General features: G+C 40.7%; 212 protein-coding genes and 4 tRNA genes (2 of these 216 cut by a window edge). 113 read left to right on the forward strand and 103 right to left on the reverse strand.

Going from position 1 to position 230,686, the window contains the following annotated elements; genetic code table 11:
• Positions 1–76: the 5' portion of a KpsF/GutQ family sugar-phosphate isomerase gene (locus tag WH223_RS14895; protein ID WP_445265624.1), read on the reverse strand. The gene continues 887 nt to the left of window position 1, outside the view; the window shows 76 of its 963 coding nt (coding positions 1–76); its start codon is at positions 74–76; the stop codon falls past the left edge of the window.
• Positions 77–179: 103 nt separating this feature from the next.
• On the opposite strand from WH223_RS14895, the gene recQ reads away from it, so the two are divergent.
• From recQ to WH223_RS14940, 9 genes are all read left to right on the forward strand, one after another.
• Positions 180–2,369 (forward strand): DNA helicase RecQ, encoded by a 2,190-nt coding sequence (gene recQ, locus WH223_RS14900; RefSeq protein ID WP_340048546.1) that lies wholly within the window; start codon positions 180–182, stop codon positions 2,367–2,369.
• A gap of 10 nt (positions 2,370–2,379) precedes the next feature.
• Positions 2,380–3,195, forward strand: a complete 816-nt coding sequence (kdsA, locus tag WH223_RS14905; protein ID WP_340048547.1) for a 3-deoxy-8-phosphooctulonate synthase — start codon at positions 2,380–2,382, stop codon at positions 3,193–3,195.
• Between the two features lie 163 nt (positions 3,196–3,358).
• Positions 3,359–4,072: a DUF4198 domain-containing protein gene (locus tag WH223_RS14910; RefSeq protein WP_340048548.1), complete on the forward strand. Its 714-nt coding sequence runs from the start codon at positions 3,359–3,361 to the stop codon at positions 4,070–4,072.
• 240 nt (positions 4,073–4,312) lie between these two features.
• A complete protein-coding gene (locus tag WH223_RS14915) occupies positions 4,313–4,642 on the forward strand; it encodes a hypothetical protein (protein WP_340048549.1) in 330 nt (109 codons plus the stop codon).
• Between the two features lie 8 nt (positions 4,643–4,650).
• Positions 4,651–4,932 (forward strand): hypothetical protein, encoded by a 282-nt coding sequence (locus WH223_RS14920; protein ID WP_340048550.1) that lies wholly within the window; start codon positions 4,651–4,653, stop codon positions 4,930–4,932.
• A 9-nt stretch (positions 4,933–4,941) separates the two neighbouring features.
• Positions 4,942–6,582 carry a PepSY-associated TM helix domain-containing protein gene (locus tag WH223_RS14925; RefSeq protein WP_340048551.1) on the forward strand — a complete coding sequence of 547 codons (1,641 nt, stop codon included), beginning with the start codon at positions 4,942–4,944 and terminating at the stop codon, positions 6,580–6,582.
• 501 nt (positions 6,583–7,083) lie between these two features.
• Positions 7,084–8,124, forward strand: coding sequence for a sensor histidine kinase (locus WH223_RS14930; RefSeq protein ID WP_340048552.1), 1,041 nt, complete (start codon positions 7,084–7,086; stop codon positions 8,122–8,124).
• Position 8,125: 1 nt separating this feature from the next.
• Complete coding sequence (locus WH223_RS14935) at positions 8,126–8,908, forward strand: LytR/AlgR family response regulator transcription factor (RefSeq protein WP_340048553.1); 783 nt, start codon at positions 8,126–8,128, stop codon at positions 8,906–8,908.
• Between the two features lie 208 nt (positions 8,909–9,116).
• Complete coding sequence (locus WH223_RS14940; RefSeq protein ID WP_340048554.1) at positions 9,117–9,359, forward strand: hypothetical protein; 243 nt, start codon at positions 9,117–9,119, stop codon at positions 9,357–9,359.
• A gap of 107 nt (positions 9,360–9,466) precedes the next feature.
• On the opposite strand, the gene WH223_RS14945 is transcribed toward WH223_RS14940, so the two are convergent.
• The 5 genes from WH223_RS14945 to WH223_RS14965 are packed head-to-tail and all read right to left on the reverse strand — an operon-like array spanning position 9,467 to position 13,137.
• The gene (locus WH223_RS14945; protein ID WP_340048555.1) at positions 9,467–10,444 is read right to left on the reverse strand and encodes a bifunctional riboflavin kinase/FAD synthetase; all 978 of its coding nucleotides are present in this window, start codon (positions 10,442–10,444) and stop codon (positions 9,467–9,469) included.
• A gap of 21 nt (positions 10,445–10,465) precedes the next feature.
• Positions 10,466–11,188 (reverse strand): tRNA pseudouridine(55) synthase TruB, encoded by a 723-nt coding sequence (gene truB / locus WH223_RS14950; protein ID WP_340048556.1) that lies wholly within the window; start codon positions 11,186–11,188, stop codon positions 10,466–10,468.
• The gene (locus WH223_RS14955) at positions 11,189–11,983 is read right to left on the reverse strand and encodes an undecaprenyl-diphosphate phosphatase (RefSeq protein WP_340048557.1); all 795 of its coding nucleotides are present in this window, start codon (positions 11,981–11,983) and stop codon (positions 11,189–11,191) included. It lies immediately after the preceding gene.
• A gap of 8 nt (positions 11,984–11,991) precedes the next feature.
• Positions 11,992–12,237, reverse strand: coding sequence for a DUF3098 domain-containing protein (locus WH223_RS14960; protein ID WP_340048558.1), 246 nt, complete (start codon positions 12,235–12,237; stop codon positions 11,992–11,994).
• Between the two features lie 21 nt (positions 12,238–12,258).
• The gene (locus tag WH223_RS14965) at positions 12,259–13,137 is read right to left on the reverse strand and encodes a cell division protein FtsX (RefSeq protein ID WP_340048559.1); all 879 of its coding nucleotides are present in this window, start codon (positions 13,135–13,137) and stop codon (positions 12,259–12,261) included.
• 215 nt (positions 13,138–13,352) lie between these two features.
• On the opposite strand from WH223_RS14965, the gene leuS reads away from it, so the two are divergent.
• From leuS to WH223_RS14980, 3 genes are all read left to right on the forward strand, one after another.
• On the forward strand, positions 13,353–16,136 hold the full coding sequence (gene leuS / locus WH223_RS14970) for a leucine--tRNA ligase (protein ID WP_340048560.1): 2,784 nt from the start codon (positions 13,353–13,355) through the stop codon (positions 16,134–16,136).
• Positions 16,137–16,471: 335 nt separating this feature from the next.
• Entirely contained in the window at positions 16,472–17,062 is a 591-nt protein-coding gene (locus WH223_RS14975) for a hypothetical protein (protein ID WP_340048561.1), read from the forward strand.
• Positions 17,059–17,790, forward strand: a complete 732-nt coding sequence (locus WH223_RS14980) for a DUF3307 domain-containing protein (protein WP_340048562.1) — start codon at positions 17,059–17,061, stop codon at positions 17,788–17,790. The genes WH223_RS14975 and WH223_RS14980 overlap by 4 nt, the downstream gene beginning before the upstream one ends.
• A 16-nt stretch (positions 17,791–17,806) precedes the next feature.
• Here the strand turns inward: WH223_RS14980 and WH223_RS14985 are convergent, their stop codons facing one another.
• The 4 genes from WH223_RS14985 to WH223_RS15000 form a co-directional block, all read right to left on the reverse strand.
• Positions 17,807–21,163 carry a DEAD/DEAH box helicase gene (locus WH223_RS14985; protein ID WP_340048563.1) on the reverse strand — a complete coding sequence of 1,119 codons (3,357 nt, stop codon included), beginning with the start codon at positions 21,161–21,163 and terminating at the stop codon, positions 17,807–17,809.
• Between the two features lie 99 nt (positions 21,164–21,262).
• On the reverse strand, positions 21,263–22,351 hold the full coding sequence (locus WH223_RS14990; protein WP_340048564.1) for a serine hydrolase domain-containing protein: 1,089 nt from the start codon (positions 22,349–22,351) through the stop codon (positions 21,263–21,265).
• Between the two features lie 28 nt (positions 22,352–22,379).
• A complete protein-coding gene (locus WH223_RS14995; RefSeq protein ID WP_340048565.1) occupies positions 22,380–23,024 on the reverse strand; it encodes a peptidylprolyl isomerase in 645 nt (214 codons plus the stop codon).
• Positions 23,025–23,233: 209 nt separating this feature from the next.
• On the reverse strand, positions 23,234–24,166 hold the full coding sequence (locus WH223_RS15000) for a hypothetical protein (RefSeq protein WP_340048566.1): 933 nt from the start codon (positions 24,164–24,166) through the stop codon (positions 23,234–23,236).
• 290 nt (positions 24,167–24,456) lie between these two features.
• Here WH223_RS15000 and WH223_RS15005 point away from each other — a divergent pair, with 290 nt between their 5' ends.
• From WH223_RS15005 to WH223_RS15040, 8 genes are all read left to right on the forward strand, one after another.
• A complete protein-coding gene (locus WH223_RS15005; protein WP_340048567.1) occupies positions 24,457–25,356 on the forward strand; it encodes an SDR family oxidoreductase in 900 nt (299 codons plus the stop codon).
• Between the two features lie 83 nt (positions 25,357–25,439).
• Entirely contained in the window at positions 25,440–26,354 is a 915-nt protein-coding gene (locus WH223_RS15010) for a helix-turn-helix domain-containing protein (protein WP_340048569.1), read from the forward strand.
• 142 nt (positions 26,355–26,496) lie between these two features.
• Positions 26,497–26,991 carry a hypothetical protein gene (locus WH223_RS15015; RefSeq protein WP_340048570.1) on the forward strand — a complete coding sequence of 165 codons (495 nt, stop codon included), beginning with the start codon at positions 26,497–26,499 and terminating at the stop codon, positions 26,989–26,991.
• 2 nt (positions 26,992–26,993) lie between these two features.
• The gene (locus WH223_RS15020; protein WP_340048571.1) at positions 26,994–27,812 is read left to right on the forward strand and encodes a helix-turn-helix domain-containing protein; all 819 of its coding nucleotides are present in this window, start codon (positions 26,994–26,996) and stop codon (positions 27,810–27,812) included.
• A gap of 5 nt (positions 27,813–27,817) precedes the next feature.
• Positions 27,818–28,273 carry a nuclear transport factor 2 family protein gene (locus WH223_RS15025; RefSeq protein WP_340048572.1) on the forward strand — a complete coding sequence of 152 codons (456 nt, stop codon included), beginning with the start codon at positions 27,818–27,820 and terminating at the stop codon, positions 28,271–28,273.
• Positions 28,274–28,432: 159 nt separating this feature from the next.
• A complete protein-coding gene (locus WH223_RS15030; protein WP_340048573.1) occupies positions 28,433–29,848 on the forward strand; it encodes an aldehyde dehydrogenase family protein in 1,416 nt (471 codons plus the stop codon).
• A gap of 577 nt (positions 29,849–30,425) precedes the next feature.
• Positions 30,426–32,750 carry a TonB-dependent receptor domain-containing protein gene (locus WH223_RS15035; RefSeq protein ID WP_340048574.1) on the forward strand — a complete coding sequence of 775 codons (2,325 nt, stop codon included), beginning with the start codon at positions 30,426–30,428 and terminating at the stop codon, positions 32,748–32,750.
• 99 nt (positions 32,751–32,849) lie between these two features.
• Complete coding sequence (locus WH223_RS15040; RefSeq protein WP_340048575.1) at positions 32,850–33,035, forward strand: hypothetical protein; 186 nt, start codon at positions 32,850–32,852, stop codon at positions 33,033–33,035.
• 88 nt (positions 33,036–33,123) lie between these two features.
• Here the strand turns inward: WH223_RS15040 and WH223_RS15045 are convergent, their stop codons facing one another.
• Both WH223_RS15045 and WH223_RS15050 read right to left on the reverse strand, forming a co-directional pair.
• Positions 33,124–33,750 (reverse strand): chloramphenicol acetyltransferase, encoded by a 627-nt coding sequence (locus WH223_RS15045; RefSeq protein WP_340048576.1) that lies wholly within the window; start codon positions 33,748–33,750, stop codon positions 33,124–33,126.
• Positions 33,751–33,752: 2 nt separating this feature from the next.
• Positions 33,753–34,445, reverse strand: a complete 693-nt coding sequence (locus WH223_RS15050; protein ID WP_340048577.1) for an HAD family hydrolase — start codon at positions 34,443–34,445, stop codon at positions 33,753–33,755.
• Positions 34,446–34,533: 88 nt separating this feature from the next.
• Between WH223_RS15050 and WH223_RS15055 the strand changes: the two genes are divergently transcribed.
• Together WH223_RS15055 and WH223_RS15060 are read left to right on the forward strand one after the other, a co-directional pair.
• Positions 34,534–35,100 carry a Crp/Fnr family transcriptional regulator gene (locus WH223_RS15055; protein WP_340048578.1) on the forward strand — a complete coding sequence of 189 codons (567 nt, stop codon included), beginning with the start codon at positions 34,534–34,536 and terminating at the stop codon, positions 35,098–35,100.
• A 166-nt stretch (positions 35,101–35,266) separates the two neighbouring features.
• Positions 35,267–35,827, forward strand: a complete 561-nt coding sequence (locus WH223_RS15060) for a hypothetical protein (RefSeq protein WP_340048579.1) — start codon at positions 35,267–35,269, stop codon at positions 35,825–35,827.
• 76 nt (positions 35,828–35,903) lie between these two features.
• Here WH223_RS15060 and WH223_RS15065 read toward each other — a convergent pair whose 3' ends face one another.
• The 5 genes from WH223_RS15065 to WH223_RS15085 all read right to left on the reverse strand — a co-directional run bounded on the left by WH223_RS15065 (position 35,904) and on the right by WH223_RS15085 (position 40,369).
• Positions 35,904–36,326, reverse strand: a complete 423-nt coding sequence (locus WH223_RS15065; protein ID WP_340048580.1) for a DUF3995 domain-containing protein — start codon at positions 36,324–36,326, stop codon at positions 35,904–35,906.
• 359 nt (positions 36,327–36,685) lie between these two features.
• A complete protein-coding gene (locus tag WH223_RS15070) occupies positions 36,686–37,921 on the reverse strand; it encodes a hypothetical protein (RefSeq protein WP_340048581.1) in 1,236 nt (411 codons plus the stop codon).
• Positions 37,918–38,361, reverse strand: a complete 444-nt coding sequence (locus WH223_RS15075) for a Rieske (2Fe-2S) protein (protein WP_340048582.1) — start codon at positions 38,359–38,361, stop codon at positions 37,918–37,920. The genes WH223_RS15070 and WH223_RS15075 overlap by 4 nt, the downstream gene beginning before the upstream one ends.
• 10 nt (positions 38,362–38,371) lie before the next feature.
• Positions 38,372–39,538, reverse strand: coding sequence for a di-heme oxidoredictase family protein (locus tag WH223_RS15080; RefSeq protein WP_340048583.1), 1,167 nt, complete (start codon positions 39,536–39,538; stop codon positions 38,372–38,374).
• Between the two features lie 453 nt (positions 39,539–39,991).
• Positions 39,992–40,369, reverse strand: a complete 378-nt coding sequence (locus WH223_RS15085) for a winged helix-turn-helix transcriptional regulator (RefSeq protein WP_340048584.1) — start codon at positions 40,367–40,369, stop codon at positions 39,992–39,994.
• Positions 40,370–40,492: 123 nt separating this feature from the next.
• Between WH223_RS15085 and WH223_RS15090 the strand changes: the two genes are divergently transcribed.
• Positions 40,493–41,287 carry an SDR family oxidoreductase gene (locus WH223_RS15090; RefSeq protein WP_340048585.1) on the forward strand — a complete coding sequence of 265 codons (795 nt, stop codon included), beginning with the start codon at positions 40,493–40,495 and terminating at the stop codon, positions 41,285–41,287.
• A gap of 102 nt (positions 41,288–41,389) precedes the next feature.
• Here WH223_RS15090 and WH223_RS15095 read toward each other — a convergent pair whose 3' ends face one another.
• Together WH223_RS15095 and WH223_RS15100 are read right to left on the reverse strand one after the other, a co-directional pair.
• Entirely contained in the window at positions 41,390–42,193 is an 804-nt protein-coding gene (locus tag WH223_RS15095; RefSeq protein WP_340048586.1) for a helix-turn-helix domain-containing protein, read from the reverse strand.
• Between the two features lie 69 nt (positions 42,194–42,262).
• Positions 42,263–43,258 carry an SDR family NAD(P)-dependent oxidoreductase gene (locus WH223_RS15100; protein ID WP_340048587.1) on the reverse strand — a complete coding sequence of 332 codons (996 nt, stop codon included), beginning with the start codon at positions 43,256–43,258 and terminating at the stop codon, positions 42,263–42,265.
• Positions 43,259–43,618: 360 nt separating this feature from the next.
• Between WH223_RS15100 and WH223_RS15105 the strand changes: the two genes are divergently transcribed.
• Genes WH223_RS15105 through WH223_RS15115 form a run of 3 tightly spaced genes read left to right on the forward strand, consistent with a single transcriptional unit; the run spans position 43,619 to position 46,804 of the window.
• Positions 43,619–44,797: an MFS transporter gene (locus WH223_RS15105; protein WP_340048588.1), complete on the forward strand. Its 1,179-nt coding sequence runs from the start codon at positions 43,619–43,621 to the stop codon at positions 44,795–44,797.
• Between the two features lie 41 nt (positions 44,798–44,838).
• Positions 44,839–45,822: an aldo/keto reductase gene (locus WH223_RS15110; RefSeq protein WP_340048589.1), complete on the forward strand. Its 984-nt coding sequence runs from the start codon at positions 44,839–44,841 to the stop codon at positions 45,820–45,822.
• Positions 45,823–45,826: 4 nt separating this feature from the next.
• Positions 45,827–46,804 (forward strand): cyclase family protein, encoded by a 978-nt coding sequence (locus WH223_RS15115; protein WP_340048590.1) that lies wholly within the window; start codon positions 45,827–45,829, stop codon positions 46,802–46,804.
• Between the two features lie 43 nt (positions 46,805–46,847).
• On the opposite strand, the gene WH223_RS15120 is transcribed toward WH223_RS15115, so the two are convergent.
• The 3 genes from WH223_RS15120 to WH223_RS15130 form a co-directional block, all read right to left on the reverse strand.
• Positions 46,848–47,639, reverse strand: a complete 792-nt coding sequence (locus WH223_RS15120) for a tetratricopeptide repeat protein (protein ID WP_340048591.1) — start codon at positions 47,637–47,639, stop codon at positions 46,848–46,850.
• Positions 47,640–47,664: 25 nt separating this feature from the next.
• A complete protein-coding gene (locus WH223_RS15125) occupies positions 47,665–47,946 on the reverse strand; it encodes a hypothetical protein (protein ID WP_340048592.1) in 282 nt (93 codons plus the stop codon).
• Between the two features lie 373 nt (positions 47,947–48,319).
• Complete coding sequence (locus WH223_RS15130; protein WP_340048593.1) at positions 48,320–48,667, reverse strand: winged helix-turn-helix transcriptional regulator; 348 nt, start codon at positions 48,665–48,667, stop codon at positions 48,320–48,322.
• 117 nt (positions 48,668–48,784) lie between these two features.
• Between WH223_RS15130 and WH223_RS15135 the strand changes: the two genes are divergently transcribed.
• The 6 genes from WH223_RS15135 to WH223_RS15160 all read left to right on the forward strand — a co-directional run bounded on the left by WH223_RS15135 (position 48,785) and on the right by WH223_RS15160 (position 53,168).
• Entirely contained in the window at positions 48,785–50,212 is a 1,428-nt protein-coding gene (locus WH223_RS15135; RefSeq protein WP_340048594.1) for an MFS transporter, read from the forward strand.
• 20 nt (positions 50,213–50,232) lie between these two features.
• A complete protein-coding gene (locus tag WH223_RS15140; protein ID WP_340048595.1) occupies positions 50,233–50,829 on the forward strand; it encodes a Crp/Fnr family transcriptional regulator in 597 nt (198 codons plus the stop codon).
• A gap of 57 nt (positions 50,830–50,886) precedes the next feature.
• Positions 50,887–51,237 (forward strand): DUF4260 domain-containing protein, encoded by a 351-nt coding sequence (locus WH223_RS15145; protein ID WP_340048596.1) that lies wholly within the window; start codon positions 50,887–50,889, stop codon positions 51,235–51,237.
• A gap of 303 nt (positions 51,238–51,540) precedes the next feature.
• Positions 51,541–52,122, forward strand: a complete 582-nt coding sequence (locus WH223_RS15150; RefSeq protein ID WP_340048598.1) for a TetR/AcrR family transcriptional regulator — start codon at positions 51,541–51,543, stop codon at positions 52,120–52,122.
• A gap of 42 nt (positions 52,123–52,164) precedes the next feature.
• Positions 52,165–52,956 (forward strand): SDR family NAD(P)-dependent oxidoreductase, encoded by a 792-nt coding sequence (locus WH223_RS15155; RefSeq protein WP_340048600.1) that lies wholly within the window; start codon positions 52,165–52,167, stop codon positions 52,954–52,956.
• Positions 52,957–53,078: 122 nt separating this feature from the next.
• Positions 53,079–53,168 carry a hypothetical protein gene (locus WH223_RS15160; RefSeq protein ID WP_340049201.1) on the forward strand — a complete coding sequence of 30 codons (90 nt, stop codon included), beginning with the start codon at positions 53,079–53,081 and terminating at the stop codon, positions 53,166–53,168.
• Positions 53,169–53,241: 73 nt separating this feature from the next.
• On the opposite strand, the gene WH223_RS15165 is transcribed toward WH223_RS15160, so the two are convergent.
• Together WH223_RS15165 and WH223_RS15170 are read right to left on the reverse strand one after the other, a co-directional pair.
• Positions 53,242–54,081, reverse strand: coding sequence for a GLPGLI family protein (locus WH223_RS15165; protein WP_340048601.1), 840 nt, complete (start codon positions 54,079–54,081; stop codon positions 53,242–53,244).
• Positions 54,082–54,462: 381 nt separating this feature from the next.
• Positions 54,463–55,443, reverse strand: a complete 981-nt coding sequence (locus WH223_RS15170; RefSeq protein WP_340048602.1) for a helix-turn-helix domain-containing protein — start codon at positions 55,441–55,443, stop codon at positions 54,463–54,465.
• Positions 55,444–55,552: 109 nt separating this feature from the next.
• Between WH223_RS15170 and WH223_RS15175 the strand changes: the two genes are divergently transcribed.
• The 3 genes from WH223_RS15175 (at position 55,553) to WH223_RS15185 (ending at position 60,985) form a co-directional block, all read left to right on the forward strand.
• Positions 55,553–57,928, forward strand: coding sequence for a TonB-dependent receptor (locus tag WH223_RS15175; RefSeq protein WP_340048603.1), 2,376 nt, complete (start codon positions 55,553–55,555; stop codon positions 57,926–57,928).
• 268 nt (positions 57,929–58,196) lie between these two features.
• A complete protein-coding gene (locus tag WH223_RS15180) occupies positions 58,197–59,570 on the forward strand; it encodes a 3-keto-disaccharide hydrolase (protein WP_340048604.1) in 1,374 nt (457 codons plus the stop codon).
• A gap of 2 nt (positions 59,571–59,572) precedes the next feature.
• A complete protein-coding gene (locus WH223_RS15185; RefSeq protein ID WP_340048605.1) occupies positions 59,573–60,985 on the forward strand; it encodes a Gfo/Idh/MocA family oxidoreductase in 1,413 nt (470 codons plus the stop codon).
• Between the two features lie 305 nt (positions 60,986–61,290).
• Here the strand turns inward: WH223_RS15185 and WH223_RS15190 are convergent, their stop codons facing one another.
• Positions 61,291–61,464, reverse strand: coding sequence for a hypothetical protein (locus tag WH223_RS15190; protein WP_340048606.1), 174 nt, complete (start codon positions 61,462–61,464; stop codon positions 61,291–61,293).
• 308 nt (positions 61,465–61,772) lie between these two features.
• Here WH223_RS15190 and WH223_RS15195 point away from each other — a divergent pair, with 308 nt between their 5' ends.
• Both WH223_RS15195 and WH223_RS15200 read left to right on the forward strand, forming a co-directional pair.
• Positions 61,773–62,189: an XRE family transcriptional regulator gene (locus WH223_RS15195; RefSeq protein ID WP_340048607.1), complete on the forward strand. Its 417-nt coding sequence runs from the start codon at positions 61,773–61,775 to the stop codon at positions 62,187–62,189.
• A gap of 67 nt (positions 62,190–62,256) precedes the next feature.
• Positions 62,257–62,475 (forward strand): helix-turn-helix domain-containing protein, encoded by a 219-nt coding sequence (locus WH223_RS15200; RefSeq protein WP_340048608.1) that lies wholly within the window; start codon positions 62,257–62,259, stop codon positions 62,473–62,475.
• A gap of 165 nt (positions 62,476–62,640) precedes the next feature.
• Here the strand turns inward: WH223_RS15200 and WH223_RS15205 are convergent, their stop codons facing one another.
• The 8 genes from WH223_RS15205 to WH223_RS15240 all read right to left on the reverse strand — a co-directional run bounded on the left by WH223_RS15205 (position 62,641) and on the right by WH223_RS15240 (position 76,127).
• On the reverse strand, positions 62,641–64,080 hold the full coding sequence (locus tag WH223_RS15205) for an efflux transporter outer membrane subunit (protein ID WP_340048609.1): 1,440 nt from the start codon (positions 64,078–64,080) through the stop codon (positions 62,641–62,643).
• Between the two features lie 83 nt (positions 64,081–64,163).
• Entirely contained in the window at positions 64,164–67,340 is a 3,177-nt protein-coding gene (locus tag WH223_RS15210) for an efflux RND transporter permease subunit (protein ID WP_340048610.1), read from the reverse strand.
• A gap of 15 nt (positions 67,341–67,355) precedes the next feature.
• On the reverse strand, positions 67,356–68,489 hold the full coding sequence (locus WH223_RS15215) for an efflux RND transporter periplasmic adaptor subunit (RefSeq protein ID WP_340048611.1): 1,134 nt from the start codon (positions 68,487–68,489) through the stop codon (positions 67,356–67,358).
• Positions 68,490–68,878: 389 nt separating this feature from the next.
• Positions 68,879–69,490, reverse strand: a complete 612-nt coding sequence (locus WH223_RS15220) for a TetR/AcrR family transcriptional regulator (RefSeq protein WP_340048612.1) — start codon at positions 69,488–69,490, stop codon at positions 68,879–68,881.
• A gap of 184 nt (positions 69,491–69,674) precedes the next feature.
• A complete protein-coding gene (locus WH223_RS15225) occupies positions 69,675–70,514 on the reverse strand; it encodes a cyanophycinase (RefSeq protein ID WP_340048613.1) in 840 nt (279 codons plus the stop codon).
• Between the two features lie 5 nt (positions 70,515–70,519).
• A complete protein-coding gene (locus tag WH223_RS15230) occupies positions 70,520–71,569 on the reverse strand; it encodes an isoaspartyl peptidase/L-asparaginase family protein (RefSeq protein ID WP_340048614.1) in 1,050 nt (349 codons plus the stop codon).
• Positions 71,570–71,571: 2 nt separating this feature from the next.
• Positions 71,572–73,002: a RagB/SusD family nutrient uptake outer membrane protein gene (locus tag WH223_RS15235; RefSeq protein WP_340048615.1), complete on the reverse strand. Its 1,431-nt coding sequence runs from the start codon at positions 73,000–73,002 to the stop codon at positions 71,572–71,574.
• An 11-nt stretch (positions 73,003–73,013) separates the two neighbouring features.
• Positions 73,014–76,127 (reverse strand): SusC/RagA family TonB-linked outer membrane protein, encoded by a 3,114-nt coding sequence (locus WH223_RS15240; protein ID WP_340048617.1) that lies wholly within the window; start codon positions 76,125–76,127, stop codon positions 73,014–73,016.
• Between the two features lie 352 nt (positions 76,128–76,479).
• Between WH223_RS15240 and WH223_RS15245 the strand changes: the two genes are divergently transcribed.
• Positions 76,480–77,352 carry a hypothetical protein gene (locus WH223_RS15245; RefSeq protein WP_340048618.1) on the forward strand — a complete coding sequence of 291 codons (873 nt, stop codon included), beginning with the start codon at positions 76,480–76,482 and terminating at the stop codon, positions 77,350–77,352.
• A 166-nt stretch (positions 77,353–77,518) separates the two neighbouring features.
• On the opposite strand, the gene WH223_RS20130 is transcribed toward WH223_RS15245, so the two are convergent.
• Positions 77,519–77,815: a hypothetical protein gene (locus WH223_RS20130; RefSeq protein WP_445265620.1), complete on the reverse strand. Its 297-nt coding sequence runs from the start codon at positions 77,813–77,815 to the stop codon at positions 77,519–77,521.
• Between the two features lie 343 nt (positions 77,816–78,158).
• Here WH223_RS20130 and WH223_RS20135 point away from each other — a divergent pair, with 343 nt between their 5' ends.
• A complete protein-coding gene (locus WH223_RS20135) occupies positions 78,159–78,335 on the forward strand; it encodes a hypothetical protein (protein ID WP_445265621.1) in 177 nt (58 codons plus the stop codon).
• A 242-nt stretch (positions 78,336–78,577) separates the two neighbouring features.
• Here WH223_RS20135 and WH223_RS15255 read toward each other — a convergent pair whose 3' ends face one another.
• From WH223_RS15255 to WH223_RS15265, 3 genes are all read right to left on the reverse strand, one after another.
• Positions 78,578–79,546, reverse strand: coding sequence for a hypothetical protein (locus WH223_RS15255; protein ID WP_340048620.1), 969 nt, complete (start codon positions 79,544–79,546; stop codon positions 78,578–78,580).
• Positions 79,547–79,604: 58 nt separating this feature from the next.
• Complete coding sequence (locus tag WH223_RS15260) at positions 79,605–80,396, reverse strand: HmuY family protein (RefSeq protein ID WP_340048621.1); 792 nt, start codon at positions 80,394–80,396, stop codon at positions 79,605–79,607.
• Positions 80,397–80,798: 402 nt separating this feature from the next.
• Positions 80,799–81,062 carry a SymE family type I addiction module toxin gene (locus WH223_RS15265; protein WP_340048622.1) on the reverse strand — a complete coding sequence of 88 codons (264 nt, stop codon included), beginning with the start codon at positions 81,060–81,062 and terminating at the stop codon, positions 80,799–80,801.
• Positions 81,063–81,203: 141 nt separating this feature from the next.
• On the opposite strand from WH223_RS15265, the gene WH223_RS15270 reads away from it, so the two are divergent.
• The 3 genes from WH223_RS15270 to WH223_RS15280 all read left to right on the forward strand — a co-directional run bounded on the left by WH223_RS15270 (position 81,204) and on the right by WH223_RS15280 (position 82,874).
• Positions 81,204–81,635: a helix-turn-helix transcriptional regulator gene (locus tag WH223_RS15270; RefSeq protein ID WP_340048623.1), complete on the forward strand. Its 432-nt coding sequence runs from the start codon at positions 81,204–81,206 to the stop codon at positions 81,633–81,635.
• A 230-nt stretch (positions 81,636–81,865) separates the two neighbouring features.
• On the forward strand, positions 81,866–82,321 hold the full coding sequence (locus WH223_RS15275; protein WP_340048624.1) for a helix-turn-helix domain-containing protein: 456 nt from the start codon (positions 81,866–81,868) through the stop codon (positions 82,319–82,321).
• Positions 82,311–82,874 carry a PIN domain-containing protein gene (locus WH223_RS15280; protein ID WP_340048625.1) on the forward strand — a complete coding sequence of 188 codons (564 nt, stop codon included), beginning with the start codon at positions 82,311–82,313 and terminating at the stop codon, positions 82,872–82,874. The genes WH223_RS15275 and WH223_RS15280 overlap by 11 nt, the downstream gene beginning before the upstream one ends.
• A gap of 92 nt (positions 82,875–82,966) precedes the next feature.
• Here the strand turns inward: WH223_RS15280 and WH223_RS15285 are convergent, their stop codons facing one another.
• The 5 genes from WH223_RS15285 to WH223_RS15305 form a co-directional block, all read right to left on the reverse strand.
• Positions 82,967–84,178 carry a winged helix-turn-helix domain-containing protein gene (locus WH223_RS15285; RefSeq protein WP_340048626.1) on the reverse strand — a complete coding sequence of 404 codons (1,212 nt, stop codon included), beginning with the start codon at positions 84,176–84,178 and terminating at the stop codon, positions 82,967–82,969.
• 35 nt (positions 84,179–84,213) lie between these two features.
• Complete coding sequence (locus WH223_RS15290) at positions 84,214–84,762, reverse strand: GyrI-like domain-containing protein (RefSeq protein ID WP_340048627.1); 549 nt, start codon at positions 84,760–84,762, stop codon at positions 84,214–84,216.
• 47 nt (positions 84,763–84,809) lie between these two features.
• A complete protein-coding gene (locus WH223_RS15295) occupies positions 84,810–85,529 on the reverse strand; it encodes a helix-turn-helix transcriptional regulator (protein ID WP_340048628.1) in 720 nt (239 codons plus the stop codon).
• Positions 85,530–85,710: 181 nt separating this feature from the next.
• Positions 85,711–86,184 carry a hypothetical protein gene (locus WH223_RS15300; protein WP_340048629.1) on the reverse strand — a complete coding sequence of 158 codons (474 nt, stop codon included), beginning with the start codon at positions 86,182–86,184 and terminating at the stop codon, positions 85,711–85,713.
• Positions 86,185–86,284: 100 nt separating this feature from the next.
• Positions 86,285–87,406: a hypothetical protein gene (locus tag WH223_RS15305; RefSeq protein WP_340048630.1), complete on the reverse strand. Its 1,122-nt coding sequence runs from the start codon at positions 87,404–87,406 to the stop codon at positions 86,285–86,287.
• A 413-nt stretch (positions 87,407–87,819) separates the two neighbouring features.
• On the opposite strand from WH223_RS15305, the gene WH223_RS15310 reads away from it, so the two are divergent.
• Positions 87,820–88,176 carry a hypothetical protein gene (locus WH223_RS15310; protein WP_340048631.1) on the forward strand — a complete coding sequence of 119 codons (357 nt, stop codon included), beginning with the start codon at positions 87,820–87,822 and terminating at the stop codon, positions 88,174–88,176.
• A gap of 35 nt (positions 88,177–88,211) precedes the next feature.
• Here WH223_RS15310 and WH223_RS15315 read toward each other — a convergent pair whose 3' ends face one another.
• The 9 genes from WH223_RS15315 to WH223_RS15355 all read right to left on the reverse strand — a co-directional run bounded on the left by WH223_RS15315 (position 88,212) and on the right by WH223_RS15355 (position 97,054).
• Entirely contained in the window at positions 88,212–88,616 is a 405-nt protein-coding gene (locus WH223_RS15315; RefSeq protein WP_340048632.1) for a DUF5367 domain-containing protein, read from the reverse strand.
• A 513-nt stretch (positions 88,617–89,129) separates the two neighbouring features.
• On the reverse strand, positions 89,130–89,498 hold the full coding sequence (locus WH223_RS15320) for a hypothetical protein (RefSeq protein ID WP_340048633.1): 369 nt from the start codon (positions 89,496–89,498) through the stop codon (positions 89,130–89,132).
• A gap of 351 nt (positions 89,499–89,849) precedes the next feature.
• A complete protein-coding gene (locus WH223_RS15325; RefSeq protein ID WP_340048634.1) occupies positions 89,850–90,707 on the reverse strand; it encodes a hypothetical protein in 858 nt (285 codons plus the stop codon).
• Positions 90,708–91,540: 833 nt separating this feature from the next.
• On the reverse strand, positions 91,541–92,119 hold the full coding sequence (gene nudK, locus WH223_RS15330) for a GDP-mannose pyrophosphatase NudK (protein WP_340048635.1): 579 nt from the start codon (positions 92,117–92,119) through the stop codon (positions 91,541–91,543).
• Positions 92,120–92,331: 212 nt separating this feature from the next.
• Positions 92,332–93,048, reverse strand: a complete 717-nt coding sequence (locus WH223_RS15335) for a hypothetical protein (protein WP_340048636.1) — start codon at positions 93,046–93,048, stop codon at positions 92,332–92,334.
• A 201-nt stretch (positions 93,049–93,249) separates the two neighbouring features.
• Positions 93,250–94,017, reverse strand: a complete 768-nt coding sequence (locus WH223_RS15340) for a DUF4262 domain-containing protein (protein WP_340048637.1) — start codon at positions 94,015–94,017, stop codon at positions 93,250–93,252.
• Positions 94,018–94,202: 185 nt separating this feature from the next.
• Positions 94,203–94,847: a hypothetical protein gene (locus WH223_RS15345; protein WP_340048638.1), complete on the reverse strand. Its 645-nt coding sequence runs from the start codon at positions 94,845–94,847 to the stop codon at positions 94,203–94,205.
• A gap of 287 nt (positions 94,848–95,134) precedes the next feature.
• Complete coding sequence (locus WH223_RS15350) at positions 95,135–96,229, reverse strand: hypothetical protein (protein WP_340048639.1); 1,095 nt, start codon at positions 96,227–96,229, stop codon at positions 95,135–95,137.
• 12 nt (positions 96,230–96,241) lie between these two features.
• Positions 96,242–97,054: an RNA polymerase sigma factor gene (locus WH223_RS15355; RefSeq protein ID WP_340048640.1), complete on the reverse strand. Its 813-nt coding sequence runs from the start codon at positions 97,052–97,054 to the stop codon at positions 96,242–96,244.
• A gap of 804 nt (positions 97,055–97,858) precedes the next feature.
• Between WH223_RS15355 and WH223_RS15360 the strand changes: the two genes are divergently transcribed.
• Together WH223_RS15360 and WH223_RS15365 are read left to right on the forward strand one after the other, a co-directional pair.
• Positions 97,859–98,314: a helix-turn-helix transcriptional regulator gene (locus tag WH223_RS15360; protein ID WP_340048641.1), complete on the forward strand. Its 456-nt coding sequence runs from the start codon at positions 97,859–97,861 to the stop codon at positions 98,312–98,314.
• Between the two features lie 689 nt (positions 98,315–99,003).
• Positions 99,004–101,187 carry a hypothetical protein gene (locus WH223_RS15365; protein WP_340048643.1) on the forward strand — a complete coding sequence of 728 codons (2,184 nt, stop codon included), beginning with the start codon at positions 99,004–99,006 and terminating at the stop codon, positions 101,185–101,187.
• 429 nt (positions 101,188–101,616) lie between these two features.
• Here the strand turns inward: WH223_RS15365 and WH223_RS15370 are convergent, their stop codons facing one another.
• The 3 genes from WH223_RS15370 to WH223_RS15380 all read right to left on the reverse strand — a co-directional run bounded on the left by WH223_RS15370 (position 101,617) and on the right by WH223_RS15380 (position 103,210).
• Complete coding sequence (locus WH223_RS15370; protein ID WP_340048644.1) at positions 101,617–102,600, reverse strand: ISAon1 family transposase; 984 nt, start codon at positions 102,598–102,600, stop codon at positions 101,617–101,619.
• The gene (locus WH223_RS15375; RefSeq protein WP_340048645.1) at positions 102,593–102,946 is read right to left on the reverse strand and encodes an ISAon1 family transposase N-terminal region protein; all 354 of its coding nucleotides are present in this window, start codon (positions 102,944–102,946) and stop codon (positions 102,593–102,595) included. The genes WH223_RS15370 and WH223_RS15375 overlap by 8 nt, the downstream gene beginning before the upstream one ends.
• 191 nt (positions 102,947–103,137) lie before the next feature.
• Positions 103,138–103,210: transfer RNA gene (locus WH223_RS15380), tRNA-Lys, on the reverse strand.
• Between the two features lie 577 nt (positions 103,211–103,787).
• On the opposite strand from WH223_RS15380, the gene WH223_RS15385 reads away from it, so the two are divergent.
• The 4 genes from WH223_RS15385 to WH223_RS15400 all read left to right on the forward strand — a co-directional run bounded on the left by WH223_RS15385 (position 103,788) and on the right by WH223_RS15400 (position 106,901).
• Complete coding sequence (locus tag WH223_RS15385) at positions 103,788–104,609, forward strand: class I SAM-dependent methyltransferase (protein ID WP_340048646.1); 822 nt, start codon at positions 103,788–103,790, stop codon at positions 104,607–104,609.
• Between the two features lie 3 nt (positions 104,610–104,612).
• On the forward strand, positions 104,613–104,819 hold the full coding sequence (locus WH223_RS15390) for a hypothetical protein (protein WP_340048647.1): 207 nt from the start codon (positions 104,613–104,615) through the stop codon (positions 104,817–104,819).
• A 73-nt stretch (positions 104,820–104,892) separates the two neighbouring features.
• Entirely contained in the window at positions 104,893–106,296 is a 1,404-nt protein-coding gene (locus WH223_RS15395) for an aminotransferase-like domain-containing protein (RefSeq protein ID WP_340048648.1), read from the forward strand.
• Between the two features lie 86 nt (positions 106,297–106,382).
• On the forward strand, positions 106,383–106,901 hold the full coding sequence (locus WH223_RS15400) for a GNAT family N-acetyltransferase (protein ID WP_340048649.1): 519 nt from the start codon (positions 106,383–106,385) through the stop codon (positions 106,899–106,901).
• A gap of 70 nt (positions 106,902–106,971) precedes the next feature.
• On the opposite strand, the gene WH223_RS15405 is transcribed toward WH223_RS15400, so the two are convergent.
• Positions 106,972–108,195 (reverse strand): tyrosine-type recombinase/integrase, encoded by a 1,224-nt coding sequence (locus tag WH223_RS15405; RefSeq protein ID WP_340048650.1) that lies wholly within the window; start codon positions 108,193–108,195, stop codon positions 106,972–106,974.
• A 266-nt stretch (positions 108,196–108,461) separates the two neighbouring features.
• Here WH223_RS15405 and WH223_RS15410 point away from each other — a divergent pair, with 266 nt between their 5' ends.
• From WH223_RS15410 to WH223_RS15425, 4 genes are all read left to right on the forward strand, one after another.
• On the forward strand, positions 108,462–108,827 hold the full coding sequence (locus WH223_RS15410) for a response regulator (RefSeq protein ID WP_340048651.1): 366 nt from the start codon (positions 108,462–108,464) through the stop codon (positions 108,825–108,827).
• A 199-nt stretch (positions 108,828–109,026) separates the two neighbouring features.
• A complete protein-coding gene (locus tag WH223_RS15415) occupies positions 109,027–109,485 on the forward strand; it encodes a hypothetical protein (RefSeq protein ID WP_340048652.1) in 459 nt (152 codons plus the stop codon).
• A 274-nt stretch (positions 109,486–109,759) separates the two neighbouring features.
• Complete coding sequence (locus WH223_RS15420) at positions 109,760–109,900, forward strand: hypothetical protein (RefSeq protein ID WP_340048653.1); 141 nt, start codon at positions 109,760–109,762, stop codon at positions 109,898–109,900.
• A 461-nt stretch (positions 109,901–110,361) separates the two neighbouring features.
• Positions 110,362–111,537 (forward strand): hypothetical protein, encoded by a 1,176-nt coding sequence (locus WH223_RS15425; protein WP_340048654.1) that lies wholly within the window; start codon positions 110,362–110,364, stop codon positions 111,535–111,537.
• Positions 111,538–111,554: 17 nt separating this feature from the next.
• Here the strand turns inward: WH223_RS15425 and WH223_RS15430 are convergent, their stop codons facing one another.
• From WH223_RS15430 to WH223_RS15470, 9 genes are all read right to left on the reverse strand, one after another.
• Positions 111,555–114,158, reverse strand: a complete 2,604-nt coding sequence (locus tag WH223_RS15430) for a hypothetical protein (protein ID WP_340048655.1) — start codon at positions 114,156–114,158, stop codon at positions 111,555–111,557.
• A gap of 43 nt (positions 114,159–114,201) precedes the next feature.
• Positions 114,202–115,017 carry a GLPGLI family protein gene (locus WH223_RS15435; protein WP_340048656.1) on the reverse strand — a complete coding sequence of 272 codons (816 nt, stop codon included), beginning with the start codon at positions 115,015–115,017 and terminating at the stop codon, positions 114,202–114,204.
• 71 nt (positions 115,018–115,088) lie between these two features.
• Positions 115,089–115,352 (reverse strand): hypothetical protein, encoded by a 264-nt coding sequence (locus WH223_RS15440; RefSeq protein ID WP_340048657.1) that lies wholly within the window; start codon positions 115,350–115,352, stop codon positions 115,089–115,091.
• A 517-nt stretch (positions 115,353–115,869) separates the two neighbouring features.
• Positions 115,870–117,453, reverse strand: a complete 1,584-nt coding sequence (locus tag WH223_RS15445) for an MDR family MFS transporter (RefSeq protein ID WP_340048658.1) — start codon at positions 117,451–117,453, stop codon at positions 115,870–115,872.
• A 2-nt stretch (positions 117,454–117,455) separates the two neighbouring features.
• Entirely contained in the window at positions 117,456–118,550 is a 1,095-nt protein-coding gene (locus tag WH223_RS15450; protein WP_340048659.1) for an HlyD family secretion protein, read from the reverse strand.
• 11 nt (positions 118,551–118,561) lie between these two features.
• Positions 118,562–119,857 (reverse strand): TolC family protein, encoded by a 1,296-nt coding sequence (locus tag WH223_RS15455; protein ID WP_340048660.1) that lies wholly within the window; start codon positions 119,855–119,857, stop codon positions 118,562–118,564.
• Positions 119,844–120,455, reverse strand: a complete 612-nt coding sequence (locus tag WH223_RS15460; RefSeq protein WP_340048661.1) for a TetR/AcrR family transcriptional regulator — start codon at positions 120,453–120,455, stop codon at positions 119,844–119,846. Before WH223_RS15460 ends, WH223_RS15455 begins: the two co-directional genes overlap by 14 nt.
• Positions 120,456–122,846: 2,391 nt before the next feature.
• A tRNA-Ser gene (locus WH223_RS15465) sits at positions 122,847–122,931 on the reverse strand.
• A 261-nt stretch (positions 122,932–123,192) separates the two neighbouring features.
• Positions 123,193–123,735, reverse strand: a complete 543-nt coding sequence (locus tag WH223_RS15470; protein ID WP_340048662.1) for a hypothetical protein — start codon at positions 123,733–123,735, stop codon at positions 123,193–123,195.
• A 534-nt stretch (positions 123,736–124,269) separates the two neighbouring features.
• Here WH223_RS15470 and WH223_RS15475 point away from each other — a divergent pair.
• Positions 124,270–124,656, forward strand: coding sequence for a hypothetical protein (locus WH223_RS15475; RefSeq protein ID WP_340048663.1), 387 nt, complete (start codon positions 124,270–124,272; stop codon positions 124,654–124,656).
• 602 nt (positions 124,657–125,258) lie between these two features.
• Here WH223_RS15475 and WH223_RS15480 read toward each other — a convergent pair.
• Positions 125,259–125,343 (reverse strand) — tRNA-Ser (locus WH223_RS15480).
• A 261-nt stretch (positions 125,344–125,604) separates the two neighbouring features.
• On the opposite strand from WH223_RS15480, the gene WH223_RS15485 reads away from it, so the two are divergent.
• Entirely contained in the window at positions 125,605–126,102 is a 498-nt protein-coding gene (locus tag WH223_RS15485) for a GNAT family N-acetyltransferase (RefSeq protein WP_340048664.1), read from the forward strand.
• A gap of 73 nt (positions 126,103–126,175) precedes the next feature.
• On the opposite strand, the gene WH223_RS15490 is transcribed toward WH223_RS15485, so the two are convergent.
• Together WH223_RS15490 and pdxR are read right to left on the reverse strand one after the other, a co-directional pair.
• Positions 126,176–126,322, reverse strand: a complete 147-nt coding sequence (locus tag WH223_RS15490) for a hypothetical protein (RefSeq protein ID WP_340048665.1) — start codon at positions 126,320–126,322, stop codon at positions 126,176–126,178.
• Between the two features lie 35 nt (positions 126,323–126,357).
• Positions 126,358–127,791: a MocR-like pyridoxine biosynthesis transcription factor PdxR gene (pdxR, locus tag WH223_RS15495; protein WP_340048666.1), complete on the reverse strand. Its 1,434-nt coding sequence runs from the start codon at positions 127,789–127,791 to the stop codon at positions 126,358–126,360.
• A 242-nt stretch (positions 127,792–128,033) separates the two neighbouring features.
• Between pdxR and WH223_RS15500 the strand changes: the two genes are divergently transcribed.
• The 6 genes from WH223_RS15500 (at position 128,034) to WH223_RS15525 (ending at position 133,542) form a co-directional block, all read left to right on the forward strand.
• Positions 128,034–128,576 (forward strand): GNAT family N-acetyltransferase, encoded by a 543-nt coding sequence (locus WH223_RS15500; protein WP_340048667.1) that lies wholly within the window; start codon positions 128,034–128,036, stop codon positions 128,574–128,576.
• A 4-nt stretch (positions 128,577–128,580) separates the two neighbouring features.
• Complete coding sequence (locus WH223_RS15505; protein ID WP_340048668.1) at positions 128,581–129,312, forward strand: AAA family ATPase; 732 nt, start codon at positions 128,581–128,583, stop codon at positions 129,310–129,312.
• Positions 129,313–129,393: 81 nt separating this feature from the next.
• Complete coding sequence (locus WH223_RS15510) at positions 129,394–129,960, forward strand: NADPH-dependent FMN reductase (RefSeq protein ID WP_340048669.1); 567 nt, start codon at positions 129,394–129,396, stop codon at positions 129,958–129,960.
• Between the two features lie 170 nt (positions 129,961–130,130).
• Positions 130,131–130,925: an AttM family quorum-quenching N-acyl homoserine lactonase gene (gene attM, locus WH223_RS15515; RefSeq protein WP_340048670.1), complete on the forward strand. Its 795-nt coding sequence runs from the start codon at positions 130,131–130,133 to the stop codon at positions 130,923–130,925.
• A gap of 17 nt (positions 130,926–130,942) precedes the next feature.
• On the forward strand, positions 130,943–132,088 hold the full coding sequence (locus WH223_RS15520) for a zinc-dependent alcohol dehydrogenase family protein (RefSeq protein WP_340048671.1): 1,146 nt from the start codon (positions 130,943–130,945) through the stop codon (positions 132,086–132,088).
• 8 nt (positions 132,089–132,096) lie between these two features.
• Positions 132,097–133,542, forward strand: a complete 1,446-nt coding sequence (locus tag WH223_RS15525; RefSeq protein ID WP_340048672.1) for an NAD-dependent succinate-semialdehyde dehydrogenase — start codon at positions 132,097–132,099, stop codon at positions 133,540–133,542.
• Between the two features lie 44 nt (positions 133,543–133,586).
• Here the strand turns inward: WH223_RS15525 and WH223_RS15530 are convergent, their stop codons facing one another.
• Complete coding sequence (locus WH223_RS15530) at positions 133,587–134,036, reverse strand: KTSC domain-containing protein (protein WP_340048673.1); 450 nt, start codon at positions 134,034–134,036, stop codon at positions 133,587–133,589.
• A gap of 31 nt (positions 134,037–134,067) precedes the next feature.
• Complete coding sequence (locus tag WH223_RS15535; protein WP_340048674.1) at positions 134,068–134,313, reverse strand: VF530 family protein; 246 nt, start codon at positions 134,311–134,313, stop codon at positions 134,068–134,070.
• A gap of 168 nt (positions 134,314–134,481) precedes the next feature.
• Between WH223_RS15535 and WH223_RS15540 the strand changes: the two genes are divergently transcribed.
• Entirely contained in the window at positions 134,482–135,537 is a 1,056-nt protein-coding gene (locus WH223_RS15540) for an NAD(P)-dependent alcohol dehydrogenase (RefSeq protein ID WP_340048675.1), read from the forward strand.
• Between the two features lie 71 nt (positions 135,538–135,608).
• On the opposite strand, the gene WH223_RS15545 is transcribed toward WH223_RS15540, so the two are convergent.
• The 5 genes from WH223_RS15545 to WH223_RS15565 all read right to left on the reverse strand — a co-directional run bounded on the left by WH223_RS15545 (position 135,609) and on the right by WH223_RS15565 (position 142,736).
• The gene (locus WH223_RS15545; RefSeq protein ID WP_340048677.1) at positions 135,609–136,373 is read right to left on the reverse strand and encodes a phosphatase PAP2 family protein; all 765 of its coding nucleotides are present in this window, start codon (positions 136,371–136,373) and stop codon (positions 135,609–135,611) included.
• 218 nt (positions 136,374–136,591) lie between these two features.
• Positions 136,592–137,044: a PH domain-containing protein gene (locus WH223_RS15550; protein ID WP_340048678.1), complete on the reverse strand. Its 453-nt coding sequence runs from the start codon at positions 137,042–137,044 to the stop codon at positions 136,592–136,594.
• A 72-nt stretch (positions 137,045–137,116) separates the two neighbouring features.
• Positions 137,117–138,670, reverse strand: coding sequence for a DUF6850 family outer membrane beta-barrel protein (locus WH223_RS15555; RefSeq protein ID WP_340048679.1), 1,554 nt, complete (start codon positions 138,668–138,670; stop codon positions 137,117–137,119).
• A gap of 26 nt (positions 138,671–138,696) precedes the next feature.
• On the reverse strand, positions 138,697–140,022 hold the full coding sequence (locus WH223_RS15560) for a DUF4876 domain-containing protein (RefSeq protein WP_340048680.1): 1,326 nt from the start codon (positions 140,020–140,022) through the stop codon (positions 138,697–138,699).
• Between the two features lie 17 nt (positions 140,023–140,039).
• A complete protein-coding gene (locus WH223_RS15565) occupies positions 140,040–142,736 on the reverse strand; it encodes a TonB-dependent receptor (RefSeq protein WP_340048681.1) in 2,697 nt (898 codons plus the stop codon).
• Positions 142,737–142,947: 211 nt separating this feature from the next.
• Here WH223_RS15565 and WH223_RS15570 point away from each other — a divergent pair, with 211 nt between their 5' ends.
• The 3 genes from WH223_RS15570 to WH223_RS15580 all read left to right on the forward strand — a co-directional run bounded on the left by WH223_RS15570 (position 142,948) and on the right by WH223_RS15580 (position 146,078).
• Positions 142,948–144,090 (forward strand): cytochrome-c peroxidase, encoded by a 1,143-nt coding sequence (locus WH223_RS15570; RefSeq protein ID WP_340048682.1) that lies wholly within the window; start codon positions 142,948–142,950, stop codon positions 144,088–144,090.
• A gap of 308 nt (positions 144,091–144,398) precedes the next feature.
• Entirely contained in the window at positions 144,399–145,475 is a 1,077-nt protein-coding gene (locus WH223_RS15575) for a hypothetical protein (protein ID WP_340048683.1), read from the forward strand.
• A 36-nt stretch (positions 145,476–145,511) separates the two neighbouring features.
• Positions 145,512–146,078: a hypothetical protein gene (locus WH223_RS15580; protein WP_340048684.1), complete on the forward strand. Its 567-nt coding sequence runs from the start codon at positions 145,512–145,514 to the stop codon at positions 146,076–146,078.
• A 72-nt stretch (positions 146,079–146,150) separates the two neighbouring features.
• On the opposite strand, the gene WH223_RS15585 is transcribed toward WH223_RS15580, so the two are convergent.
• From WH223_RS15585 to WH223_RS15600, 4 genes are all read right to left on the reverse strand, one after another.
• Positions 146,151–146,780 (reverse strand): response regulator transcription factor, encoded by a 630-nt coding sequence (locus WH223_RS15585; RefSeq protein ID WP_340048685.1) that lies wholly within the window; start codon positions 146,778–146,780, stop codon positions 146,151–146,153.
• Positions 146,781–146,782: 2 nt separating this feature from the next.
• On the reverse strand, positions 146,783–149,050 hold the full coding sequence (locus tag WH223_RS15590) for a tetratricopeptide repeat-containing sensor histidine kinase (RefSeq protein WP_340048686.1): 2,268 nt from the start codon (positions 149,048–149,050) through the stop codon (positions 146,783–146,785).
• 92 nt (positions 149,051–149,142) lie between these two features.
• A complete protein-coding gene (locus WH223_RS15595) occupies positions 149,143–149,775 on the reverse strand; it encodes a hypothetical protein (RefSeq protein WP_340048687.1) in 633 nt (210 codons plus the stop codon).
• Between the two features lie 218 nt (positions 149,776–149,993).
• Positions 149,994–151,256, reverse strand: a complete 1,263-nt coding sequence (locus tag WH223_RS15600) for a hypothetical protein (protein WP_340048688.1) — start codon at positions 151,254–151,256, stop codon at positions 149,994–149,996.
• 206 nt (positions 151,257–151,462) lie between these two features.
• Between WH223_RS15600 and WH223_RS15605 the strand changes: the two genes are divergently transcribed.
• Both WH223_RS15605 and WH223_RS15610 read left to right on the forward strand, forming a co-directional pair.
• Entirely contained in the window at positions 151,463–151,834 is a 372-nt protein-coding gene (locus WH223_RS15605; protein ID WP_340048689.1) for a hypothetical protein, read from the forward strand.
• A gap of 47 nt (positions 151,835–151,881) precedes the next feature.
• Positions 151,882–152,748 carry an AraC family transcriptional regulator gene (locus WH223_RS15610; RefSeq protein ID WP_340048690.1) on the forward strand — a complete coding sequence of 289 codons (867 nt, stop codon included), beginning with the start codon at positions 151,882–151,884 and terminating at the stop codon, positions 152,746–152,748.
• A gap of 288 nt (positions 152,749–153,036) precedes the next feature.
• Here the strand turns inward: WH223_RS15610 and WH223_RS15615 are convergent, their stop codons facing one another.
• The 3 genes from WH223_RS15615 to WH223_RS15625 are packed head-to-tail and all read right to left on the reverse strand — an operon-like array spanning position 153,037 to position 155,540.
• Positions 153,037–153,525 carry a GDYXXLXY domain-containing protein gene (locus WH223_RS15615; protein WP_340048691.1) on the reverse strand — a complete coding sequence of 163 codons (489 nt, stop codon included), beginning with the start codon at positions 153,523–153,525 and terminating at the stop codon, positions 153,037–153,039.
• Positions 153,512–154,585: a DUF4401 domain-containing protein gene (locus WH223_RS15620; protein WP_340048692.1), complete on the reverse strand. Its 1,074-nt coding sequence runs from the start codon at positions 154,583–154,585 to the stop codon at positions 153,512–153,514. The genes WH223_RS15615 and WH223_RS15620 overlap by 14 nt, the downstream gene beginning before the upstream one ends.
• Positions 154,578–155,540 (reverse strand): DUF2157 domain-containing protein, encoded by a 963-nt coding sequence (locus WH223_RS15625; RefSeq protein ID WP_340048693.1) that lies wholly within the window; start codon positions 155,538–155,540, stop codon positions 154,578–154,580. Before WH223_RS15625 ends, WH223_RS15620 begins: the two co-directional genes overlap by 8 nt.
• 445 nt (positions 155,541–155,985) lie before the next feature.
• Here WH223_RS15625 and WH223_RS15630 point away from each other — a divergent pair, with 445 nt between their 5' ends.
• The 13 genes from WH223_RS15630 (at position 155,986) to WH223_RS15690 (ending at position 174,176) form a co-directional block, all read left to right on the forward strand.
• Positions 155,986–159,168, forward strand: coding sequence for a SusC/RagA family TonB-linked outer membrane protein (locus tag WH223_RS15630; protein ID WP_340048694.1), 3,183 nt, complete (start codon positions 155,986–155,988; stop codon positions 159,166–159,168).
• A gap of 18 nt (positions 159,169–159,186) precedes the next feature.
• Positions 159,187–160,899, forward strand: coding sequence for a RagB/SusD family nutrient uptake outer membrane protein (locus tag WH223_RS15635; protein WP_340048695.1), 1,713 nt, complete (start codon positions 159,187–159,189; stop codon positions 160,897–160,899).
• Positions 160,900–160,980: 81 nt separating this feature from the next.
• Positions 160,981–162,282 carry a D-alanyl-D-alanine carboxypeptidase gene (locus WH223_RS15640; protein WP_340048696.1) on the forward strand — a complete coding sequence of 434 codons (1,302 nt, stop codon included), beginning with the start codon at positions 160,981–160,983 and terminating at the stop codon, positions 162,280–162,282.
• Between the two features lie 35 nt (positions 162,283–162,317).
• A complete protein-coding gene (locus tag WH223_RS15645) occupies positions 162,318–163,625 on the forward strand; it encodes an MFS transporter (protein ID WP_340048697.1) in 1,308 nt (435 codons plus the stop codon).
• Complete coding sequence (locus tag WH223_RS15650) at positions 163,622–164,350, forward strand: (Fe-S)-binding protein (RefSeq protein ID WP_340048698.1); 729 nt, start codon at positions 163,622–163,624, stop codon at positions 164,348–164,350. The genes WH223_RS15645 and WH223_RS15650 overlap by 4 nt, the downstream gene beginning before the upstream one ends.
• Before the next feature lie 16 nt (positions 164,351–164,366).
• Positions 164,367–165,254, forward strand: coding sequence for a sugar phosphate isomerase/epimerase family protein (locus tag WH223_RS15655; RefSeq protein WP_340048699.1), 888 nt, complete (start codon positions 164,367–164,369; stop codon positions 165,252–165,254).
• Positions 165,255–165,270: 16 nt separating this feature from the next.
• Positions 165,271–166,164 carry a hypothetical protein gene (locus WH223_RS15660; RefSeq protein ID WP_340048700.1) on the forward strand — a complete coding sequence of 298 codons (894 nt, stop codon included), beginning with the start codon at positions 165,271–165,273 and terminating at the stop codon, positions 166,162–166,164.
• A gap of 115 nt (positions 166,165–166,279) precedes the next feature.
• On the forward strand, positions 166,280–167,857 hold the full coding sequence (locus tag WH223_RS15665; protein ID WP_340048701.1) for a peptide MFS transporter: 1,578 nt from the start codon (positions 166,280–166,282) through the stop codon (positions 167,855–167,857).
• Between the two features lie 222 nt (positions 167,858–168,079).
• A complete protein-coding gene (locus tag WH223_RS15670; RefSeq protein ID WP_340048702.1) occupies positions 168,080–169,837 on the forward strand; it encodes a peptide MFS transporter in 1,758 nt (585 codons plus the stop codon).
• A gap of 57 nt (positions 169,838–169,894) precedes the next feature.
• Entirely contained in the window at positions 169,895–171,379 is a 1,485-nt protein-coding gene (locus WH223_RS15675) for a peptide MFS transporter (RefSeq protein WP_340048703.1), read from the forward strand.
• Between the two features lie 122 nt (positions 171,380–171,501).
• On the forward strand, positions 171,502–172,227 hold the full coding sequence (locus tag WH223_RS15680; protein WP_340048704.1) for a polyprenol monophosphomannose synthase: 726 nt from the start codon (positions 171,502–171,504) through the stop codon (positions 172,225–172,227).
• Positions 172,228–172,253: 26 nt separating this feature from the next.
• Complete coding sequence (gene ruvB, locus WH223_RS15685; RefSeq protein WP_340048705.1) at positions 172,254–173,276, forward strand: Holliday junction branch migration DNA helicase RuvB; 1,023 nt, start codon at positions 172,254–172,256, stop codon at positions 173,274–173,276.
• A gap of 12 nt (positions 173,277–173,288) precedes the next feature.
• Positions 173,289–174,176 (forward strand): hypothetical protein, encoded by an 888-nt coding sequence (locus WH223_RS15690; protein WP_340048706.1) that lies wholly within the window; start codon positions 173,289–173,291, stop codon positions 174,174–174,176.
• Here the strand turns inward: WH223_RS15690 and WH223_RS15695 are convergent.
• Both WH223_RS15695 and WH223_RS15700 read right to left on the reverse strand, forming a co-directional pair.
• The gene (locus WH223_RS15695) at positions 174,159–174,704 is read right to left on the reverse strand and encodes a hypothetical protein (protein ID WP_340048707.1); all 546 of its coding nucleotides are present in this window, start codon (positions 174,702–174,704) and stop codon (positions 174,159–174,161) included. The genes WH223_RS15690 and WH223_RS15695 overlap by 18 nt on opposite strands.
• Positions 174,694–176,115, reverse strand: coding sequence for an ATP-dependent DNA helicase (locus WH223_RS15700; RefSeq protein ID WP_340048708.1), 1,422 nt, complete (start codon positions 176,113–176,115; stop codon positions 174,694–174,696). The genes WH223_RS15695 and WH223_RS15700 overlap by 11 nt, the downstream gene beginning before the upstream one ends.
• Positions 176,116–176,203: 88 nt before the next feature.
• On the opposite strand from WH223_RS15700, the gene WH223_RS15705 reads away from it, so the two are divergent.
• The 3 genes from WH223_RS15705 to coaD are packed head-to-tail and all read left to right on the forward strand — an operon-like array spanning position 176,204 to position 178,022.
• Positions 176,204–176,998 carry a DUF3822 family protein gene (locus WH223_RS15705; RefSeq protein WP_340048709.1) on the forward strand — a complete coding sequence of 265 codons (795 nt, stop codon included), beginning with the start codon at positions 176,204–176,206 and terminating at the stop codon, positions 176,996–176,998.
• Positions 176,989–177,528: a 16S rRNA (guanine(966)-N(2))-methyltransferase RsmD gene (gene rsmD / locus WH223_RS15710; RefSeq protein WP_340048710.1), complete on the forward strand. Its 540-nt coding sequence runs from the start codon at positions 176,989–176,991 to the stop codon at positions 177,526–177,528. The genes WH223_RS15705 and rsmD overlap by 10 nt, the downstream gene beginning before the upstream one ends.
• A 23-nt stretch (positions 177,529–177,551) precedes the next feature.
• Complete coding sequence (coaD, locus tag WH223_RS15715; RefSeq protein ID WP_340048711.1) at positions 177,552–178,022, forward strand: pantetheine-phosphate adenylyltransferase; 471 nt, start codon at positions 177,552–177,554, stop codon at positions 178,020–178,022.
• 5 nt (positions 178,023–178,027) lie between these two features.
• Here coaD and WH223_RS15720 read toward each other — a convergent pair whose 3' ends face one another.
• The 7 genes from WH223_RS15720 to WH223_RS15750 all read right to left on the reverse strand — a co-directional run bounded on the left by WH223_RS15720 (position 178,028) and on the right by WH223_RS15750 (position 186,610).
• On the reverse strand, positions 178,028–179,335 hold the full coding sequence (locus WH223_RS15720) for a DEAD/DEAH box helicase (RefSeq protein ID WP_340048712.1): 1,308 nt from the start codon (positions 179,333–179,335) through the stop codon (positions 178,028–178,030).
• A 2,389-nt stretch (positions 179,336–181,724) separates the two neighbouring features.
• A complete protein-coding gene (locus WH223_RS15725; protein WP_340048713.1) occupies positions 181,725–182,312 on the reverse strand; it encodes an outer membrane beta-barrel protein in 588 nt (195 codons plus the stop codon).
• Positions 182,313–182,778: 466 nt separating this feature from the next.
• The gene (dnaJ, locus tag WH223_RS15730; protein ID WP_340048715.1) at positions 182,779–183,939 is read right to left on the reverse strand and encodes a molecular chaperone DnaJ; all 1,161 of its coding nucleotides are present in this window, start codon (positions 183,937–183,939) and stop codon (positions 182,779–182,781) included.
• Between the two features lie 4 nt (positions 183,940–183,943).
• On the reverse strand, positions 183,944–184,483 hold the full coding sequence (locus WH223_RS15735; protein WP_340048716.1) for a nucleotide exchange factor GrpE: 540 nt from the start codon (positions 184,481–184,483) through the stop codon (positions 183,944–183,946).
• 147 nt (positions 184,484–184,630) lie between these two features.
• Positions 184,631–185,311, reverse strand: coding sequence for a cell division ATP-binding protein FtsE (locus WH223_RS15740; protein WP_340048717.1), 681 nt, complete (start codon positions 185,309–185,311; stop codon positions 184,631–184,633).
• A gap of 8 nt (positions 185,312–185,319) precedes the next feature.
• A complete protein-coding gene (locus tag WH223_RS15745) occupies positions 185,320–185,523 on the reverse strand; it encodes a fructose-6-phosphate aldolase (RefSeq protein WP_340048718.1) in 204 nt (67 codons plus the stop codon).
• Between the two features lie 67 nt (positions 185,524–185,590).
• Positions 185,591–186,610, reverse strand: a complete 1,020-nt coding sequence (locus WH223_RS15750) for an acyl-CoA reductase (RefSeq protein ID WP_340048719.1) — start codon at positions 186,608–186,610, stop codon at positions 185,591–185,593.
• A gap of 156 nt (positions 186,611–186,766) precedes the next feature.
• On the opposite strand from WH223_RS15750, the gene WH223_RS15755 reads away from it, so the two are divergent.
• Positions 186,767–187,117, forward strand: coding sequence for a 4Fe-4S dicluster domain-containing protein (locus WH223_RS15755; protein ID WP_340048720.1), 351 nt, complete (start codon positions 186,767–186,769; stop codon positions 187,115–187,117).
• 83 nt (positions 187,118–187,200) lie between these two features.
• Here WH223_RS15755 and WH223_RS15760 read toward each other — a convergent pair whose 3' ends face one another.
• From WH223_RS15760 to WH223_RS15770, 3 genes are all read right to left on the reverse strand, one after another.
• Positions 187,201–187,392: a hypothetical protein gene (locus tag WH223_RS15760; protein WP_340048722.1), complete on the reverse strand. Its 192-nt coding sequence runs from the start codon at positions 187,390–187,392 to the stop codon at positions 187,201–187,203.
• 48 nt (positions 187,393–187,440) lie between these two features.
• On the reverse strand, positions 187,441–188,295 hold the full coding sequence (locus tag WH223_RS15765) for a DUF4349 domain-containing protein (protein ID WP_340048723.1): 855 nt from the start codon (positions 188,293–188,295) through the stop codon (positions 187,441–187,443).
• 349 nt (positions 188,296–188,644) lie between these two features.
• A complete protein-coding gene (locus tag WH223_RS15770; RefSeq protein ID WP_340048724.1) occupies positions 188,645–189,244 on the reverse strand; it encodes a nitroreductase family protein in 600 nt (199 codons plus the stop codon).
• A 97-nt stretch (positions 189,245–189,341) separates the two neighbouring features.
• On the opposite strand from WH223_RS15770, the gene WH223_RS15775 reads away from it, so the two are divergent.
• From WH223_RS15775 to WH223_RS15790, 4 genes are all read left to right on the forward strand, one after another.
• Positions 189,342–189,698, forward strand: a complete 357-nt coding sequence (locus WH223_RS15775; protein ID WP_340048725.1) for a winged helix-turn-helix transcriptional regulator — start codon at positions 189,342–189,344, stop codon at positions 189,696–189,698.
• Positions 189,699–189,905: 207 nt separating this feature from the next.
• Positions 189,906–190,124, forward strand: a complete 219-nt coding sequence (locus WH223_RS15780; RefSeq protein ID WP_340048726.1) for a hypothetical protein — start codon at positions 189,906–189,908, stop codon at positions 190,122–190,124.
• Positions 190,125–190,437: 313 nt separating this feature from the next.
• The gene (locus WH223_RS15785) at positions 190,438–190,791 is read left to right on the forward strand and encodes an ISAon1 family transposase N-terminal region protein (RefSeq protein ID WP_340046147.1); all 354 of its coding nucleotides are present in this window, start codon (positions 190,438–190,440) and stop codon (positions 190,789–190,791) included.
• Complete coding sequence (locus WH223_RS15790; protein WP_340048727.1) at positions 190,784–191,767, forward strand: ISAon1 family transposase; 984 nt, start codon at positions 190,784–190,786, stop codon at positions 191,765–191,767. The genes WH223_RS15785 and WH223_RS15790 overlap by 8 nt, the downstream gene beginning before the upstream one ends.
• Positions 191,768–191,864: 97 nt before the next feature.
• Here the strand turns inward: WH223_RS15790 and WH223_RS15795 are convergent.
• Positions 191,865–191,938 (reverse strand) — tRNA-Arg (locus tag WH223_RS15795).
• A 242-nt stretch (positions 191,939–192,180) separates the two neighbouring features.
• Between WH223_RS15795 and WH223_RS15800 the strand changes: the two genes are divergently transcribed.
• The 3 genes from WH223_RS15800 (at position 192,181) to WH223_RS15810 (ending at position 197,484) form a co-directional block, all read left to right on the forward strand.
• Positions 192,181–193,629: a dicarboxylate/amino acid:cation symporter gene (locus WH223_RS15800; RefSeq protein ID WP_340048728.1), complete on the forward strand. Its 1,449-nt coding sequence runs from the start codon at positions 192,181–192,183 to the stop codon at positions 193,627–193,629.
• Between the two features lie 260 nt (positions 193,630–193,889).
• Positions 193,890–195,980, forward strand: a complete 2,091-nt coding sequence (locus WH223_RS15805) for a glycoside hydrolase family 2 protein (protein ID WP_340048729.1) — start codon at positions 193,890–193,892, stop codon at positions 195,978–195,980.
• Positions 195,981–195,987: 7 nt separating this feature from the next.
• The gene (locus WH223_RS15810; protein WP_340048730.1) at positions 195,988–197,484 is read left to right on the forward strand and encodes an alpha-L-fucosidase; all 1,497 of its coding nucleotides are present in this window, start codon (positions 195,988–195,990) and stop codon (positions 197,482–197,484) included.
• Positions 197,485–197,543: 59 nt separating this feature from the next.
• Here WH223_RS15810 and WH223_RS15815 read toward each other — a convergent pair whose 3' ends face one another.
• A complete protein-coding gene (locus WH223_RS15815) occupies positions 197,544–198,935 on the reverse strand; it encodes an arginine decarboxylase (RefSeq protein ID WP_340048732.1) in 1,392 nt (463 codons plus the stop codon).
• A 109-nt stretch (positions 198,936–199,044) separates the two neighbouring features.
• Here WH223_RS15815 and argS point away from each other — a divergent pair, with 109 nt between their 5' ends.
• The 3 genes from argS to WH223_RS15830 are packed head-to-tail and all read left to right on the forward strand — an operon-like array spanning position 199,045 to position 203,094.
• On the forward strand, positions 199,045–200,823 hold the full coding sequence (gene argS, locus WH223_RS15820) for an arginine--tRNA ligase (RefSeq protein ID WP_340048733.1): 1,779 nt from the start codon (positions 199,045–199,047) through the stop codon (positions 200,821–200,823).
• 1 nt (position 200,824) lies between these two features.
• On the forward strand, positions 200,825–201,901 hold the full coding sequence (locus WH223_RS15825) for a Gfo/Idh/MocA family oxidoreductase (RefSeq protein ID WP_340048734.1): 1,077 nt from the start codon (positions 200,825–200,827) through the stop codon (positions 201,899–201,901).
• On the forward strand, positions 201,901–203,094 hold the full coding sequence (locus WH223_RS15830) for an NAD(P)/FAD-dependent oxidoreductase (protein ID WP_340048735.1): 1,194 nt from the start codon (positions 201,901–201,903) through the stop codon (positions 203,092–203,094). Before WH223_RS15825 ends, WH223_RS15830 begins: the two co-directional genes overlap by 1 nt.
• 69 nt (positions 203,095–203,163) lie before the next feature.
• On the opposite strand, the gene WH223_RS15835 is transcribed toward WH223_RS15830, so the two are convergent.
• Positions 203,164–203,580, reverse strand: coding sequence for a DUF1090 domain-containing protein (locus WH223_RS15835; RefSeq protein WP_340048736.1), 417 nt, complete (start codon positions 203,578–203,580; stop codon positions 203,164–203,166).
• A gap of 669 nt (positions 203,581–204,249) precedes the next feature.
• Here WH223_RS15835 and WH223_RS15840 point away from each other — a divergent pair.
• From WH223_RS15840 to WH223_RS15860, 5 genes are all read left to right on the forward strand, one after another.
• Positions 204,250–205,851, forward strand: a complete 1,602-nt coding sequence (locus tag WH223_RS15840; protein WP_340048737.1) for a M60 family metallopeptidase — start codon at positions 204,250–204,252, stop codon at positions 205,849–205,851.
• Between the two features lie 190 nt (positions 205,852–206,041).
• Entirely contained in the window at positions 206,042–208,255 is a 2,214-nt protein-coding gene (locus WH223_RS15845; protein ID WP_340048738.1) for an NADP-dependent isocitrate dehydrogenase, read from the forward strand.
• A 99-nt stretch (positions 208,256–208,354) separates the two neighbouring features.
• The gene (locus WH223_RS15850) at positions 208,355–209,494 is read left to right on the forward strand and encodes a serine hydrolase domain-containing protein (protein ID WP_340048739.1); all 1,140 of its coding nucleotides are present in this window, start codon (positions 208,355–208,357) and stop codon (positions 209,492–209,494) included.
• Between the two features lie 49 nt (positions 209,495–209,543).
• Positions 209,544–210,050: a hypothetical protein gene (locus WH223_RS15855; protein ID WP_340048740.1), complete on the forward strand. Its 507-nt coding sequence runs from the start codon at positions 209,544–209,546 to the stop codon at positions 210,048–210,050.
• Between the two features lie 74 nt (positions 210,051–210,124).
• On the forward strand, positions 210,125–211,783 hold the full coding sequence (locus WH223_RS15860) for a PNGase F N-terminal domain-containing protein (protein WP_340048741.1): 1,659 nt from the start codon (positions 210,125–210,127) through the stop codon (positions 211,781–211,783).
• A gap of 81 nt (positions 211,784–211,864) precedes the next feature.
• Here WH223_RS15860 and WH223_RS15865 read toward each other — a convergent pair whose 3' ends face one another.
• The 4 genes from WH223_RS15865 to WH223_RS15880 form a co-directional block, all read right to left on the reverse strand.
• Positions 211,865–212,746 (reverse strand): DUF72 domain-containing protein, encoded by an 882-nt coding sequence (locus tag WH223_RS15865; RefSeq protein ID WP_340048742.1) that lies wholly within the window; start codon positions 212,744–212,746, stop codon positions 211,865–211,867.
• Between the two features lies 1 nt (position 212,747).
• On the reverse strand, positions 212,748–213,044 hold the full coding sequence (locus WH223_RS15870; protein ID WP_340048743.1) for a hypothetical protein: 297 nt from the start codon (positions 213,042–213,044) through the stop codon (positions 212,748–212,750).
• Between the two features lie 116 nt (positions 213,045–213,160).
• Complete coding sequence (locus WH223_RS15875; protein ID WP_340048744.1) at positions 213,161–213,754, reverse strand: YceI family protein; 594 nt, start codon at positions 213,752–213,754, stop codon at positions 213,161–213,163.
• Between the two features lie 100 nt (positions 213,755–213,854).
• Positions 213,855–214,727: an AraC family transcriptional regulator gene (locus tag WH223_RS15880; protein WP_340048745.1), complete on the reverse strand. Its 873-nt coding sequence runs from the start codon at positions 214,725–214,727 to the stop codon at positions 213,855–213,857.
• Between the two features lie 134 nt (positions 214,728–214,861).
• On the opposite strand from WH223_RS15880, the gene fucP reads away from it, so the two are divergent.
• The 10 genes from fucP to WH223_RS15930 all read left to right on the forward strand — a co-directional run bounded on the left by fucP (position 214,862) and on the right by WH223_RS15930 (position 225,753).
• Positions 214,862–216,121 carry an L-fucose:H+ symporter permease gene (gene fucP / locus WH223_RS15885; RefSeq protein WP_340048746.1) on the forward strand — a complete coding sequence of 420 codons (1,260 nt, stop codon included), beginning with the start codon at positions 214,862–214,864 and terminating at the stop codon, positions 216,119–216,121.
• A gap of 8 nt (positions 216,122–216,129) precedes the next feature.
• Entirely contained in the window at positions 216,130–216,459 is a 330-nt protein-coding gene (locus WH223_RS15890) for an L-rhamnose mutarotase (RefSeq protein WP_340048748.1), read from the forward strand.
• 3 nt (positions 216,460–216,462) lie between these two features.
• Positions 216,463–218,127: a UxaA family hydrolase gene (locus WH223_RS15895; RefSeq protein WP_340048749.1), complete on the forward strand. Its 1,665-nt coding sequence runs from the start codon at positions 216,463–216,465 to the stop codon at positions 218,125–218,127.
• A 24-nt stretch (positions 218,128–218,151) separates the two neighbouring features.
• Complete coding sequence (locus WH223_RS15900; RefSeq protein ID WP_340048750.1) at positions 218,152–218,916, forward strand: SDR family NAD(P)-dependent oxidoreductase; 765 nt, start codon at positions 218,152–218,154, stop codon at positions 218,914–218,916.
• A gap of 56 nt (positions 218,917–218,972) precedes the next feature.
• Positions 218,973–219,830 carry a fumarylacetoacetate hydrolase family protein gene (locus WH223_RS15905; protein WP_340048751.1) on the forward strand — a complete coding sequence of 286 codons (858 nt, stop codon included), beginning with the start codon at positions 218,973–218,975 and terminating at the stop codon, positions 219,828–219,830.
• Positions 219,831–219,835: 5 nt separating this feature from the next.
• On the forward strand, positions 219,836–220,663 hold the full coding sequence (locus WH223_RS15910) for an amidohydrolase family protein (RefSeq protein WP_340048752.1): 828 nt from the start codon (positions 219,836–219,838) through the stop codon (positions 220,661–220,663).
• A gap of 9 nt (positions 220,664–220,672) precedes the next feature.
• Positions 220,673–221,464, forward strand: coding sequence for an SDR family oxidoreductase (locus WH223_RS15915; protein ID WP_340048753.1), 792 nt, complete (start codon positions 220,673–220,675; stop codon positions 221,462–221,464).
• Positions 221,465–221,495: 31 nt separating this feature from the next.
• Complete coding sequence (locus WH223_RS15920) at positions 221,496–222,404, forward strand: GNAT family N-acetyltransferase (RefSeq protein ID WP_340048754.1); 909 nt, start codon at positions 221,496–221,498, stop codon at positions 222,402–222,404.
• Between the two features lie 107 nt (positions 222,405–222,511).
• Positions 222,512–223,735 carry a DEAD/DEAH box helicase gene (locus tag WH223_RS15925; protein ID WP_340048755.1) on the forward strand — a complete coding sequence of 408 codons (1,224 nt, stop codon included), beginning with the start codon at positions 222,512–222,514 and terminating at the stop codon, positions 223,733–223,735.
• A gap of 224 nt (positions 223,736–223,959) precedes the next feature.
• Positions 223,960–225,753 carry a DUF4091 domain-containing protein gene (locus tag WH223_RS15930; RefSeq protein ID WP_340048756.1) on the forward strand — a complete coding sequence of 598 codons (1,794 nt, stop codon included), beginning with the start codon at positions 223,960–223,962 and terminating at the stop codon, positions 225,751–225,753.
• A 73-nt stretch (positions 225,754–225,826) separates the two neighbouring features.
• On the opposite strand, the gene WH223_RS15935 is transcribed toward WH223_RS15930, so the two are convergent.
• Positions 225,827–226,405 carry a PhnA domain-containing protein gene (locus WH223_RS15935; protein ID WP_340048757.1) on the reverse strand — a complete coding sequence of 193 codons (579 nt, stop codon included), beginning with the start codon at positions 226,403–226,405 and terminating at the stop codon, positions 225,827–225,829.
• A gap of 108 nt (positions 226,406–226,513) precedes the next feature.
• Here WH223_RS15935 and ypfJ point away from each other — a divergent pair, with 108 nt between their 5' ends.
• The 4 genes from ypfJ to WH223_RS15955 all read left to right on the forward strand — a co-directional run bounded on the left by ypfJ (position 226,514) and on the right by WH223_RS15955 (position 229,361).
• On the forward strand, positions 226,514–227,383 hold the full coding sequence (gene ypfJ, locus WH223_RS15940; RefSeq protein WP_340048758.1) for a KPN_02809 family neutral zinc metallopeptidase: 870 nt from the start codon (positions 226,514–226,516) through the stop codon (positions 227,381–227,383).
• A 101-nt stretch (positions 227,384–227,484) separates the two neighbouring features.
• Entirely contained in the window at positions 227,485–227,955 is a 471-nt protein-coding gene (locus WH223_RS15945; RefSeq protein ID WP_340048759.1) for a glycosyl-4,4'-diaponeurosporenoate acyltransferase CrtO family protein, read from the forward strand.
• Positions 227,956–228,007: 52 nt separating this feature from the next.
• Complete coding sequence (locus WH223_RS15950; protein WP_340048760.1) at positions 228,008–228,589, forward strand: Crp/Fnr family transcriptional regulator; 582 nt, start codon at positions 228,008–228,010, stop codon at positions 228,587–228,589.
• 79 nt (positions 228,590–228,668) lie between these two features.
• The gene (locus WH223_RS15955) at positions 228,669–229,361 is read left to right on the forward strand and encodes a CPBP family intramembrane glutamic endopeptidase (protein WP_340048761.1); all 693 of its coding nucleotides are present in this window, start codon (positions 228,669–228,671) and stop codon (positions 229,359–229,361) included.
• Positions 229,362–229,408: 47 nt separating this feature from the next.
• Here the strand turns inward: WH223_RS15955 and WH223_RS15960 are convergent, their stop codons facing one another.
• On the reverse strand, positions 229,409–230,383 hold the full coding sequence (locus WH223_RS15960) for an acyl transferase (protein ID WP_340048762.1): 975 nt from the start codon (positions 230,381–230,383) through the stop codon (positions 229,409–229,411).
• 103 nt (positions 230,384–230,486) lie between these two features.
• Positions 230,487–230,686 carry the 3' end of a 3-oxoacyl-[acyl-carrier-protein] reductase gene (gene fabG / locus WH223_RS15965; RefSeq protein WP_340048763.1) on the reverse strand. It continues 544 nt past the right edge of the window, so the window shows 200 of its 744 coding nt (coding positions 545–744); its start codon lies beyond the right edge, outside the window; it ends in the stop codon at positions 230,487–230,489.

The following is a 230,686-nucleotide window of genomic DNA, read 5'->3' on the forward strand; positions in this document are numbered from 1 at the left end:
TTGCTAAGTTTTGTACGGCATTCGCCTCAAGTTCTATCGCGTCTATGGCTATCTTTTTTATGTCGATGTTGTGTATCACAGAAAAAATGTCTAATTTTATATTAAATATTACGACAAAAGTAAGTTTTTTAAAACTCAAAAGAGTCACAGGTCTATCTAATTTTTTTGTTCTACAGTCGATGGAAATAGAAAAGTCACTATTTGACAATCTACAGGAATTTTTTGGCTTTGATACGTTCAAGGGGGATCAAGAGGCTATAATAACGAATGTCCTAAATAAAAAGGATACGTTTGTTATTATGCCCACCGGAGGCGGAAAGTCTATTTGTTATCAGTTGCCCGCTTTGATGAGCGAAGGTACTGCCATTGTTATCTCCCCATTGATTGCCTTGATGAAAAATCAGGTCGATCAGCTTCGTGCTTTTGGAGGTACTGACAGTATAGCCCATTTTTTAAACTCTTCCCTAAACAAGGGAGAGATTGCTAAAGTGAAGCAAGATGTAGTCGCTGGTAAGACTAAAATGCTTTATGTAGCACCCGAGTCCTTAGCTAAGGAGGAGAATACGCTGTTCTTAAAGCAAATTAAGGTCTCTTTTGTCGCGGTGGACGAGGCCCACTGTATCTCGGAGTGGGGGCATGACTTCCGTCCGGAATACCGAAAAATTAGACAGGTTATCAATGGCATCGGTGAAGGAATTCCTATCATCGCTTTAACAGCTACGGCCACGCCTAAGGTACAGTCTGACATTCGTAAGAACTTGCAGATGAATGATGCGACCTTATTTAAGTCTTCTTTCAACCGTTCTAACTTATATTATGAAGTAAGGACGAAAAAGAATGTCATTAAAGAAATCGTAAAGTTTATAAAGATAAACTCCGGTAAAACAGGGATTATCTATTGTTTGAGCCGTAAGAAGGTAGAGGAGATTGCCGAAGTATTAAACATAAACGGCATTAAGGCGCTGCCTTATCATGCCGGTTTAGATGCTAAAACACGTGCCGACACACAGGATCGTTTTTTGATGGAGGATGTGGAAGTCATTGTGGCCACTATTGCTTTTGGAATGGGGATTGACAAGCCTGATGTGCGTTATGTTATCCACCATGATATTCCAAAGTCTATGGAAGGGTACTACCAGGAGACTGGTCGTGCTGGTCGTGATGGGGGCGAGGGCCACTGTTTAACTTTCTATTCAGAGAAGGACGTTGAAAAGCTGACTAAGTTTATGAAAGATAAACCAGTTTCCGAACGAGAAATTGGTACGCAAATATTAAAAGAAGTAATTGATTATTCCGAGTCATCGGTATGTCGTCGTAAACAGATTTTACACTACTTTGGTGAACGATTTGATGAGGTAGGCTGTAGCAATATGTGCGACAATTGCCGTTCGCAAAAAACATACTTCGATGCAGAAGAATCTTTGTTGGAAGTTTTGACCTTCATCAAGGAAGAAGGAGGGAAGTTTGATGATCACCACGTAATCAATGTATTGATAGGGCAAAATAATCAACCTATATCTGCCTACAAACATGATACCCATGCTTTGTTCGGTAAAGGTAAAGAGAAAGGTGTGAACTACTGGAATTCCTTGATTCGTCAAGCTGAATTGAGTGATCTTATTAAAAAAGATATTGATCATTACGGTCTTTTACAACTTACAGATACAGGAAGAAAATATATTAGCAATCCGTACCCAATGAAGTTTATCTTGAATAAACCAATGGAGAAGGCGGAGGATGATAGCGCTGAAGATATAGCTCAAGGTACGGCAGCTCTTGATACAGAGTTGTTAAAAATGTTGAAGGATCTTCGTAAGAAGATTGCTAAACAGAAATCGTTGCCTCCATTTGTGATTTTTCAAGACCCTTCTTTGGATGAGATGTGTACACATTATCCAATTAGTATCGATGAGTTGAAGCAGATACAAGGTGTAGGCGGTGGTAAGGCTTTGAAATTCGGGGCTCCTTTTGTGGAGTTGATTAAGAAGTATGTTGAAGAGAATGATATTGATCGTCCGCAAGACTTAATTGTAAAAAGTACAGCAAATAAGTCGGCGTTGAAAGTATCTATCATTCAGAATATCGATCGTAAAATCGGCTTGGATGATATCGCTTCCTCGAAGGGTATCAGCTATGAAGATATGCTGAAGGAGGTGGAGTCTATTGTTAACTCCGGTACGAAATTGAATATTTCTTACTTTGTCGATGAGATGATTGATTCAGATCGCCAAGAGGAGGTGTACGATTATTTTAAAACCGCAGAAGTAGATTCTATTGCAGAAGCCTTGAATATTTTAGGAGAGGCTGATTATTCGTATGAGGATATCAAACTGATGCGTATTAAGTTTATGTCAGAATTAGGAAATTAATAAGTATACTATGATTGAGAGTTATTTGCCAGGTATAAAAAATGCAGATTCAAAGCAGTTTTTTGTTATGGCAGGGCCTTGTGCAATAGAGGGAGAAGATATCGCGTTACGCATTGCTGAACGTATTGTAACCATCACTGATAAATACAATATTCCTTATGTTTTTAAGGGTTCTTACCGGAAAGCAAACCGCTCCCGTGTAGATTCTTTCCAAGGGATTGGTGATGAAAAAGCATTAAAAATATTGGAGAAAGTAGGTAAGACTTTTGGTGTGCCTACCGTTACGGATATCCACGAAAGCCAAGAAGCAGCGATGGCTGCTGCTTACGTAGATGTATTGCAGATACCAGCTTTCCTTTGTCGCCAAACGGATCTATTGGTAGCAGCAGCAAAAACAGGTAAAGTGGTTAATATCAAGAAAGGTCAGTTTTTGTCGGCCGCATCGATGCAGTTTGCGGTGGATAAAGTTAAGGACTCCGGTAATGATAAAGTATGGTTAACGGATCGTGGTAACACTTTCGGTTATCAGGATTTAATCGTCGATTTCCGCGGAATTCCTGAGATGCGTGCTTTTGGTGTACCTACGGTTATGGATTGTACGCATTCCTTGCAACAGCCAAATCAGACTTCAGGAGTAACAGGTGGTAAACCTGCATTGATTGAAACGATAGCTAAAGCTGCTATTGCGGTAGGAGCCGATGGTTTGTTTATTGAGACACATCCTGATCCAGCAAACGCTAAATCGGATGGTGCGAATATGCTTCATTTAGACTTATTGGATGGTTTATTAGAGAAATTGGTACGCGTACGCGAAGCTATTTTGTAGGTAACCTTCTTTATTTATATCAAAATCCCCTGCTACCAAAATAGCAGGGGATTTTTGTATACCCTATTTTTTTCCAATTCTATAGCCGTATTTCCGATTATTAACTTGTGGTTTAGCCAGATACCCATATCTTTGTTTTTATTTTAAATAAGTCTAAATAAAAATGAATACGGTTAAGCACATTTTACTTTTATTAAGTCTTGTTCTTCTTGGTAGTAATCAAGCGGCACAAGCCCACGCGGTATGGTTGGAGAGTCAGCCGGTAGGTCAAAAAGGTCAAGCCCATATAGTACGTGTGTATTATGGCGAATTTGAAGCCGGTGAGGTCGAATCTATCAAAGATTGGTATTCCGACTTAAACACATTGACGCTACAGCTCACGGCTCCTAATGGAAGCACACAACCTCTTTCATTGGTCGATAAAGGCGATTACTTTGAAGCGACTTTCACACCTGCGGTAGATGGTGTATACCAGGTATTTACACGTCACGCTACAAAAGACTTAGGCGGGGAGACCCGTTATGAGTTTGTAGCTCAGGCTGCAGTTCAGGTCGGTAAGGCTAATCAAAAAGGAAATATTTCTCTTGGTAACCAATTAACTGTAGAACCTAAAATCTTTAAAGTTAAAGACAAAGTATCTATTCTTTTGACAGCAGATGGAAAGCCATTGGCAGATAAAGAAGTCGCAGTTATGTCTGCTACGGGATGGCATAAAAATTATAAAACAGATCAGAACGGTCGAATTCTAGTGGAGACGACTTGGAGCGGTCGTTATGTTGTGGAGTTTAGTAATATGGAGAAAAATGGCGGAGAATGGTACGGGAAAAACTATACACAAAATTGGCAAGGATTAACAGCTAGTTTTATCGTTAAGTAGTTCTTTACGATTGGCGTACGTGATGACCTTTTCTAGATCTAAAATTGTACTGTCACTTTGATAAGCCTAAAGAACAGGACTAGGAAAGGTTCTTTCTTAAAATGTAAAGATGTCTAGATTAAAGGCCGAAATACGGGCCTATTGTCATCTTTATAAAGACCAATATTGGTCAACCAAATTAGTACATCTGTTGCCCCAGGACGACAGACGTTTTTATTAACCCTTGATAGTTTACAGAATATGATGAGTACAATTTGCCTGCTTTTCTTTTTTGGATTTCTCCTTTGGATGCGCACCTCAAAGCGAGTGGTATGGAAAGATAAAGGGAAGCTTTTGGAGCAGATACAACTTCAGCCAGATAAGTTGCGTGCTATAGCGGGTGGAATTATTCTCATCGCTTCGGTATTATGCATCTGGACACTAGGGCTAGCTAGCGGAATATTTGCGGCTATAGTACTTTTGATGGCTATGGGAAGCCTTGTTGTTTTATTTTTTCCACTTCAATATGTAGGCCTTCGTTGGTTAACAGGAATCTATGTTGTCGCCCTTATTTTGGAAATTTATAGTTAAGAAAAAACATGCCTGCAAATAAAAAATATTTAACAAAATCACCTTGGGTTCGCTTGGCAAGAATTGTTGCTGGTACTGCCGGTGGATACCTAATCATGATTAGTTTTCATCTGTGTTTAGCAGTTATCTTTCCGAAAGAGAATGTTATTGCGACGTCTTTCTTTACCGGGTATGTCTTATGGGCATGCTTGCTGCTATGGGCCTTTTTAGAGGTCAAACTATGGCGTCTATACCTGAGTTATATCGGATTGGCCTTATTGTTTACCTCGCTTTATATGTTAAATAATTAACCGAAAATTATGAATCAAAGACGGTATAATATATACTTTCACACCCATACAATCAGCGGAATCGTTATCGCAGCACTGCTTTACGTGATATTCTTTGCTGGTTCTTTTTCTTTCTTTAAAGATGATATTACGGCTTGGCAGAAAGGGACAACTGCTGAAAATCATGCACAGCATGCCGATTACAACTATATTATCGACTCCTTAGGGGGCAAGTATAACCTTAAAGGACGGAATTTCGACTTTTATCTTTTACGTCAGGGGAATGGCGCTTATGTAAACATGAGTGCTTCGCAGGATACCACCATTAGTAAGCCCAAGCCTAAAGGTGAACGTAGAGGGGGACGCCGCCGTGGTGGCGATGATGACTCTGCATACTTCTTGCATTATTTTGCCGATAAAACACAGAGTTCCTACAGTGATGGCTATAATATGGGGGAGTTTTTATATCGCCTACATTTCTTAGCGCAGCTGAACCAGGTACCAATCAAAATCGGTAAGCCTTTTGGGTACACCGTGGCAGGTATTGTATCTTTCTTGTTTTTGTTCGCTTTGATTACAGGGCTACTCCTACATTGGGATAAGATAAAGACTAACTTCTTTCTGTTTCGGCCATGGAGCAAGTGGAAGACGGTTTGGACAGATATGCATACGGTTCTTGGTGTCATTGGTTTTCCTTTTCAGTTGCTTTTTGCGATAACGGGGATTGTCCTTATCGTCAACTACGTGCTTATTTCTCCTTTTACCGATTATCTATATGGTGGAAAAGAAGATAAGCTCTATGAAGATTTACAGTATGGACGTCAATATGAAGTTGCTTATGAATACCAGCCTTTAGGTGAAAATTTTGATGCTAATGCATTTATAGCCGAGTGGTCTAAGAAATGGAAGGGTAGTGATATTACGCGTGTAAATATTCGTAATTATGGCGATAAGAGCATGGAGGTCGTATTGGAGTCTAAGCCGCAGTCGGAAGCTAGTTTTGCAGGATCTGGCTATGTACGTGTGCAAATGGCTACAGGGAAGGTATTTGATGAAAAATCACCTACCTTGGATAACACCTACATTGATGGTGTAAAGAGTATTGTCTATCATCTTCACTTTGGTGATTTTGGAGGTAAGCCATTGCGTATTGTCTTCTTTATTTTAGGACTAATGGGCTGTGCAGTCATTATCTCTGGTATTATGATTTGGCTTGTTGCGCGTGATAAAGTAAATGTTCCCGCTTATAAGCGGAAATTTAACTTCTGGGCGGCAAATTTTTTCCTTTCGATGTGTTTAGCTATGTTGCCGGTTACAGCCTTTACATTTATCATGGTGAAATGCCTGACGACAGTAAATCAATCGGTCATCTACAGTTATTATTTTTATAGCTGGTTGCTACTCACTATTTACTTGGTGGTTCGTCGGGACTTAACCATTGTGAATAAGCATACTTTATTGCTTTCAGCAGCCCTTTGTTTCGGTGTGCCGATTGCAAATGCGGTGATGTCTAATTTAGGTTTATGGCATAGCTTACAACAAAAGGCTTACGATATCTTCTTTATCGATATGTTATTTTTGATACTGGGTATATGTTCCTTAATTGCTTTCATCAAGGTTAAGAAACAAGGTAAACCATTTAAAATATTGAAGGAAAAAATAGCAACGTAGAGACTAGCTTTCTGCTTGTAGAACATAGCATGGCGGATTGCGCAGCAATTACCATCGTTTGAAAATTTTATACTATAGTTTATTGTTTGGTTTGTTATGAGATGGAAGGCGAGAGCTTTCCATTTCTTTTTAGCACTAATTTACTTCAAAAATAGAGTCCTTTGAAACCGGGCGGCTGCAAAGGACTCAAACCAATTATTAACCTAAATTATGAGTTAAACATAAGACAATCTCTATGCCAAAACTATTTAAGATATGATTTTTTATTTCGTCTAAGTGTATGTTTTTAATCAAATAAGGGTTTTGAGTTCGTTTTTCTATTGTTTGTGTCGCAAAATGTTCTTTTTACTACACAGTTGTCTTCTAAAAAGAACAACAGGCAGGTAGGTTGTTTTGTCATAATATGTCGCCTGCATGTATAAAAATTGTCTTCCTTTCCGACAAAATATAAATAATGAGTATCTTGTGGCCGATTATTTCACAAAACTATAGGTGACATCTATGCGTTGCGAACACTATGATTATCCCATAAAATTATGGGTTCAACGAAGCAAGGCTTTTGCCTTGATGACAACGGGGCTGATTGCATTAGCACGCTATACGGCAGGATTGATGTCGATGAACGCCATTATACAGACTGTCTTCATCTTTTTTATTATTCTTTTTGTTGCTTTGAGTAATTTGTTTATTCACTGTGAAAACAAAGTAGAAGACCCGATAAAGTCACCTCTTTATGTGAAGTTAGCAAGCTTTGGCTCTGCCATTTTTGTTCTTTTCTGCTTTGACCTTCTCAGCACAGCACTCGATGTTAAAGAGCCTCATATGCATGAATTGGTGCATCAAAGTAGCGTATGGCGTAACTATCTTGTTATCGTTATACAAGCCTGTTTGTTGAATTTTATAGTGCTGCTGTGGTTATATTTCTTGATGTCTGATCATTTTAAGGCACAAAATGCATTAGAGCGTTCCCGACTAGAAAAGTCCAAAGAAGAAGCTATTAATAAAATGCTGCGTCAGCAAATACAGCCGCATTTTTTGTTTAATGCGCTGGCTACTTTAAAATCGTTGATGAAAAAGGATCTCCCACTAGCGGAAGACTACCTGTTGCGTTTATCCGACTTCTTAAGGATTACTATTGCCGCAGCAAAGACCGAAGAGCTCAATTCGGTACAACAGGAGATAAAGCTGTGTGAAGACTATCTAGATATGCAGAAAATGCGCTTTAACGATGCGCTGTATTATGATATTGACTTGCCAGAATCTATCTATGAACAAAAAATACCTTTCTTCTCGATTCAACCTCTTGTCGACAATGCGCTGAAGCATAATAGCTTTACCAAACAAGAGCCATTGCACATCGAAATTAAGGAAGAACAGGGATGGTTGGCTGTCATCAATAAGAAAAATGCTAAACGTATAGCCGTAGAGTCCAATGGTAGCGGATTGAAAAATCTTATTGATCGCTACATGAATTATTGGCCACATGGTGTTTTGATTGAAGAAACTTCGGATTGCTTTACCGTAAAAATAAAGTTGCTTTAGGATGAATGTTGTTATTATCGAAGATGAAGAATTAGCCGCAGAAGACTTGGTGCAAACCTTGGTTGAGGTAGTGCCATCTATTCATATTTTGGCCTGTTTACATTCGGTAGAGGAGGCTTTGACCTATTTTCAAGATGCCCCACATGTAGATTTAATATTCTCTGATATTCAACTTGGTGATGGAATAAGTTTTGAAATCTTCAACTCAATTTCCTTACGTATACCCATTGTTTTTTGTACGGCTTATGACGCTTATCTGCTTCCCGCATTTAAGACGAATGGTATCGACTATATTATGAAGCCCATCTCTACGCAGTCGATAGCTGCCACCATGGAGAAGTACTTCAATCTCCAAAAGGCACTGCGTAAGGAGGTCGAGACGCCCGAAATATCATCTTCCTTTTACCAAGACCTACTCGCGCAGGTACATCCCAAGGCAAGCGCCGTATTGGTACATCAGCAAGATCGTATCATCCCTGTAGAGGTTGTTGATATTGCACTTTGTTATATCGAGCTGGAGAATGTTTTTATAAAGACGTTTAAGGGCAAGGATTTCTTGGTTATGAAAACCTTGGATGAATTAGAGAAGCAGCTTGGCGGCGATTTCTATCGTGCCAACCGGCAGCATTTATTGGCGCGACAAATTGTCCAGCATGCCAGTTATACGTTAGCGCGCAAGCTTGTCATTGATCTTCACATTAGCTATGCTAGTAAAATATATGTGAGTCGTGAAAAAGCGAAAAACTTCTTACGTTGGCTCGCGCATAGTAAAACGTCGGACTAAGTTCTGCTTTGCTTAGCCAATTAATTTTCTTGTTGTAACCCAATAAAAACGAAAATCCGATATTGACTTTTTGAATCGGATAGCCAGCTCTTGATATCTGTACATTTCACCCCGAATTTTGTCCGTTTCACCTTTGAAGTCTTTGCTTTTTTTACCGTAAATAAAGACCTTTAACCTTATTAATTTACGATAATTAAGCTTTATAGATATGTTTGTTTCTGTTTTTAAAACTGCAGCTCATTCAAAGGAAGATAAGCTGTCTATTTTTCAAATTTTGAAAAATTTAGGAGTGAAGTTTATTGCGACCTTGGATCTCACTGATGAGGACCGTGTTCTCCGTGTTGAATCAAAGAAGAATATTTCCGAAAGCGTCGTTAAGGAACTAAATAATAATCAATACTACTGCGAAGAGTTAGATACATTTTTGTACGGCTCTCCCGTGAAAAGATAAGTCGAAGCTAACGGTTATTTCGTTTGTTTAGGCACAAAAAAAAGCCAAACATGTTAAGCAATATGCTTAGCTATGTTTGGCTTTTTGTGTATCGTAGAGACTTTATTTTAAACTTCGAAAAAGTTTCTTATTTCAATCTCATCCTTCTTGATTTGCTCTTTCATGGCATCCAACGATTCAAACCAACTATCGTGACGGATAAATTTTAAAAATTTAACACGAATGGTTTTAGTATAGATATCATCATGGAAGTCCAATAAGTTGATTTCTATTTTTCTAGTCATACCATCTACTGTTGGTCGCGTTCCGATATAAGCCATACCACGGGCTACACATTCTGGCTCTGGCTGATTATAAGGGCCGCTCTCGATAGAAGGGACGTTAGGATATATCTCCGCCTCAACGGCATAAATACCGTAAGCAGGGATAAGCTTATGCGATTCGTGAATATTAAGGTTCGCCGTAGGGAAGCCAATTTCACGACCGATTTGATCACCACGAACTACGGTGCCCGTCAACTCGAAAGGATAACCTAAATACTTATTGGCTGTTTCAATATCACCTTTTATCAAAGACTCGCGAATACGTGTAGATGAAACCGCTACATCTTCAATATCCTGCTCTGCGATTTGTGCAACAGAATAGTCGTATATCTTAGCGTAGTGCTTAAGATCTTTGATTGATCCTTTACGGTCTTTACCAAAGTGGTGATCATAACCAATAACAATCTGTTTAGTTCCTAATTTACCGACCAAAACATCACTAATGTATTCTTCAGGGGTAAGGTTGGAAAAATCACGCGTGAAAGGAGTGATAATCAGATGGTCGATATGGGCTAATCCCAAGCGGTGTGCTTTTTCTTCAATATCGTTGATTAGGCGTAGACTATCATCATTCGGATTGATAATTAGGCGAGGGTGGGGGAAGAAGGTCAATAAGACTGTTTCTCCACCAGTTTCTTTAGCACATTCCTGTACCTTCGTTAAGATTTTTTGATGCCCAATGTGTACACCATCAAAGGTTCCAATGGTAACAACAGCATTTGCTAAAGGCTTAAACTCATCTAAACTTCTATATATTTTCATATCGGGACTGCCAGATAAGCGCTATAATTCGTTAATTTCTTTTTGTTTTCTTATCTCTGCGATAAGTTCTTCCAATTTCCATGCATTGTCTACATTGAAATCGCCGCTTTTGGTTCTGCGCAATTCACTCAAGTGAGAGCCGATACCTAAAGCTTTACCAAAGTCGCTCGCTATAGAACGGATATACGTTCCTTTCGAGCAGCCTATACGAAAATAAACATTCGGCCCTTCAATTTTTTCGATTACGAAGTAATTGACGGTAATTTTACGCTTCTTCAATTCTACCTCTTCCCCTCGGCGTGCCTTTTCGTAGATACGCTCACCATTGATTTTTATGGCCGAGTGAGCAGGAGGATATTGTTCGATATCTCCTTCAAAGGTGGTTGCAGCTTGGCGTATTTCAGCTTCCGTTAAATGCTCGTAAGGGAAGGTCTGGTCGATTTCCGTTTCCAAGTCGAACGAAGGTGTTGTAGCACCTAAGGTAATGCAACCTGTATATTCTTTATCTTCTGCTTGGAAAGAGTCAATTTGCTTTGTCATCTTGCCGGTGCATATAATCAAAAGACCCGTTGCTAAGGGGTCTAAGGTGCCGGCATGTCCTACTTTAAGTTTCAGAGGTTTCATCGTGTTACGAAGCTTACCTACCACATCAAAACTTGTCCAAGTCAAAGGCTTGTCGACTAATAGCATTTCGCCTTCCGCAAAGTGGAAAGCAGGATGCTGTACTTCTTCTAAATTCGTCATTTAAATAATTTGCAGACTATGTCCGCTCAACATTAATCCAATAATCACTAATCCTACCACAATTCTATACCAACCAAATGCTTTAAATCCATATTTGGTCAATATATTAATAAAGGTTTTAATGGCGATAATAGCCACAATAAAACCGATGATGTTTCCAAAAATCAAAAGGTTTACTTCTTCACCCGAGAAGGTATGTCCTTCTTTAAAGAACTTGTATAGCTTCACTACAGAGGCGCCAAACATCATAGGTAATGCCAAGAAGAAGGAGAACTCTGCCGCCGCTTTACGCGTCAGCTTTTGCGTCATACCACCAACGATGGTACTCGCCGAGCGCGACGTTCCAGGGATAAGCGCCAAACATTGGTATAAACCAATCGTAAAAGCTTGCTTGTAGGTTATATCATCCGAGCTTTCTACGGTAGGTTTATTAAACCATTTGTCGACAAATAATAAGATAACACCACCAACAACCAACATAATAGCTACGTTAAGTGGGCTTTCTAATAAGGAGTCGATAAAATCGTTTAATAGCAAACCTAAAATAGAAGCAGGAATAGCTGCTACAATAAGTTTAAAGTAGAAGTCGAAGGACTTAAAGAAACGTTTGAAATATAAAACTAAGACCGATAATATCGTTCCTAGCTGGATAACAATCGTAAATAATTTAAAGAAAGGCGTAGGTTCCATGCCCATAAGAGCGGAACCGATAATCATATGGCCTGTAGATGATACAGGAAGAAACTCCGTTAATCCTTCAATAATTGCTAAAACAATAGCCTCAAAATAGGTCATTCGTACTGTTAATTTTTGTTTTTAGGCTTATATAAAATAGCAACAAATCCTAGGGCAAATCCAAGGCATACAACCAACGGTGCTAGGGTGATTTTGGTGAAGCTGTAAATATCTTCGGTACCCATCATTAAGATAAAACCTAAGGCTACGACTAAGATACTAACAATAAAAATTTGGTAATTTATTTTGGCAAATCCCAAACTGATTTTTGTGTTGGCTTTCGCCGACTCTGTTCTTTTTGTGTATTGTGACATGTCTGAATTTAGGTTACTTAATTAACGGTATAAGCTATGTGATTTAGCACGTAAGTATTTCGTTACGGCAAAGTACGTACTGAATCCTGCGATTAATACTCCTAATGCTACAACAACGACAAAGATAGCCCCAAACTCGTACCAGTTACGTAGGAATACCAAGTCAGGGATTTGGCGTTGTGCAAATTGAAGTGTGAAAATTAATAGTAGGATGGCAATTAGTGCACCCAACAAGCCGTGGAAAATACCATACATGAGGTAAGGCTTACGGATGAAGTTACGTGTAGCACCAATCAGCTGCATACTCTTAATCAAGAAACGCTGCGAATAAATAGCTAAACGGATGGTATTGTTGATTAAGGCTACAGCGATAATCAATAGGACAACCGTGAAGGCTAACACAACCATACTGATGATACGGATATTTTTGTTAACCATATCAATCAATGACTCTTGATAAATAATCTCTTTGACTTTGCTGTTTTTAGATACCTTCTGTGTGAAGTTTTGAATGCTATCTATGTTTGCGTATTGCTCTTTAAGATATACATCAACCGAAGGTAATAAAGGGTTATGTCCTAAATATTCAACGAAGTCTTCGCCTAAATCTTCCCGTAGGTTTTTAGCAGCTAATTCTTTACTGATGTATTCTGTGCGCAATACATAAGGGTTTTTTTCTAAATCCTTCTGCATAGCGATTACATCTCCTTCATTTACATTGTCATTGACGATGATATTGAGAACGATGTTTTCTTTAACGTATTTGGAGAGATTCTTAGCATGAACTAAAATTAAACCCAATAACCCTGTCATTAGTAGCACTAAAGCTATACTGATAACCGTGGAAACGTATACAGATTTTGTTTTTTTTGTTGATGAACTTTTTTCGTGAGCCGACATAAGTTGTAGTAACGTGTTATTTGTTGCGAAAGTAAATAATAAAGAGCATTTAAGAAACTATTTTCAAGTAATATCTTCGATAAGAAAATAAGATCTCTACGCTATTTAACTTACAATGTCGGCAATTTATTGTTTAATATAAAACTTTTGTGTCTTTTTTGTACTAAAAATCGCTATTTTCGCATCTCTTTGTGATTAGCAGAACAGGATAGAAAATGGAATACAATCATCATTCTTTAGAAAAAAAATGGCAAAAGTTTTGGTCAGAGAACGGAACTTTTAAGCCGTCGGAGTCGACTGAGAAACCAAAGTATTATGTGCTGGATATGTTTCCGTACCCTTCGGGTGCTGGACTCCATGTGGGCCACCCGCTGGGCTACATAGCATCTGATATTTTTGCGCGCTATAAGCGACTCAAAGGATTCAATGTGTTGCATCCGATGGGATATGATTCGTTTGGACTTCCTGCAGAGCAGTATGCAATTCAAACAGGACAACACCCCGCTATTACGACCGAAGAAAACATCAATCGCTACCGCGAGCAGATGGACAACATCGGTTTCTCTTACGATTGGTCGCGCGAAATTCGTACCTCCAATCCTGATTACTACAAGTGGTCGCAATGGATTTTTATGCAATTGTTTGACGCTTGGTATAATAAAGAAACGGACAAAGCGGAGTCAATTGATACCTTAATTGATAAGTTTAAATTTTCTGGTTCACAAAGTGTTAACGGTGTGAGTGATGAGGATGTATTGACGTTTGATGCGGCAACATGGAATCATTTTACAGAAGAAGAACAGCAACGCGAGTTGTTGAAATATAGACTGGCTTACCTGCGTGAGAGCACGGTGAACTGGTGTGCTGCCTTAGGAACAGTGCTTGCAAATGATGAGGTCATCAATGGTCTTTCTGAGCGTGGCGGTTTCCCGGTAGAGCAGAAAAAAATGATGCAATGGTCGATGCGTATTACGGCTTATGCTGATCGTTTGTTGCGTGGATTAGATACGATTGATTGGCCAGAACCGTTAGTCGAGATGCAACGTAACTGGATTGGCAAGTCGGTAGGGGCTTCGGTGAAGTTTCCTTTACCACAGCTAGATCAAGCTATTGAAGTGTTTACGACGCGTGTAGATACCATTTTTGGTGTTTCTTTCGTCGTATTGGCACCAGAGCACGACTTGGTTGATGCATTGACAACAGCAGAGCAGCAAGTAGAAGTAGATGCCTACCGTGCTAAAACGACTAAGAAATCCGAATTAGATCGTATGGCAGATACGAAAACGGTATCTGGAGCATTTACAGGTTCTTATGCTAAGCATCCGATTACAGGTGCTGATGTACAAATTTGGATTGCTGATTATGTATTAGCAAGCTACGGTACGGGAGCGGTTATGGCGGTGCCTTCTGGTGATCAGCGTGACTATGTATTCGCGAAGCATTTTAACTTGCCTATTATTGCTATTTCAGACAGCCAAGTGTTAGATGAGGCTGCCGATGCCAATAAAGATGGTCGTTATATAAACTCTGATTTCATCAATGGTCTTACCTATGAAGAAGCAGTGCCTGCTTTGATTCATAAGTTAGAGGAATTGGAATTAGGAAAGGCTAAAGTTAACTTCCGTATGCGTGATGCTATCTTTGGTCGTCAGCGTTACTGGGGTGAGCCTGTTCCTGTTTATTTCAAGAACGGACTACCATATTTACTTAAAGAGGAAGAGTTGCCTTTGTTATTACCGGAGGTAGATAAATACTTACCAACGGAAAGCGGCGAACCACCTTTAGGTCGTGCAACAGATTGGAAATACCAAGATCAGTACGAGTATGAGTTGAGCACAATGCCAGGTTGGGCAGGTTCTTCTTGGTACTGGTTCCGTTATATGGATCCTAAAAATGAAGCTGCTTTTGCTTCCAAAGAGTCTGTAGATTATTGGAAGTCTGTAGATTTATATATTGGTGGTTCTGAGCATGCTACAGGTCACTTGTTGTACTCACGCTTCTGGAATAAAGCGTTGAAAGATTTAGGCTTCCACCAGGAAGAAGAGCCTTTCAAAAAGCTAATCAACCAAGGTATGATTCAAGGTCGTTCAAGCTTTGTATACCGTGTGTTGGATGAAGAAGGTCGCGGAACAAATCAGTTTGTTTCTTTAGGCTTGAAAGAGGAGTATACGACAATTGCACTACACGTAGATGTTAATATCGTACATAATGATGTATTGGATACCGAGAAATTCAAAGCTTCACGTCCTGATTATGCTAATGCTGAATTCGTGTTGGAAGATGGCAAGTATATCTGTGGAACTGAAGTAGAGAAGATGTCTAAGTCTAAGTTCAACGTTGTGAACCCTGATGATATTATCACTTCTTACGGAGCAGATACTTTACGTTTATATGAAATGTTCTTAGGCCCATTAGAGCAAGCTAAGCCATGGAATACAAACGGTATCGAAGGGGTGTATAAGTTCTTACGTAAGGTATGGCGTTTGTTCCATGATGCTGAAGGAAACTTCCAAGTATCTGAGGAGTCAGCAACGAAAGCCGAATACAAAGCTTTACACAAGATTATCAAAAAAGTTGAGGATGATGTCGAAAGATTCTCTTTCAATACGTCAGTGTCTGCTTTCATGATTTGTGTGAATGAATTGACGGATTTGAAGTCTAATAAACGTGCGATTTTAAATGATTTGTTAATCGTGTTGCAGCCTTATGCTCCGCACATCACGGAAGAGCTTTGGACGTTATTGGGTAATGAAGCAGGAACAATATCTTATGCAGCTTACCCTACGTTTAACCCTGATTATTTGGTTGAATCAGAATTTGCTTACCCTGTTTCTGTAAACGGAAAGATGAAGATGAATCTTTCTTTGGCTTTAGATTTAGATCAAAAGGTCGTAGAAGAAACGGTATTAGCAAACGAAGATGTACAACGTTACTTAGATGGTAAGCCTGTGAAGAAGCTTATCTTTGTAAAAGGAAAGATTATCAATATCGTTGTTTAAGACAGCCTATTGATGGATTACATAAAACGAGCTACTTTCAAACGAGAGTAGCTCGTTTGTTTATAAAAGTCCAGCTCTACAACGCTGCAGAGTGCGCCATGCAACTGTTTGTTCGGATAATAGCACGGTATTTGAGGACTCTCTAAAAGGTCAATGAGTTGGTATCTGTATGATTGTATTTTCTCATAAACTATAATTATGAGTGATTTTAGTCATAAAGTTGTTTTATGATTGAATTTAGTCATAAAGTGTATTTATGACTGATTTTAGTCATAATTAGAAAATATGATTATATTTGATAATATTTTAGAGATTGCTATTGATTATTTTAGGCTATGATTGCTGTACTAACTGGAGATATTATTGATTCGCGAAAAGAAGATTCTTCTTTGTGGATGCCTATTTTAGAAAAAGCATTGAAGCTTTATTCAAATAAATTCGATATTTTTAGAGGAGATAGCTTTCAGGCAGAAGTTCCTTTGAAGGATGTGTTCTACGCCATATTTTATATTAAAGCTGCTTTGATGCGTGTGAAAATGGACGCTCGCATAGGCTTAGGCATAGGAGAGAAGGATGTAGATGCGCTACATGTAAAGCATAGTTTCGGCTCTGCTTTGCTCTATTCTGGTGAAGCTTTTGAAGCTCTAGGAAAAGAGAGGTTGCATATTAAATCGGCTAATGTCGAGTTTGATGGTTTGTGCCATGTGATGTTGAGCTTAGTTATAGAGCTTAGCTTGCGTTGGACACCCAATATGGCGGAAGTCGTTATGGCTTCACTTTTACATCCAGCGATGAATCAAGTGGAAATCGCTAAGTCGCTGAATCGTAAATATCAAAGTCAGGTGAGTGTGGAGTTACAGAAGGCGGCTTATCCGACCGTGAAAAGTGCCCTTGATTATTGTACCGCAGAATTATTGAAACTATGATCGTATTTTTTTTAAAATTACTTTTAGCACATTTAGCCGGAGACTTTTTGCTCCAGCCTCGAAGCTGGGTAGAGAAGAGGAAGACACAGGTAGGTTATCTTTTACTGCACATTGCTGTGCATGCGGGATTGCTCGTTTTGTTTTTCTTGCCTGAATTGAATGTCCGCTGGCCGCTGATTGTTTTTGTCGTTTGTGCGCACCTCGTTATCGATTCGTTCAAAATTTTGATGGAGCGTATCTGGCAGCGACAACCGTTTCGTATTTTCTGGATTGACCAGGTGTTACACTTGCTTACCCTTGGGTTTATTACTGTTTATCAATACGGATTTCCGGAAGCTTGGTGGACGGCACTCATTTCGGTGAAAAGCATGCTTTACCTGATAGCTTTGCTATTAATTACCTGCGTTAGTCCGGTAGTTTTGCGTCTTTTCTTCTTTAAATGGGAAAAAGAGAAAGAACTCCATAGCAAAGCCGAAAGTTCATTGGTTGATGCTGGTTTGCTAATTGGGATTATGGAAAGGCTATTGATTGTTCTTTTTATTCAGATCGGCTTTTTATCGGGTATAGGTTTTCTATTGGCAGCAAAATCAATCTTTCGATTTGGTGATCTAGCGAAAGCTAAAGACACGAAGTTTACCGAATATGTGCTGCTTGGTACTTTAGCCAGCTTTGTCATGGGCATTGCTATTGGTTACGGTTTATTGCTGAGTATCCGCCAATTTACCTAAGCACCCTTTGTGTGTTTTAACTTTTAGGGCTGGGCTCCAATAAGGCCAACAGCTCTTGCTTAGAAAAACTGCCACCGGTTAATTCTGCCTTGATTAGGTCTTGTGCCAATTGTTTTTTGCGCTGTTGTAGATTGAGCATCTTTTCTTCGACACTTTGACTACAAATTAGGCGTACAGCAATTACTTTCTTTGTTTGCCCTATACGGTGAATACGATCTATTGCTTGGTTTTCGACGGCCGGATTCCACCAAGGGTCGACAAGGTAAACGTAATCGGCTTCCGTTAGGTTTAGGCCTACACCACCGGCCTTTAAGCTGATAAGGAAAACGCGTACATCATCCTGATTTTTAAAAGCATCAACTTTGTCTCCTCGATTTGTCGTTTGTCCCGTTAGGTAGGCGTAACCAATGCCTTGCTGTTCCAACTCCGCTTTGATAATGTCTAACATCTCCACAAATTGGGAAAATACTAATATTTTGTGCTCAGCTACCTTGGTGCTTATTTCCTCCATCAGGACGCTTACTTTAGCTGCATCGGCACCGCTATATCCTTCTTTCAACAGAAGAGGAGAGTCACATAGCTGGCGCAGGCGTGTTAGCCCTGCCAACACGTGTGGGCGCTTTTCATGTATGGCATCTTCATCAATCGTGGCTACGAAATTACGTAGTTCCTCCTCATATCTATCGTAGATAGCACGTTGTTTATCGCCCATCTCACAGTAAAGGATAACTTCTGTTTTCTCGGGAAGTTCTGTTGCCACTTGATTCTTCGTTCTGCGGAGGAGGAAGGGGGCTATCGTTGCGTGTAGTTCCTGTGCGCGCTTGCGGTCGCCAAAGCGATCAATTGGTAGGGCATAGGTATTTTTGAAATATGATTTGTTGCCGAGTAATCCAGGGCAGCAGAAGGATAGCTGCGCATAGATGTCGAAACTGTTGTTTTCGATTGGTGTTCCCGTCAGTGTAAATCGATTGCGGGATTTTAAAGAGCACATCGCTTTATAGCGCTGTGAACTCGGGTTTTTAATCGCTTGGGCCTCATCCAAAAATAGACAATCGAAGCTTAGCTTCTGCCAAGTATTGAGGTCCGCTTGAATCGTTCCATAGCTCGTTAACAAGAGGTCGTAATCGGCTAAATGAAGGCCTTCCTTACTTTTGCTTCCTCCGTGAAACGTTTGGAAGCGTAGTGACGGCGCAAATTTAGCCAGCTCTTCTTCCCAGTTGGAGAGTAGCGATGTTGGGACAACGATTAGATGAGGGGCAGCAGGTTTTTTATGCTCCGCTAAATACAATATAAAAGCTATAATCTGTAGCGTTTTTCCAAGTCCCATATCATCGGCTAGGCAGCCACCAAAGTGATGCTTGTCGAGATGTGCTAACCAATTTAAACCCTCGTGCTGGTAGGGACGAAGCGTCGCTTGGAGCTGTTGAGGAATAGCAACAGCAGGAGCCGCTTTACTTTGTGCCATAGCCCTGCGCAGTGCTTGTACTTCTTCGACTAATTGTGGGCCTAAAAGTGTTTCATCTAGCAGGGTTGTCATGTCTTCAAAAGCAACCTTAGGAATCTTTAGACTATCTTTTTCGCTGTCGAAACGCTGAAAATAACCAGCTATTTTTTGCAGCCATTCTTCAGGTAAGAGGCCATGTGTGCCATCGCCTAATTCCACAAATTTCTGCTTCCTGCGTATGCTACGCTGTAGCGCTTTTAAGTTGGCCGTTTGGGACCCAAATTGAACCTTTATTGCCATATTAAACCAATCTTCACCACTTAATATTTGGATATTTATCTTCGCTGGATGTGGATTGCTATTGCTCGTTATTTTGTTGAATCCGAGGATGCTAATGCCTTGGTTGCGCCAATGCTCAAAAGCCTGTAAAAACCAGTCGTTGTCGAAGAAAAGGTCTTTGTGCAAGTAAAAGAAACGACGCTCTTTACGTTGCTCGATGAAATCATCATGTTGTAGCATGATGGTCTTCGTTAAACGATCTTCCGCATCTAGGTTCCGAGCGATATGGACGTTGTTTTTATTCTCGTCGGCTGTGTAAAGTTGCTTTTTTGAATACACAGGCACTTCCAGTTCGCCATATTTCATGACGGGTGTTAAAGCGATATAGTTTCCTTCTTGCTCTAAGTAAAGCAAGGATTCCATCGCGTTGGAAATCGCCTCCTGTTGTGCTGCTGAAGCCGGTTTGATATAGCGATAATGGATATGCACATGCGTTTCTAAGGGCGCTAATACCTGCTCCATAAATACCTCATATTTAGAGGGATGAATAAGGATCTTCTCATGGTTGGCTTTGAAGAATAGTAAAGCACGTAACACATCTGGATTGTTGAGTGCATAAAAGTGCTCCTTATGATAGATAAGGCTTTGGTAACGGATAACGAGCTCCGCAAAAGGTAGTACTAAGCCTGCGAGATGGAGCTCGCCCGTAATTTCGTAGAAAGGCTCTTTCTTAAATACAAAAAGCTCCATAGTGGCTTCTACCGCATGTAGATGGGCGCTTCGTAGCGTACGGTTGCTTATCTTTTCTCCTTTATCACGGTCATGGAAATATACGGGTAGGTCGAGCGGATTTTTGGCGATGGCCAATAAAATATTCGCGTCTAGCGACTCTTCGGAGTCTGTATATTGATTTTGTAAGGCATACAAGGCCGTATAAAACTTGATTGCTTCACTGTTTTGCGTTTTCCATAACAAGGACATGCTATCGATGGGCTCCACAGGATTCTTAAGGGCTCCTTGCAGCGTTCTTTCTGCCTGCATCAATTGGATATGCAGTTGTTGGTAATAACGATGACGCCCAATAACTAAAATCGTTTGTGGAGCTTCTTTTGTAGGCTTGCTATCGTATGGTTTGCTGGATTCTATAGGCAATAGATGGCGCTCGAAATGCTGCTGATCTATTTTTAATAGTTCTTTAACTTGTGACTGTATGGTTATTCTTCCTTCTTCATAGTGGATGGAAAAGAACGTGTCTAAATCATTTTCCTGTTCTAGACCATAGTCTTTGGCTACCGCCAATAATTTACGTCGGCGTAAGCTTTCATCAAAGAATATACGGTAGTTTTCTTTGTCGAGTAAACAGAAAAGGGCTTGCGCCTGATGGTCACAAAGTTTGTTTTTGGACTGTGTACACGAACAATATAGGATGACATGTCCGTTTTGTTGTTGAATATGAACAGGAGGGAAGTCTAGAAGATGTTCGGGATGTCCAAATACAGCCTCGTTTAATGTGATCTCGAACGGTACGAGCTTTAGGTAATCCTTATGGTCTAAAAATAAAGCCGAGTGCACATGCTTCAACAGGGTGTATGTCGATAGCTGCGCAATGCTGGTTTGTTCTAGTATATATTGATGGGCCTTCTCGCTCATATTTTTTCCAAGGCCAAAAAGCCACCGTAAAAATAGACTTTATTTTCTATCCTTCCTTATGGCTAGACGTAGAATAGGTAAAACATTTTATGATCTTTATTAATCTCCTTGTGCATAGATTCCTGCTAACCATGGGAATAAAGGCTTTTGGAAGGACTTATAAAAAGGTTCTCCATACAAAGCGGATTGAATGCGTTCAAAAGCTTTGCTTGCAAGGTCATCATCACGGTTGGTGAAGACACTAATAATAATCTTATTATGAAGGTCAATGCTGATGATATTGTTGAAGCCTGTTGATTCTCCGGAATGGAAAAGGTAGCTGTGTCCTTCCTTATCCGTGAACTTGAAAAATCCTAAGCTATAACTTACATTGTCTTTTACTACTTTTTCATTCTCCTCTTGAAGCTCTTCATATCGGGGTCGTTTGAAATAATCTGTCAGCAAGTTGAAGGTCCATAAATGAAAGTCTTGGCTGGAAAAATAAACTCCGCCATCTCCCTGTGTGCCACTGGTGATGCTTTGGTCCGCGAAGTGGAAGGCTCCTTGTTCGGGATGATAGCCATATACGCGGTCAAAGATGACGGCATTGGGGCGATAAATGGCGGCGAACTTAAGGCGTAGCGGATCAAATAGGGATTGCTGCACATAAATGTCGAAAGGTAATCCGGATACTTTTTCTACAATAAGGGATAGCAGGCAATAGCCGGTATTGCTATAGCGAAATGCTGTGCCTGGCTGGAAGTACAAGCTGTTTTTGTTTTGTAGCAAATCGATAATATCGCCATCCATCACCTGTATTTGTCGATCTTTAGGTATCAGATCTTCATAGTCGTAGATGCCTGAACTGTGGTTCAGCAGTTGACCGACTTGTATATCTTGTATTGCGGCAGGTAGGTTTCTAAACCATTTTCCCAAGTTGTCACTTAGCGCTAGTCGGCGTTTTTCGATAAGCTGATAAATGGCTAGGGCTGTCACTTGTTTACTAACGGATGCCATACGGAAACGGCTACCTGTGTTTATTACTTTTTCTATTTCCACTTGGGCCAACCCTCGGTTGTAGATATATAAGGGACTACCATTTTGGGATACCATAACCGACAAACCGGGTTCTTTTTCGGAAAGAAGGGAGGCTAATTGCTGGTCTAAAGCGGTGCTGTTGAATTGCTGACCTTGACTATACGTAATCATGGAAATGAAAAATAAAAGCGTTAGCAGACTATTGCGCATGGTCGAATACGTTAACATGAAAAGGAATCGCTTGAATAGGGTAATTAGCTTTGTCTGTAGCCACCTTGCTGATGTTGAGAAGCACATCAAAGCCTTCGTAAACTTCGCCAAAGACGGTGTAGTCTTGGTCTAGACGTGGAAGGCCACCATCACGGAGGTAGCTCGCTCGTTGCTCAGCCGTAAATTGTATATGCTTCTTTTGTGTCAAGTCGTCAAGGTCTTTCTCGGTTACGGCCTTGCCAACGACGAAGTATATTTGATTTAAAAAAGAGGCTTTCTCTGGATTGTCGTCGCGGCCGGCACCCAAGGCGCCCAACTTGTGGAATGCACGGCTATCAAATTCTGGCGCTAAGCGTGGTTTTCCTCCTGTAGGATTTTCTTTCTCACGTTTTTCAATAGCAATATCATGCTCACCACCCTGCACTACGAAATCTTTAATGACGCGATTGAATAAGGCGTCTTTATAGACTTCATCTTGAATGCTTTCTACAAAAAGATCACGATGTTTAGGTGTGAAGTCGTACAATAGCACTTTGAATGTACCGTAAGGCGTATCAAATTGAACATGCTTACGCTGTGCGTAAGTTAGGGAGTTGAAGAATAAAAAAAATAACGGAATTAATACTTTTACCATAGCGTGCTTTTGATTCGGTAGCTAGGTTAAAATTATAAAAATATATGGATAATAGTGTTGTTTTACGCTTGTTTTTCTGTGTGGTACACGGAAAAATTTAGCCCAATTAAAATCCGCTAAGGAGGCCTTCTTGTTAAAGAGATTGCGTTTTCTTTGTGACTTTGTTTGCCCAAGGAAAACGCAATCGTTATTTTTTATGTGGTGATAAACTAGTATTTGATAGCAGGGAATGCAATTTTTGCGGCTTCCAGCTGTGGTAACCAATTATTCCCTTTATCATCTTTTTCGCCAAAGGCTGTTAAGGCTAGCTCTTTTAAATCTGCTTTTGCAGCACCACTCCAAAAGTGGATAAATTCCCCATAGTTCATGCCGCGTGTGTACTCTTTGCCTAAAGCGATGTCACGCTTTGGAAAGTTCGCAGCCAACAATTCGAAGAAACGCTGTAAGGCGGCACGTTGTCCGTATTTTTGGTAAATAGGGTAGAACCAGTCTTTAAACCAGTAGGTGTTTGCACGCGGGAAGTCATCTTTGGTAGCCATGCAGCTTTTATAAACACTTTCCGCTTCTTTAGTCCAGCCCAGGTTGACATAAACATCATAGTTGAAAATTTCCATCCACTTGCTATCACGCCAAATACCAAAGGCTGGCGACCCTTTGACACCATGAGAAGCGCCCTCAACGATATGGCCTATTTCGTGAATGTAGGCGTCAAGATTCCATCCCGTGCTATCGCGCCACGAGGTACTACCTAAGTCCACCATATTGCGGTTGTCATGATTATCATCGAAATAAGATGCCGGGTGGCCACCGCCGTATTTTCCGGTGTGTAGAATGACGAATAAGCGAGGGTCGGCACCATAGCTACCATATGTTTTCTTTACATACTTCCAGGCGTCATTCGCTTTACGAATAGGCCAAGTAATATCTCTAGGCATATCATCATCGTAGTACATCGCTACCTCATCATTGTAGTATACTCTTTTAACGAGTTGTTTGTGTTCAAACCAATGCTCTTGCCAAGTTTCTGGTGGAGCTGGTAATTTTTGCTCTTTAGCATTTGGATCTAGATTAGATTTCTTTTGTGCACAAGCTGTACTGCATAGCCCTATGAGCAACAAAAAGGGTAAGGTTCTTTTTATCATTATTTTTAAGTTGATTGTTAGTATGATTTAGATCGCGCTAAAAGTAATGAAAATAACCATTGCTTAAATCGTATTAGCATTTGAAAAAATGAGTTTTTACCTTAAAAAAGCCTTCATAACAGAAATATTACCCAATTGACCATCAAGAGAAAGACTGCGCTACATATAGGATTGATAGCCGCTTTTAAAATTACCTACTTACGTTACGATTTGGCTACATAATGAGTCGTTTTGGCTACACGCATTTTTGTGATTTTTTGAACCTTTGTTTTGTAAAAAAACGTATAGCTATGAAAGTATTTGTAACTGGCGCCAGCGGTTTTGTTGGTCGTGCCGTTGTTCAGGAATTATTAGCCGCAGGCCATCAGGTTGTAGGATTGGCACGTTCGGTGGAAGCTGCCCAGCAGTTGGTTGCGGCGGGGGTGGTACCTTTTATGGGCGATTTAACACAGCCCGAAGCGTTAGCACCCGCAATAGCGGCTACCGATGCCGTTATCCATTTGGGCTTTATCCATGATTTTACACGTTTTAAGGACATGTGTATGTTGGATGCTGAGGTCATTGAAAGTATAGGCGAGAAACTAAAAGGTACAACCAAGTCTTTTATTATTACTTCTGCCATTGGCATTATCGCTAAAGAAGGTGTGGTCATTGAAAGTGATCGTGCAGGTAATAGCATCAATCCTCGTGTAGCAACAGAGGAAGCTGCAGATTTAGTAGCCCGTCAGGATGTTCATGTGTCTGTTGTCCGTCTTTCACCAGTGATTCATGATCAAGGCGATGTACATGGTTTTCTACCTTCTTTAATCCGTTTGGCTAAAGAAAAGGCAGTCTCTGCTTATTGGGGTGATGGCAGCAATCTATGGCCTGCGGCACATCGTCTTGATATTGCTAAACTATATGTACATGCGCTAGAAACGATAGCTACACCTGGAACCCGCTATCATGCGGTGGCCGAGTCGGGTGTTCCTTTAGGTAAGATAGCTGCCGTTGTCGCCGAAAAGTTAGACCTACCGCTGGTTGCTATTCCTACCGCCGAAGTTGAGCAGCATTTCACCTGGTTTACACATTTTGCCAAGTTTAATATCAAGGCTTCGAGTGCCGAGACGCAGCTAGCGTTGAGCTGGCAGCCTACGCATCCCACTTTGTTGGAAGACTTAGAAGGAACGGTTTACTTTCCATCCGTTTAAAACTGTATATTTATAATCAGAATAAGCTAAGGCCTCTATGAAGAGCGTCTTAGCTATTTATTTTTCCGCTAGATAGACTTGCTATGGAACCAAGAGCTATAAAGACCATTTCCGAATTTCATACATTGCGAGGCTTGCCTAAGCCTAAGCATCCGCTCATTTCAGTAATCCGCTTTGCGGATATGAAAAATAAACCTAAGGCAGGAGGAGAGAGCTGGTACTTTGATTTCTATTGTATTTCGTTAAAACGAAATATGAACCATAAATACCGATATGGTCAGCAAGACTATGATTTTGATGAAGGTTTGCTTTTCTTCATGGCGCCGCAACAATTATTACGTATTGAAATTGAGGAGGGAGAGGTTAGAGATCCTGAAGGATGGATGTTAATCGTACACCCCGATTTTCTTTGGGGAAAGCCAATCGCAAATACTATTAAATCGTATGAGTTCTTTGATTATGCACTTCACGAAGCATTGTTTCTTTCCGAAAAAGAAGAACAACAAATGGAGCAGTTAATTCAAAATATAGAACACGAATATAATAACCCTACGGATAAATTTAGTAAGGATATTATCCTATCCCAGTTGGAAACGATGTTTGGTTATTCCAATCGTTTCTATCAACGCCAGTTTCTTACGCGCGACAAAGCGAACCATGAGCTCCTTGAACGTTTAGAGAAGCTACTTCATACTTATCTTAATGACCCTCTGTTGATGAGCAACGGGCTGCCTACTGTGCAGGAGCTTGCCAATAAGCTCCATTTGTCGCCAAGCTATCTGCGCAGTGTCTTGCACTTGCTTACAGGGCAAAGTACGCAGCAATATATACAGCAGAAGCTGACCGATAAAGCCAAAATTATTCTCACGACGACCAATTTGTCGGTGAGTGAAATTGCGTATGAACTGGGCTTTGAGCACCCGCAGTCGTTCAGTAAGTTTTTTAAGAAAATGACCAATTCTACTCCTTTAGCCTTTCGGCAATTGTTTTTGAGTTAAATATAGGAGAATAGCATTTTGTAAATTTAGTTGCACTTTGGTAGGTCTTTGTGAGGTGAGCTTTACAGCAAGTGTATTTGAGCCTTTCAGCAACTGTTATCTGTTTTAAGTTTAAGAAATTTGTACTATAAATTGATATCACATGGATCTATTAAAATTGAGTACCGAATGGGCACGCGCCGAACTATTCTCTGCCAAGATCGTCTGGTTGTTTAGTTTAATCACCTTAATCAGTGCTGTAGGCTTTAGTGTATGGGGTAAAACCGCCATGGCTAAGGCTTTTGTTATTCCGCTTGCCATTGCGGGTGTTTTATTTATTGTTATCGGCATCGGTCTGTATGCAGCCAATAAACCTCGAATAGCACAGTTTGAGCAGGAGCAGCGCACCGATAGAGCGGCATTCATCACCAAAGAAATTGCACGTACAACAAAGTCTAACCAAGATTTTGTCTTAGTTTTTAAAGTATTACCTGCCTTGGCAGTCCTCGCGGCGGCGGCATTATTAATTGCACATGCTCCAGTATGGCGTGCCGCAGCACTTGTCACGCTTCTCGTAGTAGTCTTTTTGATGCTTGTCGATAGCAATACTGCTGCTCGTAATGAAGCTTACAGACAAGAATTATTAAATAGTAAATAAGCATGAAAGAAATTCAACCGGATACGTCAGACTCATTTGTGTACTCCTGTAGCTCCGCAGAGATGTGGGGATATGAACAGTTTGTTCCTGAGCATGTTTTAGCTTTCCAAGCTTCGGGGGAAACACATATTTTCCATCAGAACGGTACTTTGATTTTGAAGAAAGGACAACTAATGTTGGCTCGAAAAAATCAGTTCGCTAAAAGTTTTAAAACGCCCGCTAACGATGGAGAGTACAAGGCTTTTTCCGTTATTTTAAAAGCGGAAGACCTTCAAAAGTATGCTGCTCAGCAGCAGATAGATATTGCAAAAAAATATGAAGGAGATTCCAATATTGTCTTAGCGTCGGATGCTTTTTTAGAAAGCTATTTCCAGTCTTTGTTTCCTTACCTTAATCATCCAGGGAAAGGGTCGGAGCACATGACCTTTAGTAAAATAGCGGAAGCTATAGCTTTGATTTTAAATAATGACCCTTCGTTAGAAAGTTTCTTGTTTGACTTCGTTGAGCCTTACAAGATTAATTTGGAGGCTTTTATGGAGAAAAACTATCAGTACAACGCCTCAATAGAAAACTTTGCGAAGCTTACAGGACGTAGTCTTGCGGCTTTCAAGCGTGATTTTAAGGCTCAATTTAGGACTACACCCGCCAAATGGCTTAAAAATAAAAGACTCGAAGAGGCTTACTATTTAATTCATCAGAAAAATAGAAAGTCTGCTGATATTTACTTAGACCTTGGTTTTGAGAATTTATCACATTTCTATACCGCTTTTAAGGATAAGTATGGCATGACGCCAACACAAAGTTTAACGCAACAAAAATAAATGCCATGAATCTAGAATTAGAAATTCAAGCAAACCGCGATCGCCAGGCGATTATCGATTTAGTAAATGCTTATGCCTATTGTGCAGATACACGTAATGCGCAGGGACAGATGGCTCTTTTTACCGTAGATACTAACTTTGAAGTGTACTACGATCCAAAGGCCGCCGAACCAACGCAGGTCGTGAGCAACAGGGAAGACTTGTTTCCTATCTTTGACAACTTAAATACGTACGATGCTACCATGCATTTTAATGGGCAAAGCACGATTACGTTGACGGGTGAAGGTAGTAATACGGCTACGGGTATTACCTATTGTATGGCACATCACTTGACGAAAGCAAATAACATTCAGAATTTTATGGTCGCTGCTATTCGTTATGAAGATGTCTTCACGAAGCAGGCCGATAGGTGGTTGTTTGCGGAGCGAAAACTCTTCGTTGAGTGGATAGAGAATCGCTAGTATTTTATTGATATCTATTGTTTTATAATCCATCCTGTCTTAGGATGGATTTTTTTGTGCTTTAAAAAATTGAGCTTTTCAGTAAGTGATAATTGAGCTTTTTAGCAAATAAAGGCAATCCGATATTGCTCAACTTTGTATAAACAAAAACAGAATAAGATGAAAGTAATAGATAAAATTTATGTTAATGGTGAGTTCATCCGTCCTGAAGGACAAGAGAAACTTGCTTTGTTAAGTCCTGTTACCAATGAGCAAATTGCAGAGGTAGCCTTAGCCAATGAGAAAGATACCCAAAATGCGATTGCAGCAGCTAAAGCAGCATTCAAATCGTTTTCAAAAAGTAGCCGTGAGACACGTATTTCCTATTTAGAGAAGTTGCGTGCAGCTATCGAGCGTAGAGAGAAAGATCTTGTTGATGTAATGGTTGAAGAATATGGTGGTACTTATCAATTTTGTTCGATGATAACACACTTCGCGCTGGATGATTTTGATGCGATGATTGATGTGTTGAAAGATTTTTCTTTTCAGCGTACTACAGGGAAAGCAAAAGTACAGCTTCAGCCGGTAGGAGTTGTGGGAATTATCATTCCTTGGAACATGAGTAATGGTTTTATATGTACTAAAATTGCAACCGCGATTGCTGCTGGATGTACGGTGGTCATCAAACCTAGTGAATTGAGTGCACAGCAGACGCAAATTATGGCGGAATGTATCCATGAAGCAGGTATTCCCGCAGGGATCATCAACTTTGTAAATGGTATGGGCGATGTAGTAGGCGCGGAGCTTACACGCAATCGTGACATTCAGAAAATAGCGTTTACAGGATCTACAGGTGTCGGCAAAATCATTGCTAAAGGTGCAGTAGATAGTTTGAAACGTGTGACCTTAGAATTGGGGGGGAAATCACCGAATGTAATTTTGGAGGATGCCGACTTGGAGAAAGCTATTCCTACAGCGGTAATGGCGGCTTACCTAAACAGTGGTCAAGCCTGTGCGGCGGGTACACGTTTGATCGTTCCAGAGCGTAAATTGGATCAGGTTAATGCACTAGTGAAAGCCGTTGTTGAGCATATGAAAGTAGGTATTCCTTCGGATGCTGATACGGCTGTTGGGCCTATTGTGAGTCAGAAACAATTTGAGCGCGTACAAAGTTATATCGAGATCGGTATTGCTGAAGGAGCTACTTTGTTGACTGGTGGGCCAGGCAAACCTGAAGGATTAGAAGCAGGTAACTTTACGAAAGCTACGGTGTTTACCAACGTAGATAATAAGATGCGTATAGCGCAGGAGGAAATCTTCGGACCTGTATTGGCTATTATCCCTTACAAAGATGAAGAAGAAGCTTTAGCTATTGCAAATGATACAGACTACGGTTTGGCGGCTTACGTATTTTCTGAAGATCGCGCTAAGGCAGAAGCATTTGCTTCTCATATCGATGCTGGTCGTGTATGTATAAACGGATTGGCACACGATTCTAAAACACCTTTCGGTGGATTTAAACAATCGGGTATTGGTCGTGAGTACGGTGAGTTTGGACTAGAAGAATACCTAGAAGCGAAAGCTATCTTGGGTTAATTATCGCTAATATTTGGAAAGGCAGATTTTTACAAATCTGCCTTTCTATGTTTATAAAGAAAGAAGTACAAAGATCATTAATGATTATTACAGTGTGTCAATTGTCATTGACTGAAATGTATTTATTCGAAATCTTATTTTCCTTATTAAATAAAGTCTTATTGTATGCTTATTAAAGCTTTATTGGACATCTATTAGCTAATCTGCTTGTTACCTTTATCACAACTAAGGTTATGAATTCTTATAATTAAAGGTTCACTTTCTACATTAACTAGAGTGATGATGTTTTTTTAATTAAAATTTATCAAACAAAAGTTTTTCAGAATATTATTTATTGTTTTTTAATTAAAGTTATTTTATTGATTATTAGTTTTTTATTGTAAAAAAAAAGAAACTTTTTTTTGTTTGAAAACTTTTTTTTGTTTGTTTTTTTCTTTTTACGGATTTCCGTAAAAAATATCTTTTGGGTAGATGTATTTTTATTTAAAAGATAAAAATTGCCAATTTATACTTAATTAGTGTTTAGATGAGTAAAATGAAAGAATATTTTGTTCGGTTTTGTTTATTAATCCTCTGTATGCTGAGTTTTAATTTCATACAGGCCCAGACCTACAAAATTCAAGGAAAGCTAGTAGATGAGCACCAAGTACCTATCGAGTTGGCTCAAATAGTTTTTTCAGCAACGAGCACAGCAAAGCCTTTCACAACACAGACGGCCAAAAATGGAAATTTCCTAATCCATCTGCCAGCACTAAGCTATAAAGTACAAATTTTCTTTATGGGAAGCCTACTTAAGGAAGACCAAATAACCGTACTGTCGCAGACAGATTTAGGCGTTATCACAACCAATAAAACAGTAATGTTGGATAGTGTTGTTGTGCGACACCAAGGGAATGTATTGGAACAAAAAATAGACCGTATCGTATTTAATGTGGAAAAATCTATTGCTGCACAAGGGATGGATCTTACGGAGGCTCTAACCTATGCACCGATGGTTCAGGTGGGCGAGTCCAATATTTCTATTGTTGGCAGAAACGGAGCCGCTGTCATGATAAACGATCGTTTGGTCAACCTCTCCGGTTCAGCATTGATAAACTATCTTAAGACACTCCGCTCGGACAACATCGCAAAAATCGAAGTCATCACGACCCCACCTGCCAAATATGACGCACAAGGAAATGGCGGACTAATTAACATTGTAACCAAGAAAAACACCAACCTCGGATGGAGCGGTGCCGCAGGCTCTAATTATACCAGAAGGTCTAACAATGGATTTGGAAATAATCTCACCCTTAATTATCAAGGTGAGAAAACAAGTATCACCACTAGTCTTAGACAGAACGATAGCCGATCATTTTCTAGTGGCTATAGCAATCTTCTCGCTACGGAAAGCCTCCTTACGAGCTATGGTACAAACGCCCACAGCCAAACATGGGGCGGTTCTTTAACGATAGACCATGCCTTAAACAAACGCGCTAACATAGGTCTCGTACTTGATTATGTTTATGCTGATGCCGACAGAAAGAAAAACACAGAGCTTGATTACCTTCTTTCAAATAAGTTAGACAGCATGATGCATACAGATGCTACCGAAAAGGCTAAGACACCAACTTTCATCGCTAGTGCTTACTACGACTTAAAGTTGGATTCTACAGGCAAGAAGCTAAGCATTTTGGGAAACTACCTAACAACCAACCCGAAGAGTATAACGGATTTCGAAACAAACAACCGCACAAACGGAAATAACTATGTGATAAATACCGACAATGCCTTAAATTATCATATTTATACTGGCCAGCTCGACTTCTCGTTGCCCTACCAATGGGGATTTTTGGAAACAGGGACAAAATATACGCGCTTTAGCAATAATTCGGGTCTACAGTATTTCAACGTTGTTGATGATGGCTATATCCTAGCTCTCGAGAAAAGTAATGATTTCCAATATAACGAAGATAATATTGCGCTCTACTTAAGTGCAAGCAGAAACATCGCAAAACTATGGTCGGCAAAAGTAGGTTTACGCTACGAGTATACCTTTTTAAAAGGCTACTCACCAACGCTTCATGAAACCAATAAAAACAACTATGGAAACCTGTTTCCAACGGTATATATATCGTATAAGCCAAATCCGAAAAACACCTACTCGTTGAACTATTCGAGACGTATTAATAGACCATCATTTGGTCAGTTAAACCCATTCCGTAGCTATGCAAATCCGTATACCTACTTTGTTGGAAATCCGGAATTAGCACCCTCCTATACCGACAATCTAGACCTTGGCTACAGCTTTAACAATAAGTTCAATATCTTCCTAACGGCACGCCAATGGAAAAATGGCAATGCTTATTTAGCTACTTTTGAGGATGGCTATCAAGTGAATAAACAAGAAAACTATATCGACCAAAAATCACTAGGTGGTTACCTTTATTATGCTAATCGTTTCTTTAAATTTTGGAATACTTCTTCTAGCATCAGCCTAAGCTACATGGCTTCGACAACTAAAATTGAAGAAGCCGTGGGGTTAAAAGGATTCAATACCTACTTTAATTCTAACAACACCTTCCTTTTAAATAAAAAACAAACGCTAAGCTTATTGGCCAACTACACACATTTTTTTGGCAACAAAAGTGGAAATATTGAGAATTTATCCAATGCAAACTTCACCTTTGGAGGACGTGCTGCTTTCCTCAACAGAAGCTTAAACCTTACAGCCTTTGTAGCTGATATATTCAAACAAGACTACAGCCGTGGTAAAGGTGTCTACCAAAACTATGAACAAACCTATAGGAACTATATTGATGTCAGACGCTTTGTGATATCAGCTAGTTATTCTTTTGGAAATAAAAAAGTTAAGTCCATAAACAAAGACACTAAATTCAGTGATAAAAGTAGAATTGATTAGTATGATTTGACCACAAGTTTTGTAAGTGCGCATAACAAGATTCTGTGATTAAATAAAGCCAGTAGGCAATTAATTATCCATTTTTTTAAATTTTAAATTATGCAAAAAAAAACAAGTCTTAGCAGTATTTCCAACTCGTTAGTTGGAGATATGTCCAATTTGCACGATGATCAAAGCGGAAGCTTAATGGGGGGCTTTGCTGTACTAAGTACAGAACACATGGCAAATAATTTGAAGGGTGAATACTATAATCTTATAAAAAATCAATTAGAATTAGGTAATTAAACTATTTTACTCTAAAATAGTTTTGCTAATTAAACATTTAACAAAACAAGGCTGGTTGTTCAACACAACGAGCCTTGTTTCGTTACAGTTAGTCTTTATCTAATTCCGCTTGAAAGCGGTCAACAAATAGTCCAACATGGGAGCCATCCATTAGGCCATGATGGCCATGAATAGAAACAGCCATCGTCTTAATACCGTCTTTATCGATTATCTTGCCGAAGGAAATTTTTGGGCAGCTATCCGGGAAGGAGAAGCTACGTGCATGCGATAAACCGGTGAAATCTACCCATGGTATAGCGGAGAAGTGGATAACATTCTGACCAGACTTAGCAGGGAGCAAATCTGTCGTACTTTGTACACGAGCAATCTCTGCTTTTGCTGCTTGAAAGAAAAGCTGTTCATCAGCATTATAATCTACGTAAGAAAAACCAAAAGTCCCGTTCGGGCGGTTGATGGTTGGCGAGGCGTGCACCTCTTCATGTAGGTATACTTCTTTGTCTATAATGCTATAACGGAAATTCTCGATACTATTTGCTGCCTTAAGTGCTTTATGCAAGTAAGATAAAAAGAAAGATTTACCTTCTTGCTTGGCATGTATATATGCTTTTGTACAGTCTACACGTACTGTGAGACCGAAGAATGGCTCTTCAAATTGAGAAAAGAAGTTGTATAATGCTTTTCTTTCCCATTGCTCTATATTTATTTTTGTTTTCATGCTTAAATCAATTTTTGTAAAATATGGTCGATGGATGATAATTCCATGAATTGCTTATGCGTTAAGGTTTGTGCATGCTGTTCGTGCGTCCAGGTCACATGATAGGGAATATGTGCACCATAGCCTCCAATTTCCAAGACAGGTATAATATCTGATTTGATGGAATTCCCCAGCATCAAGAAGTTCTCGGCTTTACAGTCCAAATGCTTCAATAACTTTAGATAGTCACTTTCCTTTTTGTCGCTCATTATTTCGATATGATGAAAATAGCTTGCTAATCCTGATTTTTCAAGCTTACGCTCTTGGTCAAGAAGGTCTCCTTTGGTGGCGACAATCAATTTGTAGTGGGGCTGTAGTCGCTTTAACGTTTCTGCAACACCAGGAAGGAGCTCAATAGGCTTTCGTAGCAGCTCATGGCCAATAGCGATAATACGATCCATTAAGCTAAGCGGAGCAGTACCTTTGGAAATACGTGAAGCAGTTTCAATCATGCATAGCATAAAACCTTTAACGCCATAGCCATAAAGCGCTAAGTTTTTCATCTCTGTTTTAAAGAGCTCTTCTGATACCGTATGCTGCGGTTGAAAGTCTGCGAGTAGGTCACAAAACTCCTTTTCTGCTTCTTGAAAATAAGACTCGTTTACCCAAAGGGTGTCGTCTGCATCAAAGGCTATGGTTGTTATATTATTTTTCATCTAGCGCGTGTTTTGTACTTTTGTGTACAGTCGGCTACAAATGTCGACAGCAAAACGTCTCCAAAAAAGGACATTTGTCCCAGTCATTATGCTAAGAACCAATCAGTCATTTTTATCCTATACGAAAGAGCTTTATGCGCAGCAAGCGCGTAAAGAGGATATTATCGTTAAAAAATACAGTAAAGGGCAGCGTTTATTTGCGCAAGATGAGCACGCTACTAAGCTAATGGTGCTTGCGGAAGGCATCTGTAAATGTTATTTTACGGAGAGCAACGATAAAGCCTTTATTTTAGAGTTTTTGGGTATGGGAGAGATTGTGGGTGAAGTAGAATACCTGCGGAAAATCAATAGTTTATGTAATATTGAGGCCATTACGGAGGTTACGGTATATGCTTTTTCAATTTCTTATTTTCAGGATTTGCTGAAAAAGGATTTTTACCTTAATGAGTTGCTTTTAAACGTGTTGGCTGAGCGTATTGTAAATACGTCACGTCGCGCTTCTTATCAGCAACTATATACGGTACAACATAGCCTAAACAAGCTGTTGGATCTGCAAGCTCAGCAGGAAATAGCGATTAGTAAAAGTGATATGGCTGATTATCTGGGTATTTCGTTGCGTAGTTTAAACCGTGAGTTGAAAAATATGGAGCGCTAATTCGTTGCTTTTCGACCTTTCTAAGCCTTAGATTTTAGTCTTTTAAAATTTAACTTTTTTTCACATTAACTTTCTGGCACCCAGGAGTCTGTTGGCATTTGTTTTGAACATATCTCTCAAGAACGTATAAAAATAACAAGCTACGTTTCGCTAAAAAATTGAAGGTATGAAAACTACAGCAAAATGGGTTGGAGCAATGTTAACAGGACTTACATTGTTTGCTAATTATGGAGAAAGCTCCGCAAAAGCGTTAACTTTTGCTCAGCCTGCTAAAGTACAAAAAGGTACAGCACAGGTTAAACCTGCGCAATCGGCGAAAGTACAAAAAGAACAACCGAAGGTGAAAGCTACGGAATCGAAAGTAGCATATGAAGAGGCTACAGGTTATTTTGTTAAAAATACCGTGAAGGGGCCTTTGGCAAATCCTAAAATAGAAACGAAAAAAGGTTTTGACGAAGTGTTCGGTCCTGCAACTACCATGGGGAAAAATGGAAAACCAACAGCTATTAATTTTGACAAGAAATTTGTCATCGGTATTGTTGGCGAAAAAACAGATAAGTCCACCAAATTGCAACCTGTAAGTCTAGAGAAAGAGGCTTCCGGAAATTTAGTCCTTTCTTATCGTAAAGAGGTTGGAATTAAGCAAAGTGCAACGTTCGTACCTACGCTAGTCCTTTTAGTGGATAAAGCGCATACTGGAAAAATTACCCTTAAAGAAGTCAAATAAATTTAGTTTTAAAAGAAGTAGTATCCTGAAATCCTGATCGAATTCTTAACAAAGAATTTGGTCAGGTTTTCTTCTTTTAGGCAAGTGGTAGTGTTAGCAGTTTAAACATCAGCAATAGGCTTATAAAGATGCAAATGGGGATATAATAATGATTGTCCATATAAGCAAATACACTATGCTTAACACGTTTGGATAGGCCTACGTAGCTGAAATCTCCGATAATACGTAAGAGAAAGGCGATGAGTATCAATCCGAGTAACAGCCGTTGTGTATGAATTGCCATGGAGAAATAATCGGCGTGTACGATGATGATAAAAGCTATAAAGGCGAAGCTCACAAAAATGCAGGGCAAGAATCCCGCTTGAAACAAAGGGATGCCTGGCTCTTTGGTCGGAATTGTTTTATGCTTTAACCATTTGCCTCCCAATGACCAATAGAAATGGAGGATGGCAATCAGTAGAAAGCTAACCGTTAAAAGGGTATTACAAAGCTGTATCATAAGCTATGTGTATTAATAATATTTGTTTACATCTATTGAATAAAAGTTTATAGAGAAACGTATTTATCCAACAAGGTTAATTTTAAAGAATAATACCTTTGTTTATTCTATTTGTTTGCAACGCTTACGAAAAAAGTTGAGTTTATCTTTGAACATTTGATATCTTAACTTTACTGATAGTATGATTTTGTTTGGAAGGGAATATTAATTACTGTTTCTTAAAAAAAACAATTAAAAAATAGTTGAAATTAAAGGTAAAAGCCCGATTGGATATCGGGCTTTACTATTGTGAAGGGAAGATGGAAAGTGGGACTGCTTTTTGAGCATTTTCCAAGTATATAAGGGATATTAATAACTGATTAGAAGTAGGTAGAAATACCGAAGTTAAATCCGCCGAGTCGTTTCGCTGGATTACTTAAAAAATCGCGTTGTTCTTGGTAACGGTAGTTCAGTCGCAATACCGTTGATCCATTGGGCCGAAAGCTTAGTGCAGGGACGATGCTCCATAGGTCGTCACCAATTTTTTCACCTGTTTCCTTAAATCTATCTGCATTCCAGTCTACGTACTCGACTCTACAGGCTACATTTAGGGTTGCTTTATCCCAGCCCAACAGGCGACCACGGACAATAGGCTGAACGACATCAATGAAGCCGCCTCTTTGTCTACTTCCATATTGCTGCGTATATGTTTCCGGAACTTGTACCTTCACCCATGCAAATTCACCGATGATGAAGGTGTCCCAATTCGGAATGTGTGTGTTAAAGTCTACGGCGAATACGTCGAGTCTACGGCGCTCATCAATGTCGGAGCCGTCATCTTGATACTTGTTGTACGCACCACCCATGTAGGAAAGCCCAATTTCACCTACTTTAGCATGTCGTATGGCTATTTTTCCCGTATATAAGGGTTCTCCGCTCGTGCTTTCCTCAAAGCGTTCCGTATTTTCTTTTGCCGCAGGGAGGTAGGTTTTTCCTTTGCTGTTGTTGATGATTGAACTATTAAAACCACTAGAGAGATAGGCTTCATAACCAAACATCCACTGTCCGGTATATTTTTTACCATAAACACCAAATCCAGCATTGCTCCAAGTGGCGGGCAATAGTTGCGTCATGGCAATCGGTCGGTCAGTAAATTCCCATTTCGGTCCATCGTGGTTTTGGTTGAAGGCACCGATTGGATTGACAATCATTCCTCCACGTAGGTTGAACAAAGGATTGAATTCGAAATCTAAGGCCGCAAACTCAATAGCAAGTTCCTTTTCGGCAGGCTCAAATTCTATTTCTGACATAAACTTGATGCGCTTAGAAATTGTAGAGGCTACAAAAATGGTCATTCTACGAAACTGAAATTGATGGCCCTCGCTGACACCAGCTTCGCCCACATGCTGCCAATTGGCCTCCATATATCCACCGATGGCGATGGGCAGCTTATTGGCCGTCAAGAATGGTCGGTTGTAAATAGCATCCATATTTAAGGTATGCTTTAGGCTGTCCGTAGGTAGCCTGCGGAAGAGCGTAGAGTCTGCTTGCGCAAAAGCTACCACGGAACAGCAACTTGCAAGTATAGAAAGTAGAAGTGTTTTTCGTATCGTCATTTTTTAAGTGATATTTTAAGGATGTTATTTGCTATGGACAGCGGGAAACTGCGCAGATGTTGCGCTGCAGGCCCATTTTCAACATGACCGCGATTGTCGAACGTACTGCCATGTGCAGGGCATTCTAGCTTGTCGCCAAAAATTTGCAGCTCTGCACCTTGATGAGTGCAGCTCATCCACAGCGCACTGTAGTCATCCGCCGAAAGGCGAAAAACAGCTATCGGGTATTGGAGGGCACTATTGTTCACAATGAGGTACTTTTTATGTTGTTTCTGTCTCCCGTTGCCTACTTCAAACTCTGCAAGAGGAAGCTCAATATATTCGTCGTGAAGCTGCCCAGCTATACTCTTGTGGGAGGCGCAGCCCTCTAGTAAAATAGCCGATAAGGTACCGCCCATACAGGCGAAGCCACAGCTTTTGATGAAATCTTTACGTAGCATAGCGCTGTTTTTATAAGGATTCGAGAAATTTTAACAGGGCCGTTTTGTCGCTGTCGCTTTGTTTATTGTAGGCATCACGTGCGCGGCTACCTTCGCCACCATGCATCGCTATAGCCTGCTCAATACTTTGCGCACGCCCATCATGCATTAAATAGTATTTTCCGCCTTGCGATTTACGAGAAAGACCTAAGCCCCAGAGCGGTGGTGTGCGCCATTCAGCGGTTTTAGCACTTCCTTCGGTATAGCCATCATCGAGTGCAGGCCCCATGTCATGAAGCAGTAAATCCGTATAAGGATGAAACTCTTGGTTGGCTAAGGCAGCGATGGGTGCATCGCCTGTTTTCAATGTCGGACGGTGACAGGCGGCACAGTTGATTTGTGTAAACAAGGCTTTTCCTTTTATAACTTCTGGATTGTCTTGATGGCGTGGTATCGGTGCTTTCAATGTTTTTAGGTAGAAGGCCAAATTGTTGACCTTTACGGTCTCAATTTCTGGATCAATTTCTTCTTTGCTATATACGTCAATAGGGTTATAAATAGAAGTAATCCCAATATCTTCGGATAAAGCATCGACCGTTTGTTGTAAAAGGTCGTATACGCTCGCTTTCTTTCCAAATCGACCTATGTATTTACCATTTTGGCTGATGCCTCCAGCACGTGGATTTACATAGCTAGGGATATTGATCCAGTTAACGCGACCACGGATACCGTCGCCATCGCGGTCGTCGGGGTCTGCCATCGCTAGTAGGAGGTGGTCGGGAACATATTCTAAGAGACCTAAACCGGTTACCGCAGGCGGCGTGAGCTTCGAAAAGGTGGCCCCTGCAGGAATAGTTTCTGGCGTATAGCCTGGTATGGCTCTATTTTGCAACTGTGGGCCACCTAAATGCAGGAATTTATTGCCTGTTTCATCCGTTTGTCCAAAACGAATCAGCGTGCTGAAAGGATGCCCTTTTCCATCACCGGCATGGCAACTTACGCAACTGTTGGCCACGAAAAGAGGACCTAATCCTTTCTCTATTGTAAAAACCTCATCATTGAATGTTTTGTCTCCGTCTAAGAAACGCTGTGTTTCGGCATGGCTTAAATCATCCATAGGGCCGTCTAGTAAATCTTCCTCTTGGGGCTCACTAGGCTCGAGTTTCTGGCACGCTTGTACCAGTAGGATTGCACTCATAATGCACCCTAGTATCATACTTGTTTTCTTCATTATCTGCTTCTTTTTTTTAATAATTAGTTCAACAAAAGTAATAAGTTAGTTTAATCTAACAAATATAAATCTAATATTTTTGTTAGAGTAGGCTAATTTTAAAAAAAAGAGTATAATAGTTTGTTAGGCTTTTGGCTGAAAAATGTGACCATAGGACTATTGAGGGTATAATCGCTTCTATTTTTTTGCTTGTAATGTTAAGGGAGAAATGAGTTAGATTTGTGTAACTTTCGTTGACAGGAGGAGTTGATAGAGCTGGTGTTTATCTATTTGCATAGGGTAGCAAATAGTAGGGATGCGTCTTATCGTGAAATAAGCGTATTGGCGCAATTGATTAGCTGTCTTTTTTAGCCATCAGGACATCATCCTATGTGGTTATATGTGTGGGGGAATATTAGGGGGGCGTAAACTGCTTATTCGTTACTCTTCTGCTGAGTTTGTTTCGTTGAATCGCTTATTAATGACGTCGCGTAGGTGTTCCTGATTTGTATCTCCCCATGCTCCTAGGGTATGAATTATGGGAATTAATGATTTTCCGAAATCGGTTAAATTATATTCTACTTTTGGTGGTAAAACCGGATATATTTTCTTGATAATCAACTCATGCTCTTCCAATTCATTTAATTGGATATTTAAGACCCTGCGTGATGCATCTGGTATTTTACGTTGCAGTTCGCTAGGGCGTAGGTTTCCTTCATGGATAAACCACAGTAAGCGCATTTTCCATTTACCGTATAAAACTTCTCCGATAAGGTCTAAACCACAGTTTAAGCTCGGTATTATTTTTCGTTCATACATATATCAAATGTAACCCTATGTTTTATAATCTGCAATAGGGAATAATTTATCCCTATGCAATTCGTTTTTCCGTACTTGTTTGACTTCGTCTTATACCGGAAATTTGTATCAAAATAGAAAGAAATGGAAACATATTTAGATTATCAAAACGAGTTAACAGGTAAGATAGCATTAGTAACAGGGGGGACTAAAGGTGCCGGAAAAGCGATTGCTAAACGTTTGGTTGCCGCTGGTGCTCAGGTTATTATTACGGCTAGAAATCAGCCAGAAAGCATAGATTCAGGTATGTATTTTATTGCAGCAGACCTAAGTAAAACGGAAGGTTCGGCTAAGGTTGCAAAGGAAGTGCTGGCTAAATTTGGTGCTATTGATATTTTAGTCAACAATTTAGGCGGTTCCGAAACACCGGGTGGTGGATTTGCGGCATTGACGGATGCCGACTGGGAAGAAACGATACAGACGAATTTGTTAGCACCGGTACGTTTAGATAGAGTTTTTTTGCCAGCTATGCTTGACAAAAAAGCAGGCGTTATCATTCATATTGCATCCATTCAAGGAAGACTGCCTTTGCATGATTCTACACTTCCATATGCGGCAGCGAAAGCTGGACTTATAAATTATAGCAAAGGCTTATCGAAAGAGGTGTCGGGAAGAGGTGTACGTGTTTTGACTGTTTCACCAGGTTGGATTATGACGGATGCTTCTATCCGAATGATGGAGCGTATCGCTGACAGTTCGAGTATTTCTATAGAAGCGGCTACGCAAAGTGTGATGGACGCTCTAGGCGGAATCCCTTATGGAAGACCTGCACAACCAGAAGAAGTGGCCGAATTGGTTGGCTTTCTTGTATCTCCACGTGCAGGCTACCTAACGGGAACCGAGTTTGTCATCGATGGTGGTACGCTACCAACCATCTAAGCTGTATATTCAAAATGAAGTTTTTGGAAAATACACCTGCTACTCGTCGGTAGTAGGTGTGTTTTTCTGTTTTTTTTTAAGAAAAGCCTTTATATTATTGTTTTATTGTGCCTGCGTGGGGGCAAAACCGTATTTCTTTTTAAAAGCGTAGGAAAAGTGTGATAAATCTTCAAAGCCTACTTCTAAATAGATATCTTTTGGCTTTTTATTCTTTTCGTGAAGGAGGTAGTATGCCAGCTCCAGTCTCTTATTAATCATCCATTTCTGGGGCGTCACCTTAAAATGAGCTTTAAAATCCCTTATAAATGTGGATAGACTACGTCCCGTTAAGTAACTTATTTTTTCTAGTGGCAAATTAAACATGAAATTTTTTTCCATAAAAGTTACCAGGTCAACCTTCCCTGGTACATCAAAATTTGCTAATACCCGATCAACTTCTGGATTTATTTCACGCAGTATTGTAATTGCCTCCGTAATTTTCAAATCGGCAATAGATGCTGACATAGGGTCTCCTAATTCGAAATAGGGAATTAACGAGTTTAAACAACTGTCGAGCAAAGGATGGTTACTGAAATGATAAATATGCTGATCTGGCGGTAAGGTGTGCAAAATATTATGTTTACCATAAAATCGCTTTAATCTTTCAACCGATAGATGCATCACCACGGAGGTGTGCGGTAGCCCTTCTTTAGGAAAATTGATGATTGTGGCTAAAAGATTCCGAGGAATTAAAAAAGTATCTCCTTTTTTGAAAAGGTATGTTTTATCCGCTTGTACAATTTTTGTTTCTCCCGCGATAAACCAAACGAGCATATGATCCTCGAATACTATATCCGACTTAAAGAATTTGTCTTCATAGCTAGAAAGCTTAATTTCTTGAGTCAGATATTTTGAGATATGCTCCATTGCGCTGCTATTTCTGTTTTATAATTAAAGATAAGACAATCCTTGCTTTTCACTGGTTTGATTTTTCACTTAATCGATTTGGAATAAAAAGCCGAGTGTCGCTTCGCTCCATTTACATAAGCGTGTGGCAGCCTCTTCATCCAAAGAATAGGCTTTAACGCCCGCAGCTATGGCTGTTGAATGTGTTAACGTAGCCACCTCTGTATCTTCACAATATACGCCACCTCTATTTTCGAGCAATGGACTTGTAGCACACCAAACTGTCGTTGCTGCTCCTTGTTCAATCGTTTTTAGGTGACTCGCAATTTCAGGTTTCAGTTTGCCGGCAGCATCATAAATGCCTAATTTCTGGAATTGTTCTATAGTAGCTTCTCTTGCGAGTTCGGTACCGCCAATACTTCCCGGATGTAGGGAGTAGGCATTGACTTTATGTGCTTGAGCACGACGGTCAAGTTCCATAGAAAATAGATTAACGGCAGTTTTCGATTGTCCATAGGCAACTAAAGTTTCGTACGGACGATTGATAAAGTTGGGGTCATCAAAATCAAAAGTGCCAAATTGGTGACCTTGGGAGGATACATTAACGACGCGAGCACCATTTGCCTTTTTTAATGCAGGCCATAATTTTGACGTTAGTTGAAATAAAGCGAGGTAGTTGGTTGCCAATTGTGATTCTATGCCTTGTGTATTCCTGCGTAATGGTACCCACATAATACCAGCGTTATTAATCAAAAGATGCAAAGGTCTCCCTCCAGCTAAAAATCTATCGGCGAAACAATCAATAGTAGCCGAATCCATTAAATCAAGTTGCTCAATTTCAACCTGTGAGATGCCTTGGAGGTTTAGTCGTGCTTTCTCGACATCTCTAGCTGCTACAATAACTGTAGCTCCTGCAGCCACCAATTTTTTGGTTGTCTCTAAACCAATTCCCGTATTTCCACCTGTAACTATGGCAATCTTTCCTGATAAGTCAATTCCTTGAATGACATCAGCGGCAGTCGACTGCGCGTTAAAACCCGAGTTGATTGGATTTTGTAAAACTCCATTATAATTGTTTGATTTCATTTTATTTATATAAATGTTTAAGACAAAGTTAGCTGGTAAGTCTTTGGTTTACTTTGTTCTAATGGTCAATTTACTTTGTTGTACTTGTCATTATTCATTTTATGAAACAATCAGGCTTTACTTTATTCAGTCCGTCTAAAAAAGAATGATTATACCTTATAAGCTTTAGATGAATCGCTTTAAAAGAAATGTTAATGCTTAATTTCTAGTCTTTAACCTATTAAGATGCTATGGTTTAACCAATACGTTGAAAAAGTATTTTCAATCTATTATTTTTATGATAGATGTGTGTAATTTAAATTATTTGTGTGATGTTTTTTAATGACGGAAATTTGCAGAACAAATAATTCATATATAGAAATGAAAAAGAGTTTATTATCTCTTGCTTTGGGAGGACTCGGAATCGGAGTCACTGAATTTGCCATGATGGGAATGCTTCCTGATGTAGCCAGAGATTTAAGTATATCTATTCCGCAGGGTGGCTATCTGATTGCCGCTTATGCTTTGGGGGTTGTCGTAGGAGCACCATTGTTGGTGGTGGCGATGAGTCGATTTTCACCGAAGCGTACGTTGGTGCTACTGATGATTCTGTTTACCCTGTTCAATGGTTTGTCTATTATAGCGCCCGATTTTGGTTTTCTGCTGGCTTCACGGTTTATATCAGGGTTACCACATGGGGCCTTTTTTGGTGTTGCATCGGTTGTGGCTAGTCGCCTCGCCGTTAAAGGAAAAGAAGCACAAGCTGTGTCCTTGGTTTTCTCCGGATTGACGGTAGCGAACCTGCTGGGTGTTCCTCTAGGTACCTATATCGGCCATCATTTTTCGTGGCGCTATACCTTTGTGTTGATTGCCATTATCGGAGTCTTAACCGTCTTGGCTTTAAAATTTTGGATGCCTGAAGGTGAAGCCACAAAAAGGAAAGGAAGCCCATGGAAAGATTTCGCCATTTTCCGTAATCGTAACATTTGGTTTATGGTGTTAATTTTCTCGGTAGCTCCAGCGGCGCTCTTTGCGTGGATTAGTTACATCGCTCCTTTGATGACGCAGGTGACGGGTTTTGATACGCAGCAACTGCCTTATATCATGGTTTTGGCCGGTCTAGGTATGTTTGTCGGCAACCTGATTGGTGGGAAGCTTACTGATATGTATTCGCCGGTTATCATTGTCCTTTCCGTATTGGTTCTCCAAATAGCGGTTATGTTGGCAATCTACTACAGTGCTGGAAGTGCTTGGGCTTCACTAGTTATGACTTTCCTGACGGGGGTAATCACCTTCGCACTGGTGCCATCGCTTACGTTGCTGCTGTTAAACGCTATAGAAAGCGATGCGGAGATGCTTGTTGCCTCGCTTGGTCCTGCTTGTTTTAACATAGCAAATGCTTTAGGTGCCTTTTTAGGCGGTGTTCCTATCGATAAAGGATACCCTTTTACATCACCAGCTTTGGTGGGGGCAGCGATGTCCTTTGGAGGTATCCTTATCACACTCTTGTATGTCAGCCAGAATAGAAAGAAAAAACACGTAATTATCGCCGAGGCGTAAATAGTTGGTTATTAAATTATAAAAAACAAAATATCACAAAAATGGAATTTAGAAAATTAGGAAATACAGATTTAGAATTATCAGCAATTACATATGGTGCATTTGCTATCGGTGGAAACATGTGGGGTGGCAATGAACAAAAAGACTCTATCGAATCGGTAAAAGCGTCTATCGATCATGGAGTAACGACGTTGGATACAGCACCATTTTATGGATTTGGTTTAAGTGAAGAGATGATTGGTGAAGCTATCCAAGGTTACGACCGTACTAAGATTCAGCTGCTAAGCAAATTTGGTTTAGTATGGGATGGTAGCAATCAGGGTAAAGGAGAATTTTTCTTTGATGCAGAAGAAAATGGAAAGAAAATCCCGGTCTACAGATATGCAGCAAAGGCAAGTATCATCAAAGAAGTGGAAGATAGTTTAAAGCGTTTAAAGACGGATTATATCGATTTATTGCAGATTCACTGGTCTGATCCTACTACGGCAATTTCTGAAACGATGGAAGCGCTAGCGCTACTTATTCAGCAAGGAAAAATACGTGCAGCAGGCGTTAGTAACTATGATGTGGCACAAGTTGTAGAGGCCCGAGAAACGCTTAATATAGCGAGCAATCAAGTAGGCTATAGCATGCTGAATAGAGGCATAGCGAATGATTTGGTTCCTTACGCTCTGGAAAATGATTTAGGCATCATTGTGTATAGCCCAATGGAAAGGGGACTGCTAACGGGTAAGTACTTCAAAGATGGAAAACTAAAGGGTAATGACCACCGAAATGGTTATTTCCAGCAATTTGATTTAGAAAAGGTGAAATCATTTTTAGCAGCTATAGAACCTATTGCGGCAGCTAAAAATGTAAGCGTAGCCCAGTTGGTGTTGCGCTGGACAACTTTGCAGCCGGCTATAACAGTGGTATTGGCAGGGGCTAGAAATGCAGAACAAGCTATTGCTAATGCAAAAGCCATGGATGTTAATTTAACGGCGGAGGAAATGACATTTATCAATGCGGAGCTCGCTAAAATTTAAGGATATGAATAAAAATAGTTTTAAAAAAATAGGCTTAACGACTTTATTGTTTTGGGCTGCTATAAATGCCAATGCACAACAGCAAACCACCCAAATAGATGTTAAAGATAAGAGTTGGTATCCTTCTGTTTATGGTGTTGATGATGAAATTGGAGCGGCTAATTTGCTTAGTCCGGAAATCGTTGTGCAGGCGATGAAGCTCGTCAAACAGGGTAAAACATTAGCGCTGGCTGTTCCGGTAGATAAGCATCTTCCTGCCTTTCGCCATCGTAGTTTTAATTTATACAATATCCAGCCGGGAGAACAAGGAGGTGAAACACTAGGCCCAAATAAGTTCAGCTTTAACGATGAGTTGGTGAATGCTTGGACAGGGGTAGGTACGCAGCTGAATGGGATAGGGCACATAGGTATCGATAATGTTTATTACAATGGTAATCAGGCGAAAGATTTTGTAACTGTAGAAGGAGTGAGAAAGCTAGGGGTTGAAAAGGTACCACCTATAGTGACAAGAGCTGTGGTACTGGATATGACCGCTTATTACAAGCAGGATATCGTAGCGGGAGGAACAGAGTTCACGGTTGCTGATATTCAGGCAGTCTTGAAAAAGCAAGGTATTACACTACGCAAAGGTGATGTCGTTTTGTTTAATACAGGTTGGTTAGCACTTATCGGTAAAGATAATAAGCAGTTTTTAGAAGTTGAGCCAGGTATCGGTATGGAAGCCGCCAAATGGTTGGCCGATCAGCAAATCGTTGCTTTTGGTGGTGATACCTGGGCTTCGGAAGTATATCCAAATCCGAAAAGTAAAGAAGAGTTTCCAATCAATCAGTATCTGTTGGCCAAAAGAGGAATCTATAATTTGGAACTTATTGACACAAGACCTTTGGTTAAACAAAAAATATGGGAGTTTTTGTTTGTATTGGGACAACCTTTGTACGTAGGCTCCACGCAAGTGAATGTGAATCCTGTAGCGATTTATTAATCAGGGATAGCTTAAAAGATCAGACTCCAAAGGGTCTGGTCTTTTAGTTTTTATAGACCAATAAAGCCGATTCTACTTCATCGGGGTATATTTTAAAAGGCATTTCGACATAGGGATCCGTCATCGTATATCCATGATTAAAGAAGTGCAAGGCTTGTTGATATGCCTCCTTCGCTTCTTTTTTGTTTTGTAACTTATGAAGTGCTATACCACGATAATAGTACGCATCAGCTAGCTTCTCCGTATGATTAACCTGTTTGTTGAAGTCTGCTAATGCACCTTGATAGTCTTTTAAGGCTAGCTTTATATTTCCTCGGTAGATAAAATCATATAAACCCACCCAATCTTCACCATGAACAGCCGTTGCTGCCGCTATACTCTTATCGAGGTACTGTAAGGCTGCTTGATAATTGCCTAGTCCATATTCACATAAGCCCATCCAGGTATAAATATTGTTATCGCCTACGGCTTTAATTTCTGCGGTAGTGATGCTATCAAAATGCTTGAAATCAGCTAAGGCACCGCTATAATCGTGTAGAAATTTGGCTTTACACCATGCGCGCGCATCGAGGAAGTCTGCTGGTGCAATAGCGATGGCTTCATCGAGGTAGGCTATCCAGCTGGCATAATCACCTCTCTTAAGAAAGGGTACACTTTTTTCGTGGCGTGCCTTAGCCATATTAGGGCATAGCATAAAGGCGCTATCCAAGTATTGCTGTGATTTATAACTTCCTTGCCAGGCATCTTTCGCATACAAAATCTCAGCCTTAGCGCAAGCATCTAGACTGTCCGCAGAATTTGTTGAAGAATCGCTAACCGCCGTATTTTGTCCCATACAAGCATTTAGGAATAAGGAGATGCTAAGGAAGGATATCAATCGTTTTTCCATCTTTAATAACAAAGGTTAGGTAATAGTAATAATCGTATATATCATCTTCCACTTGCATTATTTTCCAATCGCTAAGGCTTTTTGTGAAATCTAAAAGAGCTTCTACTTGTTTGGGGTTAAATTGTGTAGGCTTATAATCCTGATTAATTTGCAGCACCCTAAAACGTCCTGTTTTTCCTTTACAGTTAACAATAAATCGAATTGTGATGAAACCATCTTTTACAGGATTGTTAGCATAACTAACCTTTTGCAACTGTTTTTCTGCCAGTTTTAATAGTTGCCTTCTACCACCTTTATAGCCTCCGTTTGCATTATAGTATTGGGGTATTTCTCTGTCTAAACAGGTCGTGAAGTTAGGGTCGTGAATTTTTTTTTAAAAATAAAAATAACCCACATTTGATGGTTTTAGGGCTTTAATTAAGTTTTATTTTTTTCGAATGTTCCATTAGATTTGAGTAAAAAGAATAATAGTATAAAAAGGGGCAATCGCAGCATAGTTCTGTGTAGGCGTAGAAAAGTTACGTAGTTGGTTACTTTGTTAAAGATACATTTTTTATCTCAATAGGGCTAAGTCTTAACTTAAAATAAACGCAACTAATTTCTTGGTATGCTACAGCTTATCTAGGCTACTTTTCCACTTCCGGGCCATACTTGTAGTTTTTCCACCAATCATCAAGCAGTTCCAAAATTGGCAACAACGACTTGCCGACGTCCGTCAGTTTGTACTCCACTTTAGGAGGTGATTCGGCATATACTGTTCTGCAAATGATGCCGTCGCGTTCCAACTCCCGCAATTGTAGGGTAAGCGTTGTCTGCGCGATACTATCCATGTCTCGGCGCAGCTCTCCAAACCTTTTGGGGCAGTCTGATGCAATCATTTTTATGATTAAAGCCTTCCATTTACCACCAATTATTTTGAAGATGCCGTTAACATCACAGCAGCTTTCATATTTCTTACTATTTTTTGTCTCCATAAGGACTTCATAACTAGTATTAGTACATAACTTAATACTAAGTGCATTGCTTGTAACTACTTGATTGATTGTTTTCGAAGCGGTAAATTTACCCTTTTAAATACTAAGCAAAGAAGAATGAAGTTAACTGTCAATGAAATATTTAAAACGTTTATCCTTTCGATAGGGGTGTTTCTGTTTGTTTTAGATCTTTTTATTATCAATGTATCCCTGCCTAGTATTCAGCATAGCCTACACTTAGCAAATAGTGCGGCACAGTGGATTATTATCCTCTATGTTATTGGCTATGCTAGCTTATTGATCAACGCCGGTAAGGCCGGCGAGGTTTACGGAAGGAAGAAATTATATGTAATCGGGATGATAGGTTTTACCGTTTCATCTTTTATTTGTGGTCTATCCAACGATATATATGTGTTGCTAGCAGGTCGTTTATTGCAAGGAATAAGTTCAGGATTGATGGTGCCACAGGGGATTGCTTTGATAACTATTCTATTTGCAGAGCAGCAGAAAAGAACGATGGCCTTAGGTATCTACGGTAGTTTTGCTGGTGTGGCATCCGTTATCGGTCAGCTTCTTGGGGGAATCCTCCCAGATCAAAACTGGATAGCAGAAAGCTGGCGATTGATTTTCTTAATTAACTTACCAATAGGTATTCTTGCCGTTTTAGCTACAGCATGGCTTATTCCTAAAGACCTGGTAAATACAGCACAGAAGGTGTTGTTCTACCCAATGTTTCAACTGTTTGTAGTCCTCATTCTACTCATCTATCCGCTAATTAAAGGACCTGAATTGCACTGGCCATTGTGGTCTATCGTTATGCTAACAGGCGCATTATTGCTATTATTCCTCTTTATACGGAAGCAGCAACGTATATATCATAGCGGGCAACAAGCTATGCTTAATTTCTCTCTATTTAAAAATCGAGTCTTTAACCTTGGGCTACTCATTGCGGTGGCATACTATATGGTGCAGGATTCCTACTTTATCATCAACTCGAATTATTTACAAACCGTCAAAAATTTCACCTCCACAGATACGGGCATCGCTTTCGTCTATCAAGGTATTGGTTATGTCGTAGCGAGTATAATTGCTAGCCGACTGGTACATAAATACGGTAAGAAAGTTATTTTATGGGGTGTGACGCTAATGGTAGTCAGCTTGGCTATTCATTTATGGGTTTTAGATCAATATCAGCTGGATCCTATCCATATACACCTACTTTTCTTCTGCTATGGAATGGGCTGTGGTAGCGTATTACCTTCGTTGATGACGCTGGCTTTACGTGGGTTGGATGAATCCCTGATAGGGGTAGGTTCAGCCTTGTATTTAACCGTGCAGCAGCTCGCCATTTGTTTGGGTATTGCCTTTGTTGTAGGTTTGTATTACAATACGACGAATCCTTCATTTTTAGGCTTCCAACAGCTATCCAGTGCTTATGGATATGCGACCTTACTATCTATGGGCTTGCTAGCTCTTGTTTGGGGTATTGTGGCTTGGTCCAATTTCTTCAAAAGACAAGAAGCGGAAACGAGCGCTAAAAATTAGGTTTATTTGTTTACGTGTTTATGGCGGCTATTAAGGAGGTTTTAAGGCAACATTTTGGAGAATTGTCTGATGCAGAATTAGCGATTATTCTTCCATTCTTTAAGGATGAGAAGTTAAGAAAGCATGATTTTTTTTCCAAACAGGGGAGTATCTGTAATCGGTTGAGTATTATTAAGACGGGCATATTTCGCGTTTACGCTCCTGCGGAGGATAGAGAAATTACCCAATGGATTGCTACAGCTGATTCTTTTATAACCGATGCAATGGGTTTCTTTTTTGATCAGCCCAACCGTTGGAATATCCAGGCTTTTACAGATGTAGAGCTGCTCAGCCTACATAAAGAAGACTACGAAAAGATTAGTGAAGTTTTTCCTCGATGGCCAGCTATTGAAAAGCAGTTTATCATTAAATGTTTTGCTATGATGGAAAGTAGGGTGTTTTCTCATCTATCGATGAACGCTGAGGAACGCTATGAGGCCTACTTTGAGCACAATAAGGAATTGTTCAACCAGGTGCCGCTTCATTATATAGCGTCCGTATTGGGGATGTCGCCCGAAACATTTAGTAGAATCCGGAAGCGACAGATCGAGAAAAGCTTGATAAAAGTCAAGGGTTAAAAACTATTTCTTGCCGAACTTTGTCTTAGTTTATTCATAAAGATGATGACAAAGACTATGAAGAATTTAATAAAGCTTGAAGAACTCGGTCAATTAGTATTGGCAATTTTATTGTTTAGTCAGTTAGACTATGCATGGTGGCTTTTTCCAGCCTGTTTATTACTGCCCGACTTATCCATGATAGGCTATGCTGCTGGGCCTAAAGTTGGTGCCTTCTTCTACAATCTGTTTCACCATAAATTCCTTGCAGTGATCGTTTTTTCGCTAGGCATTTTACTCCATATCCCGGTGTTAGCCTTTGCAGGAACTATTTTATTTGGCCATTCAGCTATGGATAGAATATTCGGCTATGGACTCAAGTATAATGATGGTTTCCAGCACACACACCTTGGAAGGATAGGGAAATAGAAATAGTCTATTCTACGCTATAAAAGTTTATTAGAGGCGTAGTTTATTTGGCGATACGCCATGTATCATGCTCAACAAGGAAACGGAAAAAACAGATTTCTCTTTTCAAAACCCCGATAGGCTCAAAGCATCGGCAAAACCAAGGAAGCTACCAAAAATAGCAATGGACCTTTGAAGTTGGACAGCAAAGACCGAGAACAAACAAAAGCAGGAACAACAGGAAAATCCACAGGCTTCTAATGGAATAAAATTTCTGGATTAGATTAATTTTTTTACTTTTGTATCGATTATTACAAAAGTATAATGAAAGGTAGACCTAATATCCATCAGGATAACGAAATTATTCTCAAAGCTCAGGAGATTTTCTGGCAGAAGGGCTATTACAGCACCTCACTTTCTGACCTAAGCACTGCAACGGGCGCTGGTGCCGGAAGTTTATACAATACTTTTAAGGGTGGTAAAAAGCAACTTTTCAAAGAGGCTTTACTACAGAGAAGGGAGCAGCTAGCCATATTTAGGGAAGCATTGGCAAACAGTGAGCAGCCTGTTAATTTAATCAAAAAGTTCTTTTTGTCTATAGCAGATGAAGATATACAGGATCATCAAAAAGGTTGCATTGTTGCAAATACGATCGTCGAAATGAGTTTTATGGATGAGGAATTACAAACCGAAGCCACGTTGATCCTAAAGGAAACGGAGCAACTTTATTTATCAGTTATTGCGAAGGAACAAAAAAAGGGAAACATCAAGTCAAAGATATCAGCCGAATTGCTAGCAAGACAGCTTATTACATTCTGGTTAGGAATAAATTCCCTTAGACGAATTTATGCTGACAAGCAAACTCTGAAAGACCAGATTGGGCTGCAGCTAAATATATTGGATTAAAATTTTTTTGGTCATTTTTTGAACAATCATTACAAAAATAATATGGATTTACAACTCAACGGAAAAAGAGCATTTATCAGCGGATCTACACAGGGCATAGGCTATTCTATAGCCCAGCTGCTATTACAGGAAAATGCTTCGGTGATTATTAATGGGAGGAACGAGGAAAAAACAAAAGCAGCCTGCTTTCTGCTTCAGCAACAATTTCCCAATGCGGAAGTGGATTATGTCGTAGCCGATTTTGCAAAAAAAGAGGATGTGGCAAAACTTTTAGAAGAACTGACGGACATAGATATCCTGATCAATAATGTGGGGATTTTTGGACTAGAAGATTTCTATCAAACTACCGATGAAGATTGGTACAAGTACTTTGAAATTAATGTAATGAGCGGTATGCGCCTATCCAAAAAACTATTACCTGAAATGATCCGTAAAAACTGGGGAAGGATTATTTTTATCAGCAGCGAATCAGGTGTAAATATTCCAGGGGACATGATCCACTATGGTGCGTCCAAAGCCGCAATGTCTGCATTAAGCAACGGATTATCCAAGTTGACCAAGGGAACACTGGTCACCGTAAATACCATCCTTGGCGGACCTACCTACTCGTATGGTGTCGCGAATACCATAGGACAGATTGCGGAGGGACAAAATATGGATTTAGAACAGATGAAGAATGCCATTATCCAACATGCTAACCCACACATACTCTTACAGCGTTTTATTCAGCCTGAAGAGATAGCTAACCTTGCCGTTTATCTTTCAAGTCCGCTTTCGATCGCAACAAATGGTGCTAGCTTACGAGCGGACAGTGGTGTTTTAAAAGTAGTTTAACTCTTAATAATCGCCTTAGGCCCTGACCTGGAGGAGAAATCAGTTACTAATAAGGTTGCGAATTGGCAATTTTATTGTTTAGTCATGTAGACTATGCATGGTGGCTTTTTCCAGCCTGTTTATTGCTGCCCGACTTATCCATGATAGGTTATGCTGCTAGGCCTAAAGGTGATGCCTTCTCTTACAATTTGTGGATATGGACTCAGGTATAATGCTGGCTTCCAGCATACACACCTTGGAAGGATAAGAAAGAATAAATAGTCTATTATACGCTAGAAAAGTTTATTAGAGGAACTTTTCTAGCCATACATTATATTTTTTTAGCGCTTCCTGATCAGCCAAAATAGCCTTTTGCTTATAACTTTCATCGGTAATGATTATATTTTTGTTTTCAATATCTATTATAGTTCTGTTGTCAAGGTAGTAATACTTGTTTTTTAGAAATTGTGCTGGCGTAATGAGTTTTTGTTTTAGTGCTTCTGCCGTAGGAAAAGCCTGTATTTTCGCTGTTTTCTGAACGATATTTGTAATCACAAACGAGAAATATCCTTTATTGTCTTCAACTTTTAGAATCAGGCCCGGTAGTCCAGCGAATTTATAAGGACCATAAGGTAGACTAATTTCAGGAGTAAAGAATGCTGTCCAGCTGAGATCCCCAATTTTACATTGTGCTTTTTGTACTAGTAAACCATGAATACTGTCAGTGTCGGGAAGTAAATCCCAATGAAGGACAATCTTCTCTTGGTAGTAGCTATTGTCTTTCTCTCTGCCTAATGTACTGATATAACTATCTCGTGTAGTAAACATATTATTTTGGTGAAAGATTGTATAAGCCAAGTCAAATGGTGTTTTACTTTGTATAGCATAGGTTATTCCTTTGTTGTGATCAATGTCTTCGGCAGCAATAATGGAATCCCGGATACCTTTGTTATAGGCTTGGAAGAAAGTAACATTGTCGCCAACCAGTAGTTCCATTGTTTCTTCTTCCTTTTTATCACGGTTAAGGGAATCTTTGACGTAACTGTGTTTATAAACAATTTGGTAATTAATAGGGTACTTGCTTTCTTGACTCATCGATGAAAAGGAGACAACTGAAAATAGTAGTGCTAGTAATAGGTGTTTCATCTTTAGGTTTTTAGTTTATTTTTTTCTTAAAATCAGGTTTTACACTTCTTTTGTTCTTTCTTTTGCAAAACAAAACCAGATTTGAAGTGCAGATTCGAGCATCATCAAAATAGACTAATCCTAGACGACTAGTAGCTGTTTCGAACTGATTAAAAAAAAGTGTATTTAAAGTTTAAAATCCGTAAGCCTCTTGGGAGGTTGATACGTAGTATTGGTTAGGCTGCAAAAGGGCATGCAAGTGTCTGACCTAGACCCTTAACAGCATATACTAAAGTACATATTATATTGGTAGCCTAGTTGTTTTTATAAAAAATATCCTTTACTGTGTTCTGCGTATGCACTGCGCAAACATCAATGGAAGGTGTTTAAAATATAAAATTACTATAGGCGTAGTTTATTGGGCGATACGCCATGCACCTTTTTAAAAGCCGAGGAGAATGATGAAACGGTGGAATAGCCAATGCGAAAAGCAATCTCTTTGACGGAGTATTCTGATGTATGGATAAGTTTGAGCGCTTTATCCATTCTTATTTGACTAGCATATTCAAACACACCAACCCCATAGGCTTCTTTGAAACCCTTTTTTAATTTAAAGACATTGATATTAAACTTTTTAGATAAGTAATCAATCGTGTGAAAATGCTCCGTGTCTAATTCGATAAAATCCTTTATCGCTTTTAGGATAGCGATATCCGTTTGGCGTAGCCTAATAGCCTGATTTGGTTTCGCATGTTCCTGCTGCTCTTTACTCGCTTCAAATAAAACGGTCAACAGCTCGAGTGTTTTAGCCTTCATAAAAAAGTCCCGAACAATACCCGTTAGCGTGCAGGTCTTAATAGCTAGTAAGATGGTCAAAGCTTCAACCGTAATAGGTAATCCTGACGGGAATAAGCGCGCAAATTGCTGTGCATAAATCTTTCTTTGAAAAATAGCGACTTCAGGATGGCTATCTATCCATTCTTCGAAATAATTAAGCGGCACATACATATCTAGATGCTGATATCGCTTGCCCTGCGGAAAATGAATTTCTACTTTAGCCTCGTTAGGGGTGTAGTATATATAGTTATGATAGGGCAGATACTCATTTAATTGTCCATCGATAGTGTCGTGAATAGGCTCCTCATTGAAGAAAAAGCTGATTTGTATTTGGTTAGAATTGGTAACCGTATAGTTCCATGCATAATCCTCCTTATAGGCCGAACTATATTCACGTATAGTCAACCCTGCGGCATCGTGAATATATAATGTCTTGAAAATACCTTGCTCATTTTCCAACAACTTGAAGTCCTGAGAAACCTCATCCCAGCGTTCTATTTCGAAAAACGCTATAATATCCGATAATTCTGTATTCTCTTTTAGCATTATACTACCAAACTCCTAACGATTTATACTAATTGGAAAACTCCTTAAGTCCTCCAGAAGCTACTTTTGCATCAACTTTTTAAATTTAATTAAATTAATTCTAAATAAGATGTCTGGTAATCGAAAAACTAAGGTAGTATCTATCTTTTTGCTTCAATCGTTACTGCTTGGGAGCGGTAGCCTTTTTGCGCAGCAGCAAGCGCGCATTTCAGGAAAGCTTGTTGACAATGAGTTGCATCCTATTGCGAATGCAAAGATAACGCTTGACAAAGGCCCAATTTATATCCTAACCGATAACAATGGAAATTTCGTGTTCAATAATCTGGAGAATAAGTCTTACGTGCTTACCTTAAATTATCAAGGAAAAAAAGTAGAGCGTAAAGTCACCATTAGCGAGCAAGGAAATCAAGCTTTAAATTGGAATTTGCAAGCGGTACATCAAATCGATTCTGTATCCGTTTTTGTCAATAAGAAGAATGTACCATCGTCTACTTTACGCATTTCGGAGAACCTTTTAGTTACGCCACAGAATATTCAGGTTATTGATCAAAGCATGTTGAACGATCAGTTTGTATTGTCTGTTGCCGAAGGATTTACGAAGAACGTTAGTGGTGCCCGCACCATCTACCATCAGGAAGAGGCGAGCACCGGTATTGCCGTAAGGGGCTTTGCAGCCTCTAATTTGCGTAACGGAATGGACGTGAGTGGTAGCTTTGGTCCGCTACGTGAAGATATGTCCTTTGTCGAAAGAATTGAGTTTGTGAAAGGGCCGGCGGGCTTTATGATGGGGAATACACAGCCCGGAGGTTTCTATAATATCGTTACTAAAAAGCCAACGGGTTCCGATAAAGGAACAGCTAGAATCACCCTTGGTAGCTTCAATTTATATCGTGCAGAGGCCGACGTCGATACCAAGCTGACGAAAGATGGTAAACTATTGGGACGTTTCAACGTGATGGGTACGAAGAAAAATTCGCACGTAAACTACACATCCAATGAGCAGTATGTAATCAATCCATCCTTAAAATACTTCGCTTCAAGCGATACCTACTTCACTGTAGAGTATATCTACTCGCATAACGCTTTTACAGGTGGTTTTTCTAAATATGCCTATGGAATAAAGGGATTTAAAGAAGTGCCTAGAGATTTTAGCTTTAACGATCCAATTATCGACCCTACGGTTTCCAAAGAACATAATGTGTATGGTTCTGTGAACCATAAATTGTCTGATAATTGGTCGCTTACAGGGCAGTTTGGCTATATCAATTCAGGTATGGAAGGAGCCTCCCTATATTCCAAGTATAACTCCATTGATGCCGAAGGAAATTTATACCGCGGATTGAGTATTAATGATGCCTTGAATACATCGACCGTAGGGCAGGTGTTCACGCGCGGTAAGTTTAACATCGGTAATACAAAAAGTAATATTTTAATCGGTTTAGACATGGGAACGAAATCCTATGTGGCCGACTGGACCGCTTTGCCAGACTCTATTGGTGGTAAATTTAATATCTACAATCCGAAGTATGGTTACCTGCGTAAATCGGATATTCCTTCTTACGATCGCAGTCGATCGCTACGGGAGCGTGGCGCCATGTACTTGCAAGAGTATTCCTACTACTCGGCTCATTTCCAAGAGGAGTTACTACTGTTGAACGATAGATTACGTTTAGGTGCCGGACTTCGCTATACCGAGACAAGCAAGAAAAGCCCTGCCGCAAATGGTTTACCAGTAAAAAATAGAGCCTTAACGCCACGCGGAAGTATTACAGGTATTATCACACCTGAATTAACGGCTTATGCGCTCTATGACCAAAGTTTTCAAGAGCAAGTTGGTACCTTAAAAGACGGTGGTGACGCTAAAGCATCTCGAGGAATAAATACAGAAATAGGTGTGAAAAAGACTTGGTTTGAAGGTCGTTTGATGTCGTCTCTGACCGCTTACCGCGTGACGAAAACAAATATCTTGACAACTGCAGGGCCTGATTTTCCAGGCAGGGTAGAGCAAAGTGGTGAGGCTCTTTCAAAAGGTATTGAAGTCGATATCAACGGAAAGATTAATGATGCTTTTCAGGTGATGATAAACTACGCCTATACCGATGCAAAAGTTAGTAAAGACAATGATCCCGCGAAAATAGGGATGATGCTATACGGAACGGCAAAACATATCACCAATGCTTGGTTAACCTATACCGTGCAGCAAGGTTCATTAAAAGGAGTAGGCCTATCGGCAGGTTATGGGTACCAAGCAAAACGTGCGGCGTGGCCTGTGACCAAAGAGAAGTACTTACCAGACGATATGTTTAACCTAAACTTAGGTGCATCCTACAAAACAGGGAATTACCGCATAAATGTATTGGTAGATAATGTCACCAACCGCTATAATTATGTAGGCCATTTCCCTGGCGCTTGGGGCTATACCCACTATGGATGGCGCTCTACAGCACCGACAAACTTTAGAATGAGCTTAGCGTACGATTTTTAATAGCAAAGCATTTATCCACGATAAGATTCGTCTTTAAGGAAAAAAGCTAAAAAGGTTGGTATCTACATAGATACCAACCTTTTTTTGTGATTAATAGCATCGTTGTAGCTTGAAATTCATATATTTAAGTGGAGTAATAGAAAAACCCTATAAACCGACTTCAAATTTATTAAAGGACAATTTTAGCTTATATACCTATCAACTGTATAGGATATAGGTGAAGAGGTTGCCTGCTAATCAATGCTGATAAACCAAAATAATGAAACATATGAGAAAGAAATTTTTAATGATGGTAGCCTGTGGGATGCTCTTAACGCTATCAACGGGAAGAGCACAAACCAAGTCCGACGGATTCAAATCCCTATTTGACGGCAAATCCTTGGCCGGATGGCATATTCTTGGAGGCAAAGCCAACTATACCATCCAAGATGGAGCTATTGTCGGCGAGATGCAGAAAGGCATCGCCAATTCATTTTTAGCTACCGAAAAGAAATACGGAGATTTCATCTTAGAGTTGGACATCAAGCTAGAAGGCACCGAAACCAATTCCGGGGTTCAATTTAGGAGTCAGTTTAATCCCGAAGGCAACAAAGGAGAAGGCCTTGTCTATGGCACGCAGGTCGATATCGACCCTACACCACGGGCATGGTCCGGCGGTATTTATGATGAAGCACGCCGCAATTGGCTGTACCCATTAGACCTCAATGAAGCCGCCAAAAAAGCCTATAAAATAGAGCAATACAATAAAGTACGTATCGAAGCGATAGGTGATGAGGTGCGCGTTTGGATTAACGACACACCGACAGCCGTACTGATAGACACCCTAGATAAAACAGGTATCATCGGCTTGCAGGTACATGCAGTAGCCGACCATTTGGCCGGCAAAAAGGTATACTTCAAGGATATCCGTATTAAAACAGAGAACCTGGCGTTCACCAAACTGCCTACCGATGTATATGTCGTAAACCTCAAAAATAATAACCTCTCCGAAGTCGAGAAAAAGGAAGGTGTAAGCCTACTTTTTAATGGTGTCGATGCCAAGCAGTGGCGCAGTATTGATGGTAAAGAATTTCCTAAAAAAGGATGGGTCGTAAAAGATGGTGAAATACGCGTCTTAAAATCTGATGGAGCCGAGTCTACCAATGGAAGAGACATCGTAACTAAAAAGCAATACCAAGCTTTTGACCTATCCTTTGATTTCAAAATCACAGAAGGAGCCAACAGCGGCGTCAAATATTTTGTTACCCTGAAAGAGGAAACCAAAGGCTCCGCCATCGGCTTGGAATATCAGATATTGGACGATGCAAATCATCCCGATGCCAAGTTGGGAAAGAGTGGAAACCGCACCATGGCCTCGCTCTATGACCTTATCACCTCCCAGAAGCACCCTAGAGCACCGCGCGCCATTGGCGAGTGGAATAGAGGCCGTATCGTCGTAACGGCCGACAATCAAGTGACCCACTACCTCAATGGCATCAAAATGGTGAGCTACAAGCGTGGTTCCGCCGAGTTTAAAGCCCTAGTAGCTGATAGCAAATACAAAGATTGGCCTAATTTCGGCGAAGCCGTAAAAGGACATATCCTCCTGCAAGACCATGGTGATGCCGTAAATTTCAAAAATATTAAGATTAAAGAACTGTAACCATGACGCAGCTAACAAGACGAAATTTCTTGCGCAATACCGCTATGGTGGGCGGCGGACTGCTGCTGTCGCAGACAGCGCTAGCCGGCATGAAGCGTGCTTCAGCCAATGAACGCGTTAATCTAGCCTGTATAGGCGTCGGCAATCGGGCTGGAGAAATCATTAAAGACTTCCACAAAACAGGCCTATGTAATATTGTCGCCCTGTGCGACGTGGATATGAACGCCCCACATACCTTGGAAATTCTCAGCCTCTTTCCTGATGTGCCACGTTTCCAAGATTTCAGAACCATGTTTGACAAAATGGGCAGTCAAATAGATGCCGTTTCCATAGGAACGCCCGATTTTGCGCACTTTGCCATGACCATGATGGCCATCGACCTCGGAATTCATGTCTATGTCGAAAAGCCTATGGCCAGCACCTTTTGGGAGGTGGAGCTCATGACCCAAAAAGCACGTAAATTTAATAAGGTGGTCACCCAAATGGGCAATCAGGGGCATTCCGAAGCCAATTACTTCCAGTTTAAAGCATGGCAGGAAGCTGGCATCATAAAAGATGTCACACGCATCGATGCCCATATGAACCTCGCTCGACGCTGGCATACCTGGGATGCCGGCATCAAAGGATTTCCCTATCCCGAGCGTATTCCAAGCACCCTAGACTGGGATTTGTGGCAAATGCAGACCCTCGGCCATGACTACAACAAAGATTTTATCAACGGTCAGTGGCGCTGCTGGTTTGACTTCGGTATGGGTGCCCTTGGCGACTGGGGAGCACATATCTTGGATACAGCACATGAGTTTTTAGAACTCGGCCTGCCGACACGGGTGGAGGCCGTCAAGCTGCTAGCGCATAACTCATACTTTTTCCCGAAATCGTCGACCCTGAAATTCCGATTTCCGAAGCGTAAAAATCTTCCCGCCGTAGATATCAACTGGTACGATGGGCTAGATAACTTTCCCGAGATACCAGCCGGCTATGGCGTTTCCGGTTTGGACCCCAATATCCCGGCGCCAAGCACCGGCAAGATAGAAGCGGCGAAGCTAAATCCAGGCAAAATTATCTATAGCAAAGACCTCATTTTCAAGGGAGGCTCCCACGGTAGCACGCTGTCCATCATCTCCGAAGAGAAAGCTAAAGAGCTCGAAAAACGCCTTCCCACAGTTATAGAGAGCCCTTCAAACCATTTTGCCAACTTCTTGAAAGCATGCAAAGGTGAGGAGAAAGCACGGTCAAGTTTCGAAATAGCAGGCCCCTTGAGTCAGGTATTCTGCCTCGGCGTCATAGCACAGCGACTAAATCGGTCCTTTGATTTCGACCCCGTGAAAAAAGAGATTGTAAACGATCCCTTCGCCAACGCCCTGCTCTATGGGCCAGCACCCGGCAAAGGATGGGAACAATACTATAAAGTATAATAACGAGGGCGCTCCTCGCTGTTGCCTTACCGAAGGGCAACAGCGAGTCGGGCTTTCCGCTCTATCTTTTGTTGCGCAAGCTCCACAAAAGGATGCCGCTCCAATCCCTAGCGCAGCAGTACGCCCAACAGAAACCAATCCATCCAAACTAGCATGCTGTCCTTCGACAGGCTCAGGATGACAAGTAGAAGCATCGTTTAGAAAGTCTACACGCTGTATATCCCAGCATATCGCCCTCGTTTGCAACGAGGATGCTTGAGAATAGCGTTTGCAACGCTAGCGTATAATAAGCCATTCACCCAACTTTAGCTAGTTTGCACCAATCCATCCAAACTGTCATGCTGTCCTTCGACAGGCTCAGGATGACAAGTAGAAGCATCGTTTAGAAAGTCTACATGCTGTATAACCAGCATATCGTCCTCGTTTGCAACGAGGATGCCTGAGAATAACGTTTGCAACGCTAGCGTATAATAAGCCATTATATCAACTCATACATCGTCCTCGTTTGCAACGAGGATGCTTGAGAATAGCGTTTGCAACGCTAGCGTATAATAAGCCATTCGCACAACTTTAGCTAGTTTGCACCAATCCATCCAAACCGTCATGCTGAGCTTGTCGAAGCATCGTTTAGAAAGTCCAAGTGTGTAAAATAGTATGAAATATCTTCTTTTTCTCACCATAATCAATCATATGGGTAGATAAGTTACCATTCTAAAGCTGTAACTTATCTTAAAAAATAGTAATTTGTCTAATTAGCAATGAGATTCATTACGAAATGACACAGATAATGCGCACTAATCCTAAAGTACATCATGGGCGCAATGTAAAGCGCTTTAGAGAACTGTTGGGTATTCAACAGGAATCGTTAGCATACGACCTAGGTGAAGACTGGAACCAACAGAAAATCTCTTTACTAGAACAGAAAGAAACAATAGAAATGAATTTATTGGAGCAGATAGCCGCTGTGCTGAAAATTCCTGTAAAAGCTATTCAAAACTTTGACGAGGAACGCGCTGTGAATATTATTGCAAATACGTATTCCTTTCAAGATTTTAAAGATAATGCTGTTGCTTCCGGATTTAGTTATCAACCATCCTTTAATCCAGTTGATAAACTTATCGAGAGTTATGAAGAAATTAAAAAGCTTCATGCCGAAAAAGAAGCCTTGTATGAACGTTTGTTAAAAGCTTTGGAAAGTAAATAGCCTTAAGCACCTCATTCAAATATTGTTCTTGTTTCCAAAACGTTTTTTATAAGTAATTATTTGAATTGTGACTAGAGAAGAACTAAAAAGGAAACTTGGCCAGCGTATTGTTGAGCTTCGCCTAAAGAAAGGGTGGAGTCAGGCTGATTTAGAACGAGCTTGTGCTAAAGACCGCCAAGCAATCGAAAAGATTGAAAATGGAAAGGTAAATTCGACGCTTTTTACCCTACTTGAAATTGCAAATGCTTTAGAAATTTCGCTTTCTAAACTAGTCGATTTGGCCTAAATCTACACGCTGTATATCCTAGCATATCGTCCTCCTTCACCACAAGGATACCAGAGCATAGCCTTCACAACACAATTTCTTAAAAAACGAAAAGCCCGATGCGAACACCGGGCTTACGGGATTAGTACAATCCAGAGATAAAATTAAACAAAATAAAAATCAAAATTATCGCCATCCGCCACCTAAGGAGCGGTATAGTTCAACGCGCGCAGCCAACTGGTCACGTTTGTTTGTTGCTAACTCAAGTTCACTTTGTAGCAGCTGCTCCTGCGCAACAATAACTTCTAGATAAGTGGCCATACCACCTTGGAAAAGAAGGTTTGCTCGGCCAATAGCTTGCTCCAATGTATTTGTACGTTGCTGAAGAACGTTTTGCTGACTGCCCAATTTATCTATGGATAACAAAGCATTAGACACCTCCGAAACCGCTACCAGAACCGATTCACGGAAGCTGATAACCGCTTTCTCCCGATTCACTAAAGCCACTTCATAGTTGGTTTTAATGCGTCGTCCTTGTAAGATAGGCTGGGTAAGACCACCCGTTAACGTACCAAATAGAGACGCAGGTAAGGTAAACCAGTTGCTTGCTTCAAAGCTATTAACACCCGCAGTAGCGCTGATGCGCAAAGCAGGGTAGAAATCCGCTTTAGCTACGCCAACCTCAGCATTTGCAGCCGTTAGCGCTAATTCCGCTTGTTTTACATCAGGTCTGTTGGCTACCAAAGCCGACGGAAGACCTGTTGCACTATGCTCGCTCGACGGCACAACGTTTAAGCCAGCGCCTCTTTCTACCGCACTCGGGAAGGTGCCTGCCAAGATGCTTAATGCATTTTCTTGCACCGCAATTTGCTGCTCAAAGATGGGGATAAGCTTCTCCGCATTGAGCTGCTGTGCCTCCGCTTGTGCTACCGCCAAAGAGCTTACTTGTCCCGATTGGAACTGGAGCTGGATAAGCTTACGCGTATCGGCGCTCAGTGCAGCATTTCTTTTAGCCGTGTTAAGCTGGTAGTCCAACATCAGTAAGTTGTAGTATCCTTTCGCAACAGTAGCGATTAAAGCCGTTTGTACCGCCTTCTTAGCCTCATCTGTTTGCAAGTAGTTGGCCATAGCCAGCTGCTTTTGGTTTTTTATTTTACCCCAGATATCAGCCTCCCAAGTAAGTCCTACATTTACGGCAAACTCTTCAATATGTGTACGCTGTAGCGCCTGATTTAAGTTGGCACCCAACATGCTATTTTCCGAAGGATTATTGCTGCTCGCCTGTACGCCCACTTGCAATTCGGGAACATTGCCCCATTTCGCTTTCTTCCATTGCAGTTCTGCAATTTCAAGGTTTTTTAAGGCCAGTTGTAGCTGGTTGTTTTTTGCTAGCGCACGCTCAATAAGCGGTTTCAACTGCTCCTCAGCAAAGAAATCTTGCCATGGTAATTCTGCCAAAGCCGTATTGCCCGCTAGGCTCGCTGTAGCTTGCGTCGTATCGGCACCTCTGTAGCTATCCGGAAGAGCCCCCTGCGGAATAGCGATGTCTTTAGATACCTTACAGGAAGCTATAGTCGCGACCAAGACCAAGGTCGCGACAAGTAGTTTACTATTATTTTTTTTCATCTGTCGATGTTCTTTTTAAAAATGTTAAGCCCTTTACCCGTTTTATAGCGAGTGTTTTAAGGGTGTTGTTCTCGATGATGCGTTTATGCTTTCGGCGATTCAAGCGGTTTCATCGGACCGGAAATCTTTTCGTGCAATTGTTGGAAAAGCATAAACAGTACAGGGATAATGAATAAGCCTAAAATAACCCCTGAAAGCATACCGCCAGCGGCACCGATACTGATAGAGTGGTTACCCATAGCCGATGGACCTTTGACATTCATCATCGGCACAAGTCCGGCGATAAAGGCTACCGACGTCATGATAATCGGGCGTAAACGTAGCTTCGAGGCTTCAACTACCGAGAAGAGTAGGGTTTCGCCAGCACGACGGCGCTGTAGGGCAAACTCAATAATCAGAATGGCATTTTTAGCGAGCAATCCAATAAGCATAACGAGTGCCACCTGCACATAAATATTATTCTCAATACCCGTTAAGCCGATGGCCATAAAGACACCAAGTATACCCGTTGGAATCGATAAGATAACAGCGAATGGTAAAATATAGCTTTCATACTGAGCGGCTAACAAGAAGTATATAAACAATAGGGAAAGGCCGAAGATAATAGCCGATTGCCCACCAGAAGATAATTCCTCTTTCGTCATACCCGAGAATTGGTGACTATAGCCGGCCGGTAGCTGCTCTGCTGCAACCTCATTCACTGCCTTGATAGCGTCACCCGAACTGAAGCCTGGTGCTGCAATAGCGTTCACACTAATCGAGTTAAACAAGTTATAACGGGAAGCCGTTTCCGGACCATAAACACGTGTCAAAGTCACCAATGTTTTAATCGGCACCGGTTGGTTAAACTTGTTTTGAACGTAGATACCTTCCAAAGCATTTACATTAGCACGCTCGCCTTTCTCCGCCTGTATCATCACGCGGTAGTACTTTCCAAAACGGTTGAAGTCTGTCGCTTGCGACGAACCAAAATAAGCCTGCATCGTGCGTAAAATATCTTTAACATTCACTTGCAATTGCGATGCTTTAAGCTCATCAACTTCCAAGTTGTATTGCGGATAATCAGCTTTAAAAGTGGTGAAGGCTACCGCGATTTCTGGTCGCTGCATCAATGCACCAATAAATTGATTACCGACCTCACTAAATTTATTTAGCGTGCCACCTGTCTTATCTTGCAAGACCATATCCAAACCATCCACGTTACTAAATCCCGGAACGGTAGGGAAGGTAAAGACGAAGAAATCAACCCCTTTAACTACCGATAGCTTCTGGTTTACTTCAGCCATAATCGCATTGATATCGCTAATCTCACCACGCTCTTTCGCTGGCTTCAAGAGCAAGAAGATAACCCCCGTCGACGGGTTCGTCGACTGCGTCATCACGTTGAAACCCGACATCGCATTGACAGTTTTTGCCGAAGGCAAGTCCATCAATATTTTCTGAGCTTCATCAATTGTTTTTACCGTACGCTCCAAAGAAGTACCACCCGGCATCGAAACCGAAATTGCCATGAACCCTTGGTCTTCCGAAGGAATAAATCCTGTCTTAGTCTTATTAACCAATACAGTCGTGGCTAAAGTAACAAGCACCAAGCCCGCTAAGCTTAACCATTTGTAGCGAATCAATAGCTTGATACCACCTAAATATTTATTGGTAAGGTTTTCAAAACCACGGTTGAAGCCCAGAAAGAATTTCTCCTTGAAGGATTTCTTTTTTGCCGGCTCACCGTTGTTCTCGCCTTCGCCCTCGCCCTCGCCGTGCGTACTCTTTAAGAATAGCGCTGCCAAAGCCGGACTTAATGTCAAAGCGTTAACCGCCGAGATAATAATAGCGATGGCCAAAGTCAAGGCAAATTGGCGGTAGAATACACCCGTCGAACCCTCCATGAAGCCTACTGGTAGAAATACCGCCGACATCACCAAAGTGATGGAGATAATCGCACCCGTAATTTCGCCCATAGCAGAGGTGGTTGCTTCCTTGGCAGGCATATGGCTATGTTCCATCTTGGAGTGCACCGCCTCGACGACGACAATGGCATCATCGACCACAATACCAATCGCTAATATCAAAGCGAATAGTGTCAATAGGTTGATGGAGAAGCCAAACAACATCATAAAGAAGAAGGTTCCTAAGATAGCTACAGGAACGGCAATCGCCGGAATCAACGTCGAGCGGAAATCTTGCAAGAAGATAAATACCACCAAGAACACCAAAATAAAGGCCTCTATTAACGTCGATATCACTTGATGGATAGATTGGTCCAAAGCATCCTTCGTGTTGTATAGAATCAAGTATTTAACGCCTTTAGGGAAGTCCTTAGCCGCTTTCACCATCAGCTGGTCGATAGCTACCTGAATTTCATTCGCATTGGAACCTGCCAACTGCATGGTACCAATATTGATTCCAGGCTTTCCATTTACCTTGGTAGAACTACCGTACGTGTAAGAGCCTAATTCTACTTTAGCTACATCTTTAAGACGCAATGTAGAGCCATCAGCATTCGAACGGATGATGATATTTTCGTAGTCTTGTGCTTTGTTGAGTTTACCTTTGTACTTGATAACATACTCGAAAGACTCCGTACTACTTTCACCGAATTTACCAGGCGCTGCTTCTAAGTTTTTATCTTGAATGGCAGCCGTCACTTCGTTAGGTGTTAAGTTGTAGGTAGCCATCTGTGTAGGGTTTAACCAGATACGCATAGCGTAATCTTTGTTTCCACCAAACACCGTCGCTTGACCTACACCAGAAATCCTTTTAATCTCCGGAATGATGTTGATTTGCGCATAGTTGGCCAAAAAGGTTTCATCAAAAGCCTTGTCATCTTCAGCATATAAGGATACCACCATCAACAAACTATTCTGTTGTTTATTGGTCGTAATACCAGCTTTGATAACCTCCTCAGGCAATTGATTGGTCGCCTGTGCCACCCGGTTTTGCACGTTTACGGCAGCCTGATCGGGGTCTGTCCCCAATTTGAAGTAAACCATAATGGAGAGCGACCCATCATTACTGGCTGTAGAGGTCATGTAACTCATGTTTTCTACACCATTGATGGACTCCTCCAAAGAAGGAGCTACGGCACGCAGTACCGTTTCCGCATTTGCTCCAGGATATAAAGCCGTCACCAATACAGATGGGGGAGCAATATCAGGGAACTGCTGTAATGGCAGTTTGTATAAGCCCAATACCCCTAAAATAACGAGGATAATGGAGATCACCGTTGCCAGTACGGGTCTATTTATAAATTTCTTAAACATCGATTGTTATACTATTTATTTCGTTTTTGTTGCCACTACTTTTGCACTTTCCGGCGTGATTTTCATACCGTCTTGTAGTCTCTCAAATCCTTTCAAGACAATACGGTCTCCTGCTTTTAAGTCGTCGCCGATTAGGTAATCTGTACCACTGCGACCAATAATCTGAATTTGCTTTTTGGTAACCTGATTGGCAGCGTCTAGCGAATAAACAAAGACCTTATCTTGTACCTCTACGGTAGCTGCTTGTGGAACAAGCAAAGCATGGTCATGCTTCATCTTTAGCTGTATTTTGCCGGTATTACCAGAGCGCAAAGCGCCATGAGGATTCGGGAATGTAGCACGTAGCATAATAGAACCTGTATTTTGATCAAACTGGCCATCGATAACATCGATTTTACCAAGCTCCTCATAATTGGTTTTATTAGCCAATTCTAAGCTTACAGGCGCTAAGTTTTTAACTTTTTCCTGTAAAGTACTGCCAGCATGCTGATCTTTGAAGTTGATGAAATCTACCTCTCCTAAAGAGAAATAAACATAAACTTGTTGCACGTTGGATAGGGTAGTGAGCGCCTCCGCATCAGTGGCGGCAAGCAAACTTCCTTGACGCTTAGGCAACTTGCCGATATAGCCTGTTACAGGCGCATGTATCTGCGTGTAGCCTAAATCTATTTTCGCACTTTCCACCATCGCTTGTGCTTGAGCCAAATTGGAAAGCGCAATTTGATGGCTTGCTTGAGCCGTTTTCAATTGGTAGTCAGAAACGACTTTGTTTTGTACCAAAGGCGTTAATTTATCAATCTCCAATTGGGTATTGATAATGGCAGCCTTAGCGGCATTCACCGTACTTAACGCACTATTCAATTGTTCGCGGTAGGGGCGTTCATTGATTTTGAAAAGTAATTGTCCTTTAGTAACATAAGCGCCTTCATCTACATAAACTTTTTCTAGGGCGCCACTAACTTGTGGACGGATTTCAATATCCACAACGCCACGGATTGCAGCTGGATATTCTTGTACGGTGTTGGTCTCACTTTCTTGTACCGTGAAAACAGGCACCTCAGGTGTTGCTGCCTCCGTTTGCGCTGGTTTTTCAGAACAAGCCTGTATAATCAAGGCAAGGAGAATGCTGGAAAAAAATAACTTCTTCATTTTTGTGTAAAGGGATAAATAGTTTGAATGGAAGAAAATCCTTTCGTTTAATTAAGTTATATTATTTAACGTTGTTAATCGATAAATCAAACGTCTACTCATTTTTTACCTATTTGTTATTTGCTGAACAAATAGGGGACCTTAGCCTGTAATACCGCTAAGGTTAACCGTATCGGAAATAAGAAAGTAGAAGAAAGATTTAATGAAGTTAAATTATATAACAGTGTTAAGTAAAGGGTGTGTGTAAGTCGTAAATATGCTTCAATTTAATTGCCTCTTGCATTTTTTTAGTATAGGGATTAAAAAATATATTTTTTAATAGTGTTAAGGTGTTTAACGTTGTTAAGTCATGTTTTAAAAAAGAAGCACTTTGTATATTGTGCTAATCTTTATGCGTTTACGTCTTCTTTATAAAGCGATTTAGTGATGGCGCTTACAGCATCTTTAAAAATTTGCTCGTTTGTAGCGTCCGATAAACCATTTCCAATCATATTAACCGATATCAATCCATGAATCACGGAGAAGAAGGTATAATATTTAATTTTCAGTTCTGCTGCTGTGGGTTGTTGATCAGCCATAAGGTCAGCAATACTATTTATAAAAAGCTCAAAAGGTGTTTCAACAGGAGGTACAATCGTTTGCGAACAGCACTTCATTTCGACACCATACATGACTTGGTATAATTCCTTATTTGCAAAAGCAAAATCCCAGAAAGCAGTCCACATAGCTTGTAGCTTCAAGTCCGGATCTGTTTCCGTATCGCGTGCTACGCGGATAAGCTTCGTTAGGTTGTTATACCCTTTTTGTGTTAGTTCTATTAAAATAGCATTTTTGTTAGCAAAGTACTCGTAGATGATAGGAGCGGTGTACTCAATGCGATCGGCAATCTTCCGCATGTTTAACCCTTCCCAACCTTCTTCTTTGACAATCGCGTAGGCGGCATCGAGAATACTATTTCTAGTTTCTTCTTTTTGTCTCTGTATACGATCTTTACTTGCCATATTAAATTATCTAACAACGTTAGGCAAAGGTAAAATTATTTTCCTAACGCTGTTAACTAAAATTCTATTTTTAGACTTTTATGACAATTATTTGTTTTTTGACTTAGCAATAGGGGATTGCCACCAGAGCTTAAAAAAGCCCTTTGGTGTACACCAAAGGGCTTTTTTAAGCTTTATACTTCCGTTATTTTATTTTGAAACGCATGCCTTCATGATAAGAACTTAGACTTAGGTTTTCCCATGTAAGTAGGCCATTATCCTTTTTCTTCAGGCCTTTAACATTCTTAGCGACAATAACTAATGATTCGCCAACAACCTCAACGCCTTTGCGGCGTACAATAATTGCAGTTCCCTCATCAATGCCGATACAAATCTTATCTGGATATTCAGCTAATGCGGTAAACAAACGATTGTAGCGGCTACGCTTAATAAAATGCTGGTCAATAATAACCGATTTAATGAGCCCTAGACCTTTCGCCGTTTCCAAGTTCTCCTTTTCTAGTCGGTCAAATGTCGACTTGTACGTCTCATCTTTCAACTGGTTTCCCGTGATCATGGTCTCGCTCATCATAGCAGCTCCAGCGCTGGTACCTGCAATGCAAGCGCCATTTTGATAAGCTTCATGGATAGCATCGTACAAAGGTGTATTATCTACGACACTCATAAAACGATTCTGATCCCCCCCGGTGATGTAGATCAGCTGCGCATTGCGCACGGAGTCGACCAATGCTTTGTCGTAGGCTTGCTCACGGTTGAAGTTTATACTGGTGACCGTGTGTTCCGTAACCTCACCAAATTGCTCAACCATATTGGCTACCGATTCATCAGCGACAGTAGAAGCCATCGGTAAGACCATGATGTAATCTTTGCGCGATAGGTTGGCGGCATCCACCAAGGCCTCCATCAGGTGTTCATCCTTATGGCCTCCGCCAATAATAAACAAAGCGCCTTTAGGCTGTTTCTGCTGTGCTGTACTCCCCAATACCGTGACGGCAAGGAATGCTAAGAATAACCATCTTTTCATAATTGCTACTTATAGATTTCAACCTTTATATTACCATCCTTATCCACCGTGCCGCGATACATACCTTCCGTGTTGAAAGGCATGGCTACATGACCATTTTTATCCATCGCAATCATACCGCCATCGCCGCCCATCTTGCCAATACGGTCAATCACAGCCTGACTCGCCTGTACAACATTGTCGCCCTTGTAGGCCATCAGTGCCGAAACAGAATAAGCTGCTACCGAACGGATATAGTATTCGCCCCATCCGGTGCAGGAAACGGCGCAAGTAGCATTGTCGGCATAGGTACCAGCCCCGATAATCGGAGAGTCACCCACACGACCATATTTCTTGTTCGTCATTCCTCCTGTAGAGGTGCCAGCAGCCAGGTTGCCTTGTTTATCCAAAGCTACACAGCCTACGGTTCCAAACTTACTGTCTTTGTTGACAATGCCTAAGCGATTACTTTGTTTTTGGTCATGGTCAAGTTGTACCTGCGTGCTGTCTTCTAGCTTAATCTTTTGTAAAGCATCCCAGCGTTGTTTTGTCCAGAAATAGGAAGGGTCAACTAAGGTAAGGCCTGCCTGCTTGGCGAAGGCTTCAGCACCTTTGCCCACCAGCATCACATGCTCCGATTTTTCCATGACAGCCCGTGCGGCAGCAATAGGGTTTTTGATGGTCGTCACTGCCGCAACAGCGCCGGCAGCCAAGTTTTTGCCATCCATAATGGAAGCATCCATCTCGTTTTTACCATCGTTGGTAAAAACAGCTCCTTTTCCGGCATTGAACAAAGGTGAATCTTCAAGCACAAAAATAGCCTGCTCTACAGCATCTAGACTGGAATGACCCGCTTTAATCTGTGCGTAACCAGCCGTCAAGGCGGCCTCTAGCGCTACCTTGTAAGCTTGTTCTAGGGAGTCAGTCATATTCTTTTTCAGAATAGTGCCAGCACCACCATGAATAGCCAGTACATACTGCTCCTGTGCTTCTTGTGTTGTTTCTTTAGGTTTTTGTTGACAGCTCGATAGCAGCATAGCTGCTAAACCGAGCGTCATTAAGTTTTTTTTCTTCATTATTAGTCTTTTCCGTAACCTGGGTTTTGTTGCATCGCTTTATTTACGGACATCTCCACTGCTGGAATTGGAAAATTGTATTGGGCTTTTGTAGGTTCCAAACGTAGGTTTCCATTTGTATTCACAGCATCAAGTGCAGAGCGCTCTATAGCTACATTTCTTCGCTTAAGGTCAAAAAAACGATGTCCTTCAAAGGCTAGTTCTTTGTATCGTTCCGTAAAGATAGCATTTATTAAAGGCTCTTTACCTGCAAAAGTTTCCGATTGATAACCGTCTATCCTTGCGCTACGCAGGTCATTTAAGTCGGCAGCAGCCTCTGCCAATTTATCTTTTTGTGCATATGCCTCTGCGCGAATAAGGTACATCTCGCCTGTACGGAAAAGCTTAATATTTACGAGACCGAAGGTATCTTCGCTACGTCCTTTATATTTTCCAATAAGGTAGCTTTCTTTACCAGCACCGCGATCTGGTTCGTAGCTTACGTAGCTCGCGAAGCGCACATCATTGTCTTTGTCGTAAAGATTCATCAGCTTGTTTGAAGGGGTATACAAGGCATAATCGCCCGACTGTCTGTAAAATACAGCGCCAATAGGTCCTTCGCGCGTGTCATCATCGTCAACAGGTAAATCGGCTACTTTTCTTCCCAAAGCGAATATCACCTCTTGTTCGGACGCATCGGTCCATATTTTAGCGAAGTTAGCCGCACTTGCTAATGGCTTCGCTTGGATAGCAGCTGTAGCAGCAGCAATCGCTTTATCCCAGTCTTGGGCATATAGGGCTGTTCTTGCTTGTATTGCATACACACCTGTTTTTGTTATTCTTTTTACGCCTGCATCGGTATCACCAATAAGGGCTAAAGCATCATTAAGGTCGGTGTTAAGGAAGGCGATAACCTCTTGAACGGTATTTCTTTTTGGGGAACCCGTTTCTGCCTTTAGCATATACGGAATGGCCAAAGCAGTAGGCGCGTAGCCTGCCGAGAAAGCACGTAACAATTCCAAGTGTGCATAGGCACGAATAGCCAACAGCTCTCCTTTGAAGTGGTTTTTCTTTTGTACATCTACGTTGTTTAGGAGTTCTAATCCGGCTAAAGCACGATTGGCACGGTCGATAACGACATATAGCTCGCCAAAGGAGCTCGTCACGGTGCTACTTGCCGAGTTATATTGCCAGCGGTAGGCGCTGGTATTGGAAACAACGTTTTCCGCAGGTAGAATAGCTTCATCCGACACGGTGACACTATTGCTGATTAACGTATAGGTCATGCCCGCATAGGCTCCTTTGATGGCCATATCGATATCGTTAAGGTTGCGATATGCTTTCTCCGGGTCGATGGTATCCGTAGGTTTTAAATCCAGCTTATTGCAGGACTGTAAAGCGAGGCCAGCGATGGCCATGCAGGTAATGATATGTCGTATTTTGAATAATTTCATGATCTTTTGATTTAAAAGTTAACATTTAAACCCGCGGTATAGGTGCGTGGTGCAGGGTAGTTGAAGCGTCCGCGACCTTCGCTATTCTCTGGGTCTAAGCCTCTCCAGGAAGTCCAGGTCAATAAGTTTTGACCTTGGAAGAAGATACGCGCACCTTTCACTACATTTTTCTGTCCAAACCATGTTTTAGGCATCTGGTATGCCAAGTTCACGTTTCTTAAGCGGATGAAAGAAGCATCTTGAATATCTTTGGAGGTAAACTCTCTCGGAATATCTAAACGCTGTAGAATCGCTTGGTCGCCCGGTTGTTTCCAACGGTCGTTCAACATACGAATACTCTGGTTACTGGTCATGTAGCCTTCATTCTCATTGTAGAAATCTTCATTATTCCAACGACGTACATCAGCAACAAAAGCAAATAGGGCATCTAAGCTTAAGTTTTTATAGCGGAATCCTGTGGTAACACCACCGATCCAGTTTGGATACATGCTGCCCGACTTGGTTACACTTTGTGTCTCTTCGCTATAGGAGGTCGTGATGGATCCATCACGGTTGTAGTATTGCGCATCACCCGTCTGCGGATTTACGCCGGCCCACTCTGGTGCATAAAAAGTACCGTAAGGAAGACCTACTTTTAAAATACGGGTGCTTCCGTCTAAGGTTTCTGTCAAGGCATCCGATAGGTAAAGTATTTTGTTTTTGTTGTATGCCGCATTGACACCCAAAGTAATCCCCCAATCATCTTTCTTCACTACATCTCCTTGAAGGCTCATTTCTACCCCACGGTTACGCATTTTTCCCGTGCTCAGCAAATTGCTGTCAAAGCCAGATGTTTGCGATAGTGGCTGTTGTATAAATAGGTTTTTCGTAACCTTATTGTAGTAATCTACCGATAGACGTATTCTTCCCGAAGGCAGAAGGTCTAAATCAAAACCTGTGTTAAACTCATCTACATATTCCCAGTCAAAACGATCATTGCCTGGTGTAGCCGGACGTATAGCTTTTTCACCATCATATGTGATGTCCGTACGGAAGGTCGCTAAGTAGTCGAAATAACCACCAAATGGACTCGCTGTAGTACCATAACTAGCACGGAAGTTCAAGTGATGAATCCAGTCTACCGATTTTAAGAAGGCTTCTTCTTTGGCATTCCAGTTGGCACCAAAGGAGTAGAATCCATGCCAACGGTTGCTTTTCACTACGCGTGATGAACCATCATAACGGTAACTCGCCGTCAATGAATAGCGGTTGTCATAGTTGTAGCGCGCTAAAGCCATGTAAGAAGCTAAGCTGCCGCTGCTTCTGCCGCCTAAGATCTTAGGTAAGAATTTATCATTGACCGTTACGCCGGCAGGAGTGCCTGGCAGGCGATCGTCAATACCATAACCGATATAGCCGAATGAGCGATTACGATCGTATAGGTATTCAAAATAAGCCGATAGCTCTAAATTATGCTTCTCGTTGAAGGTATCTTGGTAGGTAAGTCCACTTGTTGAGACAATGCTCGTCGTACGCGCATAGCCTTCGCCAAACATACCTTGACCACCAATCGTTGGATCTTCGTCTTGAGAACCATAGTAGGAGTCTGGATTGATATAATCCTGTGTCGTTTTATTGCGGTAGTCGATCCCTAGGCGCGTGTGTGCCTTTAGGGTAGGAAGAATTTGGTAAGCCAAATTAGCACCCACATTGGTGTTGAAAAGCTCTGAAGAGCTGCTCGAGTTTAGTAAACGCTCCAAACCGGCACTACCTTCACGCTGGTCAAGGATAAAATACTGATCTCTGTTGCCGAAGTGAATCAAGGTGCCATCCGGTGCATAAGGATATTCATAGGGTAAAGCATAATAAACCGAAGCCATTGATGCGCCTACGGAGGATGATTGAACGCCTTCCGTAAATTTAGAGTTTGAATAGCCTAAAGCTATATTCACCCCTCCAGAGAATTTACCACTGTTGAACTCTACGTTATTTTTTACCGTGTAGCGGTCTAATCCAGAACGCTTCGCAATTCCGTCTTGCTTATAATATCCAGCGCTGCTGAAAAAACGGATATTTTCATTTCCACCGCTTACATTGACATTCTGCTCGGTAAACTTGCCCGTTTGGAAAAAGAAATCGCGCCAGTCTACGTTTAACCCACGTAAGCTATCCAGAATCTGTGAGCCTCGTGCTGCTTCTTGCGCCGACCAACCTGCATTGGCTGGGTTTCTCGATGAATATGCCCAACCCGGACCGATATCTTTACCGATTTCTAAGCCTACTTCTTCCTCAAAGCGTAGACGCTGCTCGGAATTCATCATCTGAAATTTAGGACGGGTAAGTTTTGAAAAACCAAATTGTGAGCTCACGCCAATATTTAGCTGTCCTGCTTTTCCTTTTTTCGTTGTTAATAGGATAACACCATTTGAACCACGCGATCCATAGAGCGATTTTGCCGAAGCATCACGTAATACCGTTACGTTCTCAAAATCATTAGAGTTGTAGTTTTTAAGTGCGGAGGCATCAATAGGGATACCATCTACGACATATAAAGGAGAGGTATTTCCGTTGATACTACCCACACCACGAATTAATACGGTAGCATTCTCTCCAGGCTGTCCCGAGCTTGCTAATACGCTCATCCCGGGTACACGTCCTTGTAGCATCTGGTCGATGCTCGCTGTAGGAACAGAAGCCAAATCTTTAGCCTGCACCACGGTAGATACGTTTGCGGATTGTTTTTTCGAGTAACTGGTGTAGCCTGTTACCACAATATCTTTTAATATAGCATCTGCACTAACCAGCGTTATATTCAACGATTGGCCGCTAGTAACGGGTACCGATTGCGGCGTGTAGCCCACATAACTGAAGTCGAAGCGGTCGCCCGCCTTTCCAGCAAGGCTGAAATTACCGTTAGCGTCCGTTTGTGTGGTCGCATTGCTTGTTAGGTTTTTAACTGTTACACCAGCTAAGGCTGTTCCGTTTTTGTCCAGAACTTTACCGCTGATGGATTGCTGTGTAGCTGTGCTCGATCGATGCAAATCGGCATGGACTAACCGTAGCTCTTTACCAGATGCCATCTGTGGGAGCTGTAGAACGGAAAGTGCTATAAACAGAATAGCGCGTTCATGTATTTTTTTTGTCATAAGATTATGATTAATTAGATTAGCATAAGATGATTAGTTTCAAAATGTATAAACTAAATATCATGCCATAATTGTAATGTGTAGTGTTTACGCGTATAGTTCTTTCGTTTCATAGTCAAATAGCTACGGCAAGCGTGGAGCCTAGAAAATAGCGAGATAGGTAGCTTTCTTGTTGGGTACATGGAGTTGGGTGAGCGAGAATGGTTGCTTAGGTTAAGGCTTGTTAGTCGTATTAATTCGTATTAAATTTCTATGAACTTCATTTGTTTGAAAAACGTGCGAAATATCGACATTTAATTCGAAATTTGAATAGCTATCAAAATAAAAATTATAGAACCTAAAACTGCTAATTATGATGCGTAAAATTACCGCGCTTACCTTGTTCTTATCAGCCCTTTTCTCGTCCCTACAGGCACAAGAGCGTATTCCTTTTCAGCTAAACAATCATTACAATATTTTGGTTAAAGCCTTAATCAATGATGTAGACTCTGCCACCCTTATGTTTCAAATAGCCATGCGTGAGGGATCATTGGCACCCGACCGAAAGGTTAGGGTAGAGTCGGTGAAGTTTGATACGACTGAATTTCCTGAAGGACTGAGTAAAGTTAATCGTATACAGGTGGCCAATACCAAAATTGATAGCGTCTGGATTTGGGATAACGAGTTTACAGGCTATGGAGCGGATGGTAAAGTCGGCATCCAATTATTTAATGGAAAGGTGTTTAAAATAGACTATGACAAATCGCAGTTTGAGCTTTATGACCAAGTTCCTGATACAAAGGGCTTCGTCGCCGTTCCTTTAGTCAGCAAAAGAGGACAGTTGTTTGTTCAGGTGACGAGTACAGTAGATAACAACGAGCTGCCGGGCGAATTTCTGTTGCAATCGGGCTTTTCTGGTGCATTGCTCTATAACAATGCATTTGCGGATACGCATGCACTCGCAACGAAGCTGCCTATTAAAAATGAAAAGACGATGAAGAACTCCGCTGGCGATAAGCTCATCAATCTTATTTGTGAACTTCCGGCTTTACATATCGGTGGTTTCGACCTGAAGGATGTTCCCGTGAATGTCATGTCTGGCGATATTAAAAATCAACCGACAAGCTATATGGGAGCCGACCTCATCCATCGTTTCAACTGGATCATCGATATCAAAGGAAAGATGGCCTATATCCAAAAGAATAAAAACTTTGATGATGCTTTTTATTTCAATAGACCTTTGTAATAGTTATTCAAGTTTGATAGGATTTTTAGTTTTTAGGCCTTCGGCCGAAGGCTAAAGCTTTTTAAAGATAGTGCGTAGACGTTAAGTCTTAAATGATAAAAACCAACTAAGGCATTCCTTTAGGATAAGAAAAAGCCTTAGTTGGTTTTTTAGTAAGTAGGTAAGTCTACTTTGTAATTTTTATTGTTGCGCCAAATGGACGGTAAATGCCCAATAGCGAATTGATGGACGATGGATAATTTGGTATTGGGTCATAATTGTAGAAAGCAGCCGTGTAAGTACCTTCAGGAAATCCCGTTTCTGGAATCTTTACCTTCAACTGATCAGTCTGCTTAGCGATAATCTCTACGTCGTAGTAACCGTTTAACACATTATTCCATATTCTAATTGCCGTGGTTTTGTCCATATTTTTTCCAACAAAAGTCAACTCACCACCAATCTTAGCCGTGCTATTAGCCGTCATTAAGTTGTGCTTTGGCCTAGGATCGGCCAATATTTCAAAATCTTTCTTAACACTGATGCTATAGGGCGCACTGGCAATGCGAATGCCAACGTATTGACCGACGGCATCGTCGCCCGGAATAGCATTAAAGCGCACCACATTGCGGTGAAAAGCTGCTGTGTCGATAGGCGCTTCTACTTCTTTGCCGTTCGCCGTTTGTAAGAATACCTTCAGCAGGCCATCTGCTGGATTAAAATAATCACCGTAAAAACTAAGCTCTTCGCTCGCCACGATAACAAATTTACCATTCATAGTCTTCAAGTTGAAATCACGACCTTCGTCCTTAAGGTAAGGTTTCGGCTGATTGAGTACTCTTTTTAAGGTGTATACTTTCACCGTACCGTCTTCCGCAGTAACGGTATATCTTGTGCCATCCGCAAAAGGAACTTTAGTGCCCGATGCCGGACTTATGCTCGCTTTCTCGGAAACATTTAGCTGTGGGCTGATGCTCTCTGGTACGGCTTGGTCTGGTGGCCAGTAGATAACGATGTCGTTGTCATGGATGGCAGCTTGTAAGGTATTGCCAGTGGCATCTTTAACTTCAAAACGTACCAGCTCGGCATAGGGATATAGAGCTTCTTCTTTTTTACAGGAGTAGCTCAAAAGCAGTAGCAAGCCCATGAGTAAGGCGGCAAGACTACGCATTTTTACAGGTCGAAGGCTTGGGTTAATTCTTGATATTTTCATGCTAATTTAAATCTTATATATAATCCTTTGACTAGTCTACTTAACCGTTAAGCTCCAATATTGATCCTGCTCCGGATAGCCTTCAAACGCCACCGTAGGGTAATATCTGCCGGCAGGAATATCTTTAGGAATGCGTATCGTAGCTTCTGTGGCGCTATAGTTTTCTATCGGACAGCTTACTTTCTTGCCGCCCACCATCAAGGTAAAGGCATTAAAACCACGGAAAATATTGCCATTGCTTTTAATAACGAGTGCTTCGCCCGCATTTAGCGTTTGGCTTCTGTAGGCTACATCAGGACGTTTGTAGGCCACTTTTATAGGGTATTTTGTTTCCGCACTAGCGCCTCTTACTTTGATCTTAATGGTATACGATCCGGGGATAGTGGTTGGCGGTATGCGTAGATCCCCAAAGGAGTAATCTTTCTGCTTGGTGACGCTGTTGTAGATAACGCGGATAAAGGCCGTGCTAAATTCGCTACTCGCGATTAAGGCTGTTTCTTTTCCTTGTGTATCGACCAAGAAAGCTTGAATTTTTTCAATATCACTGGTGTTGAACACGCCTAGGAGTTGCACATTGTAATCGCCCACGCCATAGGTGGCTACGGTGTTTTCCGAAGATAGCTCTTGAATCTTTAAAGGAGTTCCAGGTTGCTGAACAACAATTTTAAGGCGGTAGGTATTGGTTGTTTTATCGGCTCCACGTACCGTGTAGGTTACGGTGCTGTCGAGTACCGAAATTGGCACAATAGGATCCACCAAAGTAGCGCCCTTTTCTACTGTTATTTTAGGCTCTATAATTTCTAGTTCATTATAGTAGGGAAGGTATAAGGTTATTGTGCGTTGCTCTTGGTCGATAGCGCCTATAATATCGCCGTCATTAAGCGGTAGGGTATAGGCTAATATTTTACTGTTGGGTAGTGCTGGTAAGTCTTCTGTTTTTGTACAGGCGATCAGGCTGCAACAGCAGACAAGCAGTAAGATGCTTTTTATTTTGTTGTACATCATGTTTTTGGTGGTTGTGTGGCTTTTAATTTTAGGACTGTTTTAGTACGAAGGCAATAGCTTATTTAATTTCAAACTTTTTGCTGCCCGCTGGAACAATCACATATTCGAAGGTGAAAAACATATGTGGTGTATTTAAAAACCACTGATCAGGGCTGTACGCATCTTTATAACAGCTAATCATCTTGATTTTTGCATAATCGCCATTCGCCAATTTGACGATGATGGTGCGCGCAGGAATAATTACATCCTTAACTGTTTTAATAGGCTTACTCAACGTGTAGGCTACGTGACGTTTTTCATAGCGACCATCACTCATTAGCGTACCGCTGAAATCATAAGCATACCAACCTGTACCTTCGCCGAAATCCCCTAGAATGTCGGTGCCAAATTTCCCATCCTTCGTGAAAAACTTACTGTCGTCTGGAATATCAACAACTTCCTCAAAAGGCTTCTCTACAATGGCAACGCTACCTTTACCTAAACCTAAATACCCTCTATTGTTTACATCAGCGCCATTGTTGCCCCCAATAAAACTATTGTACATCCCCGAAAAAGAAATATCCCAATAGGCCGATTTGCTATAGCTTAAAGGCTGCTCTTTTTTGTAAGTAAGGCTGAAAATAGCTGCGGTTTTTCGTACGGTAGGGTTTTTATCATCCGTCTCTGCCGATAGGTTCTCCACGCGCTGTAGCTTGTAGTAGTCTATCGTGGGCGTAGTGGGCGCTGTAGGCGTAGCCTCATCAGGCGTGGTGTCTGCATCATTTTTGCTACAGCCTACTGCCAAAGTACAGAATAGGAGTAAGGCGGTCATGTACTGTGTCCCCAAATTAATCAATGTTGTTTTTCTCATTTTGCGATGCTATCTAAGCGCTTGTTTGTGTGCAGAGCTCATTCTTAAATTCCTTCTCCTAAGGGTAATAGAAACGTCTCTTATTTTTATTAATAATAATTCTAAATAACGAGCGCAAAGGTTTGAATTGTTTTTGATTTTTTAGGTATTAAAAACGGTTTTTTTTGTCTGCGGAATGATTTATTTAGAATCGATATAGATAAGTGTCGGCGCTTAGAAATAGGCCTTTTCTCTTCGTAGCGTGTGGGCTATTGTATAATTTGTTGATTTGTAATGGATTGCTTGGTTTGGGACGAGCCTGCTTGCTGCCTAAGGTGCTATCCCTAAAAATACGGGTTAGCAGTGATGCGAATAGCTTTCATTGCGTTTCCACCTCTATAAGATGTGTCGGCTTTAGGCTGATTACTCTGGTTTAAGGAAAAAGCGTTGTGTTTCGGCGATGGTAATGGTGAGCTTACGGTCTTCACATACGATATCTACGACTTGGCCGCTACGGAAACCAATGTCGCTAAGCCACTTGCCCTGCAAGCGTATATCAGGGTGAAACTCATTAAACCGTTTATGTATCGCGCGGCCTCGACATAATGTCATTTGTCGTAGAGCTTTACGCTTGCTCCGACGTGCTCCACCGCCTCCTTGTTTTCTTCCTTCTGATTGTGCTTTCATAGTTTTAGCCTCCTTTTATACAAAGTAAGGTTGCTTAGTCACTGTATGCTACATTTTGGGTAGGTAAGTTACAGGGATAATGCTGTTACTTACGGTAAAAAAATAGTAATTTGCAGCTTACAAAAACGATATCTTTACGAGATGGCACATACAATATCTCCTAATCCTAAAATACATCAAGGACGCAACATTAAGCGCTTCCGTGAAATGCTGGGTATCAAACAGGATGCGCTAGCTTACGATCTTGGCGAAGACTGGAACCAACAGAAAATATCACTCCTCGAACAAAAAGAGGCCATAGAGTCCAACTTACTGGAGCAGGTAGCTGCCGCACTGAAAATACCTGTAGAAGCTATTCAAAACTTTGATGAGGAACAAGCTGTGAATATTATTGCAAATACCATTACGAATCACGACAATGCTACTGGTTTAATTGTCAATAGAAATCCAATATTTCATCCCGTTGAAAGTATCTTAAAGCTTCACGAGGAGAAAATTGCGCTCTACGAGCGGATGTTGAAGGAAAAGGATGAAATGATGACCCGCTTAGAAAAATTGATAGAGAAGGGGTAATTCCGGTTTACGTATAGAAAATATTTTAATAAGCCATTGCGAAAGTAATGGCTTATTTTGTTTGGATATACTTGATAGTTAGGAGGGTGTCGACTTGGTTAATAGGGGGTTATTGTATTTGTCTTGCGCTATTAAAAGCGAACCATGATGCTAAGTCTTTATCTATAGGTTGTTTCGTTTATTTTGTTTGTTTCGTTTATTTTGTTTATTTTTGTTAAAATGAATAGCATATGGAAATCTTAGATCAAATTAAGCGGCCAACAAAAAATGAGCAGAAAGTTGCTATTGACTCTTACACTGCCTTATCTAATGTTTTACCTCAGTTAAGTAAGGAATGCACAGAGATAGAAATAGAAGAAACCCATGCTAAAATTAAAATCCCACTGAAAGCATTAAAGCTTCTTAATGATGTTTTAAAAGCGATGAGTGAGGGTAAGCCTATCTCCATATTGCCTATTGCAACTGAGGTAACAACACAAAAAGCTGCCGAGATTCTTGGATGTTCGCGTCCTCATATAATTAAGCTCATTGAAGCGGGAGAAATTCCATTTACTAAAGTGGGGAAGCATCGACGTATCTTGTTTGAAGATGTATTAAAATATAAAGAGCAAATGAAGGAGCAACAAAGGCAGCATATTATCGATATAATGAATTTTGATGAAGAATTAGGTTTGTATGATACATAGCGTACGCTTTAAAGCGGTATTAGATACGAATGTTATATTTCCGGTTGTTATTCGGGACTTATTATTTTGGTTCGCCCATTATGATCTATATACTCCCAAATGGAGTAACACTATATTTGAGGAATGGAAAGATGTAATGATTCGTAAAGGAGTCGATGAACAGGTGGCAGAAAAAAGAGTTGACATCGCAAACAAAGCATTTCCAGACGCTTTAGTAGAGAGTTACGAGGGATTAATTGATAGTTTAGACCTTCCTGATCCGAAGGACAGGCATGTTCTAGCTGCCGCAATAAAAACGAATGCTGATATTATTGTTACCAATAATTTAAAAGACTTTCCATCTGAGTATTTAGATTCATTTGGGATGAAGGCTATTAGTGCTGACGATTTTTTAACAGATATTATTGACCTAAATCATGAAGCAGCAATTGAAGCATTTAAAGAATTAGTTCTTAATAAAAAGAACCCCGAAATGGATGAATATCAAGTTCTAGAGAGTCTTCGTTTAAATGGGTTAAAAGAAACAGCTGATTATCTACACGCTCTTTTATAGTAAAGAGTTAAAACCTCCAATAACGCTTAAAAACTGATAATGTGCGATTTTTGTCACTGAACAGTTCTACAGAAGAATACCATTAAATCCTATTAAACATTGTAGAAATCTGAATTAAACAGCTCCGCTTTAATTATATTTTCAAATTTTGAAGGGCTTACTTTTGTTAGGACAACCGAATCACAACCATTAAAAATGGAAAAGCGTTGTATTAATTTTACAAAAGGTTTTATCCATACCTCGACGGCAATATCTTCCTGTTCTATATGTAAATGGATGATTTCAAATTTCTTACTATTTCGGTGTGCTTTACAGTCAATTCGGCCAATAAAAGTGTTTCCAAATAATAGGGGTAGGCAGAAATAGCCAAATTGTCTTTTCTCTTTGGGCAAATAACATTCAAGGCGAAAATCAAAATTGAAAAGTTGCTTAATACGGTCACGATGGATAATGGAATTATCAAAAGGTGATAAAATGTGAATATTGTCTAAAGGTTCGTTGAAGTCCGTTTCCAGCAGCTGATGTTGCACAAACATAGAAGTCCCATGAATGTCTAGCTGTTGGATTTCTCCTTCAGCAACCATAGCTCGTAAAACGTCCAGCACATTTTCTTTCAGCAAATTTCCTGTTCTAAGGTGCATAATCTGCTTTACGCTGGTAACACCATAGGCACGTAGATGGGTTCTTACTAGATATTGGGCTTCTTCTGTAGGCGTGGGCATCGTTACATCAATGTGCGCGGGTAGAACGCGCTCACTGATGTCATATATTTTCTGCATACCCTTTCTTCCGGAGATCATTAAGTCGCCTTGTAAAAAAAGTCTTTCGAGTGCTACTTTCATCGGTTTCCAATTCCACCAACCTTTCGTTAACTCCTTCTTGTTTTCAAAATCCTTCACCTTTTTTGGTCCATCCATGCGTATGGTATCCAACACATAGCGCATGATTTTGGGGTCGGGGTTGTAGTAATGCGCTTCATTTTGCTTAATACGTAGCATTTGAGGCAGCGCATAGCGAAAATCCTGCATAGGAAGATAGGAAGCTGCATGAAACCAATATTCAAAGATTTCTCGTTCTTCGATTAATGCATCAAGGTAGTGTGGTTGATAGTCTGGAATGCGTGTCCATAGCGAATGATGATGTGCACGTTCAACAATCGATAGGGTATCAATTTGCACATAGCCCAGATGCTCCACGGCTTTTAGGACTCCATTTTTTCCTGTTCCAAAGGGAGCATGTTGTGTTAGTCCTTGGCAGTGTAAGGCTAGTCTTTGTACCTGTTCCAATGCTGCATGCTTTTTCATAGTCTTTTTTTACTAAGCAATCCCTAAATATAAAACTATTCTGCTATTGAAATATAGGTTTCTACCTCCGCATTGTTTCCGTCATGGTATTTTTTACCATGAATGGTGAAGTCAGCTTTGTAAGCTCTATTCAAATTTTTGTCGCCCCATATTTCCAGCCAGGTATTAAAAACGGCTTCAGGCATCTTTCCTTTCGACACAAATTTTTTATAGGTAGAAGTTTCAATCGTTTTGCCGACAAAGCCAGTCGGGATGTGGTCTAATGACTTGACAGGGTAGCCAATAATCAGCGTATAGGGACCGTTAAAATCGGATTCATAATCCGTGTATACCGCATAGATATCGTCGCTAAGCGTATTTTTTATTTTCTTCTGAATTTCTCCACCCCAGAACTTGGTCCATAAAGCTTCTATAGCTGTGGCGGATTGTCCATTTTCATTCGTTGTTCTTGTTGAAATACCGATAACGTAAAACTTGTCAATAGTCGTGTTGTTCATTGTTGTTGGTTGTTTTTGTGCTTGTGCAGTGAAAGATAATAGGCTGGATGCGCACAGCATGAAAGCCTGTTTTTTAAAATTTATCATCTTTATGTTTTGTTTCACTGCAAAAGTAAAGCAGAGGTGTGACAACGCTATGGCAAGGGTGGTTCACACTTTTTTCGAGTCATTTCAAAATACTCTTCAAAGGTGATTTTATGCGGTTCAAATGTTTCATTTAGTACCGTGAGTTTTTGAATACGGTCTAAGCGAAAGGCACGATAATCATTCCGCAATCGGCAAAGTCCGATGAGCAACCAATTCTCGTGAAAGGTGTATATCGCAAACGGTTCGATGGTACGTTCGGTTGTCTGATTGGTATCTGGCGAATAGTATCTGATCTGGACCAGATTGAAATTTGTTAAGGCTAATTGAAGAGTCGATAAGTTATTACTTGTGCGATCGTTTGTACTATTTTGTCCCGATACAACACGGTTCGAAAGTAAATTTGCTTTATCTTTTGTATTGTTGCGTAGTACGGATTTTATCTTAGAAATAGCTTCGCTATAGTCTCTAACAAAGGAGGCGTCTTTATTCTTTAACACCAATTGTTCTGCTGTAATCAACGCATTGGCTTCACTTTCGGAAAACATCACAGGCGGAATTCTGTAGCCATCCATCAACGTGTATCCTTTTCCTTCTTCAGTGAGGATGGGAACACCGGCCTGCTCTAAGGCTTTGATATCTCTATAGATCGTTCTTTTGCTAATAGAAAACTTTTCAGCCAATTCATTGGCTGTGATTAGTCGTTTCGCTTGTAGCTGTATAAGGATGGCCGTAAGGCGTGAAAGTCTTTTTATTTCTATTTCATCCATTTTTTTGTCGGATTTAAAGCGTTGATTTCCCCTGTTTTCATAGCTCTTGCCTTTGTGCATTCAAAAATAAGAGATCGTATATAGGTTGTATTCCTCGTTTTAAAAAAATACAAAATTTCATCGGTATTACCCTATTATGTAAACCTATAGTAGACTAGTTTCTAAATGGCTAGATGTTAGTTTATTGGATGATTCTCTTGTTTTTAAGAATAACGGTAGTAATGGCTATAAGAATACCAAGACCAACTAAGAAAAGGCCTCCATTTTTCTGGAAATCATCGCTTATAAAATACGATACACCATTAGAATCAATATATTTAGAGAAACGGTTGATTTGCAATTTATAGGTATCATTCGTTTCGTAATAATAGACTTCAATTTGGTTGCCGATACGTAAGTCATCTAAATCTCGATCGCTAGGGAAGCTGTTCGGTTTGTAGACCTCAAACATGTAAGGATAGTTGTCTATCTTAATGTACCGGTAATCGCCAGGGTCATTCGCTGGATAGTTTAGATATTCCTTAGCATAATAGGTCAGGGTACCTTCGGATTTTGTGTATTCAGACTTTTCTTTACTGTTGTATTGCCAATGCAAAATGCCAATTGCTATACTAAATATGGATACTGCAATTAATTGGAAAAAATAATTTGGCATAAATGCGTGATGAATATAGGTATTGAAGCCATCGTGACTAATATAGTATAGCGGACAAGATATCTTGTCCGCTATACTATATTATGAATGACGTTACGTATTAAAACTTTTCGCTTTTCGTGAATTTTGGTACATATATCAAATAATCATTTCCCTTTATAATCCGTAACAACTGTTGGCTTTCAATCGTTAATTTACCTGCAGCAATGGATTTTTGTAGTGGTCTTAAATCAAAACAATACCAATCGTCACTCTGAACGACCTTTAGGAATGATACATACATTTTTGTGCTTTCTACGTCTTCTGTTTCGCCTTGTCCGTCAATCATGATATGTAGCGAATTTCTGAAATTACCATCTTCGACATTGAATACGAGATTACCAATATCAAATATTTTCAATAAGCTTTCGCCTTTTGGCGTGTGTCCTGCACCAAATTTGAATAGATTCTTTTTGTTTTCCCAGTTTGGTAATTCCTTCAACAGAATGCTCTTCAAGAGCTGTATGCGTAGGTGGTGGTTTCTTTCGAGATAGATGCCGCGGCTTAGCTTCAATGCCTCTAGCTGCGTTCTTTCAGGCGCACTAATGGATAGCGCAAGTAGGGCGTTTGTTTTTTCAAGACAATCATCCGTGAAGATATAGAAGGTTTTGTCTTTCAGCATCAACTCGTCCGCCTTTTGCAGCATCTGCGTATAAATTTCTTTCGCTTGCTTATTCTTTGTGACTTTCAGTAATTCGGAAATAATAAGTCTGTCCGAAAATACACTTATCTGTTCAGCGCCAAAGGTATTAATGCCTTTATGGACAAGTTTTTCGTATACCTCAAAATCAGCACCACGGGATAAGAAAGAGAAGTTAGATTTATATTTCTCCAGAAAATCACGCATCTGATTTGGTGCTAATGATTTTATTTTCGCCTCAATAATTTTATTGGTGTAGGGGTCAATTTCGTGAAAGTAATTGTCAAACTTTACCGAATCAATTACCGCAGCGGTGAAAAAGGGTACTTCATTGGTGAAGTGTGTTTCGCCAATTAAAACAGAATTGGCATTCCGCATTTCTTTCACGAGGAGGTCCCAGCCTTTGCCCGTAAAGCTTTTGGTTGTGCTTACAGGTTGAAGCTGTGTGTAGTTGTTTTGGATTAGGCTATCGATTAAGCTGCTTTGCGCAAAGCTAATGTTCGATACACAGAATAATAAGGCTAGGAGTTTGATCTTTTTCATTATAAGTTTTTAATAAAAGCAGTATACGTCATTATAAATCCTAGCTTGTAACAAGCACAGCGAAAGGCTAAAATTATAGCTGCTGGTTTATTAGGCTAATTTCTATCACCGGAATGCGACCGGAATAAAGTAGGCTGATGGACAAAATTAGGTATAATTATCTTTTTTCTATTTATGGGATTACGTTTTTTTTAGGACTATGTGCAGCTCGAAGTCTGCAATGGGAGTGACCATGGTAGGAGTAGGCTCGTTGTTGTTTGATAATTTCTGTTTTTCAAAATTATAGGACGAACGAGCTATCCACATGGAATATCAAACACCATAAAACTAGGGGTTAGTCTTGTTTAGTATACGTTAATAGCCTACTTTTAGGCATTGAAAATCCAATGTCAATTTGTAAGAACTAACCAGCAATGAAGAAAAGAAGGGTCGTAATTATTTTTGTCGTAATCCTACTGTTTACGGTATTTCAAGAGTTAAGCTTGAGGAAATACTTATTTAAGCACAACTTCTTTATCGCGGGATGTATACCCAATTTTACCGCCGTTTTACTCCTTAGTTTTGCCATTATGCTTATCAAGTGGCCCCTCAGGTTGTTAGAGTCGATTAGTGTCGTAGTAGCTATTGTAATAGGTCTGACGCTGTACGAGCTGGCACAAATATGGATGCCAGGGCGTGTTTTTGATGTGATGGATATCATCGCTTCCATTGTAGGGGGAGCGGTAGCAATAGGTATATTGCTACTGATGGATAAGTCGGAAAAGCGTTAATTCATGCGGATGCATAATGGGTTCGTTTAGTAACATCAATCTTTACGTGCTTGGTTTTTCCACAAAAGACCAGAAATCAAAACGATAGCGTAGGCAAACATCAACCAAGCGCCGAAAGTTTTGCTGTAGTACTCAGGCATATTGGGGAATACCTTTTCAAAAAACTGTATGCACAGGCTGTCCAGCACCATGCCGGGCAAAACCATTATAGCGGCTGATTTTACACTTTCTAGATTGCTGAGCTTAAATTTATTAAATACTGCCGCTGACATGAACCCTAAGGCTGGTATAGGTACGATATACAAAGCAATTAGCACGACTGTATTGTCGACGATAAAGAAATACTGACCTGCTAGCCTAAACAATATTGTCGCGGATAGCCACACCAAACAGCCAACAATTAAACTAAATAGAAGGTATTTCTCTTTATGTGTTTTCATGCTTAATGAATCAATGGTTTGTAAGATTTTAAGTGTAAGTAGCGCGGTTGTCATGGTTTAACAACCCAAATTTCAATTTTAAGCTCTTGTATCCAAAGCTACTTATCATAATGGATCAAAAAAACACCTTTTTAGGTGTTTTTTTGATTTCGGAAGGACTAGCTTATGCCTGCAATTCTAGATCCGTAGTGCGCATCCTTGTATGCGATACTAATGCTTGAGCAGAGCTTTTGCTAGGTTTATATGCGAGCCCGCTGGGGTTGTGCTTGCCTTTTGCCTATTTGCTATAGTTATATTACCCCTCCGGGGTAATCGTTTTAATGAAGGTGATTATAAGAATCAACCACGTATCGTCCTCGTTTGCAACGAGGATGCTAGAGAATAGCGTTTGTAACGCTAAAATTTGTATTAAGCCCTTATCCAGCAGCAACCCCTCCAAATTGTCCTCCTGATGCTTCGACAGGCTCAGCATGACATGTCGGAGCATCGTTTAGAAAGAAATAATCTGCACAGTTACATTGTGAGAGCGATTTTTTTCCCAAAGGTATCGTCCTCGTTTGCAACGAGGATGCTTGAGGATAGCGTTTGTAACGCTAAAATTTGCATTAAGCCTTTATAAGTCAGCAACCCCTCCAAATTATCTTCCTGATGCTTCGACAGGCTCAGCATGACAAGTCGAAGGATAATCTTAGAAAGAAATAATCTACACAGTTCCATTGTGAGAGCGATTTTTTCCCCAAAGGTATCGTCCTCGTTTGAAACGAGGATGCTTGAGGATAGCGTTTGTAACGCTAAAATTTGCATTAAGCCCTTATCCAGCAGCAACCCCTCCAAATTGTCCTCCTGATGCTTCGACAGGCTCAGCATGACATGTCTGAGCATCGTTTAGAAAGAAATAATCTACACAGTTCCATTGTGAGAGCGATTTTTTCCCCAAAGGTATCGTCCTCGTTTGCAACGAGGATGCTAGAGAATAGCGTTTGTAACGCTAAAATTTGTATTAAGCCCTTATCCAGCAGCACTCCCACCAAATTATCTTCCTGATGCTTCGACAGGCTCAGCATGACATGTCGAAGGATAATCTTAGAAAGAAATAATCGCCAGCGTTCCATCATGAGCATGAGGTTTTACCCAAACAGGATACTTACCTCAGCTTATCTCTATTGGTTCAGTACCATTGAAATACCAGAATACTGATGTTCGTATCTGTTCAGCATCGTTGATGCTTTGTGATTATTCTGTTTCTGTTTTTGCGCTGTGGATGTAGGCATAAAGTCCTAACGTAAATACCGCATAAAATATAAGATTGGTAGCTCCCGGATAATTTAAGATAACGCTTAAACCAAAGGCAAGTATTATGAACGTAGATACTGAAAGGAATAAGGATAAATCCAGTAAGCGGGTGGATTTGCTCCACAGAAATTCCTTTTTGACTAGACTTAAAATCAATAGAACAGGGACAGCCATCTCGAGTAGCCCAATAGAAAAGATAAAGGGCTCGATACCTCCTGGCATTTTCGATAAGAACGAATTACTGAACAGTTTGCTGTATCCTCCCATAACTTCTGCTGAATTGACTATTTTTTGCCATCCCGGGAAGCCCATTGTGTAGAATAGCATAAAGTAGATCGGTAAAATCTTGATTTTCGAGAATATGTCCGAATTGAAGCGGTCTCTTTGCTCTATAAACCACAAACACAGATATAAAAGCACTACGTAATAGTAAAGGTTTGCAGCAGCTCCATGGTTGGATAGTAAGCGGACCATAAATCCATAAAGGGCTACGGATAAAATGCTTGACAAAATTCCCCATTTAAAGAATGTTGCTTTTTTGTTGATGAAAAACTCTCTTTTCACCAAAGCGATTACTAGCAGGGCAGTAGCTGTAAGCTGAAGGATTGCTGTTAGGTACATAAGAGGCGTATAATAAGCTGGATAGCTTTCAATAGCTTCACGGTTGTAATAGTTTAGAAATGTAAGGTGGGTAGCATCTCCTCCTGTGAGCATACTCCAGCCATTGATAAACATCGTAAAAACCAATCCAACAGCAATCGGAATTATTATTAACGGTTTTATATTTAAATTTTTCATGCTTTCCATTTTTAATTGTCTAACAAAATAAGGTAAAGCTTTTCATAATGAAGATGTTAAAAAGCGTATTAAAATGGTAGAAATGCGAATACGTATAAATAAAGTTTAAATAGGATGGATGTGTATCCTGATCTTATGGTTTATATTACGATTTGAAAAATAGGGTAGGCTCTAAAAATAAAGCCGTTTATCGCATTAATTTCTAGTAAAAATGTATATTTAAGTTTTAAGAAATTAATTTCCAATTGATTTTCACTCGGTTTTATAGCTGTATTTTCTTAAAGTCTACTATGTGGTTATATTGCTGAAAATGAGGCTATGTTTAGCGATATCTCCTTATTAAACGTTTCCATAAAAGATGATTATCCAGCTGCTGGTATTTCCGTTTTGACTACTTTATTTATATGTTATTAAAATTTGAAAATTGTAAGTGCGTAGGGTGTCGTACTGATCTGACAAAGCAAATATGCCTAAGGATTAGTTTTAATTGGAAAACTATTGAATGCCCGAGGTGTAAAAGGACAAATGCTATTACAGTACCTGCTGTTGCTTATAATTCCTTTTTCCATGGCCTTCCTGTTGGAGCATTATGCGGCTATGTATGGTATGTGGATAGCTTTAGTATTACGATTAAGGCTTTAGCTTTATTTATTTCTTTTTTACTCTTCACGACCATTTATATCATTGTTCTAGTGAAAAAAATAAAACTTTCTTAAAATAAGAGCCAAGTCTATCCAATCAGCTGAAAAGGGATTTGAAATTGAGGATTAGACTGCCCAGTCCCCATTGCGGTGATGTAATGTTACCTAAAGTTTAAACTTGTGGGGCTGCGATTATAAAATGTTATGAAGCTTAACGTACTGCAACAGCATTATTGTTTTTGCGTCTTTTATTTCGCCGCTATCTACCATGTACAAAGCTTGTTGAATCGACATTTCTAAAACTTCAATATTTTCTTGTTCCTGTTCAACTCCGCCACCTTCGCTAACTTTCATGGATTTGGAATATTCGGCTACAAAAAAGTATAAGATCTCTGTTACCGAACCAGGAGACATGTAAGCCTCAAATATTTTTTTAACATCGGTAATGCGATAACCGGTTTCTTCTTCCGTCTCCCTTTTGATACAGTCTTCAGGACTGTCTTTATCTAATAAACCAGCACATGCTTCTATAAGCATCCCCGTTTCATTGCCATTTACAAAGGTTGGTAAACGGAATTGTCTCGTAAGAACTACTGTATTTTGTTGTTTATTATAAAGCAAAATTACAGCTCCATTACCTCTGTCATAAGCTTCTCTGCTTTGTGTTTCTATGGTTCCATCCTTTTTGTGGTATTCATAGGTTATTTTTCTTAACGTGTACCAATTGTCGGAAAGTACTTCTGTGTTTAAGATTTTTACTTTTTCGCTCATGTTAATCTCATTTTTAAATTTCAGGTAGCCTTGTTTTTTACGAGATAGCCGAGTTAAAAGCTTTGTAAAAAAATTATACCTGCATTTCGTTAAATTATTCCTTAATATAACTAAAAAAAATCTACTAACTAAGGTTATTAATGGAGTATGTACAGCTATCCAAAAACGAAGCTGAAAAATAGCGTAGGCTTATAGTTTGAAAATAGGTAGGTCTATTGCGGCAATGCCATTTTCAGCATGTGTTTTTTATATTCTTTGATTATCAGTCTTTTTACTTCGTGGTTACTGTCGAATTTCAATTTAGTAGATCCACAAATTCCACAACTCCACACCATATATTTAAATGGCTTCTTAAATTGATATTTACTTTTTGTAATCGGAATATTCAGTTTAAAGCAATTTTCGCAGTAACTTTTTTTTCGTTCTTCAATTGGAATTTTTAAGTTTTCCATATCAAGAAAAATTTTAAACTCTTCTAGAATAAATTCTTCTGCATTTTCAAGAGTTAATTCTGAATTAAATAAAACCGAATTGTTATATCTCAAACTATCTAAATCTTCATCAATTTTAAAGAATGAAATATATTTTTGATCATATTCACTTGCTGAAACTACTTTCCGCATTTTCTCAAAAGCATAATCAAGGTCTATCACATTTTCAACCGCCTTTTTTGCAATTGTTATTGCATATTGCTCAATAAGTTTATCTTCATTTTTTTCAACTTCTATATTTAATTCTTCTAATGATTCGAAGAAATACTTTTCTCGTTCTTCTGTTGAGGTAAAATCGAGTCCTGCTAAAACATATAGCTTTTCACTTTCATAACCTAACAGCATAACTTCAACGGCCCAACTAACAAGCTTTTTACTATCAAATACTGTTATTAATCTTTCTGCTAAAATGTTTAAAGTTAATTCCTGTACTGTCATTTGGGTGAAAATTAGGTCAAATGAGCCTGTATTGGTTACTGTTGTACAAAATCGATGCATAGACTTAAAACAGTAGCATAAGCCATTATCTAAATTTATGAAAAAATGGAGTATATAAAGCTGTTGCGATAAAAAAAGGAGAAACTTTCAATTTCTCTCTTAACCAACCATTTCGCCAATACGGTGTTGGCGGCTGCCGTTCTATGTTTCGTCCTCATATTCAATTTTGTTTCTTGTCCATTGTCCGTCTATAAAACCTCTTTCAGCCTCCTCTCCATAATCAAGGTCAAAAACTTCGTTTAATGTTTCATCACGTTTAACAAGTTCTTCTAAAGCAACAATTCTTATGTCTTCTGGTAACTGATCTCCCGTTAAAAATTGCCAATCTCCGTCATTGTCATGAATCACTCTTAGTATCGGTTTTTGTTCTTCAAGCCATTGTCTAGTTGTGAAAGTTGTTAAGTTTTTGGGTTCATTAAATTTGAAATTTGCATTTCTATCAAGCAATGGTTGTTTGTATAAAAATTCTTCTTCAAAATTTTCTTCCCAAGGAAATTTATCATTTCGGTCTGTCCAAATTAGTTGCAAAGCATTAAATTTTTCACTTTCGTAATAATTTATTCCTGCACCGAAGTAATTGGATATATTTCTTTCATCAACTTTTAAGAATGTTGCTTGACTATTTCCAAATATGTTCGTATATATTTTTCCGTTTTCAATAATTTCTCCATTCTCAACAATTTTTGCAATGTCATTGATAATTTCGTGTGCTAAATTATTGGGAAGTCCAAAACAAATAATTTCAGGATGATTAAATGTTTTTGTTAAGCCGATACTATATGCAAAAGAAGATGAATACTTAGTAGAAGTAACCATAATAACCTGAAGTCCAAATTTTTCAATATTTAATTTGGTTTGTTCAAGTAAGTCATCTTTGTTTATACACTTACATTTATTTTCTTCACTCATTTTTTAATTTTTGGCAGTAGCTTTATACGGTTGTCGCTAAAGATTCGGGGCTTTGCGTTCGGGCGGGTTTCGGAGCATATACATTAAATTTCGTACAACAGTAGCATAAGCCCTTTTCTATTTGCTAAATTACAAAAAGGAAATAAAAATGGCTTATGCCAATATGTTGGTACAAGGATATTCTTTTATCTAGTCTGTTCATTTGTCCATACTTTTATTATCGACTCTCTGTATCCTTCGTCTTTTTCGCGGATTTCAATTTCTCGTTTGTCGGTATTGATATTTAGGTAAATTTCTGAATATAAATTTTCGTCATCTTCTGCAAAAAACAGTTTCAGTTTGTAATGGTCATTCTTATCAAGGTTAACAGGTTTTTCATTTAGCGAAAACACTGTTGCTGAAATTGTCTCTTTTGTAAAATTCTTATTTGTCGGTTTTTTGTATAAATCGGCTAGCGCTTTTACTAATTCGTCACTATCCGGTCCAATTGATTTAAGTTGAACTGCGTTTGCCACAAAAACGACTTCGCCGTCTAGTTCTCCATTAACGATGCCTGCGCCAATTTTTGAACTTACTTCAATTTGCAGTCCGACCGTTTTGTTTTTGTAAAGTCCTTTCGCAATGTAAATGTGTGATGAATCCGTTTTTGTGTCTTCTGTAATTTTTAGAAAAATGTCAGTCCAACCTTCTTTCGGGTCAATTCGTGAAGTAATTTCTTCCAATTTAATATTGTCAGCGTTGTTTTTATGTACATTGCTGTCGTTGTTTCTACAGCCGTATAAGACTAAAAAAAGCCCTACAAGGATTATTACGGTTAATTGCTTTATCATATTGTTGTCTCGTTAAGGTGCTGTGTTAAAGTTGTGGGTAATAAGTGGGATAGTGAAAAATATATGAAATATTGCGTTAATCCACGATTATAGACGTAATTGTTTTGTTTAGTTAACAAAGAATTCCATTTAGGAATAACCAAAACGAAAGTAAATCAAACCAAATAATAAAAATTACGGGAAACCGTACCTGTATATTAAACTTGTTGTTTTATCTAATTCAGTTTGGAAGAATACCGGCCTTCCTATTTTCCAAACTAAAACAGGCAAGAAGAAAACACCTCCCTCTACTCAATAATCACATTAACACCTGCCATATTCGCCTTATACTTGATCTTCTCCATCAGGCCATAATAGCTCCAGTTACGCAATAAAAACGCATCATCCTTCGCTATTTCTTCTTTATTACTTTGATTAACAAGTAGGAGGGTGCCTGCACCAAATTTCACACATAGGTCAATTAATCGGCGGCTATACATATGCAAGCGACTATCCACATAGCGGCGTTGTTTTTCATGGAAATGATCTAAGTTTTTGAGCTTCTTCTTACGACCATGACCTCCGATATTGAATACTGCAGCTTTTTGTGCGCGACACCTCGCAGCCTGAATAGCCATACGACGATACAAGAACTCTTCTTTATCACCAATCTGAAAATGGTCTTTGTCGATGGTTACAGTAATCGGATGTTCTACAGATAGCGAAGCTTCGGCAATAATATGTTCTTTAAGCGCATGCACCTGCTTAGGAAGCTTTAGTGCTAGTAACAAGAATAATTTGCCTTTAACAAGCTGGATAGCGCTTGCGCAAACCTTAATTTGGCCCACAAGCGCACGCTGTAGAAGTACTTTTTTATCAGATTTATCTTTTCCGAGGTAGGTGCGAAATGGAATCTTGAAAAGCGTAAATTTAAAATTTTGTCCTTTCTCATCATTGCGGAGCTTTAAAAACTGGCCGCCAAAAGGAATTGGCATATCCTTCTTATAATTCCGTAGAGATTTTTCTCCTTTCCAATAGGCTATACGGTCCGTACTGTATAGCCGATTAAGGGTCATATTCATGGTAGAAATGATTCCGGAAGGCAGTTTACCTTTAAAATACAAGGATAGAATCCGATAAGTAGTGTTGATTTTCGAAGATGTGAAAATACCATCAGGATCTTTTTTATAGTCTGCCAATTTCAATTTAATATCGTCTCGTAAGTAGATAAGGTCTTTAATTTGTTCTTGGATAAAGTTATGAGTCATCACCATATTAGCGCCGCGATAGACCATATCTTGCCACTCGAATAACTGCTTGAAATATGCTGATCGTTGTTCTTTATCATCACAATCTAAATAGATTTGAACTTTACGTGTTAGAATGATTGTATCATTTTCCATAGTTTTACTTTTTTAGTTCGTTTTCTTTACTGCTTTTATTTTGGTATGCGCCTCGATAAAAAGCTTTTTCACCATGATACTGTCCAGTTGAAGAGATTCAGAGATTTGCGCAAACGAGAGGTGTAATTCATAACGCATATGAAAAATTTGCGCTTGTTTCTCATCAAGCACGCCATCAAGAATAGGCTTTGCTGACCTGCTAACAAGTTCCATTTTTTGAGAACTATGGAATATGGCGTGTAGTGTGGCAATTGCTTTTTCAACCTGTAGGCCAACTTCATAGTCCGATATCCCACCTAAATAATAAGCGATACGTTCGTAGTTGAAGCTATACTTCAAGCACAGCTTGATAAATAATTGCTGTTGCAAGGTCAGGTTTGGTAAAAGGTTATTGATTTGATTCAGTCGTATTTCCTTTTCTTCTTCCAACTGTTCAAGATATAAAAGGTCTATTTCTACCTCTTCCTCCATTTCATAGCCTAGTAGAAAATCCTGATAATCTTCAATAGCATCCAATCGCAATAACCTTCGGTTAAACTTATTTTGACTTTTACTATAGAATATATGTATGGCAGATTTTACCTGGGTTTTTAGAAATGACAAGATTCCCTCTACATCTTTAACCTGCCCTCGGAATAACCATAAGCGCAATAAGGCTTCCTGTACAATGCTTTCAGTTGCACATTCATCTTTGGTGGCATGGAGTGTTCTAAAAAAAAGATAGCCATAAAATCGATTATAAAAGAAATCTAATCCCCGTTCATTTCCTTGCTGAAGCAAAGTAAGATACCTTGTGTTTTCTTGCTGTTTTGAAATCTTATGCATAATCAGTAATTAAGGTTAATAGCTAAGATTGGTCTTAGCGGGCTTAACGATTTTTTTGGGAAGAAGATGAAATATTGGTTTATCTATGTGCTGAGGGAAGTAGGGATGAAGCAATATTGATTGAAAATATATCCGTTGTAGAAAGGTATATGTTAAGATTAGTTGATTATAATTAGTTCTTTATTACGTATTGGCTATTATTTTATTTTTGAAAAAAATGGCCCTATAAAGGCTTTTAAGCTATTAATTCTATTATTTAAGGATGAACCACGCAATGCGGTCGCTTAGTGTAGTGCCCGTTTTAAGACTCTTTAATGGCCAATTAAAAACCTGACAGAGAATTTGCTATGGTATTTCCTTTCCTGAAAAAATGAAGTTCATTCATATAATACTATCAATGACGATGTGTATTTCAGTAAAAGAATTTAGTGAGTGACTAATGTCCTCACCTTATGGCCTCACATGCAGCCTCCATAAAAATCTTAAATAAATTATCTTTTAATCGCTAGATGCAAGCCAGCGGTAGTCATACGTCGCGAACCACTTAGAAAGTTGTGTATATTAAATAAATATTTGATGAGTGGCTATTTCCCTCATCTTACGGCCCCACAAGTTGCCTCCTTACTTTATGAACTAGAATCCAATAAAATCAATCAATATCCATACATCAAAGAACATTAGGCTATTGTTGGTAGTCACAATAATCCGTAACTTTAAACCAAAGTTATTTTATTAAAATCCATTTATGGACTTGGTAAGTTACCGATTTACCGGTATAAAACCAGCCTTTAATTTTCATTGATTATGAACAGTACTTTTAAGGAAAAAAACGAAACCATGCATATCGGTCACAATATTAAACGTATTCGGGAGATTCAAGGGATTAAACAGGAGGCTTTTGGTCAACTTTGCCGTAATAAATACTCACAGCAGCGAATTTCTGACTTTGAGAATATGGTAGCATTGGACGAACCTCTTTTAGAGGAATTAGCATTGGCTCTAGGGGTAACGCCTGAATTCGTTAAGTCTTTTAAAGATGAAAATGTAATTTATAATATCCAAAACAATAATAACTCAACATTTAGCGATAACTCAGTTGGTCTAAATGCTCAACCAACTTTTAACAATGATGGTTCGGATAAGCTAATTGCATTGTTAGAGAAATTTATCGAGGAAGACCGGATCAAAACACAATCAATTGCAGACCTTAGCAAAGCTGTCTTAGACCTTACTAAAGAGGTGAAAAAACTAAAAGAATAGCTTGCTTATTTCCCGGAATAACAGCAACTCCACAATCTTTCAATAGCACTAGCGGGATAAAGTATTTTACTACCGATTTTTCGGCAGGAGGGTTTGCTATGGATTTGAAGGGGGTTGGTAGTGTATTAAGGAAATCCCTAATATTCTTCTTATAGCAGGACTTTTCAGTGCTTCGCGGCTACCAATTAACACGTATGCCCTATAGACTAGCACATCCTTCTTTGCTGCAACGTTTATTCCCATAATGTCGGAGTATAAAACTTGATGTGATATTGCATTAGTCAAATTGATTTGAATTCACGCTGCTTCAAAATTAGTAACATCTTATAAACGAGTAAAACTTTGTTTTTCTTTTTTCCAGTTTTTGGTTTTTATTTTACTTTATTGTCGTTTGTTACGGTTTCCCGTATGCAAAGTGACATAAGATTGTTTATAATTGAGCGCAAATTGCAGATTAGCAAAACTACTTTGCTTTTATTTACAGTTTATATTGTAGATGATTTCTGGACGGCCATGTTGTCTGAAAGAAAACCTAACTAGATTATGAAAAGACTCTTATACTTACGTCTGTTGGTGTTACTATCATCGTGCACCTATGTATATGGTAGAGGATACGCCTATAATGGCTAGTTTTTCTATGATAGTAAAACAATAATGTAATTATAACTAAAATTATAAACTAACATATTATGAAAATACTCTCTGTCGATCTTGAGAACTGCTATGGAATTGGCAAATTTAGGCACGAATTTAAATTTGAAGAACAAAAGTCAAGTTCCTTTTTAATCTATGCGCCAAATGGTACAATGAAAACTTCATTTGCAAAATCATTTGAATCCTTGGCAAGGAACGAGTCTCCAACCTTGCGTCGTGACAGGATCTTTGAAAATAGAGCAACTAAATGTGAGATATCAGTAGATGGAGAACCTATTTCCCCCGAAAGTATTCTGGTTATTAATGCCGAAAATGACACAATCGACAGTACTGATAAGCTAAGTTCATTTATTGCTAGTAAAGAACTTAAAAAGCAACATGATGAGATTTATAAAGAGCTTGATTCCCTTAAAAAGGAATTTATAAAGAAATTAAAATCTGTGTCTAAAAGTACTGATTGTGAGGGGGAAATCCTTGGTTCCTTTGTAGAATCTGATCAAGATTCTTTTTTTGATGTTATTGTTCGCGTATCTAAACTTCTATTGGATAAATACGATAAGTATGAATTCAAATATAATAGCATATTTGATAAAGGCAATAAGGTTAAGGACTTTCTTTCTGCGAATAGCGATGTTGTCCAACAGTATATGTCAGATTATAAAATTTTACTGTCCAAGTCTAAATTTTTTAAGGAAATAGGAGAGAAGTCGTTTGGCACAATTCAGGCTAATGAAATTTTAAAATCTATTGAGGACGATTCGTTTTTTATCGCAGGGCATAAATTCGTATTAGAAGATGGTACCGAAGTCAAGGATGCTGAACAATTACGGGATATTGTTCAGCATGAAATAGAAAGCATAGTGGATGATGCTAAATTAAAAGTTAGTTTTGATAAAGTCGATAAGGCTTTGTCAAACAACGCTGCACTCAAGGAGTTTAAGGCAGTAGTCGAAAAAGATAATTTACTTCTTGTAGAACTTCAAGATTACGATTATTTTAAACAGAAAGTTTGGATTAGCTTTTTGTCAGAACTAAAAGTAGATGCAGAACACCTAGCGAATGTCTATGTTTCCAAAAAAGCCGAGTTAGAAAGAATTATTAAAGAAGCAAGAGAAGAGTCTGCACTTTGGAAGCAAATAATTGACACCTTTAACGCTCGATTTTACGTACCATTTAAAGTTGTTTTAAGAAATCATGACGACATTATTTTGAAACAACAAAAAGCAAATTTAGAATTTCACTACTTTGATAAAATAGAAGCCTCATTTGTTAAAAAAGATCGAAAAGAGCTTTTAGAAGTATTAAGTCGTGGAGAAAAGCGTGCCTATTTTATTTTGCAATTTCTGTTTGAGATAGAATCTAGAAAGAATGTTAATATTGATCAGCTTCTTGTTTTTGATGATGTAGCCGATTCGTTTGATTATAAGAATAAGTATGCAATTATTGAATACATTAGCGAATTACACTTATTATCCAAATTTAGGATACTGATTCTAACCCATAATTTTGATTTTTATAGAACTATAGCGTCACGTTTAGGACTAAATAAGCAATCCTCAATGGCTATTAAAGATGATCAAAGGCATGTTTTTCTTAAAAATGGACTTTATATGAATGATGTTTTTAAGGACTATCTAAAAAAGGTCAACAATCCTAAAATCTTTATCAGTTTGATTTCATTTGTTCGGAATATTATAGATTACACTGATTCAAATCAATGCGATGATTATAGAATATTGACAAACTGTTTGCATTTGAAAGAAAATTCAAATGAGATATTGGTGTCACATATATTGGAGGTTTATAAAAATAGATTTAGCAAATTAAATGAAGTACAGACCGAATTCGATTCAAATATGAAGATTCAAGATTTTATTTTCAAAATAGCTGACGAGATATTATTAGAGCAAAATATTGATGAAATCAACCTTGAAAACAAAATTATTTTAGCAATTGCTTCCAGACTTAAGACAGAGCAATATATGATCAACAAATTACCTAATCTGGATTTAAATAGTTTAAAGTATAATCAGACAAGGGAATTAACAAGAGAATACCAAAGCGAACACCCGACTAGCATTAATTATGAAATAATTAGTAGAGTAAATTTGATGACACCTGAAAATATTCATGTTAACTCGTTTATGTATGAACCTTTGTTAGATATGTCAGTATTTCATTTGGTAGAAACCTATAAAAAAACATTGACTTTAAATTAATGCTTTGATGTTTGAATTATAAAAAAAAAACGTATTTTAGCTGTGTACACTATTTGCCTTTATATTGGTTTTAGAGGTTTAAGTTTTATTAATAATTTAAAACTAAATATCATGGGAAAATGTGTAACATGTAGTGCCCTTAGGCCAATTTTTGTGAGAGCTTACACTAGAATACGCTACGGCCGACTAGAAAACGTAAGTCAGCATTGTAGGTCTTATCCAGGGCAACTTACATTATTTTAAAAGCAAGGTTTTACCTTGCTTTTATCTTTAACTTACATTAATCCATTATTTATATATGAACTTCTACTGTGATAATAATTCTCAATGGAGAAGAAATATACCATCCAAAGTTAGAGGTATGAAATATCCATGTGTAATTTTAGAGAAAGATAACGGATCAAGTTGAATTCTTGGGGGGCATCTTTTTTAAGCGTACAATTTCATTACGCGGTATAAGAAGAACTTAGTGTCTCTAACACCTCTGAATATTGCTCTGAAGGCTTTCAGCTTAGCATTAAAAGACTCCGCGGCAGCATTTGTACTCCTATTATCAAAGTAATGAAGGATATTTGGGTGATATGCAGCAATAGACCTTGCTACACTTTCAAAAGATTCTATCCCTGCATTCTCGGCTTGATGATGCCAAAGCGCGAGTTTGGTTAATGCGCCTTCTTTACTCTTGCATTTATTAAAGATATCGCCCAATGCTAGCGCTAAATCATACGCTTTCTTAAGTCTTGGAAAATGTAAGAAAAGAAGCTCTGCACGGTGCTTCTGGCTCTCAGACCACCGAGAAGTGTGTTTAAATAGCAAATATCTTGATCTCGCTAATAATTGCTTAAGCGTATCTCCGTTAGATAATATCTCTGCAGTGTAGTGATTCCCTTCTTTACGCGCCTTGATAATCTTTCGACTTTCATCATCTAAGACCGCCCAACGATATTTAATGCGCAGTTCCTGAACAGCATCATAGGCTAATTTCTGCACATGGAATCTATCTATTACTCGTTTAGCATTACTAAAACATCTGCGAACAGCTTTAGCCATATTAGGTGCCATATCCATCGTGACTTCCTGTACTTTATTTCTTAATCTAAGTGGTATACGCTCTAAAACATGAATAATATCTTCAGCCTTAGTTCCTTTTATGGTAGCCAAGATAGTCCCTTTTCTTCCTTTAGCAGCTTTACTACTTACAATCGTATAGAGTTCACCGTTACTAAAGCTCGTTTCGTCAATACTTAACTTTTCTGTTGTGTTCTCCGGGAAAACAGTCCAGTATTCTGCATGAGACTTTTGATTCCAATCATGAAAGTCACTAAGATGGTTTTTATAGTGCTCCTGGAGCTGTTTTCCATCTAACTGGAAGAAAAGACCTAATAGATGAGCACTAATGGGATAATTATCCAAATATCCCCTTTAAAAAAAGCCCGAACTCTGTAGTCATTCGAGCCCCTTCACGCACCAAGTTCCAATCTCTAGTAATGATTTTCCCATCAGCTAGAACTGTCCAACGTCGGCGTTTAATATGAAGTGTAACTTTCTGAGTGCGAATAGGAAAATCCTTAATTTCAGCGGATGGCATAAAACCTTTTGATTCTAATTTAGCATTTTCATAACCTGAAGGGGCTATGTTCTTTTCATCGAGATAAATATGAAGTTCGTTGTCTTTTGAGACAACATCCATGATATCAAAATATTCTAATAGCCCTTCGGGCATCAATAAAGTCAGAAGTTTATGTTCAGCGTCTTGCAAAGTATATCTATTTAAAATGCTAAACTAACAATAATTAAATTTACCCCCCAAGAATTCAACTTGATCCATCCCGCTGGGGTTGGCTCAGCCGCTCGATTCCCGTACACAATTCCTGAGCCTCCTCCGGATCGAACCACGGTTCTCATCCCGAGGGGAAACAAAAAAACCTCAACTTTCGTTGAGGTTTTTTGTGATCCCGCTGGGATTCGAACCCAGGACCCATACATTAAAAGTGTATTGCTCTACCAGCTGAGCTACAGAATCTTGTTACTCTTTCACTTTTTTGAAGTTTCCTTCGTTGTTTGGAGTGGTGCAAAGGTAGAAAAAAGGTTTTTAAATGCAAACTTTAATGTGATTATTTTTTAATTATTTTTCGGTTTGGGTGGTAAGTTGTTGATTGTCATTTGGTCTTGGTCATTATTTTTTTTTGCTTAAAAATTGCCTTTTAGGAGGTCAGGAGTATTTTGCTGCTAAATAAGGTGAAAAATAAGTGCTGGCTACTGAAAAAACTGTTTCAGAAGGAAAAGGTAAAGTTCAAAAAAGACGATTTCTTACCGACGTTCGGTCGAATTTGATATAAATTTCTATTTGTGGCTTTGATAGTTCGAAGCAATGTTTACATTTGCAGTCTGTTATACTAAGCTAACATATCATTAAAGTCTTCGCTAGATGATCTTCAGCGGAGTCCATGCACAGGATGTTCAACAACTGTTGTTCGTTTCTGCTGTGCAATGTTTCATCATTTTTTTTATATCACGCATTTATAGCAATCATGACTGCTGATTATACCATTTGAGTATCTCTTCAGTTCGCTGTTGCTATAATTTGAAATATAGCTATCATGAATAGTAAGCCGTTAGTTAGTCGTGCCATAGCGCACTTTTACAATAAAGCATCCGAAGAGACCCGATTAGATAAAGGAATGGGAATCTTTGAGTTTGAAAGAACGAAAATATTAATCGAAAAACATATAAACTTCCTTTCTGGTCGAATTATCGATGTCGGTGGAGGGACGGGCAAATACTCCGCTTGGCTAGCCTCAAAAGGACATGAGGTGCATTTGGTGGAGCCTGTGCTGAAACATGTGGCGATCGCTAAGGAGCGCGCCCATGCGAGTCGGCATAAGTTCACCGTATATCAGGGCATAGCCCAAAAGCTGGACTTCCCCGATAATTTTGCCGACCTCGTTATTCTGCATGGACCACTGTACCATTTGCAACGAAAAGAAGAACGATTAAAGGCTATTGCTGAGGCTAAGCGTGTCACCAAAAAAGGGGGCATCATACTAGGCGTTGCGATCAACAGAACAGCCAAAACCCTTGTCGGTCTTCTGCAGGGACTTATCCATCATAAATCCTTCTTTCAACTATGCAAAGAAGAGATAAGCACAGGCGTGCATCCGTTTTCGGATGACTACCCTTGGCTTTTGGCCGACGCTTATTATCATAAACCCGACGAATTAAGAGCTGAATTTGAAGAAATAGGTCTGAATTTTTTAACTATTTATGCCTTGGAAGGCATGTGCTGGTTGGATAAAAACTACTTTGCCAGTCTCGCTAATCCTGCGCGAAAAGCTACTTTAATGGAGTTACTCGCCCTTACAGAAAACGATACATACTTCCTTCCTTTCAGCCCACATATGTTAATCGCCTTAAAAAAATAAATAATGACAGATAAAGAAAAATATTTCAAAGCTTTTGAGAAAAGCAAAGGACAGTGTAATGAAATCGAGCTAGGAGCAAGCCTCGGTTTAGATGAAGATACAACAGAGAAGATAATTACACAATTACTCGCCGAGTACAAGCTTGTTCACCTAGAGCATGGGCTTTTTAGTTATGGGCTCATGAAACAGCATAAACGGATAGGGAAGTGATGTAGTAAGAAGGGGGAAATTACTTATTTTTGCAGTACAGTCTTTCGTTTTATGAAAGTAGGCTAGTACAGATATGGTAGACTATAAGTATAAAATTTTTACAGATAGCTTGGAGAAAAATATCCGAGAAGGAGTGCTTAAGCCGGGCTATAAGCTGCCTTCTGTTCGGGTATTGAAAGAGCAGTATCAAACCAGTATAAGCACGATTCAGAAAGGCTATGAGTACTTGATGCTGATTGGTCTTGTGGAGAGTGTTCCCAAGTCTGGTTATTTTGTAGCGCACCAACAGCAGGAGCCTATCGAGGCCCCCTTAAAAGCTTATCCGGTGGTCAGAGATGCTGTGTTTAAACAGCATCTCGGCTTGATGAGTGCGCAAGAGGAAGAACGTAATGTTTCTGCCTTTAATGTGGCTACACCGGGAGACGTCTTTATGCCGCAGCAGCTCATCTTGCGAACGATGCAGCAAGTAATTCGGGAGGAGGGAGCTTCTTTGCTGCGTTATTATCCAGCAAGCGGCTCGCCAGTCCTTAAAGGAAGGATTATAACGCGTGCTACACGGCATCAAACGTATATCCATGAAGAGGCGCTTCTCCTTACCGATGGGGCTTTACAGGCCTTGTATATCGCTCTAGCGGCCGTATGTGAGGTTGGCGATGTCATTGCGGTGGAAAGCCCTTGTGTGTTTTCGGTGCTGGAGGTGATTCGTATGCTCCGTCTAAAGGTTGTTGAGGTACCCATTGATCTACGTACGGGTTTTGATATTGACTTTTTCAAGCAGGCTTGCGACAAGAATAACATTAAAGCTTTGGTCGTAACGCCTAATTTTAATAATCCTACCGGCCTTTCTTTGTCCAACGAGCAAAAGATAGCGCTAATTGCTTTAGTGCATCGGTATAACGTGGCGCTTATTGAAAATGATATGTATAGCGACTTATATTTCCAAGGAGAAAGGCCCAGCTTGATCAAGCGCTATGACGATAGTGGATTGGTGCTTTCCTATGGGTCATACGCTAAAACATTGGCTCCAGGCATTCGCTTGGGCTGGCTGTCGGCAGGCAAATTTATGGCGCGTGCCGAGCAGATTAAATTTGCCCTGGGCAGTTCGGTGTCGCCTATATATCAAGAAACGGTAAGCCGAATCTTGGCAGGAACAGCCTATGATCGGCATCTACGGAGCTTTCGATTGCAGCTCGCAAAGAATGCCCATTTCGCTATGCACCTTATTGCAGACAATTTCCCGACGGAAACAACCTTTGTTAGGCCACAGGGTGGCTATCACCTTTGGGTGAGGATGCCCGATACGACGGATATGTCTGCGTTCTATGCTTTGTGTGACCAAATAGGCGTGAAATTTACACCAGGCTCCATCTTTTCTTTTTCAGGCGCCTATGATCGCTTTTTTAGGATGATCTTTGCTGACCGATTCTCGAAAGAAAAAATAGAGGCTATTCGTTTATTAGGACGGGCTATCCGTTAACAACTGTACTGCTTATTTTTGCTGCTTCTGTATGCTGTATTATTCGTTAAGGGTTATACATTTGGCAAACACCTATGGTTGTAAAAATGGAGATTATTACAAAATTTACAGTAGCGACGGAAGAAGGAGTTAAGCTACTTTTGACACTAACGGAAGCCTTGGCTTTGGAGAAATTTGCATCGCTCGTAGCGCCTGCTACCTTGAAAAATTATATAGCACAAAATTTTAATAAAGAGGCTTTAGTAGCCGAGCTGAATAGTATGTCCAACCAATGGTTAATGGTGTATGTTGACGGTATTCCTGCCGGCTATGCGCGCATTACCTCCAAGGGGACGAAACCAAAGGTGGTGGAGGGGCATTCCGCGATGCGTATTGCTGACTTTGCTGTCCTTAAGGCATATGCACAGAAAGGCGTGGAGCAAGCTCTTTTAATGAAATGCTTGACTGTATGTCGCTCATACCAGCGGATTTGGATTCATGAGCAGCAAGATAGTGCGCTAGTTGCGCTGTTTGAAGAGAATGGGTTTAGTCGATTGGCAGAAGAAATGCCGCTGGATAATTTACCGCTAAAAGCAGCCTTTTTCATCCGCGAACATCAGGTTTAGTTCGTCGCTAAAGTTTAAAATTCAAAGGAGCTTTCCTTAAGGTGTACTCCTTTGAATTTTAAATCAATTTTTACTTTAGCTGCTTATCGAAAAATTCTCCTAGCTGACTAACCATCTCGCTATTCATTTCTCCGATGTATTTCTTCAGCATCAGCTCTGTGCTATGTCCTGTAGCCTGCATCAAAAGGGCAGTAGGAATTTTTCCGTAAAAATTAGTAGCAAAGCTTCGACGGCCAATATGACTCGTCACGGCTTCCCATTTCGCTACTGTACAAAATTCCGCTCTATGGCCGATTCTTTTTCGCTTCTTTAATACCTCATCAATTCCCGACAGGCGGGCTACTTGCTTTATCTGCATATTATATTTTTGAGCAGGTAGTTTTGGCGGAAACTTGTTCTCATACTGCGCCAATATTTTGTTGATAACAGGATGTAAAGGTAATACCAGTTTTTTCTTTGTTTTTTGTTGGATGAAAGACACGCATAAACGTCCTTGGAAGGAGGCTATAGTGCTATCGTCAAATCGCATAAAATCGGATATCCGCTGCCCTGTGTAGCAAGATACAATTAACCAATCTCGAGCGATATGCAAATCGGAAGGGATAGAAGCCTGTTCGATCTGTTTGATTTCATGGGCTGTTAGTGTGATGATGGGTTCCATCTCTCTTTTTTTGGAAAAGGATAGTTCATAAACGAAGGTTCGGATGCCCCTTCTCTCTAAAAAATTTAAGATGGTTTTAATAAACTCGATAGACCTATGCAGGGTGCTTTCTGAGTAATTTTCGGCTAGACCAAATGTTAAGAAGTCGCGCACAAAAAGAGCGTTTACATCCTCGATAGCTAGCTTTTTACGAATGCTACCTTCATAACGATGCATCAAATTATAGAAAACTCTATAGCGCCTATGGGTTGATTTACAAATCAAATGCTCGCGTGAGTTAATGTATTCCAACATCTTTATGAGAAAACCATCACCAGAATTTTCTAAATCTCCCTCCTGCAAAAAACGCTGCATACGGGAGGTAAGCTTTCGACGAACAGCACTTATTTTATCCGTCTCTATTTTTAATAAATATTCACCAATAAATACACGCAGCTTATCCAATCGTGTATTCAGCTTTTTGTACTTTTTGAGGTAAATATTTAAAGGGCGCTGTCTATAGCTATCCCACATGTCTGGACGGATGAAAAGGCCCGTGTGAATAATAAAATTGTTTCCTTGGGTATCTTTTATAGATACATCGATACTACTCGTAGTGGGGGATAGGTAGTAATTAAAGTCATAGGTAATCATAGATAGAAAAGTAGTTTTTACTACATCTAATGTAATAAAATATAGTCTACCCTAGACTACGACTGGGGACGCAATTATACATTTAAATTGGCTTCAAACCAAAAAACAAGCTATTATTTAACGATTTTTTTTATTCATTAACGTTGTGGGTGTCAGTAGATAAGGTCTGTTGGTGAAATTAAGGGGTTCAAGCTCATGAAGAAAAACTCAAAACGTAGTCTAGGGTAGACTACCTATTGAAAAATTAAATTTTAACCACATAAAGTATGAGAATAGGAATCGCTATTGTCGATGACAATGCTATTGAATTAATGCGGATGAAAGTTATACTAAGTCACTACCAACAGTTCAATTTGCTGTTGGCCGCCAATAATGGAAAAGAGCTTATGGAGGCGCTCGCGAAACTCGAAGTATTACCCGAAATTTGTATTGTAGACTACCATATGCCCATCATGAATGGCGCTGAAACAACAAGAGCTTTATCCAAATTATATCCAAATATGAAAGTTTACGGCTATACATCGAGTACAACGCCAGAAGAAATAGAAGCTTTCCTGGAAAGTGGCGCTAAAAAGGTGTATCCTAAAGACGCTGATTCTTTTATTTGTGAAGATATTCTGTCCCTACAATAAAATGGATATAATATTTGAGTTTTAACGACATATTGCCGCTTATGCTTGCTAGGATATGTACTTGACAAATTGTAAATAGTATTAATTATAGATTATTTTGATGATTGCTACTAAAAAAGTAAATTAGCATAAATGATATAAACGCCCGCCATCATTTGTAATACTATTTATTCAAATTTTCATTTAGACTTTATCTAGCATGGAACATTCTCAAGCTACTGAAAAGCCCGTTTACAAAATTTATAAGGAGGGCGCTATTATCGTAGGTACATTTTTAGGCGGGCCACTAGCGGCGGGCTATATGATTGCTGAAAATTTCAAAGCTTTCCAAGAGCCTCAGAAAGTACGCAAAACCTGGGTTTATGCAATTTTTGCTACTGTTATTAGTCTTATTGCTATATACCTTATTCCAGACGAAGGGAATATTCCAGATTATACGGTTCCTATGATGTATACGGCTATGGCTTATTCTCTCGTTGGCTATTTTCAAAAAAAAGCAATTGCTGAGCACACACAAGCCGGTGGTGCAGTGTTTAGTTGGTTTAAAATTATTTGTATAGGCCTTCTTTATTTTTTTATTACTCTTGCTGCAGGTACCCTAGTCTTATTCTTATTAGATAGCTATGGTTTCCTTTCGGCAGATGGCCATTCCGAATAATTTATAGTTAACAGCCCTCTGGTTGTTATCATGATGTTTTCTGGATGCTTTAGCCATTTTCTCATCAACTCTTCAAAAAAAGGTATTGATTCGCTTGCGCTACACTCTGTTTTGCCTTGTTTTTATAAGTTGATATACGTCTGTTTTGGCTTTGTAGGAGTTTGTAGCATATAATTTATTATCTTTTGATTAACATCAAAAGTGCTACATTTGCGCGTGCAACAGACCTTGTTGGCAACTACTATTATTAACTAACTAACACTTATTACAAAAAATGGAACATCCCAAAGTTATGGTGAAGCCGGCGTATAAAATTTATAGCGATAGCGCCATCACCTTAGGCACTTTTCTTGGAGGCCCACTTGCTGCAGGCTATATGATGGCTGCTAATTTTAAAGCCTTTAATCAACCCTAAAAAGTAAAACGCGACTTGGAGTTATGCTTTTTTTGGCTACATTCTCATTTTTGTGCTATTTTTTTCCTCTTTTGGTTTCGAGATTCCACCATATCTAGTGCCTCTGACTTACGTATTATTAGCTTATTTTTTTGTTAAACGTTTCCAGAAGAATAATATTGATGCTCATGTTGATGCAGCAGGAGAATTGTTTAATTGGTGGAAAGTTGTCAGGATTATCCTTTTTTGTTTTTTTATCACCATCGTGATCATGATTATTGTTGTTCTTTTTTTAGATGTGGTTAGGCGTTTACCACAAGAGGTATAGCTTTTTTTTGTGTTGGATAAGAAATATATCTCCTTGCCTTTAACTTATAAAGCATTGTGCTGAATTTATCAGTTTTTGGCTTGACCATAAGCGGGCTTTGCTCTATATTTGAAGATAAGCTTCATGTATAGGACAAAGCTTTATCCAATTGTAAATGATGATTAGTCTTGAAGCTGTGAAATATGTAACCCTTATATTTTTTCTAATTACGGTAAAATGTTATGCGCAGACTTATGTGGCATACCAGATAAGAGACAAAGCAACGGAGGCTGCAATTCCGAATGCACGTGTAGCGCACCAGAATAAGCTTTTTTACGCTAATGATGATGGTAATTTGCTTGTTCCAAATACGCTTGATTCCTTTGAGGTTTCTGCCACAGGCTATCAAACGGAGGTCTTTTTTACAGCTTCTGCTACCATCAGGCTGACACCAGCTTATCAAAATATTCCAGAGATTAATTTCGTTGGAGTCGACGTTAAAAAAGTCTTTGAGAATACCCTTCAGCACTATAAAACGCGGTATTATGCGCAACCATCTTTATATCGAGGTACTTTAAAGCAGAAAGGCTATATGGATGGTGAGCTAATCAATTTAGTCGTTGCTGATATCAACTTATGGTCACGTTTTAACTTTTTTAATTTTAAAGCAGCAGCAAACTTCGATTCCTTCGTTCAGATTGGATTAGATCAAATCAAGTATGCTAAAAGCTCCAAAGGTAAAGCTGATTATCCCTTTAATACCGATGTGCAGCTTATTCCAACGGATTTTGTACGTACTATTTTTCTGAATAATCAGTTGACGGCTATTCTAGCTAGTACAAAAGATAATAGTATCCGTGGAAAGGTTATTGAGAATGGAGCAGACCTACGCTATATCAGTTTTGAGGCGCCAGAAAATAGCATAGAGGGAACGCAGGTAAGTGGTCATTTTACCTATCACATTAGAGATAGTGTCATCACCAATTTGGAGCTATTCGTTAAGCAGAAAAATAATACCCGTAACGAGAAGAATAAAAAAGGAGAGGAGTATAATCTTGAGACAACAAATTTCAACGTGGTATTTGACTTTTATAAAAATGGAGCTCACTATCTGCCTGCACAGATTCAAGTTTCTGGTAGCGGATCTGGAGAATATAAGGGTAAAGAAATTCCTTTTTCTTTTACACAGATTCTCAGCTTAACTGATTTTCAACCAACCACTACTAAAGGATTGAAACGTAAAATTAACCTAAATAAAAACCTTATCGATAATATTCCATCCAAGGAACGTAATAAGATGAATGAGCTATTGTTGTCTAAAGAAGAACGGCAGTTTATAGATGGGCATTAGCGATCTCACATTTCGAGTTATAAGTCGTACTGTACCGCAAATAAGATAAGTCGAGGATTAAGGGTATACTGTCCATTGGAGAACAAGTAATTTGTGCTTTCGGTAAAAGCAACTAGCTTGCTGTCTAGGAGGTTGTTGCCTGTGAGGGTAAGTTTAAACTTGGATTCCGCAAAGGAACGTGTGTATTTAACATCCATAAAAAAGGCATCCGTATTATTATTGAAGGTTTTCCATGTGTTTTTATCCATGGAAACGCTTAAGATGTTGTTTTTGAGAAAACTGTAGATAGCGCTACCACTAATTTTGTATAAGTTGTTTTTTGAATAATCACTATCTATAGCTTTTAATGATGATGCCGAAAGGCTTACGTTTACAATAAAATTTATAGGGCTTTCTAAAAATGCCGTATTAATCCGTATACCGACGAAGTTCGTAACCTGTCTATTTGTTTTATAATCATCAGCTTTAAGAAAGGACGCTAACAGGCTGGTTGAGTTTTTTACGTTAATGCGCATGTTACTTCGAATAAAACGAAAGTAATAGTCCATAACAAATTGATTTAGCCAATAGTAGGTTCCGGATCTACTCAAGGTAGTTTCATTCAAAAATAAGGTGCTATCCAAAGCTGTGAAGCGGATTACATAGGCAGAGCGATTTAGATTTATAAAAGAGGATAATGTGGCTAAAAGCTGTTTTTTTGGTGCTGAATACCTTAAATGTAAAGCGGCAATATGTTTTTGGTGTACTTTGAAGTTACCACTGTCGCCCAGCTGTAAATTGAGGTAGTTCGTGCGTATCGTGTCATTCAACAGTTCGAATAGGCTGGGATAAGCATATTTTAGTTCGTAATCTAGGTTTAGTTTAAAGCTTTCGTTTAGCTTTTGATGCAGCCATATTTTGGATACTATTCTGGAAACGTTCTTCTTGTTGTCATACGATGTGAACTTAAAAAAACGATTTTCAAGTGCTACAGTAGCTCCAATTTTTGTTGTGTTTTTTTCGTAAATTCCTGAAAAATGTAGCTTCAACAATTTGTCTTTTACTTCAAATTCGCTACGGTTCTCTATTGAGAGATCTGCTAAGCTTGTGTTGCTCATTCTTGCTTCCACACCAGTTTCATATTTCATCCGCTTATGCGTATAAAATAAGTTGCTCTGTAGCGTAATATTGTTGTGCCTATTTTTATAGCGCTGAAAGTAAGCTGGGGCATTCAGCTGTGCATCTTTGCTATTCATATCTTCATACTGAAGGAGTAGGGAGGAAGGTGTGCCTTGGTAGTCAAAGTTTAAGGAGGTTAGGAGCGCATAGTTTTCGCTCAACCGATTGGTGGATGCTAAAGACTGCTTAACCTCAAAACCTGTTTTTGATGCTGTTTGATTGATGTTTTGGTTGGTCGCACTACTATTGATTTCATCTAAACGTTCGGCATTACTTACATTAAATTCTCCTTTATAAACAAGCTCGAATTTTTTGTCTTGATATAGGGAGCCACTTAAAAGATTTTGGACCTTTGTTTCTCGTAAGAGGTATTGATAGCTGTTTAACAACGCTAAGCCGTCGTTATCCTCCATCTTGTAAATCAAATGCTCCGTATTAGCGACCCTTCTTTTATTTCTACTTAGCGTTGAATTCAAAGTGAGTCGTATGTTTTTGTTGATGCTGTAGTTCGCTTGACCGGCACCGAGAAAATCATTGTTCTGTATATAGCGTGTCTCGGGGATATCAAAATAGGTGGGAAGCGTAAAGCTCCAAGGACTGCTTGCGCCGACAGGCGAATCCGTTAAACTTATATCAGAAATGGCACGTTCCCCAATGGTATTTTTATTTAGAAAAAGACCGATTTTCATCTTCTCAGAAATGGAAAGTAAAGCGCTATTTAAACGATGTTTTCCGGGGTTTCCTATAGCTCCTTCTAAACTACCGATTGGGGTGGATAAGCCTTTATTTTTCAGACTAATATTTAGTACGGTTTTGTCCGATTGACGTTGTCCTTTAAGGATGCGATTTTCATCGTAGTTTTCTATGGCTTCAATCTGATCGAGTAAATGGGCCGGTATATTTTTGGAAAGAACAGTATAGTTGTTAGAGAAAAAATCATCGCCTCCGACCAGAATTTTCTCTATCCGCTTACCTTTAAAGAATAATTTGCCATCACTTGAAACCTCCATTCCGGGGAGCTTGCTCAAGATGTCTTCTAAGTTACGCTCTGTGTTATTACGGTATTTTTCTAGGTTAAAAGTTGTTGTATCCGTTGATACACGAAACCCACCTTGTTCCTTTTTTACAAATATCTCATCTATCAGTATGGAACTTTCCGTTAAGATAAATGTCGCTTCTTGCTCTTTTTTTGCGGTAGAAATAGGTATCGTTTGGATTTCATAGCCCAATAATGTTGCCGTTAGATGAAGCTGCTCGATGGTTTCTTGGCTACGAAAAGTTAGCTTAAAAAAGCCCTCTTTTGTAGAAATAGCGAATGCAAGAATATTAAAGGTGTTTATGTCTTTGTTCTTCTTCTCTAGTTTTATGCTGACTCCAGATAATGGAAGCCCACTACGATTTTCAATAGTTCCTGTTATGCTTAACTGAACGCCTTGACCATAGCTGTCCTCATACCATAACATCAATACGATATAAACAGTGAAACAAATTATCAAGTGCGTATAACTAGTACTTTTCAATGGTTTCCGGGAAGTCTATTTTGACATTTATATTTGCAATATTCTCATTAACAGCTGCGGCCATCCGTGCCATTCTTCCTCTTTTTTCATCATCTTTTTTCTTTGCTTCGGCTGCTGTAAAGGCTTGCTTAGTCATAAATCGACTCTTTTGAAGCTTCTCCTTTAAGGCTGTAGCTTCCTGCTGTAACAAAATTTCTATGGGTGATTCCATTTTACTTAGGCTGAAGGAATATCTTCCTGCTGAGTCTCGGGCTTCCACGATTAAGCCAGGAAGACCGTGAAGTTTCCAAGGTCCCTCTGCAAGCGCAATAGCGGGAGCGTACCAAGCTTCCCAATTTCTTCCAAAGGCGGTACAAGTAGCTTTAAAGCATTGGAGTGAACCAATAGTCTTGGATTCATTAGTCATGGTCCAATTTATCTGCGATATGGGCTCCTCAATAAAAGAGAAACTTTCTTTATCGTAGGAATGTACACGGCTTAGCCACTTTGTGTTGGACTGGTCTTTTAAGTATAAAGAACCGAGCGTGTCGCGCTTCCCTTTAGCGACTTTGTTGCGAATGATGGCTCCTTTATTTTCTGACTTCTTAAGTATGATAGAATCACTAATGTTTTCCCTGTAAATAGAGAAGTCATTCAAAATATATAAAAAACCAGTATTATAAAGGTCGTCCAAATAGCGTTCTTCAGCAGGCGTTTCAGCAAAAGAAGTGTTGGTCGTACTGGTGTATACGAATAGTCCAGTTTGCGCAACGGCATTATGCATCCATAGTAGGATTGCAATTAGCATAGGTAGTTTTTTCATGATTTCAATCGTTAGTGTTTGGTAATAAGCTTGGCGTCAGTACTGTAATGGGCGAAGGGTTTTGTTAGGTTTTATTTGCAGCCTGCATCAATCATAGCGCCTGCTGTGGCGCAATCTTTGGCATTGGCTGTTACCGTAGTACCGTCGCCGCAATCAGCAGTGATGGTACATTCTTTAATTGACGCTTCTTTTTTAACCTCCTTTTTTTTATTATTTTTCTTCGTTGAGATTACTGCGGTATTATTTGTATCCTCTTTGAAATTAGTAGGGTTTGTTGCGAATGTGGCTGTTGTGATTCCTAGAATTGCAACAGTAATAAAGATTTTTTTTATCATCGTTAAGTTTGTTAGGTATACTTAAGTTTTGGTTAGACGCCAAGCTTAAAGTAAGTTATGGTTTAAAAATGAGGAACAAGCGTCTGTGAGAGGGACGTGATAGGAATTTATTCGTGCAAGAACTTCGAAATGTGCCGTAGTAATTTTTACGACTCTTTTATTCGTTATACTGTCTGTTTTATAAAATACAGTTCTAATATTCTTTTAAGCTTGTTTTTTAGCTGATAAGAAGCCGCTTGTCTTGGGAAACCTGTTGCCGAGAAGCTCCTTATTTGATGAGTGAACTTTTTGTCGGGTATTGGTGAGTTAGTTTTTTGTGTTTGATTAGTTGTCGTTAAATGGTGGGTTTGGTTATGATTATTGTGGGAATAAAATACGTATTGTATTTAAAACTGGTTTTAAATACAATATATTTCAAATACCCGTAGTTAAAATTAGCTACAGGTTGCCATCGGATAAAAACAAAAAAAGAGGCACCTCAACTGATGCCTCTTTTTTATGTTTTATGAAATAAGTATTAGTGCATATTTGACACATCGACTTTGTTTTTACCTTGCTTAATAAATAAGACGAAAGGTACACATATAAGGAACATAATACCTAAATACAAGAATACGTCCATGTATGATAAAACGGTCGCCTGCTTCATGACTGATCCTTCAATAAGCTGATATGCTTTTGCTAATGCCTCATTCGGACTGAATCCTTTACCTTCAAAAGTAGCCTGCAAGCCTGCAATACGCTGCTGAACCTCAAATTTTGATGGGTCTAGATGCGAGATTAAGTCAACACGGTGGTGCTGTGTATCCCTCGAAATAAAGGTCGTAATCAAGGCTATACCAAAGGAACCTCCCAATTGTCTACTCATACCTGTAAAGGATGCACCCTCACCAATAGCTTTACCCGAAAGGGTCGATAAAGATAGCGTCATGATAGGCACAAATAGCAAGCCTAGGCCGACTCCGCGAACGATTAAAGGCCAAAACATATGTTCCGCTCCCGTATCGTTGGTGATAAGCCCAAACATGAAGAACGAGAAACCAAAAAATATGCAGAGACCCAAGGCCACCATATATTTCTGTGGTACACCCGACTGAATCATCTTACCGATAAAAGGCATCATGATACCCGTCATAATCGAACTCGGAATGAGGAGCAGTCCGGCATCCGTCGCTGTCCATCCGAGGATAGATTGCGTATACAATGGGATGATGAAGGTAGATCCAAACAGTCCAAACCCTAGGATAAAGCTCATCACCGTACCTATCTGCAAATTCTTATCCTTCAATACCCGCAGGTTGACAATGGGCTTGGAATAAGTGAGCTCCCGCCAAATAAAGAAGAACAAACCAAAGAACGATACAATAGATAAGATTAATATCGTAGGGTCTTCAAACCAATCATCCTGCTGTCCATGTTCCAAAACAAACTGTAGCGAACCGATAAACATAATCAAGAAAATCATGCCCCACCAATCGACCTCCTTAGCCGATTGTTTATTGCCATATTGTGGACTTTTAACCAGTGAAATAGCCATCAATGTCGCTAGAATACCTAGAGGAACGTTGATATAAAAAATATAAGGCCATGAATAGTGATCCACAATGTAGCCACCCAATGGTGGGCCAAGGGTAGGACCTACGATAATACCCATACCGTAGATGGCCTGCGCCATACTTCTTTTTTCTGGTGGATATGTTTCTGTCATGATGGTTTGGGCCGTTACCAATAAGGCACCGCCTCCCATTCCTTGAATAAAACGGAAAGCTACCAGCTCCCATATATTTGTCGCATTACCACATAAGAACGAAGCTACAGTGAAAATGATGATAGAAGCCGCAAAGTAGTTTCTTCTACCAAATTGCTGCGATAACCAGCTTGTCATCGGGATAACGATAACATTGGCAATCGCATAAGCCGTAATCACCCAAGCAACGTCTGTAAGCGTAGCGCCCAAAGTACCTTTCATATCATTCAGTGCTACGTTGACAATTGTCGTATCGACAATCTCCAGCAGCGCACAAAGGATACAGGTAAAAGTGATTAATGCACGTTTGAAGCCATACTCGACCAAACTGTCATTTCCGGTCAGTGTTTCCATAACTATTTAATATGTACGTCTACATCCACGTTCATTCCTGGACGTAACATTTGAATAAGCTCCGCTTTATTAGATGCTGAAAGAATAATTTTCACAGGTAAACGTTGTACGGTTTTCACAAAGTTACCTGTTGCATTATCTGGAGGTAATAAAGAAAAACGTGAACCTGTAGCTGGTGAGAATGATTCTACTTCACCTTCAAATGCATGATCAGGGTAAGCATCAACTTTAATCTCTACTTTTTGACCGATTCTAATCTTATTTAGCTGCGTCTCTTTGAAGTTCGCAACCACCCAAGTATCTTTCATATTGATGATGTAAAACAACGACTGACCTTGGTTAATCATCTGTCCTTCTTGTACCTTAATATTAGAAACTTGTCCGTCTACTGCTGCTGTAACAACGGTGTAGGATAGGTTTAACTCCGCCGCTTTTAAAGCTGCTTTAGCTTTCTCTATATTAGCTTCCGATACTGATATTTGTTTGCTCGCTACATTCGTTTTGCTGATAACCGCCTGTTTCTGTGAGCTACTTGCATTACGTTGTTGCTTTAAAACATCCACTTGCTTTTCAGCTTCCAATTTAGCGGTTAATGCTTGCTCATATTGTTGCTTTGTAATCGAGTGGTTTTTGTAGAGGTTCGCATAGCGCTCATAGTCATTTTTCGCCTGCTGCAATTTGATTTCTGATCCTTCGATTGTTCCTGTGTTGGAGAGGATCGTCGCATCAGAAATGGCTACATTGGCTTGCGACGCTGATACATCTGCTTTGGATACTTCAAATGATTTCTCCGCCATCAATAAGGCCGCACGTGCTTCTTCTACACGTACCGCGTAGTCTGCCTGCTGAATAGTAAATAGCGTGTCGCCAGCATGCACAATTTGATTGTCCTTCACGTAAATCTTGTCGATGTAACCACCAACACGTGGGATAATAGGGTTCAAGTTTCTTTCTACTTGTGCATCGTCTGTAGTCTCATGTGCTTGGCTGTGTAGGTATTTATAGACACCAAATCCTCCTCCAAAAAGGACTACAGCAGCTAAGATAATAATGAACTTTTTGTTGGATGTTTTTTTGATTTCTGTATTATTTTCCATGATTTCTAGAACTATTTTAATTGAAGTTGTCCACTAGCTAATAGTAAATCGTAGTATTTCTCTACGATAGTAGCGTCACCAATGGCTAAATTGATTTTACTTTGAAGTTGTTGTACATCGGCCTCCAATAAGTCGTCTGTATCTGCCACTCCGTTGTTGTATTTATCCTGTACGATTCTGTAATTCTCATTCGCTTGCGCACAAGCTTCTTGATAAAGCTTCTGTTTCTCTTTAGCGAGTAACACTTCTTGTTGCGACGATTGAATCTGTGTTTTAATCTTGTCTTGCGCTTGTGTCAAATTTTGGTTGACCTCCTCAATATGCTGCTTCGCAATATTTATTTTTTTCTTATTCTTATAGAGCGCACCGATATCATAGGAAACTCCAACACCTACATTAGCCGCATTAGTCACCGTAACGAGGTTGTGCATCTGTATTGCGGCATAACCACCAGAGGCAACTACCGTAGGGTAGTAGGCTGATTTAGTCACATTAAGCTGATCTTGGGCAACGTCTTTTTGTGCCTCCAAAGATTTTATCTCGTAACGATCATTTGGGTTGGTAGATAATATGACTGCGGAAGGATTTGCTGCTAGATTAATGGCGTCATAGTTGGTGTCTTCATCTAGTCCGAGTAATACGCTCAATTGGTAGCTTAATACTTTGACATTTTTAACTGCTTCTTGGTGGGAAACTTTGTAGTTTGATAGCTGCAATTGCGCCTTTAAGAGGTCATTTCTGGCGATGACGCCATTTTCCTCCATGGCTTTGAAATCGACAACTTGCTGTTCTGATTTTTTGATGTTCTCCGCAATAAGCTGTGTCGTTTGCTGTGCTTTGTACAGGGCGATGTATATATGCATGCCTTGTATCGCTAAGTTTTGCTTGTCTGCAACCGCTTGAAGCTCGCTCGATTTCCAGCTGTCTTCGGCCGATTTGATATTGTTCTTTATTTTTCCTCCTGTGTAGATCGGCATGTTGACCGATAGCTGCCCTAAAAACAGTTGATTCATTGTGATATCTGGCATTTTGCCGCCGCCTTCCATTGGGATTTTAAGATCTACTGTTGGGCTATTCAAGAGGAGGTAGGTACCCGATAATTTAGCATCAGGCAAATAGCCGTCTTTCGACGCCTCATATTCCAATTGACGTGCTTTCACTTTTGAATCAATCACTTTCGCGTCGCTAGAATTGTGGTAAGCCATTTCCATCACATCCTCCAAACGCAGCTGCTTTTTATCTTGGGCGAAGCTGTTCATCGAAAAAAGTAGCATGCACGTAGCAATGCTCCAATTATTTATGTTCATGTGTTAATATTGCTTTTATTGTAAATTTCAGATGTTTGCTAAGTAGTTCCTTTTGAATTTTATCGAAGTCCTCATCAGGGGATAGCGCAAGAAGCTCCTCATAAAGAGATCTATTCATTTTAAAGTTCATGAAGGTGCCAATCATGGTGCTATGAATAAGGATAGGGTCGTAGTACCGAAAATCACCTCTTTCGTACCCATAGTCGATAACTTCTTTAATAAGCTGTGTATTGTGCTTACGTAGTTCCTTGAAGACCGTCGAATTGATAATCCGCTTTTTAATCTTTGCCTCCATAAACAGCAGTTGGTAGACATCCTTATTGTCGAATTTTGAATCGATATAATGGTCTATCAATTTGTCTAATCGTTTAAAGGAATCTTCCTCCGTATTGTACTGCTCTGGTACCAACTTATAGGCGTGAGCACTGCGTTTAACGATAAGCTCTAGGAGGTTTTCCTTAGATTCAAAGTAGTAGTTTATCATCGCGACATTGATGCCCGCCAGCTTGGCGATATCACGCACTGAAGTGCCTTCAAACCCATTTTTAGCAAATAAGGTTTCAGCGATGTCGAGTATTTCTAACTGTTTTTGATTCATTCCTTTTTTGTTAAATAGTGCGCAAAATTAAACAAATGTTTAAATTAAACAAGTGTTTAGTTTTTGTGGATGAAAAAAAGTTACATTTAGATGTAAATTCGTCGATTAAAGGTAGATGCAACCGTTTGTTTTTGTGTTGTAATCTGTTGGTTTTTAGTGGTGTTAAGGCCTTGTTTTTGGTGCTTTTATGCACTTTTTTAATGCTTGCGTAGCGAGAACTCCACAAAACACGAAAAATTATTCCTGTATACGTATTAGTTGGGGTTGTATCAATCTTCTTAAGGTGTCATGTTAGCCTGTCGAAGCATCGTTTAGAAAGGTTTATTTGCACTGTCTATCGTCCTCGTTTGCAACGAGGATGCCGGAGAATAGCGTTTACAACGCTTATTGAAGTCTTTTTGTTAATTATAGTCCTTATCCTTAGCCAGGACAAGGCTTCACCCTTTTCCTTGATGAAATTGTGGCAAAGATCAAGGCTGGCATACGCTGCTATCTTCGCTTATAAATTCCGGAACAAAACTAACTCGCTGCGCTCAGACAAAGTTTTCTTCTTGCGGAATTTACTGCGCTTCGATTTCACGCAGCAGATGCCTAGGCCTTTTTTCTAGCAAAGCAAGTCATTCATGTTTTGAACATATCTTTCTTTTGCACTCCCTCTATCCAAGTTGCCATGCTGAGCCTGTCGAAGCATCGTTTAGAAAGGTTTATTTGCACTGTCTATCGCCCTCGTTTGCAACGAGGATGCCGGAGAATAGCGTTTACAACGCTTATTGAAGTCTTTTTGTTAATTATAGCCCTTATCCTTAGCCAGGACAAGGCTTCACCCTTTTCCTTGATGAAATTGTGGCAAAAATCAAGGCTGGCATACGCTGCTATCTTCGCTTATAAATTCAGGAACAAAACTAACTCGCTGCGCTCAAACAGAATTTTCTTCTTGCGGAATTTACTGCTCTACGATTTTACGCAGCAGATGCCTAGGCCTTTTTTCTAGCAAAGCAAATCTTTTTGTTTTGCAACGACCTATCCAAATTGTCATGCTAACCCTTCGACAGGCTCAGGATGATATCTCGAAGCATCGTTTGGAAATATTTCTTGAAATCTCTATTTATATGCGACCCCGCTGGGGTCGGTTTTATAAATCATCCATTTTCTATAAAGATGTTACCCCTCCAGGGTAATTATTAGCATATTTCGATTCTTGTTTAGATATATCGTTCTCATTTGCATCTAGGAAGTAAATGATTGCCTTCTTTTAATTCTCTTTTAGGTATATCGCTCTCGCTGGCATCTGTTTATTGTTTTTTTGTAAGGCTTTTTTAAAGGGATTCAATCCGGAGGATTGACATGTTTATAGCTTAGTTTAAACGGAGGTACGACCCCAGCGGGGTCGAATATTATTATCGTCTATCGTCCTCGTTTGGAACGAGGATGCTGGAGCATAGCGTTTGCAACGCTGAGTAAGGTCTTTTGCTTAATTATAGCGCGTGTCCTTAGCCAGGACAAGGCTTCACCCTTTTCCTTGATGAAATTGTGGCAAAAATCAAGGCTGGCATACGCTGCTATCTTCGCTTATAAATTCCGGAACAAAACTAACTCGCTGCGCTCAGACAAAGTTTTCTTCTTGCGGAATTTACTGCTCTACGATTATACGCAGCAGATGCCTAGGCCTTTTTTCTAGCAACTGCAAGTCATTCATGTTTTGAACATATCTTTCTTTTGTACTCCCTCTATCCAAGTTGTCATGCTGAGCCTTTCGAAGCATAATCAAAATCTCGTCCTCGTTTGCAACGAGGATGTTTGAGTTCAGCGTTTATAACGCTGAATAAGTGAGTAAGGCATTGCATAAACTCGAATTAGCTTGCACCAACCTTCCTATTTGTCATGCTGAGCCTGTCGAAGTATCGTTTAGAAAATCTAATCGACCTGAATCAACGACAAAAAACTACGCTAGCTCGGGATGGGCTCAGCCGCACAATTTCCGCACACAAACCCTGAGCCTCCTTCGGATCGAACCCCGGCCACCACTTCTGGTTCGAACCCTCGCAAACGCAAAAACCCTTCTTAGGGAAGGACTTTTCTGCGGAGAGTAGATTTGTATATACTCGCTCGGGATGGGCTCAGCCGCACAATTCCCGCACATAAACCCTGAGCCTCCTTCGGATCGAACCCCGGCCCACGCAAGGTTCGAACCCTCGAAAACGCAAAAACCCCTTTTTAGGGAAGGTCTCTTCTGCGGATCGCAAATCTGTAGAGACTCGCTCGGGATAGGCTCAGCCGCACAATTCCCGCACACAAACCCTGAGCCTCCTTCGGATCAAACCCCGGCCCACGCAAGGTTCGAACCCTCGCAAACGCAAAAAGTCCCTCATCTTTCGATGAAGGACTTTTCTGCGGAGAGCGAGGGATTCGAACCCCCGAACCTGTGACAGTTAACAGTTTTCAAGACTGCCGCATTCGACCACTCTGCCAGCTCTCCGCTGCAAAAGTACGTTAAACACCGTTTTTATCCAAATTTAATACCGTATTTTTTTAAAATTTATAGCGTTTAAAGAGGTAAGGGGCGGGGATAAAGGAGGTTATGATTTAATAAACTTCTTTCAGTAGATGTGAATTTTCTCCGTAAGCTAAGTTTTTCTTTAAGATTGCAATGCGTAAAGAATGAAAATTCTCAAATTATATTCATTTAATGTGAATCATCTATCATAATGATAAATCTTTTGAGTATACATTAAATGTACTATTTATGGATTTTAAATAATAAAACTGCAGTATAAAAAAGTAAAATCACTTGGATTAAATGGATAATTCCAATTATTTCATAGTTGGAAATCTTGAATAGAATGACAGGTATTTCTATAACACCAATAATTATAAAAATAGGTAGAATATATTTTATCCAGTCATAACCTCTACCTATTAAATATCCTGTTCCCACGATAAAAGCCAATAAGACTAAAGATATTATTATTGCGAGTAAACTATTAAAAAGCTGGAAGTTTAAAATTAGATTTATACATGCCAGTCCAGCATAGAGATAAATGAGTTTAGCGGCTTTTAGGTGATTCTCATGAATGACAACATCTTCTATTTCATTTTTTTTAGAAATCATACGCATGATTCTTTCAACTTCTTCATCTGTGAAGTTTTTTCCTCTTGATTTAAGAATTTCTAATGCATATTCATTGGATTTAGGAACAAATCTGTTTCCATCCTTAAGATATTCTTCTAATTCTTTGTCGCTCTTAGAAGCTAACACACTTTTCTTTACGTCTACGTTCATTTTGGTGCAATTGTTTACAACATCAAAAAGTATGATTCAACTTTGAAAAAAAATGTTTTTGATGCTTTTTTAGATGGCTAAATATAGATAAAATTAAAAAATAGTAGGAAATAATCTATAAATGGTTAAGATGTGTACTTTTTATCTTGCCCTTGCTTGCTGTACTGAAGAATAGTAGTATTTGCTTAAACTTTTATTTTGTTGATAGAGATATTTTATGCCTATCGCGAAGTACATAAACTAAATATAATATAACAGTGAGTTTTATTCGAATTTAATCTCTGAATTTTTAAGGTAATAAACCTAAAAAATAGTGTTGTAGAATTCTATAGGCCTGTTTTTTTAATGACATAATTTTTGTTGTCAGCTTCTTGCTTTATACCATTTATCTATTTAAATATCACGATATTGCCTAATAGAAAACGCCCAATCTAAAACTTATATGTTCCTTTTTTCTGTGAACCAGACTTATAGATTAGTATCGTACAGGTAGCAAAGGGAAAAAGTGTAATTAATTTTTATAGAAAGAAGGTTATGAAAAGGATAAATATGTTATTGCTGTTGTTAGCTATTACACTAGGTTGTGCCGGTAGTAAAAATGTGCAAGTATTTGGCAAATATACTAAGAAGGAGTTCAATAGTAAGGTGATACATAAGGATAGTATTGGTGTTTCAATTTACTTATATGACATTAGAGATAAGCAAGAAATTGGAATTGATGATATTAGAAAAATCCCTGGATACGTTGTTGAGCATTCCTTTAATCATAAACTTCTGCACTATCATAAAGATTCTATACCAGAAGCCCTTTGGATTAAGAAAGAAAATAAATCAACAATAATTCTATATCCAAGAAAACATAAGAAAAACCTGATAATTTATAAGCTGTACTTAGGACATAATCCTCCTGGAATTATTTAAGAAAAGATAAATAGTAGGAAAAAAGTGTAATTAATTTTTACAGAAACAAGGTTATAATAAGGATAAATATGTTATTGCTATAAATCGTCCTCGTTTGCAACGAGGATGCTTGAGAATAGCGTTTACAACGCTGAATAAGTCATTGTATAAACTCGAATTAGCTTGCACCAGCCTTCCCAAGTTGTCATGCTGAGCCTGTCGAAGCATCGTTTAGAAAGATTAATACGCAATAACACCATTAACCCGCAACGTTATATAGATGAACACCGCGAAGAGATATTTAAGGACTATTAGCGCAACTGCAAGTTCTGCGGAGAGCAGATTTGTAGAAACGCAGCTCGCTCGGGATAGGCTCAGACCCACAATTCCCGCACGCAAACCCTGAGCCTCCTTCGGATCGAACCCGGGCCCACGCAAGGTTCGAACCCTCGCAAACGCAAAAACCCTTCTTTGAGAAGGCCTCTTCTGGGGAAAGCAGATTGGTAGATATTCACTCGGGATGGGCTCAGCCGCACAATTCCCGCACGCAACCCTGAGCCTCCTTCGGTTCGAACCCTCGCAAACGCAAAAAATCCCTCATCTTTCGATGAAGGATTTTTCTGCGGAGAGCGAGGGATTCGAACCCCCGAACCTGTGACAGTTAACAGTTTTCAAGACTGCCGCATTCGACCACTCTGCCAGCTCTCCGCCACAAAAGTAGAAATTCTAACCTTATCTGCAAAACTTATTTTGGGGGCGATGCTTTAGCGCTTGAAAATGAGTCTGATTAATTTTTATGCGACCTTAAAAAGGAAGAAAAAAAATGAAAATAATGCCTTTTCAGTAGCAGAGATTAGCTTTCGTGCCTTGAAAAAAGTGAAAATATTTCGTGGACCAGCATCTTTTACCAAAACTGGGACATCCAGCGCCAGCGATAAAGCCTGATTTTTGAGGCAAATAATAACAACTATGCAAACAGAAAAAGAATTATGCCCAGCGCTCAGCGAAGAACAAGCGAAGAAAGACGTCCGGTTGGTGAAAGTAGATTTAACAGCTTTGGAGGATGCCGCGATGCTTTTCGATAAGTACCGTATATTTTACCGTCAGCCTTCCGATCTAGAAAAGGGACGTACCTTTCTGAAAGACCGCTTGGCAGCAAACCAATCCCATATCTTCTTGGCCTACGTAGGGGATAAGGCAGTAGGCTTTGTGCAGCTGTATGAGCTGTACCATTATATAAAACTGGAGAAGCAGTGGCTATTGAGCGACTTGTATGTCGATGCCGATTACCGCGGATTAGGTATTTCCGTCAAGCTGATAGACCGCTGTAAAGTGTGGTGTGAGGAAACCGATGCCTGCGGGTTGATGCTAGAAACGGAAAAGACAAACGACATTGGCAATAGCCTATACCCACGTTGTGGCTTTGTGTACGATGGAGGACACAATTACTACCACTGGTGGAAATAAAATAATAGTCCCCGGAAGCCCAGCCCAGACTCTTGCATTACAATGTCCGCGTGGCTGGGGCTTCTTTAAAATGCTATAGAAGCTCGGCCAACCTGCTGATACCTTCATCGAGATGCTCTATGCTTAAGGAAGCATATCCCAAGCGAAAGCCTAGCGCCATTCCTGTACCCTGGTATTGTTGGATGCCTGCCAAGCGGAAGCCCAGCCCAGACTCTTGCATTACAATGTCCGCGTGGCTGGGGCTTCTTTAAAATGCTATAGAAGCTCGGCCAACCTGCTGATACCTTCATCGAGATGCTCTATGCTTAAGGAAGCATATCCCAAGCGAAAGCCTAGCGCCATTCCTGTACCCTGGTATTGTTGGATGCCTGCCAAGCGGATGCCACGAACCAGTAATTGCTGGGTTAGCTGCTCCCAGTTCACCTCCTTGTGTGGTACCACCCAAAAGGCCAACCCGCCATCCGGAATGCGGAAGTCTGCTTTATCCTTTAGCTTATCCTGTAGAAGAGCAGCAACAGCGTCTCTTTTAGCTTTATAGTGGAGGCTCGTGCGCCGTATATGGCGCTTCAGCGTACCATCTTTCATCAGCTCAAGGAGCGCTTGTTCCATGATGCTGTCGCTTTGCACATCAATAATCTTGCGTAGGTCGGCCACCGCTTCAATTAATTTAGGCTGATTGCTCGCTAAATAACCGATACGTACAGCAGGAGCAAGGACCTTACTCAAAGTACCTATGTATACGTAGTTTTTCAGTGCGCCGTAACTAGATAACGGTAAAATCGGACGGTAGCCAAAATGAAATTCATTGTCATAATCATCCTCAATAAGGGTAAAACCATAGCTATTGGCTAGTGCTATCAAGGCATGGCGACGCTCGAGGCTGAGGCTCACCGTGCTCGGATATTGCCGATGAGGCGTGCAGTATACGGCTTTGATCTTTTTGTTAGTCTTCAGCTGTTCCGCGAGGATATCTACCCGTAAGCCTTCACCATCCACAGGGATAGGGATAAGCGTAGCACCAGCATGCTCAAAGGTCTGCCAAGCAGGATGGTATCCTGGGTTTTCAACCACAATGGCGTCGCCCTTTTTCAGTAAACAGTGGGCGAGGAGATACATCGCCATCTGGCTCCCCCGGGTGATGCATAGCGTGTCGGCATGCAGGTGCATACCGCGTTGCTGATTGAGCATTTGCGCTATAGCCTCACGAAAACCTACATCGCCCAAGCTAGTGCCATAGCCCATCATCTGCCACTTACCCTTACGGCTGAATATTTCACGATAGGCACGCCCTAAGGCCGCCATAGGCGCTATTTTACTGTCGGGATGACCATCATCAAGCACAATATAGGTGCTATAGTCTGTGGGTTCTGAAACTTGCTCCAGCTCGGAAGTTGCCGCTACTGATGGATGACGGTTGGCACGCAACTTTGTATGTAGGGGAGCAACAAAAGTACCTTTACGCTCTTGGCTGACAAGCCAGCCTTCAAAAAGTAGGAGATCCAGGGCATCTACCACCGTGTTGCGATTTACATTCAGCCGCTGCGCAAGCTGTCTGCTTCCGGGCAAAGAGTCGCCAGCCTGTAGGCGCCCCGATTGGATAGCCTCAATTAAACGATCCGCAATTTGCAGATAGATAGCCTTTTTCGCTTGCGAATCAATCGGTATTTCTAGGGTCCACGGTCTCAGCATCTGGATGGTTTATTTTACTGTTTATCTCAAGCAAAGGTAGTCCAATAAAACCAAAGCTGCTAGGCCTTGATTTTAGGAGGCCCATATTTCAAGCTTACCTGAATACGCTATCGTGCTAACCGTCGATTGTATGGCGCTAATGCGTATCGCTGGACTAGTAAAAAAACATAAAACTGGCCTACTTTCTGTAGGAACAAATTCATGCAAATGCCTTACTTTTGAGCGGTATAAAACAGCAAGCTATGGAATTTAATAGACAGCCCACTTTACAGGATACCCGCGTTATCCTTCGCCCACTTACAGCAGCCGACTTTGAAGCCTTATACGCAGTAGCTTCCGATCCTGCAGTATGGGAGCAACACCCTAATAAAGAACGTTGGCAGGAGCCTGTATTTCAGCGTTTCTTTGAAGGAGCGATGGATAGTGAAGGTGCTTTTTTGATATTGGATGCCCAAACAGGTGCCGTTCTAGGGAGCACGCGTTATTACGAGTATGATGAAAAAGATAGTAGCGTATTTATGGGCTATACCTTCTTTGGTACCAACACTTGGGGAACAGGGATTAATAAAGCTGTCAAAACATTGCTGCTGAACTATGCCTTTCAGTATGTTTCGCAGGTTTACTTTCATATCGGATCTACCAATTTTCGATCGCAGAAAGCCATAGCAAAATTCCATGCCCAAAAGATTGGCGAAGAGGAGATTGCCTATGTTGGCGAAGCATCACGATTGAATTTTAAATACAGCATTAAGAAAGAAGATTGGCTAAAGAGTCAACAGGATTAACGAAATGATACACCCCAATGATTTGCTTATCGTCGATAAGTCGCAGGTAGCATGGGAAGACTTAGTAATAAGCCCCGAGAATGAAAAGCAGCTCGAGCAGCTCATCAAGGAACAACGCTTTGTTGATGCCTTGCAGGAATATGGGCTTCCCGTTAATCACAAGATTTTGCTGCACGGAAGCTCCGGCTGCGGCAAGACGATGACGGCCAAAGCGCTAGCGAAGCAGCTAAGCAAGCCTTTATACATCTTGAACCTTAGCACCATTGTAAATGCGCGCATAGGGGAGACCTCTCAAAACCTAAAAGGTATTTTCGACCGTGCAGCACGTGATAAAGCTATTTTATTTTTGGATGAGTTTGACCAAATTGGAAAGGCTCGAGGGAGTGAAGATAAGGATGTAGGCGAGATGCGTCGCCTTGTGAATACCCTTATTCAGCTGATTGACTACCTTCCGGAAAAGACCTTATTGATCTGTGCGACCAATCATATCGATGTTTTAGATAAAGCATTAGTGCGCCGTTTCCAACTACGTATTCGCTATGAGATGCCCGATTCTAAAGCATTAGACATCTATTACGATAAGTTGCTCGCCACCTTTCCTGCGGATCTCGCACAAACCACTATACGGAACTATGGCTTGTCTTATGCCGAGGCAAAAGACGATATCTACACACAGCTTAAAGCTAATTTGTTAGCACGGCTCGTGAAAGAAGAAGAGTCAGCGATAATTATGTAAGTATTAAGCAAACAAGCGTTCCTGTTTGTTGTTTTATCTCTAGATAGTACATGGCTGTCTTGAGATAAAACAACATAGGATATGGCTAAGACAATAGGTATCATTGCTGGAAGTTTACGTAAAGAGTCTTTCTCCAAAAAAATAGGTAAAGTCCTGTTAGGGATGGCGCCATCAGGGTTTACCTTCAAAATGGTCTCCTTAGAAGACCTGCCCATTTATAATCAAGATTTTGATGACCTCGATAAAGTTCCTGAAAGCTATATTATTTTCCGCAAGACAATAAAAGATCTCGATGGATTTATCTTCATCACCCCCGAATATAATCGTTCGGTACCCGCCGTACTTAAAAATGCTTTAGATATCGCTTCACGTCCCTATGGGGAAAATGTGTGGGGAGGCAAGGCCGCCGCAATCTTTAGCAACTCGCCGGGCAATCTCTCCGGCTTTGGTGCCAATCATCACCTGCGTCAAAGCCTAGTTTTCCTCAACGTATATGCGATGCAGCAGCCTGAAGTATATCTGGCCAATGTGACCACCTACTTTGATGCCGAAGGAAAGCTCCTCGATAGTAAGATTGAAAGCTTCCTACAGCAGGCGGTAGACGATTATATTGCTTGGTTTACTAAGCTAGATGGCACTAGCGCTTAAATTTTTTAAAATTCCGTTTTCCATTTGATAGAATTTTTCTCCACCAGTTCTTGTTGAGGCTGGTGGAGTTTATGTTTTGTCGGGCTTGCTAATTCCAGTTTTTAGAAACAAATGTCTATGCAACTTGTTCCTATTTTAGGTAGTTGTTGGATATATAAATCGCTAAAATTATGCAAGACCAAATTAGATTGTATATGTTTCAGACGGGGGTGCTGAAATGTAAAGAGAACAATATTAAGATGAATGCCTCCTTAGATCCTTATGAAATACCTGTCCCTTGGTATCTGATCACACATCCTAAAGGAAACTTAATCATTGACGGTGGTAATGCTGTGGAATGTGCACACGATCCTGTAGCCCATTGGCAGGGAATAACACAAGTTTATTGGCCCGTGATGGAAGAAAAGGACGGTTGCGTGAATACCATCAAGGCGCTAGGCTTAGACCTTTCCAGCATACGCTATGTGGCGCAGTCTCATTTACACCTTGATCATACTGGGGCAGTCGGCCGTTTTCCGAATGCTACTCATATTGTGCAACGCAAGGAGTATGAATATGCCTTTGCGCCCGATTGGTTTGCCGCAGGTGGGTATATCCGTAAGGATTTTGATAAGCCTAAGCTGAAATGGCAATTTATTGAGCTTGATCATAACGATACCTACGATATATATGGCGATGGTACCGTTTTGATGGTTCCGACGCCAGGCCATTCTCCGGGGCATTGTAGTTTCTTAATAAACCTGCCTAACTCGGGAAGTATCTTGCTCGCTATTGATGCTGCTTATACTACCGATCACTGGGAGGAAAAAGCACTGCCCGGATTCTTAGCCTCGACTGTAGATGCGGTACGCTCCGTGCAAAAGCTCCATGCCATAGCTGATAAGCATAGTGCTTTGGTCGTGACAGGCCATGACCCTATTAAATGGGGTACTTTTAAGAAAGGACCCAATGAATTTTATGACTAAGGTTTAAAATACGGAACATGATAAAAACGAAAGCGGCGGTGTTGCATCAGTCTGGTGGACATGCACGCCCATATACGACATCCAAACCCTTACATATCGAAGAAGTAACGCTGGATAAACCTGGAAAAGAAGAAGTGCTCGTGCAAATAAAAGCGGCAGGTTTGTGTCATTCCGACCTTTCCGTTATCGACGGAAACCGGCCAAGGCCTATGCCCATGGTTCTAGGCCATGAGGCAGCGGGTATCGTGGTAGAAGTAGGTGAGGATGTAACTACCTTTAAAGTAGGAGACCATGTTATATTTGCTTTCCTTCCTTCTTGCGGTCATTGTGTGTACTGCGCTTCTGGGCGTGCTGCACTCTGCGACCCTGGGGCTAAAGCCAATAATGAAGGGGTATTGCTGCGTGGCGAACGTAAAATAAAAAATAAAGATGGGGAGACCTACTATCACCACTTGGGGGTATCGGGTTTTGCTGAATATGCGGTGGCCTCTATCTATTCTCTGGTGAAAATAGACCCGAGCTATCCTTTTGAGATAGCTGCTCTTTTTGGTTGTGCCGTCATGACGGGAGTCGGTGCCGTGGTGCATACCGCAGCCGTTAAAGCTGGCGAATCGGTATTGGTAGTCGGTCTGGGCGGTGTAGGCCTATCCGCTATATTAGGCGCACGTGCTGCAGGAGCATCGCAAATTATTGCGGCCGATGTGAGCGCAAGCAAATTGGCGGTAGCCAAAGATTATGGGGCGACGAGCCTTATTGATTCCAGCGAAGCTGGTGCCTTAGATAGGTTAAAACAAGAGCTCACGACGGGAGGTGTCGACAAGTCTGTGGAGTTTGCTGGTGCGATGCCTGCTTTAGATTTCGCCTTTCAGGCAACACGGAAAGGAGGAGTGACCGTAACAGGAGCGCTGCCTCATCCGGATGCTCGCTTAAGCCTCAATCCTTTGCTGCTCGTGGGGCAGGAGAAAACATTGAAGGGCTGCTACCTCGGAAGCTGCGTGCCTACGATAGATATCCCTAATTTTTTGGCACTCTACAAGTCGGGAAGACTTCCCGTCGACCAGTTGATTACGCATCGTTTACATTTAGAAGACATAAATGAAGGATTTGAACGCCTTGCCAATGGCGATGCTATTCGACAAGTAATTATATTTGATGAAAAATAAGATTAGACATGCAAAGCTATAAGGATTTAATATTTGGAGAATCGTTTGTGGATGGAAGTTGGCAGCATGCTAGCACACACAAATTGGAAGTTAAAAATCCGGTAGACCTATCGGTCATTGCGGAAATATATGATGAAGATCGTGCCTTTGTAGCTACGGCTATACAAGCAGCACATCATGCTTTCCCGGCATGGAAGGCTAAATCGGCAAAAGAACGAAGCGCCATTCTAATGGCTTGGTTCGACCTTATTATCCAGCATAAAGAGGAGTTGGCTACTATCATGACCCTCGAAAGCGGAAAGCCATTGGCCGAAAGCCGTGGCGAGGTTGATTATGGTGCTTCTTATATTCAATGGTTTGCTGAAGAGGCTAAGCGCAATTATGGAGATATCATTCCCGGTTATACGGCTGATAAGCGTGTCATGACGCTGAAAGAGCCTATAGGTGTAGTCGGAGCCATCACCCCTTGGAACTTCCCTTTAGCGATGATTACCCGTAAGGTGGCGCCAGCATTGGCAGTCGGCTGTACGGTGGTCATCCGCCCGAGTGAAGAAACTCCCTTGACAGCATTGGCGATAAATCACTTAGCACAGCTAGCTGGCTTTCCTGCTGGCGTGGTGAATACCTTAGTCGGGGCTAATGCCTCTGAGATGGGGAAGGAGCTATGCGAGAGTAAGCTAGTCGCTAAAATATCCTTTACAGGCTCCACCCGCGTGGGACAGATACTGATGGCACAATGTGCGCCTACACTCAAGAAGATGAGCCTAGAGCTCGGGGGAAATGCTCCTTTTATTGTCTTTGACGATGCCGATGTAGATCTAGCCGTGAAGGGTGCTTTAGCTGGAAAATTCCGCTTTGGCGGACAAACATGCGTTTGCGTAAACCGCATTCTTGTGCAAGATAAGATACATGACCTATTTGTGGAGAAATTCTCGGCGGCTGTTAAGGCTTTGAAAATGGGGAACGGATTGGAGGATGGCATAACTTTAGGGCCTTTAATCAATCCCGCGGCTATCGCGCGGATGAAATCCATGCTTACCGATGCGCAGGCTAAAGGTGGAAAGGTCATCCTCGGCGGACAAGCGAAAGAGCCTCAGTTTTTTGAGCCTACCATCGTGCTGGAAGCAACCTCCGATATGGAGTTTGCACATAACGAAATATTTGGCCCTATCGCGCCAATTTTCCGCTTTAAAACGGAAGAGGAAGCGATACAGCTAGCCAATGATACCATCTATGGCTTGGCGAGCTATTTCTATACCAATGATTTGAACCGCTCGTGGCGTGTGCGCGAACAGCTGGAATATGGAATTGTTGGAATTAATGAAGGCCTTATTTCTTCCGAGACTGTACCTTTTGGAGGCGTGAAATACTCGGGGCAGGGACGTGAAGGTTCTAAATATGGCTTGGATAGCTACGTAGACATTAAATACGTTTGCGTAGGTAATGTGCACTAGTAACTATCCAAGCTAGAGCAGTAAAAGCATCCCTTCGGGGATGTTTATGCTGGCTCTGAAGTTTTTAATACATTTCTGTATGTATACGTGAAGAAGATATGTCTTCTTGCGAAACGTCCTGGAGAGTCTGCATTCACCAATTTGATGTACTCATTTCTTGGAACGCCGAAATATTCATATTTACTACCATCTAAGAAAACAACTTCTAATACTTGTCCTTTCCAATCGAAATCTTGGATAGCCGAGTTTGCAATTGTTTCTTTGTAGATAGGTAATTGTTGTTCGATTACCTCAGGGCAGATACTAAGCAAGAAGTGGTAAGCCTCAATCATCTCCACACTTTTTTCTTCAGCTTCGATTCTTCCAGCTTCATCATTGACAAATTTATCCGGGTGGCATGATTTCATAATCGTGCGGTAAGTGGCCTTTAAGGTCTTGAGATCGGCTGATTTATCAACATTTAAAAGCTTTCTGTAGTCTGCTATTTTTTTCATAGCCGCAAAGGTAGGCATTACAAAGGGAAATCTACGAATTCTCTTGACTACGCTTGTCCTTTCTTAGCACTTTTACATATAGATTCTCCACTTTTTCGCGTGCCCAAGGGTTTTTGCGTAAAAAAGTTAAGGAAGATTTAACACTAGGGTTATCTGTAAAACAACGGATACGTATCTGCTCCCCCAAAGGAGCCCAGCCACCGTAATAATCTACGAGGTACTCAATAATGGTATCTAGTCTTTTTCCGTGTAAAGGGTTATTTGTTTGTTCTTCCATAGCCTAAAAGGGTAAAGTTAAGCAAAAAATAGAGAAGCTGATAAGCACAGTTCATCGAGTTACTCTTTTCAATATTTAATACTTTGTGAACCAATCTAAAACAGAAAATGACAAACATATCTGCCTAGAATTGGTTATATTGATGGAAACAGAAAAACAATAAAATATATGGGAACATATCCAGTAAAAGCATTTGGTACCGAAGCTGCAGATGCTGCACTTAAACTTTTAGAAATTGAACGTCGTACAGTGAAACCAAATGACGTAGCAATTGATATTCTATTTTGTGGCGTTTGTCACTCGGATTTGCATACAGCACGTAATGAATGGCACCACACGGTATATCCTAATGTACCGGGGCATGAGATTGTAGGACGCGTACGTGAGGTGGGTGCTGACGTAACCAAGTTTAAAGTAGGCGATTTAGCAGCCGTAGGCTGTATGGTGGATAGCTGCCGCGAATGTGAGCAGTGTAAGCAAGGAAGCGAGCAATATTGTGAAAAAGGAAATATACAAACGTATAATAGCCCTGATAAACACCTGAATAAACAAACATTTGGTGGCTACTCGGCAGCGATTGTGGTCGATGAAGACTTCGTGTTGCATGTGCCTAAAAACTTAGACCTTGCTGCTACAGCTCCTTTATTGTGTGCTGGCGTAACCACCTGGTCGCCCTTGAAACACTGGAAAGTAGGACCTGGCCAAAAAGTAGGTATCGTAGGTATCGGTGGTTTAGGACATATGGGTGTTAAGTTTGCTAAAGCGATGGGGGCTCATGTGGTCGTTATTACGACTTCTGCATCTAAAGTTGAAGATGCTAAACGTTTGGGGGCTGACGAGGTTATTCTGTCGACAGACGAATCACAAATGGCAGCAAACAGCAATACTTTGCATTTTATCTTAGACTGTGTTTCTGCACAGCACGACGTGAATGCTTATTTAAAGCTATTAAAGGTTGATGGTACTTTAGCCTTGGTTGGTGCTCCTGAGCATCCACTTCCTATCGCTCCGTTTAGCTTAATTCCAGCACGTAAGAATTTTGCAGGATCGACAATCGGTAGTATTGAAGAAACACAGGAAATGTTAGACTTCTGTGGTGAGCATAATATCACTTCAGATATCGAGCTTATTAATATGCAGGATATCAATACGGCTTATGATCGCTTGTTAAGTGGACAGGTGAAATACCGTTTTGTGATTGATATGGCTTCCTTAAAGAATTAAAAGGTTCGCCCTACTGATAAAATCCCCGGTATTTTAATTAAACACCGGGGATTTTTTTAGCCTTTAAAAATTTAGAACCGTAGACTTGCCGCAACAGTAGCCTGCCGTCCATTATAGCCCGGCATGAAAACATAGTTCCTTTTATGCGTCTGTAGCTTGTCTTCCACTAAGGGGAGAAGCCAGTATGCTATCTTCGTGCTTAGTATACCAATACCAGCACCCATCGCTACATCCGAAAACCAGTGTTTATCATTATACATGCGGAAGAAACCTGTACCCGCCGCCACCGCATAACCCGCCACACCGTACCATATCGACTGATCTTTATACTCTTGCCACATTAATTCAGCACCCACAAAAGCAGTGGCCGTATGCCCCGAAGGGAAAGAGTTATTGGCGCTACTATCGGGACGCCAAACGGTACCTGTATTTTTTATGGTGTATACTGTTGTCGCCATGATGGCATGGGCCACGGCTGCGGTAAACAAGCGCTGCTTGATGTTGTGTTTCGGTTGAACACCGAACGCTTCTAAGCCAAATGTCGCTGCGGTTCCGGCATATTGCGAAAAATCATCGGCCGTAAATTTACCACGGCTATGTTCGTTTATTTCAGTTTTAATTTGATGGTTTTGACCGATAAGGTAATGACTCTCTAAAGCTACGATGCCGTAAGTCATGAGTGCCGCAGGCACAATAAGCCCTTTATAGGGGACGCGCTTAAAAAAAGTAGGCCTCATGCTGTCTTTAGGCATGATACTGTCGGCTTGCGCCATGCTGCTAAGTGGTGCGATAAGCACCGAAAGCAGTAAAAATAGAGAGGATGCTAAATTCCGCATATGCCTTAAACCTATATTGCAATTGGGTAATACTGCGGTGAAGGTAGAAAAAAAGGAAGTACAACAAAATAGTACTGCGAAAAAAGAAGTGTTTTTAAGGTTTTTTAACGATAGCTTTCTTTAGGATTAGATTGAATAAGAGCGTCCTGAGTGCTAATTTCTTGTGCGTTTTGATCTACAAATAGAAACAACTTGGGAAGACTATCCGCTACAGGCACTTATCTATAGTCTACAGTTTGTTTCTTTTTACGCACCTCAACGATTGCCGGGTTTATAGCTAGCAAATCCTTTATAAAACTTGCCTTATCCTGTGGCGAAACAATGATACTATCAAACTTGTTGTAAATTATTTCTAAACGATCCATAGATAAGGCGGGCGAGCTCACGATATTCCTTGTCTCTTCAATCTTACGTATCGCTTGTATATGTATAGTTCTGTTGTATAAAAATCCTGATTTTATACGTAAAGCGTTGTCCTCAATGCTGTAGTAGGTTTGGCTGAAGGTGGGTACTACAATAATTAGACAGAATATAAAACTGAGAACCATAACAATATAGGAGGTGGTACTTAGCTGAGGTTTGAAAAGTAACGGGAAAACAGGCGCAAGGGTTGCCGCAATCATTATTAGTAATAAGAATAAGCTAATTTTAGAGCGATATACTTTTTTCATCTAGGGCGATTCTATAATGTTATTGGAGGCTATTTCTCAATAGCCTCCAATAACTAATATACCAATTATTTCCTAGAAAAACAAGGATATATGTAGGTTGCTCTGTAAACGATCTATTCCAGGAATAGAGGTCGCTTGAAAGGTATAGGCAGGCAATGTGCTACGCTTGGTATAGTCGACATCAAGACCTACTTTCCACGCTGCTTTTTTTAACTTTTGTTGCAGAAAGTTAATCGATCCACCAAAAGTATTAGCGGCAGAAGCCTGATACAGATAATCATGAAAGAGAATGGTTTCTGCAAAAATGCCCGCATTGTTTGCTCCTAAGGAGAATTTATCATCTAGCACAAAGCGGTGAGCCCAGCGTACCGCCACTTGTAAAGCTTGTTGTTCGTTTAAGACAATGGCTTTACCCAGCTCAACGCTTGGTTGCAAATGAGTGTAGCTAAGCTGACTCTTCACGCGTCCGTCTTTCTTCTCTTGGTAATTGTAGGCTACCTTTCCTGATAGGGTATAGCTGTTCAGCAGGTAGCTTCCTTTCGCTGATGCATACTCCGAACGGTATAGGTAGTTGGGTTTACCAATATCTTGACTCAGGTCAAGACCGTCCCAAACATTACCTTCCACTTGTACCGCAAAAGCATGTCTTGAATTTAGTCTTTTTGTCCATAAGGCATCAAAAGTATAACCATCCTTGGTGTAGGTGTTGAGCAGGGCATAGGTCTGCGGCGACTCCTCATAGCGTTTGAACTTTTGCACCTCATTTTTATAACCTGCATTGATGTAAAATCGCTGGTCTTCACTTTGCGCATAGGCTAGATGAAGACTCGCTCCATAGCGTTTGAAATCATCATTATAGTTGATGTCTTTTAGCTGATGTATTGCCGAACCAAAGCCATTCATGTACCAATTCACATAAAGCGGGTCGGAGGTATTCTTCATGTATTTATCATTCTTATAGGCGACTTGTACACGCTCACGCCCATAACCATAGCTACCTTGAAGGTGGTAGCTGAAACGGCCAAACTGATGACCCAAGGCCAAAGCCGTGTTCAACTGAAAGTCATTAATACGCCCTCGGGGATCATTGTTTGAAAAATGACTGCCCAAGCGGTAGTCAATAGACCAAGTTATCGGAAGCTTACCATCGGCAAAAGGATGCTGAATCGCGGCCTTCAAATTGTATAAGTCTCGCTCGTAATAGTTCTTGCGTAAAGAACCAAAGTAGATGGGAGCATCTGTATTGATGCCTGTCTGATGGCGTAAAGCAGTGCTATCTTCTTGCTGACGCAGGTACTCCATGCTACCCCAAAAATGAGTCTTGTTCCAGGTTGTTTTCCCTTCGGTATGCACCTGAATAGCTTTTATTTGGGATGCTCCTTGTGCTGGAATAAAGTTTCCTTTACTATAAAAAGTGCGGATTCCATTTTGGTTAAACCCGTTTTTCATCTCTTTCGCTATCCATACCGGATGCTGCTTAGCCATCGCATAGCCCAGCATCGCCACACTGTCGGCAGCGTAGTCGATAGGCGCTATGCTATCCATAGCAAGCTTAGTTTGGGCGGATAATCCCAAACTAAGACTGGTCAAAAATAATACAGGTATAAATCCTATGTGTGCTTTCATGCTTTTTTCTTGGATGTGCATACTGCTTAATCAGCGAAGCCTCGCGGATTAGCTTTGATCGAGATAAAGTCTTCCGTAGAGTTGTTGGTGTCTTTAAGAACTTTGCGACCATTTTCAGTATGTGATGTTTTGCGCATCACGGACTGCGAAGAGTAAGCGCCATCTTGCGCAAACGTAAAACCTGCATCTTGCGCTGTCCACAGTTTTTTCGGTAGTCTGCTGGCTGGTAAGTTCGGTTGTATTTCTACAGCATCCATCAGCCACGCATTAGGAAGTTGAACATAGCGCTTCGCAGTTGTACTAGGTGCAGCTAGCGTAGGTTCCGTATACTGTGCTAAAGCGCTAACCTCTGCTCTTGTTTTGCCCTTGAATATAGCAAAAGCATCACGCCCTGGGTTATCCAGAATCATGTCGCGTCCGTTGTACTCCAGAATCTCCAGATTGGGCACATTTGGATTGTCGATATCGGAAGCGAGTGGATTTACGCCTGGTAGTTTAGCATAGTACGTTTCAAAGTCTGCTTGGCTCAAATCAACCGTCAATGATGGATCTTTAATCGTTATTTCTTTGCCATCAGCACCGACGAAAGGCATTTTGTGGTTCAAGGCATTTTGTGCGATGATAATACTTGCGCCCGGCTGTACGGGGTAGGTTTTGCCATTACCTGGAATCATAAACAACTCCCTTACATAGGAGTAGTGTGTATTGGCTGTAGCAGCTAGATCGGCTGGCATTCCCTGCGATTTACTCCAATCGTATTGCTCGTTGGGTTGGAAATAGTATATTTTACTTGTTGTCGACTGGCGACCATACAGACGCGCCACATATAAACTATCGGCGTAAAGAACTTGGTCCGTATTGTTGTAAATTTCGATAAACTGATCACGGAATAAAGCACCTACTTTATTATCTGATCCAGCATAGTAGATTTGTTTAATGACAAAATCGCCCAAGGTGCCTGCGATAAGCTGTAGGTCTAAAATCTCACTCTTGTTTAACAGTCTATTTTTATAGGCAAAGTTGAAGGAAACTGCGGCACCGGGATCTTCACCGGTAAGCTTCAAGTATTCTTCACGCGAAAACGTAACACTCGCGCTAATGTCATAACTGCCTGGTGTTAAGTTGTTAATTTTAGTATTTGCATTTAAATCGGTAAGCGTAATCTTGGAGTTGTTTTGCAAATTCAGTAAAGTCAGCTTAATAGACGAGATGGGTAGTTTGCTGTCTACTTTTTTGTCGGAATAAGCGAGTTGTACTTGAATATCAAATGAGGAATCAAGGTCCGTGTTTTTACGACATGCTACCGTGCTTAATAGGAGCAGGCCTGCCATTGCGTATGTAGTTATTTTCATGATAATAATAGGGGTAATTAAAATTTGTAATTTATTTGGGCACCATAACTTGGTGATCCGTTTGGTACGAATACTTGTGAATTTTTAGCGTCGTAAATTCGTGGTTGGTAGTCAATAAAATTAAAGACATTCAACGAGATGCGTAGCTGCTTATTAAGCTCCTTCGCCAACGATAAGCTATAGTCTGCAATAAATCGGTTTTGAATGCTATTCTGCTTTGCAGCGTCTAGTACTCGTTGTTCATAAATCTCTGCATGCTTTGGATTATTCGGGTCAAAAGGATCAATAGTATGATAGTTGTAATCAACAGAATAATAGCCTACCGGAATGAGCTGATCTTTGATTCTTTTGCTATAGTTCATAAACTGGAAACCTGCCGTAAGTTCCACCACAAATTTTAACTTTGGAATATGGGTTGCTGTACCCACACGACCATTACTTAAGTAGCTGATGCTTTTTTCATTCGGAAACACCGCAATGTAAACATCGTCGGGGTTCGTTCTTTCGGAACCATAGGATACAAAGGTATTAGCAGAGGAGCGTGACTCACTACGTGTAATTCCGCCAGAAACATAGAAAGAGGTGTAGATAGCTTCTATTTTCGGTAGCCTATACATCAGCTCTAACCCCGAGTTTTTACTGTTTAAAACATTTGCCAAATCAGACACCGTAGTCATGTATTTACGATATCCTGTTTGTTCGACAATAGGTTTTTGACCGGGTACAGGGGTTGCTGTGTATTCTGGAAGGCCAAGAACGAGGTACCGTGTTAGATTGGAAATGCCATTGTTGCTGATCTTATGAAACACATTCATAGCGAGACTATGACCGCCTTTACGCCAGTAGCCGCTTAATTCTACCGTTTGCGTTTGTTGGCTTTTCAAATTACTATTGTCAGGATCATGACGAAGGGTGTAAATGCGCGAGGTACTTTGTGCGGCAAAACCGTTGTATGCATTCAATAAAACAAAATCACGGAATGATGGCCCTGGATAACGATGGCTCATTCCTGGTGCTTTGAATGCTAGACCATAAGCTACGCCGATACCGGCATTTTTACTGATGCGGTAGGAGATGTTTGTACGCGGCGAAAAGGAGTTATAGGTATTCTGTGTATCCCAACGTACACCTGCAGCAATATTCAAAGGACGCCCAAAGAGATTTACTGAAAAACGATCCTCCGCATAGACACCAATATTATAGATGGAGTGTAGCAGCGAGAAATCATAATAGCGCTCCCCAAACGTGCCTATCCCTTTGTTGGGACGCGATGGATCTGCCAATCGTCCTTTACCATTATTTATGGAGTAATTGACTGTAGAACCAATGTTTAAGTAGTGGGTAATGCCGCCAATATTCCAGCGGGCGTTGGTTTCCAAACGTCCCGATAGGTTTAAAGGTCTACCGTCGATATGCTCCACAGCAGTGTACTGTCCTTTTTCATAAATACCTTCTACAATGCCCGTACCCATGGTATCTGTGTACAACACAAAGGCATCATTATAATAATTTTCCCGATAGGTGACTTGATGCGCCGTGCTGACCGCCATGTTTAGGCCTACATTTTCAAAAAAGTTACTTTTAGGCTTATAGCTCAGTCGGCTGGAGGCATTAAAATTCCAACTACCAAAGTTGATAGCAGCATCTAAAGGGTCGTCTGGGTCGCGATTGACACGGTCCAACGTCTTGTTGTAGGTGGTCGATAGGGTATGCTTCCAGCGGTCTTCTTCCCCAAAGAGGGTCGTCCAAATTAAGGAACCATTTATAAGCTGGTATTGCTTGAGTTTATCGCGGTTGTCTGCGTAAGAGTTGGTGAAACTAACATCCGTATTGATGGCGCCCAGTTTTGGCGAAAGGATAAAACCCTTGGAAAAGCTGTAGTTGGTGGCATTATTACGTGATTGGACGCTTAGGTAAGCAGGCGATTTACCAGCTTGGCGTTCCACAATAATAGCACCATGCGACTGTTCACCATAACGTACGGGGGCAACACCCGAGATAACCTCTATACGTTCAATATTAGCCGTAGGGATTTGACGTAAGTCGATACCGCCAAAATTACTTTCTCCGCTATAGGCGTAGCCTGAAGCCGGTCTATTTCCGGGCAAGTTATACTTGCTTTCTGCTAAAGATACATTGGCACGCGCAAGACCATTCCAGGCTGGGTTTTGACTCTGCATATTGCCGTCGTTGCTCATCGCGATATCATCGACGATAATAGCAACCCCGAAAGAGTTGCTTAGTTCATTGACATTTCTCGAGCTACCGCTTGTTTTTTCAAATGCACCACGTAGGGTTACATTTTGTAGCTCCTGTAGCGATGGCGCTGCCATACGACGGTTGGGTAGTAGATTTAATAAATCATTTAAGCTTAAAGAAGGATAGCGTTCAATAAGGTCTCGGTCAATAATGTAAGAAGAGTTACTGCGTGCTTCGGTTTGTTTGGCTTGCACCGAGATCTCATCAAGTGCCAAACTTAAATCCTCCATATAGATGGGAGCCAGCTGATTACCTCCCGAAAGAATAAACTCACCTTCCACAGTTTTTTTGCCGATAAACGTGATACGCAATGGAACACGCTCAGGGCTCTTGCCCTCAAAATTGAGAGTAAATCGCCCTTCCTTGTCTGTCCGCAACTCCGAATTCGTAGAGATAATCTTTATATTGGCATAAGGTACCGGACGTTTTTCCTTGTCAAGAACAATACCTTGCACGCTTTTACTTTGAGCAAAACTGTTAAGCGGTGCTAAAGAACATAATGCGAGTGCCCAATAAAGGAAGTGGGAGCGGGGGTGGCTGCTGGATTTCAATCTATTTTAAATTAATCTAAATAAAGCACAAAGAAAGCAAAGAATGCTAAAACATGCAAATAATTTATAATTATTCTAAATAATTAGTCGTAATTTTGCCGCATAATTAGTTTGCATGAGAATTGGAGTTACTTTAGGTTTAATTGCTGTAGTCGTTGTGTCGCTTTCTTTTAAAGGATTGGAGTCCAATCCCGAACAAACAGGAGTCGATTCTTTGCGCGCTTGGTATCAACGACCTATACAAGAATGGCCTAAGCCGACGATAGACGCTGGTGTGCATTGGGAAGAGTTCAAGGCGCTACCCGCTGTGGATACCGGCTATTTTACGTTGATGGAAAAGCCTGATGTGAAGTTGGGAAAGAATTTGTTTTTCGACCCTATACTTTCAGGATCCAACCAAATATCCTGTAGCTCCTGCCATAATCCGCAAACTTCGTGGGCCGACAAGGTACAAGTGCCCGTAGGGCATGACCACCTAAACGGTACACGTAATAGTATTTCGTTGCTCAATGTGCATGCACGCAAAACCTTCTTTTGGGATGGTAGAGCAATGACACTTCAAGAGCAAGTGTTGGGGCCTATCGAAGCCCATAATGAAATGGCAATGGATGCTCAACAGCTCCCACAAAAACTCATGAAATACGCCGCATACCGTGCTTTATTTAAGGAGGCTTATGGTACCGATAAGATTACTTTTAAGCAGGTGGCTGATGCCTTAGCTGCTTTTCAGAATACCATAAGCAGCCGTAGAAGTCGCTTTGACCGCTTTGTGGATGGTGAATATAAATACTTATCTGACCAAGAAATTAAAGGACTCCACCTGTTTCGTACAAAAGCACGCTGCATGAACTGCCATTATGGGGAATATTTTACCGATGAGCAGTTCCATAATATTGGACTTACCTACTACAAACGTAAGTTTGAAGATTTAGGACGCTATCACGTTACCAAAAATCCAGATGATGTAGGTAAGTTTCGAACCCCTTCCTTGCGAGATATTATGAGTACAGGACCATGGATGCATAACGGCTTGTTCTGGGATATAACGGGCCTACTCAACATGTATAATAGCGGTATGCAGATGAATAGTGCTACAGCAGAACAGAAGGCCAAAGATCCGATGTATCCCGTGACCGACCCTTTGATGAAAGCCTTAAAGCTGAGTACTGAAGAGATCCAAGATATCGCCGCTTTCCTGCATGCTATTACAGCAACAGATTATAAGATGCGTAGACCCGATAAGCTACCTAGAGATTAACCCGCAGATTTAGCCAAAATATATAGCCAATTCTTTACGAGAATTGGCTTTTTTTATAAAGCCATTTAAGCCGATTTAAGCACTTCGTAAGCCTGCCACGAGCCCATTTTTCGCGCTATATTTTTCAGACGCTCTTCCTCGAATATGAAATTTATAGTTTGCTGTAGCCCTATTTTCCCCGAATTTAACGCTTAAAATATCCCTGTTTTCAGCCAATTATTCCCTGTATTATGCTGTTTTGTTGGTTACCTAGTTGAATACTAATATCTTCGTCTTCAGATAATACTCAACTAATTTATAGGGAAAGAATGAAAACCTTGCAACAATTATTTATGGCCTCGATGCTGGTTACGCTGGTCGCTTGTAATCAAGAAAACAAAACCTCCGAAGCTAATAAAGCGGAGTCAATGCGCCGACAAAAAAATATAACATTTGACGATTTCAAAAAAATAAAAGGTGTCGATAATGTGCAAGAGGTACCCTTTCATGTATTTACCAAGCTCGATTCTATACACTTTTTTGTAGCTCCTAGTAAAGATTCAGCGTCCTTGAAAATAGCGTACGACAAGCTTGATAATTTCTATGGATTCTCTGAGTTTGATGATTTTTATTCCATTCATTTTAGCATAAATAACAACATCTCGAATAGCATTGAAGCATTCGTTTTAAAGTCTGAATTTACGGCCGCTTTTGACTTAACCTTAAAAGGGGTAGATCTCTATCAGATAAGAAGTAGTACCCTAAATGAGGTCAACGATTTTAAAAATAAATCGTTTAGTAGGTTTGGTACCATTGTAGAGGTGGAAGAACAAGAGTTCAATACAGCTTCAAAAAGTAAAATCAATGAAGGCTTAGTAAAAAATCCATCCGTAAAAGTGAAAGGTGAAAACTGGGTAACGACGGAAGGTGATAAAGAAACAGTAATCGTACTCCATGAGAATGTATCTACGGAAGATGGACCGTTAAATAATGAGTATGTAGGGCGTTCACCCTATTTAAATTTGGAGGTTTTTAAAGAAACATCCGTCGATGTGCCCGATACCTACTATTCTTTTTATAGTGTGAAACCATCGGCCGAGTTTCGCCTGTTTACCGGCGGTTATCCCCAAATTATACCTAGTAAAAATTGGATTTCTTATGTCGGTTCAAATAATGATGTAGGCAGTAATTTTACCGTCTGCAAATATGTAGAGCGGAATATCACGCAAGGCGATCTTTTGTATGTGAACTTTACCAATTTCAAAGTTGCTAACGAAACCAACGCCTTTTGGGCTGATGACCGTACCTTTTATCTAGAGGCTTATCCGGTTAATTCAGCATCAACAAGAAATAGAAGACAAAAAACTGCTTTCCTGAAAATTCAACTGAAGCCCAATTTATTCTAAACAACAAAAACGTATAATTTTTTTTAAATCGATATCATGAAAAAAATAAATCTAGCTATCCTTTTTTCCTTGCTGTCTTTTATGACTTTTGCGCAGTCGCTAGACGTCGTTATTAAGCAAGATGGAAAAGAAATTCAACCGGTCAACAATGTCTATGAACTAGCAAAAACCCCATTCTCTTTTGTTATTTCGGGGGTAGATATTGAAGGTTTCTTGGTGGGGGCCACCACCAATGAAGAGGTATATGAAGAGGCTGTAGCTCCGTTTAATCCAGACGTCCAATGGTTTCAAAATACAGGCATGGCAGAGGAATTGTTTAACCCATATAAAGAGCTTTATTTAATGGATCAAGCACCATCCTTCTGGTACTTTGTGGACGCCAAAGATCATCGATTTGATAAAAACGCCAAGGGGGATGTAAATCAATGGAAAGGAACACGCACCATTACACGTTTATATGATATCATAATCGATGAAGCTGTAGCCTTAAAAGATTTTGAAGGAAGCGTCTACGTATTAATGTATGACCCTGAGTATGATGAAGATTTTGATATGGTAGGGAAGGAAAACCTATTCCAAGCACAGCTGAAATTCAAAGACTAATTTTACCCATATTTTTAGATTGACAATGGTCCTGCTTTTTTCGAAAAGCAGGATTTTTTATTTAAACGTCTTTTACGCGATAATAAGCCCATATTCTATCGCTAGTTTGATAGCGGAGCTAATATTGGCCGTTTGAAATTTTTCAATAAGATTTTTCCGATGACTCTCCACCGTGTGCGGACTTATAAAAAGCTTTTCAGCGATCTGATTGGTCGTAAGTCCTTTTGCTGCCTCTGCCAACACTTCCTTCTCTCTACGGGTCAGTTTAGGAACCTGCTTAAGTCCATCAGAGGATTCTTTCGCTAAAATAGCCTTTGTTTGCGCACATAAAAAGAGCTCTCCACCGTTAACCGTTTGTATGCCTGTAATGATTTCAGAAACAGAAGCATTTTTTTGGATATACCCCAAAGCTCCTTCCGCCAGCGTGCTATTAATAACCGGCAATTCATTATGTACACTCAGTATAATGATTTGTAAACCGGGATACTTTTTCTTTAACGGCTTGATAAGCTCAATGCTATTGGTGTCTACCAAGTTGATGTCGAGCAGCAAAATGTCAATAGTTTGCTTTGCTAAGCCCGCATTCATCTCCCGTACGTCTTTGAAACAGGCGACTACATCTATCGTGTCGCTATTTCCTAATATGTTTTTTAACCCTTCCAAAAGGAGTGGGTGGTCGTCTGTAATGGCTACTTTTATCATGATTAATGGATGGGGATTTGAAGTTCTATACTTGTGCCAATATTCAATTCGGATGAAATAGTAAGGGTTCCTTTTAAAAATTGTACTCTTGATTCTACATTATGAAAACCTGCGGTTTTTCGCATCGCCAGACTGGCTTGGTCAAAGCCTTTGCCGTCGTCCTCAACGGTTAGGGATAGTACATTAGCTTCTTCACTTAATTGAATGATGACCTCAGTAGCATCCGCATGTTTTATGACGTTATTGACCAATTCTTGAATGATTCTATAAAGCAACAGTTGCTTCTCTGTGGATATAGCATTGCTGTTATTGAGAAATTCAGTATAGATGTGTAAGCCATTGTTAGACATCCGCGAAGCGAAATCTTGAATAGTGACCTCCAGTCCGTACTTCATCAAAAGGTCGGGCATTAAATTGTGAGCAACACGCCGCAGTTCATCCACAGCACCATCTAGTTGGTCTATTGATTTTGAAATTCCTGCTTCTATGTTTTCAGCATGTCGAACATCGAGATAGGACAACTGAAGTTTTGTGCCCGACAGTAAGCCCCCCAATCCGTCGTGCAGGTCGCGCGCCAAACGGCCACGCTCTTGCTCTTGTCCCTCAAGGAGCGCTGTAAGGGTCGATATTTTAGAGTTCTGTTTTTCTTTTTCAAGGCTTAAGGCATGCAGCGCATCGTGTTGCTTCAGCAGGTTGACGCGTTGCCTATAGGCGTAAAGCAGTAAGATAATAGACACCACAAAGAGCAAGATGAAGAAAATGTAGTAGGTGTTGATTTTCTCTTTAAATGCAAGGAGCTTTTTGTAATTATCGATATCACTATTCTTTTGCTCCGCTTCCAATTTTGCCAACCGTAGTTGTTGTTCTTTTTTCTCCGATTCAAGCTCCGAAAATCTTAAACGTTCACGTTGATTTTCTTCCTTCAATCTCAGGTTGTTATACACCTGGTCCCGTTGGGTGCGAAGGATGTTCATCAGCCTTATTTGTTGTGCTTTTTGGTCGCTTTCCAGCTGCAGCTTGATATATTTTTGTGCCTGCCGCTCTTGGTCAAACTGCGCCTCTAAAGTCTTCGTGATATCTAGCTTTTCTTGGTCGTACACACTTTGATACTTCTCGACAAAGCTTTTGTAATACGTTAAAGCCTCTTTGTAATTGCCTTGCTCTTCGCTAATCTCCGATAAAGATTCAAGAATAGATAACTCAATATTATAATCGCGAACAGGGCTTTTCTCAATTTCTACAGCTGCTTTTAGAAAGTAGGATTTCGCCAAATCGTAATCATTATGCTGCAACGCCAACTCCGCTAAAATGCCAAAGGAAGAAGCGATATGGATGGCATCCCCAGTTTCTAGACTTACTTTATTCGCCAGTAGGGCATATTTCATCGCCTTATCGCTAGCATAGCTCGTATATAGATTTGCTAAGTTGATGGCCGCATAAGAAAGACTACTCTTGTTGAGCATCACGTCTTTATTTTTGTTAAATAGACCAATAGCCTGCAAATAATACTGCTCTACTTTGTTTCTCAAATTTATATCCGAAGGGTTTTGCACATATTGCTGCTCATACATGTATCCCATGCGCATGTAAGCATCGAAAATTAGGTTGAGGTCGTTTTGTTTTGATGCCAACACCAAAAACTGTTTGCTATATTTTTCCTCCAACTGGTATTCGTTGAGGTTCGCATAAATAGCCGATAGCTCCTTTACAACGTTCGCATACCTCGCGTAAAGCGTAGAAGTGGTCGGCGCACTTTCATAATAACTAATCGCTTTTAAATAGGCCGCTACGGCATCCGTAGTTTTGTTGTTGCGCGTTAATAGCCATCCTTTAGCATAGTTTAAGTACCCTCTAGCTTCCTTGTTATCCGTCTTCAAGCTGTAGCTATGGGCCATTTCAAGACTGCGTGAAGACTCCGCTTCCTTATTGTCTAGGCGATAGTTCATAGCCTGCACAGCATATAAAATTGTCGCGTATTTTCCATCGGATTGTTTCGTCGCCGTAGCAATAGTATGCGCTAAAAGCTGGTATGATTTAGCTTTATAGTTATGCATGAATAATACATTCGCATATTTTGGAGCCAGGTTCAGCTGCTCTAGTGGTTTGCTGGAAGCATTGTTATACTCTTTTTCCAATCGGCCCAAAACATCTTGTGCTTCCGCAAAAAAGGAACAAAAAAGAAAACTTAAAGTAAGTAAAAGTTTGTATATCAATGCGTCTTGTTTTTGTGGGTTATAGCCCTTAGGCACGTAAATATAACGAAAATACATGCTAATCGACCTTTAAAGGCTGTTCCTTGGTGAAAGATTTTCGTTTATGAAGTTGCTACCTGTCTTTAACTAATGGAAATTAGACTGCTGCCTTAATCCAGTGTCTTTCTCGCTTCCTTCAATAGCTTTTCAGCTTTCAGCCTTATTTCTTTGGGAAGCAGTTTGAAGTTATCATCCTTTTCTTCATGGTAGTCATCCTCTTCCTGAAATGGAATCCATCCCGTGATTTTAGCCTTGGAAAATGTTTTTTTACCAAGGCGTGTATAGACAATTACTTTCAGCGGCTTCGCATCTAGTCCGTCCGATTCTTGAAAATATGTCAGGTAAAACTCTGGGAAGCCATCTTGGTTAGCATCACCAATCTCACAGTAGTTAATTAAATAGTTAGGCTGCGACAAGCCTATTGCGAAGTCATTAAAGGTTATCTGTGGCAGTAAGCCACCATGGTCTTCCACAAAGATACCCGCATGTAAATCTTTAGGTTCGTCGTCTAGCAAAGCAGGATGCTTAGCCTTACTTTCATTTAAAAACCAAACATAGCTACCATGGTTAGGAACAAAGGTCGTTACCACCATAACCGGATGGCCAGGTAGCGGATTGCCAAACTCCTCGGTAATTTTCGAAAATTTCTTGTCTGACGAAAAATAAACCCCAGTCTGGATTTGTGCAAAACAAGACACGCTTAAAAAAAGGGGAAGTACAAGTAGCAGCTTTCTAATAATCATATAAGCAATATTTTCAGTTTTGTTGTTTAGTTCTCTTTGTATTCTTTTCCGCTGTAAATATCAATATAATAATAAATAGTTTGTGCTGAATCTAGCTGAACAGCTACCAGTCCGTCCGAATTAATGGATTTGTAGGCATTTGAGCCTATACTTTTTTTGAGCTTATTGTCGTAAAGTGTATACAGGCCGTCTTTTTTATTTTAAAGGGCATAAATATGTTATTCAGCGTCCAAAACCGAGATGTCATGGTAATCAGGCTTTATTTCCCAGTGCTGGTCACGGCTATTCCACAAGCCCATCGTTCGTATCTCTTTTTCATTTTCAATACGAATAAGGTATAAGTTAAACATACCGCTGTACGAATTTATCTTTCCAAATTTCCAACCCTTATCAATGAACGCATTCGGGAGAATCATTTTTCTATCCGGCCAAACGATATTACCCACCTGGTCTAGCACTTTAAAATTGTCTGCATATATGGAGTCTAAAACATTTCCTTTCGTATCGATGTAGAGCCAATCGTAAGCCCAAACAGCATCATCGTAGTTGAACACGCCCAGCAAGAAATAGGGCGTATTGGTGATAGAATAGACTAAGGATGTTTTTTTTAGGAAATCTATTTGTGAAGGCGTAGCCTTCGCAATTCTCTTCGGAAACACCTTCTCATATTGCGGAAAAGGGTAGACATCCCCATTTTTGCGGTCTACCAAAAGTTTAGGGACCTCAGGTGCATAGCGATCCTTATTAACTTCAGGAAGCGTAATCGTTTCCTGATCCAGCTGGATAGATAGGGTTTCTGTGCCGGTCAATCCCGCATGTAAAACCTTTTTTTTGGGCAGCTCATATACCGAGAATTGGCCACCAGAATTTTTTATATAACGTTTGTTTTCTAGCAAATCAATAATATGGCCTTCCACCTTAGTAAGTCTATTTTTTTTGATTTTGTAGATGGTCTCATTCCAAAATAGGTGGTTCTCATCGATAGGGAAAAAATTTAGATAATAGCTATGCTCCAAATAGGGGGCGTCATCCTGGAGTATGATTTGTTTCGTCTCCAACACGCCGACTTCTATTTTGCGATAGGTCTGCACTTTCGTGATGCCGCCGCCCAAGATGTTCCAGTCCCATTTCCAAAAAGGCATTTTCTTCTCGTACTCGACCTGTTTTTTATAGAAAGTAAGCCCATTCACAACATCCAAACTGATTTCACTAGACGTAAAATCCAATACCTTTTTTTCACGCTCGTCTATGACGGCATGTTCATTTTCAGCATTCACAACGATAGCGAATCCCGTGGGCGTGAATAATGAAGCACTCTTGTATGGCTGATTTGTAAGGGGCTTCAAACTTATTTTATCTACATAGATAAAGTTGCTTTCCTTCGTTAAGAAAGGGATATTAGGAATAGCTACCATCTTGGGTGGTTCTAAAGTAGGTGCTTCTGGTTGTTGTTGCGTACATGCTACAACTGAATTCAACATAAAAAATGTACTAAATACGACTAATCTCATGTTACTAAATTTGATTCATTGTAGGAAGCAATATTAACGAGTAATCATGTAGCAAACAATCCCGATTATCAGCTATATTTTAGCCTAATGTCCGTTTTGAACGTTTAAAAGGGCCTTAAATTATTTTAAAAACGATTGTAGCCCTGAAATCTTAGAATTTTGTATTTTTGCCAACAATGAAGCGATTTATAGTCTTGTTGTTAATTGCCATAGTTGTGGTGCAGTCCTTTAGTAGGATTTGGATCATGACGGCTTTTTACATAAACCAAGCCTATATCGCTGCCAACCTATGTGTGAATCGTTTTGAACCTGTAGCCACTTGTAAAGGCTCCTGCGATTTAAATGATAAGCTCGAAAAGGAGCGTGAGAGCGAACAAAACCAAGTGAAACAGAAGTTTCAAGAAGCTGTAGTCTTGGTGCCACAGCTACATTGGGACACCCCTAAAATGGCCGATACTCCTGTGTCGCGCGATATATTTCCCACCACAAACCCGATAGAATACCCATTAGGCTATCTGAGTACCATTTTCCGTCCACCATTAGCATAAGCTGATTTCTCAATCGACTTTTTTTAATGTATTCTTAATGGATAATCATGGACAAACATGTACAAAAAATACCTGTTTACCCGATCCGTAAGTTTGGAGCAACGCAAGACTTTTTTTGGATGGAGGCTTTGGAATCGGGTATCGAAACACATACTTGGTGGCAAAATCCACACCAGCAAGCTTACTTTATGCTGTTGTATCTAGAGGATGCCCAAGGAAGCATCATAATGGATGGACAGCATATAGCGGTACGTGCGCAGATGGTCGTCTGCAGCAAGCCAAACGCGGTAAACAGTATCAAATTAACCCAAGGGACAAAAGGGTGGCTTCTGGCTTTTTCGGCTGATTTTTTCAGCCTCCGTTTTAACAGCAATGTGCTACAGCAATACCGACATGTCGCAAGTCGCGAAGGGGAGTTGCTATGCCTCTCAGAGATTGAGCAAAGCAAATGGATGCAGCTCGGCGAGTTGATGCTCCATGAGTTCCAGCAAGCGAAGCCTGCATACACCGTTTTGCGCTCCTACCTGAATATTCTTTTGCATGCCGCAGAGGCCGCCATGCAGGCAAATAAGCCCAACGGCGATAGGCCACAGCGTCGACACGAGAAAGTTATTCAATTTCAAGAACTGCTAGATCAGCATTTTTTGGAAAGCCGTAGTCCTTCATTTTATGCTGATAAATTGAACATTAGCTTGCATTACCTCAATAAACTGTGTAAGATGGATTGTCAAACAACAAGCGGACAATTGATTCGAAATCGTGTGATGACCGAGGTGAAACGTATGTTAAAGCATACCACATTTTCTATTGCTGAAATCGCCTATCAGTTGGGATTTGAAAGTCCTTCATATTTTAATACCTTCTTCAAAAAACATGTAGGCTTTACGCCTGAAAGCTTTAGGCATACAGAATAAATGAACGGTTTCTTTTTACCCTTCGGGAATGTAGGAGTGGCTCCCAAAAAGGTAGGATGCCTAATTTTACTGCTGTTAATAGCTGGGATGTAGATAAGGATAAAATTGTAGAAATAGGGAGCGCAATACTTGCCCTAAAGGTGCAAGGGACTTGAAGCACAGATGAAGCATACATATAGTATGAAAAAAAGGGTTCCCTTTACGTCCCTTTCCAGCGACTTGGAACAAGGACGGAGATACCCTTTTTTCCTGAAATTAGCGATACATCTATTTTGTAAATAGCGATTGCTATTCTATTTTCTTTTTGTTTTCATCATAAAGCCCTACCAATAGGCTATTTCCATTTTTATCAACTTTAAGCCCTCCGTATTTCGCCTTATCATATTTTTCACCTTCTCCTTCCTGAAAGAAGTAGGATTCAGCACCCAGCAGTATCTCGTAGTTCTCAGGAGCCGTGTAGTTGATCGCATACTCACCCGTTTCCAGGGGAGTAAGGCTGCTTTGCATACGTACTTTCTGTGCTACGCCTAGGCTATCTAACCGTACGATACAGAATCCGCGCCTTGGTAGCGTGTCTAAGTTGCTTTTTTCAGCGATAGCATACCGTAAGTTCATATAATCACCCTGCATCAGTGAGCGTGGGTCAACAGGTACCAATGCTAAGAGTAACAATTGGCCATCCGCGAGTATTTCTTCTTTTTGGAAAACCGATCGGTTAAAGTAAGCCAGCAGTATAATCAAGTTGGCAACGATAAATAAGGCGCTATATTTTTTCATCTGTTTCCAGTTTTTTATAAATAAGTAAGTAGCAAATAAGAAATAAAACACCTGTACTGAATAGTAAGATGGATTTATGTAATAACGTGTAGTATAGGTCGTAGTAGAATTTTGAAATGAAATATAGGAACGCTACGATGCTGATGATAAAGCCTGTTCTGTAACGCGTGTAGAAGCTAAGCAACAGCAGCAGGATGCTGTAGGATATGGGTACATAGAGTAGCGTAGGCGCCAATAAAATGATAGCGGCGGCGGCAATAGCCCAGCGTTGCATAAGCGATGTTAACCCTAAAATAGCGGAAACACGAAATAGGAGATAAGCAACCAACGAGATGACAACGATAGACGATAGCCAAGAGCTATTTGTATAGCCCGAATCAACGTAATAATAGTTGTCGCCAGATAGCAGCATGGCGAGTGCACCGATGAGTGCCGCCGTGCGGATGGGGTAGTAACGCTGCCAGCCCACGAACTTCCACAGGAGTAGACGCCCCTCGTTGAGGAACAGGTAGCATAGGAAGATAGCGAGCACAGCGATATACACCTGTAGCAATTGGGGGATATCATTCATAATAATCCAACTAACCTTAAAACCGATGATTTGAAGGGTCGCTAAGAACGTTAAGATATAGCTGTTGTTTAAATAGATTGTTAACAAAGCGATAGCTATCCCTAATAGTAAGAAGTTGTTAAAGCCAAAGCGTAGCGATTCCATTGCAATGCCCAAGCAAATAAGACCGACACCATAGAAGGCTGCGCTGCTCGTGTCCCAGACTATCTTTTTATCGAACTTTGGAATAAGAAGTCCAACGCCAATACTGATGATTCCAAAAATAAGCATGCTCCAGTTCGAGCTGAATACACCCGCAAGGAACAGGAAACCACAGAAGGCTAGACTAGCGAGTAAGCCACCGAATACGGATAAAACTTTAATAGCGATGCTACTTTCTTCCGCTGGATTTTCTATTGCTGCCACCAAGGCTTCCTCCGCAATCACTAGGGGCTGCCCACTGTGTTGCTCCAGCAACGTTTTCGTCTCTTCGATGTTTAAATTACGCATGGTCCCTCCATTTCTGTTGTAAGCTTAATAATCCTTTAATCGTAAGGGTGACGTAAATAATGATGAAAATAGTCAACAAGAGAAAGATGCCTTCGCCATTGTCGATTCTTCGTATGAGAAGAGCACTCACAATACTGATGAGGCTAACGGCAATCACGGCCAGGTGATAGGTTTTCTTCGTGCTGATGGCATAATAAACTGTGGCCGCACCCACCACAAAGTACAGAATGGGCAATACGTATGAAATTACGGCTGGTTCATGTTCAAGAATAAGCCATATGATACCTATCGTAGCATAGGTGGCTGCCGCAAGTACTAATACATGCGTAAACCAGCTCGATGTCTTCGCATTTGCCGTGCGGCTATTGAGCCAATAAGTCCCTGCAGCAATAAGGCTGTTAAGCAGGAATAGAAGCGAAACAATAGTTGCAAAGGACCAATCCTTAGCCACCTGTTGGCTGTATAGGATAATCGTCATGTTCAGCAGCGTAATAAAACCGAGGGTTAAGGGTGCGAATCGTGCAACAAGTACCCATATCGCTATAAAGACCGTCCACGCTAAGAAGAAGTCGTAGGCATTGGCTCCTGTTTGGTAAATCTGCCCAAAGACCGCAAATAGCAGGCCTACAAGCACCGAAGCGCCCGTAAGTATACAGTTTCTCGTGATGAGGCTCAGGCGAGGGGAGAGGGCCGCTAAACTAACGATAATCAGTAAGCCCTGAACCAAACCTAGCTTTGTGAATTTCGGTAAATCTGCCCAGTTGTAGGCGAAGAAAAAAACGATACCCGTAACGGTAAATCCCAGTCCCAACGCGAGCAGACTGTAGCGAAGGAGGTTTTTCCAGTCCTTTTGTTTAGGATAGGTAGTCGCTTCCAACGTGTTTTGTAAGCCCTGTGGACTGATATCACTGTAGCGAGCGACCTCTAATATGTTCTCTTTGTGAATTTCTTGCATAATGGAATGCCTCAAGTTTTCGTATATAATCCTTTCAAAATCGAATATACATAATTTTAGTTAGTGTATAACCATATCCTAAATCATCCTTTTTAGGTAGTTTTGTTACGTTATGAATATTATAATAACTTGTGGTATGTGGTTGTTTATCAATTTTATAGTATTGCTTTCATGAAGTCTTGGTTTTGCTATTATTTTTTTTGTAAATATACTTGTGTATCTTTAGTTTAACCAATTGCGAAAACCTGTTTTGCCCGAAATACGCATGTTTTCTCTTTTATATACGTAACTATTGTTTTGGTAAACGCGCCCGGTTTACTGTATACTTTTAATTTCATTTTAACCAATTTTCTAAGTAATGAGAAAACCTATGAAGTATTCAGGTGGGGGTTTTTCCAGGGGGAGAGCGTCATTTGTGATAGCGGTAAGCGTTTCTACAGCGTTAATGCTAAATTATTCGGAATCCGTGTATTCTTTTGTGCCGAAAGAACGGCGCTTGGCAGGTTTCACCATGCCTCTGTTAAATCAGCAACTGATTCGAGGGACTATTAAAGATGAGCTAACGGGCGAGTTTATACCCGGAGCCACGATTACCATCGTCGGCAAAAGTCGTTCCGCAGTCAGTGATGATAAAGGTGAATTTAGTATTGAGGCAAGTGTTGGTGATGAGTTGGAAATTAAGCATCTAAGTTATAATGGCTTTCTTGTGAAGCTCACGGATTTAGGCCCTTTAAGCATCAATCTGCAGCCCTTCTCGGGCAATTTGGAAACCGTGGTTGTTACAGGTTATGGTACGCAGCGCCGTAAAGATTTAACAGGAGCGGTAGCTATTGTCGACCCCGATGAGCTAAAGCGACTGCCGGTGGCTAGCGCCATTAGTGCGCTGCAAGGGAAGGCTACGGGAGTGCAGATTGTCAATGATGGAGCACCGGGTTCAACGCCGCAAATCAAAATACGGGGCTACAGTACCATCAACAACAATGAGCCTTTGTACATCATCGATGGCGTTCCTTTTGAAGGGAAGCTAAGTTGGCTGAACTCGAATGATATCGAGAGTATGCAGGTTTTAAAAGATGCTTCTTCAGCTTCTATTTTTGGTGCTCGCGCAAATAATGGGGTTATCATTATTACCACAAAGAGCGGCAAGCCTGGCCTAACGCAATTGAACTTCTCTTCCTATGTTGGGCTACAGGTTCCCATAACGGGGGCTTTCCCGAAGATGATGACCCCACAACAGGTCTATGATTTTAATAATGCACTGACAGGTAGTAATGATAAGCTGCCCGATTACCTACTGGCAGGAAGTAAAGGCAGTAAAGATAATGCAACGATTACGGAAGCCGATGTAGATATGGCGAAGTATAACTACTCCAATAACTCGGAGACCTTTTATCAAATTACGAAAGCCAATAAAGCCGGAACTAACTGGTTTAAAGAGCTATCACAGCGTGCTCCCGTACAAAATTATGAGTTGAATGCCTCTGGAGGGACTGATCAGGGGGCTTATACCCTTTCTCTGGGTAGCTTGAAACAGAAGGGCGCTCTCATCCATTCGGGTTTTGAGCGCTTCACAGCACGTAGTAACACCCGTTTTAAAGCGCTGGACGGTAAGTTGCGTATCGGTGAAAATATGCAGTTTTCCTATACGAAAGGATACGGTATAGGGGTGAACACCAATACGGCAGGTAGTTATATTGATGAAGGAAGTCTCATCGGCTTCGCCTACCGTATTCAAAATATCATTCCAGTATATGACGAAGGTGGTAATTTCGCTGGATCCAAAGGTGGTTGGGGAAACGGAGAAAACCCTGTAGCCATGGCGTATCGGGGGAAAGATAATTACGAAAAAACGAGTATGTTTTTCGGTAATGCCTATGCTGAATATGATATTCTTCCTGGTTTAATGTTGCGTAGTAGTTTCGGCTTGCGCTATGAGAATAGCAACGTGAGAAGTATTAGCTATCCGAATCCAGAGTTTACTGAAGGCTCATTCAACAACCGATTAAATGAAAGTCAACGTACAGGGACAGAATGGACATGGACGAATACCTTAAATTATCGGGGGCAATGGGACAAGCATAGCCTAAATGCATTAGCGGGGATTGAAGCAATTGATACGCGCTTTCGCACGCTGGCAGGCAATAGGAATGATTTCTTCTTGCTAAATAGTCTTGATTATTTTTACCTCGACGTAGGAAGCTCCAATATAGGAAATGGTAGTAATGGCGGATTAAGTGCTTTATACTCTTTGTTTGGTAAGGTCGATTACAGCTATGACGATCGTTATATTTTAAGTGCTACCCTACGTCGTGATGGTTCTTCCAATTTCGGAGCCGATAATCGCTTTGGTTTATTTCCGGGGGTAAGCGCTGCTTGGCGTCTCTCAAATGAATCCTTTTTGAAGGATGTAAACTGGCTAAGTGACCTTAAATTGCGCGCCGGTTATGGCGTAACGGGAAACCAACGAATCCCAGCATTCCAATATTTGGATCGTTACCAGGCCGTGATGTCTCATTCCAGCTATCCCATCAACGGCACGCCTGTGATTGGTCTTTGGCAGCGATCCTATAAGAATCCGAACGTGAAATGGGAGCAGGTAAATGCGCTGAATCTAGGTCTCGACTTCACCCTATTTGACGGCTCTCTTGATGGGTCCGTAGATTACTACGATAAGCAAACAAAAAATATGCTCTTCAGGGTGCCGCTGCCAGCAGTCGAAGTAGGTATGGCCGAATCGCCTTATGTCAATGTGGGAAGTATGCAGAATAGAGGTATTGAACTATCCTTGGGCTATCACTACGGTAGAAAAGAACAAAAGCCTTTCGTTTTGGATGTTACGGGAACGCTCTCGCGCAACGTCAACAAGGTTCTTTCCTTAGCGCCTAATGTAAGTTCCCAGATTTATGGAAACTTCCGTAGCATGCAAACGACGATTTTGCAGCCAGGACAACCCTTTGGTTCATTCTATGGCTATGAGGTTGTTGGTGTCTATCAAGATGATGCGGATGTTGCTAACAGTCCCTCTTATACAGGAGCTCGCCCTGGTGGCTTGAAATATAAAGATGTCAATGGGGATGAGCAGATTACGGATGCCGATCGTAAGGTTATCGGCTCGCCGCATCCCGACTTTTTATATTCTTTGGGCGTTAATGCTACGTACAAAAATTTTGACGTCAACCTATTCTTTTATGGGTCTCAAGGTAATCAGGTATATGATGCTACGCGTTATTTCACAGACTTTTCTGTGTTCTCCGGCTCGAAGAGTCAACGCCTTTTGGATGCGTGGAGTCCTCAAAACAAAGGAAGTGCTATTCCATCACCTACCGTTAATGCATCCTCTTTCGAATATGCTTCTTCCAGTTATTATTTGCAGAATGCAAGTTTTCTAAAATTGAAGAACCTCCAATTGGGCTATAATTTTCCCATGCGTTGGTTGGGGGGCGAACGCGCCAAGGTGAAAAGTCTGCGTCTTTATGTGATGGTGACCAATGTATTTACCATAACGAAATATGACGGCTTAGATCCAGAGGTAAGTGCGACAAATAGTGATTATCCAGCTTTAGGTGTTGACTTTGGGGTGTATCCGCAGGCACGACAATATAGCTTTGGTTTGAATTTAGGTTTATAACGATTAAAGAAGAACGGTATGAAAACGAAACAGATAATAATGGGGGTGCTAAGCTTATTGCTTTTTAGTGTAGGCTGTTCAAAGTCCTTTTTAGATAAAACTCCGCAGGGAGAATTAACGGGTGAACAAATTGATTCAAAAGATGGGGTAGAGGGTTTGTTGATAGGAGCTTATGGTATATTGAATGGTAACCGTGATGGTACATGGGGCAACTATGCCTCCGCGCCGAGCCAATGGCTTTTTGGAGAGGTGACAGCTGATAATGCCCATAAAGGGTCGGAAGAGTCGGATCAGCCTAGTATGAGCGTCGTGGAGCTGCTCCAAGTAAATCCGGCGAATACCAATGTACATGTCATGTGGCGTGTTTATTATGAAGGGGTGCAGCGCTGTAATATGGTGCTGAAAGGATTAAAGAGAGATCAGGAGGGTGCTAAGACGATTTCTGCAGCGCGAGCCCTCGAGATTGAGGCGGAAACGCGCATGCTACGCGGTCATTACTACTTTTACTTATGGCGTGTATTTAAAAATATTCCATGGGTCGATGAAACCATGACCGAAGAGCAACGACGCGTAGAGCCAAATGATAAGGATGTTTTTCCTTTGTTTCAAAAGGATATTCAATTTGCTGTAGATAATCTGCCCGAAGGAAAGATCAATGGTGAAAAAGGACGTATGGATAAGCGCATCGCTAAAGCATACCTCGGGAAGCTCTTCCTTTACAAAAAACAATTTAGCCTAGCATTGCCTCTCTTTGAGGAGCTGCTGCAAGGTCAAAATCTAATCGCTATGCCTTTTCAGGATAACTTTAATGTCGAAAAGGAAGATGGCCCTGAAGCTCTTTTTGTAGCCAAGCATGCTATTAATTCCAATGGATCTGGCGATAATGCCAATGTCGGCGATATGTTAAGTGGTCTCTATGGTACTGCCCCCGTATCTTGCTGTGGCTTTTATCAACCAACCATTGACCTGGTCAACGCTTACCGTGTGGATGAAGATGGATTACCTTTTCTAGATGAGGGCTATCGCGACAGTCCTTATGTGTCAGATTTTGGCTTAACAGAAGCCGAGAAAAAAGTATACACCTTGAATGACTCTTTGCGCTTTGACCCTCGGTTGGATTATACCGTAGGACGTCGTGGCGTGCCTTACCTAGATTATGGCGTTATGCCTGGTGATGCTTGGATTCGTGCGTCAAGCTATGCAGGTCCATTTGTAGGGATAAAAACAATGGTTTATAAGCAGCAATTTGCAAGCTACACGGTGCCGGGAATGAATCATGTAACGGCCTTAGATGTAAATATTATACGTCTGGCTGATGTGGTGTTGATGGCAGCCGAATGTGCGATTGAAGAAGGGGATCTTGCCAAAGCGCTACGCTATGTAAATACAATACGCGCGCGTGCAGCAAAGTTGCCCGCCAAAGTAGTGAATGGTAAGCCTACGGCTGACTATATCGTAGGGACCTACTTATCATTTCCCAACGCCGATTATGCGCGCAAGGCAGTGCGCATGGAGCGTCGCTTGGAGCTAGCAATGGAAGGGCATCGTTTTTACGATTTAGTGCGCTGGGATATCGCGACGGATGTGATTCGTAGTTTTGCGACCTTTGAAAGCAAGTATTTGTCCGCTTACAAGGATAAACAATACCGACCTATAAATGCGCTCTTTCCCATTCCACAAGAGGAGATTGATCGTAGCGATAAGGTGCTAAAACAAAATCCAGGTTATTAGCCTTTTTCGTAAAGGCTTTTTTACTAAACCCTTCCTGAAAAGTGAAGGGTTTTTTATTTTCCTTTTTTGTATGTTTACAGGATGAAAAAAAGCCTTGTCGCCTTATTTTTTCTTTTCTTAACGGGCAAGCTGGTTGCTCAAGAATTTGATGCTTTAAAAAGTGAGTTTGATAGATCCGATGCCTTAAAGGGGTATTTTTATGGATTTAACCTCTACGATGCCGATAATAATCGTTTTCTATTCGGGATTGATGAGAATAAACATTTTACACCAGCTTCAAATACGAAGATATTTACCCTTTTCAATAGCTTGAAGCATATTGGTGATTCTATTCCAGGCTTGCATTATGTCGAGCGTGGTGATTCCATTATCTTTTGGGGAACGGGCGATCCTACCTTCCTGCACAGCAAGCTAGATTCGCATAAAGTGTTTGATTTCCTACGTCAAAAGGGGAAGCAGCTTTTTTATGCCGATGGCCCTAAGCCGCAAGAGCCTTTTTATAGAAATGGTTGGGCTGTGGAGGATTATGAAGAATATTACCAACCTGAATTGGCCACATTCCCAATCTATGGTAATGTCGTCACCTTTCGTGAAAAAGCTGGACGCATGAGTGTAGTGCCCGATTATTTCCAAGAGGCCACAAAAGTAGGAGACCCTCAATCGGGGAAATTTAGCCTTACACGCACCTTCGATCGTAATGAATTTTGGATGAGCGCAAAGGTAATTCCAAATCGCTATGTGAATGAGAAGCCTTTCCGCTATTCCACGGCTCTTTTCCTAGAGCTTCTGCAAGATACCTTAAAGAAGTCTGTGCAACAGATAGCCTACGAGAAGCCTAAAGATGTTAAGGTTATTTATTCTACGTCGACCAAAGAGGTGCTGCGCGAGATGATGCTGCCTAGTGATAATTTCTTGGCGGAGCAGCTAAATATGGTGGCTGCCCTGCAATACTATGGGAACTTCAATACAGCGAGTATGCGCCAGTATATGGAGAAGACATACTATCATTATTTTTCTGATAAGATTGATCTTAATGATGGGAGCGGGCTTTCTGCTTACAACAAGGTGACGCCACGCAGTATGGTAGAACTCCTGCTCTTGGTGCAGCAAGAGGTGCCGAATCCGGTAGACCTTCATTATTTGTTTCCAACAGGAGGTGTGGATGGAACTATACGGTCGGCATATGCATTAGATAGAGGGGAGCCCTTTGTATGGGCTAAGACAGGGACAATAACGGGCGTGTATTGCCAAAGTGGCTATATCAGAACACGTTCGGGACGAAACCTCGTGTTCTCCTTCTTGAATAACAACTTTATAGGCTCTGCAACACCGATTCGTAAGGAGCTGGTGCGCCTGATTACTTTTATTAGACAGAATTATTAGGAAATAAAATCTATTGGTATCTTCGCCACTTGCACATGAAAGTTATAGAGAAAAATAATAAGAAGCTGATTCGGTCTTGGTCAATGTATGACTGGGCGAACTCCGCCTACAACCTCGTAATTACGTCCACCATCTTTCCGGCCTATTATACGGCTATTACCCAAACGGAAGAACAGGGGGATGTTGTTAATTTCTTCGGTATTAAGGTTGTGAATACCGCTTTATCAAACTTTACTTTAGCTGGGGCCTACCTACTAATGGCTTTGGTTTTGCCTTTTGTTTCTTCCTACGTAGACGTGAGAGGGAAGAAAAAGCAAGCGATGATGTACTTTACGTATCTGGGGGCGTTGTCATGTATGGGTTTGTTTTTCTTTAAACTAGAGACCTTAGAAATCAGTATGATCTTGTTTGCTTTAGCGGCAATGGGCTATATCGGTGGTGTTTTATTTAATAATTCTTACCTCCCTGAAATTGCAACCGTCGATCAGCAAGATAGAGTGAGTGCGCAAGGTTTTGCTTTTGGTTATATCGGATGTGTTACCCTACAAATTATCTGTTTAATTTTTGTTCTGAAGCCCGATTGGTTTGGAATTACAGATGCCAGCTTTGGTCCGCGTCTTTCCTTCCTATTAGTTGGATTATGGTGGGCAGGCTTCTCCTTGATTCCATTTAGAGCTTTGCCAAATAATGAAGGGTCTGTTATCAAGGCCTCCAAAAATATGTTCCGTACGGTTGTTATCGAGTATAAAATTGTATGGCGTAAGATTAGCAAAATAGCGAGTATACGTAACTTTCTGCCGGCATATTTCTTTTATTCTGCGGGTGTGCAAACGGTAATGATTGTCGCTGCCGCCTTTGGGGCCAAAGAACTTAAGATGGAAAGTTCAAAGCTTATCATTACGATATTATTGATTCAGTTAGTGGCTATTGCCGGCGCCTACCTGATGTCTTTGTTATCCAAGAAGCTGGGTAATATTCCCGTGTTGATGTTGGTAGTTTGCGTATGGGTGGGTATCTGTTTTTCCGCCTTCTACATCCAAACGGAGACCGCCTTTTATATGTTGGCTGCGGTCGTTGGTTTAGTGATGGGCGGCATTCAGTCTTTATCCCGTTCTACGTATTCTAAGTTTTTACCACGAACGATAAAAGACACCGCTTCATTTTTTAGTTTTTACGATGTGACAGAAAAGATTGCTATCGTTGTTGGTTTGATTGCTTTTGGCGTTATAGAGCAATTGACGCATAACATTCGGTATTCCGCATTATCTTTATCTGTATTTTTTATAATAGGCTTACTACTTTTAGTAAGGGTTTTGAAATTCAATAAAACAGTTGATGCATGAAGGTAGAGTTGTTTATTCCATGTTTTATAGATCAGATATATCCAGAAACAGCATTTAACACCATCAAGCTGCTGCAAAGGGCAGGGTGCGAGGTGGTTTATAATCCCGAACAAACCTGTTGTGGGCAGCCCGCTTATAATGCTGGCTTTTGGGATGAAGCTAAAAAGGTAGGACTTAAATTCCTAAATGATTTTTCCGAAGATTGTTATATCGTTTCTCCCTCCGGTTCCTGCACAGGGATGGTGAAAAATGGGTATAATAACCTTTTTACAAATTCTACAGCGCATAATCGATGCCGTAATATTCAAGGAAATATATACGAACTCTCTGATTTTTTGGTTAATGTGGTGAAAAAAGAGTATTTTGGAGCTGAGTTGCCAGGCACAGCTGTATACCATGATGCTTGCTCCGCTTTGCGTGAATGTCGTATCAAAGATGAACCTCGCCGTCTGCTCGCTGAAGTAGGTGGGTTGGAAATATTAACGATGCGCGATCAGGAAACATGCTGTGGCTTTGGTGGTTCTTTTGCCGTGAAATATGAAGGTATATCTGCTGCAATGGCAGAACAGAAAGTGCAAAATGCACTAGCCGTGAAAGCGGACTTCATCATCTCTACGGATAGCTCCTGTTTGATGCAGCTGCAAGGCTACATCGATAAGCATGAGCTCCCACTGAAAACAAAGCACATTGCTGATGTCTTAACATCAGGTTGGGCGAATATTTAACATAAACCTAAAAACAATGAATTCAAGGAGAGTATTTTTAAAAAATTTGGGCTTAGCTACGGCAGGCCTAGCGGTGGCACCATCACTAGATTTATTTGCAGCGCCAAAATCATGGTTTGAAATTTCTCTAGCCGAATGGTCTTTGCATAAAACAATTTTTAAAGGCGATCTTAAGAATATAGACTTCCCCGAACTAGCGGCTAAGAAGTTTGGTATCTATGGTGTAGAATACGTAAATCAGTTTTTTAAAGATAAGGCCAAAGATATGACCTACTTGAAAGATTTGAACAACCGCGCCAAAGATAATGGAGTGACCAATGTGATGATTATGGTCGATGGCGAAGGTAACTTAGGCGATAGCGAAGAAAATAAACGTAAAGAAGCCGTAGAGAACCACTATAAATGGATCGACGCAGCAGCATTCTTAGGCTGTAAGTCTATCCGTGTGAATGCAGCAGGGAAAGGTACACCTGAGGAAGTTAAAAAGCAGGTGGTGCAAAGTTTAAGCACCTTAGCAGACTATGGTAAGAAAGCTAAAATCAATGTTATCGTAGAAAACCATGGTGGCATCTCTTCACATGGAGACTGGCTTTCTGATGTGTTACGCACGGTGGGTAAAAAGAACTGTGGTAGCCTTCCTGATTTTGGTAACTTCTACGAGTACGACCGCTACCAAGGTGTTAAAGATTTGATGCCTTTCGCAAAAGGAGTGAGCGCAAAAACACAAGAGTTTGATGATAAAGGTAATGAGACGTTAGTTGATTACGAACGTATGATGCGTATCGTTAAGGAAAATGGTTTCCGTGGTTTTGTCGGTATCGAGTATGAAGGAAAGACCCTTTCGGAAGAAGATGGTATCATTGCCTCTAAAAAGTTGTTAGAAAGAATTAAGTCTTTGGTGTAAAGATTTATAAGTATATATGATAAAGTTTTTCTTTAGTTCTGTTTTGCTGTTGTTAAGTTGGTGTTTCATCAGCGTAAATAAAGTACAAGCGCAAGTCAATTTTCATGAAATGGGAAAATGGCAAGATAGTTTGCTCCGTTTAGAGGGGCAGATAAAAGTCTTGCAGAGCGATGCGGAACGACTAGAGAAAAACTTTGTCTTTGTAAAAACATTAGTCTCTTCACTCAAGGAGAGGCATGCCTACCTGTTTAACTTTGATAAGCTAAGCAGTATTACCGTCTTGCGGTCTCCAGACGATTCCTTCCGTATCTTTTCTTGGAATATTGACCTCAATGATGGCTCATACCTCTATTATGGAGCTATACAGCGTAAAACAAAAGATGGTAAGCTGTCGCTCGTACCTTTGCTAGATAAGACTTTCGAAATTCAAAAGCCTGAAGAAGCGCTCCTCAGCCCTGATAACTGGTATGGTGCGCGTTATTATGATATACAGCCCCTCGGTAATGCCTACGTGCTTTTGGGGTGGAAAGGACATAATGCCGACTATACGCAAAAAGTAATTGAAATATTACATTTGCAAAATGACCAATTTATACTCGGCAAAACTTTGTTTGCCGATCAGCCCAATTCACAACGTAGAATTTTTAATTTTAGTAAGCAAGCTTCTATGTATTTGAAGTTTGATAGACCGCAAGAGCGTCTGATATTTGATCATATAGTGCCTGCTAACAGTAGTTTTACGGGGAATTTCAAGTATTATGGACCCGATTTAAGTTATGATGCATATCTCCTAAAAGGAGGGAAGCTACTTTTAAAAAGCGACGTACCATTCGCTAATGCGCCTCATGCCGACGATAATTCAGCAATTATACCCGGACAGGCTATTCCTAAAATGAAGAGCGGTTTGTAGCACTTTGCTAAAGCTAGGTGTTGGAAATATGCCGTTTTTTATTTTCTTTGTATAATCTACCACAGTTATTAAGCGATATCTTACGGGAAGACATTAAAATCATTAACATAAATTTATGACAGAAGTGAAAGATGAAGTGTTGGTAAGCCACTTGGCAAAACAAGGGGTTGACGACAAAATGGTGCTAGGACATCCAGCGAGTTTATTCGTTTTGTTCTTTACCGAAATGTGGGAGCGTTTCTCCTACTACGGAATGCGGTCATTATTGACAGTGTTTCTTGTTTCGGAAATAGCAAAAGGTGGATGGGGATGGTCCAACGAGCAAGCTATTTCTCTTTATGGATGGTATACCATGCTTGTTTATGCCACACCTTTACTCGGTGGTATCATCGCCGATAAGCTTACAGGCTACAAAAAAGCAATCCTCTTAGGCGCTTTAATTATGACCATGGGACATGCTGCAATGGCTTTAGAAGGTTTTGATCAAAATTTCTTTTACTTGGGTTTAGTCTTTATGATTCTAGGTAATGGTTTGTTTAAACCAAATATCTCGTCTATGGTAGGACAATTATATCCAAATTCTAGTGCTAAAAAAGACTCTGGTTACACGATTTTCTACATGGGTATCAATGCTGGTGCTTTCTTAGGCTCTTTGCTATGTGGTTATTTAGGAGAGAAAATTGGCTGGCACTATGGTTTCGGTCTTGCCGGAGTGTTCATGTTCTTCGGAATGCTTCAATTCTACTTTGCTCAACGCATCTTCGGGGTGATTGGTGATAAACCAAAAAGCAAGAAAGAAGAATTAGAAAAAACTGACGACAATGAGGAGGTTTTAGCTAAGCATGTCGTGCGCGACCGTCTTATTGTAGTAGCTGTATTGATGATAGCAAGTATCTTTTTCTTTTTCGCATTCGAGCAGGCTGGTGGATCCATGTCTATCTTTGCAAAAGACTATACACAGCGCTTGCTAGAAGGGGATGCAGCAACGACTTTCAAATGGATTGATGCTGCTTTAACAATTCTTCCAATTGGTATCGTTACCTATGTGTTGTATAGTTTGGCCATTAAGATTGTTGGTAAATATCCATTAACGATTCTATTTACGGCGTTATCATTCCTTGCGATTACCTTCTTAGGTTTATGGAAAGTGCAGCGTGAGTTTTCTGCTTTAGAAACAGAAGTTACCGTTTCTTGGTTTCAGATTTTAAATGCCTTCTTTATTGTAACCCTAGCTTCTTCGTTTAGTAAGTTTTGGGAGCGCGTTTGGAATCCTAGTGGTCCGGTTAAGTTTGCATTAGGCTTGCTATTAGTCGCTGTAGGTTTTGGTGTTTTAGCGTACGGAAGTATGAGTATTCCGCAAGGAGCGAAGACAGCATCAGTAAGTATCATTTGGTTAATCTTAGCCTACTTCTTCCATACCACGGGTGAGCTTTGCTTATCACCGGTAGGGCTTTCTTATGTTAGTAAGCTATCGCCGAAGAAATTCTTAGGTTTAATTTTTGGTTTCTGGTTCTTAGCGTCTGCCATCGCAAATAAAATGGCTGCCTTGACTGGGGGATTAATTGATAAAATTGCGGAAACATACTCTATGAGTACGTTCTTCCTAATTATTGCTGCTTTGCCAGCAGGAGCGGCTTTACTACTTTTTGTGTTCAGCCCAGTATTGAAAAAATTGATGCACGGCATCAACTAATATAAATTGTATTAAAACCTTCATGCATCGATAGGCGCCAAGCTTAAGATCATGAAGGTTTTTTTGTTGTAAGCCATATTATACCTTATTTTTTATTAGTACTTTAGCCCCTTCATCTAGCTCACCTTCAATAGGCTAGCGGAGCGCATTTAAGAGCGTGTGAGGCCTCTTATTGCATTTAAACGTAAATTTTTCTAAGTTTGACCATCTTAATTTTATAATATGTCAGAAAACTCTTCTGTTTCAATTCAGGAAGAAACGAAATTATTAGGCCATCCGCCTGGATTGTTTGTCTTATTCTTTACCGAAATGTGGGAACGCTTCTCTTTTTACGGAATGCGTGTTCTTTTAATTCAGTTCTTAACCGCTTCGGTTTTGGGATTAAACCCTGGTTGGGGTTGGACTGCCGAACAGGCTGGTGCTTTATATGGTACCTATGCTATGCTTTTATACATCACACCAATATTTGGTGGTGTTATTGCTGATAAATATATTGGTTCGCGTGCTGCCGTTATCGTAGGTGCTGCAATCATGACTGTCGGTCATGCCGCGATGGCATTCGACTCACCATTGATGTTCTTCGTCGGATTGGGCTGCTTGGTGTTGGGAACAGGTTTCTTCAAACCGAATATGCCTGCTATCTTAGGAGAGATGTACAAGAAATTCCCAGAGAAGAAAGATGGTGCTTACACTATTTTCTACATGGGTGTGAACGCTGGTGCTTTCTTCGGAATGATGCTTTGTGGTTATCTAGCAGAGACAATCGGCTGGCACTGGGGATTCGGCCTAGCGGGTATCTTTATGCTATTAGGAACAATTCAGTTCTGGTTAGCAGGTCCTTTATTGGGTAAGTTGGGTATCTTAGACAAAGCAGCGAACGGAACTAAAGAGGTTAAGAAAGATTTAGAAGAAGGGGAGATTAAGCATAATAACTTCACAACCTTAGACATCGTATTGATGACCATCGTTGGTGTTGTGGGATTAGTTTATGCGTTTAATGATCCTTTATCGAAAAATAACGTGATGGATGTGTTCGCTTTTATGGATACGCCCTATCTACGTGGTCAATATATCATGATTTTTGGCGCTTTAGCGTTATTCTTGTTCTTAGTGATTTCGCGTATTCAGCGTTATTCGAAAGTCGTAAGAGACCGCATGTATGGGGTTATTCTATTAGCCTTCTTCTTGGTGTTCTTCTTTATGAGCTTCGAGCAAGGTGCTACTTCATTAGTATTAGTAGCCCGTGATTATGTAAACCGTGAATTGACAGGAAGTAGCTTAATGCTATTCAATATTGTTAATACCTTATTAACGATCGTCCCTTTAATTATTATCTCTTGGGTATTAATTAAGCTAGCGTTGCTTACATGGACAAAAATAGCTTGGTCTAATATCATCCTTTTCGTTTGTTTTATCCTTATTTGGGGAGCAGGAATCTGGATGTTGTACCGTGAGTTTACAGCAGAGATTTCAGAGATTAAAGTATCTTGGTTCTCTATCTTAAACTCTTTCTTCATTATTGCGTTGGCATCTACGGTTTCCAAAATTTGGGACTCGAAGTATAATCCTTCGGCAGCCGTGAAATATGGACTTGGTTTATTCTTGGTGGCTATAGGTTTCTTGATTTTAGGATTCGGTGCTTTAGGTGCTGGCCCTGGCGTTAAGATATCGATGGTATTCTTGGTGTTAACCTACCTTTTCCACACCTTAGGTGAGTTGTTTATCTCGCCAGTAGGGCTATCCTATGTCTCCAAACTGGTACCAGCGCGTATGTTGGCCTTTATGTTTGGTATGTGGTATTTAGCCATTGCGATCGCACAAAAGATGGCCGCAATTCTAGGTGGACAGGTAGAGACCATTCAAGCGGACTATTCCTTGAGCCACTTTTTCTTCTTGTTTACAGTTATCCCTGCGGCGGCAGGCGTGTTGGTAATCCTACTAAACCCGCTTATCAAACGCTTGATGCACGGAATTAAATAAAAGCGTATTTTTGTGAAATGCCTTCCTTAGGAAGGCATTTTTTTAATTTATATAATAATGTCAAAACAGTTAACCTTAGAAGAAATCCAAAATTTCGAGGGGAAATACCCTAAGCAGTTATGGTACCTGTTCTTGGTGGAGATGTGGGAACGCTTTTGTTTCTACGGTATGCGTGGGGTACTCGCCATTTTTATGGTGGATCAATTGCTGCTTTCCGAAAAGAACGCCAATTTAAAATACGGAGCTATTCAAGCATTCGTATACGCCTTTACTTTCGTGGGTGGTATTTTTGCGGATAAGATTTTAGGGTTTAAGCGCTCTTTAACCTTTGGAGCCTTAATGATGATCGCTGGAAACGGCCTAATCGCGGTAAACCCACACGATTTCTTCTACTTCGGTATTGCCTTAACTATTATTGGAACAGGTTTCTTTAAGCCTAATATTTCCTCTATGGTGGGAGAGCTCTATAAAGAAGGCGATGCACGTCGTGATGCTGGTTTCGGTGTGTTCTACTCAGGAATCAATATCGGTGCCTTAATGGGCGGTGCTTTATGTGTATGGTTGGGTAAAGAGCATTCTTGGAATTTAGCATTCTTAGCTGCTGCCGTAGTTATGGTCATTGGTCTAGTCGTGTTTATGCTAACGAAAAAACACTTAGGACCTATCGGAAATAGCCCTATTGAACACTTGCCTAAAGGAAAGAAATTGACACGTGAGGTGTTAGTTTACTTAGGCGCGATAGCTGTGATTCCATTGATCTTTATGATGATTCACAACACCAACTACACCGATATGTTTATGTATATCATCGGTCCTGTAGCCTTGTTGTATTTCTTTTATATGCTTTTTAGAGAGAAAGAAAAAGCCGTACGTCAGCAATTGACTGCTGCCTTAGCCTTGATTTTATTCTCTATCTTGTTCTTCGCTATCTTCGAGCAGGCGGGAGGCTCTTTAGCGCTCTTCGCAAACAATAACTTGAGTCATGACCTCTTATTTTTCTCCATTGACCCCAATGTAGTAAACAACGGTGCCAACTCGCTATTTGTTATTGTTTTCAGTCCCTTGTTGGGATTATTATGGTTAGCGATGGCGAAGAAAAAAGTAGAACCTAATACGGTAGTGAAATTCGGATTAGGCTTCTTACTACTCGCTTTAGGGTACTATATCTTTTTCAATACGCGCTTTTTCGCTGACGCGGATGGAAAAACGTCTTTAGGCGTATTTACCTTAGCTTACCTAGCGGTAACCATTGGTGAGCTTTGTTTGTCTCCAATCGGTTTGTCGATGATCACCAAACTGTCGCCACGCCACTTAGGTGGTATGATGATGGGCTTGTGGTTCTTGGCTAGTGCATATGGTCAGTATGTAGCAGGTTTATTAGGCGCAGGCATGTCTGCACCCGATGAAGGCGCATCCTTACTTGACAAGTTATTAGCCTACACAGCAGGTTACCACCAATTAGCAATCTACTCCTTAGTTGCTGGTGTAGCCATTATTTTGTTGTCTCCACTAATCAAGAAATTGATGCATGGCGTAAACTAGTCGCAAAAGCTAGTACATAAAATATTACAGCTTGCTCGCCAGTAGAATAACAGGCGAGCAAGCTAAACCAACTTAATTATATTCTTAATTTCGTACCTTTAGGGTTGTTTAACACATAGTCAGTGGCAGATAGCATTGTAATAATTCCAACGTATAACGAAAAGGAAAATATCGAAAAGATTTTACGTAAAGTATTTTCGTTGACGGTAGATTTCCATGTGCTGATAGTAGATGACGGTTCTCCAGATGGAACGGCTGCTATTGTAAGACGCTTACAAACCGAATTTCCTGAACGTTTGTTTATGGAAGAAAGATCAGGAAAGCTGGGGCTAGGCACAGCCTACCTCCATGGCTTCAACTGGGCATTGCAGCGCACGTATGACTTTATCTTTGAAATGGATGCCGACTTTAGTCACAATCCTGAAGACTTGTTAAAGTTGCGCCAAGCTTGTTTGGAAGGTGCCGACATGGCTATCGGTTCCCGCTACATCAACGGGGTGAATGTCGTAAACTGGCCTATGAGTAGGGTATTGATGTCTTACTTCGCCTCCGTTTATGTACGCCTAATCACGGGTATAAAGATTCAAGATGCCACAGCAGGCTTTGTGTGTTTCAGCAGGAAGGTATTAGAAAAAATTCCGCTCGATGCTATCAAATTTGTCGGCTATGCTTTCCAGATAGAAATGAAATTTAAAGCTATAAAGTATGGCTTTAACGTAGTAGAAGTACCTATCATCTTTACGGATCGTACAGAAGGGGTTTCAAAAATGAGTACCAGTATCTTTAGAGAAGCATTCTTTGGTGTGATTCAATTGAAGCTAGAAAGCTTGTTTAAGAAATATAATTGATTAACTTAGGTTGAGGAGAAAAAGGAATGAATGAACATCTTGATCCAAATGCTGAACGCTTGAATGCTGTCGATAAAGACATTGAGCGTGCTTTGCGTCCGCAGGCGTTTGAAGATTTTACAGGACAGGAAAAAATCCTTGAAAACCTATCCATCTTTGTGCGTGCCGCAAAATTGCGCGGTGAAGCATTAGACCATGTATTGCTCCATGGCCCTCCAGGGCTCGGAAAAACGACGCTTTCCCATATTATTGCCAATGAAATGGGGGTGAATATAAAAATCACCTCTGGACCTGTTTTAGATAAACCGGGCGATTTGGCAGGGTTGTTGACTAACCTTGAAGAAGGTGATGTGTTGTTTATCGATGAAATCCATCGGCTAAGCCCATTGGTTGAAGAATACTTGTATTCGGCCATGGAAGATTTTAAGATTGATATCATGTTAGAATCGGGGCCTAATGCACGATCGGTACAAATCAGCTTAAATCCATTCACCTTGATTGGGGCTACCACACGTTCAGGATTATTAACAGCTCCTTTACGTGCCCGTTTTGGAATTAATTCGCGATTACAGTATTACGACGCAAAGTTGCTAACGACTATCGTGTTGCGCTCGGCGACGATTCTTAATACGCCTATTACGGAAGAAGGAGCTTATGAAATAGCGAGAAGAAGCCGTGGTACACCGCGTATTGCTAATGCCTTGTTGCGCCGTACGCGTGATTTTGCACAGATAAAAGGTAATGGCTCCATTGACCGTGCCATCGCGCAGTATGCCTTGAAAGCATTGAATGTCGATGAACATGGGCTTGATGAAATGGATAACCGAATATTGTTGACTATTATTGATAAATTTAAAGGTGGTCCTGTAGGGGTGAAGACAATCGCAACAGCGGTAGGTGAGGATGAAGGGACAATTGAGGAGGTTTATGAGCCTTTCTTGATTCAAGAAGGCTATCTAATGCGTACATCACGAGGGCGTGAGTGCACAGAGCTTGCTTTTAAACACCTGGGAAGGAATAATTTCAGTAAGGGTAATACACTTTTTTAACAGAAAAATATAATGACGTTACGTACACTAATTTGTAGTTCTATTGTTGGATTAGCGCTTCCATTTACTTTGAAGGCTCAATTATATTGCCCGCCAATTGCTGGAAACAGTAATGGAGGCAAAATTGATGTCACACTAGGTGGTGGACCGACCTTATTGTATGGTGATATTAACCATACGAAGAATATGGGATATGGAGTCTTCTTAAAGGGGGATTACCGTATCTATAAAGGTTTTTATGCCGGTTTAGAAGCTCAAGTTGGTAAATTAAAGGCTATAGGTGAAAAAAATCCTTATTCAGCAGAATGGGATCCTCGTGAAGCAAGCAATAGCTATTTTGCTTTTATACTTAATGCTACGGTATATCCCTACCGCTTTTTTGTGGAAGAGCGTGAATTAGAACGTAAAGGATTTTTTGAACGCAATATTCTAAATGGCTTTTATGTAGGCCTAGGTGTTGGTTCTATATTTAACAGCTATCAGTTTAATGATCAAACACGTGGTCAAGTAGATTTTTATGATCGTACAGATCCTGATAATCCTATATTGGTGCGTCAATTACATAATGGTGATATCAACGGCCCGCGTGATATACGAAGACGAGAAGGAGAAACAGGTGAACCTGAAGAGTATATCGCTTACCGTAGAACAGCTAAGGATGTCTTGTTGCCAATTTTAAATGTCGGCTTGGCCGTTCCTTTAAATAAGAGAACAAGCTTTGACGGTCGCTATTTTAGCGCTGTAGTGCAGAGTCAGTTTAACTTTGCGCGTGGGGAGAACTTAGATGGTTATGACCCGCGTTTGCCTGGACCTACCGAATTGGATTTAGGCCCACGTAGAGAAGGGGCAAAGAATGATATGTACAACTTTACTTCCGTAGGTTTAAAGTATACGTTTTAGAATACGCTTCCCTCGGCTAGCTAGAGCGGCAGATGGGCTTTGTAATAAGAAATTTATTTGAGCAGCAAGTTCAGCCTTAATCCAAGGATGCTTGCTGCTCAACGCGTATAAGACATCCATGCAATTGACACGCGCTGCCACCGGACAGTCTTCATCAATCAACCAATTGAAAACATGCTCAATTATTAGTTCTTCTTCATCGCCGGTCACAGCGATGCCCGTTTTAGCTTTCGTGCCTAGCATAAGCAACTTGCTGTAACTGCGAATGCAGCTCCAGTTTTTCTGCTGCCCTAATAAGCTGATTAACTTTTCGTAAATCTGGGGTAGTCGGCTCTGGTCTTCCAATATAACATGCTCCAGCAGCCAAGCAGAGCGGAAGGCTATTTGGGCATCGCGATGAAACGTATAGTCTAAAAGCAAGCCTATCGTCAAGCCATTTTCTTCAATAAAATCTTTAGAAAATACCTTCGCTGGATAATTTCGTATTTCCGTTTTTAAGAATTGCTCGATTTCCGCTTTATTCGCCATAAAACTTGCTGTTGAAGTTTACCAGGAATAGCTGTTGCGTGGCGCGGGTGACAGCGGTATACAACCAGCGTAGAAATTCCGTGTTCATCATCTCATCTGTCAGGTAGCCTTGGTCGACAAACACACAAGGCCATTGCCCGCCCTGCGCCTTATGACAGGTTATAGCGTACGCAAATTTTATTTGCAAGGCATTATAGTAGGGGTCCTTTTTAATGGCTTCCATACGGTCTTTACGTGCTGGAATGTCAGCATAGTCTAAAGCAATAGCCTTATAGAGTTTCTGCTGCTCCTCGTAGGGTAGGTTTGGCGCATCGACATAAATGCTGTCCAAAAGCACGCGACAGGTGATGGGCTCTGTTTCTTCATTATCCAGAAACTCCAAAGCGATATCCGCAAAGCGGAAGCCATGCTGCTCATGCATATTGCTCACTTTACGTACTTTAGCCATATCACCGTTGGCGATAAAACCCGTATTCGTCTCATCATGCTGCTGTAGCCAGTAATAATTATTACGAACCACCATAATAAGGTCGCCACCTGTGATCTCTTCCTCTTGAAATAAAATCTGATGGCGTATATGTTTGTTGTATAGGTTTGCAGACCGGTTGGAACGACAAATGACCATGGTATTTTCCATGTCAAAATGATCATAACTATAGTTTAAACCCTCCAATAACCGGTCGCCATTCATCCGAAAGATATCCTTAAATCCTTTAGTTTGAATTTGTGGAAAGGGCATCTGCTCGGTTTCCTCATCGCGAATATCGTTGCGTATACGTGTCGCATTAAATAAGATTCCCGATGCCTTCTGCTGCCTCACAACCTCCTGTAGCTCGTAGTGAATGACCTGTAGGTTGTAATGGGCTGCAAGGTGCGCCGGGTCCAAAGCTGGGCTTTCCAGCATGCCTACAGGAGGGAGCTGGGCCACATCACCAACAAATAGTAAAACACAGTTTTTACCTGATTTTACAAACCGTATTAAATCATCCAGTAGGCTCTTTGAGAAAAACTGAAGGCCATCATCCGAAATCATAGATGCCTCATCAATAATAAATAAGGTGTCTTCATGTGGATTATCGGCTAAAACAAAGTCAAGCTCTATACTAGCAGCAGATTTCTTGCGGTATATTTTTTTATGGATGGTAAGGGCTTTCTTACCGGCGTAGTAGCTCATTACTTTGGCTGCTCGGCCCGTAGGGGCCAAGAGCACGCTGCGTTTGCGTAGCCGTGGAAGGATATTTACCAACGCGCTGATGATGCTTGTTTTTCCCGTTCCGGCATAACCTTTCAAGACAAAACACTGCTGCCGATCGAAGCGGCTGAGAAACTCATCTAGCAGTTGGAAGGCAACCAACTGTTGTGCCGTTGGTGTCCAATGGAACTGTTGGATAAGGAGTTTCTCAATATGCATATGCAAAGTTATCCAAAAGGTTGGTCAATTCAATTGTAAAAGCTAATTTTGTTTACCCCAATACTATTGGGTCACTATAATAAAACACATGAATTACACCTCTAAGAACTTTCAGTTACACTACCTTTCAAGCTATAAGCTACTCGTGAAAACGGATTTTCAGCAGGACACCCTGCTGGTCTTAAATGCGGATAACGAGGTAGAGATTTTATATACCTACGCAGCCGATGCTCCTGATAGTGAAGCGATGAAGCTCTTGAGTCTTCCTTTTCAACAGGTGTTTATTAATATCCCTTTGCAAAGCTTAATACTCGTTCCCTCGGAAGTTTATGACGACCAAGACGTAACGCTTTACCAAGGTTTTCAGCAAGATGAACGCTTAGATCGTACCAATAGTTTGAGTTTAGAAGAGTGGGGGTTAACCGCTAGCTACCAGTATGATTTGCTGCTCCATAATCGTTGGCGCAAAATATTTCCTGAAGCAAAGTTTGTTGCCGATTTCCAAATGTTGATGCATCAGCTGAAGGCTAATCTGCCGGCTGAAGGACTTGTGTTAGGAGCGCAGTTTAGAGACCAACAGGTTGATATGTACTGCTTCAACGATGGCGATCTACAGTTTTACAGCACCTTTGATATTCTTACGGCCGAAGATCTGAAGTATTTTGTATGGAATACATTGCAGACATTGGGCGTTAAGCAGCGTGCTTCACAATTTGTGATTTCTGGGGTAGCAAGTAACCATGCTTATGTTACGGCGCTTCGCCCTTTTGCCGATAAGGTCATTCCTTTGCAGGGAGGCATAGCCATTCATTATCCTGATGTGCTGGCGGCCGACAGAATGGAAGCTTTAAACCTTTTAACGACAGCACCACTATGCGTATAATAGCAGGTAAGTTTGGAGGTTTACGCCTTACGCCACCGGGAAATCTGCCGGTACGTCCAACAACAGATATTGCAAAAGAAGCCTTGTTTAATATTCTGGACAATAAAATTGATTTAGAGGAGGTCGACTGTTTAGATCTTTTTGCAGGTACTGGAAATATAAGCTTTGAGCTAATTTCTAGAGGTGTGAAGTCGGTAGAGTCGGTAGATATTCATTTCAAATGCTTGCAGTATATTTCTGAAACAGCGAAAAAAATGAAAATGGAGGGTATACGTACACGTAAAGCCGACGTTTTGAAGTTTATTGCTAAGCCATCGGGGCCGTACGATTTTATTTTTGCCGACCCTCCCTATGACTTACCCGCATTGCCACAATTGGCCAATACGATACTAGCGACAGGTCTGTTGAAAGAAGATGGCGTGATGGTTATTGAACACCCGTCGACACGACAAATGGATGAATCACCTTATTTATTGGAAACACGGAAGTATGGTTATTCTTCTTTTAGTTTCTATGCGTTAAGCAAATAGTTGTACACAAGAAAATCGAAGCCATGAAGATAGCCGTTTTTGCAGGATCTTTTGATCCTTTTACCTTAGCGCATCAAGATATCGTAGCGCGTGCTTTGCCGCTGTTTGATAAGATTATCATTGCCGTGGGCGTCAACTCCTCAAAAAAGGGATTGATGGACTTCGAGGACCGTGTCGCAGGAATTAAGCTGTTGTTTGAAAATAATACACAGGTGGAGGTTCAGCAATTTACAGGTTTGACTACCTCATTTTGTCGCACTGTAGATGCGCGCTATATCCTACGTGGATTGCGCAACACCACAGATTTCGATTTTGAAAATGCCATCGCACAGAACAACCTGATATTAGCGCCAGAAATAGAGACCTATTTTTTAATGGCACGTACAGGATTGGCACATATCTCCTCTACGATTGTACGAGATATCCTCCATAATAATGGCGATGTATCCACGCTAGTGCCAGCAGCAGTGCTGGGCTTTATAAAAAAAGGGTAAAACGATTACGTTCTACCCACTTTAACTTTTCTACCTTTTATCTTCTGCAAGTTGGCTTCCTTGATGATTTGAATCGCTAGGTGACGCTCAACGGCTACATATGATTCTTTCTCTTTAATCTCAATAAGTCCAACATTTTCCTTTTTGATATCTGGAAGGTTCAACAAAAAGCCTACAACATCAATTTTATTGATTTTATCTTTTTTACCTCCGGTGATGTATAATGTCGCGTAAGGGGAGTTCGGTGGAAGCGGATAATCATCGCGGTCCAACACCTCTTCTTCATAATCTTCTACAAGATAAGGATAGCTGTCTTCTGGTTTGACGATGATGAAAACTTCTCCCGATGCCTGCATACGTGCTGTACGTCCGTTACGGTGAATAAAAGCGTCTTCCTTAGGCGGCAATTGGTAGTGAATAATTGTATCTACTTCAGGAATATCTAGACCACGAGCAGCCAAATCTGTAGTTATTAATATACGGTTTGAGTTGTTTCTAAATTTCAAAAGTGCCAATTCACGATCGCTCTGCTCTAGTCCGCCATGGAAAAGGTCATGAATAATTTCACGGTCTTCTAATAGCTCTGAAATATGGTCAGCCGCTTCGCGGTGATTACAGAAAATAATCGTTTTCTTAGGTCCGTTTTTACAGATAAGCTTAAATAAGGCTTTAAGTTTATTTTGTGCAGGAGCCACAACCTTCTTAATCGTCAGCTTTGGCGCTGCCTCAGCATGGTGTAAGTGGTTGACGGTGACATGTTGACCGATGCCCGTAAATTCCGGTATTTCTGTCATCATCGTCGCCGATGTTAAGATGCGCTGCGACAAGTTTTGTAAGCGCTCGATGATATAAATCATTTGACCCTGAAAACCGAATTCTAAGGATTTATCAAACTCATCTAAAATTAACGTGTTAATGGTTTCCGGACGTATCGTTAGCCTTTCTAAATGATACATAACACGACCAGGTGTACCAATTAGGATGGCAGGAGCCTCTCTTAGCTTATTACGCTCTACTTTGGTGTCATTACCACCATAACAACAGGTTACTTTATAGCCTTGGTGTACCTTGCGTATAACCTGCTCAATCTGTAGGGCCAGTTCACGGGTAGGAACCAAGATCAGTGCTTGCACGCCTTCCTTCTCTGGAGAAAGCTTTTGTCCTAAAAGTAAACTGAAGGCTAATGTTTTACCCGAACCAGTAGGAGAGTGCAGTATAAAATCTTGTTGTGCATCATACCTTTCTAAAACCTCCTTTTGCATGGCGTTTAGTTCGGTGATCTGCATTCTATCGAGAACTTGCTGTATTATCATAGCGCAAAAGTAGTGTTTTTATTCGTTGTATTGGGGATTTGTCAATAGATTGTCCAGAAGACGTTAAGGATATGTTAAAATCATATGTGCCAATTAGCTTTGGCATGTAAGTTGAATATGTACTAGTATTCATAATTTAGGTTAATAATTGGTTAGTTAGTAAGACTTCAATCTCCCCGGTTGGAGTCTTATTTTTTTATACCCCTTTAAAAACCCTCACAAAAAACAATAAAAATATGCCAATCATTACCTTTTAGATGCAAATGAGAACAGGTCCCCAAACAAGAATAAAAATATGCTAATAATTAGCCCGGAGGGGTAACATCTTTATAGGAAATATAACGTTTATAAAAACCGACCCCAGTGGGGTCGCATATAAAGAGAGATTTCAAGGAATATTTCCAAACGATGCTTCGACAGGCTCAGCATGACAGTTTGGAATGGGCTCTACATTAAATAGAAACCAATAAATAAATGGCGATAGAAAGTAAAAAAAAGGCCTAGGCATCTGCTGCGTAAATCGTAGCGCAGTAAATTCCGCAAGAAGAAAACTCTGTCTGAGCGTAGCGAGTTTAGTTTTGTTCCGGAATTTACAAGCGAAGATAGCAGCCTATGCCAGCCTTGATTTTTGCCAAACTTTTCATCAAGGAAAAGTTTGAAGCCCCGTCCTGGCTAAGGACAGGCTCTATCGTTAAGAAAAAGACTTTTATGAGCGTTGCAAACGCTAATCTCCAGCATCCTCGTTGCAAACGAGGACGATAGACGATAATAATATTCGACCCCGCTGGGGTCGTACCTCCGTTTAAACTAAGCTATAAACATGTCAATCCTCCGGATTGAATCCCTTTAAAAAGCCTTATAAAAAACAATAAACAGATGCCAATCATTATCCTTTACATGAGAACGAGAACAGGGACCTAAACAAGAATAAAAATATGCCAATCATTACCTTTTAGATGCAAATGAGAACGATATACCTAAACAAGAATAAAAATATGCCAATCATTACCCTTTAGATGCAAATGGGGACAGGTACTTAAATAAGAATCGAAATGAGATAATCATTTACCCCGGAGGGGTAACATCTTTATAGAAAATATAACGTTTATAAAAACCGACCCCAGCGGGGTCGCATCTAAACAGAGATTTCAAGGAATATTTCCAAATGATGCTTCGAGGTGTCATCCTGAGCCTGTCGAAGGGTCAGCATGACAGTTTGGATAGGTAGCTGCAAAACAAAAAGATTTGCTTTGCTAAGAAGAAGGCCTAGGCATCTGCTGCGTAAATCGTAGCGCAGTAAATTCCGCAAGAAGAAAACTCTGTCTGAGCGTAGCGAGTTTAGTTTTGTTCCGGAATTTACAAGGGGAGATAGCAGCCTATGCCAGCCTTGATTTTTGCCACACTTTTCATCAAGGAAAAATTTGAAGCCCCGTCCTGGCTAAGGACACGCCCTATCGTTAAGAAAAAGACTTTTATTAGCGTTGCAAACGCTAAGCAACAGCATCCTCGTTGCAAACGAGGACGATAGACGATAAATAATATTCGACCCCGCTGGGGTCGTACCTCCGTTTAAACTAGGCTATAAACATGTCAATCCTCCGGATTGAACCCTTTAAAAAAGCTTTACAAAAAACAATAAAAAGAGGCTAATATCATTACCCTTTAGATGCAAACGAGAACAGGTACCTAAACAAGAACAAAAATATGCTAATATCATTACCCTTTAGATACAAATGAGAACAGGTACCTAAACAAAAATAAAAATATGCTAATATCATTACCCTTTAGATACAAATGAGAACAGGTACCTAAACAAGAATAAAAATATGTTAATCATTTACCCCGGAGGGGTAACATCTTTATAGAAAATATAACGTTTATAAAAATCGAGCCTAGCGGGGTCGCATATAAATAGAGATTTTAAGAAATATTTCTAAACGATGCTTCGAGATGTCATCCTGAGCCTGTCGAAGGGGGCAGCATGACAGTTTGGATAGAGCTGCAAAACAAAAAGATTTGCTTTGCTAAGAAGAAGGCCTAGGCATCTGCTGCGTAAATCGTAGCGCAGTAAATTCCGCAAGAAGAAAACTCTGTCTGAGCGTAGCGAGTTTAGTTTTGTTCCGGAATTTACAAGGGGAGATAGCAGCCTATGCCAGCCTTGATTTTTGCCAAACTTTTCATTAAGGAAAAGTTTGAAGCCCCGTCCTGGCTAAGGACACGCCCTATCGTTAAGAAAAAGACTTTTATGAGCGTTGCAAACGCTAAGCAACAGCATCCTCGTTGCAAACGAGGACGATAATAAGAAAATTGCAAAAACAAAAAGATCCAAGGTCATAAAAAAAGCCGTCACAAGGACGGCTTTCTATAATTTTTTGGATTCAAGCTTCGCTTAGAAGTGGAACTGAACACCTAAAGTTGGAGCTAAAGAGTTAGCATCTAAACCAAATTTGTTTGTAGAAACATCAGTAGTTTTGTTTTTGTCATTTTCGTAGTATAAACCACGAACTTTCAATTCGATACCAATTTTGTTAGTAGGGAAGAAAGCAAAACCTGGAGCAATCTCTACACCGATATGTTGTGTTTTCTCTTTTACATCACCAGTAGCTAATTCTGAAGTTTCTTTACCCCAAGCCATAGGAACTGATAATTGAGAGAAGAATTTGAATTGACCTTCACCAACATAGTTTCTTACGAAAGGAGCAACTTTGAAAGCGTCAGTTTTTAATGTTGGAGCAGTTGTGAACTCCTCTTTAGACCATCCGTAACCGATACCTGTACCAACTGCCCAGTTGTCAGCTACGAAGTAACCTACTGTAGGGTTGATAGAGAATCCTGTTGCTTTGTTATCTGTATCTTTTGTTTTTGAAGTTTCAAAACTTACTTGACCGCCAACGATGAATTTTCCTTTTTCAGTTTGTGCGTTTGCTGCTAATGATAATGCTGTAACAGCTGTTAATGTTAAGAATAAATTTTTCATAGTGTTAAAATTAATTGTTCTCAAATATTGACTATTTATCTATTTGATTCAGTTAGTTCAATACTTATGCCAAACTAAATTTAATATTGTCATGATAATGTTTGTTTGTGCAACTATCTGTTTTATTGTTTATTTAAGTTTAAAAATTTGGTAAAAATGCTGTTTTAGCGAATTTGTGCTGACTTTTTAACTGACAAAAGTTGCATAGATTGTGCAAAAAAATGTGGTGTTGGCACTTCATGCCACTCTATTTTGTTTAAAGGACTTTTTTGATGGGCCAATCGTTTTGGCTTATGGAGGTTGCCACTCAAATTAGCCTATTCACCTAGGGATATTTTGTCAGTTGGGCTAGCATTATGGCAGGGGATGTCAGTTTTTGTCAGTCTGCGGAAGCTAGAATTAGCGGATAAAAAAACAGCCCTTGGTTTTGGACAAGGACTGTTTTAGCTAAATAGGATATTATGTATTATTCGAAATACTCTTTGATTCGCTCAAAGAATGATTTTTCACTTTTTCCAGGTTGCGGCTTAAAGTTAGCCGAGCTTTTAAGCTTTTCTAACAAAGAGCGTTCTTCTTGGGAGACAACTTTTGGTGTCCATACGTTAACGTATACCAATTGATCACCTTTATGGTAAGAGTTTACCTCAGGAATACCTTTACCTTTAAGGCGAAGGATTTTTCCTCCTTGTGTTCCTGGGTCGATTTTAATTTTTGCTTTACCATCAATGGTAGGGATTTCGATACTTGTACCTAAAGCCGCATCAGCAAAATTAATGTAAAGGTCATAGATGATATTAATACCATCACGTTTCAATGTCTCGTGAGGCACTTCCTCGATAAGGATAATTAAATCACCAGCAACACCACCACGCGGAGCAGCATTACCTTTTCCGCTCATCGATAATTGCATGCCTTCACTAACACCTGCAGGGATATTGATAGCGATAGTTTCTTCACCACGCTCTAAACCTTCACCTTTACAAGTTGTACATTTAGCCGTAATCTCTACACCTTCACCATTACAAGTAGGGCAGGTGCTTGTTGTTTGCATTTGTCCTAAAATCGTATTCGTCACGCGGCGAACAGATCCAGCGCCACCACAAGTATTACACGTATGGTAAGACGATTTATCTTTAGCACCAGTTCCGTTACACGTAGAACAAGAAACTTGTTTATTTACTTTAACCTTTTTCTCAACGCCTTTGGCAATCTCCTCTAAAGTTAATTTTACTTTAATACGTAGGTTGCTACCACGCTGCACACGACGGCCACCGCCACCGCGCGAGCCACCACCACCGAAGAAGCTGTCAAAAGGGCTGCCGCCACCACCAAAGATGTCGCCAAATTGACTGAATATGTCTTCCATATTCATGTGGCCACCGCCACCACCAAATCCAGAAGCGCCGCTACCAGAATGACCAAATTGATCATAACGTTGGCGTTTCTCCGCATTGCTTAATATTTCATAAGCTTCAGCAGCTTCTTTAAATTTATCTTCCGCGTCTTTATCGTCCGGATTTTTATCCGGGTGATATTTAATGGCTAATTTTCGGTAAGCCGATTTAATCTCGGTCGCTTCCGCTGTTCTGGAAACACCTAATATATCATAATAATCTCTCTTCGACATTTTCTTACTGACCTATTACTACTTTCGCAAATCGAACCACTTTATCATTTAAGAAATAGCCTTTTTCTACGACATCAATTACTTTATTTTTCAAGTCTTCCGTTGGTGCAGGAATCGCCGTGATGGCTTCTTGAAACTCTGCATCGAATGGTTGTCCAATAATGTTTTCCATCTCTTTCAAGCCTTCTTGCATTAAGGTCTTACGGAACTTGTGATTTACTAATTCTATACCTTCACGTAAAGATGATACATCATCCGTTGTTTGTGTAGCTGCTAAAGCGCGGTCAAAATCGTCCAAAACAGGTAATAATTTGTTTAACAAATCTTTACTTGCTGATTGGATAAGGTCAATTTTCTCTTTCGAGGTGCGCTTTTTATAATTGTCAAATTCAGCAAATAAACGGGCATATTTGTCGTTTGCTGTTGCTAAATCTTGTTGCAGTTTATCTTCTAAAGATAGCTCTTCCGTACTTCCTTGCGCTGAAGTTTGATCGAAATTCTCAGGATTCTCGTCTTGAAAATTAGTCTCTTGTTCGTTCGTCATATCAAATTATGTAGCTATGTAATTTCTTAATTAATTGTGTCAGGTCAATTATGTTGCCAATCATAAACAAACCGACAGCCTGTCAGTTTATTCATAGAATAAACAAACAAATTGTCGGTCTCTTGTTTTTATGGCAGTCGGGCTGCTTTAAATCGTCACGTTGTCATATAATGCCGTATCTGCGGTACGAAGTACACGAGCAGGCATATTTTTGATGATTTGGTAATCGTGTGTAGCCATCAATACTGCGGTTCCTGATGCTGCAATATCACGAAGTAATAATACAATCTCTTCAGAAGTTGCAGGGTCTAAGTTACCTGTAGGCTCATCTGCCAAGATGATCTCTGGGTTGTTGAGAAGGGCACGGGCAATAACGATACGTTGCTGCTCACCACCAGATAGCTCATGTGGCATTTTGCGCAACTTGGAGCGTAAACCTACTTTCTCCAATACGTCGAGCATGCGGCTTTCGATAAGTCCTTTGTCGGTCCAACCAGTTGCACGCAATGCAAATTCTAAGTTCTTTTCTACAGTACGGTCGTTCAAAAGGTGAAAATCCTGAAAAACGATACCCAATTTACGGCGTAAGTAAGGAACGTCGTTGTCGTGGAGCTTGCGCAAGTCGAAACCTGCAACAACGCCTTCACCACTTGTAATATAAAGGTCTCCGTAAATAATTTTTAGCAAACTACTCTTTCCCGTTCCTGATTGTCCGATAAGGTAAATGAATTCACCCTGTTGGATATCTAAGTTCACATGTGAGAGAACGAGGTGCTTTTGCTGGTATATATCTACGTTTTTAAGTTTAATAACTGTATTCTCTGCCATAATACGTTTTATACATCAATTTTTTTAATCTGTCCAAAAGGCATTTCCTGCACCACCTCCATGATGTATGCAGCTTTATCGGCTAAGCCGATTTTCTCTAAGGACTTGTCGGGTCTGTCTACACGAAAATAAGCTAATAGCGTAAATGCACTATCCCTAAGTTGTACATAATCGGGAATCTTGGCTACGCCTTTCACTTTAATAACATACATATAACAAAGTTAAAATTTTTTATGAAACCAGCGTTTTCTTTGCTGGATTATTTACCCTACGCTTATTTTAGTATTGTGCGCTCAAAAAAGCCATCGTGTCCACGCCATCAGCATAGTCTGTTAAAGAAGGACATTGACTGCCTCCCAATCTGAACGTAGGAATGTCACTGCTTATTGTGGCTTGACTAACGATACATTGGATTTTATCTGCTTGAGCGTTTAGTTTTTCGGTCAAGCTGGCTAAGTCTTTGTATGTTTCGTAAAAGACAACAGCCAGTGGTGAAGCTAATTTTTCATCCTCTTTAAGCAACAAAAAGCCATTATCAAAATGTTTATCTCTATTGATTAAGTAAATAGACTTGTTGTAATCGTAGTTATTGCTGTATTTATAATGGTCGCGGATAGGCTCATAAGCGGTGATACCTTCATATAAGTGGGCTACATCATAGCCTTCAGGAACGTAGCATTTAGAAACCGAACGACAACCTAAGCCAAAGTAATCAAAGATATCAGCACCTAATTGATGTAATTCTTCCTTGGTTTCTTTGCCCGTAAGTATAGCAACCGAATTGCGGTTTTTGCGAATGATATGTGGTTGTTTACCAAAATAATGCTCAAAGTAACGTGCGCTATTGTCGCTTCCCGTGGCAATAATCAAGTCGAATTGTGCTAAACGGTCAACAACTTCAATCTTGCTCGCGAAAGCAGGCTCTAGAGCGATTAAAGATTCTAATAGGAAAGGAGTGAGGCCTGCATCGTCGGATGATAGTTTTATCTGCGCCGTAAATCCAGCAATCAAAACAGCTAAAATATCATGAAAACCAACGAGTGGAATATTGCCGGCCAAGATAAGACCAACCTTTTTACTGCTTGTTCCTGCTGTCGCAGGATATTGGCTAAGCCAATGTGTTAGCGACTCTTTCTGTAGGTTTTCTGCAATAGCCGCCAACTGCTTCTTGCTGTTCTCTACCGTGTACCAATGATTTTTATATGCGGCTCTTTCGATAAGTTCCTGTAGAGATTCCGGCATCTGGCCGATCAATTCTCCTAAAGCTACGAAAGCATCAATTCGTTGGTTCTGTGTCAAAATCTTTTTATTTAGAATTATTCTCTTATTTTTTTAAACTATCTTTGCTAGGTCATTAAAAATTTACTACTAACTTTGTATAGATTCATCGCTAGTATAGTTAAGCTTTGATGACGGGACAAAATTACTTTATTTATTATAATTGTAAGGTTATAAATGGCAATTAAAATTACTGACGAGTGTATAAACTGTGGGGCATGTGAACCAGAATGCCCGAATAATGCGATATATGATGCTGGCGTAACTTGGAAATTTTCTGACGGTACGGCTTTGGATGGTGTGATTGACTTTGGTGATGGTGTAACAATTGATGCTGAAGCTACACAAGAAGCTGTCTCTAACGAAGTATATTACATCGTTTCTGATAAATGTACAGAGTGTGTAGGTTTTCATGATGAGCCTCAGTGCGCTGCTGTATGTCCAGTAGACTGTTGTGTGGAAGATGAAGATATCGTAGAAACAGAAGAAGAACTATTGGCGAAAAAAGCTTGGTTACACGCTGAATAATCGCTGGTTAAAGAAATAATAAAAGCGCAATCGAAAGGTTGCGCTTTTTTTTTGTGTTGTTGCCCGCCTAGAAGCAGACGTATTTATTTAATTCGTTGAAAGAGTAGATTCGGCAACTCCTTCACATCTATTTTAGAGCCACCTCTAAGGTGGATGATGGATCCAGCGACAGAGGTAAAGTTGAGTAGCGGTTCTATAGCGCTAATATCACTCTTTCGCACGTAGGCGTCTTCTTTCGTAAGGGTTCGTACAGTAATGAATTCTTCTTGTAGCATTGATTTAAGTTTTATTATGTATAGTTTCTATATAAATCGGATGTAGCCTTAAGCCTGCCCATCCGATTTGTTTTTTAAATTCGTTCTGCGCCATTTCCGCTTGCGGACAAAGGTTATAATTAAAGCTAAAATGATAGCGTAAGGCCATAACTCAATAATACTGATAAAAAATCCAGATAGCGAATTAAAACCTGAAACAAAGGCGTTACCAATTTTTGAGAAGTACGATTCTGTAGCTCCTGTTCCCGCCGGTGCTCTTTTATAGATTTCTATCGTCATGGTACTCATAGAAATCTGATCCTTCAGGTAGTTCATTTGCCCTTGAACAGACTCGATGTCTTCTCTAACAGCAGATAAAGACTTCTCAATTTCAATAATCTCTGTCATTTTATTGGTTTTACCCAATAGCTCCAAGTAGCGTACTTCTAGGGCTTTCTTTGTTTTTAGTCGTGCTTCAACGTCGATAAATTGTGCCGTTACATTTGTGCTGGAAATGCTCTTATTATCAAAGAAGGATACTTCCTTATTTAAAGATTCAAAAAAACGATCGAAATTCTTGCTCGGAATACGGACGGTTAGATTGCGCGTCTGTGTACCATATTGATTGGTGGTATTGTCGTTCTCTATAAAACCACCGTTTTTCTTTGTGGTTTCATTAAGAAAGATAAAAGCTTTATCTAAATCTTGAACCTCATAGCGAAAACTTCCCGTCTTAATTATTTTTTCCTCGACCGTTTTCTCAGCTTCTCTATTGACATGGTCTGCTGACATCGCTTTTTCATCAAGGTTTTCGAGGGATATTTCATTTGCACCTGACGCTGCTTGTATGCCTTCTCGATGTTGGCAGCCCCCAAGGGTTACTAAAAATAGGGCTAGGAAAGATATGTTTTTTAGCTTTATCATGTTCATTGTTGTGTTCTTATACGGCTATGATGCTAAATATAGTGAAAATCCATAACACTATTTTTACGTTTAGCATAGATAAGTAATAGATGAAACGCTAAAGAACTATAAGATGTTTTCGCATAAATAGGGTAGAAGCCATTTTGTGTATGGTGCGCTATCTTTCCCGTTTTACGGATTTCCGTAAAAAATATTCATACTAATTACAGAAATTAGCTTACTTGAAATATTGAACAACTGATATATTAAATATTTTGGTTCGGTTTTGGTTTGAGAGGGCTGATTTGACTGTCAGCCCCTCATGTTTTTTTGTATTAATCAATACCTTAAAACCATCCATTGTAAATCCTTAGATAACGTTAATCACATCGCTGCTGTCGAGGCGTGATTTCGGATTTAAGGAAGGCTGGTTAAAGTCTGCCGGGTCTCTATAGCCTATCGCTACAGCAAATAAAGATTTGTAGCCATCAATCTTAAGTATGTTGTCGTATGCTTCATTCTGAATGCCTTCCATTGGCGTGCTATCAATTTCTAGACTGGCACAAGCTGATAGGAAAAAGCCTAGGGACAAATAGACTTGGTGTTGGAGCCATGACTTGATTGCCGTTTCACCTTTAGGTTTTACAAAGTCATTGTAAAAGGCCATTGGACCCTCTAAGAGACGTTCTTGAATTTGGCTTTCAAAAGCTTCGACGTCGTCAATAGCGCTGAAAACAACCAATTGACTTGCTTTATTTATTTTTTCGGCATTCCAATACGAAACGGCAGCGAGTTCATTCTTCACGGTTTCGTCTTCAACAAAGGTAAAAGTCCAGGGTTGACTGTTGATGGATGAAGGACTTAACCGAATAATTTGTTTCAATTGTTCGATTTTATCTTTAGCTATTTTTTGTGTCGGGTCATAGCTTTTGGTCGTATATCTACTTTTTGCAAGGTCTAGAAAATCCATATTTTTATGTTTTAAATATTTAACTATACTTTTTATAGTTGCAAAAATAAGTATAGTTAGTTATGTTTGCAATAACGGTCATAAATGATAGTAGCAGATGTATAGTATAGACGATAAAAAATATCCATGTAGTACCAGCCTTACGATGCGTTACATTGGAGGCAAGTGGAAATCAGTAATCCTTATTCATTTAATTGAAAAAAAGAGATACAACGAGCTTAGAAAAGAATGTCTGTCGATAACAGAAAGAACCTTAAGCTTGCAACTGAAAGAATTGGAGGAAGATGGTTTAATCACGAGGACGGTGTATACCGATAAGCCGCCATTGCGCGTAGAGTATGAGCTTACGGATTTTGGAAAGACACTGATTCCTTTACTACAGGCTATATCAGATTGGGGAAAGAAAACCGCAAAAACGAATGATCGAATTAAACAGACTGCTATCAAGATCTAATGGTGAAGGGAGATTTTGCGCTATTTAATTTAGTCGTGATTTTCAAATATAATATCTACTATTCATTTAAATTCTATAAAACTAAACTGTTAAGGGCTAAAGTAAATCTATACGGCAAAACTAAGTAATAAACAAAAGCACTTATAGATTTTAGCGTTTCAGGCTTATTATTTTTTAGCAGCGATGGTTAACCGTAATTGTTTTGGTATGAAGTTTGGGTACTTTGGTGCTATGAAGATTTCGGCTGAGGCAGATGTAGTAAAAGCAATTAAAGAAGCACTAGAGACAAATTTGTATACGCAGGGGATTGCCAGTAGATGTGAGGTCGTTATAACAGATAAGGGTGTTGAGTTTATCCCTAAAGAGGAGCTTACTGCTAAAGATTGGTTTTGGTTGGGTTATTTTGTGCGGGAGTATATCGATTAGGGAGAATCGCTATCTTATCCTAATATTCTTAATAATATTTCCGGTTATCAAGATATTGATTTCCTTTGGGAGCTTGCCATTCAGCATCCTTGAGTAAATTTTAAGATTTAAAACTCTGTCGAGGTATTCATGTATGGTATACATTGCCCATTTTTTGACGGCAATAGTGAATGATTTTTTAAACTGGGAGAATATAGGTTGTCTTTGTTTTTTAAAATTTCAGTTCTTTCAACTTTAGGATAAAACGGATCATACGGAATTCTTGGGGGGTAAATTTAATTATTGTTAGTTTAGCGTTTTAAATAGATATACTTTGCAAGACGCTGAACGTAAACTTCTGACTTTATTGATGCCCGAAGGGCTATTAGAATATTTTGATATCATGGATGTTGTCTCAAAAGACAACGAACTTCATATTTATCTCGATGAAAAGAACATAGCCCCTTCAGGTTATGAAAATGCTAAATTAGAATCAAAAGGTTTTATGCCATCCGCTGAGATTAAGGATTTTCCTATTCGCACTCAAAAAGTTACACTTCATATTAAACGCCGACGTTGGACAGTTCTAGCTGATGGGAAAATCATTACTAGAGATTGGAACTTGGTGCGTGAAGGGGCTCGAATGACTACAGAGTTCGGGCTTTTTTTAAAGGGGATATTTGGATAATTATCCCATTAGTGCTCATCTATTAGGTCTTTTCTTCCAGCTAGATGGGAAACAGCTCCAGGAGCACTATAAAAACCATCTTAGTGACTTTCATGATTGGAATCAAAAGTCTCATGCAGAATACTGGACTGTTTTCCCTGAGAACACAACAGAAAAGTTAAGTATAGACGAAACGAGCTTCAGTAACGGTGAACTCTATACGATTGTAAGTAGTAAAGCTGCTAAAGGAAGAAAAGGGACGATCTTGGCTACCATAAAAGGAACTAAGGCTGAAGATATTATTCATGTTTTAGAGCGTATACCACTTAGATTAAGAAATAAAGTAAAGGAAGTCACGATGGATATGGCTCCTAATATGGCTAAAGCTGTTCGCAGATGTTTTGGTAACGCTAAACGAGTAATAGATAGATTCCATGTGCAGAAATTAGCCTATGATGCTGTTCAGGAACTACGCATTAAATATCGTTGGGCGGTCTTGGATGATGAAAGTCGAAAGATTATCAAGGCGCGTAAAGAAGGGAATCACTATGCTGCAGAGATATTAGCTAACGGAGATACGCTTAAGCAATTATTAGCGAGATCAAGATATTTGCTATTTAAACACTCTTCTCGGTGGTCTGAAAGCCAGAAGCACCGTGCAGAGCTTCTTTTCTTACATTTTCCAAGACTTAAGAAAGCGTATGATTTAGCGCTAGCATTGGGCGATATCTTTAATAAATGCAAGAGTAAAGAAGGTGCGTTAACCAAACTCGCGCTATGGCATCATCAAGCCGAGAATGCAGGGATAGAATCTTTTGAAAGTGTAGCAAGGTCTATTGCTGCACATCACCCAAATATCCTTCATTACTTTGATAATAGGAGTACAAATGCTGCCGCGGAGTCTTTTAATGCTAAGCTGAAAGCTTTCAGAGCAATATTCAGGGGTGTTAGAGACACGAAGTTCTTCTTATACCGCGTAATGAAATTGTATGCTTAAAAAAAGATGCCCCCCAAGAATTCAACTTGATCCGATAAAACCAAGATTGTAAAAAAGAAAAAGGCTTTACAATTTGTAAAGCCTTTTGTGAAATCAGTACGCCAAAAGGGATTCGAACCCCTGACCGACGGTTTAGAAAACCGTTGCTCTATCCTGCTGAGCTATTGGCGCATCCCTTTCGATGCAACAAAAGTAGGTATTTGAACTAGATTTCCAAAATAAATTTACGTTTTTTTGCGCTTTAAAGCTGTTTTTCGCAAAACGACTTTATAATGAGCCTTTTAAATTTTAGCCATTTTAAGCGTTAGTAGGCTTCAAATGGTTACAAGGAGGGAAGCTTAAGGTGACCTGAACGTATAATTTTGGATAAGCGACCGATTTTTCTATTTTTGTTACCTATAAAACAAAAATACATGTTCAAAAAGCAAATGGGGTTTGTAACCCTAATCACAATTGCGATTGCCATTGTTATAACCCTAATTTATGAATTCGACTGGTTGCATATATCGCCCGATGTCATGCTTGTCGTACGTTGGGTAACAGGAGTCGTTTTAACTTTAAATGCATTAACGCGTAGAAACCTTACTACATGGATTCTTACCTGTTTGATACTTGGCGTCTTCGTCGGACTTGATTTTCCGAACTTCGCCCGTGCTTTACAACCCCTTTCACAGGCCTTTATTAAGCTTGTAAAAACTATTGTAGGGCCTATTTTATTTTCAACGCTTGTTTATGGTATTGCCGGACACTCCGATTTGAAAGCCGTGGGAAGAATGGCATGGAAGTCCATGTTGTATTTCTTCCTGGCTACTTCTTGTGCTATTTTTATCGGTTTGATCGTTATTAACTTAACAAAAGCAGGAGTAGGTGTCGATGTGGCGCATATGCCGCATGAAGAGCTTCCAACGACCTCTGGTATAACGGATGCCGATGCAAAAGCCATGAGTCACATTTCAGAGGAGGCACATGGTGTATATAAATTCAGCGTATTTATTCGCGATACATTCCCGGAAAACATTGTAAAAGCAGTGTATGAAAACCGCGTATTACAGATTGTGGTATTTGGTGTAATCTTTGGTATAGCCTTGGCTTTGGTTGAAGAGAAGAAGCGAAAGCCAATGGTAGACTTTACCGGGAGTCTCTCGGAAGTCATGTTTAAGTTTACCAATATTGTGATGATGTTTGCCCCTATAGGCGTAGGGGCGGCCATGGCATACACCGTAGGTCATCTTGGAGCAGATATCTTGAAAAATCTATTTATGCTCTTAGGTAGTCTCTATTTAGCACTAATCGCCTTCTTATCATTTGTGTTGCTGCCTGTAGCTTTATTCTTAAAGGTTCCAGTAAAGCAGTTTATCAAAGCCGTGAAGGAGCCTGTTTCTATTGCTTTTGCAACGACTAGTTCGGATGCAGCCCTACCAAAGGCCATGAGTGCGATGGAGAAATTCGGTGTTCCTCGTCATATTGTTTCCTTCGTAATCCCTACGGGTTATAGCTTTAACTTAGATGGTACATCTTTGTATTTATCATTAGCGGCTATCTTCGTTGCGCAAGCTGCAGGAATTCATTTGGACTTTGGACAACAATTGTTGATCGCATTTACCCTAATGATCACTTCTAAAGGGGTCGCAGCAGTGCCGCGTGCTTCTTTAATTGTATTGATTGCAACAGCCGATCAGTTCGGTTTGCCAACGTTCGTTATTGCCGCTATCCTTGGTATTGATGAGTTGATGGATATGGCGCGTACGTCAGTTAACGTAATTGGTAACTGTTTAGCAACGGTAGTTGTCGCTAAATGGGAAGGTGCTTTTGATGAAGAAGCCCCATTCCGTGAGGATGCACCAGCAGAAATTGAAAGCTAGGTAGTATACGTATTTTAGCTCTTATATATGAAAGCAGGAATGGTGAAAGCTATTCCTGCTTTTTTGCGTTTATTGGTCAATTATTTTGATCTTTTTCTTTGCTAAGCAATAGGTAAAGTAATGCCATCTTGGGATAGCTGTGCTGTATGAATTCTTAAGTAAACGTTTTCGTAATTAGGACAATCGTTTGCTCAACTAAATTCTCCTTAATTATATGTTACTTGGTTAGTAGATAATAACCAATGCTTATGATAACCTATTTGAAAAGAGTCTTTTTGCTGCTGTCAGCAGCAGCATTTATGTGGGTAAATGCTTTCGGTCAATCCCGTGTCGAAGAAAGTTTTAATGCCGATTGGCAATTCTATAAAGCCCAAAATAGAACCTTCTTTACCAGTTTTGAAAATGGACAAAGTTATAAGGAAGCTGAAGGGCAATGGACCGTTCCGGAGGTGTGGGAAAAGGTCGATTTACCACATACGTTCAATCGGGACGACATGCAGCGTGACCGTAACTTCTTCGAAGGAAAAGCCGTTTATCAAAAGAAGTTTTTCGCTGCTGCTAATCAGCAGGGCAGACGTACTTTTCTAAAGTTTGAAGGCGTTGGTGCCGTAGCACAGCTGTATATCAATCAGCAGTATATTGGCGAGCATAAAGGAGCTTACTCCATGTTTGTTTTCGAAATTAGCAACTCTATAGACTATGCTAAAGAAAATATCCTAACGGTAATAACAGATAATCAATCCCGTAAAGATGTATTGCCAACAGATCAATTTCTTTTTCCCGTATATGGCGGTATTTATAGGCCTGTTGCCCTGATAACAACAGCCAAGACGGGATTTGTCGTTACTGACGATGCTTCTCCAGGCGTATTTATACGGCAGCAAGAGGTGTCGGAAAAGTCCGCTACGGTAAAAGTGTTAGCCAAATTAGAGACCAAAGAGAAGGTAGCACAGCAAGTTGAATTAATTGCTGAGGTTTATGATGATCAGGGTAAAGTCGTTCAGCATAGCAGAAAGCCTGTGCTGGTTACTCCGCAAGGAAGCCTGCATGTAGAAACAACCTTGTCTATCGATAATCCGCATTTGTGGGACGGTGTGCGTGATCCATATCTATATAAATTAAGAACGAGGCTTATGAAGGGCGACCTGGAGCTGGATTGCACAGAGCAGCCGCTAGGGCTACGTACAATTGAGCTTGTTGCTGGTGATGGGGTCTTTTTGAATGGTAAGCGCTATCCAATGTATGGGGTGGCACGGCATCAGGATCGTTGGGGATTTGGATCCGCTTTTAGCTTCGCTCAGCATAAAGAAGATTTTATGTTGATGAAGGAAATGGGGGTTACCACGGTGCGCTTAGCTCATTATCAGCAGGCATCAGCGACCTATTCTTTAGCCGATAGCTTAGGCTTCTTGGTATGGGCAGAGATTCCTTTTGTGAATCGCGTTTCTTTCACCGAAAGCTATAATGCAAAGCAGCAGCTACGTGAATTGGTGAAGCAGCAATACAATCACCCTTCCATCTATATTTGGGGGGTGCACAATGAGGTTTATAGCAAAACGGCTGATGGTTTAGTGCCGGTCTTATCGCGCGAATTACATGATCTTGCTAAGACGCTCGACCCTGATCGCTTGACCGGAGCAGTGACGGGCTACAGCCAAATTGATAGGCAAGAGAACTTGACGACAGATGTGCAGGGGATAAATCATTATTTTGGTTGGTATGGTGGGGAGATTGGCGATTTAAAACCTTGGGCCGAAAAGGCTCAACGTGATTTTCCGAGCTATCGTATTATTTTGTCGGAGTATGGTGCCGATGGTAATATGGATATTGGTCAGGAGAAAGTAGTGAAGCCTAAAAATGTAGTCACAGGCGATTACTTTCCAGAGAATTACCAAACAGAAACACATATTCAACAATGGGCAGCCATTGAGAAAAATCCCATTATTATAGCTTCTTACGTATGGAATATGTTTGAATTTGCGGTGCCTGCATGGAATCGGGGTGGGGTGAATGCGCGTAATTTGAAGGGATTAATCACCTTCGACCGCCAAAGGCGCAAAGATTCTTTCTACTGGTATAAAGCAAATTGGAACCCAGAGCCGATGCTTTATCTTGCCAATAGACGTGATAATGAGCGGGAGGAAGCAGTGACACGCATTCAGCTTTTTTCGAATCAACCGAAAGTAAGCATTGCGGTTAATGGAGAGCGATACGAGGCAAAGCAAGGTGTCAACAGTAAACATTGGGTGGTAGAGCAGGTAAAGCTTCGGAAAGGAGTTAATATAATTAAAGCCACATCTACCGATGGAGAGAAATCGTTGACCGATGAGATGACCTGGACACTGAAATAAGTAGATCATGAAGAGATATTTGAACTCCGTTTTTTTGCTGTTCCTTGCGGTGCTTTTCGGGAATGTCGTTTATGGGCAGGAGGACGCAGGGAAGACGGCAGATTGGAAAAACCTGAAATATGGTCCGCTACATTCAGAGCGCCGTGCAGATGACGCTATGGAAGCTTTCCGAGATTATGGCTTTGGGCAGTTTATCCACTGGGGGCTATATGCCATTCCGGGCAACGAATGGGAGGGCGTGAGCGCCCGAAAAGGTGCTGCGGCATCCGAATGGATTCGTGCTTGGAGTGGCCCTACGAAGCCTGTAAATTGGACGCAAACCTATGATAACCTGTACAAGCAATTTAATCCAGTAGATTTTGATGCCAAGCGCTGGGCAAGACAGGCTAAAGCGATGGGCGCTCGCTACCTTATTTTTACAACCAAGCATCATGATGGCTTTGCGCTGTGGCCAACGCAGTATTCGGATTATAATAGCAGCAATACACCATTTAAAAGAGATATCGTTAAGGAGGTTGTAGACGCCTACACGGCGGAAGGAATAGACGTTTATCTTTATTTCTCCGTCTTGGATTGGCATCATCCCGATTATCAGTCTAAGAATCCCGCTACAGCGGATGAAGAGAAAAAGTTCGCTAATTTTTTGAACTATACACGCAACCAGTTGCTTGAATTGCTGCATAGCTACCCACAACTCAAAGGCTTTTGGTTTGATGGCACCTGGGACCCTTCCTGGGTAAACGCCTATGATTTCACCTATAAGCTGGAAAAAGAAATGCGCAACTTACATCCCGGTTTAATTATCGGTTCTCGCTTTCGCAGTGATGAGTACGGTAAGCGTCATTTTGATAGCAATGGGCAGCTGTTGGGAGATTATGAGCAAGGGTGGGAACGTAAGCTTCCCGCAGACTACAGCATTCTCAAGGGGAACGATTGGGATGCTGTGATGACGATTCCGCCCAATGGGTGGGGGTATATGAAGGATTGGACTGGATTGTATACCAAGACGAAGGATGATTTGTTAGCTATGTTGATGCGTACCGTTTCAATGGATGGCAATTTCGTGTTGAACTTTGGGCCTGATGGGAAAGGGAATATGCATCCCGGTGAAGATAAGTTGGCTAAGGAAATCGGCGATTGGATGCACATAAACAGTGAGGCTGTTTATGCTACGCATCGGGTGAGCTGGCCTACGCTTCCTTATGGCTATCTGACCAGAAAGGGGGACTACATCTACTTAACGGTGTTTAATAGACCTATAAACGAGCAGATTCGCTTGCTGGTGCCGAAGGTCGCTAATGAACGCCCTCAAGCAGCATATTTACTTGTAGATGGCCGCGAACTAAAGCTGGCACATGCTGATATCGGCTTGGATCGTGATGCAAATACCTACTATGATATTCAATTACCTTCTGATTTTCAGTCCAACGAGCCTTTTGTGCTGAAGGTAAAAGTCGGGTTAGTAGAAGCTAAGGAGGAAAAACTAATGGATGCCAAAAAGTAATAAAAAAACAGGCTGTCTTTTTGGAGACAGCCTGTTTTTTTATAGCGTGGTGTTGATGCCTATTGGTAACCCAAAAGCTTCATTACCTGTTTTGAGTTTTGCTCTTCACCAAAAACTTCGTAGTTGAAAGTTTCATCACGGTTTCGGCGTACCAATACATGCTTCGGTGATGGAAGCAAGCAGTGGTGTATACCGCCGTATCCACTCAATACATCTTGGTAAGCTCCCGTATGGAAGAATCCTAAGTATTGTACTTTACGTGTTTTTGGCATAAATACCGAGTTCATGTGTGCCTCTTGGTTGTAGTAATCTTGACCATCGCAAGTGATACCACCCAAGTTTACGCGCTCATACTCTGAATCCCAGTTGTTGATTGGCAACAAGATGTATTTTTGGTTTAAAGCCCATACATCAGGTAAGTTCGTGATAAAGGAACCGTCAATCATAAACCATTTTTCACGATCGTTCTGTTGTTTACGTCCCAATACTTTGTAAAGAATACCCGAAGCTTCAGCAACCGTATATTTACCAAATTCAGTGATAATATCTGGTTCCATTACTTCATGGTGCGCACAGATTTGCTTGATACGGTTCACAATTTCGTTTACCATATATTCGTAATCGAAGTCATGTACCAAGGAATCTTTGAATGGCATACCACCACCAATATCCAACGTATCTAAATCTGGGTTTATCTTTTTGAACTTACAGTACAAAGTAACGTATTTCTCCAACTCATTCCAGTAGTACGGTGTATCTGAAATACCCGAGTTAATGAAGAAGTGTAAAAGTTTAACTTTAAAATTCGGGTTGTCCGCAATTTTATTGTTGTAAAAATCAATCACATCCTCCTGACGGATACCCAAACGGGACGTATAGAATTGAGAGTCTGGTTGCTCTTCCGATGCTAAACGGATACCCAATGAACAAGGTGTATCCAATTCAATTTCATCATCGTATAGATTGAACTCTTCTTTATTATCTAGTACAGGGATAATGTTGGTATACCCATCATGCAGCATATCAATGATATACTGTTTGTATTGATAGGTTTTAAAACCATTACAAATTACGGTAATATCTTTGGTGACCGTTCCGGCACGTTCCAAAGATTCAATCATCGGCATATCGAATGCGGATGAGGTTTCTAAGTGAATGTCGTTCTTTAGGGCTTCTTCTACAATATGTTTGAAATGAGAAGATTTCGTACAATAACAATATTTGTACGATCCTCTGTAATTGTGTTTAAGGATAGCCGTTTGAAAAAGGATCTTCGCCTGTTGAATTTTTTTACTGACAATAGGTAAATAGGTAAAACGTAATGGCGTGCCATACGTTTCTATCATCTCCATCAAATTCAGATCGTGGAAGTACAATTCGTCGTCGATTATTTCGAATCCGTCTTGCGGAAAACCAACACTTAAGTCAAGAAATTCCTGATAGCTCTGCATTTTTTATTATTTTTGGCAAAGATATACTTTCGTGCTGAATACTTAACTATAAATACATTTATTTTTAGTGTTCATTATCAGGAGGTTGTGAAAATTACGAAACTATTACATGGCTAACTCTATTCAACAAAGATTGATTGAGCAAACTGCTCAAGCTGTAAACACCCTTTATCAGGCTGAAATTCCCTTAAATCAGATTACTTTGCAAGAGACACGCAAAGAGTTTGAAGGACAAATTACAATCGTGACTTTTCCTTTCACGCGAAGCTCTAAAAAGTCGCCTGAAGTAACAGGAGAGGAGATTGGTGCTTATTTGAAGGAAGCAATGCCTGAAATTGCAGACTTCAATATTATCAAGGGCTTTTTAAATATCAGCTTGACAGATGGCTATTGGATTGATTTAGCAAATCAAACTTTAGCACAGGCTGATTTCGGACAGTTTCCAGCAAATGGTAAACGCTTAATGGTGGAGTATAGCTCCCCGAATACCAATAAGCCTTTACACTTAGGACACGTACGTAATAACTTATTAGGTTATTCTGTTTCTGAAATCTTGAAAGCTTATGGTTACGAGGTGGTGAAAGCCAACTTAGTGAACGATCGCGGTATACATATCTGTAAGTCTATGTTGGCTTGGCAGAAATTTGGTGAAGGTGAAACACCTGAATCAGCAAACTTGAAAGGTGACCACTTGGTAGGTAAATATTACGTGGTGTTCGATAAAGAATACAAGAAAGAAATTGAGCAGCTGAAAGCCGAAGGACAAACGGAAGATGAGGCCAAGAAAAATGCACCACTGATGAAAGAAGCTCAACGTATGTTGCAGCTTTGGGAAGCTGGTGACGAAGCCGTAATAAGTCTTTGGACAACCATGAATGGATGGGTATATGCTGGTTTCGAAGAAACATACAAGCAATTGGGGGTTGACTTTGATAAGTTCTACTACGAATCGAATACCTACCTATTAGGGAAAGATATCATTCAAGAAGGCCTAGAAAAAGGTGTCTTCTTCAAAAAAGAAGACAATTCGGTATGGATTGACTTGACGGCAGAAGGATTAGACGAGAAGTTGGTGTTGCGTGGTGATGGTACTTCGGTATACATTACGCAAGATTTAGGTACTGCGCAGCTGAAGTATGACGAGTTCAAGATGGAGGAATCTATCTATGTTGTAGGTAACGAGCAAGATTACCATTTCAAAGTGCTCTTCGCTATCTTGAAAAAATTAGGTAAATCATGGGCTACAGGCCTGTTCCACCTTTCTTACGGGATGGTAGACTTACCTTCAGGAAAGATGAAGTCGCGTGAAGGAACGGTTGTTGATGCTGATGATTTGATGCAAGAGATGAAGGATACAGCGCAGGCACGTACTGAAGAGCTTGGTAAAACGGATGGTTTAGAAGAAGCAGAGAAAACAGCTCTTTACGAAACTATTGGTATGGGCGCATTGAAGTACTTCTTGTTGAAGGTTGATCCTAAGAAGCGTCTATTATTTGATCCGAATGAGTCTGTAGACTTTCAAGGGCATACGGGTCCATTCATTCAGTATACACATGCACGTATTAAGTCTGTATTACGCAAAGCGGAATATGACGGTGGTGCAGGTACTGTAGCAACGATATCCGTATACGAGCGCGATTTGATTCAGGCTTTAGGCAACTACCCGCAAGCAATTGAAGCAGCGGCGAAAGACTTCTCGCCAGCGCAATTAGCCAACTACGTATATGAGGTCGCTAAGGTATACAACAAATTTTATCACGAAGAGACTATTCTAAAGGCTGAAGATGCCCAAGTGAAGCAATTCCGTTTACAGCTTTCTGCAATTGCAGGTCGAGTTATTGCGGATAGTATGCGTCTATTAGGTATTCAGGTACCAGAAAGAATGTAAAATGAGACAACTAAAAGTTGGGTTAATAGGATTTTCTGTTTGCGGACAGGTTTTCCATGGCCCTTTTATAAAAGGAAATTCAGATTTGCTGCTTTACAAAGTTACAGCACGCAAAGCTGAGCAGCAGGCTATACTCGCTGCTAAATATCCATCAGCTATTGCGGTGCAATCTGCTGATGATATTATGAATGACCCCGAAGTGGATATTGTAGCCATTGCGACATCCAATGATGTACATTACGCATTGACTAAGCAAGCGCTTGAAGCGGGTAAGCATGTGCTGGTAGAGAAACCGTTTACCAATACGGTGGAAGAGGCGGATGAGCTCATCGCTTTAGCTAAAGAAAAAGGGTTGCTATTGACGGTGCATCATAATGCACGTCTGCATAGTGATTTTAAGACCGTTAAGAAGCTTATTTCTGCTGGTCGTTTAGGTATGCTTGTCAACTATCAAGCGCGCTATGACCGCTTCCGCAACTTCTTGCGTGTAGGCGCTTGGCGCGAAGAAGATCTGCCGGGTTCTGGTATTCACTTCGATTTAGGGGCACATTTAATCGATCAATCGTTGCAGCTTTTTGGTGCTCCAGATGCCGTCTTTGCCGACCTGCGTAAGCAGCGTGAAGATGCTAAGACTATCGATGATTTCGAAATTATCTTGTACTACCCAGGTTTGAAAGTTTCCTTATTTGGGCAAATGTTGGCTAAAGAGCCAACACCTCGTTTTGCTCTATACGGCAGGAATGGTTCTTTCGTGAAGCAAGGCGTAGATCCGCAGGAGGAATTGTTGCGTGCTGGTGTATTTCCGCATGAGCATGCCAACTGGGGTGAGGAGGATGTTGCTATTCAAGGGCGATTGTCGCTTCTTGAGGATGGTACAGATGTGAAGGAGAACGTGGTGAGTGAGATTGGCTCGGGTGAAGACTTCTATAGAAATATGGTGGCAGCGATTCGTGGTGAAGCCGAGCTATTGGTGCAGCCAACAGAAGCACGTGATGTAATCCGTATTTTGGTAGCTGCCGAACAAGCAAATCGTGAACAACGTGTAGTTTCTCTAAAAGGAGAATTAATAGCCTATTAATGACATACGACGCAATTATTATCGGCGCAGGGGCCTGTGGGTTGATGTGTGCTGTACAAGCCGGATTGCTCGGTAAAAAGACATTATTGATTGAGCGCAACGATAAGCCAGGGGCTAAGATTCTTATCTCTGGTGGTGGCCGTTGCAATTATACCAATCTACATACCCGTACGGAGAATTTTGTATCGGAGAATCCTGACTTTCTAAATGGCGCCTTTGCGCAGTGGACAGTCGACGATACCGTAAATTTCTTCGCTAATTTCGGTGATATACATGGGGAAGAGAAAACGCTAGGGCAACTTTTTCCATCAACGAATAAAGCTAAAGATATTGTAGCCGTATTCACGAAGCTGTTGTATGAAACGCAACAGGATATTTGGTTGAATAGTTTGGTTACTGCTGTAGATAAAGAAGATAATGGCTATGTGTTGCGTGTAGAGCGCAATGGTAAGGTTCAAGAATTACGTACACCAAAATTGGTGTTAGCGAGTGGTGGACTGCCAGTTGCTAAACTCGGGGCTTCCGACTTTGCGCTACGTGTAGCGCGTAAGTTCGACTTAGACCTCGTAGCGACGGCCCCAGCCTTGGTGCCTTTAACCATTACAGGTAAAGATGCCGATTGGTACGCTTCCTTAGCAGGAAATAGTGTCTTTGCACGTGTGTCTACCGATGCTATTACTTTTGAGGAAAATATTCTATTTACCCATTGGGGGTTAAGCGGACCAGCGATACTACAGATCTCTTCTTATTGGCGAGCAGGCCAGCAGATAAGTATCGACTTGTTGCCGCAGCATCGCTTAGATGATCTTATCAAAGAGGAGAGAGCGGCAGGAGGTAAGCGTACTATTGGCCAGTTGCTGAGTCCATTTTTTACGAAGAAGATGGTCGAAGCTTTGGCGAAATTCTTGCCTATACAGCTAAAGGTAGCTTCTTTGAGTAAAGCCGATGCGAAGCTTATTAATGAAACTATACATCAATTTAAAGTGAAGCCTGCCGGCGATAAAGGCTATGATAAAGCCGAAGTTATGCGTGGTGGTGTTGCTACACACGAGCTCAATCCGCGAACGTTAGAGGCTAAGAAGGTGCCTGGCTTATATTTCGGGGGCGAAGCTGTCGATATTACAGGCTGGCTTGGCGGTTATAACTTTCAGTGGGCTTGGGCAGCAGGTTATCTTATTGCGCAAGATTTGTAAGCATTATGCTTTGTAGAACAATAAAAAAGCGTGCTGACTATAATTAGTCAGCACGCTTTTTTTGATTTTTTATTTTGGTTTTTTAGCCTCTGCTAACCTTCTCTTAGCTTCCGTTAGCTCCTGTTTTGCTTCAGCGACTTTTCTTCTTCTCTTCTCAATTTTTTCTGGTCGTTGTTGTTCGCGGATGGCTTTTTCAAGCTCCATTGTGCGCTCCTTAACTTTATACTCTTTGTCAAGGACCTTTTTCTCTAAATCAGCCGTATAATGGCCATTGTTGCCATTGCAATTACGTTTCGTATTGGCAATAGCTGTCTCTATTCGTTGAATTTGTCCTGTTCTACCGTATTTTTTCGCGTATTCCAGTTTTATGTTTAACTCACATAGTTTACGGTCACATCCCCTTAAGTCGCGACAGTTACTTTGTGCAAATGCGGCAGTCGTAAAAACAAATAGAGAGAATAATAGGGCTTTAATTTTTAAATTCATGGTATTTAATTTAAATATCTACAGTTCATGTGTCCAACTAAGGATAAATGAGCGTGTAAAAATGAAACATAGGTAATTGAGTTATTCAATACATAGCTACAAATGCATAAAGTATGCCAATACTATTTTTTATATCCTGTAGGGCTTTGTTCGTTGTTTTTGTTACTTGTTTTTATTGCTTTTCAATATTTTATTTTGTGTTTTTGGTGTTTTATGTTTAAATATTGTTGTTTATGTTTTTTATCTATGTGTCTTTTTGTGTTAATTGGTTTTATTATTTAAGTATGTGGTTTGTTTTTCTTTTGTTTCGGTCTGTTTTTGGTTTTTTGTGTGTTTAATTTGTTTATTTCTCTTATTTGTTTGGGTTTAATTTTGATTTTCGTGTTTTGTGAGTAGTGTTTTGTGATTTAAGTCACATTATTTTGTGACTAATTGCATAAAATGTTAATATCGATTTTGTGTTTGTAAGTGAGTGAGCTTTATTTCGTTAAAGGAGAGGAGTGTTGCTAGGTTATATATGTATTATCTACTAGGTAAAAATTACACAATCGATAGCTTCGTGTTTTTCAGTCGATTGAGACTCTATTTTTTAGCGTGTCATTGGTTTGCTGTTGTGCGCTATACTCTTTTATGCTATTTTAGGGGATATTATCCATATATAACCATATAATGAATAAGATTTTATTTTCTAGCCTACTCTTCGGCGTAAGCTTATTTCAAGTTGCTTTCGCTCAAAGTCCACAAGGGACGAATGCGGCGGTAAACGCCGACTTCGCTGTTTTTGCGGACCCTTTGGCCACCTCCTTAAAAAAGGATGTTAAACTGGTTACCCTTAATAAAATTAAAGATCCCCAGATTAAGGCTACAGCGATACAGCTTTTGAACAAGAAGTATACTACGACCTATCGTTTAGCAACCTATAAGCCTATCCTGTCCCCAAAAGTGTTAGGACAAAGTTTGGCAATTGGTGATGGCTATAGCAAGTACGAAAACGTAACCGGAATTTATTTACCTGTTGGCAAGCATATCGTACTGGTTGCCAATATTCCGGCAGAAACGACTGTAAATCTCTTGGTGCCGAACTTCGAACGTCGTGCACCCGAAGGGTTGGCCGAGCCGAGCAAAGATCCCAATGGATGGGGTTTGAAGAAGCAAACCTTTGCCCTTAAGAATGGCGTTAATGTGCTTGATGTGAAAGATTTCGGCGGATTGGCTTATGTAGATTATTTTGTCGACGAATTGAAGGGGCAAAGTCCTATAAAAGTACATTTTCTAGATGCTGCAGTAAACGGCTATTTTGATAACACAAAACATACGGATGCCGATTGGGATCGTTTACTAGAAAATAATGTGTACCCAGTTTTAGACGCTTTAGGAGAGCATATCCAAGTAGCTTATCCCAAAGAGGCCTTAAAAAAATATGCCGCAGGCAGAGGCAAAGAGCTTATCAATAATTACGATAGCCTGGTGTATAGACAACATCGGTTGATGGGCTTAATTAAATATAATAAAGAACCTAAAAACAGAATCTTGGCCCGCGTAAACTATAACTATTATATGTTTCGTGATGGCGATGGTGTAGCTTATATGGGCGTTAAGCCTGGCTATGCTATGAACCTAGTGGCCGACCCGGACCGTGTGATAAAAGGAGACCCGTGTTGGGGATTTTCGCATGAGATTGGTCATGTGCATCAGCTGCGTCCTAATTTCAATTGGAGAGGGCTAGGAGAGGTGAGCAATAACCTGTTTTCGCTGTATGTTACACGCTCATTTGGAAATAAATCACGTGTTTTAGAGCAGGATAATTACGGGAAGTCTCGTGCTGATATTATTGACAAAGGAATTTCCTACCTGCAAGACCCCGATGTATTCAACCGATTGATTCCATTCTGGCAGTTGCAACTTTATTTTGAGGGGGCAGGTAAAAATCCTGATTTCTATCCCGATTTGTTTGAAGAACTACGTATAGAAGCCACAACAAAACCGTTATATATCATCTACGAAGAGAATGGTAAGCGCTACAGAAAGCAGGAGCCTAATCCAGCAGTTTATCAGTTGGACTTTGTGAAGAAAGCTTGCGCTGTAAGCAAAACAGACTTAATCGATTTCTTCGATAAATATGGCTTTTTCTATGTAGGCGAATTTCAGGTGGATGATTACGGGAAAGCAACCTATAGCATGACGCAAGCCATGGTCGATGACTGTAAGCAAGCGATTAAGGCTATGCAGTTGGCCGCTCCAAAGGTCGATATTAGCCTGCTTAAAGATTAGGCTTTCCAAACAAAAAGGACCGATTGATTCAAAATCGTCAAATATTAATGCAAAAACGTCATAATTTAAACAACTATGGCGTTTTTGTTTTCAAATGATTATCTTTAGGCGAATTTTAAAAACGGCCCTTTACAGGCTTCAGTTTTTACCTATAACATATAGAAATTTAAAAATCCTTCAATACAGAATTATGTCATCTAAAATCATTTACACAAAAACAGATGAAGCGCCATTATTAGCGACTTATTCGTTTTTACCTATTGTACAAGCATTCGCAAAGACTGCTGCTATCGAAGTTGAATTAAGAGATATTTCTTTGGCTGGACGTATTTTAGCCAATTTAAACACATATTTGTCGGCTGAACAAAAAACAAGCGATGCTTTAGCAGAGTTAGGTCAGTTGGCGACAACACCTGATGCAAACATCATCAAATTACCAAATATTTCTGCTTCTATCCCACAGCTTAAAGCAGTGATCGTAGAATTACAAAAAGCAGGATACGCTATTCCTAATTATCCAGATGCTCCAGTTACTCCTGAAGAGGAAGCTATCAAAGCAAGTTACGCTAAAGTATTAGGGTCTGCTGTAAACCCAGTGTTGCGTGAAGGTAACTCTGATCGTCGTGCTCCTAAAGCAGTGAAAAACTACGCTAAAGCGAATCCACACAGCATGGGCGCTTGGTCTACAACGAGCAAAACTAAAGTTGCTTCTATGCAAGAAGGTGACTTCTATGCAACAGAAAAATCGGTAACAGTAGCTAACGATGCTCAGTTTAAAATTGAGTTTGTAGCAGCAGACGGTGCCGTTAAAGAATTAAAAGGTTTAGGAAGCTTAAAAGCAGGTGAAGTTATTGATTCTTCTGTTTTAAGTATCACTAAATTGAAAACTTTCGTAGCTGAGGCTATCGCTGAAGCTAAAGCGAGCGGTGTGCTTTTATCTGCTCACTTGAAAGCAACAATGATGAAAGTATCTGATCCTATTATTTTCGGTGCTATCGTTGAGGTTTACTTCAAAGATGTATTCGCTAAATATGGCGAGTTGTTCGCTTCTTTAGGCATCAACAAAAATAATGGTTTAGGTGAAGTTTACGCTAAAATTGCAGGTACACCACAAGAAGCTGAAGTAAAAGCAGCTATCGAGGCGGCTATCGCTGCTGGTCCTGACTTAGCTATGGTAAACTCTGATAAAGGTATCACCAACCTACATGTTCCTTCAGACGTTATCGTTGATGCTTCAATGCCAGCAATGATCCGTACTTCAGGACAGATGTGGAACAAAGAAGGTAAGCCACAAGATACATTAGCAATTATCCCTGACCGTAGTTATGCTGGTGTGTACACCGCTGTTATTGACGACTGTCGCACGCATGGTGCTTACGACCCTACAACAATGGGTTCTGTACCTAACGTAGGTTTGATGGCACAAAAAGCGGAAGAGTATGGTTCGCATGACAAAACTTTCCAAGCTGCTGCTGCGGGTACTATCCGTGTTGTAGATGCGGAAGGAAATGTATTCATGGAGCAGCCGGTACAAGAGGGAGATATCTTCCGTATGTGTCAAACGAAAGATGCGCCAATCCAAGACTGGGTTAAATTAGCTGTAAACCGTGCTCGTTTATCAAATACTCCTGCCGTATTCTGGTTAGACGAAAACCGTGCACACGATCGTGAGATCATCAAAAAAGTAAATGCATACCTTCCAAACTACGATACTACAGGTTTAGATATCCGTATTTTAGCACCTATTGAGGCTACTAAATTCTCGGTAGAGCGTATCCGTAAAGGTGAAGATACCATCTCTGTAACAGGTAACGTATTGCGTGACTATTTAACCGATTTATTCCCAATTTTAGAATTAGGTACTTCGGCAAAAATGTTATCTATCGTACCATTAATGAACGGTGGTGGTTTGTTCGAAACAGGAGCTGGTGGTTCTGCACCTAAGCACGTAGAGCAATTCTTAGAAGAAGGCTACTTACGTTGGGATTCTTTAGGTGAGTTCTTAGCACTTCAAGCTTCTTTAGAGCATTTAGCACAAACACAAAACAACACGAAAGCACAAGTATTAGCTGACGCTTTAGATGAGGCTAACGCTTTATTCTTAGCGAATGATAAATCACCTGCACGTAAAGTAGGTCAGTTGGATAACCGTGGTTCGCACTTCTACTTGACGTTATACTGGGCACAAGAGTTGGCGAAACAAACGAAAGATGCTGAATTAGCAGCGCGCTTCCAGCCTTTGGCAGAAGCATTAGCAAGCAATGAGGCTTTAATCAACGAAGAATTAATTGCTGCACAAGGTAAAGCACAAAACATCGGTGGTTACTACTTCCCGAATGATGCTTTAGCAGAAAAAGCAATGCGTCCATCTGCAACATGGAATAACGCGATTGCTGCTTTATAAGGTGTTTTAACCTAATGACGGAAAACTCCTGCATAATTTATGCGGGAGTTTTTTGTTTAGCATCTTTTTTATAGTATCTTGAGGCATAAACCGCTACGGATGAAAAAGCGCAACCTTATCTATTTGTTGGCATTATGCTGCCTTCCTTTAAAAACTATTTACGCACAAATACCTACAGACAAGTTGCTCGCAGGCTTGCAGGCCATTGCCGATGAATATAAAGCCGTAGGTGTAGCTGTGGTCGTTGTGAAAGACAATAAACCTGTGTATAGCCAAGCGATAGGCTATAAAAATGTCGATACGAAAGAAGCGCTAAGTACGCAGGACCTTTTCCGTATTGCGTCAATCTCCAAATCTTTTTCGGCGACAGCCGTCATGCAATTGGTGGAGCAGGGGAGGCTGAACTTGAACGATGATGTGAGTAACCTAATCGGCTTTCAGGTGCGTAATCCTAAATTCCCAACTACCCCCATAACCCTTCGTATGTTGCTTTCCCATACGTCGAGTATCAACGATAGCAATGGTTATTTTGATTTCGATGTTATCAATCCAGCAACCAACGCCGAATGGGCTAAGTCATACAATGCGATACAGCCTGGTGAAGGCTATATGTATTGCAATTTGAATTTTAATATGATAGGCGCTATTCTAGAGCGTGTCTCCGGCATGCGCTTCGATACTTATATCAAGAAGATGGTGCTAAATCCGCTGGGTTTGCAAGCAGGCTATTGTGTTGATTCGCTTGATAGCAAGCGCTTTGCAACCCTGTATGAATATGAAAGCGGACTTTTTAAGGCGCAGCCTGCGGCCTATACCCCACGTAGGGAAGATATAGAGAAGTATATATTAGGTCGGTCGACCCCTATCTTTTCGCCTACCGGCGGATTAAAAATATCGGCTGAAGATTTAGCATCCTACATGCGTATGCATATGAATTATGGCAGCGCAGAAGGGAAGCAGCTAATAAGCACGGCATCGGCCCAGCTAATGCAGCAACCGCTTACAACTGAAGAGGGCTATGGATTAGCCTTGACCGTCACGGACAAGATGGTTCCGGGAGTTTCGCTAGTTGGACATACAGGCTCTGCTTATGGCTTGTATAGCACTATGTTTTTTAATCCAACAGAAAAATATGGCTTTGTGGTTGTTACAAATGGATGTGTCGCCAGCTATGAAAATGGCTTTGTAAGGCTATCTGCTAAAATTGTTAACTATTTGTATACGAATTTTATTGAATAAGTACGAGGGATTGTGTAACTTTTACCTGAAAGAAACAAAAGGAGGATGTATGCGATTACTTTGTTTTTGTGCGGTATTAACCCAAATTATACTTTTTTCTACTGTAGAAGCACAAACACTTAAATTAGCCGAAATAAGGAAAGATTTTAAAATAGGCCATAAAAACGAAGGCCTATGCAAAGAGCATTTAGCAGCCCTAGAGAAATACGCCAATACACCCGTTGAACGCGGGTATGAAGCAGCATATCATATGTTTATGGCAAGCCATAGTGGAAATCCATTTAAGAAAATGAGCTATTTCAAAAATGGAAAGAAGATGCTTGAAAAGGAAATTTCCAGCAATCCCAATAATGTGGAGCTCCGCTACATTCGTCTATGTATCCAGTATTATATACCTTCCTACCTAGGTTATAAGGATGATATTGAGGATGATAAACGTTTTATTCGAGATAACCTATACAAGCTTGATGATAAAGCCACTAAAACGTTGTTGTACACCTACTTAAAAGGAGCTGATATGTATAGCAACGATGAGCTCACTTTATTAGCAAGATAGTTACCTTCCGTTCTCCCGTTTTACTGTCCTTTCTTGTATATTAGCACTTTGCTAAAACCTTTTATTCATATACAATGAAGAAATACTTCTATCTATTTCTGTTTTGTGTTCTGTTTCAAACAACACAGGCACAAAGTTTCAAGATAACCTACGCACGTAGCTACAATGATCAGGTAGACCCAAAACAAGACTACCTATTGGTGTTTACTAATAAAGATCAAACCGTGATTACCAGCGACCGTATCACCCAATCGACCGCGAAATATCCCTACGAAAACTATTATGTAGACCGTAAAGCAGCTACCTACTACAAAAATGCACATATCTCGGCGAGCTATGACTTCGCAACTACTGACGATAAGGCGCTAACGAAAGATAAGTTGACACTGACCGATGAGACTAAAGTTATTTTGGGTCATCTATGTAAGAAAGCAACGACCTCCATCAATTCCAATAGCATTGATATTTGGTATACGGATGCCTTGGCTGTGCAAGGAGCTCCTACCGAGACAGGACAGTTTTTAGGATTGGTGCTCGAGTATGTGCGTAATGGCAATACGAAGATTACAGCAACGAAGATTGAAAAGTTGAAAAACATACCAGCAAACGTTGCTTTGCCTGCTTTCACGCAGCAGGTAGATGGTTTAACCTACCAAGATTTACTATGGAAAAGCCGCTTCGTGCATATTCCTGTTTTTAAGAATGAGCAGATTAATTTTATAGATAACCCTAAGCAGGATAGTGTATTGCGTTTCGCCAATGGAACGGTAATCTTGAAGAAAGTTAAAGTTCCTGCAGTAAACGCCAATAGCCAAGCCTTTGTGGAGCTGGTAGAGCAGTCCAACGGGGATGCTTACGACCGCACAGGATCTGTCTTTTTAATTGCAGAAGACCAAGCACAGTCTTTCTTTGACGGTATGAAAAATGGAATGCAGACCCTGCCTTTGTATAGTAATGGCAATGGGAAAACATATCCAGGTATGGTGCGCACCAATGGCTTCTCACCGATCTATGAGTTAATGCGTTTCTTTACACCTTTTGGCGTGCAGCACTTCAACAACCGCTTAACTTTAAAAGGAAAAACATGGCAAGATTCATCTATCTATAGACAAGATATATCCGAGTTCTTACCACAGATGGCAGGCCGTGAAGTATATATTGGTACCTACATCGGTAACTACGATAAAGGAGGACATAAAGTGAGCCTAGAGCTTACCATCCACCAAGGACGCTCCCAAATGGGATTCAATAAGGTGCTTTCTATTTTCAATACTACCAACGTGATGGAAATGGGTGGACAAGATTACCCGACTTTCTTCAGTGAAGAGAAAGGTTTGGAAGTTGAGTTTGAGTTGCCTGAAGATGCTAAAAATGTACACCTGCGTTACATCACCACGGGCCACGGTGGCTGGGGTAATGGTGATGAGTTTGTGCCTAAGGAAAATCAAATTTTGATTGACGGACAGGTAGCTTTTAAATTTACACCTTGGCGCACCGACTGCGGTTCTTACCGTTTGTACAACCCTGTATCGGGAAATTTTGGAAATGGGCTTTCCTCATCAGATTTGAGCCGCTCAAACTGGTGTCCAGGTACGGTGACCAACCCGAACTATATCCCGTTGGGTGATTTGAAGGCTGGTAAACATAAGATACAAGTTAAAATCCCACAAGGAGCACCAGAAGGCACGAGTTTCAGCTTCTGGAATGTGTCTGGCGCTTTGCTATATAATTAAACGATGCTTTTCGCCTGCGGCGGATACAGAAAAAGCCTGCTAAACTAATGTTTCGCAGGCTTTTTTATGTGGTTGTACAGCTTAAAATAAGGTTGCAGGACCTTTGTTCGGGATGGTCAATTGTGTGCCAAGGGACTTGTTAAGGGCCTCAATAAAATGAGCAGCTAGCAGTGGCGATTCTACTTCTAGATTTTGGTGAATAAAGAAATACACATGGCGTAGGCCTGCGGCTTTCCATTCTTTAATCACGTCTACCCAAGCTAACAATCGATCGTAGTCTGATGGATGGTTGGCACCGACATAGCGTACAAAAGCGGTGTCGTTGGTGAGGCGCATGTGTAGCATATCGCGGCGACCAGCCGTGTCTACAATAACGTTGGCCAGCTGTGTCTCTTCGAGTAATGCATACAGCTTCGCTTGAACGGCAGGGTCGTTAAACCACTCGCCATTGCGCACCTCCACAGCCAGTGGGTATCCTTTTGGCACCTGACGTAAGAAATCTGCCAAGCGGTCAAAATCTTTAGGCTTATAGTTGTCGTGCAGCTGTAAGAAAGCCATGCCTAATTTTTCTTCGAAGTGTACCGTTGCATCGATAAATTCTGTTAGCTTATCTTTAGAATTTAGCAATCGGCTATAGTGGCTTATCGATTGTGGTATTTTCGGGAAGAACTTAAAATCAGCAGGTGTTTTGTCGCGCCAGGTGGCTACCTGATCCTTGGATGGCGAATTATAAAATGTAGCATTCAGTTCAATGGAGTTAAACTGCTGCGAATAATAAGCTAGTTCATCTTTCGTGCCACGTGGGTAAAATCCTTTAAGGTCTGTTTTGTTCCATTTTGCACAGCCGACATAGATGTCCATTGCTTCGGCAGGTTTGCCACCAAGAAGCTTGAGCGTTGCAGGGTCTGTAGGAGGTAGGGTGAAATCAATAGCCTCCGGATTGCTTACTTGTCCAAATTTCATTTTAGTCTTTTCCTAAAAATTTACGGTCTTCAGCAGATAGCTGATCTTCAGGTTCAAATTCATCATCTTCATCGGGCTCCCCTTGGATGCTTACGCTATATTCCTTGGGATGGCGATTTTTACGACGAAAGACAATACCGCCCGTAACCATACCTAGCAGGAAGAACGTGCCGATTATAAACAGTTTAGAGGTGCGTATTTCACCGAAAAGCCAGAAAACTGCTTCTTCTTTATTGTTAAAAAGGATAAGTATCAGCAAAGCGAAGACAATGCTGAGTATAATTGTTTTTGGTTTCATAGCCTAATTCTTACTGCAAAATAAAGAAAAGACTGACGTAAAACAAATATTCAGGAGGGAGGAAGATAAATGGAAGCGTGCTCCGCAGTATTTTGCAGGGCACGCTTTCCTAGAAATTATTTTTGTTTTACAAGTTCTACGTTTACCACGATGCTTACTTCAGCAGCTACTGCAGCTACACCTGTAGGCAATTTATCGTTGTATTTAATGCCGTAGTCTAAACGGTTGATTTTTGTTGATGCAGTGAAACCTGCGCGCGTCATTCCCCAAGGATCCGTGATGATACCATTATTTTGTACCACCTCAAACACTACCTTTTTCGTTACGTCACGGATAGTTAAATCACCAGTCAAGGTGTAAACGCCTTTTTTAACGCTTTTCAATACGCCATTTTTCAAAGTCATCGATGGGTATTTCTCTGCATTGAAGAAGTCATCACTCTTTAAGTGTGCATCACGCGCATCCACACGGGTGTCGATACTGTTCACGTCGATACTGAAGTTTACAACAGCACCATTGAAGTTGTCGGCCGTTTTGCTATCTACAGCTCCTTCTAATTTTTTGAATTGTCCGTCAACAACGGAAATGCCTAAGTGGTTAACGCCGAAACGCGCATTGGTGTGTGCTGGATCTACCGACCATTTTACTTGGGCAACAGCTACGTTAAGCAATATCGCTACAGCAGCTACTAATTTTAATACATTTTTCATATCTATCTTATTGTTTATTTATTTGCTGCGACAAAGCTCTTCATTTGAGAAATGAAAGGCATTGATGTATGATAAGAAATGAAAAAAATGTCAATTTGTTTTAGCGGTCACCATTTAAGGCTTTATTTCGGTATTGGATAGGTGTCAGCTTTGTTACCTGTTTAAAGGTCTTGTGGAAGCTCACGAAGTTTTGAAAGCCACAGTCGAAGCAGATCTCTTTAATGGCCATTCTGTTATCGCTTAGTAATTTACAGGCGTGACTAATACGGAGCTCATTGGTGAATTGTACTAATGTTTTACCTGTTTTTTGTTTAAAATAACGGCAGAAAGAGTTCTCCGTTAACCCAGCCAAGTGAGCGACGGTTTGCAACTGTATTTTATCGCGGTAGCCTAAACGGATATGCTGCAACACCTTATTCATACGCTCGTAGTCTACATCCTGCTGTAAATTATTGTACTGTGCACTAACCAAAAGCTGTGCATCTTCCTGCTGCGCCATATAGTCCAAGCTCCCGAGTAGGCTTAGTAGCTGCTGGAATGGGGGCTGCTGGATGATTTCCGCAAAGAAGGCTGTTATATAGGTATGTGAAGAATCAAGGTATAGCACGCGCTTCGCCCGCGCATAACAGGTAAGGAGCGTTTTGGCTTCTTTTAGCTGTAGAAAATCCTTACCCATAAAATCGGGCATAAAGTGAATCACACGAATGTCGACTTCCGTTTCGCTTTTGCCAAAGATATGGTCATCATCAAAAAGCCAGTAGTGTGGTACCTCAGACCCTATGAACATGCTGTCGCCATCTTTGAATTTAAAGATACAGTCGCCGACAAAAAAGGTACCTCGCCCTTTTGTAATTTGGATAAATTCAAATTCAGGGTGGTAGTGCCATACGTTATGATTTTGTGGAGCTAGATCATGTCGTACCAAGATTGCCTGTTGGCTATTCGCAAGATGATGTAGGCGTTGAATCTGCATAGTTATAACGTATATATTCGTTTGAATTTGTTAAATTAATGTTATTATGGTAAAATAGCTAATGTTTTCGGTAAAATAATGTATCTCTCGATAGGGCTTGATACTTATTTTTACAAAACCAACATAAACCCTATATGATTAAGAAAGAGCAGTTAGCCATTATTCTTGTTATATCCCTATTTTTTTTCTGGGGATTGATCCATAATCTAGATCCTATTCTGATTAAACACCTCCGGAGTGCCTTTAGCTTAACCCATTTTCAAGCCTCCTTAGTAGATTCGGCTGTTTTTGCAGCATATTTTCTATTGGCAATACCCGCAGGGATGATTATGAAGAAGTATGGCTATACTAAAGGAATCATTATAGGCTTGTTGCTTTTTGCTACGGGTTGTTTTCTTTTTATTCCGGCGGCAAATACCATGAGCTATACCTTTTTCTTGGGTGCTTTGTTTGTACTGAGTTGTGGCTTAACCATTTTGGAGACGGCTGCGAATCCGTATATCACCGTTATTGGCGATCCTGCAAAGGCTACTCAGCGTTTGAACTTTGCGCAGTCTTTCAATGGCTTAGCGGCTTTTATAGCGCCTATTGCTGGCGGTTATCTCATACTGGCGGAAGAGCCAAAAGGGGCAGACGAGTTAGCTGCTCTTTCGGAGGAGGCACGTGCAGCCTATATACAAGCGGAGACAGCCTTGGTGAAAGGCCCTTACTTGATGTTAGGTCTTATTATCCTCTTTGTGGCTATTCTATTTGCTTTTAGCAAATTGCCGGAGGTGAAAGAAAAAGAAGGAGCCAAAGAAGTCGGTTTCTGGGGAGCTTTAAAACATAAGAATGTGAGCTGGGCTATCGTCGCACAGTTTTTCTATGTGGGAGCACAGGTTTATGTTTTTAGCTTTTTGTTGGTCTTTGCTGCTGACGCGTTGAATATGCAAGGGCAAGAGGCCAAATACTATGCTGGTGCTGCCGGATTAGCATTTATGTTAGGTCGTTTTATAGGATCTTTCTTTATGCAGTATATAGCGCCGTATAAGCTTTTAATGATTTATGCGACATTAGCGGCAGCCTTAACGGTATTTGTTATCTACGGTACGGGCATGGCTACACTTTATGCATTAGTGGCTATTACGTTCCTAATGTCTATTATGTTTCCGACCATATTCGCCATTGGACTAACTGGACTAGGACCAGCCACAAAGTCGGCCTCTAGTCTTATTATAATGTCTATCGTTGGAGGAGCCTTGCTACCTATGGTCGCTAGCAAGATTACCGATTACACCGGTAATATCCACTTGTCTTATTTTGTGCCGCTGGCATCCTTTATAATCGTGTTGTTGTTTGCCTTTAGCAATCGTAAAGTAAAGGCTTTGCCAGCAGATGATGACCGTGTTAATTAACAGATAGAATGAAAAGATTTGTATTAGGCTTAGACTTAGTAAATGATGCAACGCTTATCGCGGAGTATGAGGCCTACCATCAGGCGGTATGGCCCGAGATTGTAGCTTCCATAAAAGAGTCAGGAATAGAGACGATGGAGATTTATCGTTTTGAAAATAGGCTTTTTATGATCATGGAAGTACAGGATGACTTTAGTTTTCAGGACAAAGCACAGCGCGATGCGAATAATGAGGTTGTGCAGCGTTGGGAAGCCCTGATGTGGAAATATCAACAGGCTATTCCGGGCGCTAAGGAAGGAGAAAAATGGGTGTTAATGGATAGAATATTTGCTTTATAATAGATGGAAAAAGAGATGTTGCCTTACCTTCAAATTCATCCGAAGGATAATGTATTGGTTGCTTTGCGCAACCTGCCCCAAGGATTGCAACTGCGGTTTGAAGGACATGAGATTACCCTTTTAGAAGCGGTAGAGGCGAAGCATAAGTTTACAATTGGCCCTTTAGCTAAAGATGCAGAGGTGCTAATGTATGGCGTATTGGTGGGCAAGATGAATGAAGATGTGCCCGCAGGTACACGCCTCTCTGTTCATAATTTGCGCCATGCGGCGGATGATTTTAAATTGGGTACACGAAAAATAGACTGGCAGAAGCCCGATGTTTCTCTTTATGAGCGCCGTAAATTTATGGGGTTTGAACGGAGCAATGGAAGCGTCGGGACCGCCAATCACTGGTTAGTGATTCCTTTAGTATTTTGTGAGAACAGGAATGTGCTCACCTTGAAGAAAGCCTTGGAGGAGAAGTTAGGTTATCAGCTTCCTTCTAAAGACTATTCCTTGGAAGTGGATACACTCATAGAGCGTTATAAGAATGGAGCATCTATAGATGAGCTTTTTGGTATAGACCTATCTGCTAGTAAAGCGGCCAAAGAGAAGGAGCGTTTGTTTCCAAATGTTGATGGTATTAAATTTTTAAACCATGATATGGGTTGTGGTGGCACACGCATGGATTCCGACGCTTTATGCGGGCTTCTTGCGGGCTATATCATGCACCCTAATGTGGCAGGAGCAACGGTTTTAAGCTTAGGTTGTCAACATGCACAGGCCTCCATCTTAAAGGAACAAATCCTAAAGCGTGATCCTAATTTTGATAAGCCTCTATATGTTTTTGAGCAACAGCTTGAAGGTACAGAGCAAGAGCTTATGGAGAAGGCTATAAAAGCTACTTTCGCGGGTTTAACGCTAGCGAATCAACATACGCGTCAGCCGGCAGGCTTAGATAAGCTTTGTGTAGGACTGGAATGTGGCGGTTCGGATGGCTTTTCAGGTATTTCGGCAAACCCAGCTTTGGGCTACCTGTCAGATATGCTAGTGACGTTGGGAGCTTCTGTTATTTTAGCGGAATTTCCGGAACTCTGTGGGGTTGAGCAAGAGCTGAGCGACCGTTGTGTTGATGAAGAAACAGCAACACGATTTATTGAACTGATGCGCACCTATAATGCGAAAGCTGAAGCTGATGGCTCTGGTTTTTATATGAATCCTTCACCGGGAAATATTCGTGATGGCTTGATTACCGATGCTATAAAATCGGCAGGAGCAGCAAAAAAGGGAGGTACATCACCTGTTACGGCAGTTGTAGACTATCCCGAATTGGCCAACAAGCCAGGATTAAACCTGCTTTGCACGCCTGGTAATGATGTAGAGAGCACGACGGCTGAAGTGGGAGCAGGTGCTAATGTTGTGCTGTTTACGACTGGGTTAGGAACGCCTACGGGTAATCCAATTGCGCCTGTCGTTAAGCTGGCTACCAATACGGCCGTGTTTGAGAAGATGCCCGATATTTTGGATATTAATTTCGGAACAATCATCGATGGTAAGGAGACGATAGAAGAAGCCGCGCACCGTATATTGGAATATCTTATCACGGTAGCTAGTGGCGAACTGATACCAAAGGCTGTGCAACTGGGGCAGGACGATTTTATCCCTTGGCGAAGAGGAGTGTCATTATAAATTTAAAATTAACCGTAAAAAATAATGTTAAAATTAGCAAATAAGGTAGCTGTGATAACCGGTGCTGGCAGCGGTATCGGGAGGGCTATAGCACAGCTCTTTGGTAAAGAGGGTGCATTTGTACATATAGTAGACCTCAATAAGGACGATGCGCAAAAGGTGGCCGATGAGCTTATAGCCGCAGGAGGAAAGGCCCAGGCACATGGCTGTAATGTTGTTGAGCAACATGAACTGCTTGCCATCGCCGCAGAAATAGGTGATGTCGATATTTTGGTGAATAATGCCGGTGTGGCTCATGTCGGAAATTTGGAAAACTGCACAGAGGCGGATTTTGAGCGTGTATTTCAGGTAAATGTTAAAGGAGCGTATAACGCGCTGTATGCTTTTATACCGGGCATGAAAGCGCGCCAGCAAGGTGCTATTCTAAATATGGCTTCTATAGCCGCTTTGGTAGGTATTACCGATCGCTTTGCCTACTCCATGAGTAAAGGAGCTATCTATGCGATGAACCTATCGGTAGCGCGCGATTATATGGCCTACAATATCCGATCGAACTCCATATCGCCGGCCCGTGTGCATACTCCGTTTGTGGATGGCTTTATATCGAAAAACTATCCCGGTCAGGAGGAGGAGATGTTTGCCAAGCTTTCGGCCTCACAGCCTATTGGCCGTATGGCGCAGCCCGAGGAAATTGCGAAGCTTGCTTTATTCTTATGCTCGGATGATGCTCAGTTTATTACGGGAAATGATTATCCAATAGATGGTGGATTTATTAAATTGAATAATTAAATTTGGGAAGCGTAGGATACCCTACGCGATAAACCTAACAATATAGTATAGATACGATGAAATTAATACGTTTTGGCGAATTCGGAAAAGAAAAGAGCGGTGTACAGATTGATGGTGTAAACTATGATGTGTCATCCCTTGGATTAAATTATGACGAGCAGTTTTTTGAAAATGATGGATTACGTAAGTTGCAAGAGTTTTTGGCTAAAAATGCAGGACAGCTTCCTGTTGTGCCTACAGAAACACGCTTAGGAGCTCCTTTTGTGCGACCTTCTAAGATTGTATGTATCGGCTTAAATTATAAAGATCATGCCGAAGAAACAGGGTCTAAGATTCCTGCGGAGCCTATTATTTTCATGAAATCAACTACCGCTTTGGTGGGGCCTCACGATACGATTGTTATACCTAAAAACTCGCAAAAGACAGATTGGGAAGTTGAGTTTTGTATTGTTATCGGCAAGAAGGCTTCCTACGTGGAGGAAAGCGATGCTTTAGACTACGTAGCTGGTTATGTATTGCACAACGATGTGTCTGAGCGTGAGTTTCAAATAGAAAGAGGTGGCACTTGGGATAAAGGTAAAGGATGCGATACGTTTGCGCCAATGGGCCCATTTATGGCTACAGCAGACGAAATTCCAGATATTAACAATGTACGCCTTTGGTTGAAAGTAAACGGAAAGACCTACCAAGATGGAAATACTAAAAACTTAATTTTCTCGGTACCTTTTATTGTTTCGTATGTATCACAGTTTATGACCTTACTTCCTGGGGATGTTATTTCTACAGGAACACCGGCAGGTGTAGGTCTAGGATTTAATCCGCCAATTTACTTGAAAGCAGGTGATGTTGTCGAGTTGGGTGCCGACTATTTAGGAGAGGCACGTCAAGAGGTGGTAGCGTACAGTAAAGCGTAGTCCCTATGCGTATCGATGCTCATCAACATTATTGGCTTTATAATGCCCAGCGCGATACCTGGATTACGGAAGATATGGAAATTATCCGTCGGAACTTTTTACCGACGGATATTTCTACAACACTGAAGGAAAAAGGAATCGATGGTGTAGTGGCCGTACAGGCCGATCAGTCGGCCGCAGAAACACAGTTTCTATTGGATCTTTCAACGATGTATGCGTTGATAAAAGGTATTGTCGGCTGGGTAGACTTGCAAGCTTCCGATATTGAGACTCAGCTGCAGGCTTACAAAGCCTATCCAAGGCTTAAAGGCTTTCGGCATATTGTAGAAGGAGAGGAAGATCCTGATTTCTTGATGCGTCCCGACTTTTTGAAAGGGATAAGCGCCTTAACGAAGCATGGCTATACCTACGATTTATTGATTCATCCGCGACATTATGCCAGTACGCTAGCCTGCGTAGCGGCAAATCCCGAGCAACGCTTTATGCTTGACCATATGGCGAAGCCTGCTATTAAAGAGGGCAAATGGAAGGAATGGGCCGATTTTATCGAGGAGCTCGCCGAGTTTCCAAATGTATTCTGCAAAGTATCGGGCTTAGCTACGGAAGCGGATTGGAAAGGCTGGAAGTCTACAGATTTTACCCCTTATGTAGCTCATGCTATTCAATGTTTTGGTAAAGGACGTATCCTTTTTGGTTCCGATTGGCCAGTATGCATATTAGCGGCTAGCTATGAAGAAAGCCTAAGCCTTGTGCAAGCGCAGTTAGCCGACTTTAGCGCCAATGAGCTTGCCGCTTTTTGGGGAGGTAATGCAACCCGTTTTTACAATTTATAAGCTATTAAGATGAATTTACAGCTTGAAAATAAGGTGTTTGTCGTAACAGGCGCAGCAAAAGGTATTGGCCGTGCTATCGTGTTGGCTCTAGCCAAGGAAGGTGCTATTCCGGTGATTGTAGGACGTAATGCGGCCGACAATGCGCTCGTTGTTGCAGAGGTGGAAGCCTTGGGCGCACAGGCAGCTGCAGTGATGGCCGAGTTGAGCCGCCCCGAAGATTGTGCACAGGCTGTAGCCTATACCTTGGCTACCTTTGGACGTATCGATGGCTTAATTAATAATGCTGGTCATAATGACGGTGTAGGACTAGCTTCGGGTAGCTATGATGCCTTTGTGGCGTCCTTACATAAAAATTTGATTCATTACTACCTGATGGCGCACCATGCTTTGGATGCTTTGAAAGCAACAAAAGGGACCATCTTGAATATAAGCTCCAAGACGGCAGAGACCGGACAAGGGAACACTTCGGCCTATGCAGCATCCAACGGAGGACGCAACGCCTTGACACGTGAATGGGCAGTAGAGCTCTTACCTTTTGGAATTCGTGTCAATGCGATTGTCGTAGCCGAATGTGCGACTCCGCAGTATGATAGCTGGATTCAGACTTTGGACGATCCTGAAGCGACATTAAAAGAAATTACAGCACGTATTCCTTTAGAAAATAGAATGACTACAGCCGAGGAGATTGCCGATACGGCTGTTTTTCTACTTTCCGGCAAGTCTAGCCATACCACAGGACAACTTATTCATGTTGACGGGGGTTATGTTCATTTAGATCGTTCTTTGATTAAAACGAATTAATAGTAGTTTTGTATCCATATAAAAAAAGATAATGGATAAAAAGGTTTCTATTAATGGGAGTTCGTATACCTTGCGAATCGGCTATCAAGCGGATCTTGCAGGACGGAAGGAACTCAATCGCATGTCAAATCAGTTTTGGGGATTTGATTTTGAAAATTTCTACCAATCAGGCTATTGGGATGATAGCTGTGTGCTATACTCGCTATTTGATGAGGGGCGCATGCTCGCGCATACGACCTTGAGTAAGATTGATGCAACTGTGGAAGGTGAGGTTTTACACTTAGGACAGATTGGTACTGTGATGACGGATGAAGAACATCAAAAGAAAGGGTTATCCCGTTTCTTGATGGAATATATTCAAAAAGATCAGAAAGATAAGCTCGATGGCTTTTTCCTATTCGCCAATGATTCTGTTTTAGACTTCTATCCGAAATTTGGATTTGTGGCTATTGATGAGCACCAAGCTTTTTGTCCTGTTTCCCCACAGGATAAACGTCCTTCTACGATGAAGATGAATCTTGACGATCGAGAGCAATGTATGCTCTTTGAGAGCTATGTACTGGGCGCTAGGCCTACTTCTTCCTTGTACATGCACAATTATGCTTTGACTTTCTTTTACTGCTTTGCATACCCGGATTTTGGTTTTAAGGACGCTGTCTATTACCTGCCTGAGCTCAGCAGTATCGCTGTTGCCCAAATTGAGGGGGATACGTTAACTATTTTCGAGGTTTTTGAAATGGAGCCTACGCCTATGGAAGCTATTATTCAAGCATTATGGCAGGAAGGCGTAACGAAAGTGGTATTTGGTTTTTCACCTGAAGGTATTGCTGTCGATAAAGAATTGTACAAAGAGGAGGATATCACGTTGTTTGTGTCGCAAAATATTCGCGACGCCATTGATGGAAAAGGCCTTATGGTGCCGCTCTTGTCGCATACTTAGGTCAGAATATGGCACAAGCCTAGCTGCTGTTTGATGATTATATCAGCGCTGGGCTTGTGGTTTTCGAGATATTGCCTTACATTTATAAAAAAACGAAGGATAATAGATTGAAATTTAACGAATTTGGTTTTATTCCAACACTGGAAGAAGGCCTTGAGAGCATGGGTTTTGCAGATGCAACCCCAATCCAAGAACAGACGATCCCTGTAACTTTAAGCAAAAAGGACTTAATAGCCTGTGCGCAAACAGGTACAGGTAAAACAGCATCCTATCTACTTCCCATTCTAAATATGATTGGGGAAAATCCGAAAGAAGCGATTAATGCGTTGATTTTAGCACCTACACGTGAATTAGCCTTGCAGATTGATCAGCAGATTATGGGCTTTGGTTATTTTACGGGAGCTACTTCCATTGCGGTATATGGTGGAGGTGACGGCATGGGCTATGAGCAGCAAAAGCGCTCCCTAAAAGAGGGCGTAAATATTGTGGTGGCTACACCCGGGCGATTGATTGCCCACATGGCTAGCGGTAAGGTTGATTACAGTAAGCTCCAGTATTTGGTGCTTGATGAGGCCGATCGTATGTTGGATATGGGATTTCTTGATGATATTATGCGTATCATTAGCGCCCTGCCTAAAAATAAACAAACGTTACTTTTCTCGGCAACTATGCCTCCGAAAATTCGTACCCTAGCGAAGCAGATTCTTACAGACCCTACAGAGGTTAATATCGCCATATCGAAGCCTTCTGCAGGTATTGATCAACAAGCATATTTGGTATACGACGAGCAAAAGATAGCCTTGATAAAAGCATTACTTACTAATGCTGACTATTCGAGTATCATCATCTTTGCTTCGAAGAAAGATATTGTTAAGCGTTTGGCAATCGAACTGAATAGACAAAAGGTGGGAGCCGAGGCTTTCCACTCTGATTTAGATCAGTCTCAGCGTGAAGAAATCATCCATAGGTTCAAAGCAAAGCGTTTACGTGTACTTATCGGTACGGATGTTATTTCTCGTGGTATTGATATCGAAGGTATCAGTTTGGTAGTTAACTATGATGTACCGCCAGATCCAGAAGATTATGTGCACCGTATCGGCCGTACAGCTCGCGCTGCGACAACGGGAACAGCTATTACTTTTATCAATGATAAGGATCAAAATCGTTTCGCTCGTATTGAAGAGTTAATTGAAGCAGAAGTGGCTAAGAAGCCTTTACCTGAGGGTTTTGCCGAAGGACCGACCTACACACCGAAACAAAGGAAAAGCGGACCCCCAAGAAATAATAATAAAGGAAAACGTAAGTTTTATCCGAAGCGTAAAGCAGGATAACGATACTTAAAATACGATAATACATAAGATAAGGCTACCCAATAGGGTGGCCTTTCTTTTTGTTGGTCGAAAATTACTCAATCGGTTGCATGCGTTTAATGTTTGTGTAGCTTGCCTAATTTGTTTATGCTTGTATTACAGTGTTGTAAGCTGTTGGTTATAAACCTTTATTTCTCACGTTTTCCTTAAAGGAGTTCGGCGGAAATTACCTAAATCTAAATCAAATGATACCACATATTTCTAAACAATCAATCGTGTTGGCATTTCTCTTGTGCTGTTCTTCATTTGCGCTTGTCGCACAACATAAAGCCTTTGTTGCGGAGCAGTTTGTGGAGCTGCCTGATCCGACAAAAGATACCTTGGCCGACTGGTCGGCGGTGGCTGCAGGATTGCATAGCACGTTCGCATCTATTGATGTACGCTATGCTAAGTCTCTCGTTCCACAAGTGGCTCCAGTCAATCGGCAGCTTCTACGGGGATGGAAAGGAGAGGTCGTTGCCGCTCAAGTGCTGTTGTGGACAAGCGCTGCGGTAGAAGATGTAAATGTCGAAATTTTCGACTTTAAAGCGGTCGATGGGACACGCTTAGCGCGAAGCATTGCTTCAGCACGTTTTGTGCGTTATGTGATGACCGATGAGTTTTCTGGTGGCTGCGGTGCTCGTAAGCCGGAAGATTATGCTGCTTCGCTATCTCCCGATATGTTGGATAACCTACATACTTTTACTATAGAAGGGAAAACGGTGCGACCTGTATGGGTACGGGTGGATATCCCACGGGATGCTAAAGCAGGAAAGTATACGGCGTTGGTGCGTGTGAAAAGCAAAGGACAAGCAACACAAGATTTGAAATTGGATCTTGAGGTTATTGATCGAGTATTGCCCGAGGCTAAAGATTGGACTTTCCATCTTGATCAGTGGCAGCATCCTTCAGCAGTGGCACGGGCGCAAGGTATTCCGCTATGGTCAGATGCCCATTTTGCGGCAATGAAGCCTTTAATGCAGCGGTTGGCAGCAGCTGGTCAGAAGGTGATTACCACGACATTGAACAAAGATCCATGGCATGTGCAGACCTATGATCCTTATGCCGATATGATTCGCTGGACAAAGGGAGCTGATGGACGTTGGGCTTACGATTATACCATTTTTGACCGTTGGGTACAGTTTATGCTGGATTTGGGTGTTACCAAGATGATTAATTGCTATTCGATTATTCCTTGGAATAATGAGATTCATTACCATGACGCCGCTTCCAGTGAATTGGTTGATGTAGTAGCAAAGCCTGGTACAGCAGTTTTCCAAGAGCTATGGTCTCCCTTTTTGCAGGATTTTGTCCGCCATCTGCGTAGTAAGGGTTGGCTAGACAAAACAAATATTGCTATTGATGAACGCTCTCGGGAGGAGATGGATGCCGCTTTGGAACTGCTGACAACAGTAGCCCCTGAATTGGGGATTTCTTATGCTGATAACCAAAAGACGTATCAGCGCTATCCAAATAGTAGAGACATCAGCATTGGTGCATCACATCCTTTTTCTGCCGAGGATCTTATCGATCGACGTGCACGAGGATTGACAACGACTTTCTATGTATGTTGTAGTGATGCTTTTCCCAATCAATTTACCTTTTCTGACCCTGCGGAATCTGCTTATCTAGGTTGGTATGCTGAAGCTGCTGGATTTGATGGCCTACTACGTTGGGCCTACAATTCATGGGTAGAGAACCCGTTGCTGGATTCTCGCTTTCGCACTTGGCCTGCCGGCGATACTTATATCGTTTATCCCTATAACCGTAGTTCTATTCGTTATGAACGACTATTGGAAGGTATTCAGGATTATGAGAAGTTACAGCTGGTGAAGAAGTGGTTGCTAGAAAGTAAGGATACGAAAAGCTTAGCACGGTTAACAGACGCTATTGGCAAGCTTAATAGCGTTCAGCGTACGGCAACATGGAATGCCGATTTGAATCAGGCGAAAGCATTGCTTAATGAACTTTCTGTCACACAAGGGCAGAGAAATAAATAGCATGCAAAGGCGTTATATGTATAAAGGCTACCTCGAGAGGTAGCCTTTATTATTGCTGATACGGTTTAGGTTATTATCCTTTACGTAAATATTTAGTTAAGATAACGATGGTTTGTCCATCTACTTTTCCTTCTATTTGTTCGACATTGTCATGCACTAAATGGATGTTCTTCACAACAGTTCCTAATTTCGCAGATATAGAAGAACCTTTTACATCTAGTGTTTTGATAAGAACTACGGTATCACCTTCCAAAAGGCGAGTACCATTGCTATCTTGGTGGAATTCAACTGTTCCTTCCGACTCGTGGTCGCCAGTTTTTTTAGCCCATTCTAAATCCTCATCACTTAAGTAAAGGATATCTAAGTTGTCCGCAGCCCAAGCTTCGTTTCTCAAACGGCTTAACATACGCCATGCAACAACCTGAACTGCTGGGGTAGTCGACCACATCGTGTCCGACAATACCTTCCAGTGGTTGGCATCAAGTTGTTCTCTTTTTTCCACTTGATCCAAGCAGGTCTGACATAAAATAATGGCTAAATCGGCTGTCGCCTGATCTGCTGGCGGAACCGCATATACCGATAAGCTACCGGCTCCAGTACACAACTCACACACTTGGTTGCTTCTTTCTAATAATTGAGATTCTAAAGACATGTTATTCAATGTAAAGCTCTAAGATACGAAAAATTAACGAGGAAGGCGATTTTAGCGCTTTGTGTTGATTATTCCGATAAATATTGTAATATTGAGAAAAAAAAGCATATGAAATGGCAAGGAGCACGCAGAGGCGGTAATATCGAAGATAGACGCGGCATGAGTGGTGGTCAAAAGCTAACCCTCGGCGGTATCGGTGGCATAGTGGTGCTGCTAATTAGTTTTTTACTAGGCGGTGATCCTGCGCAGCTTCTGCAGCAGGTACAAGAGTCTGGCATTGGTACTCCCACCAATGAGCAAGGAACGTATGCGTCTAGCCCTGAAGAGGATAAGCTAGTGGATTATGCCGATGTGGTAATTAAGAGTACGGAAGAGGTGTGGACGGCAATTTTTAAGGATAATGGAAAGAAATATCCTATTCCAGCACTTGTGCTTTACAATGGAGCTACAGAAACGGCAGGCTGCGGTGTTGGGAAATCTCAGTTCGGACCTTTCTATTGCCCTGGTGATCAAAAGATATACCTCGATTTAAGCTTCAATAAAGAATTGCAGGAACGCTATGGTGCTAAGGGAGAGTTTGCCTTGGCCTATGTGATTGCGCATGAGGTAGGCCACCATATTCAAAATCTTTTGGGGGTACTTAGCGAAACGAATGCTTTACGCGCTAAGATGAGTGAGAAGCAGTACAATAAAATATCGGTGATGACCGAATTGCAGGCTGATTTCTATGCTGGTGTTTGGGCACATCATCTTAAAAAATATAGTGATATCGAGTTAACCTATGACGATATCGTCGATGGTATGCGGGCTGCCGCAGCTGTAGGTGATGACCACTTGCAGGAGCAAGCTTACGGTAAGACGAATCCGGAGTCATTTACGCATGGCACATCACAACAAAGGATGTACTGGTTTAAGAAAGGCTACGACACAGGAAACTTACAAGCAGGCAACACGTTTGACGATCCAAGTTTGAAATAAGTTAATCGCTTTTTTCACCTGTTTTATCAAATTTTAAGGGCTTTTTTATAGCGTTAAATAATTATTTTTGCGCCGTAAAATACAGTGCTACTACACCAAATATGATTGTCAAATACCTTAGCTTTAGTATTTCTATTGCCTTTATGTCTTGGATGGTGGGGATTCTTTTTCAAGCCATGTTGAAGAATACCAATATCTACAAGGGGAAACTGTCTCAGTTGAATTTTATTAGCAATGAGCATGTAAACACGTGGATAGGATTGGGGCCGTTTAAATGGATTGTAAAGAATACATTCTTTAAGTTTTTTAATCCTAACCTGAAGCTGAGCCGCAAGATAACGAAAGAAGATTTACTACGCCTGCGAGAAGAGATGACCAAAGCGGATATTAATCATGTAATCGCCTTTATTTTCGCTAGCTTTTTTGTCGCATATCGACTTGTGCAAGGGGAGTTTCTTTTTGCGCTGGCGATTATGGTGGTCAATATGTTGATGAACCTCTATCCATCGCTCTTGCAGCAGCAAAATAAAAGACGTGTCGATCAGTTTTTACAAAAAGGAATTTTAGCCTAATAGATTACTCAAATGAAAAATTTGAGTAGACTGTGCCGACAATTTATTGTTTATGGAACAACCTACACCGCAGAAAATAAAAGAAATATTTGATCCTTTTTATAAGGCTGATATTAGTCTATGGACTGCATTTGCCAGTTATGTGCAGGTACGTGCTTTTGCTAAAAATGAAATAGTAAAGGATTACCATAAAACCGAGAAATATATAAACATCCTGATGGTAGGTTCTACGGCACATTTTGTCGGCGTAGCTGATAAAGAGGTTTGTATCAATTTGTACTATGAAAATCAGCTGTTCAGTGATTACTTATCTTTTTTAACACAAGCACCAACAGCCATCAAAACACAAGCCTTAGAAGACTCTGTCGTTTGGTCGATATCACATCAGGCCTTACATGAATTATATGCTAGATCATCTACAGGTCTATTTATTGGGAAAGCTATTTCTGACGCGATGTTTATTCGTAAACAATATGAACAGATAAATCTCTTGACGCTTTCACCGACAGAGCGTTATCTGAAATTGATAAAAGAGCGACCTGAGGTTTTTCAAAGGACTTCCTTGAAAATTATATGCTCTTACCTGGGCATAACTGCGGAAAGTTTAAGTAGAATTAGAAAAAAGATTGTCTAATTTTTTATTTCTTACCCATCGTCAATTTTTTAGTTAATGCATCTCCTTACTTTTGGATGGTCATTCAAACGGTTAGCAAATGAAAACTAAAATCAACTATCTCGCCATCTTTACTTTTTATAGCATTGCTTTGGTATTTCGCTATTTAACAAATAAAACAGCATTGCTAGATGGCTTTTCATTTAGTTTTCTGAAAGTGATTTTACAAGGAGTAGGCCCTGCTATAGGGGCTTTAGTTGTTTTTTCTATCTTCAAGTTGAAGCCTCTCATGAGCCTAAAAGGTAATTATAAAAACTTGCTTACTCCCTTTATTTTATATTGGTTATTGCCCATCGTTTTAATTTTGACGATTGAATATTTTACGAAAGGAACTATTTCATATTTAGCGGTAATCTCCATTTTGGTGTATAGTCTTTTGGAAGAAATCGGTTGGCGAGGCTTCTTGAAACAAGAGCTTAACACTTTGCCAACTTTTATAAATTGCGTAATTGTTGCAACTTTATGGTTTGTGTGGCATCTAAACTTCGATATGACGACGTCAAACCTACTGTTCTTTGGTATTTTAATCCTTGGTGCTTGGGGGATAGGAAAGGTGGCCGATCGTACGCATTCCCTAATAGCTGTCGCCGCCTTTCATGCGCTAAACAATTTTTTTGTTGAGTTGAATTTAGTTAAGGTCGCCATATTGATTTTTTTATTGACTGTCTGGGTGCTGTCGCTCGTTATTAGAAAAAGACAGTTAAATCAGAACGTACAACAGACTCTGGGCTAAACCAAATAGCATAAATTTAGTAGTTTCTTGCCGTATAGGTGACTTCGCTATTGAACCAATAGGTTGCATCCACGGATATCGCTATTGTCGAATCGGCCTAAGATCTCAAATTGGCGATTGGTATGCATACGGCCTAAATCTTGCGTAGCAATAAATGAACAAGAGTAGTAGTTTGCGAGGTCTATCACGTTGATAGCGCCAGTTTTATGTTGGTCGATTAGCGTCAGTGGGTCGTTGGTGTCGCGAATAAGGATTTTCATCCATGCAGGTGTCGCAAAGAGCCCATCACCGTAGGAGTACCCTTGGGAAAGCAACTCTGTCATACCATATTCTGAATGTATTTTAGTAACGCCAAAGCCAGCCGTTAAGATGCTATGAAGCTCCTCTCGAATCATCTCTTTACGCTTGCCTTTCATGCCGCCAGTTTCCATTACCATCAACTCTGGGAAGTCTACCTTATAGTTTTCGCAGAAGTCTAGTAAAGCATAAGTAACACCAATAAGTAGCGTTTTCTTGTTTTCAGCCTTTAGCTTTTGCAACGTTTGAAAAAGCTCCTCATGGTTGTATAAGAAGTAACCTGATTCGGGCTGTGCGCTTTGTTGAAGTAGGTCGTCGACCATGTAAATCAAGGAAGAGCCTTCACGTTCCAAATAGTTGGGTAGGAGTGCTAATATCACCATGTCTTTAGGGTCGCTGTAGAACGCCTCAAAACACTGTCTGAAGCTCTGTTCGTAGTAGGAGAGGTCGGCTACATAGTGCTTGCTGGTTTGCATACCTGTGGTACCCGAGCTGGAAAACACGATTTGTGGCTCCTTGTCTGTAGAAACGATAGTTTGGCTTTTGAAAAACTCAATAGGTAGGAAGGGAATCTCCGTATAGTGCTGAATAGCCGTTGTCGACTTACCGAGGTAGTCTACATATTTTTGATAAATCGCATTGTGGCGGTATTGAAAATCAAAAACAGCAAGACAAGCTTCGTTAAAGCTTTGTTCGTTATCGATAGAAAAGATGCTATTGAACATATTCGGAATTACTTTGCCACAAAGATAAGGCAAAAAAATAGGAGCTTATAGGTTTTAAGTCACCATAAGCTCCTATTTTATTTTTTTATAGCTGTTTTACGGCTTATAACATACCGCCGTCAACTGGCAATACTTGTCCGTTTACATAACTTGATAAATCGGAAGCTAAGAATAAACATGCATTAGCAATTTCTTCAGGCTGTCCTGCACGTTTCATTGGGATGTTTGCTTCCCAACCTGCAACCACCTTAGGGTCTAATACTTCCGTCATCTCCGTGCGGATAAATCCTGGAGCTACTACGT

Origin of the sequence: Sphingobacterium sp. MYb382, assembly GCF_037572665.1 — a bacterium.
Lineage (GTDB): Bacteria > Bacteroidota > Bacteroidia > Sphingobacteriales > Sphingobacteriaceae > Sphingobacterium.

Coding starts and splice junctions, on each gene's coding strand:
- recQ (WP_340048546.1), top strand. CDS start 180: ATGGAAATAGAAAAGTCACTATTTGACAATCTACAGGAATTTTTTGGC.
- kdsA (WP_340048547.1), top strand. CDS start 2,380: ATGATTGAGAGTTATTTGCCAGGTATAAAAAATGCAGATTCAAAGCAG.
- WH223_RS14910 (WP_340048548.1), top strand. CDS start 3,359: ATGAATACGGTTAAGCACATTTTACTTTTATTAAGTCTTGTTCTTCTT.
- WH223_RS14915 (WP_340048549.1), top strand. CDS start 4,313: ATGATGAGTACAATTTGCCTGCTTTTCTTTTTTGGATTTCTCCTTTGG.
- WH223_RS14920 (WP_340048550.1), top strand. CDS start 4,651: ATGCCTGCAAATAAAAAATATTTAACAAAATCACCTTGGGTTCGCTTG.
- WH223_RS14925 (WP_340048551.1), top strand. CDS start 4,942: ATGAATCAAAGACGGTATAATATATACTTTCACACCCATACAATCAGC.
- WH223_RS14930 (WP_340048552.1), top strand. CDS start 7,084: ATGCGTTGCGAACACTATGATTATCCCATAAAATTATGGGTTCAACGA.
- WH223_RS14935 (WP_340048553.1), top strand. CDS start 8,126: ATGAATGTTGTTATTATCGAAGATGAAGAATTAGCCGCAGAAGACTTG.
- WH223_RS14940 (WP_340048554.1), top strand. CDS start 9,117: ATGTTTGTTTCTGTTTTTAAAACTGCAGCTCATTCAAAGGAAGATAAG.
- WH223_RS14945 (WP_340048555.1), bottom strand. CDS start 10,444: ATGAAAATATATAGAAGTTTAGATGAGTTTAAGCCTTTAGCAAATGCT.
- truB (WP_340048556.1), bottom strand. CDS start 11,188: ATGACGAATTTAGAAGAAGTACAGCATCCTGCTTTCCACTTTGCGGAA.
- WH223_RS14955 (WP_340048557.1), bottom strand. CDS start 11,983: ATGACCTATTTTGAGGCTATTGTTTTAGCAATTATTGAAGGATTAACG.
- WH223_RS14960 (WP_340048558.1), bottom strand. CDS start 12,237: ATGTCACAATACACAAAAAGAACAGAGTCGGCGAAAGCCAACACAAAA.
- WH223_RS14965 (WP_340048559.1), bottom strand. CDS start 13,137: ATGTCGGCTCACGAAAAAAGTTCATCAACAAAAAAAACAAAATCTGTA.
- leuS (WP_340048560.1), top strand. CDS start 13,353: ATGGAATACAATCATCATTCTTTAGAAAAAAAATGGCAAAAGTTTTGG.
- WH223_RS14975 (WP_340048561.1), top strand. CDS start 16,472: ATGATTGCTGTACTAACTGGAGATATTATTGATTCGCGAAAAGAAGAT.
- WH223_RS14980 (WP_340048562.1), top strand. CDS start 17,059: ATGATCGTATTTTTTTTAAAATTACTTTTAGCACATTTAGCCGGAGAC.
- WH223_RS14985 (WP_340048563.1), bottom strand. CDS start 21,163: ATGAGCGAGAAGGCCCATCAATATATACTAGAACAAACCAGCATTGCG.
- WH223_RS14990 (WP_340048564.1), bottom strand. CDS start 22,351: ATGATTACGTATAGTCAAGGTCAGCAATTCAACAGCACCGCTTTAGAC.
- WH223_RS14995 (WP_340048565.1), bottom strand. CDS start 23,024: ATGGTAAAAGTATTAATTCCGTTATTTTTTTTATTCTTCAACTCCCTA.
- WH223_RS15000 (WP_340048566.1), bottom strand. CDS start 24,166: ATGATAAAAAGAACCTTACCCTTTTTGTTGCTCATAGGGCTATGCAGT.
- WH223_RS15005 (WP_340048567.1), top strand. CDS start 24,457: ATGAAAGTATTTGTAACTGGCGCCAGCGGTTTTGTTGGTCGTGCCGTT.
- WH223_RS15010 (WP_340048569.1), top strand. CDS start 25,440: ATGGAACCAAGAGCTATAAAGACCATTTCCGAATTTCATACATTGCGA.
- WH223_RS15015 (WP_340048570.1), top strand. CDS start 26,497: ATGGATCTATTAAAATTGAGTACCGAATGGGCACGCGCCGAACTATTC.
- WH223_RS15020 (WP_340048571.1), top strand. CDS start 26,994: ATGAAAGAAATTCAACCGGATACGTCAGACTCATTTGTGTACTCCTGT.
- WH223_RS15025 (WP_340048572.1), top strand. CDS start 27,818: ATGAATCTAGAATTAGAAATTCAAGCAAACCGCGATCGCCAGGCGATT.
- WH223_RS15030 (WP_340048573.1), top strand. CDS start 28,433: ATGAAAGTAATAGATAAAATTTATGTTAATGGTGAGTTCATCCGTCCT.
- WH223_RS15035 (WP_340048574.1), top strand. CDS start 30,426: ATGCTGAGTTTTAATTTCATACAGGCCCAGACCTACAAAATTCAAGGA.
- WH223_RS15040 (WP_340048575.1), top strand. CDS start 32,850: ATGCAAAAAAAAACAAGTCTTAGCAGTATTTCCAACTCGTTAGTTGGA.
- WH223_RS15045 (WP_340048576.1), bottom strand. CDS start 33,750: ATGAAAACAAAAATAAATATAGAGCAATGGGAAAGAAAAGCATTATAC.
- WH223_RS15050 (WP_340048577.1), bottom strand. CDS start 34,445: ATGAAAAATAATATAACAACCATAGCCTTTGATGCAGACGACACCCTT.
- WH223_RS15055 (WP_340048578.1), top strand. CDS start 34,534: ATGCTAAGAACCAATCAGTCATTTTTATCCTATACGAAAGAGCTTTAT.
- WH223_RS15060 (WP_340048579.1), top strand. CDS start 35,267: ATGAAAACTACAGCAAAATGGGTTGGAGCAATGTTAACAGGACTTACA.
- WH223_RS15065 (WP_340048580.1), bottom strand. CDS start 36,326: ATGATACAGCTTTGTAATACCCTTTTAACGGTTAGCTTTCTACTGATT.
- WH223_RS15070 (WP_340048581.1), bottom strand. CDS start 37,921: ATGACGATACGAAAAACACTTCTACTTTCTATACTTGCAAGTTGCTGT.
- WH223_RS15075 (WP_340048582.1), bottom strand. CDS start 38,361: ATGCTACGTAAAGATTTCATCAAAAGCTGTGGCTTCGCCTGTATGGGC.
- WH223_RS15080 (WP_340048583.1), bottom strand. CDS start 39,538: ATGAGTGCAATCCTACTGGTACAAGCGTGCCAGAAACTCGAGCCTAGT.
- WH223_RS15085 (WP_340048584.1), bottom strand. CDS start 40,369: ATGTATGAACGAAAAATAATACCGAGCTTAAACTGTGGTTTAGACCTT.
- WH223_RS15090 (WP_340048585.1), top strand. CDS start 40,493: ATGGAAACATATTTAGATTATCAAAACGAGTTAACAGGTAAGATAGCA.
- WH223_RS15095 (WP_340048586.1), bottom strand. CDS start 42,193: ATGGAGCATATCTCAAAATATCTGACTCAAGAAATTAAGCTTTCTAGC.
- WH223_RS15100 (WP_340048587.1), bottom strand. CDS start 43,258: ATGAAATCAAACAATTATAATGGAGTTTTACAAAATCCAATCAACTCG.
- WH223_RS15105 (WP_340048588.1), top strand. CDS start 43,619: ATGAAAAAGAGTTTATTATCTCTTGCTTTGGGAGGACTCGGAATCGGA.
- WH223_RS15110 (WP_340048589.1), top strand. CDS start 44,839: ATGGAATTTAGAAAATTAGGAAATACAGATTTAGAATTATCAGCAATT.
- WH223_RS15115 (WP_340048590.1), top strand. CDS start 45,827: ATGAATAAAAATAGTTTTAAAAAAATAGGCTTAACGACTTTATTGTTT.
- WH223_RS15120 (WP_340048591.1), bottom strand. CDS start 47,639: ATGGGACAAAATACGGCGGTTAGCGATTCTTCAACAAATTCTGCGGAC.
- WH223_RS15130 (WP_340048593.1), bottom strand. CDS start 48,667: ATGGAGACAAAAAATAGTAAGAAATATGAAAGCTGCTGTGATGTTAAC.
- WH223_RS15135 (WP_340048594.1), top strand. CDS start 48,785: ATGAAGTTAACTGTCAATGAAATATTTAAAACGTTTATCCTTTCGATA.
- WH223_RS15140 (WP_340048595.1), top strand. CDS start 50,233: ATGGCGGCTATTAAGGAGGTTTTAAGGCAACATTTTGGAGAATTGTCT.
- WH223_RS15145 (WP_340048596.1), top strand. CDS start 50,887: ATGAAGAATTTAATAAAGCTTGAAGAACTCGGTCAATTAGTATTGGCA.
- WH223_RS15150 (WP_340048598.1), top strand. CDS start 51,541: ATGAAAGGTAGACCTAATATCCATCAGGATAACGAAATTATTCTCAAA.
- WH223_RS15155 (WP_340048600.1), top strand. CDS start 52,165: ATGGATTTACAACTCAACGGAAAAAGAGCATTTATCAGCGGATCTACA.
- WH223_RS15165 (WP_340048601.1), bottom strand. CDS start 54,081: ATGAAACACCTATTACTAGCACTACTATTTTCAGTTGTCTCCTTTTCA.
- WH223_RS15170 (WP_340048602.1), bottom strand. CDS start 55,443: ATGCTAAAAGAGAATACAGAATTATCGGATATTATAGCGTTTTTCGAA.
- WH223_RS15175 (WP_340048603.1), top strand. CDS start 55,553: ATGTCTGGTAATCGAAAAACTAAGGTAGTATCTATCTTTTTGCTTCAA.
- WH223_RS15180 (WP_340048604.1), top strand. CDS start 58,197: ATGAGAAAGAAATTTTTAATGATGGTAGCCTGTGGGATGCTCTTAACG.
- WH223_RS15185 (WP_340048605.1), top strand. CDS start 59,573: ATGACGCAGCTAACAAGACGAAATTTCTTGCGCAATACCGCTATGGTG.
- WH223_RS15190 (WP_340048606.1), bottom strand. CDS start 61,464: ATGGCTTATTATACGCTAGCGTTGCAAACGTTATTCTCAGGCATCCTC.
- WH223_RS15195 (WP_340048607.1), top strand. CDS start 61,773: ATGCGCACTAATCCTAAAGTACATCATGGGCGCAATGTAAAGCGCTTT.
- WH223_RS15205 (WP_340048609.1), bottom strand. CDS start 64,080: ATGAAAAAAAATAATAGTAAACTACTTGTCGCGACCTTGGTCTTGGTC.
- WH223_RS15210 (WP_340048610.1), bottom strand. CDS start 67,340: ATGTTTAAGAAATTTATAAATAGACCCGTACTGGCAACGGTGATCTCC.
- WH223_RS15215 (WP_340048611.1), bottom strand. CDS start 68,489: ATGAAGAAGTTATTTTTTTCCAGCATTCTCCTTGCCTTGATTATACAG.
- WH223_RS15220 (WP_340048612.1), bottom strand. CDS start 69,490: ATGGCAAGTAAAGATCGTATACAGAGACAAAAAGAAGAAACTAGAAAT.
- WH223_RS15225 (WP_340048613.1), bottom strand. CDS start 70,514: ATGAAAAGATGGTTATTCTTAGCATTCCTTGCCGTCACGGTATTGGGG.
- WH223_RS15230 (WP_340048614.1), bottom strand. CDS start 71,569: ATGAAGAAAAAAAACTTAATGACGCTCGGTTTAGCAGCTATGCTGCTA.
- WH223_RS15235 (WP_340048615.1), bottom strand. CDS start 73,002: ATGAAATTATTCAAAATACGACATATCATTACCTGCATGGCCATCGCT.
- WH223_RS15240 (WP_340048617.1), bottom strand. CDS start 76,127: ATGACAAAAAAAATACATGAACGCGCTATTCTGTTTATAGCACTTTCC.
- WH223_RS15245 (WP_340048618.1), top strand. CDS start 76,480: ATGATGCGTAAAATTACCGCGCTTACCTTGTTCTTATCAGCCCTTTTC.
- WH223_RS20130 (WP_445265620.1), bottom strand. CDS start 77,815: ATGACGGCTAATAGCACGGCTAAGATTGGTGGTGAGTTGACTTTTGTT.
- WH223_RS15255 (WP_340048620.1), bottom strand. CDS start 79,546: ATGATGTACAACAAAATAAAAAGCATCTTACTGCTTGTCTGCTGTTGC.
- WH223_RS15260 (WP_340048621.1), bottom strand. CDS start 80,396: ATGAGAAAAACAACATTGATTAATTTGGGGACACAGTACATGACCGCC.
- WH223_RS15265 (WP_340048622.1), bottom strand. CDS start 81,062: ATGAAAGCACAATCAGAAGGAAGAAAACAAGGAGGCGGTGGAGCACGT.
- WH223_RS15270 (WP_340048623.1), top strand. CDS start 81,204: ATGGCACATACAATATCTCCTAATCCTAAAATACATCAAGGACGCAAC.
- WH223_RS15275 (WP_340048624.1), top strand. CDS start 81,866: ATGGAAATCTTAGATCAAATTAAGCGGCCAACAAAAAATGAGCAGAAA.
- WH223_RS15280 (WP_340048625.1), top strand. CDS start 82,311: ATGATACATAGCGTACGCTTTAAAGCGGTATTAGATACGAATGTTATA.
- WH223_RS15285 (WP_340048626.1), bottom strand. CDS start 84,178: ATGAAAAAGCATGCAGCATTGGAACAGGTACAAAGACTAGCCTTACAC.
- WH223_RS15290 (WP_340048627.1), bottom strand. CDS start 84,762: ATGATAAATTTTAAAAAACAGGCTTTCATGCTGTGCGCATCCAGCCTA.
- WH223_RS15295 (WP_340048628.1), bottom strand. CDS start 85,529: ATGGATGAAATAGAAATAAAAAGACTTTCACGCCTTACGGCCATCCTT.
- WH223_RS15300 (WP_340048629.1), bottom strand. CDS start 86,184: ATGCCAAATTATTTTTTCCAATTAATTGCAGTATCCATATTTAGTATA.
- WH223_RS15305 (WP_340048630.1), bottom strand. CDS start 87,406: ATGAAAAAGATCAAACTCCTAGCCTTATTATTCTGTGTATCGAACATT.
- WH223_RS15310 (WP_340048631.1), top strand. CDS start 87,820: ATGAAGAAAAGAAGGGTCGTAATTATTTTTGTCGTAATCCTACTGTTT.
- WH223_RS15315 (WP_340048632.1), bottom strand. CDS start 88,616: ATGAAAACACATAAAGAGAAATACCTTCTATTTAGTTTAATTGTTGGC.
- WH223_RS15320 (WP_340048633.1), bottom strand. CDS start 89,498: ATGCTCAGACATGTCATGCTGAGCCTGTCGAAGCATCAGGAGGACAAT.
- WH223_RS15325 (WP_340048634.1), bottom strand. CDS start 90,707: ATGAAAAATTTAAATATAAAACCGTTAATAATAATTCCGATTGCTGTT.
- nudK (WP_340048635.1), bottom strand. CDS start 92,119: ATGAGCGAAAAAGTAAAAATCTTAAACACAGAAGTACTTTCCGACAAT.
- WH223_RS15335 (WP_340048636.1), bottom strand. CDS start 93,048: ATGACAGTACAGGAATTAACTTTAAACATTTTAGCAGAAAGATTAATA.
- WH223_RS15340 (WP_340048637.1), bottom strand. CDS start 94,017: ATGAGTGAAGAAAATAAATGTAAGTGTATAAACAAAGATGACTTACTT.
- WH223_RS15345 (WP_340048638.1), bottom strand. CDS start 94,847: ATGATAAAGCAATTAACCGTAATAATCCTTGTAGGGCTTTTTTTAGTC.
- WH223_RS15350 (WP_340048639.1), bottom strand. CDS start 96,229: ATGGAAAATGATACAATCATTCTAACACGTAAAGTTCAAATCTATTTA.
- WH223_RS15355 (WP_340048640.1), bottom strand. CDS start 97,054: ATGCATAAGATTTCAAAACAGCAAGAAAACACAAGGTATCTTACTTTG.
- WH223_RS15360 (WP_340048641.1), top strand. CDS start 97,859: ATGAACAGTACTTTTAAGGAAAAAAACGAAACCATGCATATCGGTCAC.
- WH223_RS15365 (WP_340048643.1), top strand. CDS start 99,004: ATGAAAATACTCTCTGTCGATCTTGAGAACTGCTATGGAATTGGCAAA.
- WH223_RS15385 (WP_340048646.1), top strand. CDS start 103,788: ATGAATAGTAAGCCGTTAGTTAGTCGTGCCATAGCGCACTTTTACAAT.
- WH223_RS15390 (WP_340048647.1), top strand. CDS start 104,613: ATGACAGATAAAGAAAAATATTTCAAAGCTTTTGAGAAAAGCAAAGGA.
- WH223_RS15395 (WP_340048648.1), top strand. CDS start 104,893: ATGGTAGACTATAAGTATAAAATTTTTACAGATAGCTTGGAGAAAAAT.
- WH223_RS15400 (WP_340048649.1), top strand. CDS start 106,383: ATGGAGATTATTACAAAATTTACAGTAGCGACGGAAGAAGGAGTTAAG.
- WH223_RS15405 (WP_340048650.1), bottom strand. CDS start 108,195: ATGATTACCTATGACTTTAATTACTACCTATCCCCCACTACGAGTAGT.
- WH223_RS15410 (WP_340048651.1), top strand. CDS start 108,462: ATGAGAATAGGAATCGCTATTGTCGATGACAATGCTATTGAATTAATG.
- WH223_RS15415 (WP_340048652.1), top strand. CDS start 109,027: ATGGAACATTCTCAAGCTACTGAAAAGCCCGTTTACAAAATTTATAAG.
- WH223_RS15420 (WP_340048653.1), top strand. CDS start 109,760: ATGGAACATCCCAAAGTTATGGTGAAGCCGGCGTATAAAATTTATAGC.
- WH223_RS15425 (WP_340048654.1), top strand. CDS start 110,362: ATGATGATTAGTCTTGAAGCTGTGAAATATGTAACCCTTATATTTTTT.
- WH223_RS15430 (WP_340048655.1), bottom strand. CDS start 114,158: ATGTTATGGTATGAGGACAGCTATGGTCAAGGCGTTCAGTTAAGCATA.
- WH223_RS15435 (WP_340048656.1), bottom strand. CDS start 115,017: ATGAAAAAACTACCTATGCTAATTGCAATCCTACTATGGATGCATAAT.
- WH223_RS15440 (WP_340048657.1), bottom strand. CDS start 115,352: ATGATAAAAAAAATCTTTATTACTGTTGCAATTCTAGGAATCACAACA.
- WH223_RS15445 (WP_340048658.1), bottom strand. CDS start 117,453: ATGGAAACACTGACCGGAAATGACAGTTTGGTCGAGTATGGCTTCAAA.
- WH223_RS15450 (WP_340048659.1), bottom strand. CDS start 118,550: ATGGAAAATAATACAGAAATCAAAAAAACATCCAACAAAAAGTTCATT.
- WH223_RS15455 (WP_340048660.1), bottom strand. CDS start 119,857: ATGAACATAAATAATTGGAGCATTGCTACGTGCATGCTACTTTTTTCG.
- WH223_RS15460 (WP_340048661.1), bottom strand. CDS start 120,455: ATGAATCAAAAACAGTTAGAAATACTCGACATCGCTGAAACCTTATTT.
- WH223_RS15470 (WP_340048662.1), bottom strand. CDS start 123,735: ATGAACGTAGACGTAAAGAAAAGTGTGTTAGCTTCTAAGAGCGACAAA.
- WH223_RS15475 (WP_340048663.1), top strand. CDS start 124,270: ATGAAAAGGATAAATATGTTATTGCTGTTGTTAGCTATTACACTAGGT.
- WH223_RS15485 (WP_340048664.1), top strand. CDS start 125,605: ATGCAAACAGAAAAAGAATTATGCCCAGCGCTCAGCGAAGAACAAGCG.
- WH223_RS15490 (WP_340048665.1), bottom strand. CDS start 126,322: ATGCAAGAGTCTGGGCTGGGCTTCCGCTTGGCAGGCATCCAACAATAC.
- pdxR (WP_340048666.1), bottom strand. CDS start 127,791: ATGCTGAGACCGTGGACCCTAGAAATACCGATTGATTCGCAAGCGAAA.
- WH223_RS15500 (WP_340048667.1), top strand. CDS start 128,034: ATGGAATTTAATAGACAGCCCACTTTACAGGATACCCGCGTTATCCTT.
- WH223_RS15505 (WP_340048668.1), top strand. CDS start 128,581: ATGATACACCCCAATGATTTGCTTATCGTCGATAAGTCGCAGGTAGCA.
- WH223_RS15510 (WP_340048669.1), top strand. CDS start 129,394: ATGGCTAAGACAATAGGTATCATTGCTGGAAGTTTACGTAAAGAGTCT.
- attM (WP_340048670.1), top strand. CDS start 130,131: ATGCAAGACCAAATTAGATTGTATATGTTTCAGACGGGGGTGCTGAAA.
- WH223_RS15520 (WP_340048671.1), top strand. CDS start 130,943: ATGATAAAAACGAAAGCGGCGGTGTTGCATCAGTCTGGTGGACATGCA.
- WH223_RS15525 (WP_340048672.1), top strand. CDS start 132,097: ATGCAAAGCTATAAGGATTTAATATTTGGAGAATCGTTTGTGGATGGA.
- WH223_RS15530 (WP_340048673.1), bottom strand. CDS start 134,036: ATGAAAAAAATAGCAGACTACAGAAAGCTTTTAAATGTTGATAAATCA.
- WH223_RS15535 (WP_340048674.1), bottom strand. CDS start 134,313: ATGGAAGAACAAACAAATAACCCTTTACACGGAAAAAGACTAGATACC.
- WH223_RS15540 (WP_340048675.1), top strand. CDS start 134,482: ATGGGAACATATCCAGTAAAAGCATTTGGTACCGAAGCTGCAGATGCT.
- WH223_RS15545 (WP_340048677.1), bottom strand. CDS start 136,373: ATGCGGAATTTAGCATCCTCTCTATTTTTACTGCTTTCGGTGCTTATC.
- WH223_RS15550 (WP_340048678.1), bottom strand. CDS start 137,044: ATGAAAAAAGTATATCGCTCTAAAATTAGCTTATTCTTATTACTAATA.
- WH223_RS15555 (WP_340048679.1), bottom strand. CDS start 138,670: ATGAAAGCACACATAGGATTTATACCTGTATTATTTTTGACCAGTCTT.
- WH223_RS15560 (WP_340048680.1), bottom strand. CDS start 140,022: ATGAAAATAACTACATACGCAATGGCAGGCCTGCTCCTATTAAGCACG.
- WH223_RS15570 (WP_340048682.1), top strand. CDS start 142,948: ATGAGAATTGGAGTTACTTTAGGTTTAATTGCTGTAGTCGTTGTGTCG.
- WH223_RS15575 (WP_340048683.1), top strand. CDS start 144,399: ATGAAAACCTTGCAACAATTATTTATGGCCTCGATGCTGGTTACGCTG.
- WH223_RS15580 (WP_340048684.1), top strand. CDS start 145,512: ATGAAAAAAATAAATCTAGCTATCCTTTTTTCCTTGCTGTCTTTTATG.
- WH223_RS15585 (WP_340048685.1), bottom strand. CDS start 146,780: ATGATAAAAGTAGCCATTACAGACGACCACCCACTCCTTTTGGAAGGG.
- WH223_RS15590 (WP_340048686.1), bottom strand. CDS start 149,050: ATGTATTTTCGTTATATTTACGTGCCTAAGGGCTATAACCCACAAAAA.
- WH223_RS15595 (WP_340048687.1), bottom strand. CDS start 149,775: ATGATTATTAGAAAGCTGCTACTTGTACTTCCCCTTTTTTTAAGCGTG.
- WH223_RS15600 (WP_340048688.1), bottom strand. CDS start 151,256: ATGTTGAATTCAGTTGTAGCATGTACGCAACAACAACCAGAAGCACCT.
- WH223_RS15605 (WP_340048689.1), top strand. CDS start 151,463: ATGAAGCGATTTATAGTCTTGTTGTTAATTGCCATAGTTGTGGTGCAG.
- WH223_RS15610 (WP_340048690.1), top strand. CDS start 151,882: ATGGACAAACATGTACAAAAAATACCTGTTTACCCGATCCGTAAGTTT.
- WH223_RS15615 (WP_340048691.1), bottom strand. CDS start 153,525: ATGAAAAAATATAGCGCCTTATTTATCGTTGCCAACTTGATTATACTG.
- WH223_RS15620 (WP_340048692.1), bottom strand. CDS start 154,585: ATGCGTAATTTAAACATCGAAGAGACGAAAACGTTGCTGGAGCAACAC.
- WH223_RS15625 (WP_340048693.1), bottom strand. CDS start 155,540: ATGCAAGAAATTCACAAAGAGAACATATTAGAGGTCGCTCGCTACAGT.
- WH223_RS15630 (WP_340048694.1), top strand. CDS start 155,986: ATGCTAAATTATTCGGAATCCGTGTATTCTTTTGTGCCGAAAGAACGG.
- WH223_RS15635 (WP_340048695.1), top strand. CDS start 159,187: ATGAAAACGAAACAGATAATAATGGGGGTGCTAAGCTTATTGCTTTTT.
- WH223_RS15640 (WP_340048696.1), top strand. CDS start 160,981: ATGAAAAAAAGCCTTGTCGCCTTATTTTTTCTTTTCTTAACGGGCAAG.
- WH223_RS15645 (WP_340048697.1), top strand. CDS start 162,318: ATGAAAGTTATAGAGAAAAATAATAAGAAGCTGATTCGGTCTTGGTCA.
- WH223_RS15650 (WP_340048698.1), top strand. CDS start 163,622: ATGAAGGTAGAGTTGTTTATTCCATGTTTTATAGATCAGATATATCCA.
- WH223_RS15655 (WP_340048699.1), top strand. CDS start 164,367: ATGAATTCAAGGAGAGTATTTTTAAAAAATTTGGGCTTAGCTACGGCA.
- WH223_RS15660 (WP_340048700.1), top strand. CDS start 165,271: ATGATAAAGTTTTTCTTTAGTTCTGTTTTGCTGTTGTTAAGTTGGTGT.
- WH223_RS15665 (WP_340048701.1), top strand. CDS start 166,280: ATGACAGAAGTGAAAGATGAAGTGTTGGTAAGCCACTTGGCAAAACAA.
- WH223_RS15670 (WP_340048702.1), top strand. CDS start 168,080: ATGTCAGAAAACTCTTCTGTTTCAATTCAGGAAGAAACGAAATTATTA.
- WH223_RS15675 (WP_340048703.1), top strand. CDS start 169,895: ATGTCAAAACAGTTAACCTTAGAAGAAATCCAAAATTTCGAGGGGAAA.
- ruvB (WP_340048705.1), top strand. CDS start 172,254: ATGAATGAACATCTTGATCCAAATGCTGAACGCTTGAATGCTGTCGAT.
- WH223_RS15690 (WP_340048706.1), top strand. CDS start 173,289: ATGACGTTACGTACACTAATTTGTAGTTCTATTGTTGGATTAGCGCTT.
- WH223_RS15695 (WP_340048707.1), bottom strand. CDS start 174,704: ATGGCGAATAAAGCGGAAATCGAGCAATTCTTAAAAACGGAAATACGA.
- WH223_RS15700 (WP_340048708.1), bottom strand. CDS start 176,115: ATGCATATTGAGAAACTCCTTATCCAACAGTTCCATTGGACACCAACG.
- WH223_RS15705 (WP_340048709.1), top strand. CDS start 176,204: ATGAATTACACCTCTAAGAACTTTCAGTTACACTACCTTTCAAGCTAT.
- rsmD (WP_340048710.1), top strand. CDS start 176,989: ATGCGTATAATAGCAGGTAAGTTTGGAGGTTTACGCCTTACGCCACCG.
- coaD (WP_340048711.1), top strand. CDS start 177,552: ATGAAGATAGCCGTTTTTGCAGGATCTTTTGATCCTTTTACCTTAGCG.
- WH223_RS15720 (WP_340048712.1), bottom strand. CDS start 179,335: ATGATAATACAGCAAGTTCTCGATAGAATGCAGATCACCGAACTAAAC.
- WH223_RS15725 (WP_340048713.1), bottom strand. CDS start 182,312: ATGAAAAATTTATTCTTAACATTAACAGCTGTTACAGCATTATCATTA.
- dnaJ (WP_340048715.1), bottom strand. CDS start 183,939: ATGTCGAAGAGAGATTATTATGATATATTAGGTGTTTCCAGAACAGCG.
- WH223_RS15735 (WP_340048716.1), bottom strand. CDS start 184,483: ATGACGAACGAACAAGAGACTAATTTTCAAGACGAGAATCCTGAGAAT.
- WH223_RS15740 (WP_340048717.1), bottom strand. CDS start 185,311: ATGGCAGAGAATACAGTTATTAAACTTAAAAACGTAGATATATACCAG.
- WH223_RS15745 (WP_340048718.1), bottom strand. CDS start 185,523: ATGTATGTTATTAAAGTGAAAGGCGTAGCCAAGATTCCCGATTATGTA.
- WH223_RS15755 (WP_340048720.1), top strand. CDS start 186,767: ATGGCAATTAAAATTACTGACGAGTGTATAAACTGTGGGGCATGTGAA.
- WH223_RS15760 (WP_340048722.1), bottom strand. CDS start 187,392: ATGCTACAAGAAGAATTCATTACTGTACGAACCCTTACGAAAGAAGAC.
- WH223_RS15765 (WP_340048723.1), bottom strand. CDS start 188,295: ATGATAAAGCTAAAAAACATATCTTTCCTAGCCCTATTTTTAGTAACC.
- WH223_RS15770 (WP_340048724.1), bottom strand. CDS start 189,244: ATGGATTTTCTAGACCTTGCAAAAAGTAGATATACGACCAAAAGCTAT.
- WH223_RS15775 (WP_340048725.1), top strand. CDS start 189,342: ATGTATAGTATAGACGATAAAAAATATCCATGTAGTACCAGCCTTACG.
- WH223_RS15780 (WP_340048726.1), top strand. CDS start 189,906: ATGAAGTTTGGGTACTTTGGTGCTATGAAGATTTCGGCTGAGGCAGAT.
- WH223_RS15800 (WP_340048728.1), top strand. CDS start 192,181: ATGTTCAAAAAGCAAATGGGGTTTGTAACCCTAATCACAATTGCGATT.
- WH223_RS15810 (WP_340048730.1), top strand. CDS start 195,988: ATGAAGAGATATTTGAACTCCGTTTTTTTGCTGTTCCTTGCGGTGCTT.
- WH223_RS15815 (WP_340048732.1), bottom strand. CDS start 198,935: ATGCAGAGCTATCAGGAATTTCTTGACTTAAGTGTTGGTTTTCCGCAA.
- argS (WP_340048733.1), top strand. CDS start 199,045: ATGGCTAACTCTATTCAACAAAGATTGATTGAGCAAACTGCTCAAGCT.
- WH223_RS15825 (WP_340048734.1), top strand. CDS start 200,825: ATGAGACAACTAAAAGTTGGGTTAATAGGATTTTCTGTTTGCGGACAG.
- WH223_RS15830 (WP_340048735.1), top strand. CDS start 201,901: ATGACATACGACGCAATTATTATCGGCGCAGGGGCCTGTGGGTTGATG.
- WH223_RS15835 (WP_340048736.1), bottom strand. CDS start 203,580: ATGAATTTAAAAATTAAAGCCCTATTATTCTCTCTATTTGTTTTTACG.
- WH223_RS15840 (WP_340048737.1), top strand. CDS start 204,250: ATGAATAAGATTTTATTTTCTAGCCTACTCTTCGGCGTAAGCTTATTT.
- WH223_RS15845 (WP_340048738.1), top strand. CDS start 206,042: ATGTCATCTAAAATCATTTACACAAAAACAGATGAAGCGCCATTATTA.
- WH223_RS15850 (WP_340048739.1), top strand. CDS start 208,355: ATGAAAAAGCGCAACCTTATCTATTTGTTGGCATTATGCTGCCTTCCT.
- WH223_RS15855 (WP_340048740.1), top strand. CDS start 209,544: ATGCGATTACTTTGTTTTTGTGCGGTATTAACCCAAATTATACTTTTT.
- WH223_RS15860 (WP_340048741.1), top strand. CDS start 210,125: ATGAAGAAATACTTCTATCTATTTCTGTTTTGTGTTCTGTTTCAAACA.
- WH223_RS15865 (WP_340048742.1), bottom strand. CDS start 212,746: ATGAAATTTGGACAAGTAAGCAATCCGGAGGCTATTGATTTCACCCTA.
- WH223_RS15870 (WP_340048743.1), bottom strand. CDS start 213,044: ATGAAACCAAAAACAATTATACTCAGCATTGTCTTCGCTTTGCTGATA.
- WH223_RS15875 (WP_340048744.1), bottom strand. CDS start 213,754: ATGAAAAATGTATTAAAATTAGTAGCTGCTGTAGCGATATTGCTTAAC.
- WH223_RS15880 (WP_340048745.1), bottom strand. CDS start 214,727: ATGCAGATTCAACGCCTACATCATCTTGCGAATAGCCAACAGGCAATC.
- fucP (WP_340048746.1), top strand. CDS start 214,862: ATGATTAAGAAAGAGCAGTTAGCCATTATTCTTGTTATATCCCTATTT.
- WH223_RS15890 (WP_340048748.1), top strand. CDS start 216,130: ATGAAAAGATTTGTATTAGGCTTAGACTTAGTAAATGATGCAACGCTT.
- WH223_RS15895 (WP_340048749.1), top strand. CDS start 216,463: ATGGAAAAAGAGATGTTGCCTTACCTTCAAATTCATCCGAAGGATAAT.
- WH223_RS15900 (WP_340048750.1), top strand. CDS start 218,152: ATGTTAAAATTAGCAAATAAGGTAGCTGTGATAACCGGTGCTGGCAGC.
- WH223_RS15905 (WP_340048751.1), top strand. CDS start 218,973: ATGAAATTAATACGTTTTGGCGAATTCGGAAAAGAAAAGAGCGGTGTA.
- WH223_RS15910 (WP_340048752.1), top strand. CDS start 219,836: ATGCGTATCGATGCTCATCAACATTATTGGCTTTATAATGCCCAGCGC.
- WH223_RS15915 (WP_340048753.1), top strand. CDS start 220,673: ATGAATTTACAGCTTGAAAATAAGGTGTTTGTCGTAACAGGCGCAGCA.
- WH223_RS15920 (WP_340048754.1), top strand. CDS start 221,496: ATGGATAAAAAGGTTTCTATTAATGGGAGTTCGTATACCTTGCGAATC.
- WH223_RS15930 (WP_340048756.1), top strand. CDS start 223,960: ATGATACCACATATTTCTAAACAATCAATCGTGTTGGCATTTCTCTTG.
- WH223_RS15935 (WP_340048757.1), bottom strand. CDS start 226,405: ATGTCTTTAGAATCTCAATTATTAGAAAGAAGCAACCAAGTGTGTGAG.
- ypfJ (WP_340048758.1), top strand. CDS start 226,514: ATGAAATGGCAAGGAGCACGCAGAGGCGGTAATATCGAAGATAGACGC.
- WH223_RS15945 (WP_340048759.1), top strand. CDS start 227,485: ATGATTGTCAAATACCTTAGCTTTAGTATTTCTATTGCCTTTATGTCT.
- WH223_RS15950 (WP_340048760.1), top strand. CDS start 228,008: ATGGAACAACCTACACCGCAGAAAATAAAAGAAATATTTGATCCTTTT.
- WH223_RS15955 (WP_340048761.1), top strand. CDS start 228,669: ATGAAAACTAAAATCAACTATCTCGCCATCTTTACTTTTTATAGCATT.
- WH223_RS15960 (WP_340048762.1), bottom strand. CDS start 230,383: ATGTTCAATAGCATCTTTTCTATCGATAACGAACAAAGCTTTAACGAA.